Below are 230,686 nucleotides of genomic sequence, written 5' to 3' on the forward strand. Positions count from 1 at the left end.
GCCTGCCGGGCTGCTTGTGGCTCAGCGCCCACAGCGCCAGGGCCGCCTCTGGCCCGTGCTGCGCATGCGCCGCCCAGGGCTGCAAAGCCGCCCGAGCCGCGGCGTCCTCGCCCAGCTGGGCCAGCGTAAGCCCGGCGGCAAGCGGCTGTACACGCAACGGGGCAGCAAGCGCCGCCGCATGGCGCAGCAGCCACTCCGGCCGATGCATGGCAAGCGCGGTCGGGATCAGCGCTTGCCATGCCGCTGGCGGCAAGCTTACCCGAGCGGCAACGCTGGCGATGGAATGCGGCCGCCCTGTGGCTGCGGCCAGCAACAACAGCCGCTGCCATGCAGGCAAGCTGCCGGGTTGTATGCCCAGCGCCGCTATGTACGCGGCTTCTGCCTCTGCCCAGCGGCCAGCCCGCTCATATGCCATGCCTTCCAGCGTCAGGCTGCGATAGGTCCCGGCACCAGAGACTGATGTATACCTGCTGGCTGTGGAGGCAGCTGATTTAGCCTGATTTAACCAGTCTAAGGCCACATCCTCTCTCCCTTGATCCAGTTCGAGTACAGCACCAAGCTCCAACAAATCCGGAAAATCCTCATACACGGGCGCCCATGCTTCCACTACAGCAAGTGCCCGTTCTGGACTACCAATCTCTCGCCAGGCGTAAGCCGTTTTCAGCACCAAATCCGAGTGATATCCACACTCCGGCATAAGTTTTGCCAATAATGGCTGTAACAACCGTAGTGCTTCATCATACTTCGCTTGCTGAAACCACTCGGCAGCCAGAGCATACAACAACTCCGGTTGATCTACCTCCTGATTCAATGCGGAACGTATCAACTGCATGTTGCGTGCACCTTTATTTTTGGCGGTAATCGCCTGCTCCAGATATCCGTAATGAATGACCTCAAGTCCAGAATGAAGCACACCTTGCGGAGCCAGTGCCATGATGGAAGAAGCAATCTCTTCATGAATTCTGCCCTGAAAGGCAATTCGGGGATCATTTCGGAACAATCGACATACCGCATCCGTCACACGTTCTTCACCGGACACACCCAGCAGACTCGTGACTTGTAGCCAATATCCCCATACATCGTCTCTGCTTGCCGCTAACAACTGCACGAGTTCTTCCTTCATCTGCGGAGTCTGTACCCATACTTCATCCGCATCAAGCACCAGAATCCACGGTTTCGTAGCAGCGGCCAGCGACAGATTACGGGCTTCACTGAAATCTCCGTTCCATTCCGTCCGAATTACAACGGCACCATGGAGACGCGCAATTTCGATTGTATTATCTACCGATCCGGTATCCACGATGATGATCTCATCCACAACATTCCTGACTGCATTCAAGCACCGCTGAAGTGATCCGGCTTCATCCTTCACGATCATACACAAGCTAATCCCTATGCCCATATTCATCATCACCCCTCACCAACGGAGTTCAGCCCCACCCATTAGCCCGCTGAATTAAGTTGAACTCCCGGACCTGCCTGATCCCCTCTCAGCTGTCAAACCCGTCCGCTCCCGGCAACTCCAGCCGAATATGTTGAATAACAGGCCAACATCGATGCCGCTGTCCATCTGTATGCTGAGCGAACAACCCCAGATGATGATCCGCAGCGCTAACCAATCCTTTCACCAACCAACTGGTTCCCACCAGCGTATCCAAAGATCCAGGGAATGCTCCCATATCTTCTCCTTTTTCCCTATCCATATCCTTATCCTTCTCGCTCCTCTTCCCTTCCTCTTTCTCCTTCTCTCCCACTCGAACGCTCTCTCCCGCCGATAATCCTGCTCCCGCCAATTGGTGTCGACACATCTGAATCAGGCCATGCAACTCTTTCCATCTCCCTGACTGTACACATCCCTCCATCATCAGTCCAAGGGCCTGCCAGCCATCATACTCTGTTCCTGCAACCGTTCCGTCTATGCTGGAGCCCCTGTCCTTCTTCGTTGTTACTCTCAGACCCACCGTTCGCCCTGTCTGCACAGTAGATTCCTCATCATCAGTTACTGCTGCACCTCCCTGAGAACTACGCTTCAACCACAACGTCAATGGATCATCTCCGTTGACTTCCTTCCCCTCGATCCACTCCAAACGTTCGAGCCACCGGGCAGATGAAGTTGCGAGCAACCCTTTTTTGCGCTGCACAGGTTCCAGTTTCAGACGAGCCTTGTTCCATCTTCCCTGTTGGATTTGGAGCATCGCCTCCGCCACAGATAAACGCTCCCTCATCTCTGCGGAGGGTTGTGAGGATACACTCGGTAACAATTGCAGAGCCGCTTCATAACAACGACTTTGCTCCAAAATGCCCAATACTTTGTGTGTAGCCTCTTCCGAACCGATTGCAAAGCGCTCCCTCACCAGCTCTGGAATCTGATGTTCCTGCCCGGAGACTCGCATAATTCGGAATATCCGATAGAGCGGCGGTAACAGACTCGATTTGGCACGTACCGCTTCCACGTAAGCATCCACCGCACCCTCCAGATCTGCCCTTCCTTCCAGTAATCGTCCTAACATATACCACGTCTGATAGGTGCCGATGCCTTCTTCCGTATGATATATGGGTGGAGGCGGTCCCATACGGACAGCTTCACGCAGCGAATATTCTGCCCGATCTGCATCACCCAATGCGTCTGCACATACCCCGCGATGGTGCATCAGATCCGTGTACTCTGGAAAGAGTTCAAGCGCAGCATCAATGCGATCCAATGCCTCCTGCCAGCGATTCAGATGCTGGAGACAACGAACTTCATATTTGAACAGCAAATGCGCGTAACTGGTCACCGCAGGCTCAATCCCCATCCGAGCTACACCAAACGTCTCCAAAGCCCGCTCCGCTTCCCCCACACGCAGATACTCGACACCCAGATTATAGTGATGGAACGGCTGATCCGGTTCTTCCTGCACTGCCTGTAGCAGCAGGCGAACATTACGGTTCACCTTATCTTTGCGCTCCACAATCGCGGTCTGATACCCATAATGATGGATAATCATGTCTGTCACATGAAAAGCAGCCTCTGGGTTCCTGCGGCAAATCGCCGCCGCAATCTGCTCATGAATCCGACCTTCGAACCGATGCTCCGGGGCATTACGGAAGAGACGCAAAACCGGATTCACGGTAACCCCCTGCTGACCCGTACCTGTATAGTTATGAATGTTTAAAAACAATCCGTCACATCCGATGACCGACGTCCAGCTCCTGATCTGCTCCCGCGCAGCCCTATCAAGCACCTCGTCCGCATCAAGAAAAAGAATCCAGTCGCCGGAAGCCTGCTCCAGGCCAGCATTCCGTGCTGCGGCAAAATCTTCGCACCACTCAAATCGCACCACCACCGCGCCATATTGCTGCGCAATCTCCGCACTGCGATCCGATGAACCGGTGTCCACCACAATCATTTCGTCCACCGCTCCCTGGACACTGGCAAGACAATGAGGCAGTAACTCTTCCTCATCCTTCACGATCATGCATAGGGAAATTCGTTCCGCTCGCAAGCTGATTCCTCCTTTCCTTTGCATGGAAAAGCGTACGCCACGGGATGCCCCCGGTGGTTTGCAGCCTTTGTTCCAATGCGGTATATTGTGCAGCGAGTACCCCTGAAGACGGAGAACGTACCAATTCCTGCTGAATCGCCTCCATTGCCAATCGCATGTAACATACAGCTGCTCCAGCTCGGGCCTGCCACATATCAGGCTCCCGCTCCAGGGCCTGCTCGAACAGAGAAAGCGCTTGATCATTGTGGCCTTTGGCATACAGTGTTTCACCCAGCCAGAATAACCCTTCGGCATCCAGCTCACTCTCGATCATGCACTGAATCAGGATGTTCGCGGCTACCATGGTGTACCCCTGACGATACAGCAGACTTGCAAACTCCCGTCGTAAAGTTATAGCCGTTCCCCAATGGTCACACATCATCATGGCCCGCAACTCATGCAGTTGCTCAGCAAGTGTAAGCTGTCCTGTCTTTATGGCTTGCCGCACAACCTTTTCTGCTACCATCTCTGAATGCGGACCCCATTGCATAAGCTTTTGTTCATGTGAAGCAGGTTTCATGCTTCGCGGCTCTTTGGTTAACTGATTCAGCAGTCGATCCATGACCTTCCAAACGTTCTTTTCTTGTGGAAGCGAAGTTGCGAGGAACGCCTCGGATAATGGTAATCCGTTGGTCCAACAAGCCAGTGCCCAATCCATTCTGTGCTCAGCCAGCAGATTTACTTCATGCACACACCCCACGCTCCAGTGTTCTTCTGCCAGTTGAAGCGCTTCGGAAACCCTATTCGCACACAACATCCAATGTATTCGATCCGCTACATGGATACGAGCAGTACACGAATCTGCATCCAGCATTTTCAGTGCCTGTTCATATGCTCCACAGCCTGTTAAAACATAAATCACTTGCAACAGATGATCCTCATTTGTCATTGCATATGAATGGGGCATTTTACCACGAATCAAATCACCTTGATCTAACTCTCCGATTCCGCTGCTTCTGGAAAGTAATGTTTCTGCTATGTTCTCATCGGTTTCACCGGATTGTTGCAGCACGTCTGCCAACCCGGCCCATGCCGGAGCATATGTGAACATACTGTTCAGAGCCAGCCCGTACAGATGTGCAGACTCATTCAGGAATCCCCGTTTCTGTGCAAGTCTTGCCATGGCAGTATAGGCTCTGTAACTGTTAGAACCCGCTTCCGTTACATATGACGCGTCTAACATGCTACCGCCATCACTCTGTCCAACACGGTTCGTTCTCTCCCAGCAGTCCGTTGCTCGGGCATACGATTGATATGCACGCTCCTCCAAACCTTGCTGCTCCAACGTCTCCCCATACAGCAGGTGCAGATCAGCATAAGATGGATAACGCTGTCTTTCCACAGCCAGAATTGCATGCGCCTCGTCGTAATGTTCCGATCCCACAAGGGTCTTTGCATAATCTCTAACCAGTGTTGGTCGATATGGCGCGAGCAACTCTGTCAGGTGTAATGATTCACGGAACGCTTCAATTGCCTGTTTTATCTTACCAAGCTGGCAATACGTTACTCCCAGATTGTACAGGTGAAAAGGCTGTGCAGGCTCATCTGCGAGTTCCCGCTCAATCAGCTTTAAATTACGTCTTGGTTTATGTTTCTTCAAAATCGTTGAGGCCAGATATCCATCATGAACCAGACATAGTGGAGCAAGCGGTTCTGTTTCGATCAACATATGTTCCTCACCTGTAAAGGTCTCGCTCTTATCCATATCACCAGCCTCTTCCTGGACAAGCTCGCTTGGGCCACTACGAACCAATTGCTCATGAATACGCCCCTTGTATCGATATCCCTGATGAGCACGGAACAGCCTCACTGGCTGAAAAATAACACTCTCTTCTACCCCTTCGCCGTATCGATTCTCTATGGTAATACGTAATCTCGAAATGCTTTTATGGACTTTAGGTAAAAAATTCAGCAGTTCTTCCAATCCCTGCGTAACGTACTCATCCGCATCCAAACACAGGACCCATTCCGTGCTCGCCAGAGGCAGACTGATATTTCGTGCATGGGCAAAGTCATCTTGCCAACAGGCGTGCAACACCGTTGCTCCGTACGTTCTGGCGATCTCGGGTGTACGGTCAGATGAACCGGTATCGGTAATAAAACATTCCGTGCTGATATGCTTCAAGCTGTCGAGACAGCGGGGCAGGTGATGTTCTTCATTTTGCACAATCATATGGATCCCAAGTAAACGGTTCTTCAATGCAAACACCTCCAATACAAAAAAAATACATGAAGTCCATCAAAGGAACTCCATGTACCTATATGACAAATAAATGGGTTATGTGCCTTGTCCATTGAAGAACACATCAATCGTGCTTGGTGCACCGATTAGGCTGGAGCGGTAGGAAAGACGCGTGTATTTGAGAAAACGCTGCGGAACCAATACATCGACTGACCCGGACAAAATGCCTGTTACCGTCGTTACATCCGTGTACCAGTTCGTTCCGTTGGCGCTGATCTCAACAAGAGCATCTACCCGGTTTACACCCGGCCCCCGGTTATATACAAAGAAAGAATACGTGCCAAATACACTGGTCGTAACAGCTGGGAGCGCTGTGAAGGTGTTTGCGGTCGGGGTGCTTATGAGTTGGGACTCCTGAAAACTCTTCTGTGAAATGGACGTCACACTGCTAAGTGTTCCCGCGGTAATTGTAGCACCTAGCACGCTGGTGATTGTACCATTCAGCAGGTTTGTCAACGTCCCTGCAGTCACGGTTGCGCCAAGTACGCTTGTGATGGTTCCGTTCAATAAGTTTGTCAGTGTTCCTGCGGTAATCGTTGCTCCCAATACACTCGTGATCGTACCATTCAGCAGGTTCGTCAGTGTTCCGGCTGTAATTGTCGCTCCGAGTATACCTGTGATGGTACCCGCTGTAATCGTTGCTCCAAGCACACTGGTGATCGTTCCGGCGGTAATCGTCGCTCCCAATACACTTGTGATTGTACCATTCAGCAAGTTGGTCAGTGTTCCTGCGGTCACCGTGGCTCCGAGCACACTCGTGATCGTTCCTGCGGTAATCGTCGCTCCCAATACACTTGTGATTGTACCATTCAGCAAGTTGGTCAGCGTTCCTGCGGTCACCGTGGCTCCGAGCACACTCGTGATCGTTCCTGCGGTAATCGTTGCTCCCAATACACTCGTAATCGTACCATTCAGCAAGTTCGTTAGTGTTCCGGCTGTTACGGTTGCGCCGAGCACACTAGTGATCGTTCCCGCCGTGATCGTCGCTCCCAATACACTTGTGATTGTACCATTTAGCAAATTCGTTAATGTACCTGCGGTTACGGTGGCTCCCAGCACACTATTAATCGTACCTGCCGTGATGGTCGCTCCAAGTACACTCGTAATCGTTCCGTTCAGAATGTTGGTAATGGTTCCTGCGTTAATTGTAACGGTAGTCAGACCTGAGATATTACTAATGGTCCCGTCCAAAATAATGCCAACCACATTCCCGCTCGTATCGGTTCTGACAGGCTGGGCTGTCCCTGCACTATCCTGGCCGAAAATCAACGTTCTTAGATTATCCGGATTCGTATTAAACGTCGTAAAGTTAGGCATGTGCCTCGTCCTCCTCCCTGGTCAAATCTGTGAGATCATACTCCCTTACGGCATACGTTGTGCCTGAAAGTAAACGTCGAGCCGGGTCGGTTGATCCGGTTCAACGGATCGAATGGCAAGCCGGGTATAGTGTAAAAATCGCAATGGTACCAGCGCTTTGGTCTGGCCTCCCGCGACCACCTCCTGGCTGTCCACAGCATAATCCACGGCATTGGGGCTGATCTGGATCTGTACAAGAGCCGGATGTTTTCCCCGATTCACAACGCCATAGGTATACATGCTGAGTGATGAGGTGTCTTGTGCCGGGAGTGAATCCATACTGCTACTGGTTTCGGCTCCGACATACGTATGCTCTGTAAAACAATGAATAGCACCAGGGAGTTTCGTACGTGAGGAAGCACCCTGCTTGAACCGGGGACGAGTAATCCGGGAACAAGGGGGTTTCAGCAATTTAGCGCGGCAGGAATGACGGGAACGGCGGCGACTGACATATTTAGTTGGTTGCTTCGTTCTCTTCTTGCTTCGCTTCGCTGTTCGACTCATCTCGATTTCCCCTTAAAAAATGTGCTTACGCATCGTATGCCCGGATCGGATTTACGGGCACGGCATCTGCCGTTATTTTGGAATTTGCAGTCCATTCCCAAACGCTTTCTCTTGTTCTTACATACAATGCAAGTAATGAGGACATGCGAAACAAATAGTATCGCCAGACCATTTCCATCTATTCAGAGGGGGGACAAGATGACAAACTCTAATGTATTCAACCAGTCTAATGGGCCCCTGTTCACTCAAATGACCAACACTTATGCAGCCCCGGGTATTGAAGCTTCAGTAGATACCGGTGCGGCTGCGGCAGGCAGTTTTTTTGCCCTGACGACCAATAATATAGCGATTCCTGCCAGTCAAAATCTTCTTCTTCAGATCCTGAATGCAACTGGAAGTGGCAGAACAGTACGTATTGCCAGCCTTTCGGGAGGTACAACTGCTGCAGCTACTCTGGTCGTTTATTCCGGCGGCACTGTAACCGTAGGAACTACACCTGTACCCGTTAATACGTTGCTTGGTAACACCAATACCAGCATCGTTACCACCCGGCAAAATACCGGAACGCTTGGGGGGACTTTCACAAGCTTGCTCAGCATACCTCTCACTGCTGGAATGTACTCTTTGAATTTAAACGGTTCCATTCTTGTTCCACCGGGACAATCACTATCCATCAGTTTAGGAACTGGCAGTCAGACGGCAGCCATTAATCTCTTCTGGTGGGAATTCTGAACATGATTCTGATAAAAGGAGGTGCACACTGTGCCGAACAACAATGTATTTAATCCATTAAATCTGCCCGTCTATACGTCCAACACGAACACATATATTTCTCCCGGCATTGTTGCTCCTCCGGAGAATAATGCTGGCAGTACAGGCAATCTGTACAATGCAGGTTCCACCAACTCTACAACACTGGGGTTGCTGGGAGGAACGGTTATCGCCACCGTACAATTGGCCAATCCTGTAGGGAGCGGGAAAACCCTATACGTATCGCGGCTCTCTGGTGGAATTACGGTCTCACTTAATCTGTTATCTTCCTTCAGCGGTTCCATGAGTCTGAGCGCTAATGGAACACTGTCATCGCCCACCACACTAACATCGGTAAACAGCAATCTTTCCAGCAGCAATACCAGTGCAGCCATCGTACGATTCTCTGCTGCTGCACCTTCAGGAGCAACCCCATTGATGGCTATGCCCCTTCAAGTGGGACCGTTTCTATCCAATGAATTTGGCCGTTATGTGGTTCCTCCAGGTCAAGCCATTAACCTCTCTGTCAGCGGATCACTTTCGGTTGGTGGACTGCTGGCCTCTACTGCTTATTTCGCTTGGTGGGAAGTGTGATTCGCTTAATTGTGCTTAACTATGCAATGTGCAAACAGCCGCCTTCGGATGAGTACCGAAAGCGGCTGTTCGTTATATTGTAGATATAATGATGATTAAAATGTCCGGGCAAAGGCTGTCAGACCGATTCCTGCGGAATGATCTCTTTTGCTTCAGACACGAGAGGCTGCTTTCCCTCCCACAAGATTCGTTGCAGCAGTATGCCAGCAAGACCAATCGCCAGCGTAGCGAGACCGATATATTGAAAGGTAGGGCTCGGACCCGCAACTCGAATGAGCGCTCCACCTGCAAGTGGCGCTACAACCAGTACAACACTGGATAGTGAACTTTGAATGCCAAAGACGCGCCCTACATAGGCAGGAGGGGTTTCCTTTTGCAGCAAATAATTCAGTGTTACCATAAAGAGCCCATTGCCCAGCCCAATGCAGAGGCCCCAGATAATAACCCAAATTTCGGGTGTTTGTGGGCCGATCCACCCCAGCGCAGCGATTCCGGCACCCACGAACAGATATCCTCCACCCAGTCCCCACCCATACCCAATTCTCGGCAAGCGATTTAACAACAAAATGATGACGACTGCCCCGGCTCCTGCCGACGACCCCAACCAGCCGAGCAGTGATTCATTACCTGGCTTGATCTCCCGAAACAGGGTCGTAAACTGATAATCAATCATGAGAATGGCCATGAGTCCAAAACAGCCGAACAGAATCGTACTCAGCACGGTGCGACTGCTCTGTATAAAACGCCAGCCTTGCTTCCACTGGGAGAACAAAGATTCCGATCCATCCTTTTCATTAGTAACACTTCCGTCTGATTCAACGAACTCCGACTTCTCCACCAAACGCCGCAAGGGCCATAATACCGCACCTGACAACAGGCGGGTACAGGCATTAATGACAATACAGATTTGTGGTGAAAAGAAAGCCAAAATGACTGCACCCACAAGTGGCCCCGCTACTTTCGAACACTGACTGACAAAACCGTTTAGGGACGATGCCTGAAACAGATGCTCCTTTCGCACCACCTGACGGGTTAACGCCTGCTGAGCTGGAACGTGGAACACTCCCATCATGGCACGCAGAGCGAGCAGTGGAAGCAACCATGCCGGGCTTGGTGCGAATAAAATAGCAACGGTTAATCCCACGGTAATTACATCACACAAAATCATGATTTTCACTTTGTGCAGTCGATCAGCCAGAGCACCTGCAAAGGAGCCAAGCAGTATACCCGGGACAGCCATACATACAGGAATAAGTGCAATAATCAGCGGATCAGCACCCCAGCGGTAGGCCACCATCACCTGTATGGCAAGTGCATCGAACCAATCTCCAAACGTAGCTAGCGAGTATGCAATAAACATGCGGACAAACCGGAGGTTAGTCCATAAGCTTTTGGAAGATTGTGCAGATGAGGCGGGCGATTCGGTGGATTCATTGGATGTGGATTCAGTTGAAATGACGGTCATAAATGTACTTCCTCCCTTGATTACAGCCGTTAGCGATCTGTATGTTCCTTGGCTGTAATCATAAAGAAGTTATATCAGAGGAAGATCAGAGGATGGGGGGATAGGGGATAAAAAGTTACGTATTTCATCTACAATTTGCTGTCCATATGCGGGAACACCGTAACTTTTGCCGATCTCAGCATACACTTGTCGATACTTACTCCGAAGTCTGCCTTCAATTCGATGATGACCCAGGAATAGGAGAATCTGATATGCAGCATTCAGATATAGCGGTGCGTTCAGCGACATTTTCAATACATCCAGACCGTCATCCATTCTTAACTCTGCCTCACGAATCCGTCCCTGCCGAAGTAACCATAATCCTTCCATCACCTGAAAACGTCCGATCTCTCGCAGATAGGGTTCATCCTTTAATCCTGACCGCAGAACTGCCATCTGGGCCTCAACAGCTTCACCGCTACCACCCCACAGTTCCACATACAACGCTGCAAGTGCCACAGGCAGTCTGAAATTCTTGAGCTCGTCAGTCTCTATTACACGATACGTTTCCTCCAGTTGTGCTTTGGCCCGTTGATATTGGCCCACCTCTACATAGACTTCAATGATGTTCAGAATGCGGAGTTCGCGAAGCTGATCGGCAGACAATGCCGATGAATTCAGCGCCTGTTCATACAACTGAATACTATCCGCCGGCTCGATCAGGGGGTGCACGAAAATTAGTAGCCAGTATAGTCGCTCCTCAAAGGGAATTTCCTTTGTTGTAATCAGCCATTCCAGATCTCCCTGTATAAAACGGATATACAACTGATAATAAGGGGCGATCTGAATGCCGAGTGCTTCCTGCTGTTGAACCAGGGTCTGTATGGCATTTCCCTGCCCAAACAAGTGATATTTACGAAGTAATCCGTGAATGACTTCCTGCATTTCTGGGTCCTGAGCAGAAGGGCTAGCGGGTAGAGCGGACTTGTTCTCATGCACAGCAAGCCGATATCCGTAGCCCCGTACTGTATCCAGACGGATCTCATCCCAGCGTTTCAGCTTCTTGCGCAGGCGATAGATATGATCGTCCACGGTGCGTTCAACCGGATATTCCAGTGGCCATACCCGATCCAGCAGTTGGCTGCGGGTGAAGGCTTTTTCCTTGTTTTCATACAGAAAATGCAGCAGTGCAAATTCCTTGGCGAGTAGACGAATGGATTCCGTTCGCCGTGTTACCGTATATGTCCCTTCATCCAATTGCAAAGACATGCCTGGTTCCCCCTACTATGTATAATTCGCTAATCCGAAATCGTATAGATTCATTCCATTTTTTCAACGTGTTCAACATACCATAAAAACCCTTTGCGAGAACGCAAAAGGTTTTTATCGTCTATCTTATAGATAGCTAGATTGTAGACGCTACGTATATGGTATTACCTTGCCTTAACCCAGCACGACACGATCATCCGCCATTTTTTTGCCGCTAATCCGCTCGAATTCACCAAGCAACTCAGGTACAGTCAACGTACGCTTGCGCTCTTCGCTGACATCCAGAATAATTCGGCCTTTGTCCATCATGATCAGACGGTTACCCAGACGAATGGCCTGCTCCATATTGTGCGTCACCATCAATGTAGTCAGTCTCATCTCACGCACAAGTGTCTCCGTTAGTTCCGTGATCAGTTCAGCACGTGAAGGGTCAAGTGCAGCCGTATGCTCATCCAGCAGTAGAATCTGCGGTTGGGTAAAGGTCGCCATCAATAGACTAAGTGCCTGCCGCTCCCCACCTGACAAGAGACCGACTTTCGCGTTAGGCCGCTTTTCCAGTCCGATTCCCAGCTTCTCCAATTGCGTGTTAAAAATCTCACGTCTGGCACGGGTAACTCCGAAGCCCAGTCCGCGTCCTTTGCCACGTTTGTATGCCATTGCCATATTTTCTTCAATGGACATATGTGGTGCTGTTCCTGCCATTGGGTCCTGAAACACCCGGCCAATCCAGCTGCTACGCTTATGCTCCAGCAGGTTTTTAATGGAGCGGTCATTGATTAGTACATCGCCCATATCCGGCTTCATCACACCCGAAATGATGTTCATCAGCGTGGATTTCCCGGCCCCGTTACTGCCAATCACCGTCACAAAATCTCCCGGATTCATCGTCAGATTCACGCCAACCAGCGCGGTCTTCTCGTCCGTTGTGCCTGGGTTGAACAGCTTGGTTACTTGCGTAATCTCCAGCATGCTCACATACCTCCCTTCGCCTGATGACCCCCGGATCGCATCAACTCTTCCGTTCGTTTGCGAGCCAGACTACGCTGCTTCATGGAGCGCTGCATCGTTGGGAATACAAGAGCAATAATGACAATCACCGCGGTGATCAACTTCAGATCAGATGTATCAAACCATTCGACCTGTAGGGCAAGGGCGACCACAATTCGATAAATGATTGAACCAACGATCGCTGCAAGTGTAGCCCAGAATACCGTTCTTGCTCCAAGAATGGCCTCACCGATAATCACTGAAGCCAGTCCGATGACGATCATACCAATACCCATCGTGATGTCTGCAAAGCCTGATTGCTGTGCAATGAATGCACCAGACAAGGCAACCAATCCATTGGATAAGCTGACCCCTACAATCGTAGTCACATCCGTATTTGCACCAAAGCTGCGAATCATGCGTTTGTTATCACCTGTCGCGCGGAGTGCCAGTCCAACATCTGTTTTCATGAACAGATCGAGCATGATTTTAAACACCAGCACCACGATGATAATTAGTACCATGACATGCTCACCTGAGAATGGATTATCCATACCCATAATGGATTTATTCGGTGCGCCAAGAATACGCATATTAATGGAGTAGAGCGCGATCATCATCAAGATCCCGGATAACAATCCATTAATCTTGCCTTTGGTATGAAGCAGGCCCGTACAAGCTCCGGCTACCATACCGCCAGCCATTGCCGCCAGACAGGCGAGCCAAGGAGAAAAGTCATTGGAGATCATCACCGCCGCGATTGCGCCCCCTGTTGTAAAACTTCCGTCTACGGTAAGGTCAGGAAAATCGAGTATGCGAAACGTAATATATACACCAAGTGCCATCAGTGCATATAAAAGCCCCAGCTCGATCGCCCCTTCAATTGAATTCCAGCTTATACTCACACTACTTCCTCCCTGTCTATCGAAAAGAATGAGGCGAACCCGTTGCATGTTCGCCTCGCATCCATACTGCCGGATTTACACGCCGGTCAGATTATTGAATAATGTTGTTTTCCTGGTCTTTTACTTCCGCTTTCATCTCATCCGTAACCGTGATACCTTGGGCTTCAGCCGCTTTCAGATTCAGGATCAGATCCAGTTTGTCCGGAACGGTGACTTTCATATCACCAGGTTTTGTACCATTTTTCAGAATGTCCGCGGCCATCTCACCAACCTGATATCCATGGTCATAATATTTGAAGCCAACCGTTGCGAAAGCTCCTTTTTCAACGGTATCCCGATCACTGGAGAAGAACGGAATTTTATTACTGTTCGCCGTTTGGATGATCGTATCAACCGCACTCACGACAGAGTTATCAAGCGTGATGTAGAAAGCGTCTACTTTGCCAACAAGAGAATCCGTTGCCTGTTTTACTTCAGATGTATTTGTAACCGGTGCTTTCACCAGCTTGATATTATGTGTTGCGAGCGCTTTTTCTGCATTATCTGCCATAACCACCGCATTTGGTTCACCTTCGTTAATGACCAAGCCCACCGTTTTCACATCCGGCAGATTTTTAGCGATAAAGTCAGCCAATTGTACAATAGCTTCCGGATTCGTATCGGATGCACCTGTAACATTGCCACCCGGCTTGTCCATATCGGTCACCAGTTTGGCACCCAACGGGTCCGTTACCGCTGCGAACAGCAATGGCTTGTCCTTCACTTGTTGAGCCAGCGCCAGCGCAGATGGTGTTGCGATGCCGAGTACAAGATCATTTTTGGAATCACCCGAGATTTTCTGTGCAATGGACAGGTTGTTCGTCGAATCACCTTGCGCGTTATTGTAATCGATTTTGAGGTTCTTGTTCTCTTCAATGCCCGCTTCCTTCAGGGCTGCAATGAATCCTTCACGTGTAGCATCCAGAGATGGATGTTCAACAATCTGCGAGATGGCAATCTGGTATGATTTTTCCTCGCTTCCTCCACCTGTTGTGGTCCCTGATCCTTCGGATTCCGAGCCTGTACCGCTGTTATTTCCGCAACCTGCTGCAACGATCATTGAAGCAACCATCATCAGTGACATCCAAAATTTCTTTTTCATGTGTGAGAACCCCTCTCCATCTTATAAAATGTGGTTACCCTTATCGAGATTCCATTGACACGATAGGGCGGGACAAAACAAACGCTTCAACGCATTGTTGCTTTGATCGACAAAAGCAGACAAATATAGACTTTTCTCATGCGACTGAAGTCCATGACCCGTGTTGGTGTTTTATTGTTCCCCTAATATTAAGGGGCGTCCCGATATCCGTCAATGGTTGAACCGCTTCCAATTTAGTTTCATCGTATGGTTGTGATAGAAAACATTACATAAGATCAAAAAAGGCAACCCACATGTTATGCGAGTAGCCTCATATAGATAGCTTATTTTTCTTCTTGAATTGCTTTTAGCTCAGCAGAGGTTAGTCCCGTCGCTTTGACAATGGTCTCATGATCAAGACCCAAGGTGAGCATATTCAATGCAATTTTCCGCTTGCTCTCAGCTTCACCTTCTTTAATTCCTTCTTTAATCCCTTCTTTAATCCCTTCTTCGATTCCTTTTTGAATTCCTTCCTCCATGCCTTTCTTGAGACCCTCTTCTCGTGCGCCCTCAATCATGGAAGCTTCGTCCCATAGAAATTTTTGTCGGTCGATATATCGTTGACGTGCTTGCTCATCCTGGCTCAGAAACTCTAATACACTCATGGCTTTTTTCAAAGCCGGTTCCGGTTCGTGCATCATTAACGCCTCCCAGCTTGATTTAGTCATTCCTTTCAGAAATAACAGCCAACGCACCAATCCATCCTGTATTTGAATATTTTCATCATTCAGCTTTGGTATTTCCATAAAATGAATCTCTATAACATCCGTCAACGGAATATCGGTATGGTCTTCTCTTAAATGAAATACGTTGTGGTACTGGTCATTAGCGAGCATTTTGAAATTAACAATGTTGATTGCAACACATTTTTTGAGTTGACTATATCTCTGTCCTTCAAGTAACTGTCCAGAATATTGTTTACCCCAATAGAACAGAGTCCTCTTCTCTAAATCATACTGATTAAACAACTGCATTTCAACATTAATTAGCTCACCTTGATCTGTTTTGGCCCGTATGTCAAGAATGGACTGTTTATCCCTCGGGGTATCCTTGTCCAGATAAGGATTGATCAATACAATCTCAGTCAGTAAAGATTCACCTGCATTTTTGAAGGTGTGATTCAGAAAAGCCAGAAGAACATCCTTATTCTCTTCACTTCCAAAGATTCGTTTGAACACATAATCGTTCTTGGGATCAAGCAACTCTGTCATCATTATTCACTCCTACGCACAAATTGAACAGGATATATCTGCTGAAATATCAGCACATATAAGGATGCGAACATGCACTAGATGTTAGCTCTATTATAACACGCATCCCTATATAGAAATAGCGCATATGCGTAATTTATCATCAAAAAAAGAGACCATCTCGACGAATCGCCGAAACAATCTCTCTTGTATTTATACTAATTTCCCGACGCTTCGCGAATCTCATACTTGCACCTTTTGCCGCCATCGGCGTAACATTCGGTACGCTCCACCTCCGCTTGAAGCAGCGAGCGGAACAATTCCAGTTCACAGCGGCAAGCCTGCTTGTAGACACTCGCTACTTGCACAATCGGGCAGTTCATTTCCGTAATGACGTAGGTTCCATCTTCTTCTCTGGACGCATCCGCCATATATCCGTTGGCATTCTGGATTCGCGCGAGCTCCTCCACCCGTCCGGCCAGATCCTGGCCCTCCATCTGGGGCAATCCGCTGCGAAGCAGCTTGTCCCGGCGACTCTCGAACAATGCGTCCACCACACCGTTCCCGGCTGAGTCAGACAATTCTTCAAGCAGTTCCAGCGTAAGGGACGAATATGATTTTGGAAAAAAGCTGTCCCCGCGTACCGTCAGTTGGTACACCGAGGACGGACGTCCGGCCGTAGCCCGGGCCTCCCGAACCTCGATCCAGCCGTCCTGCTCCAGTGCCGTCAGATGACGACGAATGGCCATGCCGGTCAGACCCAGATCAGCTGTCATTTCCCTCGCGGTCAATGTACCTTGCTGCTTCAGCATGAACAAAATCCGTTCACGCGTCGTTCGTTCCTCTTCGCGCTTCACGATCAGCACCTGCTCTCCTGCTTATGCGTGTACCGGTGCTGCCTCCCGGCAGGCATCCGAGCAAAAGCGGTTATGCGTCTCTTCGCAATCCTCACAGCTTACGTGCTGCAGGTTGCAGGTTGGACAATTAATATATCGGTCATGTGTCGTTCCACAGTGATAACAGCTGGCAATGACAATATCCTCGTCTGTCCGGTTAATCGGTACAGAGATCCGCTCGTCAAACACGTAACACTTGCCATCAAACAGATGTCCTTGTACTTCCGGATCTTTACCGTACGTGACAATACCGCCGTCTAATTGAGCTACGTCCTGGAATCCTTCATTAATCATGAACCCGGTCAGCTTCTCGCAGCGAATACCACCCGTGCAATAAGTAATGATCGTTTTGTCCTTCATGTCACCGAGGTTCTCGCGAATCCACTCCGGGAACTCGCGGAACGACTCAACATCTGGACGGATAGCGCCGCGGAAGTGACCAATTTCGTATTCGTAATCATTGCGGCCATCGATAACGATGACATCATCCCGTTGCAAATGCTCATGGAACTCTTTCGGAGAAAGGCGTTTGCCGCTGATCACATTCGGATCAAGATCTTCATCCACGCGGAACGTAACCAGCTCTGCTTTGTGACGAACAAAGATTTTTTTGAACGCATGCTCTTCCACATCATCAATCTTGAACACCATATCGCTGAACAGCGGGTTGGCATGCATGTCTTTCATATACTGTTCCGTCTGTTCAGGCGTTCCGGATACCGTACCGTTAATGCCTTCGGATGCGATCAGAATACGGCCTTTCACACCGAGGTCCTTACAGTATTGCAGATGCTCTTGTGTAAACGTCTCGGGATCTTCAATCTTCACGAACTTATAATATAAAAGCACGCGATACGCGCTGTTACACATGTATATCACCTGTTCCTATTCCATGTTGTTATTAGCCGAATCATTCGGCAAGACGACTACGTTGCACCCTTACTGTTAAAAAGAAAATAAACAGCCGCCCGAAACATCGTCTCGAACTGCTGTCTGACATTCGACTTTTATTCCTGCATTCTAGTTTATCGGAAGCGGAATAGCTTAGTCAATATAAATGTATAGAAAGGGATGAAAGATATGGAACATTTCTTCCGCAACAACCATCCTATTCCGAGATCGTAATGACCGAGGTCACAAAGTGATAGGACTCGTTCTCCAATACCGCCTGCGATAACAGGATCTTATTGCCTTCCGGGCTCCAGGCTAGCGGGTCAGAGGCGTTGTCCATATCCGCCGAGATCTGGAACTGCTCAGCCGACTCCGTGTTGGAGACGAACAGCCCTTTCTCATTGTCATTCTCGGAATTGATCGTATACGCAATCTTGGAATCATCACCCGACCAGCTCGTGCCGAAGATCTGCGTGCCTCTGGCGAGTGTGGCCTTCTCATTACCTTCCAGATCGGTGAGCACGAGCGCCCGTTTGGTATCCGCCGTTCTTTTCACAATCGCAAGCCTTGTTCCATCATTAGAAGGGATGACCCATTCCACACTTTTCAGCACCTGTTTCACGTCACCCGTCTTGACGTCGTATGCATTCAACTGGCCGTCCTCGCCCGTAATATAATAGAGCATATTGCCTGACACCTTGATACTCCGTACATTGAAATTGCCTGTCTCCACCAGTACTTTTGTTGTACCGTCCACACTTGCCGAGATCAGATCACCCTTCATATTGGGAAAAACGACATTTTCATTATCCAGCCATGCGCCCTCTTGGATAAATCCATCCTCCTTGCCAGCAGGGGTTGTCTCCCCATTATGCAGGTTCAGGAAGTAGCCTTTTCCCGTATTTTCCTCCGGCTCCCGGTAGAACAGGTACTGACTATCTGGTGACACCAACGGTGCACCCAGGCTAACTTCACTTTCCTTGAGCGGCGTGTCTGTACCTTTGGTTAGATCATACATATATAAGTTATGCGGATATCTTTCCTGGCCTTCAACGTTAACGGGTTTCAGGGATTTGTTCTCCTTGTCGGATACAATCCAGTCGTCACTTAGCCATGCAATTCCGCGCATATTCGGCAATTTATCAATTTTCTCCAGCTTAAAGCTCTGGTACACGGACGTGTTGGTATTATCTTTTACTGTAATGTCGGTGCCCGTTTTCCCACCTTGTGCGTTGCCCCCCGGCTCCGTTGTTCCCCCGCATGCCGCTGTCGTTAACAGGGCAATGGCTCCGAACGTGCCCAAAGCTGCTTGTTTCCAATTCATGATGGTCCCCCCTGGTTTCTCTTGCTATAGACCAAGCATACACATCGCATACTTCCAAAGTTATTCAGACTTGTTTCGAACTTGTAAACTTGAATCAGCCAAAGGGAACATGAGCTGGAACGTCACACCTTCCCCAGCTTCTGGATCGCCCGACAGCAGGGTTATTGTACCTCCCTGTTTTTCAACAAACTGCTTCACGAGAGATAGCCCCAGTCCGGTTCCACCGGTTTTTCTGGCTCTGTCTTTGTTTACGGTGTAAAAGGGTTCAAAAATCTTCTCCCGCGCCTCTGCCGGAATCGGCGTACCCGAGTTGTAGATGCGAATGATCGCTTGACGCTCCTGCATCCGTAGTTCGCTCTTCACCCGTATCACACCATCCGGAATGTTATATTTGATGGCATTATCCAGCATGTTGATGAAAATATGCATAAGACTCTCCCGGTCGCTACGGATCACCGCCGGTTCAAGATCCAGTTCCATGTTCAGCGCAAACTTCTCCGCTTTCCCACGCATCCGGCCACAGGCATCCTCCAGTAGAGCACTGACCTCTACATCTTCGGCCTGGTTCTCGAAGTCATACTTCTCCAGAGCAGATAAATGTAGTACTTTCTCCACCATCTCGTACAGCCGCTCCGTTTCTTTGCCAATGTTACTCGTGGCATCATCAAGGAGTTGCGGATCATCCTTGTACATGTCGAGTAGCTCCACATAAGCTTTGATCGATGTCAGCGGTGTCTTGAACTCATGGCTGATGTTACCGATATATTGTTTTTGCTGCTTTTCCAGCGCCTGAAGTTTCTCAATCGCCAGTTGCAGCTTCTGCTGCTCCGCATGCATGGCTGTGATATTTTGCTGAATGGATGTACTCATATAATAGATGCCCTGCCCCAGCTCACCCAACTCATCCTTGCGCTTTAAAGGAGACTCCGTAATGTAGTTCCCTTCGCGAATGGAATCTGCAGACTTTTTCAGCCGGGTAATCGCGACAGCAAACCGATTGTAGAACAGATACCCCAGAATGAAGCTCAGCGCCACAACCGCAATCCCTGCCCACATAAATAGTTGAAGGATACGGGCATAAAAATCTTGGTAACTCTGGACCGGATACTGTATCCACACGGCACCCATCTGCCCATCCGGACCGTCCAATGGTGCAGCGTAGAGCAAGGTATCCCCTTGTTCATGATAGGCAATTTTATTTTGCAGTGCATAGTTGAGCGTATCCTGAACAATCGCACTCTCCCCGGAGCTGATCGATGAACCGACTTGTTGGCCTTTCATATCATAGAGTGCTATCGGCAAGCCGGTAGAGTTGGCCAGTTCCTGTGCAAGCCTGCGCCCGTTTTGATGTAAAAAGACTTCCTGTTCAAGATGAACGGACTCGGTGTAGTAGGACTGTCGCACATTCAGATTCACCAGCCGTGTCTGCTGTGATAGAATACCTTCAATCTGTGACTGCTGATTGCGTTCAATACCGCGCAGGACCAGTGAACTAAGCACCACCACGGTCAGGATAAGCAATGCCGCCAGAAAAACACTGAACTTCAGCTTGATGCTGACTCTCATATGGCCCCGCCTGGTTCAGGTGCAGATGCTTTGTAGCCGATCCCATATACGGTCTGCAATTTTTGCTGATCCGTATCTCCGATTTTTTTGCGCAAACGCTGAATGTGAATGTCCACGGTCCGTGTGCCACCTGCATATTCCATGCCCCAGACCCGATCCAGCAGATCATCTCTTGTGTACACCCGCTCAGGATTGGACATGAGAATGGTCAGCAGATCGAACTCTTTTGGTGTCAGATCCAGCTTCTCCTCATTCACGGTCACCGTGCGGTGAGCAACATGAATACGCAGTGTGCCATTCACGATGGCCTGATTCTTCGAATCGTCAGGCGGTGGACTGCTTTTCTCAACACGGCGCATGAGTGCTTTTACCCTTGCGAGCAGTTCACGGATCTCGAATGGTTTGGTCATGTAATCATCGGCACCCATTTCCAGGCCAACGATCTTGTCCACGATATCATTTTTGACGGTCAGCAAAATAATACCGATATCCTCGCGGTCCTCCAGCCTGCGGCATACGCCGTATCCATCAAGCCTTGGCATCATCACGTCCAGAATCATGACCTGTGGGTGAAACGATGCGACCTTGACCAAGGCCTCTTCGCCGTCACTCGCAGTATCTACTTCATATCCTTCGCGCCGCAACGCGTAAGCAATGGCACTGACGATGCTTGATTCGTCATCTACCACGAGCACTTTTTTATTCATGGGATTCATCCTCTTTATCTATGTCATGAGTTCGTTTATGGGTCTATGTTAGCAAGGTCTATGTTAAATGGCTATGGATGAGTTGCAATTTGTATGAAAGGTGCATATCCTCTCAGCTTGGACTTCGCTTTACTTTCTTTATACCCCAAAGGCAACAAAAAGAGCCAACCCGTGATTGGATCAGCCCTGGATCTATAGATTCCCAATTCATGTTACTGATTTTGAGGCAACAACTTCTTGATCACCTCAGCATTTACTCCTCAAATGACAGATTCAGCGGCTCATCCGACATCTCATACTCTGTCTCCATATGTGTTAGCGGTGTGTTCAGATCAACCTCCTCGAAGCGGAAGCTGTCAACCCACACATTTCCTTTACCGTTCAAAATAACCCCGAACGAAATGACCGCGCTGCCCTCCGGCACATCAAGCACAATACTATACTGGTTCCATGGCTGCGTACCCGTAATCGGCCGATCATGCATGTTATCAAATTGAAGTACATCATGGACATTATTATCCACACGCATCCATAATCCGCAGAACGCGTCCACACGCTCGGTCTTCACGAATCCCGATAATTTCATCCGCTTGCCTACATACTTGTCCGCTCTGAACTGTTGCATCATCGTTGCGAATTCGTTAGGCTCCATCGGCGTAACGGCCTTCAAATATCCTGAAGCTTTCCCCTGATGCACTTCGGCAGGGTCAATGCCCATCTCATAATTTTGCGGATGACTTCCCGTTAACATCCAACCTGTAATTGTTGACGTCTGATTCATCTGTAATTCTCCTCCTCTGGTTTTTCCTTCGAATAATTTCAGATCGAACAACTTGCGAAAACGTCCTGGTGGCATGCCATATAATTTGCGGAATGCGCGGGTGAAGGCTTCCTGACTCTCAAAGCCACATGCCAGCGCGGTGTCCAAAATACCCGCATCCGTCGATCGGAGGGTCGTGGACGCCAGACTCATCCGGCGATTGCGTATATAATCCACCACGGTCATGCCCACCTCATTACGGAAAATTCGATGGTAGTGATATGGCGACAACAACGCCTCGGATGCCACTTCTTCCAGCCCAATCTGCTCATGCAGATGAGTCTCAATATAAAACAAACTTTGCTGAATCATTGCACGGTAACGGCTCAACTGAGGTAAAGCCCCCTTCCATATCCTTACTATACGTGCTTCAGCATAAGGCGTTTTGATCATTTCTGCTACATATCGAGATAACCGTAATTGGAGAATTATTCTCTCATCGGAGTTGGTGTAACTAAGCGTTGGTTACAAGGGCATATATACGCCTCACAAAAACAAAAAAAGAGCCGATCCAGGGACAACATTGCCCCTTGACCGACTCTATACGAAAACTCAACAATCAGACAGCCGGTACCGGCTGTGCGCCAACCTCTTCGTCATCATGCTCCACCAGTTCATGTTTCTCCCAAGCTCTGCTCTTCCAGCGGAAGAACATAATGACCGCACGGGTCCACTCATCCGCCGCAATGGCAAGCCACACACCAGCAAGCCCCAGATGAAGCTGGAATATGAGCAGGTACCCCAGTGGCAGACTCATGCAGACCATGGAGATCAGACCCATGTATACCGGGAACTTCGCATCCCCTGCCGCACGCAGGGAACCAATGATCACAATATTGCAGGTACGCCCGGTTTCGAGCAAAAGACTGAGTAGAATCACTTGAGCCCCCAGCTTGATAATTTCCGGATTATCCGTAAAGATGCTCATCAGCGGCACACGGAAAAAAATGATGATTACATCAATGATGACTGTGGCCAGAAGCGCCCATTTTACACTGTCAAAAACACGTTTGTACGCATCATCTTTGCGTCGCGCACCCACAAGCCGACCTACAATGATCGATGTCCCCATACCAATCGCCATGCTGAACAAGTAGATATAGCTGGAGATGTTACCCGCATACTGCTTGGTTGCCATAGCTTCTGCGCCCAGATAGGTCACATACAGCGTGAACACGAGCTGGCAGGAATGATATACCATGGATTCCATCGCAGACGGAATGCCAATCCGCAGAATTTTGCCAATGAATTTCTTGGACAACTTAATGTAGTATTCGAAATCCACCCGTACCTCGCTCACACGATACAACAACCAGAAGAAGATCAGCAGGCAGATAAACCGACTCCCTACCGTAGAGATGGCTGCACCTTCCACCCCAAGCTTCGGCAGGCCGAAGTGACCAAAGATCAATGCATAGTTACCAACCACGTGAATCACGTTCATGAATACAGCGACGTACATTGTTTCTTTGGTGTAACCATGTGTACGAATCGTCGCAGCCAGGGCATTAATGAGTGCCTGGAGGAAGATCCCGCCACCGACGATATTTATATACGAACGGGCAAAATCATAAATTTCGCCTTGAATATTCAAGAGTGATAACAAATGTCCTCCGAATAGAAGAAAGATTCCGCTCAGGACCAGACCTACGATAAGGTTCAGCGTAATCGCATTACCTGTCACTTGTGCTGCTTCACTTAACTTTTTGGATCCAATATATTGTGCTACTACAATCGCAGCACCATGTCCAATGACTTCCAATACAAGGATAGCGATAGAAATAATCTGATTGGCTGCTCCAACGCCGGAGACCGCATTATCGGATACCGAGCTGAGCATGAGCGTATCCACGCTCCCCATCAACATAAATAAGAAGAGTTCCAGGAAAATAGGCCATGTCAGTCGAATCAGATTCAGATCCTTGGCATCAGAACGAAGGGACTCTTTGGTTGAGGATATTGCTGTCATTTTCTCACCTTTCCCATGTGGGCTTTAATTCTTAGGGTATGTTAGCACAGGTGGTTTGAAAATGCAGTAGTTTTGCGAAAAAAGTTGAAAGTTTTTTGTAATTCCATAAATAGGTATTTTCAGCGTTTTCATCTAGTCCCTTTTCCGTACGACTATCCAAGGTTTTAGAAGACAAAAAAGGCCCCTCCCCACTCGCTTTTAAGCAAGTGATGAAAGGACCTTCGACGCTCAACCTTTTAACCTTTAACTGAACCCGCAGCAATTCCCTCTACAATTCGATTACTCAGGATGAGAAAAGCAATCAGGATCGGCATAATGCTAATCATCAGCGTGGCACCAATGGCTCCCCAATCCGTTGTATATTGACCGATAAAGTTCTGTACCCCAACGTTCAGGGTCTTGTATGAATCCGTACTGATGAACGTATTAACAAAGATGAACTCATTCCAGTTATAGATCATGTTGATGATTGCCGTTGTGGAGATAACCGAAGCTGTCATCGGCAAGATAATTCGAAAGAAAATCCGATGCACGGAGCAACCATCCATCACAGCGGCCTCTTCCACTTCCCGAGGAAGTGCGTAGTAGAACCCGAGTAGAATCATAATGGTAATTGGCATATTAAAGGCAATATAAGACAAGATGACTGACAAAGGATGATCTGTGAGATGAAGCTTCAGGAACAAGCTGAACAGCGGGATCAACGTGGAGTGTACAGGGATCATCAGACCCACCATGAATAGCCCCAGCACCAGCGAACGACCCTTCCAGCGCATACGTGTAATGGCAAAGGTCACCAGACTGGCAAACAGCACGGTGACCACCACCGAGACCACGGTAATCCATACACTGTTGAAGAAGTACAAGCTGATATTTCCCTCTGTCCATACCTTGACATAGTTTTCCCAACGCGGGGTAGCAGGAAGGGAAAAAGGCGCCATGTCGAATACTTCCTGATTATTTTTAAGCGAGAATAACAGCAGCCATACCAAGGGTAAAATTTGCAGCAAAGCTACCAGGGACAAGAGGAAATACAGCAGAACATATCCAAATCTCCTTAACCAGGCCGAACCTCGGCTTGTCCCCGGGTAAGTTGGCAATCTAACGGCCGTATCCGTCTTCACCGGGATGGACCTCCTTTCATTTCACTAGGGCGTGTCTGGAAACTCCGAAGGTGGCAGATTTTGCCGAATTTTCGTTCCAAGCAAGGAAATTTTCCGCAGGCGTGCCGGGGCACGTCAAGGGAAAGTGACGCAGCAGGGGGCGAAAAGGCGGTAAAAGATGCACTTCAGCGAGTTTTCAGACACGAACTAGCGTCAGGAATACTGGATCGTATCTTTGGATGCCGTCGCTTTACGAAGCAGCCAGGTAACAAGCAGACAGATCAATAGCAGGAAGAACCCTACAGCACTGCCGTAACCAAAGTCGAAGCTACGGAACGCCTGACGATACATATAGGAGGCCATCACTTCGCTGGAGCCATTCGGTCCGCCATCGGTCATCACGTAGATGAGATCAAAATACTTGAGTGAGCCTACCACAGCCAGTACCACAGTCACCTTGATGACTTCAGTAATTAGCGGCAACTTGATTCGAAAAGCGATCTGCCAAGGGCTTGCCCCATCAATCCGGGCTGCTTCCACCAGAGATTCCGGAATATTTTTGAGGGCCGCATAATAGATCAAAATATAGAAGCCTGCATACTGCCATAGGATCGGTACGAACAGTGCATACAGCACCAGTGATGGCTCCGCCAGCCAAGCTGGCGGATTGCTGAAGCCGATCGCTTCCAGAAAGGTGTTCAGCACACCATTGCTGGGATGATAGATCTTCAGCCATAACTGAGCGATCGCGACCGAAGACAGCAGCATCGGGATCAAATATATTTTGCGGAACAGATTGGCACCCTTGATCTTGCCTGACAGCACCAAAGCAATCATCAGATAACCGATCAGACTCAGCGCAGAGAACAAAGCAAGCAAAAAAGTATGATTCGCACTCTGCCAGAATGTTCCGTCCTGAAGCAGTCTGGCGTAATTATCCAATCCAATAAAGGTCATTGCACCGATCCCGTCCCATTGCATCAACCCATAATACCCGGTGAGCACGATCGGGATGTATACCAAGACCAGCAGCAGAAGCAGTGCAGGAAGCACGTACAACGCAGCAACGAGACGGTTGGACATGACTTTGTCCATCACATTATCCTCCCTTCAAGCGTTCAAACGTGTGTACGTCAATTGCCTTTATCAATCGCAGCCTGATGATTCTTCACAAAGTCCTCCGGTGTAACCGCTTTGCCAAACAACGCCTGAATCATATCCAGATGTGCCTGAGCGGCTGCCGGTTTCATCTGTACGTCTGCAAAGAGCGTAAGGCTGCTGGCCTGATTCAATTCGTTCAGCAGGTCGATGTAGAGCTGTGGCAACTGTACTGCAGCCGTATCCACTTTGGTTGCCGGGATGACGCCTGCCTCAGTCACCGAACTCTCACCCCATTTTTCCACAAAGTATTGCACAAACTTCGCCGCTTCTTCCTTCACTTTGGAATTCTGGGCCACGAACAGCCCTACGCCTGGACCACCTACCCAGCTGTTAATATCGCTCTTGCCATCTTCCATCGTTGGGAATTTGAAAAATCCGATCTTGTCCTTGAACTCCTGTGGGATGTCCGGGTTAGTCGTGAAGTTTGGCAGTTCCCACGTACCCATCAGATACATGGCAGCCTTTTCGTTCATGAATTCGGATTTGCCCTCATCGTTGGACAACCCGTTGAAACCTTTGTTGAAGGCATTCATGTCCACCAGCTTTTGTACCTCGGCAGCAGCTTGAGTCAGAGCAGGATCGTCAAACTTGCCGGAGCCATTGATTGCCTTTTCCAGTGCATCTCCACCTAACCGATTTGCCAGATAAATATACCAGAGTGAGCCAGTCCAGCGGTCTTTATTGCCCAGTGCGATCGGAACCTCACCGTTCTCGGTCAGTGTCTTCAGCACACTCAGGAATTCATCGTACGTTGCTGGCGGCTGCAAGTTATATTTCGCAAAAATGGCTTTGTTATAATAAATGGGGGAGATATTCAACTCGATTGGTAGCGCATATGTTTTGCCGTCTATGGCATAAGCTTCTGTTGTTCCGGCTATGAATTTCTCGCCCAGCGAGTCGCTCAGCAGATCATCGACCGGTGCGAACAGGTTCCCCTTCACATAAGGCTCCAGAAATCCAGCAGCCCAAGTTACACCCACATCGGGAAGTTCATTGGATGCAGACAGGATTTTCAATTTGTTCTTGTATTGTTCATTCTCCAGCACTTCCTGCTTAATGGTCACATTCCGATGATCCGTCTGGTACTGCTTGATGATATCGTTGACCAATTTATTTTGCTGTGCAGAACTGCCTGCTGGCCAGAGGTGCATGAATTTGAGGGTTACTTTCCCATCTGTGCCGTTACTGCCCGTTTCACCCTCTTGATCCGAACTTGAACTGTTACATCCGGATAAAATTACGGCGAGAACCAGCGTCCATGACAGAAGAATGGCCATCGTCTTTTTGCTCATTATTCCAGACCCCCTTGGTTTTTTCGGTTAATGTAACCGCTTTAACCAAATTGTAGCACGGGCCTATTGCCTCTATAAGACCAGAACAATTTGGAAAAACTCCACTTTTTTGAGGTTATTTGTTATCTCGTTCAGATAGGGAATGCCGATATTTGCTTGGACTAAGCCCCTCAAGACTTTTAAATACCGTGATAAAATACTTATCCGTCTGATAACCCACCTGTTCCGCAATCTCCGAGATTGGCATCGTTGTCTGCACAAGCAACTCCTTTGCCCGCTGAATGCGTTTCCGGGTGAGGTATTCACTAAAATTGATGCCGATCTGTTCCTTAAACAATACGCTGAAGTAACTGGAGTTGAGATGGAGTAAATCAGCAATTTCACGCATGGTCACATGTTCACCCAGATGAGTATCCACATAGGCCAATGCTTCACTGATCTGGCTATTGAGCCTCTGTTCCCCGCGCTCCTTAACATCCAGCAACTTGGGGTCAACCATTTCTTGCATCGTTTGAATACGTCGCTGTTTTTCGCTGAACTTTAGGGCCTTTTCGACGGTCTGCAGCAACTGTTCCTTATCAATCGGTTTCAACATATACTCCACGACACCCAGCTTAATGGCCTGCTGAGCGTATTGAAAATCGGCATGTCCCGACATAATCAGGACAACAGGTTTGTTTGCAAAATGCTGAATGGCTTCAATGAGGGACAAACCGGAAAATTCCGGCATGCGAACATCCGTTATTAACAGATCTGCCGACTTTTTCTTGAGCCATTCGACAGCCTCGACGCCACTTTCTGCAGTCTGAATGTGATTTCGTCCTGCTGACCATCCTTCCAATGTTTTGCGAATACCCTCTCTTGTACGCGGCTCATCATCAACAATAAGAATCGTTTTGTCATGAATCATATTGCACCCTCCGTTCCCATGGGAATCTCAAAGCCAATGACGGTCCCTTCCCCAACCTTACTTGTTAAGGAGAGCTTGCACCGTTCGCCAAGTTGGCTGCCAAAGTAGAGCTTCAGCCGTCGATGTACGTTGATTAGACCTACACCTGTCCCCTTCTTGGACACAGCCGGCCCGCCATGTAAAGCATGAATAACAGATTGAAGTCGTGATTCATCCATACCCGGGCCATCATCCCGAACCTCAATGCGAACCAGATTCTTGTCGGTCGAAGCATCCACATGGATGCTTATCTTTCCAGGTCCCAGTTTGCTTTCAATGCCATGGAGGATCGCATTTTCCACCAAGGGCTGTATAAGCAGTTTGGGAATGGGGACCTTACGACCCGCATCACTCAATTGAATCTCCCATTGCATTCGATCCCCCAACCGCATCTGCATAATGCGAAGATACCGCTCTGCATGTTCCAGCTCGTCGGCAATCGTAACCCACTCATCCTGCTGAGAGCTGGAGATAATGTAACGAAACAATCGGGACATCGCCACAACCATACGTGCCATCTCCTCGTCTCCCTTTTCCTCCAGGGACCAATAGAACGCCTCCAGTGTGTTAAATAGAAAGTGGGGGTTAATCTGAGACTGCAACGCCTTCAACTCCGCCCGGGACTGCATGACTTCCTTCTCATGAACCACACGGGTCAATTCGTTCTGTCTGTAGACCATCTGGTTATACACGTTGTTGAGTTCATTAATCTCCATCGTTGCGCTGACCATTAGATTAGGTCTCATGGCTCCCGGTTGTGCACTGCGCATGGCCCGCATCAGGCGTATGAGCGGACGTGTAATCATCGTGGAGAGAAAGAAGGACATGATCAGGAACAGAACAACACCAATGATTCCCGAAACGAGAAGCGCCGTCCTCAGGATGGATACCCCTTCCGTTGTCTCCTGCAGCGGAGTCAGCACAGCAAGTGTCCATCCCGTTAATTCAGACTTTTGCCGGACGACGATATAGGATTCCTCCCCGTTCTGCACGACGGATTCGCTGTCCAATATGGCTTTTGGATCGAGATTAATCTCCAGATCAGAAGTCACCACCTCGCCTGCACCATCCAAGAGCATGATCGAGTCCTGCGAACCATCTGCCCCATTCGAATCATTGAGTTGAAAGAAACTGCGTTGCATCCGCACCACAATATAGCCTCCATGCTCAAAGGAATGTTCCAGCAGGTTAATGCGCCGAATAGCCAGAAGCACACCCGGATCTTCAGGGTCAGCGCCTGCCCATACCAGTCTGCCTTTGCCTTCGTCCGCCAGGCTGATCCAGTTGCGCTCCACTCTGAGATCGAGGGATCGGTCATCCATGGGAAAGATGCGGTTATAACCCGTAGTGTATATCTCCATACTCTGCGCGCCATTGATGAAAGACTGATAGCTGCCCGCAATCTGCAAGAGAGCTTGACGCTGATTAAAGGTGGCCGGGTTGCCTTGTTTCTCATCGCTGAGCAGACGCTGCACGTATGAATCATCCGCCACCTGAGCGGTCAGCGAATTCACTTGTGCAATGAGTGCATCCAATCTGCCACTGGCCTGGACGGCAGTTTGATGAATATGTTTCTCCGCATTGCTTTTTAGCAAAGCAGCTACCCGATCATAGGCCGATATGCCTGCGAGCAGCAGAACAACAAGCATCACCATAACAAAACCAATAAAGATTTGATTCCGAAGAGAGTTAAAATGTCCTTTTTTCCCGTGCAACTTCCCCATTCTCCTCTCTTTTTTGGCATGTAAAAGAACCCACCACCTTACGCCCGTGCTCTTGAAGACTGGGTACAGACGATGCCGGATTTATCTACGTATTCAGTTCCCCATATAAAATGAACGAAAGAATATTTACACTAGTCACTACGATGACAGATTAACCTTCCAATCGCTGTTATCCCCAGATTTTTTGATTCCCTTTTTAAAGGGGAAAATCCGGGGATAAAGGCGAGCATATGCTTCCGATGCAGCTTTCTTTCAGAAAGCTTTTAGCTCCGCTTTTTCAGGTTATTTCTGCCCTCTCCGTTCTCGTGCAAATGTTTAGTTCAATTTATATAGTTAAAGCGCTTGCATAATAAAACTCAATCTTCTTCTCTTCGTCTTTGTTTATCGATTAAACTAACGACTAAAAAATAGCATAGATTTACAGGTTAATCAATCCTTCTGACAGTTCCCAAACGTCAAATGACAAGGATCACAAAAGAGAGGGGACTCTTAGAGTCCACCTCTCTTGGTTCATATCCCATTCACACCTATTCTCTTCTTTAGCACATCTTCGGTTATTTTACAGACCCTTGTGTAACCCCGTTGATGATCCACTTCTGTGCAAACAGGTAGATGATAATCATCGGCAGCAACGCGAGCAGGTAGGATGCAAACGCAAGGTTAAACTCGGTATTGAACTGCCCTTGGAATACATACTGTACAAGCGGCAATGTGTACTGTCCCGGATCACTGATAATAATGAGTGGTAGCAAGAAGTCGTTGTACGTGGACAGACAGGTCAGAATACCAACCGTGGCACTGATTGGCGCCATGAGCGGGAAAATGATTTTCCAGAATGTGCCCCAGGTTGTTGCCCCATCCACAAACGCCGCTTCCTCCAGCGCTACCGGAATGGACCGGATGTATCCAACGTACACAAATACGTTAAATGCCAGGCCATATACCGTGTGCAGCAGGATCAGACCTACCAGATTTGTCATCTCCAGCGATGCGGTCAGTTTAACAATCGGCAGCATGATGATCGGGAACGGAATGAACATCGCGCTGACGAAGTAATAATAGAGTCCTTTGAAAAACTTGCGCTTCTCCATATTTCTCGCAATCGCATAGGCCACCATAGAGTTACTAAGTAACGTCAAAAGCACGGTTGAGGCGGTAACGATCGCACTGTTACGGAACGATTGGAAGAAGTTTGTCATGTCGATGGCTCTTGCGAAATTCTCCCAGTGAAGCGTTGTCGGAAGGGCAAAGACCGATTGGGCCATCTGCTCCGGATTTTTCAAAGCAATCGTAACGGTCATATACAATGGGAACAGGATAAACAGGGTACCCAGTACAACGAGCAGCATAACGAGCCAATTGATTCGTGTACGGCTTCTCATTACAGATCCATCTCCCTTCTTTGCAGGAACCGGATTTGCAGAATTGAAATCACCGCAATAACGATGAAGTAAATAACCGAGTTCGCAGATTGATATGCATATTCGCCGCCTTCAAATCCTCCGGTGTAGATCAGATGGGAGATGGACTGCGTCGCCCGTCCGGGACCACCATTGGTCAAGGCTACGATTTGGTCGAAGACCATCAGTGAGTTTTTCATCGCCAGCACCATATTAATGGTGAAGAACGGGGCAATAAGCGGGAAGGTAATACTCCAGAATTCACGCCATTTGCCTGCACCGTCGAGGTTGGATGCCTCGTACAGTGTCGTTGGTATCGTTTGCAGACCAGCCAAATACAGAATCGTATTCAGGGCCACGGATTGCCATACGGCAACAATGACGATACCGATCCAAGCCAGACTCTCGCTGCCGAGTATGTTCGTGGATAGCGCGTTGATGCCCAGATTTTGTCCCCAGATCGGGAATACGTTGGAGAACAGGTAGTTAAATATGTAACCTACAATCAGTACACTCAGAATATTGGGCAGGAAGTAGATGCCGCGGAAAAAGTTACGGAACTTAATCTTGGCATTCAGCCCGAGTGCAATGAGCAGGCTCAGAATATTGGTCAGGATCGTCACCACGATCGCGAATTTGAACGTAAACCAGTAGGCGTTACCTACATTGTCGTCCTGGAACAAGTTGAAATAGTTTTTGAAGCCAACAAAATCATACTCTTTCCCGAATCCATTATAATTCGTAAATGAATAATAGATGCCCTGGAGGGCCGGCAGTGTCATAAATACAAAGAACAATATAACCGCCGGAACCGTCATCCAGTAATAAGGTGCGATACGCTTGTTCATACTCCATCCTCCTTCAGACAAGGCTTAGCGCCGATTGGCAACCTTGTCCCATTCTTTGTCGAGTGTATCTAGATAGTTGTCGATGTTTTGGTTCTGCAAAAAGGACTGTACGATGGAATTCAGCTGCACCGCAGCCGGAATATAGTGATCGGGAAAGTCAATAACCTTGCCCTGCTCGATATAAGGCATCAATTCCTGTACCGCAGGATCATCCTGCTTCACATCTTCGACCGCAGAGAACAGCGTCTGTTCGTCAATGTATCTTCCGATATTTTCAGGCTTCAGCAGAAAAGCAATAAACGTCTCTGCCTGCTCGCGATTAGGTGTGTCCGCTGCAATCGTAAATAGGGAGTCGATCCCGTTCACCAGCTTGATCTTGCTTGCATCATTGCCCGTTGGGAACGGGAAGAAACCGATGTCTACATTCGGGTTCGCTTTGCGAATCTCCGAGATGGCCCAGGTTCCCTGGATGTACATGAAGGCTTCACCGTTAGCGAAAGCACGGTTACCGTCTGAATAGGCTTTACCAAAGTTATCGCCGTGACCGTACTTCATGAGCTCCAGCTGCTTCTCAGCTACCTCGCGGTACTTCTCCTTGAACGTAACTTTGTTATCGCGCCGTTCCTGATAGAAATCAATGCCGACCAGGTTGGAGGCCAGTGCATTGAACGGCAGGCTTGTCTGCCAGTCATCCTTGTATGTGAAATAAAATGGAATTTCGCCCGCATCCTTAATCTTTTGGGCAGTCGCGATTAGTTCATCCCACGTCTTGGGCACGTCCAAGCCCATTTCCTTAAACAGCGTCTTGTTGTACATGATGCCGTTTGCATTAGTCGCGTAAGGAATACCAGTCACTTCGTCCATGCCTGTGAGATCCTTCAGCATTTGTATGTAGTTCGGATCAATCGTCTGGAGCAGTGAACTGTCCGTCAGATTGGTGAAAATATCACTCTGGGCCAGAATGGAATAGGTGTCGGTTGCCCCCATGGCCATAATGTCCGGGATATCATTTTTGACAACACGTGTCTTCAATACAGTCTCCGCATCTGGCGGATTCACCTGTGTCACCTGAATATCGTCATTCTCCGCATTAAACGTTTTGATCAATTCGTCAAAGGTTGTTTTGGCTTCAGGCTTGTTCTGGAAAAATTCAATCTGCACTTTGCCATTCGCGCTATCTCCACTGGTACAGGAAGATAAAAGTACAGCCATCATTCCACACAGCAACATTGTCCCGAGAGCCTTGGTGAGCGTTGTTCTCATGTTGTACCTCCCTCAGCTTTAAAAATTGAACTAATGTGATTTACACGGTGTCACTCCGATTGCAGTACCATCTTCCGATCGTTGTTATCCCCAGATTTTTTTGATTTCCTTCCTCAAAGGGAAAATCCGGTGATAAACACGCACGCTTCGCTTCTTCAGATTGGTTCTGCACTCTCCGTGTTCGTGTATATCTTAGTTTCACTTTATATACGTAAAGATTTACCCATTCAGGTGGTGAAATAACCATTTGGTTAATCCTTCCACAAACTCATACTATGAGCGTTGGCTATACAAGCCTTTATTATTCCTAAAACGATTTCGGTAAAAATGAATCAAGGCATTTCTTCCCACGATTCGAATTGGGCATAACAAAAAGGACAATGGATGATATCCAATGTCCCTCATTTATTAAGCTAATATTCACCCACTGTAACGCTTTTATCCATGTTACGAACGTTCTGCTTTCGGCAAAGCATTGCGTAAACGTTTGGCCCGATAACTCTGATATGCACGAATCAACATGCCAATGATAATCATGACAACACCGATGTTAATTGCGACATCAGCGAGATTCAAAATCCCGCGTCCTGACGGAAATACGAGGAAATCCGTTACCCGGGCATAGATAAATCGATCGATCGCATTTCCTAAAGCCCCTCCGACCATAAAACCCGCGCCAGCTTGCATCCAGAAACCGCGAATCTCACCTTTACTCCGGTAATACAGCATGCCTGCTATGAACAGAACAGCAATCGCACCGAACAAACGCGCATTCCCCTGAAACATGCTGCCCGCCATTCCACTGTTCTCGTAATGCTGTAACTGCATGCCCGAGTTACCCAGTCTCATGACGTCGCCAACCTCCATATACATCCTCACTGCAATCTTGGTCCCCTGATCCACTAAAGTCACCAGCAGTGCTACAAAATAAAACAGCATCGTGCTTCTCCTCCTGCCTACTGAGCGCTAACTTATTTTAACTTTAAGAGTTTTGTATATTAGGTTACCTTCACTTTAACACAGCTGATGTACGGTCTCCAAATGAGCCATCCCCAGCCATACATATAGCGTCCAGTAACATGGTCCAGTCGCACTTGGAAGGTACTGTCCCCATTCATGTCGAATGTAGACATCAATCATATATGTAAAGGGGATGCCTGTAATTTGAACCTCACCATGATCGAAAAATTAAAGGAAATGAAACAGGAAGAATTAGAATCGGTATTTGCCACATTTGGTTCTGAAACGGCGCTTAACCTTGGCCTGCATCTGGTTGAAGAAGCGAAGCGTCGTTCACAGGCCGTGACCATCGACATTACCCTGAAGGGACATCGTCTCTTTTTGCATGCGATGGAAGGAACTCATCCCGACAACGAGGACTGGATTCGACGTAAAAACAACGTGGTGAATCATTTTTCCTCCAGTTCTTGGCATACCGCCCTGCGTTTGAGAAACGAGAACCAGACCCTTGAGCACAACTTCAATCTGCCTTCATCGGACTATGTACTGGCTGGTGGCGCTTTCCCGCTGATTCTCGAAAATGAGGGACAGGTCGGCACCATTACAGTATCGGGTCTGCCTGATGAGGAAGACCATGATCTGGTCACGACAGGAATTCGCTCGTTTTTGTTGCAGCAAGGGTAGATTAAACGTGTAAAAAAGCCCACCTGATCTATATAGTAGATAGGTGGGCTTTACTATCCAAAGCAACATGCTCAGGACGGATTTTTGCTTTTCATAATATGGTACACATTGCTAAAGCTGCCGGAGAGAATACCGGTAATCGGAAATATGGCCCAATTGATATCCCACCGTTGATATACAAAGCCTGTGAACAAGAAGATGGCTGTCGCCAGCGGCCATACAATCGCTTCCACGGCTCTCACAACCTTGACCTCCTGCTTCTTCTCTACCGTCAACTGGTGCTTCTCCAGCAAGTTTGTGTAAGCCCCCTGAATATTACCGTAATATACAAACAGGAATACTCCTACCCCAGCCATAACCATAAAGGCAGATACACCATAAGAGGCGTAGTTATCATTGATAGAAGAGGCTGCGAAAATAAACACAGGAGACAGAATGCACAGGCAGACACCCGTAATGATGGCTATACGGTAAGTTAGAGCAAAGCTCTCCCGACTATGCTGAATACTCATTTTAAGTGTATAAGGAAGTTGGAAGCCCTTCTCCATATAATTGAAGCGTTCCAGCTTCATACCGCTGTATATGAACATGCCTACCGCAATGGCAATCAATACGAACATGCCGATCAGGCCTAGTACAGCGCCCGTTTCCACCGAACGGTTTGCAGCTGAAATGGCATAATTCTCAAATAAGGCATCCATGAAAATTAGAAATGCCACACCTGACGCGCACAATAAAACACCCAGTCCAATCCAAAATCCAGCATTTCTCTTCGCAGTGGTATATGCGTAAATCTCTTCTTCCGTTAACACAGGTACTGTCTCTTCCGGGCTGACTGGCTGAATACCGAGTTCGGCTGTTAACTCCTCGATGTTACCAAATTCCGAGATCACAATGCCGATGGCTTCATTCTCCGACTTGCCTTCTCGCTTCAATTCCAGGTACTTATCTTCCATCCCCGAAAGGAGTTCCTGCTTCAGATGTTCCACCTCGGGTGTCTTCGGCAGACCAACAAACATGTTCTCCAGATACACCATAATTGTCTCCATTTTCCGTCACAACTCCCTGATAAATAGATTAACAACCTCCTGCGTAACCTTCCATTCCTCACACTTTTCTCTGTAATAGTCGAGGCCGGGCGGCGTAATCCGGTAATAGGTACGACGCTTCCCCAAACTATTCTCATCCAGGTAAAACGATTGAATATAACCGTTCTTCTCCAATCTGGTGAAGGCCGAGTATAAAGTCGTTTCCTTCATGACGTACTTTTCCTCTGTCAGCTGTCGGATGTTCTTGGAAATCTCGTAGCCGTACGACTCCCCTTCGAGCAGCATGTAGAGGATCAGCGTATCATTGTAGCCACGTATAACGTCACTGCTGATCACAAAAGATACTCCTCCTCGTTACTTCATCTGTCGTAGTAGTTGAAGTATAGCACAACTTACCACGACAGGTGAAGTAGTTATTCCAAAAATGGGCAATAAAAAATCCGTACCTATTACAGGTACGGATTCATCAGGAATGCTATGCTGTTCATTGAAATGCTAAGTCGCTCAATTATTGGATCGCTGAGAGAACGTCCAGAAGCATAGATTTGAACTTCGGCCGATCAATGGCTTCACAGACACGTACATTCGGCTCTTTGCCAAAACGTCCGTTAATATCAACCACACTGTATCCGCGTGTCAGCTCTCCTGCCGCTTCTACATCCACATAATATTGACCCGACTTGGTCATGATGGATTCATCCGCGGCTACAGCCATCAGCAACGTATCGGGATGAGTGGTGCCATTGAGTTTATGTACCGACTTGTTGAACTGCATAACCACTTTGTTAATGGCTGTAAAGAAATCGGCACCCGATGTACCGAGAGCGGCAATCTCTGCATGGTCGTCATCATCCATCACTGAATATTGCGTGCACATCTCCCAGCCAACCATTGTGATCGGAATGCCCGCATGCAGTACAATTTTCGCTGCTTCCGGGTCTACGTAGAAGTTATACTCCGCCGCCGGGGTGATATTGCCCAGTGCATTATTCGTTCCGCCCATGATGTACAGGTGGGCAATCTCCGGAATAATCGTGGGGTCTTTCTGAATCGCCATGGCAATATTGGTCAGCGGTGCAATTGCCAGCAGTTCAATTTCACCTGGATGTGCGTGCACCTTCTCAATGATAAAATCAACCGCATGCCCGCTCTCGGGACGCTGGTCCGCCTTCGGGAAATGCGCGCCGCCCATGCCGTCATCGCCATGCACGTCTTCCACTGTACGGTGCTGAGCTTTACCGTAGGCCATTAGCGGTCGCTCGCATCCTTTATACACAGGCACCTTGCCGCCATGTCCAGCAACCTGTACCGTGTACAAGGCATTTTCAACCTCTTGGTCGAATTGTACGTTACCGCCCGTAATGGTGATGCCTTCCACCTGAAAGTGATGCAATGCCGTCAGGATCGCAATCGTATCGTCTCCTGCGGTATCTGTATCTATGATGACTCTTCTCATGATGCCGCGCCCCTTCTTCCGTTTATATAGTACATTCTATAAAACACTATGTCTTATTTTACATTAAAAATGTACCGATGACGATGGAAACGCCGATGATAATTGAACGCAGCAGCTGCGCTACCGCCATATTTCCTCGTGCGATTTCATCGCAAACTCGCATTTTGGGCGTGAGGAAGTCAAATATAATATAGACCAGGCACAGCAAAATAATTCCAAACGCCGACCACAGCAGCATATCCAACCACGAATGCGTTGAGAAAGATACCATGCCCACAATAATACACAGTCCCAACAATTTGCTGCCCATGTACATGCCCGCCGCTTCGTTTCCTTTCGCGATCTCTTCACTATCGTTATACCGGGTCAATTTGCTAAAAGCGAAATATCCACATACCAATACCACTAGCAAAATGCCTATACCCACCACAACATTCAGCAAGTTCAATCCCAAGTTCTCCATTCCTTCTTCTCCTCCTCATCATTCATCCGTTCACGAACCGCAGCCGCGCAATAATAGGCCATATCTCCGGTTACTTTCTCCCCAACCCGTGGCAGCACTCCAGCCAAACGCCCACCGATAACAAATACCCCTGTAAGCAGATAACCGCTGTACGCTCCATTTTCCGTCTCAATCACGACCTGCTCCATCGGAACCAGCTGCTGATAGATTTTGGGCTGATTTTCGTAATAAGCTGTAATCTCTTCATCCTCGTCTGTTGTCGCAGTTGCACGATTGGATTCCAGCGTCTCGTTAAGAGGATGCTCCATATCCTGCTTTCCAAAGGCATTGTTCGTTCCTCCATCCAGCAAAAGAGTTCCTCTGCCTTCGCGCCCCCAATAGCTTTTGGCTACATATGGCATGGCGTTCAGATCGAAGGGTTCAGCTGAAAAATAGGTTGGCAGCAGATATCGGGAAATGACGTCCATCTCTGTATCATCAAAGAGGGTAAACCCGCAATATTCCGGGGTTTGCTCATTACGCTCGTAGAGCGACCAGATCGCTGCCATGAAGCCTTTGCTCTGCATCAGCACATGCTGAACGGGATTCATCAGGCCTAGCCGTCCTTCCCGTACAAGTTCAAGTAACGCAGCGCCAATGTCCACGCCTGTCGTCTCATCCCGATCATCGATCAGATATTCCAGTGGATAGAGGCGGTAGAGCAGATTAATCTCCCGACCTTTATGGTAAAGCGCCTCTCCCGGAACAATCTCCAGTTCATCAAGTGGAGCATAGAAAACCTCGTATCCCGCTTCCTGACATCGTCTCATCAGGTATTCCGTATTTGTTCGATCTTCGACATGTTCACCAAAAGAAGTGAACGTCACCGGACCCTGCAATCCTTGCTCTGCATAGAATTCCAGCCATATCTTGAAACACGCCTGAATACGTGCATCCATCTCGGCAGATGGTGCAGTCAACGCGGCAGGCTCAGCAAGACCGACCAGGATATTTTCCAATGCAGCAGCCTCCGGTATGCCCGTTGGAGTGTCCGTATTATTTTCAATACACTTGGGCCCAGCTTCTCCGATAATCCAGTCCTGACGGGTAATGCCTCCAGTCACCATCTCCATGCGTGCCGCCGGGATAATCCCGGGATGGATACCCAGCTGATGCTCCAAAAAGGAATCCGGCATATATTGCTGGATAAATCGCATCACTTTACAGTAAATGCCGTCTACCGCCTCGGCTGCGGTACGCAGCTCTTCTACCTCCGAGGGAGAATAGACCGTCAATGCAGGCACGCAATATTGCTTCCCGTACATTCGATGGTATGGAATCTGTTGTTCCGTTTCGCCCTGAAATACTTCTTCGTGACTAAACGGCAGTTGAACCACTTGTCTCATCCGGTTATCCTCCCGAACTGCGGAAGAAGCTACCGAAGCCGCTTGATTTGGACTTGGATTTGCTATAGGAGCTGTTACTGTCCTTGTTGCTTCGATACGACGACCCACCGTAGTAATAGTGTCCACTGCTGGAATCATATTCACATCCGGTATCATACTCCGGGTCACATTCATCATTGTTGCTGCCACAACCGGATAACACGGCAGGAACCGCCAGCATCAGGGAGAAAGCAACCAGCTTTGCTTTTGATCCGGGTTTCGATGCTTGCCCCCGCTCTTGCTCACTCATTACAGATCCACCTCTTTCATATAAAACAACACTTTCTTGCGATCCGCATCCAGGACGGAATACAGGAACTCATACGTCTTGCCACCGTGAACCATGTAATGGTCCAGCAGTTGCTCGGCAAGCTCCATCGTATAGGTGGATGACGCTGTGAGCTCCAACTCCTGAAACGAACTTCCATTCCACAACATATACTCTGCGCTGTACATGGAAGACATTTTGCACATGGCCAGCGCAGCATCCGCAATGGCTGCACCGTACTTGTCCGACATCTGTTGCTCATACGCCGTTACGTATACCGCATGTTCCCGTCCATCCTGGCATTCATTGGACAGATGCGCCCAGAGTTTATTTTTTACCAAGGTAGCATCCACCAGTTTGCGCATGAACAGTTCATCTCGTGTGACTGATGTCTGTTCCAGCACCCCCGTCTCCGCCTGTCGATCATCCGACCAAGTCCGATACGTCAATGAATAATAGATACCGATAACCTCCCTTTTTGCGAGCTCTTAGGTGAGCCGTTTCAATTCATACAAACGTATTTAACGCATGTGAAGGTAAAAAGTTCCACTAGTGAATCAATTTCACAATACCTTTAGCTGCTTCAATCAAGTTGACGATGCTACATCCGTGCTTTAACGCTCTCTTGGCTAACACAAAACGTATGGTATTTAACCCCGGTCAAAAAGGCCGGAAATGATTCTCCGACCTCGCTTGTTCCATCTTATGCTCATGCCATTCTGACTTATAACTCAGCCCACTGCGCCAATATATCATTATATTCAGCGGACAATTGCTCGCGATCATTCCAGATTTGTTCCAGTTCAACCGGATTGTTCTGTACGGATTCCAACTGTTGGTCCAGTGCCTGAATCTGTGCCTCAAGACGAGCTAACGTCTGTTCCAGCTTCTCCGCAGACTGGTTGTTGCCATTGCTACTTCTATGATTCGATGCAATTGCTGCCGAAGGAGTCAACGCCTTGCTTGATCCTGTGGAAACTTCATGATCACGACTTCCATCGGTAGCCGTAACAGTGGAACCGTTCAATGTCGAGGTTGCTTCTGGTTTCTTCCCTGATCTGGCAGTTCCGCCGGGAGCAGACGTTAAACCTGACTTCATCTCTGACTTGGCACTCCCACGAGAAGAAACTCCCACTCCTGCTGTAGCCTGAGTTGTCGCCGCCGCACGAGCTTGCAGTTCAAGCTTCTTCTCCCGATATGCCTCATAGTCTCCCAGATAAGCGGTCATCTGACCGTCCTCCAGTTCCCAGACACGGGAGGCGAGGCGATTGACGAAGTACCGATCATGTGAGATAGCAAGTACGGTTCCTTCAAAATCAACCAGCGACTCTTCCAGCGCTTCTCTGGATGCGATATCCAGATGGTTGGTTGGCTCATCGAGCAGCAGTACATTGGGTTTGCGTTGCACCAGCAGAGCCAAACGCAGGCGCGTCCATTCCCCGCCGGATAACTGTCCCACTGAGCGGAATACATCCGCTCCATAGAACAGGTATCGAGCCAGAATCCCGCGTGCTTCGCCTTCCTCCACGCCCGCTTCCAGACGGAAGTATTCAAGCACATTCAGCTTCGGATTCGTAGGTTCCTCCTGTTGAGCCAGATACCCTACATCCACGCGTGCACCCCACTCCAGCTTGCCCGTATTGGGTTGCTCGTCTCCAAGCAACAGCTTGAACAGGGTCGTCTTGCCGGAACCATTGCGGCCAATGAGTGCAATTTTATCCCCATATTCCAACAGACCCGAGATTCCGCGCAGGATTTCGCGCTCACCATAGCTCTTCTCGACCTGTTCCAATACCGCTACCCGTTTGCCCGTTCGATCCGTAGGACGAACATCGAACTCGGCATTGCGGCGCTCCAGCACAGGACGCTTCACCTGTTCCATCCGCTCGATTGCTTTACGCATCGAAGCCGCCCGTCTGAAGAACTTTTCATTCCCACCAATTCGGCCCCATTCCTCCAGTTGGCGGATCGTTTCTTTCATTTTTTTGATCACCTTCTGCTGCTCCTTGAACTCCTCGAATTGCTGCAACAGCCGTTGTTCCTTCACTTTCATATATTCCGTATAACCGCCAGCAGACGTTTCCGCTTCTCCATCCTCCAGCTCCAGTGTTCGATTCACTACCCGATCGAGAAAATACCGATCATGCGAGATCAGGACAATGGTGCCGGGATATTCACGTAAAAATCCTTCCAGCCACTCGACCCGCTCCAGATCAAGATGGTTCGTTGGCTCATCCAGCAATAACAGATCAGGTCTTACGATTAGCTGCGAGGCCAGCACCACCCGAGTCTGCTCCCCACCGGACAAGGAACCGAAGTGCCAACCATAGTGTGCCTTGGCGATATCCAAACCGTCCGCCACCTGATCGATCCGGGCATCCATTTCGTATCCACCCTCACGCTCGAACTGGTCTTGCAGTGCCGCATAACGTTTCAACAAGCGCTCCAATTGATTAGGGTCTGCTGCACATGCTGGATCGGACATCTGCTGCTCCATTTCCTTCATTTGCGTGCGACATATCATAAGCTCCTTGAATCCAAGACTCAGTACATCCAGTACGGTATGTTCATCCAATCCTTCTGGAACCTGAGCCACATATCCCATTCGTGTATCTTTCTTGATCATCAATTGCCCTTCATCCGGCTTGTTCAGTCTTGCCATCAGGCGCATAAGTGTGGTCTTGCCGCTTCCGTTACGGCCGATCAGGGCGACCTTGTCACCTTCCATAATTTCAAACGTAATGCCATCCAGCACCAGATGTGCTCCGTGGTATTGAGTCAGTTGTTGCGCGCTAATCATCATCATAATAAGGTTCCTCCTATGGTATGGAAGATCCTGACCGCAACACAAAAAGAGCCGCAGGAGGTTAGCTCCGCGGCCCTTCAGAATTCAAGCAATATCGCTTATCGTCCGAATGAGGTCAAGGCAGGCATCTTCTCGCAAATGTTAACTTCCGTATATTCAAAATTGGACAGACTTCTCCCGTTGGTCAGAAAAGTATGAACAATGCCAGCCATAGCAATCGGCAGCTGGCTAATACGGTTGTTAAGCATCTCGTGATTCACCTGTCTTCACCTCCCTTGTCATAATTAATGTCAATATATCACAGACGAATGCATTCCTGCAACCATCCCATCACCTGATTCAATCTTACTGTATAAAGGTTTCATTCTTCCGCTTAATTCCTGCCCCGTCGCCGAAGCACCACATCCCTGATCGCCACCGTAATGAGTGTTAACATTCCCGCGGTACCCAGCGATACGCCAAGCAGGGCATATCCGATGCCGTTCCACCCGCCAATATCGATGCTGATCATGATTACAACGGCACCGCTGAGCAAGGCCACACATGGCAATATATACTGAACCCATGTCATTCGCCGTCCTTGTAAACGGTAGATCAACCATTCAATCAGCAATAATGCGACCCAAACAAGGAGTGTCAATATAATAAGACCTTTCACTCATGCTCCCCTCCCTCACACATTCTCCCAATACATATTGACGCTGAGCATTCTGATACGTGTAGAGTTTATCACATAATGAAGCCCACCATTCACAAGAGATGAAGTTCGTGAATGGTAGGCTTCAAGGGGGCTCCGAGAGATGAAATGGGAGTCGTTCTTATGGTGACTTGCAACAGCGACCAGGTTTAGTAAAGGCTCACACTTTCAGCCTTACGCTGCTCATAACGCAGTCCTTTATACAAGTCTGCCTTGCCCACGGAATTGAACAGATTCATTTTATAACGAATGACGTTTTGAGCCTCAACAATGCAGTCTGGGTAAATGGCATTTGGGTCCCATAATTCCGTGGTGCTTAGAATTTCACGGGCCTTTTTGAAGTATGCATGTTTCATATCGCTGGAAATATTGATTTTACATATCCCCAACTGAACGGAGTCGGAGACCTCCTGATCAGGGTTTGCGGACCCCCCGTGCAGAACGAGAGGGATGTCTACCAATTGATTGATTTCTCTCAGAATATCCATTTGCAACTCCGGTTTAATATGTTTGGGATATATGCCATGGGCTGTACCGATGGCCACCGCCAATGTATCGATACCCGTACGTGCCACAAAATCTTCCGCCTGGGCCGGATTCGTGTAAGTTACTACGGATACACCGCCCTCGATAGAATTACCGGTCTGCCCAATCGTCCCCAATTCCCCCTCAACAGATACGCCGACGGAGTGTGCAAGCTCCACCGCCTGTTTAGTAATAGCCACATTGTCTTCATAAGGGAGCAGAGAACCGTCAATCATGACAGAAGTAAATCCACACTTGATCGCCCGGATGATATCAGCAATGGACCCACCATGATCAAGATGGATCACCAGTGGAACATGGCTGGCATGTGCACGCTGGCTGGCATATGCGAAAAATTCATCCGTCAAAAATTCAAGCTCCGTCGGGTGAATGGCGATGATTGCCGGGGAATTGGAATGCTCCGCCTCCTCAATCACAGCTCTCAAAAATGTACTGTCTGCCACGTTAAATGCTCCCACCGCGAATTGGTGTTCCTTGGCTACTTTAAGCAGCTCCTTCATCGTAATCAACATGAAACACATCTCCTTTAGATTGGTTTAATAAAATGTAAGCGCTATCTATATGGCGGGTATTACTCCACTTTGAACACAATGTCATCGAAGGTTACGCTTTCGTCTTCGGTATCGTCGAATTCTTCATCCATCGCCGTAACTGGCTTCTTTAATAAAGATAAGGTTACACCACAGATTCCGGTTCCAATGAGAAGAGACAACATAAACAGCCATGGATGGGTGAAGAGGGGTACAACGAATAATCCCCCATGTGGCACCGGAGCCTCAACGCCCCAGATCATAATCAATCCACCAGCTACCGCTGAGCCGATGACACAGGAAGTCACCACCCGGATCAGATCCCTTGCCGCAATCGGAATGACACCCTCCGTGACCATGCAGATTCCCATCGGGAATGCGGCCTTTAACGATTCTTTTTCTGCTGCCGTATATTTGTTTCTCGTCAGGAAATACGATAGGGTAATCCCTAATGGTGGAATAATGGAGCCGACAAACTTGACAGCCTCAGGCCCATAGATACCTTGGACTAACATCCCATCAGCAAACAGTGACATCGTTTTATTCACAGGTCCTCCGAAGTCAAAGGTGGCCATCAAGCCCAGAATGGCACCTAAAACAAATTTGGACCCCCCCTGCATCGATTCAAGCACCTGGGTAAGACTGTCCTGTAACCAGACAATTGGCTGACCAATGACAAGAAAGATACCTAAACCAGAGATCAATGTAGCCAGAAACGGAATAACGAGAACAGGCATTAATCCTTGCATGGACTTTGGCAGCTTCACATATTTACGGATACCGAGTACGACATAACCCACCAGAAATCCGCCCAGCAGCCCACCAATGAACCCCGCTTGAATCTGACTGCATATAAAACCAACAATTAATCCTGGAGCAATTCCGGGACGGTCCGAGATCGAATAAGCAATCGCTGCGCAAATTAAAGGGACAACCAGCCCCATGCCCCAACCGCCGATTTGGTTAATCATATACGGAATCGTACCTTCCGCCTTGCCCACATCGGCTCCTCCCAGAATTTGTCCCAGCGCGATACACAGCCCTGAAGCAACGATCAAAGGAATCATATAGGAAATACCTGTTAACAGATGACCTTTGATGACTGAACCTGCGTGATTGGATTTTGCGCTCATCGCCCTGCCTCCCTTGTTATGAGGATACCCCTAAAGACTGCTCCACCTTTTCAATGAATTTAATCGGGGCTTTAATGACCGTCTCGGTTTTGACTCGAATGATCCGTTTGCCTTTGAACCTTTCTTCTCCACCGATTTTGATATCTGCAGCCACAATGACAACATCAGCTGCCCCGATCTCTTCCCTGGAAAGCTCGTTTTCTGTTCCTATGGTGCCTTGGGTCTCTACTTTGATCTCATGACCACGCGCTTTTGCACCTTTGATCAATTTTTCCTTGGCAATATACGTGTGGGCAATACCAGCAGTGCACGCGGCTACGGCTACAATGTTCATCAGAATCCCTCCAAATGATGTATTGTGCTCCATATTAAAATCCTGAATTGCCATGTTCTACGATACGCTCTCTCTGCTAGCAAACAGCTCCATAATCTGGGCCGGGTCCGGCTCATGCATCAAACGTTCCAGTACCTCTTCATCAGCGAGCATACTCGCAACTTGGACCAACAGCTTCATGTGGGTTGTATTCCGGTCTACAAGCCTTACAGCAAACAAAATAACGACATGGACAGGTTTGCCGTCCAGGGTCTCCCATTCAAGCGGGTGCTCTGTTCGTCCGATGGTGAGGGAGGTCTTGAGGACCGCCGCCGATTTGCCATGAGGGATCGCAACGTGGTTCTCCAGGCCAGTCTGACCCTCTTCTTCTCTTAAATAGACGTCTTTGATAAACTCTTCTTTGGAGGAAAGGACACCTTCCTTTGCAAGCAAATCCGCCAATTCCTCGATGGCTTCATCCTTGGTTCGTGCTTTTAGATCCAGCTTAATCAACCGTTCGTTGATAATCTTGGTTATATCCATAATGGTCCTCCTCCTGATCGTGCTTGGACTGTAATATCTCGAAAAGCTCCTGTGGTGTAGTTACTCTCATGATCTGTTCATACATGCGCCTGCACATCAACAAGCTCTGTATTTCTATCAATAATTCAGTTAGTGGCCCATCCTGGAAGAAAGCGATTACAATTTCCAATTTGCAATTGGTCGGTTCGCCTTGAATGACATTAAAACCGACGATGGGATTGACGTTCACATCACTGCGGATCAGGAAAACCGACAAATGGTTATTCAGCTTAGCCTCGGCAAATGTCCGGTTCTCCAGATTAGCGCCTACGTGTTGGAGTATGGATGCAAACAGCTTCAGACGGGATGCTGTACCTTCTGTATATTGTTCCTTCGTATTCGTTTCAATCTGTACATAAGATGGGTGGAAGTACGCCCTGAGCAGTGGAAACGAAAACACCCTGTTTTGATGTTGATTCAACCTCGCCTCGTTAAACTTCGCCTTTATTAAGCTGACATCCGTGTCATTTAATAGCGCCGAGACATACACAACTGGCAAGTCATGATGCTCCAGTTTCACGGTTGATATAATCAGATCAATGTCCGTCCAATCCTCCATACGCTTGAACCAGCTTGTCGAAATGACATCAACGACTTCCCATTCGGGAAATGAACGATTGATCCGGTTTTTCAGCAAGTGAGATGTCCCTATTCCAGTGGAGCAGACCAGAATAACTCTTTTCTTTCTACTGCTTTTCTCAATGGATGCCTGAAAATAAAGGACCAGGTAACTTATCTCGTCATCACTAAACGAATTCAATCCGCAGGCTTGGGCCATGGGCAGCATCCCCAAACGGACCAGAGAGAATATCTCGGCATACGCCTCACGTATATCCTCCAGCAGAGGATTATTAATGGAAATGTTGTATTTCAGACGATTCAGCATCGGTTTGAAATGAATGATCAGACCCTTGTACAATTGTTCGTCTGTTGTGAGATCACGCCGGATCATCCCGGATACAGTCTGAATTAATTCCTTGACCATCACTTTAGACTCTGGACAAACCTTGTCCATCAGACCAGACAACTCAAGATTAAGGGACGGAACACTCATGCCTGATGAAATCAGATATTGATAGATGAAATAGATCTCTTCACTTGGTAATTCCAATCCGCATAGCTCACTGATTTGTTGGGCCATGGCTTTTGCGATGGAATGCACATGAGGGTCAGTTACGGGATGATCAGGAATGCCGTCAGCCAATCGAATGACCTTGCCACTCTTCAGTCTGCGGATACAAATTAGCAGGTGAGTCAGCAGGTTGATGTAATAGGGATCGCCTATGGTATATCCTAATTGCTGCTCGGTTTCTTCCAGAATACGTTGAATCCCTTGAACTGAATCGCAGCCAAAATGTTCTATCAACTCAACTAGTGTGTTACCATCAATCCGAGATTCATGCTCTTGTTCTCCCGCCCGTTCTTCACTCACAAGTTCATTAATGAGAGAAGCCATGGCTTTGCGAATGTTAATCTCTGAACCGATCAGACGGGTACCGAGCTGGCTTTTTTCCAGTCGGAGCTGAAAGGGTTCAATTCGTTCTTCAATGGCCTTGAGATCATTCACAATCGATGCCTTGCCGATAAAGTATTCTTCTGACAGCTTGTTAATCGAGGTTTCCTCAGGAGAATCATATAATAAATTCGTCAATATTTTGATTCTCCTCCCCTCTACGGAAAGGGTTGTCACCACCCTTTTTCCCGAAGCCCATTGCGTTCTTCTCAGCTCCATCGTCTGTTCCTGGGTTAAAGCCAGCGCAATACCTCTTCCCGGCTTCCGTTCGAGGCGAATGCCGCGAATATGCAAATTGTGTTCCAAGGCGTTTAGTTCCCTGTAAATCGTTTTTTCCGACCAGTTCATGTGACCGGCTATTTCTTTGACCGGAACGAAATCCCTACGCTCCAATAGAAAATGCAAAATCTGATATTCTCTCGGAGATAGCGCTTTCATTTGAGGATCACTCCTTCCTTACGCTCACAGCATAACACTCGTATTTTTTTTGTTAAATACTAAAATATGTCCATTTCATTCGGGTCAAAATAATATACCCCCCTGTTGATCGCTTTCAGAGCACCCGTTGATTTAGGTATAACGAAAAGGCTCCTGATCGGATTGCCTACCCGATTAGAAGCCTTTTCGTCTCTGTTTTCGATTCACCGACTGAATGTGTTATCGTTGCTCGTCCTACCCTTATTGCTCAAGTTGATTTACCGGAACCTCAAGCCGTTTATATCTGCATACATATGGCATCACTTCAACCAGTTAGCAAAAAATTCGCGGTACCCTTCTTTCATCTTCGTGCGCGAAAAAGCACCAAAGGCATACTCCCGGTTGTCTTCTGACACACTGCGCGGCGCAGCCGCAGCCATGTTCACCAGTTCAAACCAGTTATCCTCGTTGCCTGCAAAGGCATGCGTGGATCGAATGTGACCGTAGCAAGCATGCTCCGGTTTCACGACCATTTTGCCCATCGCCATCGCTTCCGTCAGCGGCATCGCAAACGTATCAAAGGCTGAACAGCTCCAATACACCTTGGCAGAGTTCATCAACGTAAATATCTCATCCTGCGTGAGCGCGAACTTCAGCTTCACGTTGGCAGGAATGTCGTACTTCTTCATGGTTTCCTTATAGCGAACACCGCCAAACACCATATATACTTCCTTGTCCGGGTTCTGCCGAGCATATTCCAGCACCAGATCCGGTCGACGATTCGCTTCATCCCTACCAATCCAGAGCACCCGATTATGCACGACCTGGCTCGGGTCATAGTGCCGGTTCGCCAGCTCTTCGCTAAAGCCAATCGGGATGACGTTCACGTCATGTACGCCGAAATTGCGACCCAGTTCTGTTTTCAAAAACTCCGTCTGTACAACTGCTTTATCCACCATCGTATAAAATGGCTTCATCATCTCATATCCCGTTAGCGCGGGATCGGGGAAACTGTGCGGGAACAGTACACTCTTGGGTAGGAACATCTTCAAAAACGTAAACCCTGATACCGTGTAGATGACATGTTCTATATTTTGGCTATGAATCTGGTCCAGCACGATATCGTAGTTCACCAGGTCACCTTTCTCATGCTCATACCCCGGCAACCAGTCGTATCCGCTGACATGACGCTCCGGCGAGATGAACACAATATCCACGCCCAGCTCCAGGCCGATCTGCTTCAGCCGATCCGCAAATACGCGCGGCCCCTGAGCTTCTGTGAATTGAATTTTACGCATAACAAGTCCGACTTTACGCAAGCTTCTCACCCCTCATTTCTATTCCTCACGCATGTGCTTCATGCACTGTTCCAGCGTCGCTGCCGTCTCATGCCACTGGTTACGCAACTGTCCCTTCGGCCACACACACTCCTCACTTCTCAGGTCACCATCAATCAAACGCAGCATCCAGAGCGAAAATACAATAGCATAGGCGTTGTACCATCCTGCAAAAGAATCCCGTTCAATCTGCACGCCCAGGCTCTCTAGTTTGTCCAAATAAATGTCTATAACCCGCTCCCGCAAAGCAGGCGTAACCGTTCTGGGAAACAACGGATGCGAGAGATCTACCAGATGGTACATGTCCCACAGCGGCGTATTCAGATGGGCATGCTCCCAGTCCAAGACGACCAGCCTGCCGTCAACTTCCGCCAGATTCCCGGGATGCAGATCTCCGTGACACAGAACGGTAGGAAGTTCTTCCTCTGCTGTGAGAATCAACATGGCAATCTTGTCCCAATCCGATGAAGACAGCCGCATATCCAGCCTGGACAACAGGCCATCCGTAGATTGTCTGTGCATCTGCAACTCATCCAACATGGCGCGAATAGACGGTTTCTGGCCCACGCGAGGCAACTCGCTCCATTCCGTAACAGGCAACGCATGCCACATTGCCATATGCACCGCTGTGTTAAGCATTGTCACTTCTTGCGAATCATGCACCAGTTGCCCCAGATCCTCATAGATCATCCAGCTCTGTGCCGGTGCAATGGTAGGGTCCGACGTTGCAACAAGCTGCGGATAGATCGGGGGTAGACCAGACATCACACGCTTGTACATCCATCGTTCTCGTCCGTGCTGTGCAGGATTCGTCAGCGGTTTAAAAATATAACTTTCACCGGTAGGAACAGTGAATCGCTCCACATATCGTCCGTTCATTCCTTTATACAACTGTTCGCGGCTTGTTATATAGTGATCATTCAGCATTCCTTCGGGCGTCACCCAGCTATATGCATCCATCTCATCTTTCACGCAATCCACCATCCGTTTCGTTCTTCCTGCTGCTCCGATGTTGATTTCTATTCATCATACGTTGCCTCTCTCAAGCCTGCAAGCTTTGGTCGTAAGCGCTTATTCCATGTCTCCATTCAGAGTTTCAAAATTGCTTATTGCATTTTGGTTAGTAATCACTTACTATAAAATCATGAAGAACAAATCTCATGTGGATAGCAAAAAGAAAGATATCCTACAAGCGGCGATGCGCTTGTTCGCAACCAAAGGTGTTGACGGCATATCCGTCAAAGAGATCGGTGACGCCGCCGGAGTAACAGATGCGGCGATTTACAAACATTTTAAAAACAAAGATGCCGTTGCCCTGGAAGCCTTCACCCAATACTGCGCGGACTATACTTCACTGATTGACGGGTATGTTCGCCAGGAAGGTCCCGTGTTGGAACGCTTCAAGCAACTGATTACCGAGGTTCTTCACCTGCACGATGAAGATCCCTATGGACTGCTGTTGATTTCACAGAATCATGAAATATTTATTGAAGCCGGAAGCAGTGATGATTACCGTCAACCATTGGATGCGTTAATGGATCTGATCGATCAGGGAATGATGCGGGGCGAACTGTCTCAGCAGGATTCACGGCTCACAGCCGTTCTGGTGATCGGTGCAATTACACGTATGGCGGTCTCGAGTATGCAAGGTGAATTGCCAGAGTTGTTGGTACCCTACACCGGGGAAACCGTTCACCGACTCTCATTGATGTTGGGGCACGTATCTCAGGAGTAGAACTGGAGAGGGGCAACCATTCTGGCCTCGCAGAACACCAAAAAAGGTTCAGAACTGCACGTTAATATAAGTACGTGTTCAAAAAGTGGACTCTTTGAACAACTTCTAAAAGAGAATCGTCAACATACCATCAGGATATACCGATGGATTACCGGGTCATACGTGACCTTTTCTTTTTGCACATGAGGTTAGTGTTCATTAACTAAAATAGTCAGGACGTGTCGTCATCATGAAGAAAATATTAATCATCCAAGGCAATCCCGTTTCCCCAAGTTACAATGGCGCAATTGCCGAAGCTTACCATAAAGGTGCGGTGCAGGCTGGTGCCGACGTCCGCATGATCACTCTGAACGAGCTGGCATTCAATATGAATCTGGAGGGAGGATATCGTAATAAACTTCCACTCGAACCGGATTTGCTACAAGCTCAAGAAGCAATCAAGTGGGCCGAGCATCTCGTATGGGTATTCCCGATTTGGTGGGGAGGACCGCCTGCCCTGCTGAAAGGATTCGTTGACCGAATCTTCATGCCAGGTTACGCATTCAAGTACCAAAAAGGAAAACCTTTCCCGGATCAGCTGCTCAAAGGCCGTACCGCTCGCATGATCACCACGATGGATGGTCCTAGCTGGTACTTCAAATGGTTCCAAGGTGAGCCCGCACACAAAATGATGAAAATCTCCACCTTTGCGCTGACAGGCATCAAACCAGTTCGGATAACACCTGTAGATGTGGTGGGAAAACAGTCCGAGGAACAGAGAAAGAAATGGTTGGAGAAGATCGAGTTGCTTGGTCGGAAGATGGGGTAAAAGATTTCTGCAAGAAATCCTCATCGGAAGTATAGGTTTCTCTCCAGATGTTCACCTTATAAGTTAAATCAACAATCTGGGGATAAGTGTAATTTTAGTTTAACTTATATCAGAAAGCAGGAAATGTGCCTATTCCCAGGTACAAAAAAAGGGTTGTCCCCTACGTCTTGTTCAAGGCGTAGGGGACAACCCTTTTAGCATTCATTTTAATTATGGTCTAACGAATCTTACACACGTTAATAGCTCCATTTCCGACAAGTCTTCCGTTTAACGAATCGTAGAAGCGTTATTCTCCCAATCTGTATGTGCTTTGGCAGGTTTGCACCGGAATAATTTCACTGAGTTTCGTTACGTTTTGCATTCCACGCTAAATCGCCATTTAACACTGACTCGGTTCGTTAGCGACTTCGCATCCATAATGCAATGGAAACAACCATGGTTAGCATCCCAATGAACAGCCATCTACAAATACAAACAACGCATTACCTAAACGAAATACGACCGGACGGATGCTCAGGTAAAATGGACGATACCAACTGCTGCACAACCGGATGATCCGACTGCATTACCGAATTCCCGGCATCACCGCTATAAACAATTCTGCCCTGATCCATTACGGCAATGCGGTCACAGATGGTCATGGCAGCCCGGATATCATGCGTGATAAAGAGATACGATAACCCATACGATGCTCTGAGCTCTGCCAGCAAGGATAGGATTTGCGTCTGGTGCACCATATCCAGACTGCTAATCGATTCGTCCAGTACGATTAACTTTGGCTTGAGCGCGATAGCTCGTGCGATGTTGACCCGCTGTAATTGGCCACCGCTGAACTGGTGCGGAAGCTTGCTCCCATCCTCTGGTGTAAGTCCGACCTGCTCAAGCAGTTGTCCAACCACACGAAGTTGTTCTTTTGCCGACAAACGCTCGTAATTATCCAGCGGCTCACCGATGATCTGCGCCGCAGTCATAAGTGGATTCACAGCCGAATAACAGTCCTGGAACACGACTTGCAGGTCACGTCGTAATCCCTTAAGCACGGATTTGCTGGATCGATAGATATCCTGTCCTTGAAATAAAACCTGACCCTGGCTGGGCTTCTCCAGACCAAGCATGATTTTGCCCAAGGTGCTTTTACCTGCGCCACTCGTACCCAACAGTCCCAGACAAACACCCTTTTCAATCGTAAGTGAAATGTCTGCCAGCACAGGAGGACGCGCTCCCGAACGATCCAGCCAATTGCGTCTGCCATAGCTATGGCTTACTTCACGTACCTGAAGCATCAGGTCATCCTCCTCTCTTGTACTTGGCAGAAGCAATCTCCGAAGAAGACGAAATTGCACATCACCATGTCCATTCCACCCCTACCCTACCCAATCAAAATACAGTTCATACCTGCTCTACACATACACTCACTGAACGATTCAACTCACCTGTAATTACTATCGCCCCAAAGACATTCTGGGTCTGGCATTTAACAACATCCGGGTATACTCATGCTGCGGGTGATCGAACAGTTGGTACACATCTGCTTGCTCCACAATCCGCCCCTTCTGCATAACCGCGACTTCATCCGCCATTTGCGAGATCACGCCCAGATCGTGCGAGATGAGCAAGATGGATGTGCCATATTCGGTACGTAGCCGATCCAATTCCTGAAGCACTTTCAACTGATTCACAACATCCAGTGCCGTCGTTGGTTCGTCAGCAATAACCAGGGCGGGTCGCAGGCACATCGATATGGCAATCATCACCCGCTGAAGCATGCCGCCACTCAGTTGGAAGGGATATCGCTTCATCAGTTTTGTTGGTTCGGACAAATTCATGTCTGCCAAGGCTGCAATAGCCCGCTCCCGGGCCGCTGCTTTGGACATTCCCGTATGCGTACGCAAGGTTTCAATGAATTGAGATCCAATCGTATATACGGGTGTAAAAGCATTCATCGGATTCTGCATAATAAATCCGATGTCCTTGCCTCGGATGCGTCGCATCTCCTCACCTGACAACGAGCCCAGCTCCCGTCCATTCAGACGGATGCTGCCCGACACCTCCATCCTGCGCGGATCAAGCAGATGGAGCAAGGCGTTACACGTAACGGTCTTACCGCTGCCACTCTCGCCGACCAGACCAAAGACACGACCTTTTTTTATTTCGAAATCAATGGGCGCAAGTAACGGGACGGAACCCTCCGCTGTTCTAAGATTCACTTGAAGACCTCGAACTTCGAGTACTTTCGCTGCATCATCCACCGTTACGTTCACCTCCGTGTGAGTTTGGTTCCGAATCAACTACCGTTTTGCAATGCCATAACGCTCAGATAATGCTTCACCCAGAATGTTGAACGTAATGACTACCAGTAAAATCAATGCCCCCGGGTAGATCATTAACTCCGGATGACTGCGAATATAACCCGTTCCTTCATGAATCATGGCGCCCCACTCTGCATTGGGTGGTTGAATGCCAAGCCCCAAGAAGGACAGTGCGGATATATCCATAATCGCCCAGCCCATCTCTAACGTGCCCATGACAACAATGGGACGCTGCACGTTGGGGATGATATGTTTACGAATAATCGTCCATGCAGAGGAACCACTAACTCGCGCCGCCGCGATAAAATTCCGTTCCTTCAGACTCACGACCATGTTCCGGCAGATGCGTGCATAATACACCCACTGTACCATCATGAGGGCTAGAAGCACCTGCATCAGACCTGGACCAAAAATCCCCACAATACCGAGCACCAGCACCAGATTCGGAAACGCCATAATGCCTTCACACAAGCGCATTAGCAGACTGTCCACCCAGCCACCAAGGTATCCGGAGATCGAACCCACAATGACACCAATGAGCAGAGAAGACAGAAAAATCAGAGTAGCAAATCCAAGCGACACCCGCGCACCATACATCAGCCTGGTGAGATTGTCGCGTCCGAGATGATCCGTTCCCAGCCAATGCTCAAGCGATGGACTCGCCAGCTTCTGCAACAAATTCACCTTCACCGGGTCATGAGGAGCAATCCATGGAGCTAATAACGCGACTATGAAGAAGAGCAATATGATCACAGAGCAGATCTGGATGGCTCTCTGTCCTTTAAATATCGCACGCCATTTGTTTATCAATGTTCTGCCCGTCCTTTCGCTGAAATCCGTGGGTCCATAACGAGCTGCACCAGATCAACGAGCAGATTGCATACGATGAACAGGCATGCCGCCAGGAAGACATAACATTGAATCACGGGAATATCCCGGTTAAATATCGCATCGACAAAATAACGCCCGAACCCCGGCCAGGAAAACACCTGCTCTACAATAATGGTGCCTGTGAGCAGCTTGCCCATACTCATCCCCATCCCCGTAATGAGGGGCGATATGGCGATTTTCAGGACATGTTTGAGCATAATCACTCTTTCGCGAATCCCGCGTGTTCTTGCATACTTTACATATGTCTCCTGCAATTGCTCCAGTACACTGGAACGTAACAATCGGGTGTAGACCGCAATCAGGATCATGGATAGTGTTACCGTAGGCAGAACCAGATTCTCCCACGATCCACGCCCCTCCACAGGCAGCCAGTCCAGCTTCACCGAGAAAAAGAAGATCAGCAGGTAACCGAGCCAGAATTGCGGAATAGATGCTCCAATATAGGAAATGGCCCGGCTGACCATGTCAATCCAGCTATTCTTGTACACTGCGGCCAGTATTCCCAAAGGAATACTTACCAGAGCCGATAACAACATACTCCAGAAGGCTAGTTCAGCCGTAGCCGGAAGCCTTAATTTCACTTCATCCCATACGGGTTTATTGGTGAGGTACGAGGTGCCGAAGTCGAGCTTGGCAATCTTCTGAATCGTATGCGCATATTGGGTTAACAAGGGCTGATCCAGACCGAATTCATGTCTCTTTTGCGCAAGCAGCTCCGGTGTTGGATAGATATGAGCTGCTGTCAGATAAGCCTCGGCCGGATCAACTGGTGAAATATGAATAAGCGCAAAGGTAACAAGTGTAGCGATAAAAACGATAGGAATGATTGCGATCATTCGTTTACCGATATAACTGATCACCAAACGTTCCTCCCTTTCATCAAGCTACATGGCCTTACCAAGGGCCATCCACTTCCTTAATTAAAGTAATTACTATTTATTGATTGCCCAGTTCAATGCCCACAAACGGATTCTCATCACGGTTCGCCGGGAAAATAAAGTTGGAGATTTTCTTCTGATATACAGCCGTTTTCTTAATATAAGAGATCGGTACGATCGCCGATTGCTCCTGAAGTGTTTTCAAGATGGAGCCATATAACTCCTGGCGTTTCGTCTCGTCTGTAGATGACAGGGCTGCATGCACCTGATCGTCCAGTTCCTTTTTCATCGGCAACGCACTCAGGGTCTCCGAAATCCCGAATCCAGGGCTTGCCACAACGTTAATGAAGGAATGAGGATCATACGGAGCGCCATAGTTATACCAGAAATACAGGTCAAAATCATTGGCTTTCAAACGTTTGATCTGTACCGTCAGTTCCAGTCCCGTGAGGTTTACTTTAACCCCCAGCTCGCTCCATTCTGCCTGAATGGTCTCCGCCATCGCTTTCTGAATCGGGTCCGTTTTATCAAAAATCATCTCGAAATCAAGCTGCTGACCGTCTTTCTCACGAACCGTCCCACCAGCCGGCAGCTTCCAGCCCGCTTCATCCAGTAATGCTTTGGATTTTTCCACGTCATACGTGATTGGTTCCAAGTCTACATTGGTGTACGGATAGTTTTTGGACAATACGGTATCGGCTGGTTCTTCCAATCCGGAAGTGACACCCTCAACCATCGCCTGTTTGTTAAACCCTTGCTGGAGCGCCATCCGCACTCTGACATCGGACAACTTTGGATTGGAAGAGTTCAGCAGCAGACTGCGTGTGCCCACCGGATCAGACAATTGCGTCACATATTCATCGTTGTCACGAAGCTGTTGGAATGCATCCAGACTGATCACACCTTCCCCGTAGATCAGATCGAGATCACCTTTTTCAAAAGCAAGTACACGGGTTTCACCGTCAGGAATGATTTTGACCGTAATCTGATCTACCTTCGGCGCTGTTCCCCAATAATTCGGGTTGCGTTTGAAAACAGCATATTCGTCCTGCTTGTAATCAGCCAGCATCCACGGACCAGTACCCACCGGCTCTTTGATGCCTTGGGATGTATCTCCGTCATCCGGGAATCCAGCTTCACCCAGGAAGCGGAAAGGACGAACTACCGACAAGTCCTGAAGAACCGGATAATACGGCTCTGTGAGTGTCAACCGGAAAGTCTGATCGTCCACAACCTCGGTCTTGTCTAGCACGCCTACAATGCCCAGCCAGCTATGTGTATCTTTATTTTTCATAACAGCATCAAAATTCTTTTTCACAATCTCAGCATTAAATGGCGTACCATCTGAGAATTTCACACCTTGGCGAAGCTTGAATGTATATACTTTGCCGTCATCGGAGATGGTCCATGATTCTGCCAGAGCAGGTTCCAGTTTTCCGTCCTTCTGGTAACTGATCAGCGGCTCATAGAGCATGGATTGGGCAAATAATTGCGAAGGATTGTACGTATGCGGATTCATTGTACCGATATCACGTGGCCATGACATCGTAATCGACTTCGTTGATGTTTGATCCGAAACCGCAGATGAGGATTCATCTCCACTTCCTGTATTGCTGCAACCCACGATAACGAATAGCAACAAGAGCATAGTTGCCAGCGTGAGCGCCGAAGATTTGCGATGTTGTACAGACATGGATGTTGAACCCCTTTTCTCTATTTCATGATAATGATTCTCATATTCATCCATTAAGAATAGGCAGGAGTCCTCCTTTTGTCAACAAAATTCGACATGGTATGTGTTGTTACTAAAATAGCCAAAAAACCTTTCCTGTGGGAGGAAAGGCTTCTTGACCTGAATGAGAGTTACAACTGGAAAAATGAGCTCCACCATAATCTGCTATTCCTTGCTCACAGCATGGAAATCACGAAAGTACATATAGAGATATATCACTAAGATCATCTCACATACACCTTCTTGTTTCTCGTTTAAACTTCTGCAGTGATGCCTTCATAGAACCGACGAATAATTTTCTCTGCAGGCTTACCATATACCCCGTATCCGTCGTTAATCAGTGCATCCCTCTCCGCGTGCAGATGTGCGCTCCAATCCCACAGACCGAACCCGCGCACCCAGTCACGCTGACTGACATGCCGGAACATGGCCTCATAGAAACGCTCCTGTTCCTCAGCACTCACTTCGCCTTCCAGTCCCCAATCGTTCGGTACCTGGGCTGATCCACTGCGGCTGGGACAGCCTGCTTCCGCGAAGAAAAAGGGTTTGCCATATGGAGCAATCACCTGTTCAATACGATCCAGCTGTGCCTCCCAATCTCCAATGGGATAATAGCCACTGGAAGAGATCACGTCCACAGCATCCCACCATTTCACATGACCTTCCTGATATTTGTCCGTGTTGTATGACACCAGTCCCGTGTACACATCACGCACACCAGCGATAACCTCTCGCCACTCTTGATCCCGACGCTCGGATTGCACCATCTCACAGCCTACAATGAACATCTCACACTTTTCCTGCTCTGCAATCGCTGCATAATGCTTCTGAAATGCCGTGTAGCTGCGGAACCAATCCTTCCACTTCGGCTCACAAGGCACATCGATATCAAAAAAGTTAATATGTGCACGCCATGTGCCATCGGTGCAGTTGACGGTTGGTTTCAGAATGACACGCAGCCCGAGTGTACGGGCATAACCAATCATGTCGACCAGTTCATCATCCTCGACCAGATGTTCACCCCGATACTTGACCTCTACCGCCTGCGGATGATCCTGATGTGCCGCCAGTGCAAAAATAACATGCGAACTGCCTGTACGTTCAGCCATCAGGCGCAAGGACTCCTTCGCTTCCGGCTTGCGGAAGTCTCCCCTGCCACTCATCCAGCCAAATGTAAATCCTTTGATGTACTCCATGTGCATTACTCCCCTGTGTTCCTGTTCACTTAATGTAAAAAGAATGGCCGAATGTATACACTTTCACTACGATTGCAGTACCATCTTCCGATCGCCGTTATCCCCAGATTTCTGTAGATCCCTTTTATACAAGGGAGAAATCCGGGAATAAATGCGACCACTTCGCTTCTTCAGATTGGTTCTGCACTCTCCGTTATTGTGTTAATTTTAGCTTTTAAAAAATTGGTTTCACATCGGTTACAGCTTGCCTTCCTCGTGATCTCCTGCAATGACTTCGTCCGTCTCGATCACATAGTTTACGATCTCTTCTACGGTCGTGTAAGCCACGCCCACATACGTATCGGCAGCGCCGTAATAGATGGCGATACGTCCGGTCTCTGCATCATGCAATGTTGCACACGGGAAAATGACGTTATCAACGAAGCCTTGTTCTTCATACCATTTTTCTGGTGTCAGCACGAAGTTGGAGGAACGATATTTTACTTTGGATGGCTCATCCAGATCCAGAATGACCGCACCCATGCTATATACCAATCCGTTACAGGTCCCCGTGACGCCGTGGTAGAACATCAGCCAGCCTTCGGACGTTTCGATCGGAGCAGGACCGCCGCCAATTTTGACCGATTGCCACCAGCCCTGACCGCCTTTGCTCATCACATGACGGTGCTTGCCCCAGTACACGAGATCCGGGCTTTCGCTCAGGAAAATGTCTCCGAATGGGGTATGTCCACTATCACTTGGTCTGGACAACATCACATAGTTATCCTTGATTTTCCGCGGGAACAATACGCCATTACGGTTGAATGGCAACATTGGATTTTCGAGGCGGACAAATGTTTTGAAGTCATCTGTTTTGGCCAGGCCCAGTGCTGCACCGTAGAAGTCTGTACACCAGATGATGTAATACGTGTCTTCGACTTTGACCAAACGTGGGTCGTAAGCATAGTTCGGCATAAACGGATCGCCATTTTCATCGACAAAGGCAATGCGTTCCTCTTCAATCGTCCACTCCAAACCGTCCTCACTCGCCCCCATGTGAAGATGCGGACGGCCATTAACGGTTTCAGCACGGAATACCCCAATGAATTTCCCTTCATACGGTACAACGGCACTGTTAAAAATGCGGGCAACGCCTTTAACTGGATTACGTGGGACGACCGGATTCGCCAAATGTCTCCATACCGGGCCTTCCGTTCCCTCCGGTTTGTTCTCCCACGGCATATTCGGCAAAGCATCCCCAACAATGTGTACGTTTTTCGTTTCAGCAACTGACATTTTTCATTTCTCCCTTCGGTTAGGCTTTATGAAATGAATACTTAAAATTGCACTAGACCACTTCGATGACAGAACAACCTTGCGATCGCCGTTATCCCCAGATTTTTTTGATCCTTTATAAAAGGGGAAAATCCGGTTATAGCATGTGCTTACGAAGTGAGCTTTCTTTCAGAAAGCTTTTAGCGAACACTCCGTTTCTCCAGCTTTTTTCTGTCCTCTTCGTTCCTGTGCATTCTCAATATGCATTTCATATAACCTCTCGTTTTTTTATTTAACTGAGCCTTGCGCGAAGCCATTGTAGATGTATTTCTGTAACAACAGGAAGATGATCATGGTTGGAATGATGGCGATCATGATGCCAGCGCTGATGACTTCCCACTGCGATCCGAAAGGTCCCTTGAATTTGAACAAGGCGGTGGATATAACCTGTAGATCGGTCTTTGGCATGTACAGGAACGGTGTGTAGAAGTCGTTATAGATGTTCACACCCTTCACGATAATGACCGTTACAATGGCCGGTTTCAGCAGTGGCAGAATGATTTTCCAGTAGATCGTGAAGTACGACGCGCCGTCCAGCATGGCGGATTCATCCAATGCACTGGAGATAGAGCCAAGGAACTGCAGGAAAATATAAACCGCGATGATATCTGTACCCAGATACATCACGATGGCCGCCCAGCGTGTGTTGAACAGGTCGAGCGCGTTGATGATCTGGAATGTGGCGACCTGTGTTGTAACACTTGGAATCAGGGTAGCGAGCAGGAATGCCGCGACCATGATTTTCTTGCCTTTGAATTTGAACCGATCCAGCACATACGCGATCATGGAGCCCGTTAAGGTCGCTCCTATAATAGAGATGACCAGGATAATAATTGTATTTTTGAAACCAACCAGCATGTTGCCATCCACAAAAGCCTTTGCATAGTTCGCAAAGTTCAGCCAGTTGGCTGGCGGGGCAAGCGGGCTGCTGGTAGCGTATTCCGCATTCGTTTTGAGAGATGCAAACAGGATGACCACGATAGGTAACAGTGCGATAAACGCCGCAAGCACCAGGGAAGCATATTTAACCACGCTCGCAAGGGTGTATTTGAGTTGTGTCACGTTTATTCCTCCCCTTTCATGGTGACGCGCTGCACGAGTGTAACGAGAATAACGATCATGAGCAGCACCACAGCCATGGCGGATGCCAGTCCCAGCTTGCCATATTTAAACGCCAAATGAACCGTCTGAATTACAAATGTCATACTGCCGTTGGAACCATCGGTCATGATATATGGAATATCGAACGCACTAATTGCGCCGCTAATCGCCAAGATCAGGTTGAGCTGCAGGATGCGTGTAATGCTTGGCAGGATGATGTGGCGGAATTGCTGCCAGCGATTGGCACCATCAATATCGGATGCTTCATACACATCCTTCGGAATGGAGGAGATTGCACCCAGGAAAATGATAAAGTTGAAGCCCATGTATCTCCATACCGATGCACCTGCAAGTGACACGTTGATAATATTGGGGTTACCGAGCCAGAGCTGCGTATATTGTCCCAGCCCTACAGCATGCATGAGCATATCGAGTGTACCATCCGGTTTGAAGAAAAAGAGGAAGATAAAACCGATAGCTACCCCATTCAGCAAATAAGGAAAAAACAGTATGCCTTTGAAGAAGTTTTTGCCTCGAACTTTGAAACTCAGAATGGTGGCAAAGTAAAGCGCCAACCCCATCTGTAAGAACGTAGCCACGAAGTAGTACAAGCTGACAATAAATACTTTGAAGTATTCCGGATCACTGAATATGCGCGTATAGTTCTCAAAGCCAACATAATCAAACCTTTTACTATATCCGTTCCAATCGGTGAAACTGTATTTGAACATGTTGATGACCGGTAAGTATGCAAACGTGAACAGCAACGCCAGGGGAATAGTTGAGAAGGCACAGATGATAAATATGCGTTGCGCTGAGTAACCCCAATTCGAAAGTTTTAAGTACTTCATGCTCTCCACACCTCCAAGCGGTTCTCCCGCCTATATATCGAAAGACTCCCGTCCAATGGAATCCTGGTGGAACACTGCCGGGGGAAGAGCATGGGTATTATGCTTTCAAATACCACATACTCCATGTTCCATTCATATATGGATTCCTATATCCCCGCAGTTCATTCATCACCTGATCCACTTACGTTAATCCCATTATTTCGTGAGTTCTGCTCGCGCTTTTACCCACTTGTCATTTAGGTCCTTCATGATGTCGTCATAGGATTCCTTGCGGTTACCAATACCTGCTTCGATAATGCGTTTCTTGAAGTCAGGCTGCCAGAGACCGATTTCACCTTCGTTATCAATCTTGTCAACGAGACCTTCCTGACCTTCTTTGGCAGGGGTAAGTGTGGAGAATTTAACGTCTTTATATTGATCCAAAATCGGTGGCAATTCAGCGTTTTTGTCGGCATCCATACCGCCGCCCTGTTCAACTGCATAGTTCGATTTCGCCAGGAACCAGTCAATCCAGGCTTTCGCAGCAGGTTTGTTCTCGCTGTTCACGTTCATGCCGATGTTATAGTCAGCGGAAAGTGGTACCACAACCTCGCTTGCATTCGTAGGGAAAGGAAGGAATCCGATGTTATCCGGTGTATCTGTCATCCCTTGAATCTGTGTGATGGCCCATGAGCCAAGTGCCATTGTGGCAATTTTGCCTTTGGCCAGATCCGCTTTGGAGCTTTCCCAGTCGGTTGTCGTTGGATCTTTCTCGATTAAACCGTTCTTGGCTGCATCATAGAGCACTTTATATAGTTCATAGTGCGGCTGACCAGGCACAAAGTTTTCATCTGTATTCGGTTGATCCACGTTCACGTAGTCCACGCTGCCTGCAACCGTTGGCAGGTCCGATTCCCATTGGGTGAGAGCCCAGCCGGATGCATAGTTGGTGTAGAGCGGAACCGCATCTGTATTGTCTTTGATCAACTGAAGCGCAGCCTGGAATTGCTCAGGTGTTTTTGGAACTTCCATAATGCCTGCGTCTTTGAAGACCTGTTTGTTATAAATGATTCCAGAGAACGTAATTACGGTAGGGATACCGTAGACCTGACCATCCACCATGCGTTCTTCAATGGCGGTGTATTTGTCTTTCAATTCATCGTACGTGCCGAGCGGCTCGAAAAAGTCCGGGATATCTGCGATCGGAACACTGGTCGGGATCATCAGTACGTCACCATAATCCTTGGTGCTCATACGGATCTTCACTTGCCCTTCATAATCGGCTAGTGCCTGGAAGTTTACTTTCACATCCGGGTATTCCTTATTGAACTCAGCAGCGTAATCTTTGAACACGGTGTCCACAATATCTGTACGTTGTGTAAGGACGGTAATTTCACCCTTGATATCTGCCGGATCTGTACTGATCTCCTCCCCTGCCTGCGAAGATCCACCTCCGGATGAACATGCAGCAAGTAGCGAAGTGATGAGCAGCATCGTCAGCAACATCATCCAACCTTTGTTTTTTCTCAATTGTTTCGACCCCTCTCTTAAATTAATTAAGTTATCGTTAAGGTTACAAAATGAATTCTATTATGGTAACGCTTACCTGTCAATTAAATTATTTATAACTTAACAAGAAAAATTGCGATGCATTTCGTTGACATCTGTTTTTTAGAGCACTAATATGAACTAATAAAGTTACCGATAACTTAACAAATTAGATTGATGCACTATTCTGAAGGAGCGCTCACTTATGAATACAAAAACAACCGAACTTCAATCTGAGATTAAGGCGCATTGGGAGAAGCAGATTTTACCCTTCTGGTCCAACCTTAAAGATACAACCCACGGTGGATTCTACGGCTGGGTTGGCAATGATCTTCAGGTGAATCCACAGGCACCCAAAGGCGGGATCGCCACGGCACGGCAACTTTGGTCTTTTGCAGCAGCCTATCGGGTTACCGGAAACGAAAGATGGCGCGATCACGCGGAGCACGCCTATCGTTTTCTCGCTGACCATTTGATGGATAACGAATATGGCGGCATGTACTGGATGGTAGATTACACAGGGGAAGCGCTGGACACGAGCAAACATGTGTATACGCAATCCTTCGGCGTGTATTCACTCAGTGAGTACTATCGTGCTACCGGGGATGCTTCTGCATTGGAACTTGCGAAAACGCTTTTTGCTCTCATCGAGGACAAAGGTTTGGATGCCGAACTACCTGCGTACAAGGAACAATTTGATCGCACATGGAAAGAACAACCCAATGAAATGCTGAGCGAAAATGGGGTGATTGCGGATTACACCATGAATACGCATATCCATGTGCTGGAGGCCTACACCACGCTCTATCGCGTGTGGCCGGATCAACAAGTGAGGGCGGCGCTGGAACGCCTGCTCGGAATTTTGTATGAACGTGTGTATGACCAAGACACCACGTTTCTCGGGGTATTTTTCAACAAACAGTGGGAATCCATCATTGACCTGCGCTCGTTTGGACATGACATTGAAGCCAGCTGGCTGATTGACGAAGCACTGAAAGTTCTGGGGATGGAACAACATCCGGAGTATGCGGCGATGGTAACGGATATTGCCTATAACATCTCCAATGTAGCCGTGAATGCGGATGGTTCCTTGTTAAATGAACAAGAAGGTGAACATATCGATGAGAAGCGAATTTGGTGGGTTCAGGCCGAGGCCATGGTGGGCTTCTATAATGCATATCAGCGTACAGGTGATCCATTGTTTCTGGAGAGAATGGAACGCTTGTGGACCTATACAAAAGAAAACATCATTGATCAGCGCGCTGGTGGGGAATGGTACTGGTCGGTTGATGGGAACGGAACACCGGATCAGAGCGAAATTGCCGGACCATGGAAATGCCCGTATCACAATAGCAGATTCTGTATTGAACTAATTGAGAGGATGGGATCAGAATGATACACCCGAAATACAAGGAGTTACTGGAGAAACAGGAGCAACTGCTTGCTCGCCCCAATGAGATCAATTCTTCATTCTACAACGGCGTATATGATCGGTATCAATATCCGGTAATCACTCGCCATCATGTGCCGCTGCATTGGAGATTCGATCTGGATGAGACGACGAACCCGCATTTTATGGAACGCCTGGGCATTAACGCAACGCTGAATCCGGGAGCCATCTATTTTAATGGCAAATACATCATGGTCATCCGTACGGAAGGATTGGACCGTAAGTCGATCTTTGCGCTCGTCGAAAGTGACAATGGAATTGATGGATTCCGTTTCACGGGTAAACCACTGGTCTGGGATGATATCGATGCGGATGAAACCAATCAGTATGATATGCGTCTCGTTCAACATGAAGACGGCTGGATCTATGGCATCTATTGCTCTGAACGCAAAGACCCGGAGGCTCCTGCATTTGATACGTCCAGCGCAGTTGCACAGGCAGGGCTGGTCCGTACACGGGATCTTACAAGCTGGGAACGGTTGCCCAACATCACCACCAATTCCCCTCAACAGCGCAATGTCGTATTGCACCCGGAATTCGTGGATGGAAAGTATGCCTTCTACACCCGTCCACAGGACGGATTCATCTCGACAGGCAGCGGCGGCGGAATCGCCTTTGGCCTGTGTGAGGATATCTTGAACCCGGTCATTCATGAAGAGACGGTTATTGATGAACGGCAATATCATACGGTCTACGAAGTCAAAAACGGTCAAGGCCCTGCTCCGCTCAAAACGGATCGTGGCTGGATTCACATTGCTCACGGGGTTCGGAACACCGCAGCAGGACTGCGCTATGTGTTATACACTTTCGCAACGGATCTGAATGATCCGACGCGTGTGATTGCCAAGCCCGGCGGCCATTTCATTGCCCCTTATGACGACGAGCGTGTAGGCGATGTATCCAATGTTATTTTCTGCAATGGTGCTGTGGTGAATGAGAAGGAAGAAGTCTTTATCTATTACGCATCCAGTGATACCCGCTGTCATGTGGCAACTACCACTCTGGAGAAACTGGTTGATTATACGTTTAACACACCGGCAGATCCATACCGCTCCCTGGACTGTGCCAGCCAGCGGGGTCAGCTGATTGAACAGAATGAGAAGCTTTTACAGAAACAATTAACGTAACATCGGTAGAGCGTCCTCTCAGGGAAACCTGCAATGTGCTGAAAATTAGCGAAACAACAGCCAGAATGGCTTTATTCCAAGTGGGTAACGATGTATACTGATATGGATTGTTATTATGTTGGAGGAAAGCACTCATCATAGTGACAGCACATTGTGCCTATACCGGCTTGAAGGAGGCGACCATACTGAAGAACAATATCACCATGCGGGATATCGCCGACAGGCTCGGGGTCAGCAGTGTGACCGTCTCGAAAGCGTTGAATGATAAAGATGGCGTGAGTGGCGAATTAAAAGAAAAAATTAAAGTGCTTGCTATTGAAATGGGCTATCGGTATAATGCCGCTGCCCGTTCGATGAAGGAAGGCTTAACTCATAATATTGGCGTAATTATCCCGGAGCGTTTTACCGGACCTACGCAGTCGTTCTATGTACGCGTGTTCCAGCGCATCACCAAACATCTGGAGGAACAGGGCTACTACGGCATTCTGCACATTCTGAATGTGGAGGATGAAGAAGAATTAACACTGCCCAAGCTGTACAGCGACAACAAGGTCGATGGTTTCATCGTGCTCGGACAGATCAGCAAAGAGTATATTGAACTGGTGCGATCAATGGAAGTTCCCAAAATGTTTCTCGACTTCTATGATGAACATTCGGACATTGATTCCGTCGTTACCGATAACTTCTACGCTGCCTATGAGCTGACGAACTATCTGGTTCAGCAGGGCCACCGTAACATTGCCTATGTGGGGAACCTATATTCCACGAGCAGCATCCAGGACCGATTCCTCGGGTATTACAAATCCTTGCTGGAACATCGGTTGCCGATGAATCCGGATCTGGTTCTGAATGATCGGGATGAACGCGGTACGTTTATTGAGATTGATCTGCCTAAACAACTGCCAACGGCCTTTGTATGCAACTGTGATCAGGTCGCTCATCTGCTCGTTCAAAAACTGAATTCGATGGATATTCAGGTGCCTGTCCAATGCTCTGTTGTTGGTTTTGATAATGATATCTATGCCATGCTCTCCGATCCCAAGCTGACAACTGTCGAAGTGGATGTGGAACAGATGGCGCGGACGGCGGTCCAGTCGATGCTCAAAAAGGTCGACAACCCCAACCGTAGTTTCGGCCGTGTACACGTGAAAGGCAATATCATCTATCGTGACTCGGTGAGTGCTGCGTCTGCCTCATCAGATACCGTGGATAGCTGAATAAAAGAATTAAAAACGAACACAGATGACTGGCCTCTATCTTACTGGCCAGTCTTTTTCTGATGCACCGGGGCTTAAGGACGGCGACGATCTGTTGAATCCATCAAAAATGTAGTCGTTCTCCAGATTGAGAGAATGAGAATCAGCTCATACACATTGGTTAACGCCCCACTCTCCACGGGCAGGGAGATTAACTGCCCTGCAAACAATAATGCAGTCCCAACAAACAGCCATACCCATTTATGTCTGAAAAGCACAATCAAACTAACAAACAAGAGTACAATGCCCACGATGATCACCATCATCGGCGGACCTCCATGACCTTCTGCCATATATCGCAGTACTCCATACTCTTCTATAGCAGTGAGGTTTTTAACCTCGGATAAAGTAAAGCCTACAATCTGGTAGATAACCAGACCCAGCGTTATCAGCCATGCTGCCACATTCGTTATACTTCTATTTGCAAACTTGGCACCTGAGCTACGCAAGATATGGTAGCCAACAAGAATAAGGGTAGGCGTAGCGAAGGCATGTAGCCAAAATCGAAGGCTACTAAGAACGGTTAACAATTCCCCTTCTCCTACCAGGTTACCTACAGCAATAATTCCATTATCATATGCCAAGCTAAACGCTACGAATAGCTGAAAACTGGAATATGTGAGCCATTGTTTCCTTTGGGTTAAAACGACGACCATCCGAAAAACAAGTATCAAATAAACAAGAGTCAGTGCGGAGTATATCCATACATCCAAGCTGCTTCACCATCCTTATTGGTCAATTCTAATAAATTATACTTACCGGTAAGTATAATTACAAGGCGTACTTGTATAAATGGTTAATTTGTCATAAATTACTCACTGGGGTAATGAAGATAAATATCAATTTACAACGTTTACCCGGGAGACCAACACATGCTTTAGCTGGAGATAATACACCCTTACAAGGAATCATTCTTCTATAGACCACCAAACAGTTTATGGAGCTAAATTATATAAAAAGAGCACTCCCGGCTATCGTAGCCGCAGGAGCACTCTTTTCTTAGTTTAAAGAATGAAAAAGCAATAGGTTACTCTGATATCAATAACTTGTCTTCAACCAATTGTCCTTGGACCAGGTCAGTTTACCTGAACCCGCGCCATCGGAAGCAATGAGGCGTGCATTCAACGTAGATGGATCATCCGTGGTATAACTGTAAGGAAGTGTCGAGAAACCGTTCCAGGAGAACGATTTTATCACCGCCGGGATTGGCGCCAGTGGACTGCCAGACGTATCACTACTGCCACGGAATGAGCTGCCATCCAAAGAATACATGGTATCGGTCACTCTGATTTTGCCGGTATAGGTTGGATCTGCCGGATCGGTCTGATTGTTGCGAACAGGATACAGAACGTCCTTGATGACTGATTTCTCAACCAATACGGCTCCGCTCTCTGTGGAGATTGCCCCATTGCCAATGATATCGAACTTATAACCTTTGGACGCAATCGCTGTTGCCATCGCCGTTGTAATTTTGGCTTTAGCGGCACGTGCCCCTGTCGAATCCATCACGATGTTGTAAGCATGTGCGTTGCCTCCACGCAGGCGTGGCATCCGGTCCTGAATATCTTTGTACAGATTATGGTGAAGCGTCATGGACAGGTTCGCGTTAGCTGATTCCAAGCTGGTCGAACCGACCAGATGTCCTTTCTTTTGCGGTCCCGAGATGGCGATAATATCGGCTTTGCTAAGACCTACCGCACTGCTGCGCAGGTAGTTATACATGGGATAGGAAGCCTTGTTTGCTTCCAATTCGTTAATCTGCTGGGTAACCCAGCTGTTCGAGCTGCCGTCATCCCCTTTGAAGAGGGACCAGGAGATGGTCACGCCGCTGGTTCCTTTTTTCGAATCGACGAGTCCGTCATAGGCTTTATTAAATGTGCAGTGATCAATCCATACGTTGCTGTTCTCCTCCAGGGTGATGTAATCCCAGTCATTCTTGTCGTAATCACCTTTGGTGGATTCATCCCATTCCCATAACTCATCAAACTCCAGATTACGGATGATGACATTCGAGCTTCGTTTCACGCTGATCGCTGCGTGTTTGATTTTGGAACCATTGGCGGAGAAAATCGTGAGTCCATTGAAACCGTCAATCGTGAGCTTGCTGACACCGGTCTGTTTTAATACGGGATGCGTCAGCGCATCATTATGCTTGGCAAAAGGAGAAGTCTGCGCTGCACTCGGAATTTCATTCCATCCCAGATTCAGATCGTTCATGATCTCAACGACTTTGACACCGGAGTTCTTTTTCAGTGCCAATGCCAGATCGGTCGCATTATACACTTTCTTATACGTGGCTGTGTTTGATTCGCTAATGATGCCGCCGCCCGCGTTCCCTTGGGAGAAGCCTGTAAGATTGTAATCTGCGTTACCCGCTGCCTGCACACTTGCCGGTCCGGACAATAAAGTTAACCCCAACGTTAGAGCCAGGGCTGTGCTGCATAAGCTTCGAAATTTAGTTTTCATCGATTCCATTCCTCCCAATATATGATGATGACATTCGTCCATCGCTGCCATGCCAAGTTACGAAGGACATGTTCTCAATGTAAGCGTTGAAAGCGATTACAACAATAATCCCTATCTCACATGTGGTTAGGAAAGGCTGGTATGGTAAGGGTTTGTACTGTAAGCAACCTTGAATCGTACAGAGTTAACTAGGGGAGTAAGGTTTCAGGGATATATCGTGGTAACAAGAAGGTGTCGGATAAAATGAAACCAAAAAAGCAGGACTGCATCTGCCGCAGACCTGCTCGATTTTACTTTTTGATGGAACGTGTCCAGAAGCCGCCATGGAACTGTTTGGGCTCCACGGTAATGACAAATGCTTTGGGATCCAGGCTGAGAATCGTCTGATAGAGCAGTTTCTGGTTTTTTCGTTTCGCCAGAATCTCCATCACAAGCCGATCTCCGTCACGTCCACTACCCACCCACGCAGTAACACCGTATCCTTTGTCCCGCAGGGCATTCGCAACGTTGCTTCCCATCTGGTTACAAATTACTTTAACGGTAACGTAACCGAGGGCAATCTTCTCTTCGATCCAGGCCCCGAGTAATACACCGAGCCCATAACCTACTGCGTAGACGATCAGGGCAGATGGTTGGGTTAAATACTTGAGTACCAGATTCAGACCGAGCACATAGATCACAATCTCACCCATGCTGATCAGTGCGGCGATATATTTCTGGCCTTTGAGTGTCAGAATCATCCGTAATGTATAAGCCGATACATATACAATCTGGATCAAAAAGATAAATACCAATATTTTAAACAATCACAATCCCTCTTTCCTGGCCTTCACAACGGAATTGGCCCTTTGCTGCATATCCTCGACGATTTCGTATCATCTATGCTTCCTGTACGTTCGCTCTATCTCCATCATTGGACGTTATACCCTCATTCTAAACGGTTGGATGTAAATCCGTAGGCATTTTCTGCTCTCTGGCATGCCGGAACTGCCATTATAGAACCGTTTGTACCGATTATCAACCCGGCGGAGGTCCCAGGGTCGAAAACGGGGGTCTTTGAATATGCTGTATCATCATAAAGCCAAGCACGCTGGCACAGGATATCAGGTCAGAACCAGGATGGATGGTCAATACAAAAGGGGGTACAGTCATGCAGCTATGGCAGGAGATGGAGCGGGAAGGCATGGAGGAACTCATTTTTTGCCATGATGCACATAGTGGATTGAGGGCAGTCATTGCCATTCATAGCACGGCTCTTGGACCTGCGCTGGGTGGATGTCGCTACTGGACATATGCGTCCGAGGAAGAGGCTGTTCGGGATGCCATGAAGCTTGCCAAAGGCATGACGTACAAAAATGCAATCTCCGGACTGCCGTATGGTGGCGGGAAAGTGGTCATATGGAATGTGCCTTTTGTGAAGAATACAAAACCGGATGAGGATGGTTGCAGATCTCAAAGTGGTGAGCAGGTGGCTGGAGATTTAGGAGTAGAGCAGCAAAAGGGCGCTACCGCTGAACGGAAAGTCGCCGCTGATGAGATGATTTATCAACAAGATAAAAGCCTGGATACGGACGTATCCAGGCGGGCGCAGCGCTTTCGCGCACTGGGTCGTTGTCTGGAGCGGCTGAACGGACGGTACGTGACCGGTCTTGATCTGGGTACCACGGCGACAGACATGGACCAGATCCGACTGGAGACCGCACATGTGACGGACACCACGGGTTCGCTTGGGGCGCAGGATGACTTCACTGCCGAGATGACCGCCTACGGCGTACACATCGGCATTGTGACCTCGCTGCGCCAGCAAGGCATTGCATCTTTGCAGGGCATTCCCGTTGCCGTCCAGGGACTGGGCAAGGTCGGGTATGCCCTGTGCCGTTACCTGCATGCAGCCGGGGCACGGCTCATTGTGGCAGACGTTGTACCGGAGCGTGTACAACGTGCCCTTGTGCAGTTCAGCGGCGCCATCTCGGCCGATCCGGCCCATATCCACGCCGCTGACTGCAAGGTCTTCGCCCCCTGTGCCCTAGGGGGCGTACTGACCCCGGCAACGGTGGAGGAGCTACGCTGCTCCATCGTTGCCGGGGCGGCCAACAACCAGCTGAGTGAACGACAGCTGGCTGCAGGCCGCATGCAGGCGCGCGGGATTTTGTACGCGCCTGATTATGTACTCAACGCAGGCGGAATCATCTCCACCGCCTACGAGCTGGAAGGCGCCGGGCCTGACCTGATCCGCCAAAAGGTGGCGGGGATTGCAGGCACGTTGAGCAAGGTATACGCAGAAGCTGCGCAATCTGCAATCTCCACAGCGGATGCAGCCGATCGGCTGGCGGAATCCATCCTCCGATCAGGCCATAAGAAATAGGGCATCCAACCCTGCTACCTATGTATATTCACACCGCCCACACATTCTTCGTCACTCTAATGTTCAAAGCTATAGCATATCTGGAACTCATTATAGCTTCACTGGATTTCGACATTTCGACATACTGAAAGAGAGCCTCCACTGCTTCACTCCATTTTAACGAACCTGATTCACGCTATTTGCCCCTTTTAGCATGGATCTAATATCTAACGAATCTCAGACACGTTATTGTGCCTAGTTTGGTCCTTTTTCAAGCTAAACAACTACTTTTCCGAAGGATAGCGTTCCTGAGGTTCGTTAGAATTTATATTTCAGATTTTGACCCTGAATAGGTTGTCTCAGGTTCGTTAGCGCTGCGGATGAAGTTTCTTTGGGGGTAGCATCACCTAACAAAAAGAGCTAACCCCGACATCCATGTCCAGGTTAGCTCTTCTTAGTTCTTCTTAGCACTCTTAACTCTTCTAGGCTCTTATCACTTCGTCCTTCTACTTTCTAATCCCTTATCGCTTTTCTTTTATTCTTCTGTCCTGCTGTAACTTCTCAAACTGCAACTGACCTCTTCTCCGCTGTCTTCTTCTCTCGAAACAGCAGCGTCCACAGCATCACATTCGCTACGATTAGTAGCGCACCATAGATCCATACGCCCCCCGATATCGAACGGAAGAAGACATGGACTCCCCATAACATGGCAAGCACAGGGAGGGCGGCGAATACATACCAACCATCACTTTGCTGTGCCATACTGAAAGATTGGGAGAACGGCGGCTTACGCAGCAACAATTTGCCTGCCAGTGGCACAAGCGCCGTAGCTGTTAGCATAATTATCGCAATATCCGGCAGTATCCGTAATCCAAATGTCCATGTGAACAGAATAGCATTTGCCAGAAATATAGGCAGGAACATGTTACACAAGAATGCCTTCAGAGCACCTTTATACAACGCGCTATCATTCGCCATCGGTGCAGCGCGAAAGGTCCAGAACGCCTTGTATTGTCCCGAAAATTTCAGCATGACTACCACCGTTACAACCAGAATCAGCACGATGTAAAAGGTGTATACGAACGAACTTTGCCTAAACTCCGCCCAGGTGGAGGATTGCAATTGGGTATACCAAATTATATAAGGCAAAACAAAGGATAAACCAAGCGATGGATACACCTTCAGCTTGAATTCCCGTTCGTTACGCATCATGCTGGCGGACAGACGGAAGCAAGCCTGCTCCTCTCTCGAACGACTGACCACCTTGGAGATCAAACGATCCCATGTTCCGCGTCTGCGTCCAGATGACTGACCCGAGTGTGCCATTTTCTCCAGATACATTTCAAAGGAAGGCATCAGCTTCACATATACGATCAGACTCACCACAGGAACCAAGACTGCCAGTGCTGTGAACGTATAGAGCCACACATTCCCTCCCCCTGCAAATAACCATTCATAGGCAGCCGCATACCATAACGGGGGCAACAGCAACTGCCACCAAGCCGGTGTAAATACCATACCAAAGTCAAACATGCTGAACGAACGAATGACCAGCTGATAACCGATCGCAATCCCCACCGAGAGAAGAATCTGTACCATATTGATCATATCCTTCAGCTTCTCGCCATCCAGAAACTTCATCATGAGAAGATAAATCAGGGATGTGGTCACCAGAATCAGCATGTTGATCAAAATTAATTCCACAAGGAAGATCAGAAAGAATCCGATGCCATGCGTAATCAACGCGGCAATTAGCGGTACACCTGTTAACGAACCCGTCAGCAGGAACAGATAGACACCTGCATGAATGGCTCGGGCCATACCTACCGTTCGTCCATTAACAGGCTTCGTCATGATAATATTACGGTCCCGGATGTCCAGCAGTACGGAGGAAAAATCCGAGATCATGGACGTCATGATCATAAACATTAAGATGCCGAACACCAGACCCATTTGAAGCATGAAATGCCCTGTATCCCACACGATGAAGGGAACCATCATCAGTCCCATTAATCCATACAACCACAGGGATCGATGAAACTGATTACCTTCCTTGCGCTCCTTTTTCCCTGAATTGTTGGATAAAATAGTAGGTACTCTACGTTGATCCATCTGGAACTTCACTCGCAAAATCAGGCGCAGCACATCATAATCAGCCCCTGTTCTGGCGATGAGCGGACGAAAGCGATCCAGGATCTTCAGCGTGCGGAAGTCGGAGGTTTCCTCCATATCAGTACACCTCCTGCACAATCGATACGAATCGCTCAGCAATGGCTTTGTGCTCATTGAAACCCGTCAATTGATTGAATACTTCCTCCAACGTGCCTTCCATGGATTGCTGTTGGAGCTGCTTAAACGTACCGTCTGCCACGACGCGTCCTTCAGCGATCAGTACAATCCGACTGCTGATCTTCTCCACCACATCCATGATGTGGGACGAATAGAAGATGGTTGTACCTTTGGCTGACAACTGCGATAAAATTTCTTTCACCACCATCACACTATTGGCATCCAGTCCGCTGAGAGGTTCATCCAGGAACAACACATCCGGGTCATGCAGCAGCGCAGAGATTAACAGCACTTTCTGCCGCATGCCTTTGGAAAAGGATGCAATGCGGGAATGATATGATTTTTCCAGTCCAAAACAATCCATCAATAGCTTGGCTTTGTAATCCGCATCTTCATAGGACATGCCGTATAACTCTCCCGTAAAAGTCAGATACTCCGCAGGCGTTAATTGTTCGTACAATTCCGCCACCTCCGGAACATAGCCGATTCTGCGTTTATACTCCACATCGCCATCCGCAATATCTTTACCAAAGATTCGCACCGTGCCTACATACCCTTCAACCAGCCCGAGTAAAATCTTAACCGTCGTACTTTTGCCAGCCCCGTTGGGACCAATATATCCAATCATCTCACCGCGATTCACTTCCAGATCGATGCCGTTCAGCACATAACGTCCGTTGTATCTCATACGCAAGCTTTCAATTGATAGCACTTGTTGTTCACTCACTTCGTTATCCAGCTCCTGTCTCTATCTTTTTCTACAATTCTACTAGTTTACCACAGTTTGGTATGGTAATGATCGGATATAGGTCACGATATGAGCCATCAGCTGGATATCCCCATCGAGTAAGAGCATCACATAACATGCGTGAATACATCACAAAGCCCCTGTCCCACCTTATGGTAAGAGACAAGGGCTTCCACTTTATGTTGAACTTTATTTTATAATATCTAAAACGTCTTACTGCACTTTAACAATCTGAAAATGCTGATTCGTACCGCCATTATCCGTCCACTGGATGGCCGCAGCCCCATCTGCCAGGGATTGACTAGAGATATCCAAGACCTTGCCTGTACTACGATTCTTCAGTTTATAATAACCACCACCTACATGGACGAGCTGCCATTGCTGGCTGGCCCAGCCCCCGTCATTCCACTGTTCAATGACAGCCCCATCGGTCGTGGAACCATTCTCCACACCGATCAGTTTGCCGCTGGAACGGTTGATAATTTTGACATAGCCCCCACCCGCATCGGTAATCTGCCACTGTTGACTTGTTGTTCCCCCATCTGCTCGCTGCTCCACATCCGCACCGTTGGCGGAAGAACCCCCGATGACATTCAGTAATTTATTGCTTTTACGGCTAATCAGCTGATATGAAGCATTCGATTCCCAGACATCCGGTGTATTCACTCCGGTCACATTCCCTGTTGCTGTATCAATCGTAATACTGCTGGCCCAGTTCATCGCCAGACTAGTTGCGCTAGGGAACGATAGGGGTAGCCAAACATACTTGGAATCCTGCACAGGTCCGCTCCATGCACCAGCCCAGCGGTCACCCATGTAAAGATAGGATGTGGTCTGTGAACCTTCTACAGGAACGACATAGGTGGATTGGGAACCATACGTTGTGCTGTCTCCAAAATTGCTAAGGCCGCTCCATGTGTCTGTAATGCTGGAGGCTGTCGCATATTTGGCCTGATTTGGATTCCAGCCGGTCGCACCCGAGGTGATCAGGAAGTAAACGCCGTCTTTTTTGAATAAAGCAGGTGCTTCACGATATTGTCCGGGCCACAGCGTTGTGACAAGCGATTCCACACCCAGGAAATCCGGGGTCAGCTTATATATATTCAGATCGGCATTCACTCGGGTCGCGGAGATCAGATAAGCGGTTCCGTTATCGTTGTACACCGTCATATCTCTGGAATCATATCCAAGGGGACGATAGCTGCCCACATACGTGTAGTTGCCATCAACCGTATTCGAAGTAGCTACGGCCACTCTGGCCTCGCCATAATCCAGACCATTCTCCTTGTGCATCCAAAGTACATATTTTCCAGTCGAACTATTGTAGATAACTTTCGGGCGTTCAATGTTGGAGATATTTAATTCGGCTGCCGAGCTGCTGGTCAGCACATCATTGCGATATTCCCAGTTTTTCAGATCCGATGAACGATACACAGATACCGCCTTGAACGTTCCATTCGGGTTGCGATTCTCCCCAAACCAGTAATAATACCCATTTGCCTTGATCATCCCACCCCCATGGGCATGAACGACATTGCCAGTGGTATCCTTGAACTGTATCCCGTTCGTTACACTAAGCGGAGCAGCTGAAGCATCCGGTCCGGGTGCAAGCAGCATACCTATGGATTGCAGCGCCAAAACCAAAGCAAGCAGATAACTCAAGCGGCGGGTAAAGCGACGTGAATGTGTATTCTTTTTCAACCATCTATCGTTCATAGCCATATCGTAATGCACCTCCACGTTTTTTATGAAGCGCTTACATAAAATTAAAATCGATATGTCTTATCTGCCTCCGATCGATGATGCATTTCAGCATTAGAATTCCTGGCAATACTGGCTGGGCGTTCACCTCCTTGATTCCGATTGTATCCGCCACGTTCCTGCTCGAATAGTGAACAATCCGGCGGAAGATGTACAATTATACACTCCGCTCTCTCCATCAACAGCAAAAAGACGCTTCCCCCGAAGCGTCCTCTGCTATCCCTGCCCTGCCCCTCCATGATGTAACGATCTCTAGCTGTGTGCGGCTGTTCGTGGGCAGGTTCGTTAAATGATGTTTTATCGGCATTTTCTCGCCCTTATTGCTTAATCTTGGTCGTCAAAATCCTGGTCGAACGATAACACTTTACCTGTGTTGGCATCGATATCTACATCTGCTTCACCTTGAGCAGTTCTCAGTTCGATCTCATACACATAGCGACCATCATCATGATCAAGTTCGACTTTGGTTACTTTACCACCCGTAACTTGTTTCAAAGCAATGTTTGAAGCTTGCGATGCTGTCAATTTAACCTGCTTGGAAGCAGAGCTGTTAGATGCGTTACCTGTTACAGTACCTTTATAGTCATCATCATCATCGTAGTCTTCATCATCCACGACTGCCAAGATTTTGCCTGTGTACGCATCCAGACGAACGACAACATCATTTTTGCCTTTTCGATCAATCTCGATTTCATAGAACGTTTGGCCGTTTCTGCGCTCCAGATCCACGTCATCCACTTTACCATCGGCTGCTTTTAACGCCAACGCTTTCGCTTGTGATGCATTCAGCATTTTACCTGTGCTGTTCTGATTCTGTGTTACAGATTGTGTTGTTGACGTTGGTGTAGTTTGCACCGATTGTCCGTTCACATTCCCGCTAGCCGCTACGGCCGATCCACCAAGTAATACCGCTGCTGATAAGCTGCCAATCCAAAGTTTATGTTTGTTCATCATCATCATTCATCTCCTCGTTGTTGTTGTTTTCGTTCTCGTCTACATTTATAGAATAACCTGCAGGAATGAGAGATCAGCGAGAGTTAGATTAGAATTTGATGAGAAAATGAGGAGAGTGCTCATTTAACAGGTATCCATGTCCATCTAATTGAAAAAGATGACCCCTAAACTAGGAATCATCTCTTTGAAGCGATTTTACCCTGTATTCAAAGGGGTTTCTTCTGAACTTTAACTTTTAATCATCGTCCTCATCCCAAGTCACCGAACGAATCGCTCCCGAGATGGCATTCACCTGCACAATAGCCTCCCGGCCATCCGCCAGATCAATTTCAACCAGATAATACGGATTCCCGCTATTGGTTCCACGCAGTTCAATGTCGTCCACTTCCCCCGGGACCTCCGCAAGTGCCTTCTGCTTGGCTTGTTTCTCGCTCAGAAACTGAGGTTTGGGATCATCCTTGGTTGGTTCAGTTGTCGGGGCTGTTATTGTTTTGGAAGATATCGTCTCTCCCGTATATGGATCAATCGTGAGTTCTTCACGGCTGTTATCCTTCGCCTTCACTACCGCAGTGTATACCGGACTGCCTTGCTGCTCTACAAGTTCAAGCGAGACCAATTGGTTATCTGTTTGTTGTTTTAACAATGCCGTCTTGATCTGCTCGCGGCTCCATAACGTCTTCTCTTCCGCTTGCGGGTTCGACTCCAGCCGTTTAATGGAATTCACAGCAGCTGTAACAGCATCCACTTGCACATCATATAGGCCGGTCTCCGAACGGAGCTGCATGATATACGTCCCGTCCTTCAACGTAGAATTCACAATCTCCCCTGGATATTGATCCAGTACGGATTGAGCTGCCGCATCTGCCGTAAGTACCGCACCCGTCGATTGCCAAGGCTTCCACCAAGCAACTACTGCTACAATCAGCACAATGAGAAGCCCTGAACCCCACCAGAGTGATCTTCGCGATTTCGCCCATCCACTGTTCCCCTGTTCATGCCGCTTCATTTCCGGTGGTCGCTGCTCATGCTCTGTCATCACGTTTCCCCCTTATAGCTCTCCCCATAGCCCAAGTTCAAATGCTATATATTCGGTCTGAGTTTAGTTTCCAATGGCTACTACATAAAATGAACTAATCTTTTACACAGTACGGAGAGGACAGAAAAAACCTGAAAAAGCGAAGCGTTCGCCTTTATCCCCGGATTTTCTCCTTTGAGAAAAGAGAATCCAAAAAATCTGGGGATAACAGCGATTGGAAGGTTGTTCTGTCATCGTAGTGTCAGTGTGAACAATCTTTAGTTCAGTTTATATAGTATATAAGAGAAGAATGAGAATTTCATGAGAGCGGCCCGTTCTGAACGGATATTGGCAAAATAATTGAAGCCTCGGTGCCTTCACCCTCGGTGCTGGTCAGTTCGATTCGTGCTCCAACTGCTCCTGCAAGCTCTTTGGCAAGTGACAACCCCAGACCCGAACCGCTTGCGCCCAAGCTGCGTGTTCTGGCCGGATCAACCCGGTAGAATCGGTCAAACACCTTCTTCAGCTCGTCCTCCCGTATACCAATCCCGGTATCCACAATCCGAATTCGGCACTCTTGTCCCTCGGCTTCCAGCCTGACTTCAATTGCATCTTCACTATACTTCCGGGCATTATCCAGCAAAATAAACAACAGTTGCTTCAGCTTGCTCTCATCGCTGATCGCCCAGATTGGACCTCGATCTTCACACCGGACTTCGCGGTGATAGGCTTCGCGAAACGAACGTGTGGAGTCTGTTGCAATTCTCGTGATATCCACACGCTCCAACTGTACATTCCATTGCTCTGGCTGCTTCGCGAGCAGTAAAAGTTGCTCGGTCATCTCCCGCATACGAACCGATTCGGACAGAATCGCTTCTACCGCTTCATCAAATACCTCGGGTCGCTCTTTTCCTCGCCGCTGTAGCAGACTAGCGTAGCTCTCAATAATGGTCAGCGGCGTTTTGAGTTCATGAGATGCATCCGATACGAAACGCTCCTGCCGCTCAAAGTTGGATTCGAGCAGGTCCATCATCCGGTTGAACGTCTGCCCCATCGTTTTCAATTCATCCTTCGATCCTTCCTCCAGTGGAAGACGCTTGAATTGGCCGCTGGACTGTATATCAGTCATCGTACGTGTCATCTGCTGAATCGGTCTGGTCATCCGGTTCGCGAGAATTCGGCTGGAGATAATGGCTGGAATGAGGGCAATAATCGTGACCGCCACAAGCACAGTTCGCAGTACAGACAGACGATTCTCCGTCTCTGCTATGCTCTCGGTGACCTGTACATTCACCACCTCACCATCAGGCCAGATGACCGGGACTGATACCCACACATACCCAATCTGTTCAACTTGGGTATACTCCGATTTCTTCTCACTTTCGTACTTATAGGGCAGCTTGCTCAGCTGCTCGGAGGCTGATGTTGTCGTCACCGGGGAACTGGTGCCGTCTTCATTAACGATCCGAAGCATGCCGTTCACAGGGGCGTAGGCCCGCAGCAAGTCATCCGGCGGAATGGAGCCGGCAGACTGACGTACTCCTTTGACAATAGACTCCGCTTCCGCTTCCACCCGATTAACCTCGTTATCAATCGACATTCGTTCAAACACGATATAGACGGACAGGTTCACCGCGATTAACAGCACAGCAAATAATACAGACGAATATCCGTAGATTTTACTGCGCAGACTCATGACTGTTCCTTCAGGACATAACCTACGCCCCGTACGGTATGTATTAAGGGCGGTGTGAATCCGTTATCCACCTTTTTGCGCACATAACGGATGTACACATCCACCACATTGGTATCTCCATAATAATCGTATCCCCACACGGCCTGCACAATCTGGTCACGACTGAGCACCTGACGTTGATTCTGCAGCAGATACACGAGCAAGTCGAACTCACGTGGAGTAAGCTCAATGGCTACACCATCTCGAGATACCTCTCGCGTTCCTTCATTTAGTTTCAACCCGGCTGCCGTCAACCAGCCCGCCTCAGCTTCATCCTGATGCCCAGAAGAGTCATTCCCCGTATCAGCAGTTGTAGACGAAGAAGCAGAAGAAACAACAGACGCCACTGCACTAAGCCGTAAAGCCGCCCGAACTCGGGCAAGCAGCTCTTCAATCTGGAACGGCTTGGTGATGTAGTCATTGGCTCCGAGATCCAGACCGGATACTTTGTCTTCCACGGAATCTTTGGCGGTGAGCATGATGATCGGAACCGTAGCATCTTTGGCCCGAATTCGCCGCAACACTTCAATTCCACTCAGACCAGGCAACATCACATCAAGCAGAATCAGATCCCACTGTCCTTCTGCATACTTCTCCAGTCCTTCTGTTCCACTACCCGCCTTGCCTACCTGATATCCCTCATACTGTAATTCCAGTTCCAGCAGACGTGCTATTTTGGGCTCATCCTCTATGACCAGCACGGCTTCGTTCATGCAGCGCTCCCCCTCATCCCCATCATTTCATTCTCCCGTTATCTTACAATAACATCTACAATTTGCCCAAGGCATCTTCAACCGGATGCTCCCCAGCAATCAGATCAAAGGCCATTCGGTACGTCTTCTCTTCCTGCAAAGAAGCCACAATTACACGGGCCACATCTTCACGCGGGATACTTCCCGACTCCAGATCGGTTCCTACTGCAATCTTGCCCGTACCCGGTTCATTCTTCAGACCACCTGGGCGAATAATCGTGTAATTGAGATCACTTGCAAACAATGCACGATCCGCGTAATGCTTAGCCACGTAATATGGCTTGATGGACTCTGACCATTTCTCCCGTTGATCTGCGCCATACGCACTGACCAGAATATATCTGGAGATTCCTTGCTGCTCTGCGGCTTCCATCGTTTTCACCGCACCGTCGAGATCAATCAGCAGTGTTTTGTCCTGACCGGTAGATCCGCCAGAACCTGCAGTAAACACAATGGCATTATGATCCTTCATGGCTTCAGCCAAGTCCTCCACACTACCCTCCAGGTCACCGATTATCACATCTGCACCGAGTTCCTTCAGTGCATCCGCCTGCTCCGGTTTACGGATCATGGCCGTTACTTTATGTTTGCCTTCCTGTGCCAGCTGCTCCACCACCAACTTGCCGATTTGTCCATTTGCTCCTATAACTAAAACGTTCATACGTCATTTCTCCTCTCGGTTGAACGGACCACTTGTTGCAGCTATCCGTTCGTTATATATATAGATACTCATCTATAATTTAAACGAAAGCCGGCGCTTCTAAGCGCCGGCTTCATGTTCATGCCCGTTCAGTTCATCTATGAAATGTGTGTCATCCGTTGTCCCCATTAATATGCCATATCCCCTAGGTGGTTTATACGCGACCTCACATTGACCGCTTCTGCCATACCTTTTTCACATCTGAATATCTGTGATTCCTTGCCATCGGGACAACTAAAAAAGACGCCCAAAAGGGCGCCCTTGAATAGCATTTAAGATTAGTAAGCCAGTGCGAACAAACCGTGAATATGAGCCAGGTAACGGATGTTACTTGCTTCTTTCATCATGGTTGCAGGCAGACCTTTCAGACGAGTCTGGTTGCCACCGATCATGCCGACAGCATCTTTACGACCCAGACTTCCCAGCGTACCGGAGAATACTGGTGTGAAGGATTCCATTGCGCCACCTTTGAACATAACACCCAAGTTGTGACCAATAGTCTCACCCATTTGCCAAGCCAATTGTGCTGTTGGAGGGTATGGGCGAGCGCCTTCGCTAGGGAAGACCACTGCGCTGTCACCAGCAACAAACACGTCTTTGTGAGAAGTAGATTGCAGAACTTCCGTAACTTTCGCACGGCCACGATCCACTTCAATTCCGCTGTTAGCAACAACAGCGTTGCCTTGTACGCCACCTGTCCATACGAGTGTGTTCGTAGGGATGGAGCTGCCGTCTTTCAGCAGAACTTCGTTTTCTTTCATCTCGGTAATCGCTACGCCAACGATGAAGTTAACGCCACGTTTCTCAAGACTTGCTTTCGCACGGTCAACCAGCTCTGGCGGGAATCCTGCCAGGATGGAAGGACCTGCTTCAACGGTGTACAGGGATACTTCTTTGAAGTCGATGCCTTTTTCTTGACATACTGCAGGAAGCAGGTCAGCGAATTCGCCAACAAGCTCAATACCTGTCAAGCCGCCGCCACCAATAACAAACGTAGCGTCTGCTTTGTTGCCGGACTGTTTGTAAGCATCAAGACGTGCTTCAACGTGTGCACGAATACGGTTTGCATCGCTAACCGATTTGAGCGTGAAGCTGTACTCTTGCAATCCCGGAATTCCGAAGAATGCCGTTTCGCTGCCCAAGGCAACAACAAGTGCATCGTAAGAGTATGTGGAGCCGCTGGTCATCAGAACTTTCTTCTCGTCCGGCTTGATTGTATCCACCGTATCGATTTTCAAGTTCACGTTTTTGCCACGCAGCAATTTTTCAAGTGGAAGAGCAACAGCTTGTTCAGCAATGCTTCCCGCTGCAAGACGGTGCAGTTCCGTGATAATTTGGTGTGTAGGGTAACGGTTAACGACAGTAATTGTCGCTTCTTCCGGAGACAAGTATTGACGTGCAGTCAATGCAGTCAACAGACCGCCGTATCCTCCACCCAAGATCAAAATTTGCTTCGACATATCCATCCTCCGTTCTTCTAAGTCTTAACGTTTCGGTTGTTGACGCTCGTTCAGGATGCTCAGGAAAGATTGAGCAAAACGAAGCGATTGTTGTACGTTTGGATCTTTAAGCATTTTCAGCATAGCGAACAAGCCAACTGAAGTTTGCTCTGTTTGCGCACGGTCATTGGCTTCGATGGCAGCAGAAGCTACCCCTTTAGCTTTGTCTACAACAGGCTTAGCGAACTCGCCCATCGCGCTCATTGTGTCGCTGATCAGAACTTTGTCTGTTGCTACACTTTGTGCAAAGTCATAAGCTTTCGTCATAGCAGTAACCATTTCAGCCAATTTAGGCAGGTTCTCCACCAGAACGGTTAAAGACTCCTGTACCTCAGGCTTCATCAGTTGATCCAGAACGTCCAAGGACTGGCGCTCGGAAACGTTGGCACCTTCTGTAACTGGCACCTCTTGTTGAGTAGGCGATTGTGACATAAGAGAAAGTCCTCCTTTACTTTGGGATAGAAGTCCGCGACTTTCATGATGCCTGTCAAGCAGAGCCGAACCACAAAATACATCGAATACATCTAAATGTACCAAATTTCACACAATAGGATGAGCGTAGCTCAGGGCCACTCCCATATCATGCATTGTATCTTGGATCTATTGCGGACAACATGTGTTGACGCACAAAACGACAAGCAGGCCGAAACCGAACTCTATACCCCTATATTACACCTCTTACACATGAACATGAAAAAGAAATTTTTTACACTTGTGAAGATATTGTGAACATTGTAACAAAATCGATCTTTTTGTCAACCCATGAAGACAGACTAAATCCGCCGATCCTCCTGTCCAAGATCCGTATTCCTACCACATGTGGTATTAAGACAAGATCACATATGACCAGATGTGCGATATGTACACAAGGAAGGATTCGTTTATCCAAAATTTCAGGAATTGTTTTCCAATATCTCGATAATCATGCAACGAAATTGGTCACTGTCGTTATTATGCAGCGTTGGGCTCGGCCTTATTCCATCATTGAGACACTTTTCTATTTCAAGTATGAACCTCTTGCGTCACGAATGCAAAAAAGTCAGAAAGAAGGCCTGACGGATCGCCCTGCCTCCTGATATTTGTTTTCGCTGTTTGCCCAATCTGATCGTTATAATTAGGTCACATCATAACTTTTTCTGGAGAATGCTGATCCATTCCTTCAAGCAACGCTTTTATTACAACGACGGCGGCTCGCTCCAATTCCTCCACTTCCAGAAGTATCGAGATAGCCTGATCAGCATGAAGCTTCTCATTGGGCAGTCCTCCATCTGGAAAAGGAAATAATGCCGCGAGTGTATTTAACTTTTGGGACATGTTTCGATATAATTCTTCTGCCTGAAGACAGAATGGAATCAAGCTGGAATAGCAGGCAGTCGAAGCCCACTTTAGAGAAAGTTCTTTGAAAAACTCACTAGCATAACGTCTTGCATCCCACAAAACCGCAATGTTATAGGCGTGACCGTTTGGTTCTACCCGTCTGTGTTCTAAGGCTTCTCTCCAGACTGCATAGGCAGCCACACCACTGACTGTGTTAGGCAAGGTATACGGGTCCTCTCCACGATAATGAGCCAACACAGCTGTCATTGCCGCGTGCAAGTTCATTTCTCGTATCATGCCATCCGATTCCGCTGCCAGTACAAATACTTCCTGATTCACCCCCCGGCCTACATGATCATAGGGAATTGTTCCTGATTTAATGAAATCGGTACCGTATAGGGTCCGGGCTGCATCATCATAGCCATAGATCAACCCGAATTCGGGAATATTCAGGTCCCACACAACGGCCGGAATTCCCCGATGAATGGCGTAACGTATCAGGGAGAGGGCCTGGACAAGTCTTGGATTAAGCAACCTTTTCCCTTTCGCTTTCTCCTCTAGCATTAAAGGATCGACCAGATTGGCATTGAGACCCGCTTCGCTCGCCAAAGCCTCAACTGCATGGGAACGATAACCCATATGTTGCAATCCTCTTGTAAGCACCTCTTTGAAGTTATAGGCGGTAGGTCCAGCGATATGTATGTCCTGAGGCAGGATGGTCAGACGAAAAGAAAGTCCACTCATCCCCATAACCATGGGGAGGGACGGAGATGGACCGATATAACCTAACATCTCGTGAATGGACGCTGCTGCCGAGTTCCAGGTTTGGGGAGCACGAAACGAAAGGGGTTCCTCCAGAGTCACTCGATTTTGCCCGAGTGAATTCCACTCTGCCAGCATTTCTTCTACAGATAAATGAATATGAAGCTGAGACACTTTTTTACGTGAACGGGACAGAATTTGATACACATTGGCAATTGTCAGATTGAATTTGCAGGCCATTTCTTGCGGTGACAGCTGCTCCATCCAATATGATGTGAAGACCTGTTGTTCTCTTTCATTCAGACAAGCCAACAGCCTGTGGAGATTGTTCCTCATTTCCTGCTGAGCAACAGCTTGATACGGATCATAGCCTGTCTCCTGCGAACTCCGATTTGAGTCATTCAAAAGATGATTCAGCATGATGTCGAGCGAGTCTTGATCGCTCCATGAGGCATCATCGGCTCCAAATCCAAATGCAAAGAACGAAGAAAAATGTTCTTCCCGCTGCTGCTTTTGGCGCTGCATATGTGTGTATGCCTGATTACGCACAATGCGCTGCATCCATGCCATAAAACGCTCAGCATTCTGAAGCTGTCCCATATGAATGAACGCACGAATAAGCCCATCTTGTAAAATGTCTTCTGCGAGATAAGAATCATACGTAAGTGCTCGCACATAACGAAACAATTGCCCACGGTAACGGTAAATCAACTCTCCAAAGGCCTCTGTATCCCCAGTTTGGGCTCGTTGGATAAGCGCGATATCCGGCTCCTTTTGACGATCCTCTAATATCTCATCTTCCCCTGGCCTGATATGGCGATTGTTAGTTAATCCATCCATGTATATCTCCCTTTCTTATAGCGCCGCTTCACTTTCATTACTCCATCTTCAAAATAGAAGCTTCGATCATGGCTTCCGTCTCCGCGAGTGCCACCATGATTGTCGCAGCAGCCTCCCAGTTCCGAGAGACAAGACGGGATTGGCATTCCCCGAATTGGCGGGATTGTGCGTATTTCAAAGCAGAAAGGTCAGGATGGATTGTTTTAAAAAACAAACCATAATCATGGGCACGACGCGCGCCTACTGGCAGAGCAAAATACACATAATGAGCCCACTCATTACCATCGATTGCTCCAGCACGAACTTGTGCAGCCTTATGCAGAATGGCTGAAGCTCCGGCTCGTCCTTCCTGTGCAGCGATATCATGGGTCTGTTCTGTAAGGGTTGATTTGAACCAAGTAAAAGCCTGGCGGTTAATCTCCTCCAGATCAGGATGTTCAATGCGTTCAGGACTCCACCATCGTCGATACACACCACTACTCCATGGGAATTCAGACTTCCATGCTTCCTCAAGTTTATCCAGTGTCAGGAAGACATTCGGAAATCCAGCCGGGTCATGCAGGCATATTTCATCGCCCCTCATATTGAGCGCAACTACATAATGATCGCTACCACCCAGGTTGGGAGAGTTGGGATTGTAAACGAGTTTGCCCATATCCAGCGGACCCATCATTACAGGGCCCTGCTTCAAAGCCTCTCTTAGCTCGTCTACAGGCATCTCTGTACCCCGTGCTTGCACACTTTCGCACACCCTAAATCCCAGAATGCTCATCGCCTTGCTGATGGCCAGATCAGGACTGGATGTACAGTTATCAAAAAAAAGCATATCTTCCTGCGTTCGAAAGGCCCCTAGTGAAAAGCCACCGATGGTTTCGAGCAGACCGGGATCTATCTTTTCTCCAACGGACGACAGCAGCATTGAAGCTGAATTGGCGTAGCAATACGCACCATTTCCAATATAATTGCTCATATCATAACATCCTCTCATTCCTTTAATGAAGCACGCGATTAAGCAATGCCTATACTTATACTGACTCTTCGTACAGATCATTTCTGACAGAATATCCAGAACAAATTTCTGACAGCCCTGAAATAATGAACGTTTAGAATCCGGACATCCCGGTTAATAAGGACTACACCAGAAACGAAGGAGATGTTCGATATGAGTAATTCAACTGGCGATAAAATCAAAGCAGGCGTAAACAAGGCCAAAGGCGAAGTGAAGGATCAGATCGGTAATGCAACCAATAACAGATCCCTTCAGGCTGAGGGTAAAAAAGACAAAGCCAAAGGTGCTGTACAGGATAAAATTGCTGACATTAAAAAAGATCACTAGATCCTTTTGATGTAAAACTCAGAAAGCACGAAGATTTCGTGCAATAGATCGTTTTAAAATAGCCTGACCGTCCGTGTTCGGAAGCTATCCGAAAATGAGACGGAGGCGCAAAAAAGCCAAGGAAGGTGTTACTCAATACACCCTTCCCTGGCTTTTTTTGTGCATTTTATACTGCTGGAACTGCGTATCTTGCCATATCGATAATGAAACTGCGCGTTTCCCTTGTTGTATGGTATTCACGGCTGAACTGTCTGACCCATTCGGGATGTTCCCGATACCAACGGAAAGTTTTTTCCAATCCCTTTTCCAACGTGGTTTGCGGTAACCATCCCAATTCCGCTCGCAATCTGCCTGAGTGCACGACCAGACTCGACCCTCTGGACTGGGTTGGTTCTTGCTCCCGGATCTCTACAGCAGCTACGGATCGATCCATTGGTTTCAATATCTCCCCGATCTCCTGCATGGTTGTTCCAAGCCCTGTCGATATGTTGTAGACCTGTCCGTCTTTGCCTTTCAGCATAATCTGTTCAATGGCCCGGAGGGCATCATCCACATACAAGAAATCACGCACTGCCGATCCCTGAATATCCAGAGGCAGTCCGTCCAACATCCGACCAAAATTTCGGGGAATAATACGGTCTGGTAATTGCCAGGGTCCATAGAGGTTGGTCAAACGAAAGAGTTTGACTGGAAGCTGGTAACATTGAGCGTAGGAGTGAGCCAGCATTTCACAGGCAACTTTGGATGCGGAATAAGGAGAGACGGGTGCATACGGATCTGATTCGTGATAGACTCTGCCCCAATCACCGCCATACACTTCAACGGATGAAGCCAGCAAGACTGGAATGTGATGTTCCGTAGCATATTGCAGGATGGCCTGTGTGCTGAGTGTATTATTGCGGAAAACTTCCCCTGGCTGATGATACGAATAATCCACGTGTGGCATGGCCGCCAGATGAATGATGTAATCTGTTCCTGGAGGTAGATGAATCCGGTCCGATGCAAGATTACAACAGATGAACGGCATCTCATGCAGAGGAGAGATATGAACCAGCCTCTGACAATAATCATCCCGATCCAGAAGGGTAATTCGATGCCCCTTTTGCGCCAAATACTGTGAAAGATTAAATCCCACAAATCCAGAAGCCCCTGTAATCACAATGTTCACACACGATTCCCCCTTGCGATTTATACAACGAGTGCATTGAAGAGAGTTTATGTACTGAGTATAACCTTAAAATGATACATTTTGTATCATTTTACAATTGTTTTTTGTTCGTCCTTGAGGTTATCGGGTAATTTATAGTGAGGTGATGTGAGATGAATGAACGAAAAAAGGACATAGAGACGTTATTCCTTCAGGATGACGGTGTAATTCCCAATCATCCGACCCTGCCTGTGCTTTTGTATAAAAACGTATGGGCTGAAGAGGCTTTTCATGCAGAATCGTTGCTGAACCGTCATGGATGGGGAAATAGCTGGTTGAATGGTGTGTTCAATTATCATCATTATCATAGTAATGCTCATGAAGCTCTTGCTGTGGTGAGTGGATTCGTGAAACTGATTCTGGGCGGAGAACATGGGCAGAAAGTTTATCTTCAAACAGGCGACGTTGTCGTGCTTCCTGCCGGGACAGGGCATAAACGTCTGGAGGCCAGTACTGATTTTCGTATTGCCGGTGCTTACCCGGGCGGCATGAGTTACAACACACGCACAGGTGAGGAAAACGATCGTGCCAAGGCTCTTCAGGAAATCCGAGAGGTTCCGATCCCGGATACCGATCCTGTCTATGGTCAGGATGGGCCACTAATCGAAATTTGGAGTGGGAAGAATTCATAACCGATATGAAGAAAATGAAGAAAAGAATACTATTGGACCATGCACAGTTGAAGTTGGTTCAGTTTTTAACGAGAAACAAATAGACTGTTCTCCGGACATGTAGGAGTTATCCACCGGTGGAACAGTCTATATGTTTTTCTTTAATCTCTAATCTATCGCACGCCAGCAACTTTTAGTTCCGCTCCGTACTCGCAAGCCGGATACTGTAGTACCTCATCGCATGTGGCCTACCTTCCATCTCCAGTCGTCCCTGCAGTACAAGTTGACGTATTCGATATTCAATAAATGCATCTCCCACAGTTTGTTCTAAATATCCAAGTACTTCACCTACAACACGGGCACATATTATAAATTCATCAGATTGTCTGGTTATCGTAAGATCTCTCACCTTTTGCATAATGAAATCATCAATTCCGTCCTCGGACACGCTAAGAATCTTACTATCCTTCATTATTCGCAGATGGCCTGGTTGTTTAGAGAGATGATCCCACTCTTGCTCCATCTGCTTGCGTTCTTTTGAAGACACCGGCTCTGCATTTGCACAGTGGTTCCACATGGCTAACAACTTCTCAGATACGATCTCTCCTGTTCTCCAAACATCATACTCGATGTCAGGGTTATGGAATAACTCCTGATACAGTTCACTTGTCTCGATCAGATAAACAGGACTCTTCCTGTTACGCAGCAAATGCATAGCATGCAGAAGACCTGTTTTCTCATGAGCGTTATTAGCATACCAGATGGTTATTCTGGTCTCTTCATCGATGGAACTCATCACGGTATTTAATTGAATCAGTTCATCTACGCCTTTGATAGCGTAACTTCCGTGTTCACTCAAATAAAGTCGCTCCAGCAACCAGAGGTGTCTACGTTGTAGAACTATCTTATCAGTAAGATCTCCCAATGGGCCAATCGCATAGTAGTCATTCATAGAATAAAAACGCCGCTCCAAGCGTCCAGGAACGCTACCCATGGCAACCTTAATGCTACCCAACGGCGATTCGCCAATCGCTATATGAATTTCACGCGGCTTCTGTGTATCAATCAATTGCTGCTCAGCTTGCTTCCTATTCCTTTCCTCGTCTAACCCCTCAAAAATCCGCTGTACACTCACTGCAAAATGAACTGAATGTTCTTCTGTCTGATGACTGACTGCCATGTCCGCCCTAAGATAGAGCATACGCAATAATGAACGAAGCTCTTCTTCATTCATGCGATATAATTCTTTATCAAAGTCAAAGACATTTTCAATCATACTGATCCCCCTTAAAAGGTTCATCTCGAGTTAATTCATAAATACCACACAAATATACCACTGTACCCCGAAACTAGGAGGAAATCGATTTTCCCGCTGGTTGATTCAGATCATGTAGATCTTCACTATCTGACGATGACCGGGTAAAATGTCGCTCCAGTTTGCGGCTTGCCCACAGTGATACCGCAATGAACAGTAATACACCTACCCAGCGTACAGGGTGCTCCAGAAATTGTTCCACATTGGAACCGATATACGTCACAGAGAAAATCATGATCGCTTTACCACAGCCCACTGCCAGCAGGAAGGATAACAATCGCATTCGCGCGATACCTGCCGCCACATTAATAATGACAAATGGACCTACCGGGAAGATACTCAGCAGAAAAACATAACTGAATGCATTCCTTCGAATCCACACCATGCTGCGTTGCACACGAGGTTTGCGTGCCCATCGTTCCACAAAAGCGGATTTCCCAATCTCCCGTACGATCAGGAATGTAACAGTGCAACCGAGGACCATGCCGATCCATGAATATAAAAACCCTGCCCACAGACCGTATACCGCGCCGTTTACGCCCACAATCAACAGCGTTGGAAGTGGCGGTACAAATGATTTCATAAACGTAAGCAAAATTCCCGGTAACGGGCCAAGGGAGCGAAACTTCTCCAGCCAGAAACGAATATTTTCTTCCGTAATATATGACATAATATCCAATGCTGCTGGGGTCATCTGCATCCATCCAATCTATACAGTCTAAGTTCTTAGGCTTGATGCTCACTATACATTTCATCATTCAACTGAATGATGAAGCTTCTTACGCAACTCTCTCCCAGTATAACGTACATCTTCGATGAACACCGTTGTCAATTTGAAGAAATTATTGCACAGTGAACAAACTTTCCACCGAAATCTAAATGAAATCCAAAAAGCACACCCCGACCCTCTTGTGGTCTTGGTGTGCTCTTCATATTAAAAACCGATTTTATCTTCGGGAGTATATCATCCTTATTCCAGCTGCGCTTCCTGCATTGCGAGTTCAATTAATTCTGCCTGATGGGCAGCATTCCATTCGGGAATCCCGGAACGCATGAACTCTTCAGCATCCATTGCCGCTTTGGACTGGTTACAGAGATTGCAGGCGCAGACACAGTTAAGCGGGGTGGTATGTCCACCTTTGGCACGCGGCAGCAGATGGTCGATTGTATCCCCATACGATCCACAGAAGTAACAAGTGTAGTGATCCCGCGTCAGAATATACCGCTTGAAATCCTTGTTGCTGAACAATCGGCGAATCGTGTACCGATTGACCACCACAGCAGCTTTTTCCTTCACCAGTGTGACCGCGAGTTCCATGTCCACTTCCTGATGCCAGCGACGTCCCTTGTCCGTTTTGCCACGCATCCGTACCATGCCTTGTCGGTTGGTCCGGAGCGAAGCCGGATCTTCCGGATCGATGGCTACCGGAGCCACCGGCGTCTGGCGGCGGGGACGGCCATCCGTGCCAGCCCCGTGGCTGCGGCTGGCATGCGCGGGTCGCTGCCCGGATGCACCGCGGGCAGCGTCTTCGCCGTTCGCCTTGGGCGCACGCTCCTTGCGCGCCTGGCGCGGCTTGGACCCTGGCGAGCCAGGCTGGCGCACAGGCGCTGGAGGCCCTGCCTCCGCAGCAGCCCCCGGCGCTTGCCCAGGCTCGCGCCTGGTGGCGGCAGGCTGTGCCTCCGCCGCCGTTGGTGCAACGACCGTGGTGGCATCGCCACGGTCGCTCAGTGCCGGCGCATGGGCCTCAGCAGCTACGCTGCGGGCCTGCCCTGCGCCGGGCGCGAGCGCGGCAGCACGCTTGCGGCGCCGCTTGCGCTTGCGTTTGGCTGCGGTCGGTTGATCCGCAGCCATGGGCTCTGCTGCCGGGCCTTCCGGCTCAGCAGGCAGCAGAGCCTGGTGGGCCGCCGCAGTCTGTTCGGCGGCCTGCACTGCAGCGGCTGCGCGCGCGCCAGCCCGCTGTGCAGTGCCTTTTTCATTCGCAGCAGCATGCCCCTGCGAATGCCCTTCTTCCCCACGCCAGTGCTCACCTGGCTGTGGCTCATCTCCTACCTCACCCGCCGAGCCATCCTGCTCCAGACTCGTCTCTCTCAGTTCATTTCCCGTTATGCTCTCCGATCGGTTGCTCTTCCTCCGTCTTCTCCTCTTCTTCCGTATACCCGAAGAAGAGGGGGGCGAAGTCACCAATTCAGCGCGTTCATCGTCATTCGAAGAACTTGAGTCTACTGACGATTGAGACACCAGACTTCTGTCAGACTGAGACACCGTAGCAGCTCCATGCTCCATACCGTGGGAGGTATGACCTGCCTCATTTCTCGCAGATGCAGAGGGTCTGGCAGTAACAGCACGTGTCTCCAAGCCATCCCGTTGACGCTCCATCCGTTCATTCGTTCGTCCGACGCTTGAACCTGACTCGTGATCAGCAGCCTGTCCACCAAGCTGGCGACAGCTGCGGCAGGCTCCCCGCCTGGCTCCGGGACCTGCCCGCTTTCCGGTTCTGCGCCGGAATTCGGACATCGGCCGCTGTTGTCCGCAATACATACACGTTTTGCTCAGTCGCGCTTCTTGTTCCGTCTTTCCTTGCCGGAAAGGGGCTGGACCCGTCTCCATGTTGTCACCTCGGTTCCGTATGAATCCGGTTTCTTTCTATTGTATCACATCTGCTCGCGAACACCCTCATGGCCAAAGGCCTGATAATCTTTCGAGTTGTACTCCTGTATCTGTTCACTGCATTCGTGAAGAATGTGTTCCACATATTCCAATATATCCTGCATCGGTCTCCCGCATTTTTCGCATGTTGTCATGTTATTCACCTTAATCCTGTTATCCATAATGTATTATCGTTCCGCCTTATGATTACCCATCAACCATGAAAAAGAAACACTCGTTCCCCACATTACACATATCTGCATACATCAAAAAAACCGCTTCCTGCTCTCCCCTAAGGTCGACCAAGAAACGGTTTATTATTCCTGTGTTGGAAAAGATCTTATCGAACGTCCAGTTGTCCCGAGTTCTGCTGAGGTACCAGTCGCGGTTTCGGTTTCGGCAGATTGCCAAAGATGACCCATGCATAAGGAACGAACCTTGCCGTCAATCCAACGACAATCCACGAAGCGATCAGAGCTACACCAAACCCTCCGGCATACCACAGATGCACTAACCAGGAGACTCCTGTTTGCGGTGGAAATTCACGATACACCAGCAGGAAGAAGGGATGGATTAGATAGATCCCGAATGACAGAGCCCCAAGCCGGTTTAAGGGCTTCACGATCAGTGATGGCCCTTTGCGGTAGAGCAGATAAGCAATCTGGATCAGTACAAGCGCACAGGCGAAAGTATGAACATTCCAGAAGAATTCATACCATAGTGTGTTATACGTTGCGATCTTCATACGCAGCAGATAATAGATATACACATGGCCAAGTCCGGCAATGATCCACACCGCCCAGAGCAGAATCCATGAAGCTACGCGCCCTTTGGTTGCATTGGCCCGACTGATGACGAACCATTGCTTGATTTTAGGGAAATACACCCCGATAAAAGCACCCAGCATGAAATAGGAAAAATACGAGAACGCCCAGCTTCCCTTGTTGGGTACCTGGAATCCATATTTATTACTTACGATGAATGCCCATTGAATCAATAATCCAATCGGTACAGACCATTTCACCACAGAAGGATACTTCTTAAGCAGCCATAACACCAGTGGGAATAACAGATAGAATTGCATGTTAATGAATACAAAGTACAGATGCGTATATGCTTTCCCCGTAAACAGCTTCGTTATGAAGCTTACAGTCGATTCGCCGAACGGTCGACCCTGATAGTGCGTGAAGTGCAGGATAACAAAATACATCAATGAGAACAGGAAATACGGAAGCAAAATATACACGAATCTTTTCTTGTAGAAGTTACTCACGAGTTTCTTGTCCAGTGGACGGGAATAATAGTTATAAAACAGCACGAAACTACTCATAAAAATAAAGGTTGGCGTACCATATTTCATAAATATATTGATAAAGTTGTACAGCCAGTAGTAGCCTGAGCCCGTCATGTCCACCGTCGCATAAGACGTGGAATGCACGCACAGTACGCCGATAATTGCCATGGCACGTACCAGATTCAGCTCTGGAATTCGCTCTCTTTTCAGTGTTTCACTCATGTTCAGGTTTCTCCTTCATGTGTTCGTCAATATGTCAGATATGACTTAATACATTAAAGCTCTCTATCTATTAAAAGCCATATTGCTTAAGAAGGGTAGTCCAATTTCTTAATAATTCCTAAATTTTCAACACATTTCACACTATTTTCATGTCTATATATGTAAAAAAGACCGCGAGTACGCGGTCTTTCGAACATCCTGCTTTCAACCAAATTATTGTTGGTTCGTCCGGATGAGAATGGTAAATCTGGGTTAGACACTTACTCGCCCTGCCCGAGTCTACTTCCCACGACTCGCCAGAATCTGTTTGTACACCTCAATTGCTGCCTGTCTCGATGCCTTCAGATCCACAATTGCATCTTTGCGCGGCTGATGGATGTCTTTGCTGTGCAAATCTTTCAATTCGGGCAACCACTTGCGAATATAATCGCCTTGCGGATCATATTTCTCGGACTGCGTTACCGGGTTGTTCACCCGAAAATACGGAGCCGCATTCTCCCCAAGCGAGGCACACCATAGCCAATTACCACGGTTCTGAATGTTATCATAGTCACTCAGCTTGCGCCTGAAATAGGCTTCACCCAAGGTAAACGGACATTTCAGGTTTTTGGTGAGAAACATCGCCGTGAGAATCCGCAACCGGTTCGGCATATGACCGGTTTCATTCAGTTCCGTCATCGCTGCATCAATAATCGGAATGCCTGTCTCCGCCTTGCACCACCGTTCAAAATGATCGTCATGGAGGGACGAGAGATCGTACACCTTTTCATATGTAAAATAGTGACTCTCATAGACCGCCCGATACAGATAGAAGTCGCGGAAACACAGCTGCCTGATCCACTCTCCAGCTTCCGCCGTGCGATTCGCGGCATCGTACATTTTGCGGATAGACACGGCTCCAACCGCTACATACGAACTGAGATGGCTCGGCTCGTAAGCCTCATATTCATCTCGATGATCCCCATATTCAGCAATTCGATCCGATAAGAATTCATCCAACAGCAGATGCGGGTCCTCGTCATTCGAACCACTGCCCTCCAGCAACTCCGGAGGTACCTGCATTGCATCAGGCCATTCAATCTGACGATCATTCACCTTCAACTCTGCAACGGTTGTTGCCGAAGGAGGATTGGGATGTTCATTCATGAATTCCACCCACCGCCGATGGAAAGCCGCAAATACTTTATAAGGCTCCGACTTGCCCGTGAAATTCGCGAATCCATTCAGATCCATCAGCAGATGATCCGTCAGTTGTGTGAACGAAACCTCGTGCACCTCACTAACTTTGCGTATGGCCCTATCCCGCTCGATTGCATATGGCGTCATGTCCCGATGGACCACAATCTCGTCAATCTCACCTTTGAATTCGTTCAGGATGAATTCAACCACTTCAGCCGGTTTGCCGTAAGCAACATGCAGTTTTCGTTTGGCTTCAAGATACTGCCTGCCTAATTCCGCTGCGTGCTGCCTGAAATTCACACCGCTGTGTTCCTTCTCTCGGCCTTGCCGCAGGAGGAATGAATCATAGATGAGAATATGCACACTCTCTTCTTGGTGTTCCCGCAAATAGTCGAATGCGGCCAGATCATCCGTACGCAAGTCTTTGCGGTGTATGAATAGCTTCATGCCCCACCCTCCTGTCTGATCTTACGTCTATTTATCCGTCAGGCTCTGATATAACCTGCTTGTTTCCGGCTCTGGCTGATGTCCCAGATCCTCATTTAATGTCAATGTAAATGAATGATACAAACGAAGTATGCCTTGCTGATCATCCATGGATGCATACACTTCCATCATGAGTCGGCAGATCTCTTCCGAATAAGGCTCCCGTTCCTGCAATATCGTTAATTGCTCAATCGCTTCCTTGCCACGCCCATGCTCCATGTCCCATCTCGCGATATCCATAACCAGCGCTGTATACTTGCGTCTGAGTTCCCTTGCTTTGGCCTGTGCCCAACGATAATCATGCTCTTCCAGATAATCGCCACGATAAAGCGGAATCATATGCTTCAAGTCACCAATATTGTCTGATGTGATGACGTTGTAGACCATGGCTTTTTCAAATTGATCCACATCACTTACCAGATTGCCTGATAACAGACGATAACGGTTCATATTGTACTCCAGCTTGCCTGTCATGTTCCATTCCTTAAAAAGCTTTCGAATCTGGTACACGGAAGTATGTAGATGGGTTAATCCCTTTTCCTGGGAAACATCACCCCATAGCTTATCCAGCAGAATCTCCTTGCTTACCCATTCTTCCCTGTGATGAAACAAAAAAGCAAACAATTCCTGTGATTTGGTTGTTCGCCACTTATGTTTCTTGGCACCCTGATCCAAACTTCTGTAGATATCCAGATGTTTGAACGTTAGCAGCCCTGGAACTTCAGTATCCAGCTCCACAGGTACGGGCTCCGATCCCTGTACCTCGGCGGTGGCTGCAATTTGGGAATGATGCGACATTATGCCCGCGATTCGATCAACGGTTTTGGCCAATCGGGTCGAGCTTACCGGTTTCAGTACATAATCCAGTGCATGCAGTTCAAATGCTTCCACTGCATGGTCCGCATAAGCCGTAACAAAGATAATACGAATACTCTGATCCAATTGCTGTATATATTCAGCCGCTTCCAGGCCATTCATCTCCGGCATTCCAATGTCCAAAAATACAACATCTACACGTTCCTTTGCCAGAAAATGCAGACCATCACGAGCTGTCGAAAAACATTGCACGGGTGTAATTCGTCCGTCCGTTCGTAGTAGTCGCTCCAGATGAAGCTGCGCTGGCTTCTCATCATCGATCACAATGGCTCTCACCGTTCTTTCAGCCTCCTGCCATGAAAGATTCAATTAGAATGCCGATTTTATCGGCATCCGCTTTATTAGTCTGTTAACCATAATTGCTTAACTCGGCACACTATTTGGCATAATCCACCTTTTGCACAGGGATGCGGAACCGAATCTGTGTGCCTTTACCCACATGGCTATGAATCTCCAGTCCCTGACCATAGAGGGACATCAGGCGACGGTTTATATTTTGCAGCCCGACACCTCCAGGACCTTCGGTGTTCCCAGACTTGACCTGAGCCATACGCTCGGGAGGGATACCCACACCATCATCCTGAACCTGTACAACCACATGCTCACTCTCTTTGAAAATCCTAAGATGAACTGTCCCGCCGGTTGCCCGCTCCATCACGCCGTGTCGAATGGCATTCTCCACAAGTGGCTGGATACTTAGAGGTGGCAGATAGAGCTGCACATCCGGTTCCACCTCATATTCAACCACCAGTCTTTCCTCAAATCTGGCCTGTTCCAGATGCACATACGATTCCACCAATTCCAGCTCTTTGGTCAAAGGAACAAGCTGCTCCCTGTTCTGGAAGTCAAAACTTCCGCGCAGGTAATGACTGAGTTCAATCAGCAGATCGGTTGCTTTGTCCGGATTCACTGCACAGGTCGCGATAATGACATTGAGTGCATTATATAGGAAGTGAGGCTTGATCTGGGCCTGCAAAAAGGCCATTTCGGTCCGGATAGCTTCCTGCACCGAACTCCGCATTTCAATTAACGTCCGAACTCTGGCTCGCAATTCACCAGCATCCACCGGTTTGCTCAGAAAGTCATTGGCTCCCGCCTGAAATCCGTGTTTGATATCCTCAGGCAACCCTCGAGCAGTGAGCATCAGAATCGGCAACTCAGACAAGGAACTGTGCTCGCGCAACTTGCGACATAACTCAAGCCCGGACATCTTAGGCATCATCCAGTCCGTAATAACAAGATCAATGGACGGGAATTCTTCACGGAGTTTCAATGCAGTGGGCCCGCTGTCCGCTGCAATCACACGATACCGTTCCGTCGATAACAGGTTAAGCAAAACCTGTCGATTGACGGGATCATCGTCTACAATCAGAATCGTGTGCTCGGATTCTGCAAGATCTTCCTGCTCATCTGACTCTCTTGTCACAAACTCCTTTGCCCCCGCCCCCTGTGCAGCAACATATCGTGCCACAGTTGGTTTCGAATGAGATTGCAGCAGAGGCAACTTCATCACAGGCAGGGTGAAATGAAAGATCGAACCTTGCCCCGGCTCCGATTCAACCCAGATCTCACCACCGCCAAGTTCAACGAGTTTTCGCGTAATACTCAGACCCAGTCCGGTTCCATGATTCAATCGCTCAATCGTGCCGTTACTCTGCTCATACGCCTGGAAGATATCCTCCTGTTTGTCCAGGGCAATACCTACCCCTGTATCAGCGACTGATACCTTCACCCAATCCCCTTCAACACTAGCGTACAATCGAATCTCACCCTGCTCAGTATACTTATAGGCGTTACCCAGCAAGTTATACAGAACTTGCCTTAGGCGATCTTCGTCTGCCTCAACAAGTGGCAAGGACTGGGGCCATTGTTGAATCAATATAACCGGCTTGTCTTCAAACGTGAAACCCGAGACTTCAACCACAGTACGAGCAACGGATTCCAGATCAACAGCTACCCGTTTCAACTCAATTTCACTATTTTTTAATTTGGCAAAATCCAAAATGTCGTTAACCAGCAGTGACAGGCGCTTGCCGGTTGAAGTAATCATGGACAGATTTTTGGCTTGCTTGGGCGTAACTGCTCCGGCAGCTCCTTCCAGCATCGATTGCGCAATATTAATAATGCCGTGCAGGGGAGTTCGCAGCTCATGCGACGTGTTCGCCATGAACTCGTCCTTGAGGCTGTCAATGGCAAGTAATCGCTCCGACAGGGCTTCCACGTCCCGGAATGATTGTGCGAAACGGATTGCGGTCACAATCATCTGGGCAATTACAAATAATAAAAGTTCAATCAGCGCGAAGAATGCTGTGTCTACGGCAGTAAACGCACCAATCGTGTGTAGCACAACAACCATGAGTATGCTCATCATGCTCACCAGTGCAAAATGGCTGTCATTGGGACGTCCTTTTAACCAATAGAACATGGCTCGCAGTGAATAGAACATGACAACAAGCGAGATCAGCAGCATAGGAATCTCAAAAGTCGAGAAAAGCGTCGGAGGAAGCGTTAGACCCACAATGGTTTGGGCAACGATTAGCACGACAGCCAATCGAACAAACCACTGATGAACCGCTCCCGGTACACGGGCATCCATATACCGAAGTAAAAAGTAATACGCAAAGGCTGAACTAAGGAGTTGAATCCGAAGCATCTCATTATTGGTCAGGAACGGTACAAACGTTCCCAGTAACTTCTCCCCATGGGTCAAAGCGTATACCGCACCAGAAAGGCTGAATAATCCGAGGAAACGAAGCTCCCTCTCCGTACGCCTTAATCTGAACAGAAGCAGAAAAAAGGCGGCTGGCAAGATAAAACCAAATAAGGTCATCAGATCCTTGAGCCAATCTTGTTGCTGGCTTTTCAGAATACTATGCTCGTCTCCAAACAAAATGGGCGCCACAATGCCCCCGGAAGAATAACTATAGTTCGATACCTGAATGATAATGTCAGCCGTGTTGCCATCAATGGACGTGAATCCCGTAAAGGGCAGATTTAATTGTAAATCTGTTCCCGGTGTCATTCCTGGCAGGCCTTTGCCGCCAATCTCTTTACCATCAATAAATACCCGGTGTGCCATGCGTATATTCCGCGTGCGTATACCATAATCGTTTTTCGTCGTTCGGGGTGTAAGCTGGACTTGCAAATGATAGGTCCCATACCCATGCGCTTGCCCCAGAGATTGGTTCCATCGGGCCGGAACCTGAGTACCAGACGAAGCAGGCAATGGCTTACGGCCAGATACACTCGCTTCAATATCTGCCGGGCTCAGCAACTGACCGGGGTAGAAATCCCAGTCTCCCTTTAAAGACGCTGCACCCATACGATCAAAGTTCCATTGGGTCAGGTCAATTTTTCCATCCATAGCCTGGGGATTACCACGCTCGTTAATTAACGTCTGGGCAATCCAGCCTAGCGGAACAATGACAATACATATGAAGCTTATGGTCAGCATAATCCAGTGTTTTCTCATCTATGTATTCCTTCCATCCACAATGGCGAGAGACGTCTAATTTTGTCGATTTATCACTAAAATTCATGTTACACGTTTCTGGTGCTCACGGAAATAGTTTCCGTATCATAATCGGTCAAATTCGTTATAATTTGAAGGATCTCTATCTGTTTTCGCCAGCTCTTGGTACACCAAGAAACCCCAGGCCGAATTTCACCGGAATGAACGGGCGAAATTGCCTGGGGTTGATTGAATGAAGATTTATTTAACAACTTGGGCAAGCTTCTGAACGATTCCGGCCCATCCCTGTTCCATACGTTCGCGTACGATGGCGTGGGCCTGTCCAAACTCAGTCAGTTTATCCGCATCCCAACCGCTGTGAATCAGTGTGAAATCCGTACCTTCGGGCTGTTCATTCAGTTGGAACGTCAACGTCCAGTCCTTACCCCAGCGGAATGACAGCTTGTGCAGCGGAAGAACTTCCGTCACCTGACATGGTGATTGGCCGAAGGGGCCTGCTTCCAATATAAACTCATGACCCTCCACAGGTTCCAGATTGCCCGGCATGAACCATGCACCCAATCCTTGCGCTGTCGAGACCATCTCCCACACCTTCTCTACAGGTGCATGAAGCAATAGTTCCTCCCGGATATCCGGTAATGCACTTGATGATGATTCCAATCGTATCGCCTCCTTGGATATATTTATTCATTGTTTGAGATTTTAGGATTCATATCAAATGGGTTCACATAACGACCAAAAAAGGTGTTGACCCCAACTGTGACACCACCCATAATTGGAATATACTACATATAAGGTGCGTGATTTCTATGATAGTCTGCTCTGAAAAATCCAATTCCAACCGTTGCCGGAAGGGATTATTTTAACGTATTCCCTTCCCCTTTTGCAATTCATTACATCAAAATGTGGGGGATACTTACACGATGTCTTTCAGTTATTATGGTCCATTGTGCACTGCCGTTTATGATCTAACCAAACCCGTGGGACACTCCTTGGGAGGAGACATCGAATTCTATCGTCACTATCTTCAGCGCTGCAAAGGACGGATCCTTGAAGCCATGTCGGGATCAGGCCGAGTGCTCATTCCTTTGCTTGAGGCAGGCCTGAAGGTGGATGGACTTGATTATTCAACCGATATGATTGACTCTTGCCGTTCTCGTTGCACCGAGCGGGCATTACCTATACCTGAGCTGTTCGTTGCCGATCTGGAGAAGCTTGACCTTCCATATCGATACGAGGCAATTATCATTCCCGGAGGTTCTCTGCTCCTCATCCAAGACAGACAGGCGTCGATTAACGTATTACGTAATCTATTTCAGCATTTAGAACCTGGCGGCAAGCTCGTGTTTGATCTGTTTCTGCCCGATGTGACACAACCCTCTTCTGTGGAAACATCAACCGTTTCATTACCGGATGGCGATACAATCACGGTAGAAGTGAAAAACATTGAAGTGAACCTTCTTCAACAGTACAAAGTGAGTCTGATCCGCTACGAACAATGGCATCAGGGTTCTCTTGTTGCTACGGAGCTGCAACAACTCACTCTACGTTGGTACGGCATAGAAGAGTTACGCCTAATTCTCGAAAACATTGGTTTCTCTGACATTAAAGTGTACGCCGATTTCAACCCGAATCAGCCACCTACACAGTCGAATCAAAAATTCGTCTATGAAGCAACTCGAAGAACGTAGTCATCCGTAATTTAGTCTACATGCTTCTCATCATACAAATCAGGCCACAGCATGAGTTTTAACCCATGCTGTGGCCTGATTTACTATATAAGATTTGCAATAACATTTACACGAGAACGCAGAGGACAGAAATAGCCTGAAGAAGCGACGCTACAAGCTTTCTGCAAGAAAGCTGCATCGAAAGCATACACTTCGCCTTTATCCTCAGATTTGCACCTTTGAAAAAGTGAATCAAAAAATCTGAGGATAACAGCGATCGGAAGGTTATTCTGTCATCGGAGTGGCAAGTGTAACTGTTAGTGCAAATTAGTATCCACGAGAATATTGCTCCGCAATGGCAGCTTGATCCTTGCTGACACCCAGTTCCAGAGCGGCATGGTTCGCCCAGTACGGATCACGCAGCATGCCTCTGCCCACGGCAACCAGATCCGCGTCGCCGTTTCCAATCACCGCCTGAGCCAATGCTGCATCCTCCAGCATACCCACTGCGATGACAGGAACGCTAAGTTCTTCACGGAAGCGACGGGCAAATGGTACCTGATACCCCGGATAGTTCCCCGGTTTCCGCTGTCCCGAAGGTCCTTCGCCACCTGAACTGATATGGAACATGTCCACGCCTGCGTCTTGGTAAGCACGAGCGATATTGATCGTATGGTCGATATCATACCCGCCATCCGCGTATTCGACAGCCGAAATCCGCATAATTAGCGGCATATCTGCTGGCATTTCTTTTTTCACTGCCCGAATGACTTCAACGCCGAAACGGGACAGATCCTGCCCATATACATCCTCACGATGGTTCATCAGCGGGGAATGGAACTGGTGGATCAGGTATCCATGGGCACCGTGCAACTCAATGGTATCGACTCCAGCCTGGACTGCGCGGCGAACACCGTCTGCGAACTTCTGCACCATAGCTTCTACCTCTTCCGTACTTAATGCACGAGGTTCCTTGTACTTTTCTCCCGGGAATGTGACTACCGAAGGAGCAACCGGCTGCGCTGCATCCTCTGCTTTTCGTCCTGCATGTGCGATCTGAATAGCTACTTTGGAGCCGTAGGCATGAATTCCATCTACAAGTTTGGTGAAGGCAGGCACATGCTCATCTGACCATATACCCAAGTCATTATCCGTAATACGACCATCCGGATCAACATCGGTCATCTCGATCACGATGAGTCCTGTTCCTCCAACCGCACGGCTCACATAGTGAACCTGATGCCAATCGTTCGGAATGCCGTCCTTCGCAGTGACAGAATATTGGCACATTGGTGCCATGACGACACGGTTATTTAATTGCAGACTCTTGAATTGATAAGGGGAAAATAATTGCTCAGTCATCGTTGCTGCATCTCCTGTTCCTTGATCATGATATATATGAAGCCTTCCTTATTTGTCTAAGTCCGAAAACAGTTTTCCGTTCTTACCGTAATTGTCCTTCTCCAAATCCTCAATGAAGATAAAGACTTTGCTCGGATCAACATCCAGTGTCTCACAAGCCACCTGAGTCATACGTTCAATCAACTGACGTTTCTGCTCAACCGACTTGCCTTCCAGTACCTTAACCGTGATAAATGGCATGTCTAGAACCCATCCTTTCTTCATCATTTATTATGAACCTGACGTATGGAAACACAAGTACGTACATTTTTGTGCCTTGGTACCCTTTTTGATACCTAGTCATCCTCCTATTTCCGATCTACCCCATTCTGGAAATGACTGCAAAACATGATATGATAACCGTAGAGAACCACAATAATTACTATACCCAATTTACATAAGTTGTGACTAACGGTTACACGATAACGGAGAGGGCAGAAATAACCTGTAGAAGCGGAGTGTTCGCCTTTATCCTCAGATTTTCACCTTTGTAAAATTGGATCAAAAAATCTGGGGATAACAGCGATCAGAAGGTTATTCTGGCCTCATAGTGGATCAGTGTAAAAACAAGTAGCTCAACTTAAATACTACTCAAGCTAGGGAGAGGTTATTATATGAAAGATATATTAATTCAAAGACTGAGTACTTATGTTCAGATGGATACCCAATCCGATGAAAATAGCGAGACATGCCCTTCCACACACGGCCAACTGGCCTTGGGCAAACTGCTCGTTGAAGAATGTACCTCCATTGGTCTGCAAGATGTGACGATGGATGAGAATGGTTATGTCATGGCTACACTGCCATCCAATACCGACAAGGATGTTCCCGTAATTGGTTTCCTGGCTCACCTCGATACAGCGACCGACTTTACTGGCAAAAATGTTAAACCACAGGTTATCGATAACTACGACGGTGCTGACATTGTGCTGAACTCGGAACTGGATGTAGTGCTGTCCAACAAGGATTTCCCGGAACTGCACGAGTATAAAGGCCACACCCTGATCACAACCGATGGTACAACGTTGCTTGGTGCAGATAATAAGGCAGGCATTGCCGAGATTATGACCGCGATGGCCTATCTGATTGAACACCCGGAAGTGAAACACGGTAAGATTCGGGTTGCTTTTACCCCGGATGAAGAGATTGGCCGTGGACCGCACAAGTTTGATGTAGCTGCTTTTGGAGCCAAATATGCGTACACAGTCGATGGCGGACCGCTTGGTGAACTGGAATACGAGAGCTTTAACGCAGCTGCCGCTAAAATTACAGTACGAGGCACCAATGTGCATCCCGGAACAGCGAAGGATAAGATGGTGAACTCCCTGAAAATTGCGATGGAATTGAATCGACGCCTGCCTGTGGAGGAAGCTCCTGAATTCACGGACGGTTATGATGGTTTCTACCATTTGTTGTCTCTGGAGGGTGACGTTGAACTGACAAAGATGAGCTACATCATCCGTGATTTCGACCGGGAGAAGTTTGAAGAGCGCAAAACAAATCTATTGAATATCGCGAACGAACTGAAGACCAAGTATGGAGAGAAAAGCATCACGGTTGAATTGAATGACCAGTACTATAACATGCGTGAGAAAATTGAACCCGTACGCCAGATCGTGGACATTGCCCATGAAGCCATGACACGATTGGACATCGAACCTGTTATTCGCCCCATCCGGGGAGGAACAGACGGTTCCCAACTATCCTATATGGGCATGCCCACACCAAATATCTTCACTGGTGGTGAGAACTACCACGGCAAATTTGAATATGTATCGGTAGACAATATGGTGAAGGCCACCCGTGTCATTGTAGAGATCGCTCAATTGTTCGAGCAGCGCGGAGATATCTAATCCACTTGACGTGCAGTACACAAAGAATACAAAGAGTACCCCTTCGTATATTCGGGAGGGTGCTCTTTGTTATGCCATATTGTATTTTGTTGTACCGCGTCATGTCGTACAGATATGCTGGCTTGATCTTTATTTTAGATGCCATTACTCATATATATTGCCCCCCGCGATGGCACGCAACTGTTCCAGATCACAGATCAGAAGCTTACGCTGCACTTTGCGAATAATATTTCGATTACACAGATCTTGAACAACTCTATTAAGATGTCTATAGCTGGTGCCCAGCATATCGGCCAGTTCGGTGAGCTTGGAAGTCTGGATCTCTTCCGAAGAAGACTCGTCCTGGCCCATTGTGGACAACAGATAGCTGGCAAATCGACTCTCGACCGGATATAACATATTCAGACTCGACAGGTTGGAAAAGGTATACAATTTGTGCGTAACTTGGCTCAGCATAAAGTGGAGAAACTTAGGGTTCTCTGCATAGGTATTCTGGAGAGCGCGATAGCTGATACCCAGCAGCAGGCTTTTACTCACAGACTCTACCGTATTCATAGCCTCCTTGCCATTTACCAGTTCCAAATCTCCCACAAGCGCAAGTGGTGTACTGAAACGAAGCAACAGAGACTTTCCGTTAGGCAGGGTGGTATAGATCTTGAGCTTGCCCTGCACGAGAAAATACAATCGCTCGGGTCGCTCACCTTTGGCACAGATCATCTCGCCCTTCGCAGCCTCAAGTAGTCGCAACTCAGCGAGTGCAGGCTCGTCCAGCACCTGATCCAACCCATTCTCACGGGCGAGTTGCCGCACAAGTCCAAAGTCCATGATTTCTTTCATTCCGACTTCCCCTCCGTTGTCGTATATAACCTATGTAAAAGGACATATGTCCTATATTTGATATACATCCGTACAAATATCTTGATATAAAAATAGTTACAACTAACACTTATATCCAATAAATCATTTCAAATGGTAAATACTTTAAAATTTAATCATAAAATGTTCATTCTTTCATGCAAAATGCCGTTCACGAAAAGTCATTTCCGTCCGATGAAAGATAGAGCATTCCATAGATCGTTAAAAATAATACATTCAAATATTGAAAGGATGGTCCTCTTCCATGAACGTTGTAGATGCCCTGCTTAAAGTAATGCCTTATATCAGCAAGATCCTTAGAGAACCAGCTAGTTTAACTGTATATGATCACGAAAAGGTATTGGAGGTTATTACCACCGACAAGTTTGACCTTGGTTTTGAAAAAGGAATGCCACTCTTGGAATCGTATCAAAACTTTTCCATCTTAAAAAACGGAAGAGAAGCTACTCTCGCTACTCTCTCCAAGGATGTTTATGGTATCGAACTGGATATTCTGAACATTCCGATCTTTGATGATCACCAGAAAGTTGTTGCTGTTTTCTGTGTATCTTACGACCAATCTAACCAGAACCAACTTGAGGATATTATACAAGAAAATCAAACCATCAATGGTAACCTCGTTGATATGGTGCAGCATGTCGCTGCTCATGCCGAAGAATTGCAAGCAACCAGTGAACAGATCTTGCAGAACACAAGACTTGCTGTTCAGAACTCTTCCCAAATCAACAAAGTAGCCGGGTTCATTCGTGAAATCTCTGAGCAAACCAACTTGCTTGGCCTGAATGCCGCTATTGAAGCCGCTCGTGTTGGTGAAGCTGGTGCCGGCTTCGGTGTGGTTGCTTCCGAAGTACGCAAACTCTCTGTGGATGCCAAACAAGCTACAAGTGATATCGATACCAGTCTGAGAGATGTACAACAGGTCATCAAACAAATGGAAGTTGAAGTCTCCCAGATTGCAGCCTCTTCACAGGAACAAGCAACGCTTGTATCCTCCTTTACGGATGTGATTGAGCAGCTTAATGAAACAGGGGAGCGAATGAAAGCTCTGTCCGAACAACTGATCAGCTATTCCGTTAAAAAGTAATGCAACAAACAGGACTCGGGTTGCCCATGATGGATAATCCAAGTCCTGTTTTTTTGTTATGTCCATTTGTATATAACCAACGGTATTCAGATGAAATCTTAATTGGCTACATGTATTGATTTATCTCCAATAACCTCTTCTTCCGACTGCCAGCATTCGACTTCACCCGGAATATGAATCCGGTCCCGGGTAAAGACGGGATCACGTCCTTCAGCCTTCTGTTTCTTGTAGTCCTTCAGCGCTTCAAAGGTTACCTTGGACAGCATCAGGATGGCAATCAGGTTCACCACCACCATCAGCCCCATGAACAGGTCAGCCAAATCCCACACTAGCTGAACTTTGGCAACGGCGCCAAACACCACCATCGCGATGACGCAAATACGGTATACCCACAGCCAAACTTTGTTGGATTTGATAAACTCAATGTTGGTTTCTCCGTAGTAATAATTTCCGATTAGTGTACTGAAGGCAAACAGGAACACCATAACCGCCAGAAATCCCGATGCCCATGAACCAATATGTACACTTAATGCTGCCTGAGTTAATTCAATGCCACCCAGATCGGAACCTTTGTATACCCCGGATAACAAAATAATCATGGCAGTGCTTGTACATATCACTAACGTATCTGTCAGCACACCAAACGCCTGAATAAGTCCCTGTTTCACCGGATGTGTTGTATCCGCCGTTGCAGCAGCATTCGGGGCGCTACCCATGCCTGCCTCATTGGAGAACAATCCGCGTTTCACACCGTTCATCAGTGCAGCGCCCAACGTTCCGCCAGCAACCTGTTCGATGCCGAAGGCACTTTTCACAATTAACGCAATCATGGCCGGAAGCTGGGTAATGTTCGCCAGCACCACAAAAGCCGCTACCCCAATGTACAATACGGCCAGTACAACGACGATGTATTCCGACGCTTTTGCAATCCGTTTGACACCGCCCATAATAATTCCTGCAAATATCACAGCCATAATGATACCCACCGTTAACCGATCCGTACCAAATGAGTTCTCAAATGCAACGGTAATCGTGTTAGACTGCACCGCATTAAAGACCAATCCAAATGAAAGCGTAATGAGAACGGCAAATAAAATCCCCATCCAGCGTTTGCCCAACCCACGTTCCATATAATATGCCGGACCCCCACGGAATCCACCTTTATCCTTCACTTTATAGATCTGGGCCAACGTACTCTCCACAAAACTGGAGGCTGATCCGATAATTGCAATGATCCACATCCAGAATATAGCACCAGGTCCCCCCAGTGCGATAGCCAGTGCAATACCGGTAATATTCCCTGTACCTACACGGGCCGCCATACTAATACAGAACGCCTGAAAAGGTGAAATTTTGCCTGGTTCCTTGCTTTTCGGCTCTAGAAGCACCTTCACCATATCTCCAATCATGCGGAATTGCATGAACCGGGTCTTGGTGGTGAAGTATATACCACATACTACCAATAGTATAATTAACACTTTGGACCATAGAAAATCATTGAAAATGACGACAATATCTTGTATTGTTTGCTCCATCGGTATGCCCCTTTTTATGGTGTATTTCAAGCACAGAGATGGACACGTGAAAAGTTTGTACCATTCTGCACAACACTAGCCCCAGACTTTGGGATGTTACTTATACTACAAGGGCATCTACGGAAATCGACAAATACCTACATGCAATTTATACATTTATTTTAAAATCGGGCTTTGACCGCCCAATCATTGTCATTTAACCTGACATGTCAGGTTCTATGCAAGAAGGAAAGGAACGATTACACTGGAACGAGAGTTCATCGCGGCGTTAACCGCCTTTACCATAGATTTATCAATCACACCATTCACAGAGAAAGGGAATGACTGACATGCGTTATTTTATCGTGGATGATGATCCTGGCGTTCGTTCCATGTTGATGGATATTATTGAGGATGAAGGCCTTGGCGATATTGCCGGGGAAGCTGAGGACGGAGCACATATTCACGCGGAACTGTTGGAACTGCATAAGGTGGATGTCCTGCTGATTGATCTGCTGATGCCCCAACGAGACGGGATTCAGACTGTGCGAGCGCTTGAAGGAAGGTTTGAGGGCAAGATCGTCATGATCTCCCAGATCGAGTCGAAAAATATGATCGGTGAAGCCTATTCACTAGGCATTGAATATTATATTACGAAGCCGATTAACCGGCTGGAGATTCTATCTGTTCTGCGGCTGGTGAGCGAAAGGCTGCGGATGCAGCAATCCATCGCAGATATCCAACGGACATTACAGGGATTGTCCGGTTTGAATTCTACCGAACGTGCTGCGGCTCCGGTTCCGGACAAAACAATCACGACTGCAGGACATTTCCTGCTGTCCGAGATGGGCATGATCGGTGAAGCGGGCAGCAGGGATCTGCTGGACATGCTGGAATATCTGGAGCAGGTAGAGACAGATGAGCATAAGCTGTCCCCCTATACGTTCCCATCTCTCAAAGACATCTTTCAGAACGTAGCGATACGCAAGCTGGGAGAGAACGCCACACTTGCAGAGATTAACAAGGAGATCAAGGCATCGGAACAACGTGTTCGCAGGGCCATCTTCCAGACGCTGAGCCATGTGGTTTCTCTGGGATTAACAGATTATACACATCCCAAGTTCGAGAACTATGCATCCAAATTTTTCGATTTTACCGAAATTCGCAAGAAAATGCTGGAGCTGCAAAACAATGTGGAGCCTTCCTTGTCCCAGACACGCATTAATACAAAAAAGTTCGTACAGGTATTATATTTGGAAGCCAAACGGTTGCTGCATTAAACAGATGCATGATGGATACGATGCAAAAACAAACGGGCATGAATATGACGCCGGTAGGATACCGCCTCTTCAACTGAGGCTGTCCATACCGGCTATATTCATGCCCGTCTGTACGATCAAGCGTTACAATCTATGTGATTTGTTCCATGTATAAAATTTAAATCGCTTTGGGTTCAGGCCCGTGAATGGTTTCGGCTAATTCGGTTATACTCATTAATCAATTCGTCCAATGCCATAGACTGCCGAATCACATCGGGATGCCCAAGACCACCCTTGTTATGCTCTACCAGCATATGAAGGTTATGTCTGGCCTTTTCTATTTTAATTTTCAAATCCAAACTCATAACCATGACCCCTGATACCTCCTTATTCTGTGAACCATTTTAGTTTTTCCTGTCAATCTATAGTTGGATTAACATATGGCATAGGAGACAAGGATGTTTTGTATTCTTCTCCAAATTTTGATAAAGATTATTTTATCACACAAGAGCTTATCCGAAAATGGCTGATATGACGCAATTTTAGTGGTATTATCGAGGGTTGGATTCTAGCGTCTGACCTCATCATTCACGGCCAGAACGGATTGTGTCGTAAATGTGTATATTAAAAAAACAAAAAGTCTATTGGTTCAAAAGGTAATAAAATCCCTTTCCATAATGGGGTCATTCAGGTACAATAGGGCGATGTGTGTGTCCGGACCCGGCGGATACAAATGATGTAATTTAGAGGACGGCCAACGACGGCCATTGATCCTGATTTGATATTATTGGAGGCTTATCATCACCATGCAGACCGATTCACAGACCAAAGTCAAAATTGTTAACGCCGATCCCAGCGCAATGGGATTATTTGGGTTGGCTATCGTAACCCTGGTCGCTTCTTCCCAAAAGCTTGGCATCACAGATGGACTTAGCTACGCTATTCCTTGGGCGATCTTCCTGGGCGCTTTTGCCCAGTTATTCGCATGTATTCAAGATTCCAAACGCAACAATACTTTTGGCACAACAGCTTTTGGTGCGTACGCATTCTTCTGGTTTGCAATGGCTGCCAACTGGATGATCAAAATGGGCGTATTTGGCTCCACTCTCGCTGAACAGGCCGATGGCAAGCAGCTCGGATTTGCTTTTGCCGGATACCTCGTATTCACCCTGTTCATGACGATCGGTGCGATTGAAGCGAATAAAGTATTGCTTATCATTTTCATTCTGATCGACTTCTTGTTCCTTGGCTTGACGTTTGACGCTTTCGGCGTAGCTCCTCACATTTTCCACACCATTGCAGCATACGCTGAAATGGCTATCGGAATTGTGTCCCTGTATGGTACAGGTGCTTCGGTACTTAACGCTCACTTCGGCTATGCGTTCTTGCCGATCGGCAAACCGTCCGGCATTTTCAAGCCCAAGGCTTAATATACAGCAGTAAACCGCCAGCGCGCCGGTCCGCGCCTGGCGGTTTTTTTGCAGTCCAAACTTCATTTGAATATGGTTCTGACCGACACTTATACTAAAAGATACTATATAAGTCAAACTAAACATTTACACAGAACGAAGAGGAGAGAAATAACTTGAAGAAGCGGAGCGTTCGCCTCAAAGCTTTCTGAAAGAAAGCTGCATCGGAAGCATACGCTATCCCCGGATTTTCACTCTATAAAAAGGAATAATAAAAATCTGGGGATAACAGCGATCGGAGAGTTATTCTATCATCGGAGTGGCCGATGTAAATAATCTTTAGTTGAACTTATGTCACAGCAGCCATACTGTAAGGAGGAAAAAAGCATGAGAGAGATACCGAAACCAACGGAGATGGATCAGGTGGAGAAAAAATATGTACGCGAAACACGTTGTTTCAAGACGGCAAGGGTGTTCCCAACCGATGTCAACAATCATAATACGCTATTCGGCGGGAAGCTGATGTCCTACATCGATGATATTGCATCCATCGCCGCTTCCAAGCTATGCCGGGTCAATACCGTAACGGCTTCAACCGACTCCGTCGATTTCCTGTACCCGATTAACCCAACGGACTCGGTTACGCTTGAATCGTTCGCGTCCTGGACAGGACGAAGTTCCATGGAGATTTTTGTGAAGGTGATTCGAGAGGATCTGAAGACCGGAGAGAAGAAAATTGCGGCGACTGCATTTCTGACCTTTGTAGCCCTGGACGAAAATAATCGTAAACTGATCGTACCTCGTATTATCCCGGAGACCGAAGAAGAAAAGAAACTATACGAGACCGCTCCGGATCGGGCGGCCATGCGGAAAATGCGGCGGGAAGAGAGCAAGAAATTTGCTGACTTCCTGACCGTTACTTATCCTTGGGAGTAAGAATACGCTAAATATGCACAAGCTTAAACAACGATTTATCGGGACGATGCCGGATAGATGGACACCGCTCTGTTATCCGGCAGTTCGCCACCCATCGAGACACACCACTGTTGATAGATACGATACGCTGCACCACTCTCCAGCAACCCCTGACAAGTGTATATGCCCTCTTCGATGGAATTCACACGCCCCGCCGCATACAAGCGGAAACCTCCATTTAACAAGACCTGATTCACAAAAGCAATATGCCCGTCACCACATAATACACTTTCCACCACTTCGAGCTGCTTGGCAGCTGTCCATACCAGTTCAGGCACAGGCATATCCAGTTCATAAGCTGCGGGGTCAATCAGTTCCAGCTTCATCTCTCCGTCTTCTACTGCGTATACGCGGGTTGGCCGATCAATATACAGATCCTCAGAACCTTCCATTCCCTGTACAACATAAGCACGGCGATAGTTAAACCGGGTGAGCAGCTTCGCAATCCGATCCAGAAAGGTATTATGAAACACACCAAACACCAAATACGGTGAATGGTTATAATCAATGAGTTTCTCTGCTGTGTTAAACACCGTGCGGAATCCCAGCTCTTCCCGTAACGGACGAAGCTTGCGAAGAGGCTCACACCACTCCTCGGAAGATACGTACATGACACCTGAACGGAGCGCAGCACCTCGGGCATCTTCCCGATCCATCTTACCGGTATCTATTCCTGCTTCCTTCAACAGTACCGACAGCGTAACGCCCCACTTGGGCGGTAAAGGATCACTCCCGTGCAAAGTCACCGGCAACCCGGCCGCCGCGAGTACAAATGCAACCGGAAATGTGGCCATGAACGACTTTGTCCGTCCATCATAAGGACCGGCGCAGTCCAATCCATCCTGAAATATGGAGAAACGTTCCGCACTGTTACGACATGCATGAACAAAAGCTTCCAGTTCCTCAACGTTTTCCATTTTCATTCGTTCAGCCATGAGAAACGCAGCCGTCTGGGCAGGGGAAACCTCCTGTTTCAGGATTTTCTCTGCAACGGTCAGTGCTTCTGTATAATTCAGATCACGCGAGCCTCGTTTTCCACGTCCGACCTCTCGAAGTATGTGAGACATATCCATGGAGAATTCTCCTTCCAAATTAAGACTGGAGCAGTTGATGTGCCTTCACAATTGCCGTAGCTACATCGACCATCCGTTTGCGTTCATCCATCGCTTTCTTACGTAACAGGTCATAGGCTTCGGCCTCGGAGATCTGCTTCAGATCACTAAGAATGGCCTTCGCCATATCAATCCACTTTCGATCCTCCAGCCTGGATTGCAACTGCTTCCGTTCTTGCTCCCACTGTTTACGTTCCATGTAGCGCCGAGCTGCAAAGTGAAGCGTCCAGTGGATCTCGGGCCCGGTCATGGATGGTGTAAGTATCCCATCAAATGAAGTTTCGACCTCGCAGGATTCTGCGGAGGAAGAGGCCGTATCTGGCCCACACCACCAGAGCAGCGGGGAATCAGCCTTCCCCTTTCCCAGGCAGTTCACCCAGTACTCCACATCAGCCAGCGACAGATGCAAGATGGACGCTTCCGCCTCACGGGCGAGCTTCAACGCTTCCGCTTCACTACCTGCCACCTGTACATGGTACCCGTTCGCCCCCAGCAGTCTCTCCGGTGTCAGAGGGATTGCATCGGACGAATCAGCTATCGTCGACTGTATACGAATGACCAATAAAGATCGCATGATGGAGCAATCCCTCCCTAATTACGTATAATTAGAATCACATTATTTAAAGCGTTAACACAAGAAAGCGCTATATATGTTATATTACCTGACAAAAAAAACAGATCAATCTGATTTTATAACTGATTTCGAGATAATAAATACAACAATCATGACGGATCGTCCTAGTAGCCCAAAAGAGTGAAACACTAATTATGATACGTTTTCTATGCTTTTTGTAGTGCCCAGTGCACTATATTTCACCAAAACATTCATTTTCATGAATATATATCCTTAAAACCTCTTCGATCATTCGTGTTCCAATAAATTCATGTAAACATAATTAACTTTAAATTTCAAATACTTTTTTATGTTAACTATCTTGACATGAATGGATCGATCTTTTATAGTTAAGCCATAACAACTCCATATTTGAATCGATCACAGTTACAACGGCGTAGCTGGTTGAAACGGCAATGAAGCCTGTTTTGCAATCTCGGAGCAAGGGATGCGTATGTATATGCGCAGTCCTCCGAGGCATAACAGGCTTTTTCGATTTTAGAGACAAGGTTTTGAGGCAGTTTGCAGAATGGACCTAAGGGGGCTAATCATAATGAGTACAACGAAAAAACTGGTGCTGGTCGGCAATGGCATGGCGGGAATCCGCACAATCGAACATATCCTTAAGCTTGCTCCACACGCTTATGAAATTACAGTCTTCGGCGCAGAGCCGCATCCCAACTACAACCGGATCATGTTATCTTCTGTACTGGCTGGCGGAACATCCATCGAAGATATCGTAATCAATGAGTGGAGCTGGTACGAAGATAACGGCATTCGGGTGTACCCGGGTGACCCGGTCGTTCAGATCGATCCCAAGCGCAAAGAAGTTGTATCTCAAAATGGTGTACGCGCAACCTATGATGAGCTGATTATGGCAACCGGTTCACAAGCGTTCATCCTCCCTCTTCCCGGCGCTAACAAGGAAGGCGTTATCGGATTCCGCGATATTAAAGACTGCGAGACCATGATGGCAGCATCACAAAAGTATCGCAAAGCTGCCGTTATTGGAGGCGGATTGCTAGGACTGGAAGCAGCGCGGGGGCTGCTCAATCTGGGCATGGATGTCACGGTCATCCATATTAACGGTCATCTGATGGACCGGAACCTGGATCTCCCGGCAGGACTGATGCTCCAGCGTGAGCTTGAAGAGCAAGGTATGAAGTTCCTTTTGAACAAACATACCGAAGAAATCACAGGCAAACATCGAGTAAAAGCCATTCGTTTCACTGATCAAACGGTACTTGAAGCGGATTTGGTTGTCATGGCTGTCGGGATTCGCCCTCAGATTGAACTGGCTCGCAATACCGGCCTCGATGTGAATCGTGGAGTCATTGTAGATGATTATATGCATACCAGCATCCCTGGTATATCTGCCGTCGGCGAATGTGCAGAACACCGCGGTATTGCCTACGGACTGGTTGCTCCATTATATGAACAAGGTATGGTGCTCGCAAAACGCCTGGCTGGTGCGGCAACCGAAGGATACGCAGGTTCGGTCACGTCCACGAAGCTCAAAGTATCTGGTGTGGACGTATTCTCTGCCGGACAATTCAAAGACGCTGCAGACACTCGCAGCATTCGCATTCAGGATGACGTTGATGGTGTGTACAAAAAGATGGTGATTAAGGATGGGCAGCTCATTGGAGCTGTATTGTTTGGGGATACCACGGATGGCGCATCGCTGTTTTCTCTCATTAAGAGTGGAGAGAACATCAGCGGTCGGGAGAAAGAAATTTTGCTCGGTGTACCTTCCGGTGGTTCAGGCTCGGGTCCATCTGTCGCAGAACGCATGGCAAGTATGCCAGATGACGAGATCGTCTGTGGGTGTAACGGTGTTACCAAAGCTTCCATCGGGGACGCTGTTCTGAATAAAGGCTGTAATACACTCGGTGCAATCAAATCCTGTACCAAAGCTTCCGCTTCTTGCGGTGGATGTAAACCGCTTATCGAAAACCTGCTCACGTATTATGCCGGTGATAATGTAGGTGAACAGACCAAAGAAGGCATATGTGGCTGCACATCCTATGATCGGGATGAGATTGTTGCACAGATCAAGGAAATGGGACTCAAAAGCGTGAAGGAAGTGATGAACGTTCTCGGTTGGAATGAGCCGGAAGGTTGCTCCAAGTGTCGTCCGTCCCTGAATTATTATCTCGGTATGATCTGGCCGGCAGAATACAGAGATGAGCGTGTATCCAAATTCACCAATGAACGTTATCACGCCAACATTCAGAAGGACGGTACCTACTCCGTTATTCCAAGGATCTATGGTGGTGTTACTTCTCCAGCGGAATTGATCAAAATTGCAACTGTCGCGGAGAAATACGATGTACCGATGGTGAAGTTTACAGGCGGACAACGGCTCGATCTGCTCGGAGTACAGAAAGAGAACCTTCCGAAGATCTGGGAAGAGCTCGATATGCCTTCCGGTTTCGGTTATGGCAAGGCGCTGCGTACGGTGAAGACTTGTGTAGGTAACACATTCTGCCGATTCGGAACACAGGACTCCATCGAGATGGGGATTCGACTGGAGAAAAAACTCGACAAAATGGTTGCTCCGGCAAAAGTGAAACTTGCTGTATCTGGATGTCCGCGGAACTGTGCTGAAGCAACCATCAAGGATCTGGGTGTTGTCGCCATCGATGGTGCATGGGAGATTCATGTTGGTGGTAACGCCGGAGTTAAAGTTCGCACAGCTGAGTTGCTCTGTACGGTGAAAACTGATGCGGAAGTGGAAGAGTGGACCTACTCTTACCTGCAATATTATAGAGAGAACGCAAAATGGAATGAGAGAACAGCGGCATGGATTGAACGGGTAGGTCTGGATCATGTGAAGGAAGCATTGGCGGATCGGGATGTACGTCTCGCTCTGATCGAACGCCTGGAAGTTACGCTGGGTCACACGGTTGATCCTTGGAAAGAAATCATTGAAGACGAGAAATTGCGTAAAAACTTCACCCCACTGTCCGGTGCCGAGCCGGTAACTCACTAGAAACGGAGGAACAGCGATGAACAAATTCCGGATTGGACACTTGACGGATATTGATGAAAAGGGTGCACGGACCTTCCTGATACAGGATACCGAAATTGCAGTCTTCAAACTGAGCGACGGGAGTCTGCACGCCGTCGAGAATCGCTGCCCTCACAAGGGCGGCAAGCTGTCGGAAGGCATGGTATGCGGGACAGCGGTTCATTGTCCTTTGCATGATTGGAAGATTGATCTGCGTAACGGTAAGGTACACGAGCCGGATGAGGGCTGCTTGAATACCTACAAAACAGAAGTGGACGGCAACAGCGGAGAAATCTTCATCACAATTGCGGGTTAAAGGCTAGAGATACCCTGACATCAAGGAGGCGTGCGCTATGGATTTTGTTAAACCTGCAGAAGTGCTGCAATCGATGGTCGAAGCTGGTGAGAGCAAAGCCAGAATGAATCGGGTACAGATGCTGATCCGCGGTTTTCTGGCAGGGGCTATCCTCGCCTTTGCAACCACATTGGCATATACAGCTGTATCTCAAACTTCCGTTGGTTTGGCAGGTGCACTGATATTCCCGGCTGGATTTGTCATCATTATTCTGCTGGGTCTCGAATTGGTGACAGGAAACTTTGCGATGCTTCCACTCGCAGTGTTGAAACGCAGAATTACATGGATGGATATGCTCCGAAATTATTTCTGGGTGATCACAGGACATCTGCTCGGATGTGCATTCTATGCTCTGTTATACGGCTTGACCATTACCAAGATGGGTACGGATATGAACAACCCTCTAATTCAAACGCTAATCCAGACCAGTGAAACCAAAACATTGGGATATCAGCACTTGGGCGGGGCTGGCATTGTACTGGTCATCATCAAAGCCATTCTATGTAACTGGATGGTCACACTCGGGGCAGTGATGGCAATGACGTCCACTTCTACACTGGGCAAAATCGTAGCGATGTGGCTGCCCATTACGATATTTTTCGCTCAGGGATTTGAGCATGCTGTGGTAAATATGTTCGTCATTCCGGCAGGCATGATGCTCGGTGCACAGGTCAGTATGGCTGACTGGTGGCTGTGGAATCAGATTCCGGTATTGCTGGGCAATCTCATAGGCGGAGCCGTATTTACAGGCCTCGGTCTATATGCTGCACACCACTGGGGAAATCCGGTAAAGCTCTCGTCCAAACTGGCAGCCATTCAGGGTGGTCGTTCAGGATTGGCAAGTTCTGATGCTGCACCGAAATTGGGGACACGATCATGAGCCGGGGCCTGGTTAGTATTGTTGGCGCTGGTCCTGGAGACCCGGATCTGATTACGGTAAAAGCCCTGAAACGTATTCAGTCGGCAGATGTCATTATGTATGATCGGCTTGTGAATGATCAATTGCTCGCTGAGGCTCGCGAAGGAGCAATCCGCATCTACTGCGGCAAAGCCCCAGGGCTTCACTCCATGAGTCAGGAGATGATTGGACGGATGCTGGCTGCACATGCAGCAGAAGGCAAACAAGTTGTACGACTCAAGGGAGGCGATCCGTTTATCTTTGGCCGTGGTGGTGAAGAAGCGCTTGTGCTGGCGGAAGCAGGGATTGCATTTGAGATTATTCCTGGCATCACTTCGGCTGTTGGCACGTCCGCTTCCTCCCTTATTCCGTTAACCCATCGCGGGATCGCTTCATCCTTCGCATGTGTCACGGGAACTGGCAGTGACGGAAGTGTATCATCGGTTCGCTGGGACCTACTCGCCCATAGTGTAGATACGTTGGTCATCTACATGGGTATTAGCCAACTGTCCCAGATCCAACATGAATTGCTTCACCATGGGAAAAGTGGACACACCCCTGCGGCTCTAATCGAACGGGGAACCACTTCGGAGGAACGCATTATTACCGGCACACTTGCCGAACTCCATTCCCTCGCCCTGTCACATCAAGTGAATAACCCGGCATTAATTATGGTCGGAGAGTCCGTCCTGATCCGCGAACAACTGCTTCAGATGCAACAGGCCGCTAATGCCTCCATGACCGGATAATCCGGTACTTTAATCCAACAGCATACGCTCGTGAATAGTCCGACCCTTCTGCCCTGGTTCAATCAGCAGACGGGTCGGTTTGATGTTAATCAGCGCCGTAAGTTGCTCTCCCATATAATGCGCAGAATATTTGAACCCAATCTCCGCCCAATGCATGATTACGCCTACAGTTGCAGATACCAGATAACTTAACATGATGTCGTAATTAATAGTCCACTCACTATCCTCGGTCACCAATACAAAATCTTCGGTTAGATACGTTCTAAACATATTGCACAGCCGGGAACCCATATCCGAATGCATCGTTATTAATGCACGAAAGATATCCTGATGGGCTTCAATATATTCGAATACAGGCATCGTGGATGGCAGCAACACAGTCATGTCCACTTCCTTAAGCTGTGCGTATGGTTCTGCATAAGCTCGCCCCACTCCCTGCATGAAATCATCCAGAATGAACTGCAACAACTCCGGTTTGCCGGGAAAATGTAAATAGAAGGTTCCACGGTTGTAATCCGCCCGCTCCGTAATATCCCGGATTGTGAGGGCATCCGCTCCCTTCTCCAATATCAAAGAAACCGCCGCAGCGATGATCGCATCCTGTGTTCTTCGTGCTCTCCGGTCCTGAGGATGTTCAATAATCAACATTTTCGCCTCCTTTGTTCATTATTGTAATATAAATAAACACCGCCTACACCTCTGTCCGATAGCTGACATATGCGCTGTCAATGATTATTGTCACATTGCTATGTATATCTTAACATTGAGACAGGAAAGATAGACGACAGGTTGAAACTTTTTTTGAGAAATACCTGCCAATAATGAATAAGGAGCGAATATATCATGAGTACAACGTATACACATACAGCCGTAATTACAGGAGCAGCCGGAGGCATTGGTAAAGAATTGGCACGCCGCCTTGCAGAGCGCAAAATCAACTTGGTTCTGGTGGACCTGAATGAAGAAGCCATCCAACAGACGATTACTGATCTGAACCTCGACAAAGAGCACGTCATCGCCGTAAAAGCAAACGTATCCCAGGAAGCAGACGTGAAAAACTATGTGCAAAAAGCACTGGATGCATTTGGCCGAATCGATTATTTTGCCAACAATGCCGGAATTGAAGGTCCAACAGGGCTGATCGAAGACCTGAGTGTTGAAGCACTCGACACTGTATATAACGTCAACATTCGTGGCGTATTCCTGGGTCTGCAAAATGTCATTCCAGTGATGAAAAAACAAAAATCCGGTGCGATTCTAAATACCTCTTCCCTTGCGGGTCTGATGGGCGCACCTGCCGTATCTCCATATATTATGTCCAAACATGCCGTAGTTGGTCTCACGCGTACCGCTGCAAATGAATTGGCACCTTACAATATCCGGGTTAACGCTGTATTGCCAGGCACAATCAACACACGTATGATGCGCCAAATCGAAGCCAATTCCGGCAACGTGGAAGATTATCAATCTGCTACGGTATCTGCCATTCCAATGGGCCGTTACGGTGAACCGGAAGAAGTCGCTGCGGTGATGAACTTCCTGTTGTCCGAAGAAGCATCCTATGTAACAGCTTCCCTCTACACTGTAGATGGCGGTATGATGGGTCAATAAGAAGCTGTAAACTGAGAGTTACACCGACAAGTATCCCCCAAGGGATGCCTGGTCACTACAATCTAAAAAAGGCCTCAACACCACAGAACGTGGAGTTGAGGTCTTTTTTACAGTACGATACTTAGACTTAGCATGCTGAAGGCTGCACATATAAAATGTTACTTTTGAAACAGCCATTAACGCCTCGTTGCACATTGTGATCACTCTAACGAACCTAGGACACCTTATAGCAGCTAATAGAGCTTAGTTCCCGAACTAACGAATCTCCAATCGAGCGAGAAATACCCGAATAAGGCGTGTCAGGTTCGTTAAACTTTGCTTACGCTGAACTTAATCGACGTATCCCGCGTGACCCTTGTCCATCAAGTAGTCCATCTCAGCATCCAAAATGCTTTCCACGGTCAGCTCATCCAGCTTCACATCTTTGCGACTAAGGATGTAGTCAGCCAGATCATCGCCGTCAATATCCACATCGTTACCTTTGGCATTTTCGTGCGCCTTGTTGATGTACGCTTGCTCATGCTTCAGCACAAGAGCGATGTTCGCTTGGCTTGCCTTCGTTTTATCTGCAATATACTGCATCATTTCTTGTTCATTAATTGCGTTTGCTTCTGCCACGTTCCATTCATCTCCTTGATTCATACATACTGTTGCCATTGTAGCATAGGTTAACCCAATACAGGCAGAACTTATGCCTGAAGAACGGTTTTGGAACAGAGTTGTAATCCTTCAATCCCGCTCCATACACTAACGCTTCATCCAACTCTGTGCCTGCGCTACTCACCCTACGACAACCGTACGTAAAATGTGGCAGCTTCTCCGACCACACTTCGGGCGTATAGCTCTCCTTTGTGCTGATCCACAATAGAACGAGCAATCGCCAGCCCCAGACCATGCCCACCATGTTTGCGGGCTCTGGACGAATCCGTACGATAGAATCGATCGAAGATCCGATCCAGATGTTCTGGTGCAATGCCCTCACCCGTGTTGGACACGGCCAGCATGACATCATTATTCTGTTTCTGGAGCGTAACGTTTACCGACCCTTTGGGACCGGAATACTTCACCGCATTATCGAGCAGGATCAGAATGACCTGTTTGATCTGCTCACTGTTCCCATGAACCGTAAGATTCGGCTCAATGTTGTAGTCAAGGGAGATGTTTTTCTCAAAAATAACGGCTTCCATTGGCAAAATAATACTCTCTACCGCATCGCTCATATTAAACTTCGCATGAATCATCGTCGAGCGTGAGTCGTCCATCTGTGTCAGATAGAGCAGATCATTCGTAAGTCCGGTCATGCGTTCGGTTTCCGATTTGATATAATGCAGCCATTTAGCCTGATTCGCTATGGTATCCTCCTGATTTGCAAGCAGCACGTCAGCATTGGTATTGATGATCGCCAGAGGGGTCTTCAACTCATGTGAAGCATCACCGATGAATTGTTTTTGTTTCTCAAATGCTTCTCTAACCGGTGCAATGGAGCGATTCGCAAAATAACGGCTCAGGAAGTAGATCACAATCAACATGATTAATCCAACAACAGCAAAAGTATAGATCAGATTCGTAAGAATGCCCTGTTGTGCCGTCACATCAATGAATACGATCATATGGCCATCACCGCTCGGATCAACTACATAGGCCCAGTCCGTTCCATCCAGTGCAAATTGTCCAGTCTGCCGTTCCGAATTACCAACTTTATTCTGGTCAACCTTTTGTAACGCCTCGGTGTAGAACGTATCTTCCATATCAAATCGGGATTGCGTATCCGTAATCTTCCACTGGTCATCTGTTTTGATCATAAACGAAACGGAACGTGCCGGTGGTGAGTTGGGGTCACCTCCCGGTCCTCCATTATCACCACCCATGGCATCCGAAGGTAGTGAACCTGAACCTGAACCTGAAGCACCTGTACTAGTACCTGATCCAGATCCCGTCCCCATCCCCCCACCTTCCCCGCGCGGCATCTTGGATGAATTATAAGGACTATGATAGAAATCAGACACCTTGTACAACTCCATATCTGTCTCCCGTTGCACATTCTGATACGTAATCGTATAGATCGTCGCAAATGCCACCATCATCATAATCGATATGGACACCAGATTCACGATCAGGAATCGATTCCGAAGTTTCTTGAACATCAGGACGTCACCTCAAGCACATACCCCACACCCCGAATCGTGTTAATGCGAACAGCCGAATTCAGGAAGGTTAATTTTTTGCGTAAAAACGAGATGTACACCTCCACATTGTTATACTCCACTTCCGAATCGAATCCCCACAACTTCTCAATAATCTGCTCTTTGGAGGTAATCGCCTGCTTGCGCGTAATCAACAGCTCAAGCAGTTCATTCTCCTTCAGATTCAGCTTGATTTCCTTCCCCTGTACACTGAGCTTCAACTGAGTTGTGTTCAGCTCCATGTCGCCAAATTTCAGTCCGTCCTCCGGAAGAACTTCGCCCTTCCGCCTTAAGGCTGCACGAATCCGGGCCAGCAATTCCTCTGTGGCAAAGGGCTTGGCGATATAATCATCGGCACCATAATCAAGGCCTGTGACCTTGTCCGATAATTCACCTTTGGCCGTAAGCAGAATGACTGGCGTATGATTGCCTTCACTGCGAAGTTTCTTCAGGACGGTGATTCCGTCCATCTCTGGCATCATGATGTCGAGCAGTAACAGGTCGTAGATGCCGCTCTGCGCATAATCGAGTCCTGATCTGCCGTCGTGGACCATGTCCACGGAGTAGTTGTTTTTTTTCAAAATCTGCGATACAGCCTCTGCCAAATGAACCTCATCTTCCGCAATTAATATTCTCATGCTCTATTCATTCCTCTGCTTGAATTATTCGTCTTCATGAACGCTGTATGGTATCACCCATTCTATCAATTAAACCTTGAATCAATCTTAATATTTTTTGGGGGCAGCAACTATATAAACTGAACAAAAGAATATTTACACTTGCCAATACGATGACAGAATAACCTTCCAATCGCTGTTATCCCCAGATTTTTTGATTCCCTTTTGAGAGGTGAAAATCCAGGGATAAAGGCGAAGCATATGCTTCCGAAGCAGCTTTCTTTCAGAAAGCTTTTAGCTCCGCTTTTTCAGGTTATTTCTGTCCTCTCCGTTCTCGTGTAAATGTTTAGTTCAATTTTTATATTATAGGAAGGTAAAAAAATGTTAACGCAATGTAAAACCATTTAAGATTCATTCAAGGTTGGCCCTCTAAGATACAGACATGGAAGCAATACACGATGCATCAAAACATACAACCCACCAACGAAAGGACTGAATCCCACATGGCAATTGAAGTATTCAACCGATATGAGAGCAAGTACCTTCTGACGGATGAACAGTACGCCCATTTCTACAACGACCTGCTGAAATACATGGAACTGGATGCCTACAACAAGAAACATGAGTACTACTCCATCAGTAACCTGTATTTCGATACTCCACAGGATTCCCTGATTCGCGCCAGTCTCTCCAAACCAAAATACAAGGAGAAGCTAAGACTGCGGGCGTATGGAATACCTGAAGAGAATGCCAAAGTGTATCTGGAGATCAAAAAGAAAGTCTTTGGCCTGGTGAACAAGCGCAGAACCGCCTTGAAGCTGGATGAAGCGTACGAATTCGTTCGTTCAGGACAGGCACCGGAGCTGGCAGACTACATGAACAAACAGGTTGTGGAAGAGATCAAATACTTCCTTCGCCTCTACGATCTTGAACCGAAAGTGTATCTGGCGTATGAACGCAAAGCACTCTTCGACAAGAACAGCCGGGATCTCCGCATTACCTTTGACACAAACATTCGCAGCCGCAGATATGATCTGAAGCTGGAACAGGGAGATTACGGTGAACCGCTCGTGAAGGACGGAAGGTGGCTGATGGAAGTGAAAGCCGAGAAAACCGTTCCGCTGTGGCTGTCGCAACTGCTCTGTGAGCATGGTCTCTACCGCACTGGATTCTCCAAATACGGCAACGAGTTCAGACATCTGGCGAGAACAACCAACCTGAATTACCAGTCGGAGCGCATTCTTGTACCAGGTACTGACTTCAATCCATCCATAGAACAAGAACAAGATAAACCGATTATAGAAAGAGAGCGTGTCCTATATGCTTGATTCACTATTCAGTTCCGCCCTTACCGATACCAACCTGACGTTTAACAACGCAGTCATCACCATTGGTCTTGCCATCATCCTGGGATTAATCATCAGCCTCACGTACATGAAGACCAACCAAGCCACATACTCCCAGAGCTTCACCCTAACGATGGTCGTCCTGCCCGTCATTGTCGCCATCATCATCCTGCTCATCGGCAGCAACATTGCTCGAGCATTCAGCTTGGCAGGTGCCTTCTCGATCATTCGTTTCCGTAGTGCACCTGGTGATCCAAAGGATATTGCTTATGTATTGTTCACGATGGCTTCCGGTCTTGCCTGCGGTGTAGGTGCTTTTGGATACGCAGTGCTGTTCACGATTATCCTGTGTGTGCTGATGTTTGTCCTGAGTCGCTTCAACTTCGGCGGCAAGAAGAGTCAGCTGAAAACGCTGAAAGTCACCATTCCTGAGAATTTGAGCTATGAAGAAGCACTTAATGAAGTGTTCCATACATTTAATGTACCTTTTGACCTGAAAAAGATCAGAACGACCGAGCTCGGCAGTCTGTATGAGCTGGTCTACAGTGTAACCATTCACGAAAGTGTTAGCCAAAAGGAATTCCTTGATGCCATCCGCACACGGAACGGCAACCTGGATATCTCGTTAACCATGAGTCCAACAACGGAATATTAATTCTTAATTCGAAGGGAACGATCTATATGAAGAAAAACATGATAACAGGCAGCAAACTTTGGTCCATCGCCATGATTACCAGCCTACTCGCCGCATGCAGTTCACCAGCAACGACAAGTACAACCGCCAATGCCGCAACGTCAACGACAGGAACAACCAAAACGGTATCGGTCAGTGAGCAAACTTCTGTGAAGTACGCAGATCTGGTCTCTCTGGATGCTGACGATACCAACATTAGCTGGAACGAGGCAGATTCCACAGCGATTAAGTTGAACGGTACAACGGCAACGGTAACCGGTTCGGGAGCCAAAGCAGCCAATGGCTCAGTAACAATTACGGAAGCAGGTACTTATGTACTTAGCGGTGAGCTAACCGACGGTCAGATCGTGGTCAACGTTGCCAATAAGGGCACCGTACATCTCGTATTAAACGGAGCTACGATCCATGATAATGACAGTGCAGCGATCTATATTCAAAAGGCCGGTAAAGCGGTGATTACACTCGAAAAAGGAACCAAAAATACCGTTTCCGATGGTAAAACGTATGTGTACGCTGACGCTACAACAGACGAGCCGGATGCTGCAATCTTCAGCAAAACGGATCTTACGTTCAACGGTGCAGGTCAATTGACCGTCACAGGTAACTATAATGAAGGGATTACGAGCAAGGATGATCTGAAGATCATTAGCGGGAACATCAGTGTCAAAGCAGCCGATGACGGTATAAAAGGTAAGGATATGGTCGCCATTCAAGCGGGTACCATTACCATTCAAGCCGAAGGCGACGGTATCAAATCAACCAATGACACAGATACCACCAAAGGTTACGTTGCTATCGCAGGAGGTACCTTCGATATCCAAAGTGGCAATGATGGTATTCAGGCTGAAACTGCACTCGTTACGGATGGCGGCACATACAACATTGTGACTGCTGGCGGTAGCGCCAATGCACCAGCCAAAGTAGAAGAAGGTCCATTTGGTGGCGGTGGATGGGGTGGCGGCACACCACCAACCGATATGGGTACACCACCGGATGGCGAACCTCCTGCAGATATGCCGGAGATGCCTACTAACAGCGGTACGAATGCAGGTGCTAATACAAACGGCGCAACATCCAGTTCTGCCAACACAACAGCAACAACAAATACCGATACCGATACCAATGCCGATGCGGACACTGCTGCAACAGCAACCGAGTCCACAAGTGCCAAAGCACTGAAAGCAGGTACAGACCTGACGGTTAATGGCGGTACGTATACCATTGATTCCATGGATGATTCCCTGCACAGCAACAATAACGTGACAGTCAACGACGGAACATTCAACATTGAATCCGGTGATGACGGCATTCATGCCGATCAGGAACTGACGATTAACGGTGGCACCATTACCATTGCGAAGAGCTATGAAGGACTTGAAGGAGCAATCATCACCCTGAACGATGGGGATGTGGATGTAACGGCATCCGATGATGGCGTCAATGCTGCAGGTGGCGAGACGGAAACAACTGCGAATACAGCGGCAAGTACAGATAGCGCTACTACAGCAACCGATGCAACAACGACATCGAACATCTCTGTAACCGAAACGACAGGCACAACATCGACTACCGATCAGACATCCCAAGGTACAGATGCTAATCAGCAAGGACGTGGACCGGGCGGAATGGGAGCAGCGAGTAATAACGAGTTCCACATTAACGGCGGTACACTTACCGTGAACGCAGGTGGTGACGGACTGGATTCCAATGGTTCCATTACCATGACTGGTGGTACGGTTATTGTGAATGGACCAACGGATAACGGTAACGGAGCATTGGATTATGACGGTACATTTGAAATCAGCGGTGGATACCTCGTGGCTGCCGGAAGCTCTGGTATGGCACAAGGAACATCCGATGCGTCCACGCAAAATACCATTGTAATGACGTTCCCTGCAACGCAAAAAGCTGGAACACTTGTACATCTACAAGATAGCGAAGGCAATAACATCCTGACCTTTGCTCCGGCAAAAGATTATCAAACTGTGGTTGTCAGCTCACCGGATCTTGCAAAAGATGGTTCATACGTGATTTACTCCGGTGGTACGTCTACAGGTAAAGCGGTGGATGGGCTCTACACAGACCGTACTTACAGTGGCGGAACACAAGTAGTTGCATTCCAATCGACCAGTAATGTGACTTGGGTGAATGAATCTGGTGTAACTACAGCCAATTCAGGTATGGTTGGTCCTGGCGGAGGTCGTGGCCAAGGCGGATTCGGAGGCGGCAGAAATCGGACGCAATCCGGTACAACATCCGACAGCACAGGCACTACCGATTCTGCAAAATAATCATGATATCCTGAGGCGTAGCATATAACTGGCTTCTCAGGCGCAGGCGAAACAAAAAAGGCTCCGAATTCACGTTATGTGAGTTCGGAGCTTTCTTTCGTTATTCTTCTGGACCAGAATTACAGGGAATCATAGCCCTCTGCCCAAGGTGCAGCGGATGTACTCTTTTTCTCAGAACGAGTATACATACACCTTGGTACGCAAGGCATCCCGGCATGTAATCGTACGTAGTGGTTCCTTACCCGGGAGCGCAAAACAGACACTAATCACCTTGGCACCCGGCGGAAGCTCCCGACTGAATTTGTCCAGAAGTCGGTTCATCGCTCCCGGAAACAGATAACAGATCACACAATCCGCATGTTCATAGGAACTGGTGTATATATCCCCGCGCATGAAGCGCAGCCTACCCTTAAGAGAGTGCTGTTTTCCCTTCGCTCGACGTAAGCGAACACTGAGATACGCAATGAATTGGGAAGACCATAAGGGAATTCTCGAATTCTCAATCCCGGTCAGCCTTTTACCAGGACAGTGCCTTACAACATCCAGTCCCAGTGTACCCCATCCGGAACCTGCTTCAAGCACATCCCCGTACCCGGGAATCCGGTTCACCTCTTGAATGACCACCTGCCTAACGCGGCCGGATGTGGGCATCGGGGAAATCCCGTTTTTCCAACTAACAAGTACGATGGATATGACACCGATCAATGTCACCACGGCAATCAGCCATGGAATCAGGTAAATGATGAACATGAACTCATCCCTTTGTTATGACTCATTCATTCCGGCACATGAGACTTCATATATACACCCTTTTTATAAACGGACTTAATGGTAAAGTGTACACCCAGCTTGCGATTCGTCCGATAGATGAGCGAGTTAATCTCGTCGATCCCTACCGCTTCACTCTCCAGCATGCTCCGCTCTGGCCACACCTGAGCCACAATCTGTTCCCTTGTCACAAAGTGGTCAAGTTCGCTATACAGCAGCTTGAACAGCTGATATTCCTTCTTGGACAGCGGAATCTCCACTTCACCAATCTGCACGGTCTGCAAATGATCCTGCAAGCGTACACCCTCACCCAGCAGATCCGACACACGATACTCCCTCGTCTCTCCAAGATCCCCTTCAGCGCGAAGCTGAATCAAGCCGTTGACGAGCGTCAGGCTGTCTCCTTCGCCAAACGGATATTTCTCATAGGGAACGAGGCGCTGCCCGTTCAGTTCGGTTCCATTTTTGCTATCCAGATCCTCAATCCATAACTGTTGCTGTACATCATAATGAATGCGGCAATGCCGCTTCGATATCATCTGATTATAAACAGACAAGTCCAATTCACTACCGCCTGTGTAACGTCCCACCGTAATGGAGCGACCCTGGCTTACATAAGCGAACGAGCCGTCACTTTCCTGCCCTGGCGTACGAATGACGATTTTTGCCGTCTCCCGCATGTTATTCTCCCACCTTCAATGATCACTCGATCTCTATAAACATTTCGTAACAATAATGATAAGATCATCAGATTTGTTCCATTGTTTGCACCGCTATAGTTCAATATAGTGGTATACAGGAACGATTTATGTTCGGTTCTACTAACTCTACTATACCAGACGTTGTGCTTTTTTTCTCATGACGGCCGGATGTCTACTTTAGATCATTCAACAAGAGAGGTACCTTCCCATGAACAAAAAAAACATTTTCATATACGTATTGCTCGCCTTTGCGTTGTCCATGACATTAACCGTGCTCTCCCGTATGAATGATGATGGCGGAGAACCACTGAAGGGCACCTCGGCTGCCGAAACGTCATGGTTACAAATGAAGATCCAGCCCTGAGTCTACTCTATTATAACGTGATCTCTGCGCAAAACGTTTCACGAATGTCATATTAGGCTATGGCATCGAATCCAAATTAAAACAGATCAATAAGGCCCCAGATTGCTGGTCACAGCATCCCGGAGCCTCATTTTAATATAAAAAATCTATATTACACGACTTATTTCCCAAAGCGAAGTGAGTTGGACAGCGGATTCCCACTATCCTACCAACACTCATTTTAACGTGGTTTCTTTCTCACACCGAATTTCCTCCACACATACACAATAAGAGCTACAGGGCCAGCAAGCCATAACATTTGCCAAAGCATGATTTTCATGTCGAATCCCATTTCATGATTCCCTCCTCCGATAATCGCAAAGGTAAATACAGTCGTTCAAAACCCAAATCAATCTTGTTCATCCTCCGGCATAGTCGGTTCGTCGTCAAGCTTCACTGTCTCTCTGGACTGTATTTCCTCCATCCGACTCGACACCTTCTGATACAGGTAAGAGATGCCCAGCAGCAACACACCGAAGCTGAAGTAGGCAAAGATTTTGCTGCCCGAGGTTAGCATCCCCACATCATAGAACACCATCTTACCCGTAGCGAACAACGTTAGGCCAAGGCCCAGACGCCGAATCATGACATATTTTCTACGGAATCCATAGGCAATATAGAGAATCGCGAGCAGCAGATAGATTAGGCTGAACATCAGCCCCACATCACCCCACTGGAACTGGATCGTCAGGAATACGGTGATGACCCCTAGCAGATATACCCCTGCGATAACCGGGTACCATTCAATGCTCTTGAACTGCCCGCGGATGCCTGCAATCAGCAGATCCCTTCCTGCAAAGAATACCCCTACGTTAAAGATAATTAGCACCAGCAAACCAACAATCTCTGCCGCTGTATGCTGCTGAACTTCCGGCTGAAGCGCTGGCATGGTTAAGGTGACAGCCAGTGCAATACAGCAACCAATGGCATGCAGGAAAGTGGTATACATCTGTACGTATTGATCACGCAACAACTTCACTTTGCTCAATCCATAGGCCAATGCAATGGTCAGCGCTGCAAACATGAGCAGCTTGTAGAACATGTATAACAGGAACGTCCCATCCACAGCTCTGGTATACAATTCATTCGATTCATACAGCACGTATAACCACAGATTGGCGAGTGTCACATACTTGAATCCGTTCAGGAAGCCCAGCTCCAGCGGGCTGTAGTTGAATCTCTCCCTGGCAGATGAGCTGCTGTGAACTGCCCAGGCATAATACAGTGTAATAAGCAGGGTACCCAGCGTAATGCTGGAGTATTTTAACATGAAGTAAGAACGTTCCCCGATGAAGAATAGCGCCAGCAGGTCATAGTACACGAAAGTGATTAGACATAGAAGCACAATACCCCATCCGGCACGTTCCACCGACTTGAGCCGTTTCAGATGTCCAAGCGTAACCAGCAGAACCCCTTCAATTAACCAGCCCATCGATAACCACTTGGCCCCGAACTGGAACAGAATAATCAGAATGGCAAAGGTCAGGGAAGTGATATAGAAGAGCAGAATGGTCTGTTTCTCCTGAGCCATATTGCGCTGAACGAATCGTGCGAGACCCAGATATACCACGCAGAAGATTAACGCCAACAAGCCTTGAGCATCATTCCAATTCGCCACATCAAATAACACGTATAACATCAGGCAACTGATGGTCGTATTCATAGCCAGCAGAGCGAAATCCCACCAGGTTAACTTCATCCGATGTTTGAACGGATATGCCAGTGTAATGCCCAGATATAATGCAAACGTCACAATGGAATACAACATGCCAATCTTCTCACTTGGCGACAGCCACAAGAGGATAAGCATGGATGGTGTGTTGAACAGGAAACTGATATAGTGCACTACCGGCCACCGTTTGCCAAACGAAATGAACACAATAATGCCGTTTAAGAGCAGCAGATAGATCATGGCTACATAGACAGCAGGGCCCTCAAGTCCGAACGAGAACATATAGGAGAATAGCGGAAGATATCCGCCTACCAGACCCAATGAACATATGGTCTTCGACTGATACCTTAGGGACAACAATACGGAGATTGCCGATACCAATACAGACAGGGCAAGTCCCGTATATAACCCGATAATATGCAGCAAAAAGTAACTATAGAAGATGGAGCCGAACAAGACGGAGATCCCACCGCCAAGCAGGCCCGTCGCAAACGTCTGCTTTTTACGGCGGAACAGCCACTCTCCTCCAGCAAGCATCAGAGCACCAAGCAGGAAAAAGGCTCCGCTCTTCATCTCGTCATTAAACCAGGTCGAGTACGAGTATCGGAACGCTGCTCCAACCCCCAGAATGAGGAGCAGGATGGCTACTTTGTTGATCCAGCTGAGTCCAATCTTCATCTCCATGCGATTCTGCTTGATCCGGCGTTGAATAGTCTCTTCGCTTAATCCCTCCTCCGCCATCTGCTCATATCCACGCTCCATGTGCCCACGCAGAGCCTCTTCTCTCTCCTGTACGGCCCGCTTGTGCGATTCAATACGCTCATTCACCTCTGCCGCAAGGTAAGCAATCCTTTCCTTCACCTCGTGTGAATCCTCTTGCAACTCCTGTGCTGCCTGGTTGTACAGCGCGTTCAGGCTGGATTTGGTTCGATGTTCATGAGATGCAATTCGATCGTTATGTACCGCTGTTTTTCCTTGAAAATACGTCTCCATCTTCTCCCGCGATACCCGGATCAGATTAAGCTTCTCATCCAACATCTGTTCAGATAACGCCATGCGAAGACGTGCATTCTCTTCTTCCATCTTGCGCGAGCGAAGTTCGAGCTGTTGCAGCTTGAGTTTGTGAGCTTCATACTGTTCCTGTAACTGTTCATTCTGAACGATCAGATCATCGGATTGGTATTCCTGGAGCAGGGCATGATACTCCTTCGCCAGCTGTTTCTGCTGCTCCTGAACCTGCCCAAGCCGTTCCTTAAACTCCTTCATGAGCTTCCTCCGTTGGTTGATGTTTAATCTTTTCCCTATATTTTACTATATGTATGCCATAAAAAGAGGTTTAAACATTAGATATATCTGTGCAATATTTCAATCGAAGGATCTCAAACGCAAAAAAAGCCGGGAAGCAACCGCTTCTCCCGACTTATATTCATATGAGCATTTTGCACAAGAATGGATCTTAGGCCGCATCACTCGTCTCCGATTGGTCGACTGACTCGGGCTCAATTATCTCAGTCGCATCCGGGTCCAGCCAACTGGCGATCATGCCACGCACATACTGCAGATCGTCCTCCGACAGATCGTAGTACCATGTGCCACTGCGCGTTGCCCCCTCACCCTTCAGCATGTAATTGCTGATCGTTGGTATGCTATCTTTCATATATAAGGACTCGGCAAATTTCACGATAAAGTCCGAGGTCATGTTGGTTGTAAAATTCGATCCGGCAATCTGGATGACGTCCGGGATCTTGGTCAGATTTTTGACCTCCAGCGCACGATTCATGAAGGCACTTAGGAAAATCCGGTGACGCATCGTACGATTGAAATCTGAATCTTCCCGGTAACGCACATAACCAAGCGCTTCTTCGCCGTTATAGATCGGTTTATTCGCTTCAACAAACAGCTTCTCATGAATTTTGAGCTTGTTCTCAATATTTTTTTTGATCGGCAGTTCAACGCCACCCACCGCATCAACAATATCCTTGAGCCCGTTAAAATTAATCGCGGCATAGAAATCCACTTTGTTCCCCAGCAAATTCTCCACCGTATCCATCGCCATCTTGGCTTCACCGTGGGCATATGCTGAGTTGATCTTCGACTTCACATCTCGGCCAACAATCTCGGTATAGGAATCACGTGGAATGGACAGCAGCAGCACTTTATTGTCTTCTGGACGCACGACGGAATAGATGATGGTATCCGAACGGCTTGGTTCGTTATCCCGTTGGTCAATCCCTAGCAGCAACAGCGAGAATGGGTCGGTATGTTCCACGACAGGGGCATCCTTATCGCCAGCTGGTACAAAGGAGTCATCCAAGGCTTCCTTCACCGTAGCTGAAGCGAACAAATTAAAGGCAAACACGACGAGTTGCTTTTGATAGATAAATCCGAGTCCTCCGAGCACAAACAGCACACTTAGGGTGATGATCAATGGCTTCTTCCATTTCTTCTTCGGTTTCTTCGGCTTCCGTCTTGTTAAATGTGCGGCACTGTTTTCCATCATATCTCCTTTAATAACGGGTTCTTAGAATCATTTAACTATATTAATAACACGTTTTCAATAGATTACGTTATAATCTGCTATACATAAACAAGCATAAAGGGAGCGATAAAGGATGGAGTATCGACGTTTGGGCAATAGTGGTTTGCGTGTGTCGGCACTGGGGCTCGGCACCAATGCGTTTGGTAAACGCGCGGATGAAGCAGCTTCTACCCGCATTATTCATGCAGCGATGGATCAGGGCATCAACTTTATCGATACCGCCAATATCTACGCAGGTACGGAATCAGAACGCATCATTGGACAGGCTCTCACAGGTCGTCGGGAAAACGCGGTGCTTGCGACCAAAGCCGGACTTCCCCGGCATGACGGTCCCCATGGGCGGGGTTCCTCCCGCTACCACCTGCAACAAGAGCTGGAACATAGCCTGCGGCGCCTGCAAACGGATTATGTGGATCTGTACCAGATCCATACTTTTGATCCGCATACACCGCTGGATGAGACACTGCGCACACTGGATGATATGGTCACTTCCGGCAAAGTCCGTTACATCGGAGCCTCCAACTACGCAGCCTGGGAGCTGATGAAAGCTTTAGGCATCAGTGAACAGAAAGGTTATGTGCGCTACATCTCCACCCAAACCAGCTACTCTCTGGCAGACCGTACACCTGAGCTGGAACTGGTACCAATGTGTCTCGATCAGGGTGTGGGTATTATCCCGTATTTCCCGCTGGCAGGTGGTATTCTGACCGGTAAATATAACGGACAGACTAGTGTGCCTTCTGGTTCCAGAGCAGACACCGATCCGTCCTTCAACCGTTTCCTGCTGGAGCATAATATCGAACTGAGTGAACAAGTGAGTGCTAAAGCTGCCTCATATGGGTGCTCCCCGAGTGTTCTGTCGCTCGCATGGCTACTGGCACGTCCAGCCGTATCTACAGTGATTGTGGGCGCTACACGCACCGAACAGCTGGAACATAATCTGGCTAGTCTGGACATGTCACTGCCCGATGAGCTGTTGGCCGATCTAGACCAGATCAGTGACTCTTTCCGTCGCCGCGAGCCGTTTGCGTCCTATCGAATCGATTGAGCAACCAAAATAGACCTCCCGACAAGATGAAGTCAGGAGGTCTATTTGTATTTTACAGAGGTGCTATAATTATTAATAATCAGAAAATTTTCCAGTTCCACTACATTCTGTAGTTTAATACATTAAAAAAAAGATATATTACGGATCAACTCTCTGTTTTTTGGCGAAGAAACTCTTGCATAATCTCCAAATACTCTCCCTTACGTTCATCCAAAGTTTCGAAGAATGCCTTGTCCGATTCCTCGACCAGATGAATTCCCTCCACAGCCAATCGGGTTCCCTCTTCCGTTGTTGTGATAATATTGGCACGCGTATCTGTCTGATGACGAGCGCGGGTAATTAATCCCCTTTTTTCAAGCGCACGTAGAACCTGAGAAGTCACGTTAACATCCACCTTGGCAAACTGAGCAATTTGAACCTGAGTAACTCCTTTGCCTTCCTCATCGTGTTCATTGAGCCACAAACAGGCGTGCAATAATACAAATTGAGGTTGTGTCAGTTCGAGGGGCTCCAGCACCCTGCGTACTTCCTTTTGCCACATGGCTGTAACCTGCCATAACAGATATCCCGGGCTTTCTTGTGCGTTTTTATACCGTGAGCTTGTCATCTCATACCTCCATGATGTGCGACCTTATGCAACAGAATATGTATCCGTCAGTCAATGAAGTAAATCCATTATTCATATAACGATGATGGAAACATATCCGTTGCAACTCTGTGTGTTCTTTCTCAAAAAAATGATTAGCGCGCAGGGATAAACTGCTTCACCCATTGTCCGAATCCTTGCGGATTGCGGCTCTGTATAAGAATGGTTCCTTCTCCACGGAACCGGCATACCAATCCTTCTCCACTTGTAACACTGGATAACCAGCCCTGTGAAGCTTTCTCTATCCGGTAATCTACATAATGAGGCCATGCCACCAAATGGGCGTTATCCACGATCATTTCTTCACCTGCTGCCAGATTAATCGCATGGATGGCACCATAGGAAGACAGAAATACGGTTCCACGTCCGCTGATCTCAATAATGAAGAAACCTTCTCCCGAAAAGAGACCTTTTTTCAGGTTTTGCATTTTGGTATTCACCTGGATGCCCTCGGTTCCTGCCAGAAATCCGTCTTTCTGCACATAGAGTGAATAGGAACCATCCAATTCAACAGCTTCTACATCGCCCATACTGGAAGGTGAGAGCAGAATCTCTGCCGACCCGCCCGCAGCCGTCAACTCCTGAAAGAAAAACTTCTCCCCGCTCAGCATCCGACCGAACCCGGCAAACATCCCACCTTCTGCTGAACCCTTTAGTGCAACCGTAGGCGTCATGGATACCATCGCACCACTCTCGGCCTTGAACCGCTCTCCCCGCTGCAAATGTACCTTGAGCATCGCAAAAGCACCATCATATAAAATCTCATAGTTCACGGTTGCACCAGCTCCCTATTGTCAGAGTTAAAATCATTGAGTCCATTGTCTTCCAGAACTGCTGATTTGTCTCCGTATTCCTTCACAATATGTTGATCTCCCCAATTACAGAGCGCATTGAGAATTGGTTCAAGACTTCTCCCGTAATCACTCAATTCGTATTCTACTTTGGGAGGGACCTGATTATATACGATTCGGTTTACGATTCCGTCGTTTTCAAGCTCTCTCAGTTGCTGTGTTAACATTTTCTGTGTAATTGCGGGCATAATACGCTTGAGATCACTGGTTCGTCTTTTCCCATGTGTCAGATGACAGAGAATCACGCATTTCCACTTGCCACCGATCACTTCTAGGGTAGCTTCAACCGAGATGTTATATTTTTTTCTAACCATAACTTGCTTCCTCCCTGATGAATTGGATTACATCCGTCGCATGCTGTATAGGCACTAAAAAGTACGTAGGGTACTAAAAAGTACGTACTATTCAATCTATACCGAATAACTCATAATAGCATTTGCCGGTACGTAAATCTACATTCGGGGGAGTTGAGCAAGAAATGTTACAAGATTCAAAGCGTAGCACGTGGGCACTGCTAGCACTGGCCATTAGTGCATTCGCGATCGGTACCACAGAATTTATCAGCGTTGGGCTACTGCCCCTCATTGCAGATGACCTGGGCATTTCCGTAACTTCAGCGGGACTGACCGTTACTTTATATGCATTAGGCGTTACCTTTGGAGCTCCTGTTCTGACTTCACTGACGTCTACCATATCACGCAAAACGCTATTGCTTGCCATCATGATTGTATTCATTGCGGGTAACACGATGGCTGCACTATCGACAGGCATCACCATGTTACTCATTGCACGAGTAGTATCCGCTCTGGCACACGGGGTGTTCATGTCCATTGGCTCCACGATTGCAGCCGATCTGGTGCCTGCCAACCGTAGGGCGAGTGCTATTGCCATCATGTTCTCCGGTCTTACCATTGCCACAGTAACCGGTGTACCTCTCGGTACACTCATTGGCCAACATTGGGGCTGGCGCGCTGCCTTTATCCTAATTGTTGTGGTTGGCATCATTGCAATGATCGGAAACCTGATACTCGTGCCATCCACGTTGAAGCGAGGAACACGGACGGCATTTCGGGATCAGCTGAAGCTTGTTACAGGTGGACGCTTGCTGCTTGCTTTTGCCATCACTGCTGTTGGGTACGGAGGAACATTTGTCGTGTTTACGTATCTGTCCCCGTTGTTGCATGATATTAGCGGTTATTCCGAGAAAACAGTAGCGTTCATTCTGTTGTTGTACGGAATAGCCATCGCTGTTGGCAACATCATCGGCGGCAGAGCAGCCAATCGCAACCCACTCAAGGCGCTCTTCTACATGTTCATCATTCAGACCATCATTCTGGGCATCATGTACTTTACGGTCCCATTCAAGTTGGCAGCACTACTTACCATTATGGGTATGGGTCTGCTCGCCTTCATGAATGTGCCTGGTCTTCAGATGTACGTTGTAACCTTGGCTGAACGATATGCACCACAGGCCAAGGATGTAGCCTCAGCCTTTAACATCGCCGCATTTAATGCAGGGATCGCTATAGGTGCCTATTTGGGTGGCGTGATCAATGACTCCATTGGTTTGATTCACACGACATGGGTCGGAGCCTTGATGGTTCTCGTAGCTGTAATTCTGACCGCATGGGCTAAAATGCTGGAAAGCAAGGATCAACATGCATCAGTCGAAATGGAGAAAGCTTCGTTCTAATTCCTATCCAACCATAGGTCCACTCTATATTTATCAGTTCCAGCCTTCAAGGGGAACCGGTTTCACATGGTATTTTATTATACTATAATACGTTGAACCCAATTTGATCTACTATGATTTAATTTTGTATGATAAAACAACAAAAATTCAGCTTAATATGACTGATTTTTACACAAATTTAAGGAGGAAATCTCATGACAACAGCTCAAACTGCACAACATCTACAATCCACAGTAACTCTGCATAACGGTGTTTCTATGCCTTGGTTCGGACTTGGTGTATTTAAGGTAGAAGAAGGATCTGAATTGATTGATGCTGTGAAAAATGCAATTAAACATGGCTACCGCAGTATCGATACTGCTGCAATATACGGCAATGAAGCTGGTGTTGGACAAGCGATTGCAGAAGCTTTGCAAGAAAACAACCTGAACCGCGAAGAACTGTTCGTTACATCTAAAGTATGGAATGCAGACCTCGGATATGAAGAGACACTTGCAGCTTTTGATACCACACTGAACAAACTGGGATTGGAATACCTGGATCTGTATCTGATTCATTGGCCTAAGGCAGGAAAATACAAAGCAGCCTGGAAAGCCATGGAGGAACTGTACGCAGCCGGCCGCATTAAGGCTATTGGCGTAAGCAACTTCCAGATTCATCATCTCGAAGACCTGATGCAGGATGCCAAAGTGAAACCGATGATCAATCAGGTAGAGTACCACCCTCGCCTGACTCAGGTTGAACTCAAGGATTTCTGCGAAAAGCATGGTATCCAGCTCGAAGCATGGTCACCTCTAATGCAAGGTCAGCTGTTGGACAATCCAGTACTCACGGCGATTGCTTCAGCCAAAGGCAAATCTGTTGCACAAGTAATCCTGCGTTGGGATCTGCAAAATGGAGTCATTACTATTCCAAAGTCCACTAAGGAACAGCGGATTATCGAGAACTCCTCCATCTTCGATTTTGAACTTTCCAATGAAGAGATGGATCAGATCAATGCTCTGAACGAAGATGTACGCGTTGGACCTGATCCGGACAACTTCGATTTCTAAATTGAAGTTGTCCACATGATTCAGGGTTGATTTACAGCAAAAATAAGTAGGGCAAAACCTCCATCTCTTATTATGTACGAGAGTTGGAGGTTTTTTGACGTGGATTCACATCAAAACCGATATTTCTATAAAGTCTGTTCTAAGCACATGCACTTTTGAATCATGTACTCCACTCCCTGTGCCTTGGATCAGAACAACGACAACTTCATCTTCCCCATCTGCATCTAAATCAACGACCGATATTTGAGGATAAAAGGAGGGATTTGCTACATTGCCCATTTGAAGGTTTTCGTTTCACCATTTATTACGATCTGCTGAATTTTAGCTGCCTCGCCAAAGGTTAACGTCAGTAAATTACATCCATTATAGCGAATGATGTTCGTTCTCCTATCCTTAGATTCGATGGGCTTGTAACGATTATCAGCAATTATGTTTATGTTAATATAGAGACAGTCGCCCCATTCACTACCTCGGCTGCGAGTGGGTATGCCGCGCCAGGGGCAAGTGGAGCAAACAAGCTGTGCTTCTTATGGACACGTTTACGCAGAGGAGGAGAGTTGCAATGTATCGCATATGGATTGTGGAGGACGATCCGAATTTGGCTTCGCTTTTACAGGCTTGTCTGGAAAAGTACAACTTAACAGCGCAGTACGCGGACGATTTTGAAGATATAATGGCGCAGTTTCAGCATTACGAGCCCCATCTTGTACTGCTGGATGTCAATCTGCCGAGTTACGACGGGTATTACTGGTGCCGGCAGATCCGCAAAGTGTCTACCTGTCCGATCATCTTCATCAGCGCCCGCTCAGGCGATATGGATCAGGTAATGGCGCTGGAGTACGGAGCCGATGACTATATGACCAAGCCGTTTCACCATGAGTTGGTCATTGCCAAGGTGCGCAGCCAGTTGCGGCGGGTGTATGGTGAATATGCGGGGGATGCGCGGGAAAAAATGGTCGAGCAAGGCGGGCTCGCCCTCTATCCGGAGCGGCTGGAGCTGAAGTGGCGGGACGCGACTGTTGCATTGGCGCGCAAGGAGGCGGATCTGCTGGAACTGCTGCTTCTACGCTACCCGCTGGTCGTTACCCGCGAAGCACTGCTGGATAGGCTGTGGGACGACCAGCAGTTCGTGGACGAGAACACACTGAACGTGAACATCGCGCGTGCCCGCAAGAAACTTCAGGAGATCGCGGTTGCGGGCAGTATCGAGACGGTGCGCGGATCCGGATACAAGCTAGTGCTGGAAACGGACGAATTGGGTGAACCCAAATGAAGCTGCTAATCCGTGAGCATTGGCCCTTGTTTGTTATGCATCTTGTTCAGTTGACGCTGGTTGTGGCGATCTACTGGCTTGACGGCTATCGCAACGTGTACACCGCCCTCTATTCGATATTTCTTGGCATGGTCACCTTGCTAGTTTATACTGGTTGGCGCTATATCAGCCATCGCAAGATGTACGATCGGCTTGCGGAGCCGCTAAATGAGCTGGATAAGTCTGCGGCTGGTTCCGGCAGCAGTGCCCCCATCGCGCAGGCAGTCGACCAACTGCTGCAGGCGCAGTATGCACTGTACATGACTCGTATCACAGAGATGGAGCGGCGCCGCCGTGAGCATTCGACATTCATTACCCAATGGGTCCACCAGATGAAAACTCCACTTTCGGTTATCCACCTGCTGACCGAAAACGAGAGCGACCGGCGGCAGGTCGACATCCGCGACGAAGCAGACCGAATCCAGTGGGGGCTAGAGACAGTACTGCACGCGACCCGGTTGGAGACGTTTGAGGAGGATTTCCAAGCGGCGCATGTGCCACTTAAGCGTGTTGTGCGAAAAACAGTCAATGAACACAAGCGGTTATTCATTGTCAATAATCTATACCCTCAAGTTCAGATGGACGATGAACTGACGGTGCCGACCGACGAGAAGTGGATCGGGTTCGTATTGACCCAATTGCTGTCGAACGCGATCAAATACTCTGCTGGCTGCGGCCGGACCGTCGCCATTCGCGCCTGGCGGCAAGGCGCGAAGACGGTGCTGGAGGTGGCAGACGAAGGCATCGGTATTCCGCTAGCCGACTTAAAGCGGGTGACTCGGCCGTTCTACACTGGTGAGAGCGGCCGCAAGTTCAGGGAGTCGACGGGAATGGGGCTGCATCTGGCGCAAGAAGTTTGCAACCGACTGGGCCACGAGCTGGAGATCGATTCTACCGTTGACGTTGGCACTCGGGTGCGGGTTTATTTCTTGACTGCGGTCAAGCTTACATCGATGTAAGCTAAATGTAATCTTCGTCGATTGGTTTGCTCGGCGAGCCCACCGTATACTTGAGGTGGAGAACAAGAAATCACCAGCTACATGAAGGAGCGAGGATATGGAACTTCTGCGAACAACTCATCTGGGCAAGATTTACAGCGGCCAGATCGTGCACCGGGCACTCGGCGATATATCGTTCAGCGTCGAGAAGGGCGAGTTTGTCGGCATTATGGGGCCATCGGGCAGCGGCAAGACGACGCTACTACAGTTGATCGCGACGATCGACAATCCGACTTCCGGTGAAGTGCTCATCGACGGTCAGAACCCACACCAATTGGGCCACAACGCGCTCGCCCGGTTCCGCCGACAACAGCTTGGATTTATTTTTCAAGACTACAATCTGCTTAACACACTGACAATTTTAGAAAATATCGTGCTGCCGCTGACGCTGGAAGGTGAGAAGGTGCGCACGATGGAGGAAAAGGCGCATAGAATCGCTGACAGGCTTGGGATCGACTCCATTCTGAACAAATGGCCCTACGAAGTATCCGGCGGACAGGCGCAGAGGACGGCCATCGCCCGGGCGATCATTCACGAGCCGAAGCTGCTACTGGCTGATGAACCGACAGGTAACCTCGACTCCAAATCATCTCGGGACGTTATGGAAACACTGACGGCGATCAACCGGGCGGACAGGGCGACAATGCTGCTTGTCACGCATGACGCGCTGGCGGCCAGCTACTGTCACCGTGTGCTGTTCATCAAGGACGGTGAACTGTACAACGAGATTCACCGCGGGGACAGCCAGCAGGCGTTCTTCCAAAAAATCATCGATGTGCTGTCACTGCTTGGAGGGAATGCGCATGACCTTTCAACAATTCGCGTTTAATAACGTCATGCGTAACAAACGCCTGTACATAGCGTATTTTCTCAGCAGTGCATTTGCGGTGATGGTGTTTTTCGTCTATGGCGTTTTCGCCTTTCATCCGGGGCTGGCAACGAGAGAAATCGGCAGTCCGGTAACGATCGGATTACTAGTGGCGCAGATGCTCATCTACCTATTCTCATTCTTCTTTGTCCTTTATTCGATGAGCGCTTTTATCAAGTCGCGCAGCCGAGAGTTCGGATTGCTGGTCATGTTCGGCATCACCAATATGCAGCTCCGGAGGCTCGTATTTATCGAAAATATTGTGATTGGCTTCGGCGCCACGCTGACTGGCGTCGCGTCCGGGCTGGTGCTATCCAAGATATTGTTGCTTGCGGCGGAGTCGCTGATTGGGATGGAGGAAGAGCTCCCCTTCTACATGCCGTACCAAGCGCTCGTTCTGACCTTTTCCGCGTTCATGCTGCTTTTTCTGGGCATCTCGCTTTTCACGGTGCTGTTCTTTCGCGGCAACAAGCTGATTGACCTACTCAAAGGATCCACCAAGCCCCGGCCTGAGCCCCGCGCTTCGATCTGGCTGTCACTCGCGTCGCTCGCACTGATCGGTTGTGGATATGGTGTGTCGCTGGTCGTCGAAGGCTTGATGGTCGTGTATGCATTGCTGCCAGTGACAGTGGCGGTCGTCGTCGGGACGTACTTTTTGTTCACTCAATTGAGCGTATATACGATCCGCGGTTTGAAGCACAACCGGAGGATATTCTGGCGACGAACGAACTTGTTGTTTTTCAACGATCTTGCTTATCGGATGAAGGACAATGCCCGCACTTTTTTCCTTGTGACGATCCTGTCGACTGTCGCTTTCTCAGCAATCGGTGCCCTAGTCGGGTTCAAGACGATCCTTACTGAGTCGATTGAAAAACCGTTTGCCTTTGAATATATCTCGTATGCAGGGAACTCTCCGGAACAGGCCGCCTCGGCGGTGGATGTGATCGAACATAAACTTTTCGTGGAGGGAATTCCCTTCACGAAGCTGCAGGCCGAGCTGCGCTCTTACAAACGAGCCGAGAGCAACGAAACGGTGATGATCATCAGCGAGTCAATGTACAACACATTTGCCGCTGTCGCCGGGGATCAGAAGTTGAAACTAGGGGCGAACGAAGCGGCTATCGTCCAATACAACTCAACAGACGGACGAGGAGAATCCTTCGACGAGCAGGAGCTGGCAGTGGAAGGCAGCGGGAAACCACTGTTGATCACACAGAGCGCCTCCTTCTTAATGTCGGAGTACATGTTGAAGTACAACAAGTACTATGTCTTGAATGATGACCGCTACGAGCAGCTGCCGGAGCCGCAATCGTCCGAGGGCTACTATGTGTTCGCGGTCAGTGACTGGGAGGCAACAGAAGCAGTCGGCCAGCAGCTGGACGGCGAGATTGGTCTTTCCAAGAATGATAGCTTCTTCTCACTGGCGTTCCACATCAAGCAGTTGCTTCAGAGCTATAGCGCAGTGATGTTCGTTGGGTTGTTCATTGGCGTGGTGTTCTTTGTGGCTTCCGGCAGCTTCCTCTATTTCCGACTGTACACGGATCTGGATGATGACAAGGCGAAGTACGCTTCAATCATGAAGCTCGGGCTGACCAGCCATGAGCTGTCGAAGATCGTCACTCGCCAGATGGCTATCCTGTTCTTCCTGCCGATTGCCATCGCGATCATTCACGGTGCAGTGGCACTGACGGCACTGCAGGGCATGTTCAATTTTTCGCTCATCAAAGAGTCGATAATCGTGTTGAGTGCATTCGCGATCATTCAAATTGTGTACTTCCTGGTTATCCGCAGCGGCTATTTGCGGCAGCTTCGGTCCGGTGGAACCGGATAATCTCGTATTAAAGAATGGTTACAAGGGGACTATTTGTACGACCTGTTCGCGCAAAGAGACAAAAGAGTATAGCAGATTGCTGATAGAGGACGCCCTGTAAACGTATTATCGTAATGCTTATGTTCCTGTTTTCGGGGATTACGTCATGGTGCGTCATCTAACAGCTAATAATCGGCATTATGTTGGGTGAAGTTAGCTGTTTCTATTGTCGGCCCCGACGATGTTTATTACATCATGTGCAAAAAAACTAACTGCGTGTAAACCATTATTTTTACAGTTGTGTTTAAGATGGGGAATATAGTATCGGCAAACTATGACTATAAAGCGATTTTTCCATGGTCAGTCGTGCATTTGATTGTGGAGTTCCTGCATACCCTTCGTTCTATTCCTACGTGTTGCTTTATGTTGCTGCTGTTAGGACTAGTGGCAACAATAGCCTACTTCGAAAAAAATGGATAATCACTGAAGTAGGCTGGTTGGAGTTCTCCATTGTAAGTGGGAAATTCAGATGGAGGTGGGATTTTGTTTCAATGGGATATTGATATGTTTCGGACGATTAACGATCTGGGCAAACAGTTTGCTTTTCTGAATCCCGCTGCTGTCTTTGTGGCGGAGTATATGCTGTATGTACTCGCACTAGCAATGCTTGTTTATTGGTTCACCCGCAGCAACCGGAATCGGATGATGGTTATCCAGGCAGGGCTTGCTTTTGTTCTGGCAGAGATCATCGGTAAATTGGCAGGCAAGTTTTATGAGCATTATCAGCCGTTCGCGGTATTGCCACATGTCAACAAACTCCTAAACCATGATATAGATAATTCTTTTCCGAGCGATCATACGATTTTGTTTTTTTCCATCTCTGTCTCCTTCTGGCTTGTCCGGAGAAAGGGTGGGTGGCTCTGGCTGGCGCTTGCTTGCTGTGGTGCTGTCTCCCGCGTCTGGGTTGGAGTTCATTATCCAATAGATATCGCAGTGGGAGCGTTGATTGGCATCATTTCAGCTTTGTTCATCTATTGGTTGGCACCAAAGCTTGGGATTATCAGGCGGTTTCTGGCTTTATATGAAAAAATGGAACAGCGCGTATTACCTGTCCAACGTAAGTCTGGTAGTATGTAAATTCCCGCCAGTACCAGGTTTGTTACGATATGTCGAAACAATTGCTATGTATCTGGTCTTAAACAAGAATGCGCAAAACGTACACTGTGTAATTAAATCCAGTAAACTCATCGATTTCCATACACTAAGGAACGCAGCACAAAGCCAATTATATGGTATTTCTTCTTGTTATTCAGGCCAAACCAACTAAGGAGAAATAAGCAGATATTATCTTTAGTGGTTTGTAGCGCACAATAAAAAGCGGTAGCATGTCTAAAACTTCTTGGTTCCTAGATTGGCTACTTCTTTTTTAACGAGTCTGTAATAAGTGGATTTATAATTTTGATCCCTATATTTTGCCGAATAATTGTCCCTTCCAGCATAGAGTACAAAAAAAACCTAGTTATTGGTATTATCCCCTTTAAGTAGACACTTAAAAAAAACTTCATGTTATCATGAGGGTTCAAGTGACACTTGGAGGGGATATTTTTATGAAAAAAAAAGGACAAACATTTCAGACGTATACCGAAGAATTTAAATTGAATGCGGTTAGATCCTATGTCGAAGATTCTTCAAGTTACAAGGTGGTCGCTGATCGCGAAGGAATTCGAAACTGCTCACAACTGAAGGTGTGGGTAAAAAATGGAAAAACGGGGAAGCGTTCGATGAGCGAAAAAACAATGTTCCAAATCCAATGAAAGGACGTCCTCGTACTGCCTTTAGCAGTGTAGAAGAAGAACGGGACTACCTTAAAGCACAGGTGGATTATTTAAAAAAGCGGTATCTAAATCTAGTAAAGGAGAAGCGCTGAGCCAACGGGAGAACTACGATATCATAGACGAATTGCGCTGCTCGCATGGCATTACACGCCTATTATCGATTACAGGAATACCCCGTTCCAGTTACTACAAATGGCGAGCAACACAGCCCCAGCGAGACGCAAGACAAGACCGTGAGCGTGACATCAAAGAACACATGATGGCTATTCATATTGCAAACCGAGAGTTTGGTTATCCTCGCATGACAACGGCGTTGTGGGAGGCGGGTCTGAACGTTAATCACAAGAAAGTATGGTGAATCATGCGGGAACTATCGATCCAATCGGTAATTTCGTAAGAAGAGGAAGAAGTCCAGCTACACGCTATCTGTGATTTATCCGAATCGCCTGAAGCGCAAATTTCATGCCACAGCACCCCAGCAAAAAATGGTGACGGATATTACGTATATTTTTCGGATGGAAACACATTCGTTTACCTGTCTGTGATTCAAGACTTGTTCAACAACGAGATTGTAGCTTGGCAATTATCAAAGCGGAACGATGTTCAGCTCGTATTAGATACGGTGGAACAATGGACAAAAAAAGAGACGTTTCGGAAGCCGTGCTCCATTCGGAGCAGGGCTTCCAATACACGATTAGAAGCATTCGGCGTGAAGGGCAGCCACTCTCGCAAAGCAACCTGCCTGGATAACGCATCCATCGAATCCTTCTTTTCGCATCTCAAAACAGAGAAGCTGTACCTTAATCAGTGTAATTCAGAAGTAGAGATTCGACAAGCCGTGGAAGATTATATGTACAATTAATATCGTTTTCAAATGTCTCCCTCCTCAATGTATTTGTGCAGCTTAATTTTGTTTAATTCAACAAGAAAATCCTTTATATTTCCGATTGTAATAAACGTTACAACATCTTATCTAAAAAATAAAAAGAGCCCATGGTCTAATCCGTGTAGAATAAAGTCACAAACAACTACATTCACACAGGAGAATAAGTCCATGAGATCCTCACATCTACTTGATTAAAACCCGCCATATAAAAACAGTTATGAACTCATTTCTTGATAGTAATATTGATAATAGCTTGAAGTATGTAACAACTGATTGTGATTTCCTACATCACAAACCCTTCCATTCTCCAAGACAATAATCATGTCACTGTTCATCACCGTCGATAACCGATGGGCAATTACAATTCGTGTGCATTTAATACTTGATAAATATGCATCTACTCGAGCCTCAGTTATATGATCCAATGCACTCGTTGCTTCATCTAGTACAAGTATTGATGGGTTATTTAAAATTGCCTTGGCTAAGGCGATTCTTTGTCGTTGTCCTCCTGAAATATTTCTACCCATTTCAGCTAAAACTGTCTGATATTGCATCGGCATCGACATAATTTCATCGTGAATATTTGCTGCTTTTGCTGCCCGCACTACTTCATTCATAGTTACACCATCCTGGTGCATGACAATATTATCATAAACACTACGATTGAATAATGATATATCCTGCGGAACTATCCCCATCTGTTTACGAACGTATTGCATATCCAAATCCGAAGTTTCATATCCATCATAGTATACCTCACCAGATAACGGGGCAAATAACCCAATTATCAAATGAGCTAAAGTAGATTTTCCAGAGCCAGATTGTCCAATAATAGCTATCTTCTGTCCTGGTTTGATGTGTAATGAGATGTCACTTATCACGATCGGACTATACTTTGAATAGGAATAGCTAACATGTGATAGTCTGATGTCACCTAGTACTTTTACTTGCAGTTTACCTTCATTTTGTTCAGATGGAGCCTCCAACACGTCATGAATCCGTTTCAAAATAGTAGTCGTAAGAATATATGAATTTATCGTATTCATAAGGTTTGATGATGTAGTAAAAAGAAGAGTCGCAATCGCTTGAAATGAGACAACCATACCAACCGTCATAGAACTGTATTCCTCAGTAATTAATAGAACGCCGATACTTAGCACAATGAGTGGTGACATAAACTGCAATCCATTGCTAGTTGTTGTAATGTAGCTATTCAAATTTTCCTTACGGCGGTATACTTGCAATAAATGTTTGAATTTATTAAGCCATTGGGAGTAAACTTGTTGTTCTGTCCCTGATATTTTCACACCCATAATACCGTACAGCATTTCTGTCTGCACAGCTTGTACTTCTGTTGTAGCCGCCACTTGTTGCTGATTAATCTCGGCTACATATTGTTTAGTGAAAATTACTAACAAAATATTTATACTCACAAATAAAAATACAATCATTGCAAGCAATGGAGATATGAACAACATGTAACCAGACAATACAAATAGCATGAAGCTATCCAATATACCTGTAATCAGAGCGCCTGACAACTGATTTCGGATTGTGACCATGCTATTCATTCTAAAAAGCATATCCCCATACGAGCGCAGTAAGAAGAATGGAAATGGTAATTTCAATAAATGTGAAAAAAAGTGGGTCTGCATCTCATAGTCCAAAGCATTGTGTAATCGAATCAAAACACGACTACGTACGAATGTAATTACCATGTACGCAAGTAGAAAACTGACTACAGATATAAAAATGGTTATAGATAAACTGGAGTTTTTAGGAATCATAACCTCGTCAATAACATGCTTCAAGAATAACGGCATACCTATAACGATGACTTGCAAAGCTAGTGTAATAAGAAATACATATATAAATAGATTTTTATGTGTTTTTACATGGACTAAAACATCTAACCAAATATTTGGGCTTTTCTCGATGTCGATTTGTTCGGTTAACCCCACTGTCATTAAAAATCCAGAAAATTGCTCGCTGAAATTCTTTAATGACAGCTTAATTCTCCCAAATCGTGGGTCAACAATACGGGCATAATTATTATCTATCTTTTCCAAAACTACAAAATGACCTTGGTTCCAATGCAGAATGGCTGGTAAAGAAACTTGCTGTAATTGAAATTGATCAATATGTTCAATGCGATAAGCTTTTACATCATAGCCTAAGCTCACAGCAATTTTCTTTAGTTGCAACAGTGTTGTACCATCTCGTCCAACGTCTGCCCGTTCACGTAGGCGAGATAATGAAATCTCTTTCTTATAGTATGCAGATATCATTGCAAGGCAACAAAGTCCACACTCTGACTGATGCATCTGCTCGACATAGGGTACACGCCGACGAGCCATTACATTCTCTCCCTTCTACTTTGATTTAAGATCACACAGTTAGCCTTGAGATGGAAGGGAAGAATTTATCATTTTCCAGATTTAAAATGTTAGGAACTCTTTCTGGAAATGCCTGTTTTAATAGCCCAAATCCAATACCCGAAAGACCACCCATTAATCCTTTAATATCAAATGCACGATGGACACCTGTGTTATTCCATGGTTGATCATTTAGAAGTCTGAGCAGATACGCTCTGACTATATTAATAGTATCCTCATTACGCTCCAAAACTGAATTAGCATAAAGTAATATTTCCAATTGTCCAAAATCACCATGACAATAGACAGGTTCTGTCCCAAAGCCTAATTTAAGAGTTGTTTCAAGCGCAATATTAATCTCTTGATCAATATGTGCATCCCAATACCCATTTTCCAACAATCGTAGTCGAGATAATAATATACCCGGTGCACCATGACACCATGTTACCCTTGCGGTATCATTAGGAGTAATCCAATTTTTCAATTCATCACTATAGTTTGCACGCTCATACTGTAATCCTTTTTCAATATATTCAATGTACTTTGTATGTTGAGTGACCCTATATAACGATGATAATGAAGCAATAATTCCAGATACGCCATGGGAATACCCTACATAAGGCTTACTATTTGGTGTTGTCAGCCAAATCATACTACCATCTGGCAAGGTTTGAGCATTCTGAAGCAAATGTTCAGCGCATTTCTCTGCACCTTGTAGCGCCTGTTTCCATCCGGTTCCATGATATACATGTAAAAGCACATCAATAGCTCCAGCTGCACCACCGATATAATCGAATGAGGTATCTTTATCTATGAGGTTACAGTAATAAGGAAGAAATTCTTTAACAGTTTGTAGTAAATCTTCATCATTCCATAAGCGTGATAATTGATAGGTAGTAAATACGCCACCACCAATGCTACCAACTTCAAATACCCCAACGTTTAACGATACATCATTTGATTGGTACGTATTTCTCATAATTTCAATCAACGGCTGCAACGCTTTTCGGGCCATATCTTTATAATTGTTATCTGTAGTTAGTTCAGATAAATAACCCAAAAATAAAGCAATTCCGCCATTCCCATTATAAAGATCATTTCCTACAGGAACGAGTCTCAGTTTCCTTTCATCCTCGCTATTGGCTACTAAGCCAATCCATGTTATATCATCAGCTGCTGGACTTGAAGATATAACTGCTGATTGAACTAAACTTTCTCCAATTGAAATAGCTAACTGAACATACTCGTCTTTCCAATTAGACCCTAATACGTCGTTTGATTTTATAAATTGAATTTCAGGAAAACAATAAGTATAAAGATCAGGCTTAGATGACAAAACAGACATATTTAATAACTGTAACTGTTCTTTTAGGTCCTTCTCGCCCATTTTATCGATTTTGTTTATTACAACCTCTATACCTGATTGTTCAAATAACTGAGGGATTCGTTCATTATTAGATGACCAAACATCTCTTTCGGACGGAGAAGTGTAAAAGATAGGGATATCCCCGTCTTCAATATCACGCATCTCGTGGGAAACAAATTTTAAATGTTTAGGATCAGCTAAGCATTGTAACCATAATCGATGCAAAACAACTTTACGATCTAATTCATCTCGTAATAAGTCAGGATGATATAGAGTACGCATTAATTCACCATACGCTCTAGTATCTCGCACGATTACTCTAACTCTAACGCCATCAAACTCTCGGATCATTTCTTTGAGTCTGTGCTTGTTTTCCATCATAATCCTGTAAGCTTGAGCAAACCCTTGTTCAATGTTGTCAATATAACGATAACTATCTACAACTTCATTATTATAATATGGAAGATTATAGGTCTTACTAGATTCTCCCTCCCCTTTTTCTAATCTCATTCGGTCTGTACCTCTGTGAGTGAGATTCAGTACATTTGGTACTTTTTTTCCACCGTATCCGAAAATGCCACTGATGTCTATGCCGGAGTACGTATCTGACTTAAAAATGTACTGTGGTAACATGCCAGAAGACATCACAGATTGAGATATAATTTCATAGGCATGGCCACTGGCGTTATGTTCAAATTTCTTCGTACTTATATGTCTATGAAATAAGGATTCTAGATCAATTACAACAGGGCTAGATCCATGCGCAATAATATTCTCATAATGGAAATCTGTGGCGTTAAACATATACATTATAGCCAAATTTACGCCCATGTTTTTGTAAAATTCACTGATTTCCTCAGTGGAATTGCACTCAGAATGCTCTACAAACTCTGTCCAGCCATAACTTCCACAATCTAAATTTTTTATTATTTTTGTGTGAGGAACACCACAATGCTGCATCCAAGACAAAATTTTGTAATATTCTTTATCAACTCTTAATGAACGAGGTTTATATACTAATTTGCCTCCTGTGGTAAACTCTAGAATCGTTACACTTCGTCCATCATGAGTATCACCTGCCCCAATATGTAACTGGACAAGCTTACCGAACTGGTTGACCTCAGGCATATGTGAAACTATTTTTGGATAGTCAGCCTTGAACCTATCTAACACTTCACTAACATGGGCTGTCCATTTTTCAGTTATACGAAGCAATGAACGTATTAACACTGGGTATTCATTGGCCAATTGTCTTAAATACTTTTTATCATGTAGCAAATTTTCAAAGTACTGATACCTCTGTTCTGGAGTTTCTCCTTGCAAAAGTCCCTGATTACTTAATACATTCAATTCCAATATTAAAGTTTTGTAACTGCAATCCATGATTCTTTCGAATAAAGAAGAAAGTAGCCTTTTAAAAAAAGAACTACTTGTATGTAAAATACGAGAATCTGAATCACTGATGTTTTCTTCCAATTTATTGATAGCAAGTAAGAGGAAACGTTCAGTAAATCCCCAAAATTCAGGCGGAGTAGCTGGAATATATTCATCCATTGAGTCAATTAGCAACAAATTTTCCCATTTCAATTCCCATGATGATTCATTTTTTTTTATATTTGAAATAGTATCGACTTCTAAATTCGACACCTCTTTGAGACTTTTTTCCAAATATTCCTCTTTATCATAGAAAAATTTTGCCCAATATTTTGTCTTTTCACTAGTATTTATCACTGTATATTAACAACCTTTCGATAATTTAGAAGAAACAGATAATTGATATACTTACATGGATAAGAGGGCATTTCTAGCTGTATACTCGGCAGCATCATTTATAATGCTCCGAAAATATCAGCAGAATGCCCTCCTTATAAAATCCATGTCAAACCTAAATGCATTATCATTCTGTTACTACCGTGTATCAACTAGCCCAATGATTGCAATAACATTTAAATTTCAGCTGTTTATTAACATACCCATGTCCATCCTGGGGTACAATCAGCCGTAATGCTCTTAACACAATTACCATCTGTAAAGCCTTGTGCTTGAGCACCACCAGCCACTGTATCCATCTCAGTGTCTGTCAATTCAGATAGCACACTTCCTACTGGATTATATGTAGCTGTATTAGTATTTTCCATTTGATTTTTCAATTTCATAGTTTTCACCTCCTTTCATAACTTATCCTGCTCAGCAGGGTATTCATTGTTCAATATGATAATAGTTTTCCAATTGGTGTTTAAGAACCAAATCCTTATATGGGCAATATTACCATATTGTTGTATGGAAGTAAATAGATTTAATAGATATATTTAAAAATATTTAGATATAATAAGTTTATTTGGAGATTAATATACATTCATATCGAAATTTAGGAGTTATACACTTTAATTTTTTTTAACTTCATCAAGCTAATTAAAAGACTGATCCTAAAGAAACTAAAATCAATCACGTAAAATTCTTTGAATACGAGAAATCTCAGAATGAGCAAAGGATTTAGCGAAGTAGAGCAACTTTCTGTAAACCTCTATGTGAAATCTGTATCGACCAAGGGAATAGCATGTACGGACGAATTCAAACAACTCTTATTGCATCGAATCAATAAGGAAAGCTGCCCAGAGAAACTTTTGAGTCTTGTGGATTCGATGTTCAGATCATAGACATGACCCGGATTAAAGCCGCAGCCGACCGATGGAGAGCAAGTTACTAGGAACAAGGAGAACAGGAACTCACTACACTTATCCAGATTTTCAGAAGACAGTGAAACCTATGGAGCTTGGTCCATCGATGTCCAGACGAGGGAACTGCTGGGATACCGCACCGCAGGAGAAGTTCTTTGATCATTTTAAGAATGAAATCTCATTAAAGAACTGCGCCAAACTGGATGAAGCCAAACAAGAAGTTAAAGCCTATATGTCTACTACAACCACTGGACTAAAGATCTCTAGTATTGGCTTGTTGGCCTCAGCCTACCTTTTGCCGGATGCTAACTACAGCGAGTGTTTCATTTATATGAGCAAAAAAACCACCAATCAAAGATCGGTGGTTATTCTTGTCTACTGCACGTTTCAATTCAAAATGTTGTAATCCATTTTTTAACTATTGAACCTGCCACAATGCAGGGACATTGGATGGTTCCCACCCAGGCAAGGAAGTGTGGGCCTGCAAACATTTATATGTCTTGCCGCTATACGTGACCAGCTGTCCGACGGAATAGGCTGTATTCGCCTGCCAGGCGGAAACGCCCGGATTTGTCGTTCCTGCTGTTGTTTTCACGGTCACCGCGTTGCTCGCAGCAGAACCATTCCCCGCCGCATCCTTTGCTTTCACCGTAAAAGTATACGAGGTATCCGCAGCAAGCCCGCTGATCGTTGCTGTCGTTCCGGTCACGGATGTCGCAAGTGTCGTTCCATTGTACACATCATAACCCGTTACACCCACGTTATCCGTGGATGCCGCCCAGCTCAGCGTTATGCTGGATGTTGTTTGCGCTGTCGATGCCAGGTTCGTTGGCGCAGTTGGCGCCTGCGTATCTCCACCCGGCGAAGTGGCAGTGCTTACGGTTACAGCATTACTGGCTGCAGACAGATTGCCTGCCGCATCTTTTGCCTTTACCGTGAAAGTATAAGAAGTACCTACTGACAGGCCGCTGATTGTTGCAGTCGTTCCGTTGACGGAGGCAGCAAAATTGGCACCATTGTAGACGTTATAACCGGTAACCCCTACATTATCCGTTGAAGCATTCCAAGCCAGCGTCACCGAGGTAGCCGTCACACCTGTGGAGCGGGCATTTCCTGGTACGCTTGGCGCCGTCGTATCTGCTGGAGGGACCGTACCTCCGGTAGGCAGGTCGGCTTTCAGTTTATTTTGGAGTGTTTTGTTCCGGTCACCGCTAAGCTCCCAGAACATCGCACCGCCAAGTCCTTTGCTCTTGATATAAGCGGTTTTATATCCAACAGACTCCACATCATCATAGCTAATAAAACGCTTGTTGGTCGCATTATAGAGATATGGCACCTTGGCCGTGTCATTCCAGTAACGCGTATACCCGTTTTTGTTAATGTAGTTGGTCTCCAGATCGTAGAAATCAAAGGAGCCTGCTTCCCATGTTCCAACGGAAGAACCTCCCGCACAGGTCTGATACTGGCCATTGCTCGCCTGTGCGCATCCATCCCAGCCGCGGCCATAGAATGGAACACCAAGCACAAGTTTGGCGGCTGGTACCCCAGCATTCAAATGCCCTTGTGCTCCGGCAGCCACATTAAATGTATTGGCATCTGGCACCCCAGCAGCCGAAGCCGCTGGGTCATAGTTCAACGGCGCGTTATGCGCGCTGACTTTTTGCCAGGCCCCGTTAAAATCGTATGTCATAATGTTAATCCAATCGACGATGGAAGCTATATTGGCAAGCTCTGTATTCGCAGCATAGGTCGTCGACGCTCCGCTTGCAATCGTAAGCAGATACTTCTTCCCGTCCACAGCTCCGGCAGTATCCAGCTTCTCACGGATTTTGCTCAGAAGCAGCGTGTAATTTTGCTTATCCTCCGGACGTTTGCTATTACCATCCAGCCCGCCTGATACCGGGTACTCCCAGTCCAGATCCACCCCGTCAAAATTATATTTGCGCAGGAAGTCGACGGCAGAGTTCGCAAATACCTCTCGCGTTGCAGCAGTCGCAGCCACATCAGAGAAGCGGTTGGACCATGTCCATCCTCCCACGGAGATGATTGTCTTCAGACTAGGATTGATCTGTTTCAGCTTGTTAAGCTGATTGATATTGCCTGCAATGGGCTGATCCCACGTATCCCCTGCAAATGTCTTGCCGGTATCAATCCATGGATCGCCAAGCACGATCGTGCCATTCGGTACATTGATTGTCTGGCTCTTCTCATTCTGACACGTCCAGGTCACCGGGTTAGGGCCCGAAGGGTCCGGATTTCCATGAATACCGTTCCAGCAAATATCGGCAAACGCATAGTTGATATGCGTGACCTTGGTTGGGTCTATATCTGTTACATTGTAGTTTCTCCCGTACGCAGCCCAGGACGGGTAGTAACCAACAATTTTATAAGAATCTGCTGCTGCTGCCGTAGCGGGTTGGAGCACAAAAGAAGGAACAATGATGGATAAGAGCAGGGATAGACCCAGTAAAAACGTTGCAGTCTTCTTGAAAGCAGTGTGTTTATTGAAAGGTATCATCTAATACACAACCTCCTTTGTCGTTTGCGTACTCAGCCCGTTCAGGAACGGACGATGTGCGCTCGAAAACTGGTTATTCGTATATGCGTCCCAATTGATTGACCAGGTCATAATCCCTTTTATCCCCGCATAGCCCGCAGGCTGGCGTAAAGTATAGGAACCGCCGTATGACACACCTTTGATTAGGTAATTCAGCGCCTTCTGCAGATCGGTCGTCGTTGTATACCCGCCCCCGGCAGCCTGTTGGGAGGCCGGTACGCCGATCGCAATCTGGTCCGGTCGCAAGGCACTAAAGAAAGGGCCTGTGCTGCCGCCTACATGAAAGCCTTGAAGCAGCATCTCCGCCATGGCCACATGGAAATCAGCTGTTCCTTGGGCGTAAGAGCGTCCATCCAGCCCCACCATGGAGCCCGTGTTATAGTGCTGCACATGAAGCAGGGTCAGGTCATTACGCAAGGCATGGATAACTGGCAGGTAAGCTCCCCAAGGGCCGCCGTAGCTCAAATATCCACCCTGTACATATGCCGTCTCCGGCGCAGCCGTCAGGATGAAATTGGCGCCGAAGTGTGACTTAACCGCTTTCACACCCTGGATGAGGTTAACAATTTTTGGTGTAGTTGGACTACGGAAATCGGTATCCCCTGCATTCAGAGACAGGGAGCTTCCTTCCAGATCGATATCCAGACCATTGAAACCATACGTGGAAATGATTGATTTTAACGAATCTTCGAATTGCTGTCTCTTGGTCGCGTCGGTGAGCTCAATGGTACCGTTGGCTCCCCCCATGGAAAGCAGTACTTTTTTCCCTTGGCTTTGCAGATAGGCAATATCAGATTTGAATTCGGCTACCGTCGCATTGTATGGAGTAAAAGCAAGCGTTCCACTGCCATGTGAAATTGGTTCGGCAAAGGAGACATTAATGACGTCATAGGCTGTTGATACATTACGAAGTCTGATATTGGTCGAACCATTATCGAAGTTGTGCCAGTAGCCGATCAGCCATTTGCTGCCGGTTGGCCCAGGATTGGAAGATCCGTTGGAAGTTGTTACACTGAGGGAGGTGCTCGCAGCGGATACATTGCCTGCGGCATCTTTGGCTTTTACCATAAAAGCATAAGTCGTGCTTGCTGTCAGTCCCGTGACTACAGCTGTTGTAGTTGAAGTACTTGTCACAAGAACGCCGTTCCGGTACACCTCATATCCCACTACGCCCACATTGTCCGTGGATGCATTCCAGGCAAGACTCACGGAGGTGTTCGTGATGGAGGCTGAAGTCAGACCCGCTGGAACAGAAGGTTGTGCCGTATCTGGCATTGGCGTTTCCCCTCCCGAACCTTCCCCGACGTATTTCCACAACGCGGGCACAACAGAGGGCTCCCATCCGGTCAACGCCGTGTGGGCTTGAATACACTCATAATCTTTATTTTGATATGTTACGAGGTCTCCTTTCTGGTATGCAGTGCCTGCCTGCCACTGGGCGGCGGCATCGGCTCTCGGTGCAAACCACGTAATAAGTAGAAGAAATGCCAAAGCAAATGTAATGACCGGGCGGAATCGAACAGCTTGATTCAAGCAAAATCCCTCCTGTACTAAGGATACGTTCACCTTGCAAACAAAACTTCAATAGTCCACCTGCATCTGATCTGTGATCGATTAGAGCCAGCCTCATTCAGCCATCTGATGTTGCGTGTCACTTCACTCCCTTCCCTTACTAAAATGGACCTTCCCTCTCGTGTTCTTTTTTTGCAGGTACCATCCAAATTTTACAGGGAATTTACAGATCCTCACCCTGTATTTAATCAGTAAAATGCAAAAGAGATAAGGGATAAAATAGTTCTATTGGGGGCGAAAAATGTAATATAGCGCACAGAAAAGGCTTTCCGCCAAGTCCTCAGGAGACTTGAAAGAAAGCCTGTGTTATATATTGTGTAGAGAATAGGGCGAATCTTACCGCTGCTCCCCTCTCCCTTCAAAAGGCTGCCAACCATCCAGGCCGGATAGAATCAGAGGTACAGCGTACTCCGCCGCTTCCTGTTCGGTCAGCATTTTGGCCCAAGGAACACGATCAGCAGCACGTCCGGCACCAGGACCGGCACTGTTATATTCCGCATACTGAACGGTCTGCTCTGCATCTGTCTTGTTCCAGTTATGCCATCCCTCTCGCTTCACATGAGCGCCGATCCAGCAGTTCAGAAAACAGACTTTGGCATGATGACGCCACGGTCTGCCCAGATACACCGACTGCGGCGGAGCATTGCTTGTCAGATCACAGTCCAGAAATACATAGCCGTAACGCACATCCTCTGGCGTAGATGCTGCGGTAATCCAACCGTTCACTTGCCCATCCGCAGCCTCCGCTTCAGTCAGACGATTCTTCGTAAAGATCTCGCAGCCCTTAAATACCACCGTAGCCGAGCCAAAAATAAAATCGATATCGCCTTCGATGTAACAGTCCTCGAAATACTGCCGCAGTTTACGCCGCTCGGCACCATCGCGTGGCCCGCCAAAGTAACTGCGATCCATGGGCTGCTCCGGCAGCGGGCCGGTGAAGATCGTATCCTGGTGGCCGATCAGACGACAGCGGCGAAAGATCGTCCGGTCTCCATCTACGTAAACGGCCAGCGCCTGACCAACCTCCTTGCCCGGCCCGGCAGCATTTACGAAGGAAATGCCCTCTGCCGTGAAATCATCAGCACCGATAAAAGCGGTATAGGAATGAAACGTATGATATGGCGACCCATCCGGGAACTTCTTGAGTGCATGATCATCATACGTAATGATCGTCTGCTCTGCCCCCTCACCAATCATGTGAATGCCCGGCTTCTCCATATGCAGCTTCTCATGATACACGCCGGCTTTCACTCGAATCGGAACGTTTCCGATGCCATTCTCCGGCAGCGCATCGACTGCAGCCTGAATCGTCACATAATCCCCCGTCCCGTCTGAAGCAACAGTCAGACAGGGAGTCGATGATTCCAATGCTGTATTCGGCAATCTCTGCTGTGTCATGGCAATCGCTCCATTTCCAGTGCTGCCAGCAGAAGCGGAGCCACACCCATAAAGGAATCGCTTACAACCGCTTCGCTTACATAGTAGTTGTACGAGCCATCCCGATCCAGGCTTAGTCCTGCGCCATGACAGATCCCGTTTAACCGAACGCCGTCAGCCGTCTCCTCCACCAATCTGGAGGACAGTCCTTGCCATCCCTTCTCCGCCGCAGCTCTGAAATGCGGCTCCAGATACCTTAGCCGCACACCCTTCGCAAGTGCATATACAAACATGCTTGACCCGGATGCTTCCAGATAGTTACCTTTGCGGAAGCCCTGATCCAGCACCTGGAACCATAACCCGCTCTCCTGCTCCTGCACGCGAACCAAAGCATGGCACATCCGTTCAAAGATACCAATGATGGTTCCGCGCTTTGGATGATTCACGGGAAAATGTTCCACGCTGTCCACAATCGCCATGGCATACCAGCCCATTGCCCGGCTCCAGAAGTGTGGCGAGCACCCTGTCGATGAATCGGCCCAGACCTGCTCCTTCGATTCATCCCAACCATGATAGAGCAGTCCGGTCCGGGGATCACGGGTCTGGCGTTCGATCAGCAGAATCTGGTGTGCCACTTCATCCCATAACTCCGGACAATCGAACTGCTTCGCATATTGAGCCAGAAAAGGTGACGACATATACAGGCCGTCCAGCCACATCTGGAATGGATAGATTTTTTTGTGCCAGAAGCCACCCTCCGACGTTCGAGGTTGCCCTGCAAGCTGTGCGGCCAAGAGATGCGCTGCTTCTGCGTAACGCTGATCTTCAGCACCATTCAGCAATGCAAACAGGTTTTTTCCCTGATTAATCTGATCCAGATTATATTCTTCCAAAGTATACGTGCCAATAGAACCATCTGGCTGGATATACAAGTCCATATGTTTTTTCATAAAATCAACATACTCTTGCTTGCCACAATACTGCCCGGTTCGTGCCATTGCCATCAAGGTCATGCCTTCCACGTATGCCCATCGTCCCGAAGGGAACGCATGATAACCGTCCCCGTCACATTGCTGGATGATCGTTGCTGCAATTCGCTCAGACCAGGATAACTGCGTCTGTACCTGCATAAGCAATTCCTCCTTGAATGTTGTATCCACCTAATACATGTATGACTAACGGATAACCGCTTCACTCTTGCTTATTGTCGGCACATTGCCGTTGAATTGCGAAGGTTCAGCTTGGGCTGAATGACTACCGGAACGTCGATCTGTTCATCACGGATTAACGAAACAATCAGCTCGGCTGCCTGCACGGCCAGTTCATCCAGAGACGGGCCAATCGTCGTTAAGGCTACTTCAGCATACTGCATATCCGGCAGATCATCATACCCGATTAACGAGATATCGCGTGGAACGCTATAACCTGCCTCAAGCAAAGCCCGGAGCGCACCTCGGGTGACCAGGTTGTTCAGCCCAATAAACGCTGTTGGCGACTCCGGCCCAAACGTATGATTCCGTATGGCAAAATACCCGTCTTCCCAGGAGGAATACGCTGGCAGCACATGGTCTTCATTAAAAGCCAGACCCGTACGCTGCAACGCTTCCCGGTATCCCTCCAGTTTAATATTCTGCGAGTTGCCGATGAACCCGATTCGGCTGTGACCCAGCGATTTTAGATGCTCGACTGCTTTGAACAGCCCTTCTTTGCGATCAATCTTGATGTATGGAGAGTTCGGCGCTTCATCTGTACCTAGCACAAAACACGGCATGTTAAGTGTCGCGAACTTTTTCCAGAACATCTCCCGATTGTCCAGTGCATAGTCCCACAGAATACATCCGTCCACACGCAGCTGGCTGAAGACATCCACGCCATCATCCGCCACAACCAGGATCATCTGATATCCCCGCTTCTTCAGCTCGGTGTGCAGACGGCCGGAGATGTTCGAGAATAACGGATTGCTCAGTTCATCCAGCACAAAACCGATGATGTTGCTCCTGCCGGTGGAAAGTTGCCGGGCCAGCATATTTTTCCGATATTGATGTTTCTCCGCGACCGCAAGCACCTTCTGCTTCGTAGCCGGTTTGATTCGGGGATCATCATTCAGCGCCTTTGATACCGTGCTATAGCTCACCCCCGCCAGTTTGGCAATGTCTTTAATGGTTATCAAAATCAATCAACACCTCTCATACGCCTAGAACCCTAATTTTCTATTTCTGTGCAGCCTTATAACGATCATATTGTGCCTGTCTGCCTGCAATAACCTGCTCTATATTCATCTTTTTCAACGTCTCAATATAACTGTCAAACTGGTCCAGACTGGCATCACCGCTAATAAACTTAAAGTTCATCTCTTCCACATAGGTGGTGATGTCAGGCATCGCCATGCTCTCCACGCTCGCTTCATCCGGCAGGGCATAGACAAACGGGAACGGCTCACGGACATACGGCTCCAGTTCCTTATCCATCTTCGCATGCCAAGGGGCCACGACGGAATCGGCAGAATCGGTCGATTGGATATTCGGCAGATTCACCGGACCGATGCCAAGCTTCTGGATGTATTCATTGTCCTTGCCTTTATCCGTAAATGTCTTCAAGCCATTCTCTTCCGTATACGTGTCATCCTTGATGCCCCACGTATAATACGTCTGTGCCTCTTCACTTACCGCATAATCCAGGAAGCGGAAAGCCAGCTCCGGATTTTTGCTATCCCGCGTGATACCGAAGATGCCGCTAACCGGGGTACGACCGATGTAGAACTGATCGCCATGCGGTCCTTTCAGTGGCAGAATGCCTTTGATGATTGGCTCTTCCGGATTGTAATCCTTGAACAGCGGGCTGTAGACCATCGACATGTACCAGCTGAAATTAAATGTGGCTCCTGTCACATCCTGAGAGATACGCGATGTGACCTGATCACTCGTAGTACTCGCATAATCCACCCCAAGCAGACCTTCCTTGTACAGTCCATTCAGATAGGTCAGGTATTCCTTGTACGCTGGCTCATAATAACTGAAATGCACCTTGCCCTGATCGTCTGCATAAAACTGGTTGGACAGATCGAGACCAAACGCGGGGCCAAAGGCCATTGACACAAATTTTGCTTCCATGGACAGCGGAATCTCATCGGCTTTTCCGTTGCCGTTCGGGTCGTCTGTCTTGAACTTGCGCAGCATCGCCGTAAATTCATCCAGCGTGGTTGGCTCGCTTAATCCCAACTTATCGAGCCAGCGCACATTAACCATAAATACCGGCATGTAGTTGCGGGTTAACGTCTGCTGCGGGATATAATACATTTTACCATCTGGTGTCGTTAAACTGGCTTTGACCGAAGGCGACTTTTCATATATTTTTTTGAGATTCACGCCGTATTTCTCCACCAGATCATTAATCGGAATGAACAGACCGCTGTTAATGTATTTCATCAGTTGATCCTGATCCGGCAGGTACACGATATCGGGCAAGCCGGTACCGGCAGCCAGCCTCGGATTGACGGCATCCGCATAATTCTGCGGCGGAATCAGATCCCAATCGACCGTCACACCGGCATTGCTCTCAATTTTCTTCACAATGGCGGCGGTAGACAGATCCACATTGGTCGTCCATGCGTTGGTGCCGAGAACAGACAACTTGGCATCCGTCTGATCCGTTACCGGTCCTGCTCCGGTATAATTGAAGGTTGGCTCCGAAGTGGATGGGGTACTCCCCGCATCGGTTCCCGCCCCTGTTCCGCCGCTACATCCCGCTAGGCTGATTGCCAGTATCGCTGCGATTACACTTTTTCTTCCTGCCCCTTTAAATCTCATCCATCATTCCTCCTTGGTATGAACCATTCTGAACTCCCTTGAATGACATGACACTTAAGCAATAAAAGCTATCCTTTCACGGCTCCGAGGGTGATCCCCTTAACGAAGTACCGTTGGATAAACGGGTAGATCGTAACAATAGGCAGAATGCTGACCACAATGGATACATAACGAACCTGAAGGGAGGAGACCGCCAGCGCACCAGATGTCATCGTACCGCCCATCTTCTGCATCACTTCCGGCGAAGCCATGATCAGCACCCTTCGCAGGAACATCTGTAAGGGCTGCATATCCTGTTTGCCCAGATATAATAGGGCCGTGAAAAAGTTGTTCCAGTGGAATACCGCATAGTATAGCGTGAGCACAGCCAGTGTTGGCTTGATGATCGGAACCGCCAGACGATACAGCATTGTCATCTCATTGGCCCCGTCTATACTGGCACTTTCAAAAATCTCATTCGGAATGCCTTCAAAGGCCGAACGGCAGATCATGACGTTAAACGTAATCACCAGCACAGGCAGCACCATGACCCAGCGGGTATTGTACAGCCCAAGCGAGGTAATCAGCATGTAGACCGGAATGAGTCCACCCGAGAAATACATGGTGAAAGCGATGAAAAAGTTCAGCTTGCGACGCAAGAAAAACTGCTGTCTGGATAACGGAAACGCGGCAAGACATGTTGCCACAATATTCAACAGTGTGCCTACCACGGTGTACCAGAGGGTGTTGTAGAACGACACCCATAACTCCTTGTATTGCAGTACCATTTGGTAACCTGACAGGGTAAAGCCAACGGGCCACAATACAACTTTTTGTTTGTCGATGGCATCCACCGAGCTGAATGAAATACTAATGACGTACAGAAAGGGATACAACGTGACAACAACCGCCAGTATGGTCAGCAGGTAGACACCTCCGTAGAACAAACGGTCACTTCTCGATTTTTGCATACAGGTCTCCTTTGGTCCGGGTTATAGTCTTACCAGAGTGACATCTTGGTCAGGCGGCGGGTCATGGAATTGGCAGCAAACACAAGGACAAAGGTGATGATGGAGTTGAACAAGCCGACCGCTGTGGCGAAGCCGTAATTCTGGCCCTCAATCCCCATCCGGTATACATAGGTGGACAAGACATCAGCCGCTTCGTAGGTGGCTCCGTTGTAGAGCAGATATACTTTCTCGAAGCCTACGCTCATAATGCCGCCAAGCGACAGAAGCAGAAGAATGACAATGGTTGGTTTGATACTGGGAAGGGTCAGGTGCCATAGCTCCTGGAATTTGTTGACGCCGTCAATTTTGCCGGAATCATACATCTCGGGGTCGATCCCCATAATGGCTGCAATGTAGATGATGGAGCTGAAGCCAAAGCTCTGCCAGATGTCGGAACTTGTGAAGATGGTGCGGAACCAGCTGGCATCCATCATGAAATTCACTTTTTCCATGCCAAGACTCGCGATGAGGGTGTTCACGATACCGTCTGTTGGTGAAAGGAAGTTAATAATCATACCGGCTACAACAACAGTGGAAATGAAGTGAGGAAGGTACGTAACCGTCTGGGCAAATCGCTTGAATGTCCGATTCTTTATCTCTACGATGCAGACTGCGAACAGAATGGGAATCGAGAAGCCAAACAAGAGTGGCAGAAATGCAAGCAAAAACGTGTTGCGCAGCAGCCGCCAGAAGTAAATGGAATTCACGAACTGTTCGAACCAGCGCAGCCCCACCCATTCCCCGCTGAGCATGCCCTGACCGGGCAAGAAATTACGAAATGCCAACAGCACGCCAGGCATCGGAAGGTACATGAAGATGAGGTAATACAGAAAAATAGGCGAAAACATCAACAGCAAATACTTATCCCGTCTAATCAGGCTGAACAGCGTAGACATGCGTTTTTTCAACGTGAGACACTTCCCTTCGCTACATAATTACAACGTTTGAATTTTTGAATAAAAATGAACTGTCATTTCACTGACGTATTTGTTATTCATTCCATCCACGTTTTGTAACAACCTATAATATTCTGCGTAAAACGAGATATTTGCTCGAATTAGTCCTCCTTACACCGTAGTTCTGTCTTTTCAATAATTTCCAAAACCATAATTACAACGTTGTAATTTTAATCTAAATGTATACGCTTACATAAACTTTTTTCCCATCTTAGCAAAGTCTCCATCGTTTGGCAACAACAAAAATCAGTGTCATGCTGTAACGTACTAAATACAGTCTCGCATACGCGAGACTGCCCATTAAAATCTACACCTGATTCCGATATTGCATCGGTGTCATAACATACACTCGCTGAAAGGCTCTATATAACTGGCTGACGCTGGAGAATCCCAGATCATAACTGATTGTGGTCACTGAATCTGTTGTAAGGCGGAGCCTTCTGGAAGCTTCTTCTACGCGCAAATTCAGCAAATATTGATACGGGGTGGTTCCCGTAAGAGCCTTGAAAGAACGCATAAAATGATGCCGACTCTGATGCGCGACCATCGCCATCGAATCAATATCCATTGGACCTGTATAGGCACTGTGAATGTACTCCAGCACCCGGCGGAGATGAGGGTCCATACATGTACGATTATCTACAATCGCTTTTCCATTTTCCTGCCCCATCAACATGCGCCTTAGATACATCTCGACCGCCAGTTCTGTTTCCTGTACTTGGAGCGAATCCGGCATGTCATCTACCAAAATGGAGTTCCAACCTCGGAACAGACTACTGATCTCCGTTGGATCAAAAGTATGGGTGGATCGAAACTCAGCTTGTCCGCTACTAATCTCCCCACTCGCGTAACTGCCTAATGGCGGTTTACGGAACTTGATCACGATGACAGCCGAATCCGAACCTATTTCAAAATAATGCTCGGTCTGGGGATGAGCAATAATCCCCTTGCCTGCGTTCAGAGGGTATGCGTGCCGTTCCTGTACCAGATGACATTGGCCTCTGATCGGCAACGTTAGTTGATACCAGTCATCATGCACATGAGGTTCATTCGCGAACCCTCCGGTAGCTTTCCATAATTCCAACCCATTTAACGTCATGTTTAATTCCATCGTTTCCTCACCTGCTGACATTATAGCAAATCGTGCTCACTTTCCAAGCACTTTTCACAAAGACAATGCATGACCGTATCTTTTATCATAGAAAAAAATAATTCGAGGTGATCTCCCATGGCTCAGGCTACTTTAAGCAAAATGCAAATCAACTCCTCCGCCAATTGGGCACTTGCCGGAGTCAGCTTCGCCCATCTGCTGAATGATGCGATGCAGACCGTGGTTCCGTCTGCTTTCCCATTATTCCAGCAGACCATGCAGCTCAGTTTCGCCCAGATGGGCTGGATTGCCTTCACCCTGAATATTACCGCATCCGTCCTTCAGCCACTGGTCGGTTATATGTCAGATCGCAAACCCATGCCGATTCTGCTTCCCGGAGGCATGTTATTCTCCCTGATCGGTGTGCTCGGCTTAGCCTTGTCTTCCGAGTTATGGATGCTGCTTGTTTCTGCAGCACTGATTGGCATAGGCTCATCCATCCTCCACCCCGAGTCCTCACGCGTGGCTCATATGGCAGCAGGACGTGGACGTGGAATGGCGCAATCGATCTTCCAGGTGGGAGGCAACACAGGACAGGCGATTGCTCCATTACTGGTCGCCTTCATCCTACTGCCACATGGGCAGCGTAGTTTTCTATGGCTGATGGGCTTTGCCCTGATCGGCATCTTCATTCAATCTATTGTCAGTCGTTGGTACAGAGACAAGCTTGCCGAGACTCGCATTCGTCAGCAACAACCTTTAAAATCAAGCAGCGCAGAACCAATAGCTCGACCTATGAGCAGGGGATTCATCGCTTTTACAATGGGAATTCTTATCCTGCTGTTATTCTCCAAATTCGTATATATTGCTGGCATGACCGGATATTACGCCTTCTATTACGCGGATGCATATGACTTGCCGCTCTCCCAGGCACAGATCTGTCTGTTTATTTTGCAATTTGCAGGCATGATCGGAACCTTGCTCGGCGGCCCACTCGCTGATCGTTATGGTCGTAAACCGATGATCTGGTTCTCCATTGCAGGTACTGCACCGTTTTCGCTATTCTTGCCTTATGCAGGACCCGTCTTGTCCATGGTATTGTGCGGAATGATTGGACTAATCCTGATGTCCGGCTTCAGCGTCATCATTGTCTATGCACAGGAATTGCTTCCTCGGCATATTGGAACGGTATCCGGGTTATTTTTTGGCTTGTCATTCGGAATGGCTGGACTTGGCTCGGTTGTGCTGGGTTCCTTAATTGATGTGACCAGCGTTGCATTTGTTATCAAGTTATGTTCGTTTTTGCCACTGCTTGGTGTGTGTGCCGTATTTCTGCGCAAGGACCAACCAAGAACAGCATGATAACCGTTGAAACCTCACTGATGTTGTGACTACAATACACCTAGGACAATCGAGGATAACAGAAGGAGGGAATAACGCATGATTATTGATGTACAGCATGTCACTTGGAAAAGGGGACCTCTTACCCTGCTGAACGATGTAAGCTGGCAGGTTAATGACGGTGAACACTGGGCGTTGCTTGGCCTGAATGGCTCCGGCAAAACAACACTCCTGAACATGATCACCGGTTATCTCTGGCCGACCGAAGGCAAAATATCCGTGTTAGGCCATGAATATGGGGATGTGGATCTGAGGCAGCTCCGCAAATCCATCGGCTGGGTCAGTTCATCTCTGCAAGAGAAATTGTACGGCACGGATCGCACACAATATGTCGTAATCAGCGGAAAACATGCCACCATTGGCTTGTATGACAAGCTATCGGATGATGATCTGGATGAGGCACAGGGATTGATGCAAACGCTGGGCTGTCAGCACCTGTGGGATCGCGAATATCGTACCTGTTCTCAAGGTGAGAAACAGAAACTTCTTATTGCCCGAGCACTCATGGCCAATCCACGCGTACTTATTCTGGACGAGCCTTGCAATGGACTGGATCTGTTCTCAAGAGAACGACTGCTGGAGAGCATTCGTGAATTGTCACAGCGTCCAGACACCCCTTCGCTCATCTACGTCACCCATCATACCGAGGAAATATTGCCAGTGTTCGGTCACAGCCTCTTGCTACGTAGAGGTGAAATCGTGAATTGCGGATTAACGAGTAAGCTGATGAACACCGAAGTGCTGAGCGACTTCTTCGAGGCCCCTGTGGAAGTTGATCGGCACGGGGAACGTGTGTATGTCAGAGCTGCGGCGGATTCATAATTACGGGGTTATACACAGCAAACGCAACATAGGTGAAGAAACCTAACAGTAAAAGCCCAATATCTTATCCACATGTGGATAGATTTTGGACTTTTAACTGCTATATCTAGTGTTATCCACCGTTTTCTGTGTAGAACTTTCTAATTTATGAGTATAACTTAGTTATTCCATCTGTTTCTTCTCCGCGATCTATTTCCGGGCACTTAAAAACAGAAACAATGGAATACGCTGCCTGCGCAGATAGGTTTCCTCGTTTACAAAATAGGCACGTTGTGGTGCTGACTCGCGTAAATGTTCTACATGGAACCCTGCACGTAGCAAGGCCATAAAATACGATTCAATGGAACGATGCATCTTTTTTACAGAACCGCCCAGCCACTGCTGCTCACGAAATCCTTCTACAAAATACTGATCAACTACCCAGTCCGTTCGTGTCCCGGAAGGTTGCAATGTGGACGTGATCACAGGATGTTCTACCGAGAACACAAATGTCCCGTTCTCTTTCAACGTATTGTATATGTTCCGGAACAGGCTCTCCACATCCTCAATATAGTGAACAGCCAGTCTCGATATCACCAGATCGTACACTTCGGCCGGGTAGGTCCAATCTTCCATGAACGCTTGCTCAATCCGGGCATTCCATCCTTTTACGGATTCGTTAGCTGCCTGAATCATATTCACCGAACCCTCAATTCCCGTATACGTCGCACCTTCGCGCTCCCTGCTCAGCAATTCTGCGGCGAACCTTGCATCCCCGCAACCGAGGTCTAGTATATTCTTGCCAGCAACATCTCCGATCAACTCCAGCATCACCGGCTTTTCCAGTGTATCATTGGCGTTCTCCTGCCACTTGCGACGTTCCATATACTTCTCAAAGTTCGCCTGATCATCGTAAAAATCCGATCCTCTATCCTTCATTCGGTGACCCTCCATTTCGAGATAAGAATGATCCTCTTTACAGCCTGTATGAGTATACAGAATATGGATGTGCGTGGCTATAACAAAAAAAGCTGTTGTCTGGAGTTATCCAGCAAACAGCCTTGCTGCCTTACACTTCTACCATTTTCGCCGCTTAGCCAAAACGTTCTGTTTTGTACCATTTGCTCTCGCGTTTCCGAATCTTGTCCATAATCAAGGAGTAGAATGCCTTGATCGAGATCAGGATGAACAGCTGTGCATACGTGAAGTAGGACACGCAGGCATAGATGAAATTACGGGTATTGCTCTGTCCAATATCTGCGGCAAGTGCCAAATTGATCTGCAACACGTAAATAAAGTACATGAGCGCCCAACCAATGACCAGGAACACATATGCATCGCCGGCAAACTGGAACGGTGAACTTACCTCTGGTTTAAATATGGCAATGACCTGATAGACCAGATTCACGAGAAAAATAATATCCGATACAATAATCGCAAGCATAAACCAGAAATAACTGACGGCATAATAGATAACCAACAACTTGTTACGCCAACTGGAGCGGTTAAACAGGTTATGGATATTATCCAGTACCACCTGGTAGTTCCCCTTGGCCCATCGTTCGCGCTGCTTCATGTATACACTAAGCTGTTCCGGCTCCTGCTGATAGGCTTCCGCTTGCGGCGCCAGTGCCACAAACTGTCCGCGATTCAAAATCTCGAATGATAGTGCCGTATCTTCTGTAATGGCTGTCACATCCCAGCCGCCAATCTCCCGGATCAACTCGGTTTTGATAATGTAATTCGTTCCCGGGATGGAACCCAGCTGGAACAATTCCCACAGGCCCGTGTGATACACACGTTGCGATGTAATAATCTCCAGATTGATGCATTTGGAGAGGAAATTCTGCCCTCTGTTGCGTGCTTTGTTTCTGCCAAAAACCACGCCATATTGTTCAGGGTTCTCAAGCGATTTTTGGGTCAAAAACATTAATGAATTCCGTTCAGGTGCGGCATCTGCATCAAAGATACAGATCCAATCACCCGTGGCAATTTCCAATCCGTCATTTAAAGCCCCGGACTTGCCACCTGTTCCTTTACGCTCCATTACTGTCACATTGCGATGCATATAACTAGTCTGACTGAGGAACGATCTCAGCTTCTCTGCGGTATCATCCGTACAGTTATCCGCAATAACGATGACCTGTACCTTGTCCTCCGGATAATTCAACCGCAAGATGTGCTCTACCGTCGCAACAATGACCAGACCCTCGTTGTGCGCAGGAACCATGACCGTGACTGTTGGATAATGATCCATATCTTCAGGGATCTGAATTCCTTTTTTGTCCTGTTTATTAATAAAACGAATCGCACCTGCCATAATAACAATCGACTCGAATACGGCAATCCAGATACTGAATATGGATAATATTAATATAAAATCAGCCACTTACTTTCCTCCGATCATACTTGCGAATAACTTTCGATCGAAAGCGAAGGGTTGCAATTGTTAACCAAATCGTGAATACCCCAAATATACAACTGACGGCGATACAGATCGGGATGAACCAGGACATATAGTCCACAGCGCCTCTCTCCTTCCCGTTATATATATTCTCCGATGAGATCGGTCTCCGTGTTTCGTTCTAGAGCTGCAATCACCGCATCAATGTCATCGTACTTGCTGAATTGCTCCTTCTGAAATACCAGAGCACCGGAGCGTATCACTGTTTGCAGCTCATTTCCCTTTTTATCAATAATTTGAAGATCCATGATGGCTTTTTTGATCCGCTGTGTCAGAAGTGGAAGATATTCCACATTCACCATTGGACATATGATGACAAAACGCCCACGATCCACGAAAAATTTGTAATCCTCATACCGAATCTGCTTCTGGATCGTACCCGAGATTTCAAGCAGAAACTGTGCATACCGGACTGAACCGAGAGATTCCATCACCAATGGCAAGAATTCAATCTTGAACATGGCAATGCTGAATCCATACTTTTCGGAGTATCGACGCGCAAGGTTACTATGTTTGATTAACGTATCTGCCAGAGCTCCTTTATTCCCAAGCGAGGTATCCAGATCGATTTCAGGGTTACGATCCTGCATATCCTGGAGACGCTCCACTACACGCGCACTGCGCAGCAGACTTGCCTTGATGAACGCAGCCACGGCAACGTTGGCCGGGATGAGCAACCACCAAGAGAATACAAGCACATTTGCATCAGCGTAAGTAACAAGCCACACAAAATAAGAAACCAGATATACAAACCCCGTCACGACGGATACGCCAACAGGCAGAAAAAGACCAAAAACCAAGGCACCCAGCGACACGATACTAAAAATCATATCCCCTGTAGTGTAGCTCTGATCCATGTACACTTTAAGATAAATCATCAGTTGCTGCATGAGGGCGAGTCCAATTAAAAGGGCATATCCCCACGCAATACGGCGAGTAGGTGCTTTATTCTTCATAGTTCCTTCTTTCCGTTGAATTTTTAGGACTCTTGTACAACCTCACTTCTTTTATATTGCAACAATTAATGACATGATTAGACAAAACTATGCTAACACATTCCAGAATTCATTAAATTACAAAATCATTACTTTTTAATGCTTTTCTGTAAATTAATTTCTCCCAACAAAGGAAAAAGATTATCAAACAGATGTGTGTTACCGTCAAATACATATCCACCTGGATAACGAGCGTCCTGACCACGCAACGTAATCATATGGTTATACAGCTGTTTGGCCCATTTTGGATCACCTGAACGAACAGCGAGTAAAATGGCGAGGCCATACACCGATGAAGATTCATAAGAGACGGCAGGTGTGCGTGATTCTCGCTTATACTGTCCGGGCAGCTGATGCCGGGTGCTGAACTCCTTTTTCAAAAAAGAAATGAGCTTGTCCGGTTTGCGGTCGGTCACGGTTAGATGATTCGCCACGATCAACTGGTCGATCAGATTCACCGTATCATCATACGTATATTCTTTACGAACCACATCGAAGGTCTTTGGGTAAAATACTCCATCGTCAGGCATCTTCTTCAGCAAAGCTTCGTATTTCGCGTAGGTTCCCGGTTCCACCATTTGATGTTTTTCCATCATTTGAAGAGACGGGAGATCAACATAAACCAGGCTTAGCGTATCTGTGGAGTGACCACTTGAAAAATCATGGAAATCCACCAAATATCCTCGCTGCTGAGCTGACTGTGTTAAGGCACGGGAAATGGCGGCTGCGGTCGTAAGCTTCGCCTCTCTCCCTTCCTCCCACTGATCTGCTGCCTCCAATAGGGCACTTATAATGCGAAGATCGTCGCCAAGTGCATTGGTCGTTACATGGGATTCACCCTTGGCATCCAGCTTCCAGGCTATATAAGGATTTGGCGGCGTGAGAAAATAGGTCTTCAATTGCTCGTAGCTCTGCTCAAACAATGCCTGATCATCACTCGTTACGGCGTACTGCATCCACAGGCCAAGGGACTCGGACAATGCCTCTCTGCCTGCAACGGTATCTGCCCTCTTCGATGTTGCACCCTGCAAATATGTGGCCGGTGTACCATTCGGGTTGGTCATATGATTTTCAATAAAAGAAACTGTCGGGGATACTCCATTCATCAGGAAGCGCTCCCTTAGTAACAATATGCTTGCCACTGTAACAGTAATCAGCAGCAACACCAGCCATGTTCGTTTTTTTCGGAATATCATCCTTACGCCATTCCTCCTGCTTGTGTACGACAAAGAAACAACAACGCCCCTGGTTGAGGATTTCAACCTATCAAAAGTGTGCACTTATTCTTTACTATCCATGTACGATCTTCGTCCACCCTTTTTGACAAATTTCCAGTCCACCTCGATATTATGGCGCATTCGACGGAGAAGCATGACCGCGGTCTCGATCTCTTCCTCGGTCAGACCATCCAGGGTCACCTGATCCGAATGCACACCTTCTTTTCGAATAAATTCCCATGCTTCAAGCCCAGCTTCGGTGGGATACAACACCTTATTCTTCTTATTACCCATTGCTGGCTGTTTAATAATGAATCCATCGGATTCGAGTTTGCTAATGGCTCTGGCCGCCGTTGTACGATCCACTTTGATCAGTTCAGCAAGCTGATTCGGAATGATGCCCGGATTCTCACAGATTCGATACAGATAAAGATATTGTCCACGGGACAGGTTCAGATGCTGAAACTCGACATTACTGATTGAATCCAGACAGCGGGCAATCATACCAATTTCACGCAGCACTTCTTTTTCCTCAGTCAACACGTTCACGCCCCTATAAAATTGTTGCATTCGCAACATAATTGATGGTATAACTACAGTTGAATTGGTTTCAATTTTAAACATATAGCTCAAACCGTATACATGGAACGAAAATCGTTCCACATTCCTGTTATGTACCAGTTTATCACGTCAGGATAACATTACGATCAACCAAAGGAGAAACATTCATGAATACAACGATTGTTGAAGTTAATAATCAGGAATTGCTCGATGCCTGCTTCGCCATCCGTACCGCTATTTTCGTCGAAGAACAAGGCGTGCCCGCAACGGATGAATTCGATGCTTATGATACATTAGACGCGGAGGCGCGCCACATTCTGCTCTACGTGGACGGTGTGCCTGCTGCTTCCTCCAGACTGCGCATTGTGGAACAGGTCGCCAAATTGGAACGGATCTGTGTCATGCTTGATTACCGCAAACACGGCCTGGGCCGCGTGCTGATCGACAAGCTGGAGCAGATGGCTGTTGCTGATGGTCTTGAGAAAGCAAAGCTGCACGCACAGGTACAAGCTTCCGGTTTCTACGAACGTCTCGGATATGCACCAGCGTCGGACGTATTTATGGAGGACGGCATTCCCCATCTGTTAATGACCAAAAAACTTAAATAATGACACTCCAAAAAACGCCTCCGTCATCACTTCTCAGTGATATACAGAGGCGTTTTGCATTCAGGCAACACATTCATTCATTAGTGAATCAACAACGATAAATGGCACGTACAAAGTACAGGCACTAATTATAACAACCAAATATCCTAACTTAATTGCCAGATCCGAATTGTTTCTTATCCCAGTGCCAGACGGCCTGGCTCGGATTCGGCAGCGTTGTTCTTCATTTGTTTACTGCGCAACTGTCCGCAGGCAGCATCGATATCCGTACCATGTTCCATACGTACAGTGGAGTTGATGTTGTTCTTTTTGAGCGTATCATAGAAGCCCAGAATTGATTCTTCTGTACTCCGTTGATACTGACTGTGCTCATCCACCGGGTTGTATGGGATCAGATTCACACTGACCATACTTCTGCGACTGGACAACAGTTCAGCGAGCTCCGCGGCATGCTCACGTTGATCGTTAACATCACGTAACAGGATGTACTCAAACATGATGCGTTTGTTCGTTGTAGCCAGATAATAATCCACAGCATCCATCAATTGCTCGATTGGGAAAGCCCGGTTGATCTTCATGATGTGTGTACGCAGTTCATTATTAGGTGCATGCAGAGAGATCGCCAGGTTGACCTGCAGACTGCTGTCTGCAAATTCCTTGATTTTGTCCGGAAGGCCGCTCGTGGATACAGTAATCCGTTTGGCGGCAAGTGCCAGCCCTTTGCGATCCTTGATGACTTCGATGAAATCACTCATGTGCTGGAAGTTATCGAATGGTTCACCAATACCCATCACTACCACGTTGGTTACCCGCTCGTCTTGACCCGCTGCATCCAGATGTCGCTGCACATGCATAATCTGCTCCACAATCTCTCCAGCTGTCAGGTCACGGCTCTTCTTGATCAGACCGCTCGCACAGAAGCTACAGCCAATATTACAGCCCACTTGTGTGGTCACACAGACAGTAAGTCCGTATTTTTGCCGCATCAATACCGTCTCAATCAGGTTGCCGTCCTGCATCCGAAGCAAAAATTTCACGGTACCATCTGCCGATTCCTGCTTCACATGTTCGCTCAGCGAGTTCATGGTGAAATGCTCGGAAAGTACATCCAGACATTCCTGACGGACATCGGACATCGCGGGAAAATCGTGTACACGCTCTTGATATAACCATTCCCAGATCCGGGATGCACGGGATTTTTTCTGCCCATGCTCCGGTAGCCAGGAACGTAATTGCTCTAATGTTAATCCATATATGGATGATTTGTTCATTGTATAATCCTCTTTTCGCAAGAAAGCATATGGCTTATCGGTCCTACCCAAAAAACCTCTACTCCGTATTGTCCCAAAATTGACGAGGGAAAACAAGGGCTTTTGCATTTCTTCCAAGAGGTTTTATCCATGGTAAATCTGCACAATAGACCATATTTCACCCTATCGGGCCTTCACCATTAGAAGTGAATGATGCCGGATGTGTGCAGTAGAACCAGCAGAACCAGGATCGGAGCTACATAACGCAGCATGAACAGCCACACCCGGAACCATCCGGAACGCAGGCCGGAAGCTTCCGCAGCCGTTTTCCAGAAGTATCCGGCAAAAATCGTCACAAGCAGTCCACCTACAGGCAGCAGGATGTTAGATGCTACAAAGTCCATCCAGTCGAACACACTCTTCGATCCAATCGTCCATTCAGGCAGCAAGCCAATCGACAATACCGAAGGGAGTCCCACGATGAAGACCGCTAGTGAAATAACCCATACCGCACGACTGCGGCTCCAGGACAAACGTTCCATGAAATATTTCACCGGAACTTCCAGCAAGGATACTGCTGACGTCAAAGCCGCAATAGCCAGCAGTATGAAGAACAATCCGCCAAACAGGAATCCAAGAGGCATAGCTGAGAAGGCTGCCGGAAGAGCCACAAAGATCAGTGACGGTCCTTGGTCCGGTGCAATACCAAACGAGAATGTTGTTGGGAAGATGATCAGACCCGCAATGAATGCATAGATCAGGTCACCTGCACCAACGGCGACGGTTGCCGCACCGAGGGATTGATTTTTATCCACATACGAACCGTAGGTTACAAGAATACCCATCCCCAGTGACAGGGAGAAGAAGGCATGTCCAAGCGCAACCAGTGCGGATTCCGTTGTAAGCTGCGAGAAGTCCGGATTCAGGAAGAAGGAAACCCCAGCTCCTGCACCCGGCAATGTAACTGCACGAATCATCAGGATAATAAGCAGTACAAGCATAGCTGGAATCAGAACTTTGTTGAATTTCTCGATTCCGTTGGATACCCCTTTGGCTACAATCCAGCCTGTAATTAGGACCGCGACCAGTTGCCATACAATCGGCATATAGCCACCTATAAAGGAGTCGAACTGACCGGCATAATCCGGATTGTCAAACAACGTGCCGCTGAAAGACGTAATCGCATATTGCAATGTCCAGCCAGCAATAATGACATAAAAGGACAGGATGATAAATGGCGTTAATACTTGCAGCAATCCGGCTGCGAGCCAACCTTTATGTCCACCTGCTTTGATAAAAGCAGTAGCTGCACTACCTCTGCCACTGCGACCAATCGCAAGTTCAGCCAGGAGCACTGGCAGACCGATGAGTAACAAACAGACGATGAAGAGCAGGAAAAACGCTGCTCCTCCGTTCTCACCCGTAATGTACGGGAATTTCCACATGTTGCCCAGACCAACCGAACTACCAATGGCTGCAAGGATAAATCCAGCTTGGGAGAAGCGTTCTCCTTTGCCAGCGTTGTCTTGATTTAGATTAGGCTTACTAAAATTCATCGTATCTACTCCATCACTTTAAAGTTTTCCCGTAATTATATACTACTCACCTTGTCAGGTCATTCGAAATTCGAAATTTGTCGAAATGTTATTTTTTTACATAAAAAACATACGGAAATCTTCATCTCATAAGTTCCTTAAACACAGTATGTGATAAAGTCCGTTAGTCCAACCGTATGAAGTTTCAACAAATCCTTATTCCCAACCGTTCAAAGCCCAATAGAATTAAAAAGAGGTGTCCCCTCAGCCACTTGGATGACTGGGAGCACCTCTCTTTTTAAATTACACTTTAATTTGAAGTAACTCGTACTTGATAACGCCCATCGGAGCATTGACATGAATGACACTGCCCACTTCTTTGCCCATTATCTCTTTGCCCAGCGGGCTCTCGTACGAAATTTTATTATTCGCAACATCCGCCTCGGCAGGGCCAACCACTTTATATTCAATCTTCTCGGCGAACTCAATGTCATTAAGCAACACCGTCGATCCAATGCTCACTTTGTTGGAGTCTATATTGTCTGAAGAGATGACTCTTGCTTTTGTCAGCATCTTCTCCAAGATCAAAATTCGGGTCTCCATAAAGGCCTGATCATCTTTGGCTGAATGATACTCACTATTTTCCTTCAGGTCACCGTAACTGATCGCGAGTTTCAGACGAGCTGCCAATTCCTTACGCTTCACCGTCTTCAAATCCTTCAGTTCGTCCTCCAGCTTTTCCAAGCCTTCCTGTGTCAAAATCACTTCATCATTAGCCATTTTTCCATCTCCTAATCCTGCTATCTATCTATATTCTAACCTATATCCACTCCAAAGGGTTAGCATACCCCGGAAAAAGAAATAGCCCAACCATATATTGTATTTCAATGAAATCAGAACCATGTCCATCTCTTGAGATGAATTTCAAGGCTTTGTTCAATAATTGTACCGTTACAATTGGCTCAATTGATTATGTTGTTTTCATCCGTTCACTTTTACAATGAACTCAGGGCAGCAGAAGTTTATAAAGATTTGGGCTGCAGCCCACTATATGACGTGAGGTGATCTGTATGAATGAACTATTGAATACAGCTGAAATACAGGCCTATCTGAAACGGATCGGCATAGATGATATAAAGGAACCTACACTGGAATTCTTATTTGAACTCCAGCGAGCACATGTACAATATTTATCCTGGCAAACGGTCGATATTTTTGCAGGTCGTCCTGCGGGAATCAGTCTTCAAGATTCAACTCAGCTTATATTACAGGGACGCAGCGGCTACTGCTTTCATCTAAATGGTGCATTTAGTGTTCTTCTCCGATCACTGGGTTATACGGTTGATTGGCATCGCGGTGGAGTACAGCCTCATGGGGAACAACCCCGTGTGAACTCATTCCATCTCGGTCTGTCCGTGCTTCTGCCGGATGCTGACCCGACAGTTGAACGCTGGATTGTAGATGTAGGTCTCGGCGGAATGCCCTTTGAACCTCTGCTACTTCGTTATGGAACCTATGGTTCAGCTCCGTTCACGTACCAATTGATGCCATCATCTGTTGTGGCGGGGGGATGGCGGCTTGAGTACGAGCCGAATGGGCCAAGTGAAGGTGTGGACTATGCTCCTGAAGCAATTACCAGCCTAGAAGAGTTCATTCCCAAACATGAATTCTACAGTCGGGCGGCCGAATCACCTTGGCATAACGCATTTTTGCTTCGTCAGCGAGATGAGATCCGCAGTCATGAACTACGTGGATGTATGCTTCGAACACATGATATCGAAGGAATCCGGAAAACGGAGATCCAGAGTTATACCGAATGGCGTAACGTATTAACTGAAATATTCCATGAACCATTGGTGAACTACAGCGAACTGGAATGCCAGGACATGTGGGAACGAGTTCAGGCTGCGCATACGGAATGGAAACGAGTACAGGAAGCATGAAGAGAAAGATGCAGAACCTGAGGCCTTAACATGAAAAGCGAGACAACCGGCTTGCTTATTAGGGGCATCCGTATAGTGATGATTTGGGAGGAAGAGTTGAGGGGGCGTTCCATATAAAGGAAAGTTACTGAACAGCGCCGAATACGTATTCAGGTGATAAATGATGATAACTATTCGTGTGCTCCAAGTTCCAGAAGTATTGCCCGAGGCGTACTGGGACCACTTTTTGTCGCAAGTTTCTGCCGAGCGACGTGCTCAGGCTTCGCGTTTTTTGCGTCAGGCTGACGCGTATCGCTCCGTGCTGGGAGAGATATTGACTCGTGTGACTTTGAGCAAGTTGACTGGACTGAGACCTGCTGAGCTTTCTTTTACCCATAACTCCTATGGCAAACCTTCGCTCAGTCACCATTCGGATGTACCATTCAACGTCTCCCATTCTGGTAATTGGATTGCTCTAATCTCTGGCGGTACAGATGAACTGGGCGTAGATGTGGAAAAAATAGCTCCAATTGACATGCAGATTGCTGAGCGTTTCTTCTCTCCTAAGGAGAGCCAGTTCTTGGCTGCCGAGCCTGACGACCGGCGGCTGGAGACCTTCTACCGTCTATGGACGCTGAAGGAAAGTTATATCAAGGCAGTCGGTATGGGCTTGTCCATACCGCTGGACTCCTTCGCCATCCTACCTAATGAACGGAAGGAATGGCATTGCAAACAGGCCGGGACATATCTCTTTCTCAGTCAGCGACTGGATGATGGACATATGCTTGCGGCATGTTCTGCTGGGGGAGAGCTGCCGAGCAAGACGGAGATTGTAACCTTGGAGGATCTATACACAGAATTGGTTTAATGTGCGGCTAGTTGAGGCTTAATTGGGGGATTGTGAAGTATAGTTTGGATTTGGTTTTTGGGGTTGGGGTTAGGGTCGGGGTTAAGATTTGGTTCAAGCCCTAACGAACCTGACACGCCTTATGGGCTTCAATTACACAGGTCTGGCATTCTAAGGAATCCTACGCACCCTATATGCTCTAATATGTCCTTTTTCACGTTGATATTGCCGAACTCTGCACCAATAAGGTGTCTGAGGTTCGTTAGTTTTCCCAAAACACTAAAAATCCTCTATTAAGAGGTGTGAGATTCGTTAGAATTGCAAATATGATGAAGGAGCGGTCATTGACTCTCCTTCATTTTTACTTTTTATCAAAAAGAGAATATATCTCATACGAAACCATAATTTTCAAAAAAAGATTAACATCCTGTCCAGTTAATGGTACTATAGGACCAAAAGGAAGAAGAATAGGTAATAATAATCAGGTATTTACGACTAGATTCACACTACATACTTGTTAGTACTCGATTCTCTCTCCGATTCATTATTTTAGAAGGAAGTGGACAGATGCATATCTTTTTGCAAAACAGTGCAGGTGTAACCAAGAACGTGAAAGTAGGATTCAGCTGGACAACATTATTTTTCGGATTTTTCCCTGCGTTGTTCCGTGGTGATTTGAAATGGGCTGCCATCATGTTCTTGATTTCCGTAGCACTTGGTATTTTCACTGCAGGTGTTGGAGCTTGGATTAGTGGGATCGTCTTCTCTTTCGTTTACAACAAAATCTACATTAAAGAGTTGCTCGAAAAGGGCTACCGTCCTTCCAATGCTGAAGCTCAAGCGGTTCTGGAAAATAATCAGATTATTGCTCGAGCAGCTTAAAACCAAAGTAATACACGGATGATCATAGCAATTATAAGCTTTTAGATTTTTTATTGTAGATATACCAACCAGCAATCATGTTGAGATAAACACCAAAAAATCCCTGGCTAATCCGTCAGGGATTTTTTGGTGTTTATCAGATAACAATACCATTCTTTCATTTGCACTGAGGATTCCTGCACCAATGATGGTAATTTCTTTGTCTTTGGACTTTTGCGCGATATACACTCTGGCCCCGGTAGCCGGTGACAAGAAGATCTCAAGTACGGAGATATCAAAAGCAATCGTGGTCACGGACAGCGAGCCGTCCTACGGACCACCCCATAGTCTCGTACTCACATACTAAAAAAGCTAACGACGTAGTATCACGCGTTAGCTTTTTGGGTTTTAAAGGTTTAAATCCACACTCCGTTTACGTCTCTGACGTATGGATAGGACTAATCCCGGCTCCGCAATTTTCCAAGCAGACGGATGATCTCAATGTACAACCATACCAGTGTAACCATCAATCCAAATGCACCGTACCACTCCATGTACTTGGGTGCCCCACGTTCAGCACCACCCTCGATGAAATCGAAATCAAGGACCAGATTGAGGGCAGCCACAATGACGATAACGACCGAAATACCAATGCCGATCAAGCTGTTATCATGCAGATAAGGAATCGAAATTCCGAAGAAACTCAGTACAAAGCTCAGCAGATACATGATCATGATACCGCCGGTTGCAGCCACTACCCCAAGCTTGAAGTTCTCCGTAGCTTTGATCAATCTGGTTTTGTATGCCACCAGCAGAGCGATGAATACAGCCATGGTCAACAGGGCCGCCTGCAAGGTAATTCCGTTATACAGTGACTCATAGGTTGCTGAGAGTGCGCCCAGGAATAGCCCTTCTGCCACAGCATAGACCGGTACCAGATAAGGTGCCGCTACGGGTTTGAACGAAATCACAAGTGCCAGAATGAAACCAACAATTAATCCGCCATAAGCAAGCGGCATTACTTGTTGTCCGTTAAAGAACATCATCCAGGTTGCAAATGCACTGCCCAGTAGAATCACAAGCGTAATAAACGCTTTGTTCACCGTGCCGTTGATCGTCATGTAATTCTGATACCGATCTTCTCCATATCCTCTGTTTTCAAACGTGCTGTCTTTAAGTGTAGGGTTACCGCTACGACCGATCAACACAATCACCTCTTCATATGTATTTGGTATATCTGTGATACTAAGTTTGGGTTTACTACGTTTCAAATTCTACAAGCTACTCCCTCAAAAAGATCGGGAGGCACCAGAAGGAATCGGATGCAATCCTTCGATTACATCCTTACCTACTGGCGCAACACTTAGGACATATGTCCCAGACATTGCATGTTCATGTGCTTTTTAAGCGTCTTATTTGTACAAGACTTTATCTACATTGTATTTCGCACGCATCGTGTTGATGATATACGTCTCATAAATTTCACGATCTACCGGATCTTCAACCAGGCATACTTCAATCTTCGTTACTTCTTCGCGGTGATTCTTCATTGGTGATACCGTGTCTTCAAAATGCTTTTTGATACGTGGTCTTAATTTACGTGCTTTCCCGACAAATAACAACTCTCCAGCGGCATTGTAAAACATGAAAATCCCGCCTAGTTCCCGGGTAATCAGGTGAAAATCAGTAAATCCATAAATGTGGCTAAGCTGTGGATCCACCTGCTTTGTAATGGTTACATCCGGTGTTGGCACGGTAATATTAATCAATAGGCTCACTTCCTCATTATCTATAGGTTTACATCCTATCACATATTATAAACGGACACCATTTCATTCTATATGAAGTACAATTCACGCAATTTTCGCTATTACGACAAATATTTCAAAAAAAAGGTTAACTTCCCTGATTCAAAGTGGTACTATAGGGGTATGAGGAAGAAATTGGGCACTGAGACATACGTCTTTATATCTACCTCCGTCTATTGTACCCTATGATTGAAACTCTTTTTCATGCTGAATTCTGTTACGTGATCACGACAAGAGTACAGTTAGCAAGAACCCTAGCTTATAGATTGTGGATTCATCATCTAATCGACCCTTGCAGCAAGCAAACCTAGAAAGACCTAGATTCATGATTCACTGTAGATTTTAAGTATCACCTAGAAAGCCTGCAATTATAGTCGTACTGAAGTTAATAGACACACGTAGAAGGTCAGATAGCTATCGATCCTAGAGAGACTAGTCATGCAATACAACTGTAGAAATTATAGCAGCAGTACTATAGAAAATGGATCAAGTTTCACCACCAGGCCCCGGCATACTGCCAGGGCTTTTTTGCGTTTGTGCGTACAACCAACCACATGCTCAGGGAAACAGAGGTATCGTGGTTCTTTCTGCTGGGTTTATAATATGGCAAGATACCAATAGAGGGAGTGATGGGATGTATTCCGATCTGCAACTGACGGAGGACCGCCCTGTATATATACAAGTCAAAGATTATATGAAGCGATTGATGCTCAAAGGCGGCCTGCAAGCCAAACAAAAGCTGCCCTCGACCCGTGAACTCAGTACACTCATGAAGGTTAGTCGCAGCACGGTCCTGCTCGCTTATGCCGAGCTTGAAGATGAAGGTCTGATCTATGCAGTCAAAGGCAAGGGCAATTACGTCAGTGCCTCCATCGAAACGCCTGAGGCAGCAGCGAACTGGGAACTGGACTGGACGACAGAGGTAAGCGAGTATGCCATTCAGGCAGAGCAGTACGATCTGATGAAGCATGGCTCCGGTGCAGAGCGCGGTGAGATATCGTTTACCAGCATAGCACCGGATGAAAAGCTGTTTGATCTGCACAACGTAAAGCGGGCTTTTCTGGATCGCATGTCACTTGAAGGCGAAGTACTGTTGAATTACGGATATGCGCAAGGATACAGACCTCTGATGAACTATTTACTACGATATATGGAGAACAAAGGGGTCGACCTCCGTGGCAAGGACATCCTGATCACCAACGGATTCACGGAAGGTTTCGATCTGGTTCTTGGAGCGTTGCGCAAAAAAAGCGGAAAAGCGCTCTGCGAGAATCCAACGCACCACACGGCGATCAAAAATCTAAAATTACACCAGTTCCACCTGACCGGTGTGAATATGGAGCCGGATGGCCTGGACTTGAAGCAACTGGAACATGAACTTGAGGCAAGTCCATATGATCTGGCATACCTCGTGCCATCCTATCACAATCCAACCGGGATTGTGACGTCCCCTGCAAAACGGGTAGAGATCATCCGGTTGATGAACAAGTATCAGGTACCCATCATTGAGGATGGATTCAACGAAGAATTACGCTATTCCGGTTCCCACGTATCTCCCCTGATTGCCAGCATGGGCAAAGGCAATGGACTGGTGTATCTGGGCAGCTTCTCCAAAGTCCTGTTCCCAGGCCTGCGGGTAGGTTGGATTATTGCGGATGCGGCGCTGATTGATTATCTGGAGAGTATGAAACGGGCACGCAGCATCCATACCTCCACGCTGGACCAATCGTTATTGTATCAATATCTGAGCAACGGTAATTTCGAGAAATATTTGAAGCGTGCTCGCACAGAGTATAAGCGAAAATATGAATTGGTTGTGCGTTGCCTGAAGCAGCATCTGCCAATGTGCCGGATTTCCGGTGCGGGTGGTCTGCATCTGTTCGTGCAGTTCCCGTCCGAATACAGAACCCGTGAACTGCTGGCTGCCTGTAAAGTGAAAGGTGTAACGTTCACACCGGGGGATACCTTTTATCTGGAACATGGTCAGGGTGTAAACACGATGCGTCTGGGTTTCTCCAGAGTCAGCGATGAGAATATACGTAAAGGCATTCGTATCATTGGCGAGACAGTAGCTCACATGAGATAAGGAGGATTTCACATGAAAGTTGGCGTGATTATGGGCGGTACATCTTCGGAGCGGGATATTTCCCTGCTCACCGGACAGGAGATGATTGCAAACCTGAATAGAGACAAATACGAGGTTGTACCCATTGAGCTGAATACCAAACGCGATCTAATCGACAAGTCAGCGGGGATCGATGTGGCACTGCTTGCCCTGCATGGCAAATACGGCGAAGACGGTACGGTTCAAGGCACACTGGAATCGCTGGGTATTCCCTACACAGGCTGTGGTGTGCTGGCAAGCAGTGTATGCATGGATAAAGACATGTCCAAACAACTCATGCAGCATGCAGGTGTGCTTACCGGAGAATGGCTGCGGGTGAGCCACATGGAGGAACTATCCTCTATTGCTGTTCAACAATTAACGTACCCCGTGGTGGTCAAACCGAATTCAGGGGGTTCAAGTATCGGTACCCAAGTGGTTAAGGAGGCATCCACCCTCCCCGCCGCTGTAGAGGCTGCCCTCGTCTGGGATGATACGGTGATGATTGAACAGTATATCGAGGGTGAGGAGATCACCTGTGCCATTCTGGATGGTAAGATGCTGCCGGTGATCTCCATCCGTTCAAACGCTGCGTTTTTCGACTATGCTTCCAAATACGATGACCACGGGGCCGATGAGCAGGTTGTAAAATTGCCTTTAGACCTTCACAATCGCGTCGAAGCAGCGGCCTTAGCCTGTTATCAGGTGCTCAAATGCAGTGTCTACGCTCGTGTGGATATGATGATTCGGGAAGGCATGCCGTATGTGCTTGAAGTGAACACGCTGCCGGGTCTTACCCGTAACAGTTTGCTGCCCAAAAGTGCAGCAGCTGCAGACATTTCTTTTGCAGAGCTGCTGGATACCATTATTGAACTTTCATTGAAGGAAAGACCCAAGGAGGATACAACATTATGAGCCTGGATGTGACGATTAGACATAGTTCCACTACCGATCTGCAGGATATGGTCATTCTGATGGACCAACTTGGTTATCCCACCACGTACGCCGAGATGGAAGAGCGCTATACCCATATCTCTGCGGACGCAAACTTTACTACACTGGTTGCTGAAGCACGAGGCCGCGTAGTTGGACTGATCGGATTACAGACGTCTTATCTATATGAAAAGAACGGAAGACACTGCCGTATCTTGGCATTGGTTGTACACGACCAGTTCAGGGGCTCAGGCATCGGCCGTCAGCTTATTCTTGAAGCTGAGCACTGGGCAGCCACGCATAACGTGGATTCCTTGTCTCTGAACAGTGGCAATCGTCCAGAACGTGAAGCTGCACATGAATTCTATCGCCAGATGGGCTTTATAGCCGGGAGTACCGGGTTTAGCAAAAAGCCGCAGATTCTACAGCACACTTAACCTGCGGGATACGGGATACGCCCCCTTGAATATCAAACCAAAAAAGAACGCCCCAATCCGCACATTGGCGAAAAAGGGCGTTCTTCAGTATATATCTATGCTGCATCGATGTGCTGTTGATGATTATGGGATCAATATTTGGCTGACTGCGCACCATCAATCGGAATAATGGCTCCATTGATGAATGGTGCTTCACCGGACAGCAATAAGGCAACGAGGCGCCTTTCAGGACTTCATAGCTTCATAGGCTGCAAGTAATTTCTCTACTTCTACTCCGTTGATCTTCATCCCGTTCACTTGACACTCTTCCAACTGAACCCCAGATAGATCGCAATCGATAAAACGACTTCCCCCAAGATCACAATGCACCCACTGCATGGGTACACGGTCAGATCCAAGGTGTGTGTCCTGGAATTGAACGCCATCCAAAGCACAGAATTCAATCTTGCTGTCGGTTAGGCGTAAATCAGCTAGCAATATATTGGTCATATTTAGATTGGTAAATTTGCTTCCACTTAAGTTGCAGTCGGTTATCCGACTATTGGTCAGATTACTGGTGCTGTAACGAACCGAGTCCAGATTAGCTAGAACATATTCAACCACTGACTCACCCGAGTCCTTGGCTAATGTCTCATCACATGTTGGATCAAAAGAATCAACGGACATGTTCTTCTCATATACAAACTCATCCTTAGATGCATAGATACAAACATATCCCATTTTTTCGTAAAAATGATGATTATCCAACTGCCGACCTGAGGTCTCCAACTTCCAGATTTCAATCTGCGGAAATTCAGCCTCAATAAACCTCATGACTTGAGTTCCCACACCACGGCCCTGGCATACGGGATCAATATAGATCTTATCGATCCTGGCATGTTTTCGTCCAAGCACGTTAACACTCACTCCGCCAATAGCGCATCCATCTGATTCTACAACATAATAATCCCATTCACGGATCACGTAACGATGCATGCGAACTGACGAATAATCAGGCGGGCATAGATTGCTATCGATATCCTTCTCATTATCCGCCCAGACTTTTATGACATGATCAAAAGCACGAGTGCAAATCTCTGTAAGTACAACAGCATCTTCCTGCTGTGCTCGTCGTAAGCGAATTTCAGAATGTATCTGCTTCGGTTCCACTGGTTCGGTCTTTACTTTGAGCAGTTCAAAATAATCGTAGCACTCCTTGTCCATAAGCATTCTGCGAGAGATATAACGAAAGCCCGCATGCTCCAGAACTTTGCGTGACGGCTGATTGGAGGGCTTCACAATGCCCACAATTCGATCCAGCAAGGTATGCTCAAATAAATATGCTGTTAGGGCTCGAACTGCCTCTGTAATGTATCCTTTATTCCGGTAATCCCGGGAGATGGCGTAAGCCACCTCGCGATCAGCCCGATCCAGCATGTCATTTGAAAATACGCCACACCAACCGATGATACGCTGATCTTCATTGTGTACAACGGCAAGCAGGATGCGTACATCTTCCGGGTTGAACTGTTCGTAACTGCCAACGACAAATTGTAAGAATTCGCGCAACTGCTCCTCGGTCATCTTCCAATCTGGCAGGACATCTGTGATTTCAGGTTGTTGGGTTAATGCATACACGGCAGCCTGATCTTCAAGCATAAATGGACGCAACGTAATGGAGTTTGAATGGATGAATAATTGACTTTTCATATATGACACCTCTGGGGATTTATTTAGGATGACACAACAAAGAGGAGCACCTCCAATAGAGGCACTCCCCGATCCGTTTCATCATTTCAGAAACGCCGAAGCTCCTCGTAATGGGTCAAAAGGACACACGTATCCCGTTCATGATCAAACGGAATTTTTGCGGTGTTCTTTTCACGATCATTACGAGAAATCTGGCATACTCTGAAATCCCCTCTCATACTAAGGCTTACTTACAACGTCTCACTTAAGGACGGTCAATGTAAATCCAGCCTGTTTCTTGTTCCTTATCTACAGTAGCTCCAAGGGATTCAGCCACAAAGCGCAGCGGCACATACGTCTTGCCGTCCTTGCCTACATAAGCGGATTCCACCATGGTTACTTCTTTACCAGCAACGGTTGCCTTCTTGGAACCTACGGTCAGGACAATCTCATCACCAGTGATGTCGTCAATGACAACGATTTGGTTCGAGCCTTTGGTCCATTTCACTTCAGCATCCAATTCTTCAGACACGTAGCGAAGCGGAACAAATGTTGTGTTCTTAACGGTGATCGCCCCGGCGTATTCATCATCCGGGAAGAGCACTACACTTTTACTCGTGATTCCAGCTTCATCTTTCAGCAATTGGTATGCCAGTGAATTGGAATCAAAATTGCGCAGCATCTGTCCAGGCGTAATATCATCCTTCATCAGATCCATAACGCCGCCGGATACATCCACTTCATCAACTGCAACTGTGCCACCGATATTCCACTGTTCACTGTCTCCACTTACCGTTACAGAGTTCACCGGCAGATCCTCAGAAGCAGGCAGCGCTACTTTCAGTTCAAAGTTTTGCTTGCGAATATCCAGCTTGCTGTCGAGATAGAAGTCCAATTTCAGTTTGGTTTCTGTACCAAAGACCGTTTTGAATTCAGGGGTCTCATTCAACAGGTTGTTCAGCTCCTGATCATAATTGACCAACATACTGTCCAATCCTACTTTGATGATGGCATATAGTGACGCAACGGCTTCATCTTTCGATTCAGGAACGATCGAATTCAGTGTGTCGTCTCCCCCACCTTCTACCTCATTCACTGCTTCCAGTACAGGGTAGAACACATCGTATAGATCGCCAATCAGGTCTTTCAGTCCTTGCTCATCCTTCGAAATACTCGTCAGGAACGGTTTAACCATGGCAAGCATCTCTTCACCACTAACTTCCAGATGCAGCTTGGAGAGGCTAAGTGCTTCGCCATTCACGGATTCCTGTACCGGTGTTACGGAGATGTTCTTCGGATTGGACAGATGCTTCAGGACAAAAGAGAACAGTTTCGGGGAAAGTTCCTCGAGTTGTTTCTCCAGAGCCTTCGTATCTACCATTGGAAGCGCCTGTGCATCCTGGAACGTATCCAGAGACATGTACAGCGGTTTCTGGGCTCCGTCCAGATCAATGACCAATTGGGACTCATTCATGGACAGGTGGAAAGGTAACTTCGTTCCCTCCATGCTCAGTGTACCTTTGATCGATGCTGTCTTCGCATCTTTCATTTTGGCTTGATCAATATCCAGGGATATGGAATTAATGAGTTCGATCATTTCAAGGTCTTTTTCTGTAGCAAATTCCTTAGCCGGTTCTATGTTTATATTCATGGATTGTCTGGATTCACCGGACTTGATACTCGCGCCATTGGCCATTGCTTTGCCAACGTCTACTCCACCCACAGCCTGACATCCTGTAAGAACAACCATTAAGAGTACTAGTGGCACTGCCATCCATTGGACTAACTTCCGATTCGTAATATGAACTCCTCCTTAGAAAAATATGGTTCATTTCCATTATGAAGGTATAGGTAATTCTTGTAAACGGATACGCAAAAAAATAAACCGAAAGGCCGGACCATGTCCGACCTCTGGTCTATCTATATTTCAGCATATCGTATGTTTCGATAAAACATCCTGCTTCATTGTGCAATGCTGGGAGTTATTCTTGCTCCTGATCTTCTGCGAGTTTCTCATCCGTTTCTTCATCTTCCGCAGTTGTGGGAGTCTCGAATTGATCCGGCTCGTCCTCTTGAATCGCTTTGTTCTCTTCGTTCTGATCCTGTGTCATATCGCATTCCCTCTCTTCTACCGGATTGTCATGTCATCAAGGCCTGAGCCTTGTGTCTATCAATAACCCGAATAGGCACAGTTCAAACCTGCCTCAGTGTCGGCCATAGAATTCCCCTCATAATTTTAGTGCTCATTTAGAAAACATAAAAGATGATCCCGTTCCCACTTGCAGCCGTGGCCTGAAACAAGGCCTGAATATCATCCACGGTCTGAACGATCTCCTGAAATGTCTCTTCCGCGTCCCAATCTTCCATAACTGGATAGACACCTTCAGCGATCATTTGGTCCAGATTATACCGCTCCTTTAATTCTTCCGGTGTGAGCTGCTCCAATGCCATATAGGCTTCCACCACCTGCTCGTTACTAAGCAAAAATAGATCCATATCCGAATAGTTTCCCACGTATTGCTCACCTGCGAGAGGCACCACATATCCCAGGGGAGGCTCCCCTTCTACCAAGTTACCGTTCAGTGTGAACTGCAGCATCTGCCACGTTTTATCAATATCCAGATCCACTGCACAATCATGCACACTAACCTCACCTGACTTAATGGATTCAACTAGCTCCTTTGTTACCACAAGATATCTGCCGGACATTCCCATACCGCTACCCCTCCTGTGTAATTCCTTCTATTGTTCCCCATTAACCGTGCTTGTTGGTTCAGAATCGGGGTAATCCCTATCAAGGAGGGTGTATACATGAAAAAATTTGATTACAGTCTCAATTATGATGAGTTGGATCTGCGCAAACATCCTGAGCTGTACACCGTAGGCCGGGGTGAGCAGGGTGTTCTCATGGTTGAGCCGTACAAGGGCGAGATTCTGCCACACTGGCGATTCAAAACACCCGAGATTGCGACAGAGTCATCGGAGAAGATCTATGAGCTATTTTTGGAGTATAAGAAAAAGGGGGATTTCGTGGGTATGGATATGGCTCGCAAATTTCTGCAGATGGGCTATACACGGGCCAGACGGTATACAAATCACAAAGGAGGACGCAAATACTCAAAGGAGGATGGCTCGATCCTGCCCTATCAGAATGATAAGGTGAAGGCAGAAGCCGCGGCAATATTCAAAGCACAATGGGAGATTGCGAAGACGGATCCAGACTATGTGAAAATGAAGAAGGAGCATCGGGAAAAGTACGAGTCTGATGAGGCGTAGGATCAATGGTGAAAAGATTGACTTATGGAAACATTTGTCTCAGAATCGATCTTATTACTGTACATTTTCAACCATTATATTGGAGAAGAGAGGCGCATCCAATTATGACAGATTCGTTCATTCACTTAAACACAGGCCAGAATATCAGTATCAACGAATCCACCCAACTTCAGGTAACCATTCAATGTACATCATCTCCTTCTCCCTTGGATGTTAGCTGCTTTATGGTGAACGAAGAGGGAAAAGTCCCATCCGACGACTATTTTGTTTTCTATAATCAGAAGGCCGATCCCCATCAAAGTGTGCTTCTGCAACAGGCAGAGGAACTGAAATCCTCTTTTGTACTGGATACAAATCAATTACAGCAGGCCCCTGTGGAAAAATGTGTGTTTACGGCTACTCTGGATGCGGGAGGCACCTTCGCCGATGTTCAGGCATGTCAGGCGATTGTACAAGCGGGTTCCCAGCAGATCACCTATGAGATCACACAGGTCACTGCGGAAACAGCACTTATTCTCATTGAAATCTATAAGTATCGTGACGGGTTCAAAGTTCGTGCGATTGGGCGAGGTTTCTTTGGTGGATTGCAGCCGCTGGCGGAGTCATTCGGTGTTGAAATTGAGAGTAACGACACCGCGGAAGCCGAACAGGTTCTTCTCACCGCACAAGCTGAAGTAGCAGCGGCCTCTTCAGAAGTCTTGGTACCTGTTGCTGCACCAAACACGAATCATGCACCGCTGAACCTGACCAAGATCGATCTCCTTAAGCGTAAAGTAACCCTGTCTCTGCAAAAGAAAAAGATCGAACCTATACAGGCACGTGTTGCCGTTGTATTTGATGCATCAGGCTCCATGTACCATCTGTATCGCAAAGGCATCGTGCAAGAAGCCTTCGAGCGTATCCTGGCGATTGCATCAGCGTTTGATGATAACGGAGAGTTGGACGTCTGGTTCTTCGCCAAAGACTTCTTGCGTGCACCTAGCGTCACCGCTAGGGATTTCGAGAATTATATTGAACGCACATATACGCTGGGAAGCAAAGGCGGTACCAATAACGAACCTCCTGTGATGCAGGATGTCATTCGCAAATATACGATCGAGGAACCCGATGTGAAGATGCCAACGTATATTATCTTTTTTAGCGATGGCGGGGTCAGTCAAAAAGGGAAAATCATGCGGCTTATTACCGAAAGCTCAACCAAAAATCTGTTCTGGCAATTTGTTGGCCTAGGCCAAGCCAATTACGGTATTCTCGAGAAACTCGATGACATGACAGGACGTTTCATCGATAATGCTGACTTTTTTGCTCTCGACGATATCTCCAAGATCAGCGATGAAGAATTGTACGATCGTCTCCTCACTGAATTTCCAGGTTGGATAAAGGAAGCTCGGGCCAAAGGTATTTTGGCCTAAAGCTTTTACTCTATACCCCTAATCAGGCTTGTACTTTTTCTGCTTTACCATCCTTGGAACGTGGACGGAGCATACTTCCTACGATTCTCAACATCAACTTGCGTGACACGAGGCGGGTGAACTGCGCTGTCCAGTAATTACCGGCCCCCGGCACAGCATAAGATTTGCCTGACTCGAGTGCTCTCATGGCCACCGCCACGACATGCTCAGGTGTATCACGTTTACCCACCGAGGCTTCATCAGCGCCCACCACATCAAAGAACGAAGTCTCGGTTGAGCCTGGGCATAATGCCAAAAACTGAACGCCACGCTTCCTGTTTTCTTCGTATAATGCCTCTGTAAAAGAAAGTACAAATGCCTTCGTCGCTCCATACACAGCCATATACGGATCAGGTTGAAAGGCAGCCGTAGACGATACATTAATGACAGCACCATTTTTCTTTTGTAACATGCCTGGCAAGAAAAGATGCGTCATGTTTGTCAAGGCGAGCACGTTTAACATAATTTCCTCCTGCTGCCGGGAACCATCCACTTGTTCAAATAATCCATGAGTAGCAAATCCCGCATTGTTGATCAGCATATCGATGTGTATTCCCCGATTCTGACATTCCTCATATACCCTCTGAGGTGCATCGACTTGAGACAAATCCGATACGATTACCTCAGCCCTTACTTGATATGCACGTTCTATACGTTCTGCCAATTGATTCAGTTTGGATTCTGTTCTGGCCACCAGCACAATATTTTTACCCTTGGAAGCCATTTCGAGTGCAAAAACTTCCCCAATACCTGAAGAAGCACCTGTAATAAGTACCCATTGACGCTGTTCCTTTATCATCTCTCATCCATCCTCTACGTATAATTCGAACACTCGTTTTCAATAAGAAACGTTGTTTCTTTATAGAATCATCGTAACCAGAATTCATGACGCTGTCAAATACATTTGTTAAATTTGAATCTAGAACGGGTTCTTACTTATTAAATTTGGATTAAATTGACGTCATCCGGCGTAAAACAGTAGAATGACCATAAAAGGAAACGTAGTTTCTGTTCAACAACAATACGGTTACGAGGATGAAATCTATGAAGGATCTTAATTCGGGTTCCACAGAATCTGCACATACGGTAACAACCTTTCAGGAAGCCAGACTCCAGCACTCGGATAATCTGCGGCAAAATATTGTGCATGCTGCTGCTGCTTTACTGCAAGAGCATGGACCGGAAGCCGTCACGGTACGCCGTGTAGCTGAGCGCATGGAGTGCTCCACCAAAATCATATATAACCTCTTCGGCAAAAAAGAAGGGTTAGCCAAACATCTGTATTTAGAGGGATGCTCCCTCATGGCCCAGCGTTTTGAAGCTATGCCCCGGCAGGCATCGTTCGAACAATATTTCCGTGATCTGGCCCATGTCTATTGGGACTTCGGCATTTCTCAATCCAGCTTCTATCAGCTGATGTTTGGAGGATCTTTTTCCGAATTCAAACCGGATGGAGAGACCTTACAGGGAACAGCAACTGCTCTGAAGCAAGTATCTGCTTTGGTGGAGATCGCCATTGAACAGGGAATGCTTCAGGTGCAGGATCCCCTGCTTGCAGTACGAATGATCTGGGCTCCCTTACACGGTGTTATTCATCTGTACCTGGGAGGCCATATTGAGAGTGAAGAAGCTGCCAAAACCCTCTATGATCATACGTTGTCCATGGTTATACACTCCCTTGTGAGTGCATCTGCGAATGGATAAGCATTACATCTGTGCTGTTTTAGATACTTTTAGAAGATTAAACGAAAAAGGAGCAGACCCATTGGCATAATACGCCTAGGGCATGCTCCTTTATTTGGTTGACTTTATCTAATTCCGTAACAATAACAGTCGATTAACGGGCCTCTTCGTTCTCAGCTTCCCAACGTGCAATTTCCTTACGCACGATTGGAGCAACTTCTTTACCAAGCAGTTCGATCGCTCTCATGACCTCGTTGTGCGGCATGGTTCCGAGTGGGGTGTGTAACATGAAGCGTGTAATCCCAACTTCTTTGCGCAGATAAATAATTTTCTGAGCTACAGTATCCACATCACCTACATACAATGCACCTTCCAGACTGCGCGCCGCATCAAATGTCGCACGACTGTAGTGTCCCCAGCCACGTTCACGGCCCAGTATGTTCATGACGGCTTGAGCTGGCGGGAAGAATTTCTCCACAGCTTCGTCAGTTGTATCGGCAATGAAGCCGTGAGAGTGAGAAGCAACGGTCAGCTTGGAAGCATCATGTCCCGCATGTGCAGCTGCTTTCTTGTACAGCTCCACCAGTGGTGCGAATTGCACCGGACGACCACCGATAATAGCAAGCACCAGCGGCAAACCGAGTAATCCTGCACGAACTACGGATTCCTGATTACCGCCACTGCCAATCCATACCGGAAGTTTTTCCTGTACCGGGCGCGGGTAGATGCCCAGATTGTTAAAGGAAGGACGGTGTTTGCCTTCCCAGGTAACTTTTTCAGAATCACGCAGCTTGAGCAGCAAATCCAATTTCTCATCAAATAACTCATCGTAGTCGTTCAGATCGTAGCCGAACAACGGGAAGGATTCGATAAATGATCCACGCCCTGCCATAATCTCTGCACGTCCGTTCGAAATGCCGTCTAATGTCGCGAAATCTTGATATACCCGTACCGGATCATGCGATGACAGCACCGTTACCGCACTCGTCAAGCGAATATTCTTGGTCTGTGAAGCTGCTGCCGCCAGAATGACAGCTGGTGATGAAGCGGCGTAGTCAGCACGATGATGTTCTCCCACGCCATATACATCCAGACCCACCTGATCTGCCAAAACAATCTCTTCAACAACATCCCGAATACGCTGCGCATGACTGATAAGTTCTCCTGTTTTTACATCCGGGTTTGTCTCCACAAATGTACTAATTCCGATTTCCATTGTCTGTTCCTCCCTGGTATGAAGCGATCCGTTGTTCATCTAACCTATTGTAAGTAGATCACCTTTTGTTATATATCTTAATATTGAACTATTTTGATGAAAAACACAAGTACCCTCTGTTTCCAGAGGGCACATTTATGTTTAATTCTATAATTATGGCTTAGCTATACTTAGTTCCATCAGGTTGGCATTAATTATAACACCGGTCTGTTTCATAAAATTAAATCCCAGAATTCCGTCAATCTCTAAACCATAATCCATATTTCCTATTTCAACTTGAAAATCATTAATCGTTGTTCCATCTACAGTTATAGAATCGAGTGACTTGGTATAAACATACTCTATACCGCCTACACCTCTTATAATATCAACGAGATCATCCTCTTCAGGAACCATTCCTACTTCCCGAACTGCATCTGCATTCAGCAATGTACTAGCTGATCCGGTATCCAAAAGGACTTTTTCTAATTGTAGTACTTCTCCTCTAAATACAAGTTTTATGCTTATGAAGGATAGACCATAAATCTCTGAAATTTTCATCGAGGACCTCTCATGCCAACATACCGTTCTCTTGCCACAACTTCTGGACGTGAAGTGTGAAAAAAGCAGTATTCCCGTCTGGGATCTTCTTGATGCAATTCACCATAACGTTTTAGTGCCTTTGTAGAATCATCAAATGAATCAATCACTGCCATCTCTTCAATGTAACGCTGGCCTTCTCTAGAGTACGCCTTGGTTGCCTCAAAAACGACCCATTCATTAGGGAATCGCTCCTGAACTTCCTTCCATTGCATAGTGACACCTCCAGACCATAAGATAGAAATATTATATCATGTGGAAACAGTATTCCACGGGCTGACATTCTAAAATACATAGATTTTTAGAGCATTGCCTGTAAATCTATTATTTCTTCCTCCCGATGTACAGCAAATGAGATGAGATTCCCAATATAGAAGGGTCCTTAGCAGCATTTATCATATATTGCATGAGTTCATCATACTCGCCACGCTCTTTCCAGTATTGCTGCTGCTCGTCCGTGAGCATCGCTCTAAGGCTGGATGAACCAATCAAATCAATGGTTTCAAATCCATGTTGCTCCATGAAGGGCGTAACGTCCTGAATATTAAAATAGTATGCTCCCGTAAATCGTCCTTGATCCTGATGATCGAAAATACCTTTTTCCACAAAAGAAGAGATGGCTGCCATATTATCATTCGGCTTCCAATGCTGCGGGGATTGCAGCGAATTGATACTCATGCGCATTCGGCTCTGCATGGCTACAAACACCATGCCCCCTCGCTTGGTCACACGATACAACTCCCGTACAGCAGCCGTGCGCTCTTCGTCTGTCTGCAGATGATATAACGGGCCCAGCATGAGGGACGCATCATAAGTCTCGTCAGCCACACCAGAGAGAGAAGTGGCATCGAGAACATGGAACCCATCGAATTGCTGTGCCAAACCAAACTCCTGAGCCTTTTGCCTCGCAGTATCCACGGAGGAAGGTGTCAGATCCGATAAAGTGACCTGATACCCCAGCTTCGCAAGCTCCATGGCATACTTTCCTGGTCCTGCGCCATTATCCAGAATACAACCAGTAGCGGGGAGATGTTCCCTGATGTAATGCATGTTAATGATGAATTCAATTGGTTCCCGCTCCAGTCTGCCCCACTCATCAAACCCGGAATAATATTCAATAATATGATCTCTCTTCATCGCTCTGACACCTGCCTTTTCTTATACGTAGACTACTCTTCCATGTTCAAAAAATTAAATTCCAACCAGTATATATCTACTAAATATTTCCTGTCAATTAAAAAAAACGTTCAATTCCCGTTGGATGCGGAACTGAACGTTTCTCGAACTATATCTTTTTCACAAACTCAGACTTCAACTTCATCGCACCCAAGCTGTCGATCTTGCAATCAATATCATGATCCCCATCAATCAGGCGGATATTCTTCACCTTGGTGCCCTGTTTGACCACAAGCGAGCTACCTTTTACCTTCAGATCTTTAATGACCGTAACGGTATCCCCATCACTTAGCACATTTCCGTTGGCATCACGGATTACTTTTGCATCCTCAGCGTTATCATTGTCTGCTTCCAAAGACCATTCATGCGCGCACTCCGGGCAAACCAACAGGTTACCATCCTCGTACGTGTACTCTGAATTACATTTGGGGCAGTTAGGCAAATTAGACATATGTATTAAACTCTCCATTCTACGATTGGCATTCCCGCAAGTATACGGGATTTCGGCGGTATATTCCATACGCTTGGTCACTGCATAGATGGATTTAAACCAAATTTAAGGTTCATGCATCCCTCACTTTAAGGGTAACTACTTATGATGTAACTAATAGATACGCACTACACATACATGAATTTTAATGTCTCTATGAATTGTTATTATATTTAATACCAAAGGAGTTCCTGCTCATGTCCTCATATGTTTTCCCTGTGCAAACGGCTTTTTTAATCTTTGTTGTTGCGGCCATGTTTTTGCTGGTACCGTGGTTAATCTATGGGTATCGTAAAGACGGCTTCTTCAGCTGGTCACGGTTTGGCATCAGCTTTTCCTTTATCTTTTATATTCTGGCCGCCTATTGCCTCGTCATTCTCCCTTTTCCGACTACGCGAGATACCTGTGCGCAGCAAGCCGCTGACACGATCTACTACAATCTGGTTCCATTCACTTTTGTCAAAGACATCATGAAGGAAACACCCATTGTATGGTCTCAGCCTTCCAGCTATCTGAGCATGATTCAGGGCAGAGCCTTTCTGCAAGTTCTATTTAACGTCCTGCTTCTCATGCCGCTAGGTGTATATATCCGTTATTTTTTTCAAAAGAGATCATTCTGGAAGTACGCCCTGCTTGGTGGATTAGGGCTTTCCCTATTCTTCGAGATCACTCAAATCACCGGATTCTACGGGTATTACAATTGTCCTTACCGCCTGTTCGATGTAGATGATCTGTTATTGAACACTTCGGGAGCAGTCATTGGATTCTTCACAGCGCCCATCCTGCTTGCTTTATTCCCATCACGTGCAAGCATTCAGGCGAAGAGTGAACAGATCGTGGAGCAAAACCGAGTGTATGCTATGCCTCAATTGCTCGCGTTAATTATTGATGGAATCATTGTTGTCTTCCTTTCGAATCTAATCTCCATCTTTACATCGTCTGATGTGATCAGTGATGCGCTAAGTACATCCATTGCTATGGTCATTGTGCTGTTCTTCATACCTTGGGTGCGAACTGGGGTAACTCCAGGCTCGGCCATCTTGCGATTCCGCTATGTGAATCGTCAGACCGGCACACCTACCAGTGAATCGTTATTCAAAAGATTTGCCGCACTCTATGTTCCATGGCTGCTCGTTACGATCATTCGCTTGGTCAACGATTATGCTTTTGCAGGTCATCAGGATGTTATGCTTCAGCCTTATCAAATGTGGATCTCCTTGGGGACATTCGGTATCTATATGTTAGTCTACGCCGTACTCTTTGTTCATGTCTTGATCGTACTGTTCTCCCGTGGAAAACGTTCCTTCTACTTCGATGAGGTGTCCCGCACACGTGCCTCTCGTAAATAATGTTTGGAGTATAACAAGGCATAATGTAACTCTAATTAGTGCTTACGTTCTGCTTATTATTCAGCCGGATTACCAAAAGAGGACGTTCATTCTGAGAATGAACGTCCTCTTTTGGTTGGGCTCATAGCAACTATTCAGAGTATCCATTCAAATAATGGCCTGGGTTATAATCCTAACAGCTCTCGCTTGGCTGCATCCGGATCATGTACGACCTCAATCTCATGGTTGAAGATTAGTGTCGCACGATCCTGCTCATATTCAGGCCAGTTCACACCTGCAACTTCAGGTTGGCCATTCTTGGCAAAGGAAATCCAGGCATCCTGTACCTTGAGGGCAAGTGCCGCCGCGGCTTCATCCGGCTCCGCATTCATGAATTTGAGGACATGCAGTGTATTAAACACAAAGAACATTTCGATGCTGTGAATCGCTCTTTTTAACAAGGGATGTTCCGGCATCACCCAATCAAATCGATACATCCACACCGGAGCATACTTCTGCTGTGCCGCAGCATATTGCAGCGCTGACCGCCAGAAGAACATATCGGTCATGACTTGGGCTTGTCCATCTGCCGTTTTTGGATAACTATCCGCGATGGCTACCCGGTTCTCCAGATCTGGCGTCATAAAGTCTACGCCCTGAACCATATCGATTTCTTTTGAAAAAGGTACATGTGGCTGGATGAACAGTGCACCCTCGTGTAATGTCGTACCAATCAACACCGGAATATCCTGCGCTGAGCCTTCGCTCACTGCCTGAAGTGGCACCTGTGGTAGTGTATTCCCATCCAATACAGGTTGGAACAATAATGCCATACCTGCTCCGCTCTGCTGTTTGACCGTTTCACCGGCTGCAATAATCTGCTCTACAGGAATTGTATTTAACTTCTGCAGGTTGTCCCGGTCCACCCCAAGAATCTTTAACATCCCTTCCCGCAACGCTGAAGCTTGCTCTGCCGGCATGAACTGGGATGCACCACTCTCCATAATGGCACGTTGGAACAGTCCTTTGGCCGCTGGCATCGCCATCAGTGCCGCAATACTCATGCTGCCTGCTGATTCGCCGAACACCGTAACTTGATCCGAGTTACCACCAAAAGCAGAGATATTATCCTTCACCCACTGTAATGCCGCAACTTGATCCAGCAGACCTGCATTGGATACATATGAATCACCTAATGGAGCCATATGCAGGAATCCCAAAGGTCCTAATCGGTAGTTGATCGTCACAACGATGACGTCCCCCCGAACCGCTAACTGTGTACCATCATACATCGGCTGGCTACCCGAACCTGACACGAAGGAACCACCGTGAATCCATACCATGACCGGCAGTGGTGTTGCTCCTTTTTCCTTAGGTGCCCAGATGTTCAGATATAGACTATCTTCTGACTCATTCGGAATTTCTGTCTGGCCTTCTGGTTGATGATTTCGTGGTTGTATATTCTCAGGTCCAAATTGATTGGCCTGTCTGATTCCATCCCATGACTCGGGCTGTACCGGAGCCTTAAAACGCAGCTCACCTACTGGAGGTTTCGCATAAGGAATGCCTTTCCATACACTTGCATCGTGCAAAAGTTCGCCTTGAACGGTACCATATGTCGTTTGAACCTGAAGTTCTCTCATGCCGCTTCTACTTCCTCTCCGTAAATAGGTTAAATTAACGAGTATGTGCATATCATGTGTACTTATTTGAGTATAGTTTGTAGTCATACCCATTTACAACTTTACCCAAATCTAGCCTCCCCTGCTACGTTTCACGTGGAACTTTATGGGGTTGATGATCTAATACATACCTTTAAGATGGACACCAAAAAGGCCACCCATTGAGCAATATCATCAAGTCTGACTTATCTTAATGACATTGACCCTTAGCATGACCCTTTCCCGTAAACTATCCAAATAACTACCCTTCTACAGGATAACTTACCGTAAACTCAGTACCCTCAATCCATTCGCTCGTAACAAAGTTCCGCCCCTTTACAACCACTCGATCCTTATAAACCTCCACATGAAGCCCTTCACTGCCCTCCAGATGTTCATCCTGATCCGTCCATAGATAACCTACAGACGACGCATTGAACATCGTTGGCATCTGGCCTGCACCATCGTACATCGTATGCTGCGCCTCCAGTTGCCAATGAGTGTGACCCGAGAAGAGGATCGCTTGCGGATATTTGGCCAGAACGGCCTTCAGTTCTGCATCCTGATTCACACCATACCAGCCTTGTTCCTTCATCGATCCTGCCACCGTATCCATAAGCGGCTGGTGTAAGAAAATGAAGATGGGATGCTCTGGCGTTGCTCGCTCAGACAATTTCGCATCTAGCCACTCCAACTGTTCAGTCGACATATCGCAATCCTTCGGATGAGGTTGCTCGGTGCCCAGGAAAATATAATGATACCCATCAATCCAGTGATCGTGATAAGAGCCCTTCATGCCTGTTGTCCCTTCAAAATCACTTAATCGACGCTGCCATAACCCTGCGACTGTAATGGGGTCCACTCCTGAAGAGATCCGTCCCCCATCCTGACCATCCTGCTCCGAAGGTGCAGCAGACAACGTATAGGTTCCGCCGGATAGTTTCTCAATCAGTGCAGCTGATTCAGCAGCGGTTTGTTTAGTGACCAGCTCCATATCTGCTTCCTGCTCCAACAACTCGGCTACTTCATCATCTTTCATCTCAAGCAAAACGATCGGCGGATCTTGCCATACCACGGCTCCAATATCATGGTTACCTACCGTGTACCGGATGTCCGGCAAACTCTCCGCATGCTGCTTCCATATGCGTTGCAACTCACGATATTCGCTCGGCAGACCTCGATCCGTCACATCGCCCACATGCATAATCCCGCTGCTTCCCTGACTGAATGTAGCTATATCGGCTAATGCTTGCTCCAGATGTCGGTTATGAATGTGGTCTGCCTCGTCCCGTACATGCGTATCTGTAATGACTTGGAAGGTAGCAAGAGGTTGCTCAGGTGTATGTTCATTTTCCATCAAGAATCACTCCATTTCAGTCCAATAATGCCAACCAGAATAAAACCGATCCAGACCATCGACGTGAGCCGCAGACGTTCACCAAAATAGTAATGCCCCACGACGCCAATAAGCGTAATGCCCACGCCAGACCAGATCGCATAGGCTACAGCCAGCGGCATATACTTCACTGCAAAATTAAGAAAGGTAAAGCTTGCGCCATAACAGACAAACATCAACACCGAAGGCCATAACCGTGAGAATCCATCCGATACTTTCAGCAAAATGGTAGCGCTCAGCTCCAGCCCGATGGCCAGTGCCAACAGGACCCAGCCCAAGTAGGCATGACTATTTGTCATCGATTCAGCCCACCATTCAGCAATTCATGGAAGGATTGAATCGTTCTATCCGCCAAGCGGATTTTTCCCGGTTCTCCAATGCCAAGCCTGTACCCCGCACCAGCGGTTCGTGCCATCTCCATGTCTCCGTCCGTATCTCCAATGACCACCGTATGCTGTACAGATACTCCCAACCGTTCACAGGCAAGCACAAGCATATCGGGAAAAGGTTTGCCCCGCTCCACCAGATCTGTGCCAATCACCACGTCAAAAAAGGAATCCAACCCCATCCACTGCAAATGTTTAATTGCACTTGGTGTATCATCTGCCGTCACTACACCCATAACCATACCTTCGCTACGGCACTGTTCAAGGAATTCTCGAACTCCCGGTAACGGACGTGCCGGACGATGCTGCTCCATCTCTTCCTCCGCTCGCGCCAAACACTCCCGGACCATAATCTTGGATTCCGCCCAGCTGAGACCCGCACGATATCCATGCCACGTCAGCACGGCATACACTTCATCCATCGTGCCCATCGCAAGCGGGCCCCGCACATCATACCCATTCATTCGGCCTTGATCATCGTGGAATGTACCCCAGATCTGTGGGAATTCATCTGTGTCGATACGGAGTCCTCTAGTCGCTAACTGTTTTCTGAAGTCGTTCAACACACAATCGGTCCAGAATCCCCACATTCCCGTAAAATCAAGCAATGTCCCGTCCTTGTCAAACAAAACGGCTTCAACCGGATTTGGTAATCCGTCTACATACATCTCCTCTTGCATTGGTTAAACTCCTTGTCTGCGATCTTGTATGAACGGAAAGGACGGTACAGCATGTACCGCCCTTATCGCGTGAGTCAATTGCCTGTATACGTTTCTTATTTCGTTACCCGATCCAGTTCCTTCTGTGCTTTCTCTTTCGCTTCCTTCAGCGCTTGTTCCGCTGGCATATTATTGATCTGTACCTGATCAGCTGCATCTTTTAAAGCATCATTGATCTTGCCACCCGTTGGATCCTGGAAGGGAGCCGAAGCGTGAGCTGCCTGTTGCAGTGGTACGGTGATCTGTGGATTTTCCTCACTGAATTTCATGAACTCTGGATCTTGTTGGGCCGATTGACGTACTGCGATATATCCGGTGTTCATGGACCATGAAGCTGTGTTCGAAGTTTCAGAGAAATACGTAAGCCATTTATAAGCTGCCTGTTGTTGCTCTGGACTCGCTGCTGACGGAATACCTGCCGAAATGGCACTTGCTACCGGTTTTCCTTCACCAATCCCTTCCCAGCCTGGTTGTTGCATCGCAGCGACTACGCTAAAGTCCAAGTCGCCTTGGTCACCACTAGATCCGGTATAACCTGCTGCTTTATTTTTCATCACATCATCAATCGTTTTGTACCAGTACTCCCAGCCCTGACCTCCATAATGAATGCCCATAATCTTGTCTTCGTTGATCCATTTGCGGAACAAGTCCCATGTCTCGATCCACTCTGGGGAGTCAATCATAACTGTTTTGCCATCGTCGCTAAGAATCTGTCCGCCCTTACCCAGCACGGCATCAATCATATTATCTCTACCCCACATCGGTTCCCAACCGTAGAAGGTGGTCTTGCCATTTTCTTGTTTGCTCATCTTCGCAGCCGCCTCAGCCAGCTTCTCCCATGTCGTCAGAGTTGCTGGGTCGATTCCGTTCTCCTTGAACGTATCCATACGGTAATACATGATCTGAGTTGTACCGTACATTGGCAAAAAGTATTGCTTTCCATCCACCTGTCCCTGGTTCAGGAATGTCTGAATGAAATCGTCTTTCTTAAAATTCGGATCAGCTGCAATCATCTCATCCATGGGTGCATAATATCCTTTGCGTGCCCAGTCTATATTGGAGCTGAGTACAGCGGCTGGAACCTTCTTGGAAGCAATTGCTGCTTGCAGCTTCTGTTCCGTTTCCGTGTAATCTGCTTGTACAATCCCTTTTACAACGACTTCGTTCTGGGAGGCGTTGAACGCATCAATCGTCTTTTTCATGTTATCGCCCAGATTACCACCCAGACCATACCAGAACTCAATCTCCACCGGATCTTTCGCCTGAGCTTCGGTTCCACTGGCAGCAGCCGTCGTGCCTGATTCTGCGGGTGCTTGTGTTCCACAAGCGGTCAATAGAGCAAAGCTGGTCGCAAGTACCAGCGACATGCCACCCTTCCAGTTCAACCTCAATCTCTTTTTCCATGTCATGCTTGCCTGACTCCAATTCATTGTTGTTCCTCCCGTTTTAGGTGAATGGTAGTGCATATCAGTTCTTGTTCACACCAGCCGTAATATTCACGCTCTGCATGATCGTCTTCTGGGTGAACAGGAAGAGAATAAGTAGAGGTGCGATGGTGAAGGCACTCGCAGCCATAATCTGTGGCCAAGCAAGTCCATATGCCCCGCCTTCTACAAAGAAGCTACGCAGACCCGCCGATACCAGCTGTAAATCAGGGTCTTTGGTGATGAGCATAGGCCAGAAATAGTTGTTGTACTGTTCAATAAACGTAATCAGCACCATCACGGCGAAGCTTGAGCGAACAAGCGGCGTAATAATCGTCCAGAGAATCCGGAAGTGGGATGCACCGTCCAGTTGTCCGGCTTCCACCAATTCATGAGATACCTGCATGAACGCCTGCCGGATCAGGAAGATCGAGAACACGCTGACACAGTTGGATACAATCAAGCCTGTGTAGGAATCCAGCAGGTTAAGTTCGCTAAGTACCAGGTAACTAGGCAGATACACGGCCGTACTCGGTATCATATAACCCACCAGAATCAGGGATGTCAGTGCACCTTTGAGACGGAATTTCATATGTGTCAGGGCGTACGCCATCATACTGGAGTTGACGATCTGAAATAGACAGATGGCTAAGGCTACCCCGGTACTGTTCAGGATGTAACGGGCAAATGGTGCCGCGTTCCAGGCATCCACATAGTTGCTCCACAGGAACGTCTCCGGCCAGAAGGTCGGCGGAAACTGCCAGATCTCATCATTGGTTTTGAATCCGCTAATAACCATCCAATAGAAGGGAAAGGCTGTACCCAGCGCGATAATGGCTAACAGAAGGTAGCGGATCAATTTACTTATTTTAAAATTCGGTTGTGACACGTTCTGCAACTCCTTGCGCTTCATCCGTTTAGACTTTTTGTTGGGCAATGTCATTGTCATTAGTAGTGCACCAGACGTCTGCCAAGCAGGAAGGATACTCCCGAGAGCAACACGCAGATCAGAATGATCACAACGGCGATGGACGAAGCTTCACCTACGTTAAAGGATTCGAATGCAGACTGGTAATACATGTACAGCAACGTTCTCGTTGATCCCGCCGGTCCACCCTGCGTCATGACATTGATCTGGTCATAGGCTTGCAAGGACTGGATAGTAAGAATAATCGAGAGAAAAAACGTCGTTGGTGAGATCAGCGGCAATGTGATACTTCTGAATTTGTCCCAACTGTTTGCCCCATCGATTGAAGCTGCTTCGAGCAGATCGGAAGGTAGATTTCGTAGCGCAACGAGATAAAATACCATCGCCCACCCAATCGACTTCCAAAGCGTGACGATCAGAACAGCAACCAATGCCCAGTCCGCGTCACGCAACCATCCGATCGGAGATACGCCTACCCAGCCCAGCATCAGATTAGCGAGTCCCACTTCGGGCTCGAAGATCCAGGACCACGCAATAGACACCGCAACTGTCGGGGTGACCCAAGGTGAGAAGAGTAATGTCCGGAAGATGCCGGATGATTTGATTTTGCTATTCATGAGCATCGCAAGCGCCAATCCGCCCACAATAGTTGGGATTACACTCCCCAGTCCGAATAACAAGGTTACTTTCAGTGATCGATAGAATTCAGAGTTTGTCAGCAGATAACTGTAATTGTCCAAACCAACAAACAGCTTATTCGGGCTCATGAAGTCCCAATCGGTGAAACTGAGATAAACGATATATCCCAGAGGTCCCAGCCAGAAGATCAGCAATGGGATTAGAGCTGGCAGCGTGAATAGTACCGCCTCAGACTCCCTCCATAGTTTTAAACGCAAATCCCCCACTCCTTACTGTCCAATTTTTCTTTAATGATTGGGAATTTTTGAGTATAATCAACTTTATATTTATTCTGTACAAAATTAATTGTACACTCGTATTGAAAATTCTAATTCCGGCTTATGTTAAAATTGGAGCAAGTCATGTAAAATATGAGCCAGCTAGTGGGAACGCTATCATAAACCAGAGGTGACATTGTGGGAAAAGAAACCGCCGGGAACCCGAATCATTCTTCGTTACCTGATCGGCATGCGCTGAGGGAGAGAGTCATTGAGGCCATCGCCAATACGATGGATCTATATGGGGTTAATCACACGTTTGGCAAATTGTACGGAATCATGTATTTTGAGGATCGACCGATGACACTTGAAGAGATGAAAAACTCGATGAATATGAGCAAGAGCAACATGAGCTATGCGGTTCGTTCGCTTACAGAATCACAGATGATCTATAAACTGGAGGAAAAGAAGGAGCGCCAGGATCAATATCTGGCTGAGACCGACTTCTATCGTACGTTCCAGAATTTCTTCGGGGCCAAGCTCCAACGGGAAGTAGATGTCATGTTAGAAGGCATTCGTGAGGTCATTCCTGACCTGTCGGCAATGATCCTTTCGGAACATACCTCTTCTGAAGATCGAGAGGATGCACTGCGTGATCTGCACAAACTCCAACATGCGGAGCAATACTACGTCTGGTTACAAGGATTCGTGGATCAGTTGCGGGATGGTAAGTTTTACGAGAATGCTTCACACACGCCCGATAAAGAGTAGTACAACTGCGTAAACAGAATAACTAATGGGTGATCAAGCGCTAACCAACCTAGACCAATGTTAAGTCACACTAAAGCGCAAAAAGGAGCTGTTCCTAGCCAATGTATGGCTTTTGGAACAGCTCTTTTTTTATTCTATCTATTGTATTGTCATATCCTATCCGTTTTTAGGGGTTCTCTTTTCCATATACTACTGCATTAATGACCCCTTTTTTCTTTTTAAAATATTACTTTTGCGCTGCAGCTTCGATATCTGCATATGCCCAGTGGGATGAAGGTACATCACTGAACGTTGGCGTAACTGCGCCAGTTAGGGGTGTGCGGTTGAACAATACATTCAACACTTTCACGGCTTCCGCACGTGTCAGCTTGCTATCCGGTTTGAATGTACCATCGTTGTATCCAGCCATCAGGCCAGCGGATTGCACGTATGCAATCGCCTCTGCTGCCCACAGGTCTGCGGATACGTCTTTGAAGGACACTGCTGTATCATTCACGGTTGTATCACTCGCTTGTTGCTGCATCCAGCGATACGCAATCGTTGCCATCTGTGCACGGGTGATCGAACCTTCCGGTGCAAATTGGGTGTTGCTCATGCCGTTCATGATGCCAGCGGATTTCGCTTTTTGAATCTCACTTGTTGCCCAGTGTGTTGCAGATACATCCTTGTAGCTCACGCTATTCACGGAACCTGCTGCCGCTTCAGTTGGAAGATTGCGAGCTAGCATGGCTGCCATCTGTGCACGTGTTACGAATGCATCCGGGCGGAAATCCGCACCAAATCCTTGGATGTACGGTTGATGTGTACTTTGTGAAGCTTTCAGTCCATCCACAACAACGAGGGTGAACGTACTGAATTTTGTTACGGTAAATTCGATGCCTTCGCTATTATCCGCGAGTTGCACCAATTTGCCTTGAATCAATTCTTTTGTGCCGTCACTGTGTTCGATATAGATCGCCAAGTTGTCCAATGCTTGCTGACGAGCAGCCGGATCGGTTGGCAGACTGTCACGCAGTGGCAACGTGAGTGTCACTTCGCGGCTCTGCATATTCGTGTCGATCTCTACCGGACGAGCCAATACACGAACATTCGTATTCGGAGCAACTTGTTGAATCAATTGCTCTTTCTTCGCACGTTCTTCGACTTCTTTGCGCTCCGATTCCTTTTTCAGTGGAACGACGCGGAAGTACAAGTCTTGATCGAATCCAGTGATGGAATTCGTCGGAACGGAGATCACTACATTTTCAGTGGAGATTTCAAGTTTCAGTGAACCATCATTCAGTTCTTTCACCGCTGCCTTAGGCAGTTCAATACGTGTCTCGGACACGGAATCTTTGGTGTCTGGGATGACAATGCGTGCGGTGTTCATGTTCAATTGCTTCGCTTTTTCTACCGATTCCTTGGCAATGGCTTCGGTCATTTTCACCAGATCTTTGATCGTGCCGTTGGTTTCGGTTGTACGTGTGATTGGTGTTTTGGTCAGGTTGGTGCCGTTTGTTCCATTAACGTCAACCACGATCTGCTCTTGTTTCGTTGTTGGAGCAGGTGTAGAGGTTACTGGTGTAGTTGTGGACGAACCTCCACCTGTGCTACCACCCGGGTTAGGCGTTGGAGTATTGCCATTATCTGTGCTGCTATCACCATTCTGTGTAAAGACAAACTTCACGGCGCGGCCTGGCAGTTCATCGCTGATTGCTTTGTAACGAACCCATACCGTTTTGTTGCCGCTAAGGTCCATTTTTTGAATGAAGGCAACATCAATCCAGTGCAGCTTATTGTCAAAAGAAATCTCCATCGTGCTGTCCAAGCCCGTTAGGGTGTTATTGATGTCATTCCCCTTCACATTAGGAGCCGTAAAGAATCGGTTAAATACATATTGCAGATTCCCAACATCCTCATAGCTGTCTTGTTCATTTAGGACCCATTCAGCCAATTCCTTCTGGCCTTCAGGACTAAGTTCTGCTCTTTTGGATAAATCAAGAGCGCCTCTAAGATTAAATTTGTACTTGCTGAAGAACGCTTCACCTTTAATCTGATCTTTCATTGCTTTATCAAGCCATTCATCCATTCGCGGTATAGAGGTAGCTTGCTCAAATGAATCGATAGGCATAGAGAGGAGATTCAGAACAATATCAGGCTCAACAATATCACCTTTAGACACTCCTTCCAACCTTTCGAATGCAACTAGATGCAAGTAATTGAATGCCAGTACACCTTTATCTACTTTGCTACGTTCCAAATGTTGTTGTCCAATGCTACGTAACACATATGTCTGTTGGTCATTAAAGTGATTAGGTCCATTTACTAATTGCTGAGCGAGCAGATCTAGTTTATTCCTAAGAACACTGAGTTCCCTCTGCTCCCAAACAGATTGTGACAATACACCAAGTTCAATCATATATTGGACCTGTTCTTTGTTTTTGTAATCTTTATTTACATATTCAATCAGGAATCCCGCAATGAAATCTCTAACCTGCAAAGACAAGGCACCGTATCCATTGGGTAAAGTAATACCCAGATCCGGATCTTCCATAGCCATTCGCATAGCCGCTATATTACTGTTGCTCTTTGCAGTATTTAAGACACTCAATGGATCGCTTTCGTTATCATCCGGGAAAAATTTATTAAATGCAGTCTGAATTTCTTCAAAACTTGCATATCCACCAAGGGGTCTCTCACTAAGCATACGGTCTGCCAATTGTTCTTGCTCTTCGGAGGTAAGATCCTCCCATTTACTAATGTTTATAGGGAAGCTTCCAAGTGGATTTTCCACATCATCTTCGGAATTGTATGACTCGATCCCCTCTTGAATGGATGACATCCTTTCCATCATTACCAACATGTCTTCTGACGTCTCTACCTTGTTTATAAAAGGAGTACGATCCCAAGCCTGCTCCGTATAATCCAGTATATCTAAAATATCAGGATTTTTTCTGAATTTATGCTCATAATAAAATGCGGTCATACGCTTTTCTACCTCGGATGAATCGAAATAAAAGTTAATCCATTTATAATAATCACTATTTTCTTCCATATCATTGAAATTTTGTTTTCTTTCAGCTTTTTTATTATAAAATTCATCGAGTATTTTTCTGGAGTCTGATCCCCCGATTTTGCGAGGAAGTTCAAGTGCTTGCAGAGCCAATTGCACCATATATTGAACTTGCTCCTTATCCTCATACCCTTCACTAGTCGGTGGATCTATACGCAATAAATATTCTATGATGTCCTCCTGATCCTCCTCAGACAACAATTTGAAATCAGGATCGGCTATGAAATTTTTATTGCCAAGTAACTCAATTAGTTCAGGTTTGAGATCTATCTGTGAATTCTGATCCTTCGTTTGTATAATATCGTTGAATTGCTCCAACGGGCTCAGCTGTGTGCTTGGGTTGAACGATTTCATCTGATAGGCGGCTTCTAAATCATATCGATCCACAACCATCACATTATAATAGAGCGTCTGGCTGGTATCTAAACCTAGAATTTTTTTGGAGAACGTACCGTCTTGAGATGCTGAACCCAACACCCAATCCTCATCTCCATACTCTAGATTGTCCCTGATCTCTGTCATGTTATTCAGATTAGAAGTATTGGAAACGAAGACTTGGTATTTTAGCTCATAAGTTGCAGTGGAATCAGAGTCAGCATTGCTCCAACGCACCTCTATGTTATTATCATCAGTAAGCTTGACTGTGATTTTCCCATCATTTCCTGGTACAGGATATGAGCCACCTGCACTAACCTTCCCTGCTGGTGCCAACCACGGAGCTATTAACACCATAATGAGCACCAAACTAATTATTCTCCTATAATTCATGTACTTGATCCTCCCTATCTCATGTTTTTTACATATAAATTCAATCCATCTGATACGTAAGGCCTATTGTAGTGCACTGCGATAAACAGAATCTAAACAAAAAGAGCAAATAAAAGGAAAAAGATCCATCCTGTAGTACAAAAACAGGATAGATCTCAATTTTTTTCGCCAAAATTCATCATTTTATTTTAAAAAAAGTATTCTTTGGGACCTATATAACTCCGGCTCTTAAATCAAGGTGTACCCGCCATCCACATACAATGTGCTGCCCGTCGTGAACATATTGGCCATCAGATACGTAACTGTATGTGCAATTTCTTCATTGTGCCATCAAGGGTAAAAATAACGCGAACGAAGCGACTTGAACGACAACTATACAATGGAACTTCACAGCAAAAAAGACGAGAGACAGATCACCTGATATCAGGCATATCCGTATCCCGTCTTTGTCACATCACATTCCAATCCGCAATCCGACCCTATACGATCCAGATGGTCACTGACCTAAGAAAGTAACCCCAACTTCAGTACTCTTGCAATATTCTCGGCGGTACGTTCCACATTCTCCGGGCCTTCTCGCAATAGTCGATCCAGATCTGCTGCCCCAGGCACAATACCAAATATGGCATCGATGCCTTCCGCGTAGAGGGTGTCGATCCCTTCGCCCACATAGCCTGCAAGGGCAATCACGGGTTTACCCGCTTCCTTGGCTGCCCGAGCAACACCATAGGGGGTCTTGCCAAATTTCGTTTGGAAGTCGATACCGCCTTCGCCCGTAAATACCACATCCGCAGCAATCAACTTTTCACGCAACTCAGTATATTCAATGACAATCTCAATCCCTTTACGTAATACAGCCTGTGTAAAAATCAAGAGTCCTGCGCCCAATCCACCAGCCGCTCCCGCTCCTTGTACATCTCGGATATCTTTGTGTAGCTGCTGTTTCACCACATCTGCATAATGGGACAGATTCACATCCAGCTGTTCAACCATCTCTGGAGTTGCCCCTTTTTGTGGTCCAAACACCCTTGATGCGCCATGCTCCCCACATAGGGGATTGGTCACATCACAGGCCACAATGAACTCCACTTCCTGCAAACGCTCATCCAGACCGGATACATCAATCTGAGCCAGTTGATCCAGAGCCCCGCCACCACGCGCAAGCGGCTGACCCTGTGCATTCAGAAACTTCGCACCAAGTGCTTCAGCCATGCCAGCCCCACCATCGTTGGTCGCGCTACCACCAATGCCAATGATGATCTTGCGTATGCCAAGGTCTAGACATGCGCGAATCAACTCGCCTGTTCCATAGGTTGTCGTCCGGAGCGGGTCCCGGGTGTCCTTGGTAACCAAGTGGATGCCACTGGCCGATGCCATCTCGATGGCCGCCATTGTTCCGCCACCCAGAATGCCATACTGCGCAGTGACTGTCTGGCCCAATGGTCCGCTCACCTCGTGCTGGTGAAGGACACCGCCGGAAGCGTCCACAAGGGACTGCACCGTACCTTCCCCACCATCTGCCATAGGTACATGAATATAACCTGCCGTCGGGTATATTTTACGCAACCCTTTTTCCATCGCGATACATACTTCTTTCGCTGTCATGCTTTCTTTGAACGAATCCGGTGCCAGAACAAATGTCTTCTCTCTAGTCTCTCTCATATCCTAAAGGAGAACACGGTTTTCCATAATATTTTTCATGCTGATATGGGATTTGGAGGGTCCCAGCTTCACCAGTGAATCCTGAAATCCGGCAAGTTCTTCAATGGACGCCGTCTGTACCTTGATCAGATAGTTATACTCACCGCTAATCCGATAGACATCCGTGACTTCGATAGCCTGTTCACAGAACTGGACCAACTCGTCGCAATGCTCTGTTTTGAGCAAAATAAACGCCGTGGTTCCACGGTTTAATTGGGCTAAATTATAGATGGTTGAATATCCTGTTATCACACCTCTCTCCTCCAGTTTCAGGATTCTTTCCTTAACCGAAGGTTGGGACATGTTAATTTCTTTGCTTATCTGTGCAACGGGGATACGTGCATGATGTTGCAGCAAGCGCATAATCTGCTGATCGATTTCATCTATCATGTGTTCCATTTGTAAGACCTCCGAATCGTTGGCTTATTTAATAAGGTTTTCCTGATAAATTAGCTAAAAATAGTTGGATTTCATCTCATTATATCCTTTGATATTGTATGGTTCCAATGCGATATCAACCCTATACTTTAGAATACAATCTGAAGAAGGAGCGATGTAATGTGAGTGTTATTGGACTTGCACATGTAGCCATTCAGGCTCGTAATTACGAAGATACTCTGGCGTTTTATACAAAAGTATTGGGATTCAATGTAGGTCACTCCTGGAGCTTGCCTTCCTTCCACATTACCGAGGCATGTATGCTGATCTCTCCGGATCAGCGTACCTGTATTGAGGTATTTGATCCAAAAGCAGTCATTCCCGCCGAGGGTGAACCTGCCACCTCTCCCGAAGCGGTCCGGCACGGCGCACTGTTACATTTCGCCTTTTACGTGCATGATGTAGAAGATATCTATGAGCGAGCGCTCGCCCATGGAGCCAAGTCCTATGTTGAACCGGATTGGATATCGCTTGGCGAACCTGCACTTCAGGTTAGAAATGCGCTTGTTCACAGCCCCAATGGTGAAGTGATCGAATTCCTTGAAGAGATTAATTTCGACAGATCCTCATCCTCACCATCATCCATATGAAGTACACAAACAGCCTGTTGCCTCGTCATCCGTGGCAGCAGGCTATTTCATGGTTGAGTTTCCTTGGAGCATCAGCATACGCACCTACCCTACTCCTGCTCTGTATTCCCCAGTGTATACTCGCTCAATTTCCCTTCATAGACCAGTTGCAATCGTTCACTCTGACGAAAATCATCCGGTGTCACCAGCGCAGGCAGCTTGTTCCACAGCTTGATGCCTGAACGCTGTAGAATCTCGGCTACAAATTGGGAGCAGAAGTAGGAGTTGCTGAACTCCACCGGCTCCTTGAGCGTAATACCAATCACGCCGAGCAGATTGTACATATATTTCTGGCGGCTGCGGATGAAGATGTGCAGCACGCGTTTCATCTTTTCCACTTCACGATCCGTCACCTGAAGCTTGTATATGACACATGTGGTATTGGGATACTTGCTGTATGTACCGGTCTGAATATTTTCCTTCACAAACCCGCCATTCAGCGGATTACTCGGATGCTTGCGGCCGAAGCTGTACAGCTCGGTTAACTCCCGGTCAAATGAGATCGATGCGTGATTATATGGCGCTCGGGTATAGCTCTGAATAACCTTGGTAAACAGCGTTCCTGTATTCGTAAGCAGGATATAGATGGAGCGTTCATCTGTCATAGCAAAATTTCCCCTTATCAAGTTGGCACTATTCCTTCATAATAACATAGGTACCCTATAATGGAATCTTACTTTGAATAAGCAGGTGATCGGTACGTGAGCAGTTCACTCTTTACACTAACGTTAATCTTCACAGCTTTACTTGTGATACATATCGTGTACAAAATTATTGCAAAGCTTCAGCCAAGCAAAGACTATTCAGGCATCGGCCAAAAAATCAAAACCTGGTGGGGTATGTTTGTGATCTTCTGCCTCGCCACCCTTTTTAACCCCATCGTGTCCCTCATCTCCCTCATGGTGCTTGCATTCTTCTCACTCAAAGAATACTTCTCCATGATTCGCAGTACACGCAAAGCCGACCGCAGGTTGTTCCTGTGGGCGTATCTGGCGATTCCGGTTCAGTTCTACTGGATCTATATTGGATGGTATGGCATGTTTATCGTGTTTATTCCCCTATATGTGTTCCTGGTGTTGCCCTTGCCACGTCTGATTAACAAAGGTACAGTCGGTTTCCTGCGCAGTGTCAGCTCCACACAATGGGGACTAATGCTGATGGTGTTTGGACTGAGCCACCTGGCCTATTTCCCGTTCGCCACACCGGAGTACGGGTCCAAGCTGGTGTTGTTCTTGGTCGTGTTAACACAGCTTAATGATGTGGTGCACTATCTGGTCTCTCTCTATCTGGGCAAACGAAAAGTGGTGCCTACCGCCAATCCTTTTGTCACCTGGGAAGGGTTCGCATGTGCGTTCATTGTAACGACAGCAACGTCTTATTTTATCCATCCCTACCTGACGCCATTTGATTGGAAATTCTCGCTGTTCATCGGGGTGTTGATCAGTCTGGCCGGATTCTTCGGCAGTCTGACGGTGTCTGTACTGAAGCGCGATCTGTTAATCGGGGATGACAACAAGTTTGATTCGCTCAAAAAAAGCTACCTGAGCCGGGTCGACAGCCTGACCTATACCTCTCCGGTTATGTTTCACGTGGTCCGTTATTTCTTTGACTTTATGTAGCAACAGATAGATCGGCGATCTTGTAATTAAGTATGTCAAAAAAAGCAGCCACTTAGGCTGCTTTTCCTGTTCAACAGGCCCTAGACGGAGCCTTCATAATGTGCCTGCTACTTCAACGTAATTTCTTTTTCGGACATGATTTCGTTCCCCTCATCATTTGTGAAGACAAATGTGGCCTTGCCCCGCTCGCCCTTCATCTCATCCGAGTAGATAAAGCCGGAGAATTGTCCATTGCCGCTAAAGTAAAACCCCTCTTCACCATTCCCACCATGTTCAATGGCTTCCTGTAGTGAATTCACAATCGTCACCGTGTTAGACGTCCATCGCATCTCCGTTAGTGCATAACCCTTCGGAACCTGTTTAATTCCAAAATCAAAACTGTTACCCTCGCTCGGTTTCTCCGACTGGTCAATAACGATATCAATCTGCTCAGACGGTTCAGTGGATTCCGATTGAGCCGTAGGCTTGCCCTCATCACCACTGGCACTGCCTTGGCTATTGTTATTCTTCGCATCCGCATTCGGAACAGAGTTTTCTCCGGCTTCCTCTACAGGTTGCTTCGATTGCGGATAGGCATGTTCCTGAACAGATTCATTATTATTCTTAGCGCCACAGGCACTGACGAATAGCGAAATACAGAGCACAGACATGCAAAGTGCAGATTTCTTTATATTTATTTTCATCATCTAGTTCTCCCTTCATCCATCTACAGCACATATATCTATATCAGTTGAACTAATCATTTACACGATAACGGAGAGGACAGAAAAAACCTGAAAAAGCGAAGCGGTCGCCTTTATCCCCGGATTTTCCCTTTAAGAAAGGGGAATCAAAAAATCTGGGGATAACAGCGATTGGAAGGTTATTCTGTCATCGTAGTGTCAGTGTAAATATTCTTTAGTTCAACTTATATAGCACACCACTTACTAATCACTACACCATATCGTCCCACATGAAGCTCCATTATATGTAAATGATTAATAAATTCAATATGTAACTGCACCTCGATGAGTAAAAAAGAACTCTATTCATGACGTCATGCACCGTCTATTTTATCGATCAAACCCAGGCAAGACCAACACTTGTCCAATCTGAATGGCGTTATGCTCAATCTTGTTCACTTTCTTGATAGCTTCTACATACACACGAGTGTCCATCTGCTGAGGTTTATGTGCCAATGAAATGCCCCACAGTGTATCTCCCTGAGATACAACGATCTGGTCCCCCGATAATAATTGCTCATCCCCGGCAAATGCAGTGAATACAGCACTACACCCTATGATTATAATTAGAGTTATAGTGACGATCTTCATTAGCCAGGTTGGCGTCTTCACACGCTGCATGAATTGATCTTTAACATACACGGTGGGAGACTCGGACGTTTTGGTATAAACGGATTCATAAATACTTTTGTACGTAGAATATCTCATTCTAGTCGACCTCCAGACTTTCATTCCGCTAATCTTTAATTTCATGTTTACCTATGTATTTTTCCTATAACAATGAATGATCAATAATTAACTCTTTCACTATATAGGTATCTTTGCCTAAGTGTCCCTAGCCTGATAGGTCTATACTACCAGTTCACTCTAAACAAATTCTGAACAACCTAATTTCAATGTTATATCCGATTTAATCTATCCAATATTCATGCCTGATTTTCGGCGATGCTTGCTGCAACGTTTTTCTATAATAGGTATAGACAAAGATTCTAATGAGTAAGGACGTGCCCCCATGATTTCTGCTGATCTAAAGGAACAATATTACGAGGCGCTTGTGGCCAAGGATTCGGAATACGAGGGTTTATTCTATGTTGGAGTCCGAACCACGGGTGTGTTCTGTCGTCCCACATGTCCTGCGCGAAAGCCAAAATTTGAAAACTGCGAATTCTATGAGACGGCTCAGCAGGCACTTCTGGCCTCTTATCGCCCTTGCCAGCGCTGTCGCCCGCTCTCTCACCCTAACCAAGTATCCGATGTCGTTCGCATATTAGTGGAAGCTGTGGAGAAAAATCCGGAGAAACGCTGGAAAGGACAGGATTTCAAGGCCCTCTCCATCGACGAATCCACTGCTCGCCGTCAGTTTAAGAAGCGGTTCGGCATGACCTTTGTTGAATATGCTCGCGCTCGCCGCATGGGACTTGCCCTGAAAAATATTCGCTCCGGCCGCACCGTGATTGATAGCCAATTATCTACCGGATATGAATCAAGCAGCGGCTTCCGCGATGCCTTTTCACGGATCATGGGAGCCGCCCCTACACAAGTCGATGAAGGACATATCCTGAAAGCGTCCTGGATTGACACCCGCCTCGGCCCGATGATGGCCATTGCTGATGAGGAGTCGCTATATTTACTGGAATTTGTAGACCGCAGAGGTCTGGAACGCGAAGTTGAGCGTCTGCGTAAACGAACCAAATCAGCGATTGTGCCCGGCACTACAGCTCCCATCCAGTCCATTGAGCGTGAACTAAACGAGTACTTTCAAGGTATTCGGACAGCATTCGACACACCGTTGTTCTGTTTAGGAACACTATTCCAAAAACTTGTGTGGGAACAGCTGATGGCCATTCCGGCTGGTGAAACGAGGTCATATCAAGAGATAGCAAATGCACTGGGAAAACCGACTGCGTGCCGAGCTGTAGCACAGGCAAATGGGGCCAATCAGCTTGCGATTGTGATTCCATGTCACCGTGTAATCAATGCCAGTGGTGAGCTGGGCGGATACGGCGGAGGATTAACTCGCAAAAACTGGCTGTTGACTCACGAGAAACAAAAAAAGGGTAGCTAAAAAACAGAATGAAGTAATGAAGTACGCATCAAATATCCAAAGAAATGCATGATATAACAAAGGAGAGTCAACATAATATGAGTAACTTAGAAGAAAAAGCAGCGTTGTTCCAACAATACCATGTGAAAGGAAAACCACTTGTTCTGGTCAATGTGTGGGATGCCGGAAGTGCGCAAGCCATTCAATCCGCTGGAGCAACGGCCATTGCTACCGGAAGCTGGTCCGTTGCTGCGGCCCACGGTGAACGCGATGGTGAAGCCATGCCATTCCATCTGGTGCTTGCCAATCTTGCACGGATTACAGCAAGCGTGGATCTGCCTGTAACGATCGATATAGAGGGAGGGTATGGGAGGTCTGTGTCAGAAGTGAAGCAAAATATCCTGCAAGTCATCGATCATGGTGCTGTAGGAATCAACATGGAAGATCAACTTCCCGCTGGCTTGGGATTGTACACTGTGGAGGAGCAATGCCCGAGATTGTCCGCCGCCCGGGAATCTGCGGAGCAGGCAGGCATCCCGTTGTTCATTAACGCCCGCACAGATATTTTCCTGCAACATGCACCTGAACACCATAACCACTCTCTCCTGGAGGAAGCACTTATACGTTCGAGCCATTATGCAGATGCAGGAGCCAGTGGTCTGTTTGTACCCGGTTTGCAGGATCACCAACTGATTCAGGAATTGTGTGAGCGTTCACCGCTGCCAATTAACGTCATGGTTACGTCTCCTGAGCCTTCACCAAAACAGCTTGCCACACTGGGTGTAGCACGTGTAAGCTATGGGCCATATCCCTATCTGCAAGTTATGGAACACCTGAAAGAACTGGGGAGAAACATTTTATCGGGAAATTAACAGGAGGGCATGTTATAATCACCTCTATTGAACATTTACAGGAGGCAATTATGCTTAACGTGGAACAAAAGCTTGAAGTGCTACAATCGTATCCCCAACTACAACGCAAAGATGTTTCTCTCGGTCGTGTTAATTTCCACTACGAGGATAGTGCGTATGATAAAAAGATTGTTGCTCTCCATATTCATCCTAACGGTAACGGTTATATCTATGCAGGACTACTAACTAACTATGAGACCGATGCTAAAGGATTCGTCAATATTCGTGATTACTCCGAAACAGATCTGCGCACATTGTTAGATGAAACGATCCAAGCGATGTCTCACAATCCCAACGCAGTTGAATTTAAAGAACCAGAACAAGTAAAAGCTGCTGCTCCTGCATTGTCTACAACCTCTACGAATGGCGGAACGTGGATCGATGAAGATGGACATACACTGACTTTAAAATACGAAGATGACATGTGGTATGTGTATTCCGGTGATAATCTGGATATGGCATTTGAAACGCGTAGCGAAGCTGGCGAGTATCTCAAAGACGAAGGATTCAAACCGCAGGCTCAGGCTTAGCGCATACAGATTCATTTTGGATTGCAGAAAAAACACGAGGCGTGTTCGCACTCGTGTTTTTTGTATTACAGGAAGTTTCGCTTAGATTCCTTGCCCAGTTCCTTTATAACTGTTTCCTGTCAGTCTTTTTTGGATTTCATGGTAAGCGGTGCATTCTTCATCATCGGGTACGTAGACAGAAGTAGCGCACCGCCAATGCATCCCAGAACGGTGAACAATGTCATGCGATTGATCCTAGCAATCCACAACATAAACTCTCCAAGATCGCCCAATGTAATGATCAGCGTAAAGACCAAACCAACCCCAAAGAACATAATGAAGAAGTTACGCATCCCCAAGCGCATCCAACAAACCGTTGGGAAGACTGAGATTCCCAGTACGAGAAAGCCGCACATCAGATCGATCCACAGATAGGATAAGAAATGATATTCGCTTGAATACAACATGCCCGGTTGATAAAGGGTTACGCCAACAATTCCTTTTTCCTGAAGCAGGTGTATGAGGAAATACGCCATATGCAGAATGACCATGGTGCCTGCAACCATCCATACCGAGTTCATATAGAAAGATTTCATGAATTGAATTCGTGTACTGCCCATACCGATCGCAACCGGAAACAGTGTAATAATTCCCCCGATTGCAAATGTACATATCCCTCCGTACATTGGACCAAACAGTTGCGTAGCATACGAGACATCAAATATGAAGCCAATGGCCAGATATACAACGGCGAGCATTAGAGCGATGGATGAAAATATGCCCAGATACAAACGCATATCATCGCGAATCAGTCGGTTCGTACCTTTTACTGCGTTCATGGTTTAACCCCCTCTTGATTACGGGTCCTGTTAACCAAATAATCTTGTAATGTCGCTTTCTCAATGGAAAGCCCCTGTGAATGAGCGATATCCTTCCATATTTTCGAGTAGGGCTCATCAATCATCACTTTCACAGTCGATCCCATCTGGGAAGACTCTATAACTTTAACACCTGTTGTAACTCGGTTAATATCATCAATTCCCCCTGTTAGAAGAACTCCTTTTTCGCGCATCTCTTCCATCGATTGATTTAACAACACCTCTCCGGCTTGCAAAACGATAAGGGACTCACATAAAGGCTGAATCTCCTCAATATGATGGCTGGATATCAGAATCAGACGCGGGTTATCTTCATAACTTTCCAGTAGCGCGTTGTAGAAAAATTTACGCTTCTCAGCATCAAGCCCATTGGTGGGTTCATCCAGAATGGTTATCTTTGCATTACTGGCAAGACCTAATATAATCTGGGTGGCAGTCTTCATACCCTTCGAAAATTTAATGATTTTCTTCTTCTCCGGTAGTTCGAACACATTGATTAAACGTTCCGCCAAATCCTGATTCCACTGCGGATGAAAATATTGCCCCATTTGAACCATGTCACTAACCGTCCAGTTTTTCCCCAGGGGATGATTCTCCTGGATGTAGCACAGATGCTCTTGGGCAGCCAGATTATTATAGGGGTCTTGACCCATGATCTGAACGGTTCCACTGTCCGGGCGGTTATGCCCTGCCAGTAAACTCATCATGGTTGTTTTGCCCGCTCCATTCCTTCCCCAGATTGCACTAATGATTGGCTCACTCTCATGTAGCGTAACCTGGTTCAGAACGGGCGTCTTCTGGTAGCTGTAGTTGACCTGCTCCATATGAATCATAACTCACTCTCCTTATCCTTCTTGCCGCGAATCAGATCAATAATCATGTCTTCATTCATGTGAATCCGTCTGGCTTCTTCAAGTAAAGGCTTGATGTATTCTTCATAAAAATCTTGCTTCCGTTCAACGAGCAATGCTTCTCTTGCTCCCTTTGCAACAAACATTCCAACACCTCGCTGTTTGTATATAATCCCCTTGTCCACGAGTTCCTGCAGTCCTTTGCGGGCTGTAGCCGGATTGATATTGTAGAAGCGTGACAGTTCATTGGTTGAGGGAACCTGTTCTTCCACCTTCAATCTGCCTTCCACAATATCGTCCATAATCATCGTAGCAATCTGATGAAAAATAGGCTGAGATTCATCCAAAGTCGATTTCATGTGCCTCCAACTTTCATACGTATTCATTAGTGAGTTAGTCGGTTAGTTACTCATGTAACTAACTATAGTATACAAAGACGCAAATGTAAATAGGCGAACTTAATTCATCGCCTTTCCTACCTTGACTCTATTGTATTGATTAATAAGTCCGTCCAGGACTACGGATTGCTGGATCACTTCCGGATGAAGCAGACTGCCGTATTCCATATGCATGCGATATAACAACTGTCTGGCATCTTCGATCCGCGATATCAAATCCAGGCGATCCATAGTATCCCTCCTTTTTGTCATATTTTAGTGTATTATGCCAATCATAAGCGCATGTGAGATACGACATACTTATTCTTCCACTTTGATACACAAAAAAAAGAACGCTTCTGATTTATTCAGAAGCGTCCGTTGGTTCAGGCTTATGTCCCTAAACCGTGATCATTCGTTCGGTAAATTGAAGGGTCTGGATTCTCCACAGTCGGGACAGGTCCAGTAACAGGAGCTACAATGCTCACCACTATACTACATGTAACTATCAGCAAAGCCAGCTTTCTCTTCATTGAGTTTCTGCACCTCACCAATCAAGATTTTGTACTGCTGTATAGCTGTGTCAGACGCATATTCCCTGTATTGCTCAAACAGTCCGACACCTCTAAGCATACCTCGTCCATCGCTAATTTCAATAGAAAATCTCAAGCTGTTCAGTACAAAATCTAATCCCTCCACAAACCTGTCTTTTTTAAGACAATACGTGCCTAATCCAGCCAAAAGACGAACGTAGCGATCATCGGTTACCTGCTTGCTTACTTTCCCAATCCGATTTCTCTGTTCATGATAAGTGAAGTATGGCTCATATTGATTGAGTACATGATCTATGTTCATATCATAACGGTTAGCGGCCGTTACAATATCACAAAGCGCTGGAAATATCTCATTTTCCTTCGTTGAGATATACGCAAGGTAGTCAGGTAATACTTCAAACTGCCCAGCCATTAATTGATATATATAACGATTACCCTCAGCCCATTCCTGAAACTGATGAATAACCACTTTTTCTTCAGGTTCAGGCTCTTTCACCCAACTGTAATCGGAGTATAATGCAACATACTTCAATGCCATTTCATAGTTGTTCAAGTGGAAGTGGGCACTCCCACAGGCTAAATACGCATACATAATATAAAAAACGATAGGTCGTTTGGTCTCTTCTTGTTTCCTTCGGCCATTCATCTCATAATGGATGGCTGCTTTCACCTTCAGCTTTTCAGATAGTTCCTGAACTTTGCTCCATCTGTGAAGTGATGCAAATGCATTAATCAGTTCGTTAAGCGCATCCAATTGATAGCGTTCATCCAGCCGATCCACATAGTATTCGAACCGAGCTGCAATAATCAGATTCCGCTGCTGATCATTGGTTAGCCCCAACCTGAACAGTCGATACTGACAGAGTGCAAGCCGCTCGGAATGTTGCATTTTCTCGCTTTCAGCAATGTTTTCATATAGAAGAATGGCTGGTTTGAATTTACCCGCTTGGTAGAATTCTTCAGCCACATCAAATAACAAAGGAATATAGGATAGATTATCCATCATCAGACGAATAACCTCTTCAATACAGTCCAACTTGTCCAACTCGGCACAGCGATGAAGGAAGGGTCCCAGTCTTCGCCAGTCCGGGGTCGCGTGTACAAAACACTCGTCTATGTATAACTCATAGAAGTAACCTTCTTCCAGTCTCATGGCGGAAGTGATGCGATCCAACTGCTGCATGGCAATAGGCCGATTTTTATTCAAAATATTGCTGAGCGTACCCGAATTAATCCCTGACGTTTCCGAAAAATGACTAATGGACATCTGTTCACGCTTCAGATAACTTTCCAAGTGATCGCGTATCGTGGTTGTCGACTCCAAACGAACACCACCCTCCAAAATAAAAAACATAAACGGGATTATCGGTATGCAAAAGTAATTATATGTAATTAGAAAGTATCGGTCAATATAATAATTTCAACTAATTTGTATTAAAACCATTTTAATCCTTTTATAAAACGGACAATCCTATCCTTATTTTATATCGGAAACGCGCCTGACATCAAACCTGAAAATAGGCAAAAAACACGAGCCATTCACGGGCTCGTGTCCTCAACTGACTCAGCAGTCAGCATGCTCACTATAACTTGGATTTAAGGCAGTATATTGCCTGCCGCACGGTAAATTTCATACCACTCTGGACGAGTGAGATGAACATCTCCTGCTTTTACACAGTCTTGCAGACGTTCAATATTCATCGTGCCTGTCACAGGTTGCATCTGCGCAGGGTGACGAAGCAACCATGCGATTGCAATCGTTGTATTGCTCACGTCATATTTCGCAGCAATCTCGTCAATCTTTGCATTCAATTCCGGGAACTTGTCGCTACCCAGGAATACACCTTCAAAGAATCCGTACTGGAACGGGGACCACGGTTGAATGGTGATATCATGCAAACGACAATAATCAAGGATACTGCCGTCACGGTTAACCGCAGCGTCGTTCTCCATGTTCACGTTGATGCCACTGTCAATCATCGTGGTATTGGTAATACTCATCTGCAACTGGTTGGCTACCAGTGGCTGTTTCACGTATTTTTTCAACAATTCGATCTGGTTCGGATTCTGGTTGGATACCCCGAAGTGACGCACTTTACCTTCGCGCTCCAGTTGATCAAAGGCTTCAGCCACTTCCTCCGGCTCAACCAATGCATCAGGACGATGCAGAAGCAGAACATCAAGATATTCCGTTTTCAGACGTTGCAGGATGCCATCGACTGAATTCAGGATGTGCTCTTTGGAGAAATCAAACATGCCTTTACGGATACCGCATTTGGATTGAAGAATCATATTTTCACGAACTTGGGGATTCATCTGTACCGCTTCGGCGAAGATTTCCTCACATGTTCCTGTACCATAAATGTCGGCATGGTCAAAGAAATTCGCGCCAACCTCCATTGCAGAACGAACAAAATGTTCGGCTTCCTTACCGTCTAGTGAATTAATCCGCATACAGCCCACCGCGACTACAGGTACTTCTAGTGCACTGCTGCCCAATTTAATCGTTCTCAAGATGTTTTCCCTCCATATTCGAATATTATCGTGTATCTTACCTTTGATTGTGACATATATCTGCAATCGGTTTCAATAGCTTTATCCTACATTCATATGGAGAAATGATAGGTTCTTCATTCCAGCCTATATATCCAAAAGAATAAGTTATACTTCTTCAGGTATGATAACCTCAATGTGCCTTGGCAGGACACCGATATGAATCGGCAGGGCAGGACCTTCTTCCCCATCTACATTGGTGCGAATGGCTTCGTCTGAGCGAACATGAACTTCTTTGGCTGTAAAATAGTCCACGTCCTTATGGTCTTTCAGACTACCAAAGAAAAGGGAAGTGCCAAGGGTCAGACTGTTGAACACACTGATATTACGAACAACAAAACAATGTATCAAACCATCGTCCACCTCTGCATCCGGGGACAACTTCTCGAATCCTCCGACCGAGTTGGTCAGCGCCGCCAGAAAAAGTGGCGCTGACCCCTCCCAGAACTGTCCGTCATATTCGATGGTTAGATGATTGGCTGGTGTATTCACCAGGTCTTTCAAGCCTTCTTTGAGATATGCGAATGATCCCAACTTCGACTTCTCTTCCGAGGATACGGAGAACAAAGCTTCTGCCAAAGAACCCGCAGCCACAACGTTGGCAAACAGGCGATCATTGATTTTCCCCAAGTCCACGATATGGGTCTGATTCGAACGTAACTGCCTAATGGCTTCTTCCGGGTCAAGCGAGATATTCAGCGCACGTGCAAAATCATTCACCGTACCTAGCGGTACCACGCCCAGTCGGGGACGGTGATCCTGATCCATCATGCCGTTAATCGTCTCATGTAGTGTACCGTCGCCTCCGATGGAGATGACCAGATCACAGCCGTCTTTGCAGGCACTCAGACAGTAGTTGGTCGCATCACCTTCCCCAGCCGTCTCATTAACAACCACCTCATACTGCTGTGACTCCAGAACTTCTCTGACTTGGGACACATACTGCTCGGCCTCTTCCTTACCTGACGATGGATTACTAATGATCATGGCTTGGCGCATACTCACATCTTCCCCTCCAAAATGGCATCTTTACTTCATCTTTACCCGTTTCAAGGGTGGGTTGAATAGGGTCTGCGGGGGATGTTCCATTTTTTTTGATAAACATGTCTCTGAAGAGTGCAGAGCAGGGTTTGTTTCATATAGAATAGAAGTAGACAAATACCCATTACGAAATTTCTTGTTCCTTTTCCCTGTTGACGGGTTAATAACTATAGATGTGCTTTGAGCCGAACCTACATATGTTAAACTCTTCAATTCACACTGAACACTCCGTGGGCAGAATAACCTTTCGGTCGCTGTTATCGTGTAACTACTATACTTATCTAACTCAATCTGTTCGGATTATTTTATAATTCTAAAAAATCGGAGGGAATGCATGCAATGAGAAGAATGACGCTACTATTTCTACTATTCATCCTGAGTCTCGGGGCATCGGGGCAAGCCATGGCTTACACCACTACAGACTTGGGCGAGGGAATCATTGAAGATCCAGCTTTGGAGGACGGACTGAAGTTAATCCTGAACAAACCTCTGGATGTGCCATTAACTTCAACGGATCTGGAGCAGCTTGAGGTGGTGGATCTGAGCAATGCAGGTATTCACAGCCTCTCCGGTCTCGAATATGCAACCAATCTGACTCACCTCCGATTATATGGAAATGAGATTGAGGATCTCACACCGCTGGAGCACCTAACCCAGCTTCGGGAAATCGATGTTCGCAATAATTACATTACATCCATAGACGCACTTACTGAATTGAAAGACTTGGGACGGCTGTATATCAGCAACAATTCCATTTCTTCCATAGAGGTTGTACGTGAGTTCAACCGATTACATACGTTCCACGCCAGCGGTAACCAGATTGCCAGTCTTGCGGCCCTCTCGGATGCGGATGCAATGAAGTGGCTTGAGATCTCGAACAATACGATTAACGATCTGACACCGCTCATGGGTAAAACCCGGCTCCAACAACTCAATGTATCGAATAACCAGATTCAAACGCTGGACGTACTGGCTGAATTGCCAAATACACTGCGGAATCTGAATGTGGCAGGCAACCAAATCACGGATCTGACACCACTGGAGCACATGACACGCCTTCGGACACTTGATATTTCTGGTAACCAAGTACAGCATCTCAAGGGGCTTGAGGGGCTGACTGGGCTGACGGAGCTGAATGCAGAGTCCAATCAGATCTATGATCTGGAACCTTTACGGCAGCTTTCCAGCCTGGACGTATTAAAATTATCCAACAACCGGGTGTGGGATCTGACACCAATCGCAGGTTTTACGTTTACCCGTGATCAGTCAGCGACAAATGCTATACAGGATATATCGGCGTCTACCTCGTTATCCTCCGGTATTCAGACTTCTGTATCAGAGGTTGAGCCTGCCGGACTCACGGTGCAGAACAATTATCTGGATGTTGTGAGTGGCAGTCATACGATGCAGCTTCTGAACCGGATGAATGTGCGGGAGCAGAAACGAACGCCGCAAGGCAGCTTCCAGCGTCTGATTGAAGGGTCAACCACCGCCTATGTCGGGGACCGTGCTTATGCACTGGATGCTGCACCTTTTATCGATGAGGGCCGGACCTATGTGCCTCTGCGTTTTGTCTCCGAGCAGTTAAATGCCCGTGTGAACTGGAACAGCGGTACGCGCGAAGCTGTGATCACACAGAATGATAAGGCCATCCGCTGGAGCGTGGGCAACAAACAAGTTGTTGTGGATGATACGCTTGCGATCAATGATGCTCCTCTTCTGATGAAAAATGGTAAAGCTTTTGTACCGGTACGCTTCATCTCGGAGCAATTCAATACGACGGTTGGTTACATCGGAAGCAGCAAAACGATTCTGATTTTTGAAAATAAACAGCTTGGTGAGAGTGTGCAGCCTTAAATAGTGTCTCACGTTCATTTCCAGCCATAAGAGAATATGAGAAACAAGCAAAGTCCCCGTCTGAACGATCAGCGGGGATTTTGTTGTGTCATGACAGTTGTATTATGACATTGGATAATGGTATATGGATATCGCCGATCACAAACAAATACAGCATATAATCTGTCTATTCGGATACGAACTCGTGATACTCCATCTTCGATTAGGGTAAATTTCACACGGTTTAGCATATCTTCTTTTGCCGCAAGAGTTGTTATACTGAACGTAATATCTATGACAGCTGGAGTTCAAGCGAGGAGGAAATTCATATGACATTCACGTTCACTGGTTATTCAACAACCCAAGATAGCCCATGGAAAAAGTTATCTTTTGTGCCTACTAATGAAAGCGCTAACTTAAAACTGACGGGTGAACAGTACCAACTTGTGGAAGGGTTTGGTGGCTGTTTTAACGAGCTTGGTTATATGGCTCTGTCCCACTTGAATGAGGAGCAGCGCCATGAGGTATTTCACTCTCTCTTCCATCCAGAGGGCGAGCACAAGTTTAACATCTGTCGCCTGCCGATCGGCGCAAGTGATTATGCAGAGCAATGGTACAGCCACAACGAAGTGGACGGCGACGTGGCCATGGAACATTTTTCGATCAAACGTGATTTCAAATATCTGATTCCTTACATCAAGGAAGCTCTGAGTTATAACCCGAACCTGCAATTCTTCGCCTCGCCATGGAGCCCGCCAACGTGGATGAAGTCGCCCAAAGCCTATAACTATGGGACACTGCGCTGGGAGAAAGATATTCTGGAGGCCTACGCCCTGTATTTTGTGAAATTTGTACAGGCTTACCGTGACGCAGGCATTACCATCCATCAGGTGCATGTGCAGAACGAAGTGATTGCAGATCAGAAATTTCCTTCTTGCATGTGGACAGGCGAGCAGCTTCGTGAGTTCATCGCCGATTATCTGGGCCCGGCTTTTGACAAACACGGTCTGGATACGGAAATCTGGCTCGGAACGATCAACGCCCCTGATCCATGGGAGGAATTGATTAAGAAAAAAACAAATGACTTCGATGAGTACGCAGGGCTTGTCCTAAGTGATCCGAAGGCCTATTCCTATATCAAGGGTGTTGGATATCAGTGGGCAGGCAAAAATGCCATTCAACGTACCTCGGCAAGTTATCCGGAGCTGCGTTATATGCAGACCGAGAACGAATGCGGTGATGGCAACAACTCATGGAATTACGCCAAATATGTATATAACCTCTACCAGCATTACTTCAGCAACGGCGTGAACGCGTACATCTACTGGAACATGGTTCTGGAACCCAAAGGCCGCAGCACATGGGGCTGGGAGCAAAACTCCATGATCACCGTAGATCCGGACAATAAGGAGGTTACTCGGAACCCGGAGTATTATGTGATGAAACACTTCGCTCATCATATTGTTCCTGGTGCTCGAAAAGTCGGTCTGTCAGGCGCCTGGAGCGGGAAATCCGTCGCTTTCCGCAACCCGGATAACAGTCTCGTCATTGTCATCAACAACCCATTCCAGGACCGTCGTGACCTGTATCTAACCCTTGAAGAAGGACAGACCCTACACATGAAGTTGGAAGCCGATTCGTTCAACAGCATGGTTATTCAACCGAAGTAACTAATCCAATACCTCGTTAAAAACGCGGACATCAATAGCGTCAGGCCCCAAAGATTCCCCGGGCCGGCGCTATTTTTTATGGGCCAGACCAGGCTTATTTTCACCATTATTACTCCTGTGAAACACAAGCCGAAGGCAACTTAAAGATATGACGTTCAAGCTTTTATATTTACAAATCTATAAATCTAGATATAATGTAATCCAGAGCTTACTCTCATGTCCATCACATTATAGGAGTTATAGGAGGCAAGGCAGGTTCATTTCGACATAATACATCTATTTTTCTGTATATCTAAATTCACTGGAGGTACGCTTTACATGAAATCACAACA

General features: G+C 47.1%; 210 protein-coding genes (1 of these 210 cut by a window edge). 60 read left to right on the forward strand and 150 right to left on the reverse strand.

Annotated features, from left to right (window positions below; genetic code table 11):
- The 5 genes from IFU39_RS23340 to IFU39_RS23360 form a co-directional block, all read right to left on the reverse strand.
- Positions 1 to 1,378: tetratricopeptide repeat-containing glycosyltransferase family 2 protein (locus IFU39_RS23340; protein WP_192135147.1), on the reverse strand; the 1,378-nt coding region annotated here is incomplete at its 3' end.
- A gap of 112 nt (positions 1,379 to 1,490) precedes the next feature.
- The gene (locus IFU39_RS23345; RefSeq protein ID WP_192135148.1) at positions 1,491 to 3,485 is read right to left on the reverse strand and encodes a tetratricopeptide repeat-containing glycosyltransferase family 2 protein; all 1,995 of its coding nucleotides are present in this window, start codon (positions 3,483 to 3,485) and stop codon (positions 1,491 to 1,493) included.
- The gene (locus IFU39_RS23350; protein ID WP_192135149.1) at positions 3,442 to 5,724 is read right to left on the reverse strand and encodes a glycosyltransferase; all 2,283 of its coding nucleotides are present in this window, start codon (positions 5,722 to 5,724) and stop codon (positions 3,442 to 3,444) included. Before IFU39_RS23350 ends, IFU39_RS23345 begins: the two co-directional genes overlap by 44 nt.
- A 78-nt stretch (positions 5,725 to 5,802) precedes the next feature.
- Positions 5,803 to 7,083 carry a DUF6385 domain-containing protein gene (locus tag IFU39_RS23355; RefSeq protein ID WP_244661087.1) on the reverse strand — a complete coding sequence of 427 codons (1,281 nt, stop codon included), beginning with the start codon at positions 7,081 to 7,083 and terminating at the stop codon, positions 5,803 to 5,805.
- 45 nt (positions 7,084 to 7,128) lie between these two features.
- The gene (locus IFU39_RS23360) at positions 7,129 to 7,626 is read right to left on the reverse strand and encodes a DUF6385 domain-containing protein (protein ID WP_133386207.1); all 498 of its coding nucleotides are present in this window, start codon (positions 7,624 to 7,626) and stop codon (positions 7,129 to 7,131) included.
- Between the two features lie 198 nt (positions 7,627 to 7,824).
- Here IFU39_RS23360 and IFU39_RS23365 point away from each other — a divergent pair, with 198 nt between their 5' ends.
- Together IFU39_RS23365 and IFU39_RS23370 are read left to right on the forward strand one after the other, a co-directional pair.
- Complete coding sequence (locus IFU39_RS23365) at positions 7,825 to 8,358, forward strand: hypothetical protein (RefSeq protein WP_105600311.1); 534 nt, start codon at positions 7,825 to 7,827, stop codon at positions 8,356 to 8,358.
- A gap of 30 nt (positions 8,359 to 8,388) precedes the next feature.
- Complete coding sequence (locus IFU39_RS23370; protein WP_192135150.1) at positions 8,389 to 8,970, forward strand: hypothetical protein; 582 nt, start codon at positions 8,389 to 8,391, stop codon at positions 8,968 to 8,970.
- Positions 8,971 to 9,088: 118 nt separating this feature from the next.
- On the opposite strand, the gene IFU39_RS23375 is transcribed toward IFU39_RS23370, so the two are convergent.
- The 22 genes from IFU39_RS23375 to lspA all read right to left on the reverse strand — a co-directional run bounded on the left by IFU39_RS23375 (position 9,089) and on the right by lspA (position 34,797).
- Positions 9,089 to 10,435: an MFS transporter gene (locus tag IFU39_RS23375; protein WP_192135152.1), complete on the reverse strand. Its 1,347-nt coding sequence runs from the start codon at positions 10,433 to 10,435 to the stop codon at positions 9,089 to 9,091.
- Positions 10,436 to 10,504: 69 nt separating this feature from the next.
- Positions 10,505 to 11,683 carry a winged helix-turn-helix domain-containing protein gene (locus tag IFU39_RS23380; protein WP_105600315.1) on the reverse strand — a complete coding sequence of 393 codons (1,179 nt, stop codon included), beginning with the start codon at positions 11,681 to 11,683 and terminating at the stop codon, positions 10,505 to 10,507.
- A 174-nt stretch (positions 11,684 to 11,857) separates the two neighbouring features.
- The gene (locus IFU39_RS23385) at positions 11,858 to 12,652 is read right to left on the reverse strand and encodes an ABC transporter ATP-binding protein (RefSeq protein WP_192135154.1); all 795 of its coding nucleotides are present in this window, start codon (positions 12,650 to 12,652) and stop codon (positions 11,858 to 11,860) included.
- Between the two features lie 2 nt (positions 12,653 to 12,654).
- The gene (locus IFU39_RS23390) at positions 12,655 to 13,515 is read right to left on the reverse strand and encodes an ABC transporter permease (RefSeq protein WP_051154091.1); all 861 of its coding nucleotides are present in this window, start codon (positions 13,513 to 13,515) and stop codon (positions 12,655 to 12,657) included.
- A 151-nt stretch (positions 13,516 to 13,666) separates the two neighbouring features.
- Positions 13,667 to 14,716 carry an ABC transporter substrate-binding protein gene (locus tag IFU39_RS23395; protein ID WP_047840843.1) on the reverse strand — a complete coding sequence of 350 codons (1,050 nt, stop codon included), beginning with the start codon at positions 14,714 to 14,716 and terminating at the stop codon, positions 13,667 to 13,669.
- Positions 14,717 to 15,039: 323 nt separating this feature from the next.
- Positions 15,040 to 15,966 carry an Rpn family recombination-promoting nuclease/putative transposase gene (locus tag IFU39_RS23400; RefSeq protein ID WP_192135157.1) on the reverse strand — a complete coding sequence of 309 codons (927 nt, stop codon included), beginning with the start codon at positions 15,964 to 15,966 and terminating at the stop codon, positions 15,040 to 15,042.
- Between the two features lie 197 nt (positions 15,967 to 16,163).
- Positions 16,164 to 16,811: a helix-turn-helix transcriptional regulator gene (locus IFU39_RS23405; protein WP_124116690.1), complete on the reverse strand. Its 648-nt coding sequence runs from the start codon at positions 16,809 to 16,811 to the stop codon at positions 16,164 to 16,166.
- Positions 16,812 to 16,823: 12 nt separating this feature from the next.
- Entirely contained in the window at positions 16,824 to 17,711 is an 888-nt protein-coding gene (gene trhO, locus IFU39_RS23410) for an oxygen-dependent tRNA uridine(34) hydroxylase TrhO (protein WP_062836769.1), read from the reverse strand.
- Between the two features lie 238 nt (positions 17,712 to 17,949).
- Positions 17,950 to 19,056 (reverse strand): TolB family protein, encoded by a 1,107-nt coding sequence (locus IFU39_RS23415; protein WP_192135159.1) that lies wholly within the window; start codon positions 19,054 to 19,056, stop codon positions 17,950 to 17,952.
- 60 nt (positions 19,057 to 19,116) lie between these two features.
- On the reverse strand, positions 19,117 to 20,622 hold the full coding sequence (locus IFU39_RS23420) for a sensor histidine kinase (protein ID WP_091012605.1): 1,506 nt from the start codon (positions 20,620 to 20,622) through the stop codon (positions 19,117 to 19,119).
- Complete coding sequence (locus IFU39_RS23425) at positions 20,619 to 21,329, reverse strand: response regulator transcription factor (protein ID WP_076216802.1); 711 nt, start codon at positions 21,327 to 21,329, stop codon at positions 20,619 to 20,621. The genes IFU39_RS23420 and IFU39_RS23425 overlap by 4 nt, the downstream gene beginning before the upstream one ends.
- A gap of 253 nt (positions 21,330 to 21,582) precedes the next feature.
- Positions 21,583 to 22,479 (reverse strand): helix-turn-helix transcriptional regulator, encoded by an 897-nt coding sequence (locus IFU39_RS23430; RefSeq protein ID WP_244661088.1) that lies wholly within the window; start codon positions 22,477 to 22,479, stop codon positions 21,583 to 21,585.
- A gap of 229 nt (positions 22,480 to 22,708) precedes the next feature.
- Entirely contained in the window at positions 22,709 to 24,118 is a 1,410-nt protein-coding gene (locus IFU39_RS23435; protein ID WP_091012600.1) for an MATE family efflux transporter, read from the reverse strand.
- A gap of 236 nt (positions 24,119 to 24,354) precedes the next feature.
- A complete protein-coding gene (locus tag IFU39_RS23440; RefSeq protein WP_192135422.1) occupies positions 24,355 to 25,218 on the reverse strand; it encodes a carbohydrate ABC transporter permease in 864 nt (287 codons plus the stop codon).
- A gap of 216 nt (positions 25,219 to 25,434) precedes the next feature.
- On the reverse strand, positions 25,435 to 26,316 hold the full coding sequence (locus IFU39_RS23445) for a carbohydrate ABC transporter permease (protein WP_036606643.1): 882 nt from the start codon (positions 26,314 to 26,316) through the stop codon (positions 25,435 to 25,437).
- A 38-nt stretch (positions 26,317 to 26,354) separates the two neighbouring features.
- Positions 26,355 to 27,674: an extracellular solute-binding protein gene (locus tag IFU39_RS23450; RefSeq protein WP_192135161.1), complete on the reverse strand. Its 1,320-nt coding sequence runs from the start codon at positions 27,672 to 27,674 to the stop codon at positions 26,355 to 26,357.
- A gap of 115 nt (positions 27,675 to 27,789) precedes the next feature.
- On the reverse strand, positions 27,790 to 28,584 hold the full coding sequence (locus IFU39_RS23455) for a response regulator transcription factor (RefSeq protein WP_192135164.1): 795 nt from the start codon (positions 28,582 to 28,584) through the stop codon (positions 27,790 to 27,792).
- Positions 28,581 to 30,338 carry a cache domain-containing sensor histidine kinase gene (locus tag IFU39_RS23460; protein WP_244661089.1) on the reverse strand — a complete coding sequence of 586 codons (1,758 nt, stop codon included), beginning with the start codon at positions 30,336 to 30,338 and terminating at the stop codon, positions 28,581 to 28,583. Before IFU39_RS23460 ends, IFU39_RS23455 begins: the two co-directional genes overlap by 4 nt.
- A gap of 563 nt (positions 30,339 to 30,901) precedes the next feature.
- Positions 30,902 to 31,729, reverse strand: a complete 828-nt coding sequence (locus tag IFU39_RS23465) for a carbohydrate ABC transporter permease (RefSeq protein WP_105600348.1) — start codon at positions 31,727 to 31,729, stop codon at positions 30,902 to 30,904.
- On the reverse strand, positions 31,729 to 32,595 hold the full coding sequence (locus IFU39_RS23470; RefSeq protein ID WP_091012591.1) for a carbohydrate ABC transporter permease: 867 nt from the start codon (positions 32,593 to 32,595) through the stop codon (positions 31,729 to 31,731). Before IFU39_RS23470 ends, IFU39_RS23465 begins: the two co-directional genes overlap by 1 nt.
- Positions 32,596 to 32,619: 24 nt before the next feature.
- The gene (locus tag IFU39_RS23475; RefSeq protein WP_373419802.1) at positions 32,620 to 33,810 is read right to left on the reverse strand and encodes an ABC transporter substrate-binding protein; all 1,191 of its coding nucleotides are present in this window, start codon (positions 33,808 to 33,810) and stop codon (positions 32,620 to 32,622) included.
- A 495-nt stretch (positions 33,811 to 34,305) separates the two neighbouring features.
- Positions 34,306 to 34,797: a signal peptidase II gene (gene lspA / locus IFU39_RS23480; protein WP_091012590.1), complete on the reverse strand. Its 492-nt coding sequence runs from the start codon at positions 34,795 to 34,797 to the stop codon at positions 34,306 to 34,308.
- Positions 34,798 to 35,034: 237 nt separating this feature from the next.
- Here lspA and IFU39_RS23485 point away from each other — a divergent pair, with 237 nt between their 5' ends.
- Entirely contained in the window at positions 35,035 to 35,502 is a 468-nt protein-coding gene (locus IFU39_RS23485) for a heme-degrading domain-containing protein (protein WP_091013234.1), read from the forward strand.
- 71 nt (positions 35,503 to 35,573) lie between these two features.
- Here IFU39_RS23485 and IFU39_RS23490 read toward each other — a convergent pair whose 3' ends face one another.
- From IFU39_RS23490 to IFU39_RS23570, 17 genes are all read right to left on the reverse strand, one after another.
- The gene (locus tag IFU39_RS23490) at positions 35,574 to 36,551 is read right to left on the reverse strand and encodes a permease prefix domain 1-containing protein (protein ID WP_105600349.1); all 978 of its coding nucleotides are present in this window, start codon (positions 36,549 to 36,551) and stop codon (positions 35,574 to 35,576) included.
- Positions 36,552 to 36,557: 6 nt separating this feature from the next.
- A complete protein-coding gene (locus IFU39_RS23495) occupies positions 36,558 to 36,887 on the reverse strand; it encodes a PadR family transcriptional regulator (RefSeq protein WP_105600351.1) in 330 nt (109 codons plus the stop codon).
- Between the two features lie 172 nt (positions 36,888 to 37,059).
- Complete coding sequence (locus tag IFU39_RS23500) at positions 37,060 to 38,007, reverse strand: nucleoside hydrolase (protein ID WP_036671600.1); 948 nt, start codon at positions 38,005 to 38,007, stop codon at positions 37,060 to 37,062.
- A gap of 58 nt (positions 38,008 to 38,065) precedes the next feature.
- Positions 38,066 to 38,470, reverse strand: coding sequence for a DUF350 domain-containing protein (locus IFU39_RS23505; protein WP_091012588.1), 405 nt, complete (start codon positions 38,468 to 38,470; stop codon positions 38,066 to 38,068).
- The gene (locus tag IFU39_RS23510; RefSeq protein WP_192135168.1) at positions 38,452 to 39,855 is read right to left on the reverse strand and encodes a glutathionylspermidine synthase family protein; all 1,404 of its coding nucleotides are present in this window, start codon (positions 39,853 to 39,855) and stop codon (positions 38,452 to 38,454) included. The genes IFU39_RS23505 and IFU39_RS23510 overlap by 19 nt, the downstream gene beginning before the upstream one ends.
- A 4-nt stretch (positions 39,856 to 39,859) precedes the next feature.
- The gene (locus tag IFU39_RS23515) at positions 39,860 to 40,144 is read right to left on the reverse strand and encodes a hypothetical protein (RefSeq protein ID WP_192135170.1); all 285 of its coding nucleotides are present in this window, start codon (positions 40,142 to 40,144) and stop codon (positions 39,860 to 39,862) included.
- Entirely contained in the window at positions 40,144 to 40,611 is a 468-nt protein-coding gene (locus IFU39_RS23520; RefSeq protein ID WP_192135172.1) for a hypothetical protein, read from the reverse strand. The genes IFU39_RS23515 and IFU39_RS23520 overlap by 1 nt, the downstream gene beginning before the upstream one ends.
- Positions 40,612 to 40,886: 275 nt before the next feature.
- Complete coding sequence (gene abc-f / locus IFU39_RS23525) at positions 40,887 to 42,968, reverse strand: ribosomal protection-like ABC-F family protein (RefSeq protein WP_192135174.1); 2,082 nt, start codon at positions 42,966 to 42,968, stop codon at positions 40,887 to 40,889.
- Between the two features lie 98 nt (positions 42,969 to 43,066).
- Entirely contained in the window at positions 43,067 to 43,228 is a 162-nt protein-coding gene (locus IFU39_RS23530; protein WP_017691697.1) for a hypothetical protein, read from the reverse strand.
- 113 nt (positions 43,229 to 43,341) lie between these two features.
- Complete coding sequence (locus tag IFU39_RS23535; protein WP_192135176.1) at positions 43,342 to 43,626, reverse strand: YesK family protein; 285 nt, start codon at positions 43,624 to 43,626, stop codon at positions 43,342 to 43,344.
- A 188-nt stretch (positions 43,627 to 43,814) separates the two neighbouring features.
- Positions 43,815 to 44,723: a ketose-bisphosphate aldolase gene (locus tag IFU39_RS23540; protein WP_192135178.1), complete on the reverse strand. Its 909-nt coding sequence runs from the start codon at positions 44,721 to 44,723 to the stop codon at positions 43,815 to 43,817.
- Positions 44,724 to 44,782: 59 nt separating this feature from the next.
- The gene (locus IFU39_RS23545) at positions 44,783 to 45,874 is read right to left on the reverse strand and encodes a PTS fructose transporter subunit IIC (protein WP_192135181.1); all 1,092 of its coding nucleotides are present in this window, start codon (positions 45,872 to 45,874) and stop codon (positions 44,783 to 44,785) included.
- A gap of 16 nt (positions 45,875 to 45,890) precedes the next feature.
- Positions 45,891 to 46,208, reverse strand: coding sequence for a PTS fructose transporter subunit IIB (locus tag IFU39_RS23550; protein ID WP_124116715.1), 318 nt, complete (start codon positions 46,206 to 46,208; stop codon positions 45,891 to 45,893).
- Between the two features lie 57 nt (positions 46,209 to 46,265).
- Positions 46,266 to 46,730: a PTS sugar transporter subunit IIA gene (locus IFU39_RS23555; protein ID WP_192135183.1), complete on the reverse strand. Its 465-nt coding sequence runs from the start codon at positions 46,728 to 46,730 to the stop codon at positions 46,266 to 46,268.
- Complete coding sequence (locus IFU39_RS23560; protein WP_192135185.1) at positions 46,693 to 48,720, reverse strand: BglG family transcription antiterminator; 2,028 nt, start codon at positions 48,718 to 48,720, stop codon at positions 46,693 to 46,695. Before IFU39_RS23560 ends, IFU39_RS23555 begins: the two co-directional genes overlap by 38 nt.
- A gap of 299 nt (positions 48,721 to 49,019) precedes the next feature.
- Positions 49,020 to 50,018, reverse strand: a complete 999-nt coding sequence (locus tag IFU39_RS23565; RefSeq protein ID WP_192135187.1) for a glycosyltransferase — start codon at positions 50,016 to 50,018, stop codon at positions 49,020 to 49,022.
- 18 nt (positions 50,019 to 50,036) lie between these two features.
- Positions 50,037 to 51,008 (reverse strand): phosphotransferase, encoded by a 972-nt coding sequence (locus IFU39_RS23570; protein WP_192135189.1) that lies wholly within the window; start codon positions 51,006 to 51,008, stop codon positions 50,037 to 50,039.
- 172 nt (positions 51,009 to 51,180) lie between these two features.
- Between IFU39_RS23570 and IFU39_RS23575 the strand changes: the two genes are divergently transcribed.
- Positions 51,181 to 51,771: a TetR/AcrR family transcriptional regulator gene (locus tag IFU39_RS23575; RefSeq protein ID WP_192135191.1), complete on the forward strand. Its 591-nt coding sequence runs from the start codon at positions 51,181 to 51,183 to the stop codon at positions 51,769 to 51,771.
- Between the two features lie 226 nt (positions 51,772 to 51,997).
- Positions 51,998 to 52,579 carry an NAD(P)H-dependent oxidoreductase gene (locus IFU39_RS23580; protein ID WP_192135425.1) on the forward strand — a complete coding sequence of 194 codons (582 nt, stop codon included), beginning with the start codon at positions 51,998 to 52,000 and terminating at the stop codon, positions 52,577 to 52,579.
- A gap of 482 nt (positions 52,580 to 53,061) precedes the next feature.
- Here IFU39_RS23580 and nikE read toward each other — a convergent pair whose 3' ends face one another.
- The 10 genes from nikE to IFU39_RS23630 form a co-directional block, all read right to left on the reverse strand.
- On the reverse strand, positions 53,062 to 53,862 hold the full coding sequence (gene nikE, locus IFU39_RS23585) for a nickel import ATP-binding protein NikE (protein ID WP_192135193.1): 801 nt from the start codon (positions 53,860 to 53,862) through the stop codon (positions 53,062 to 53,064).
- A 159-nt stretch (positions 53,863 to 54,021) separates the two neighbouring features.
- Positions 54,022 to 54,828 (reverse strand): ATP-binding cassette domain-containing protein, encoded by an 807-nt coding sequence (locus IFU39_RS23590; protein ID WP_192135427.1) that lies wholly within the window; start codon positions 54,826 to 54,828, stop codon positions 54,022 to 54,024.
- A 39-nt stretch (positions 54,829 to 54,867) separates the two neighbouring features.
- Positions 54,868 to 55,698 (reverse strand): nickel ABC transporter permease subunit NikC, encoded by an 831-nt coding sequence (gene nikC, locus IFU39_RS23595; RefSeq protein ID WP_192135195.1) that lies wholly within the window; start codon positions 55,696 to 55,698, stop codon positions 54,868 to 54,870.
- A complete protein-coding gene (nikB, locus tag IFU39_RS23600) occupies positions 55,695 to 56,639 on the reverse strand; it encodes a nickel ABC transporter permease subunit NikB (RefSeq protein WP_091012569.1) in 945 nt (314 codons plus the stop codon). Before nikB ends, nikC begins: the two co-directional genes overlap by 4 nt.
- Positions 56,640 to 56,715: 76 nt before the next feature.
- Entirely contained in the window at positions 56,716 to 58,350 is a 1,635-nt protein-coding gene (nikA, locus tag IFU39_RS23605; protein WP_192135197.1) for a nickel ABC transporter substrate-binding protein, read from the reverse strand.
- Positions 58,351 to 58,643: 293 nt separating this feature from the next.
- Positions 58,644 to 59,585, reverse strand: coding sequence for a glycoside hydrolase family 113 (locus tag IFU39_RS23610; protein ID WP_192135199.1), 942 nt, complete (start codon positions 59,583 to 59,585; stop codon positions 58,644 to 58,646).
- 237 nt (positions 59,586 to 59,822) lie between these two features.
- Positions 59,823 to 60,860, reverse strand: coding sequence for a glycoside hydrolase family 130 protein (locus tag IFU39_RS23615; RefSeq protein WP_105600375.1), 1,038 nt, complete (start codon positions 60,858 to 60,860; stop codon positions 59,823 to 59,825).
- Positions 60,861 to 61,127: 267 nt separating this feature from the next.
- A complete protein-coding gene (locus IFU39_RS23620; protein WP_091012558.1) occupies positions 61,128 to 61,961 on the reverse strand; it encodes a carbohydrate ABC transporter permease in 834 nt (277 codons plus the stop codon).
- Positions 61,962 to 61,963: 2 nt separating this feature from the next.
- Complete coding sequence (locus IFU39_RS23625; RefSeq protein WP_091012556.1) at positions 61,964 to 62,851, reverse strand: carbohydrate ABC transporter permease; 888 nt, start codon at positions 62,849 to 62,851, stop codon at positions 61,964 to 61,966.
- Between the two features lie 195 nt (positions 62,852 to 63,046).
- Entirely contained in the window at positions 63,047 to 64,360 is a 1,314-nt protein-coding gene (locus IFU39_RS23630; protein WP_091012554.1) for an ABC transporter substrate-binding protein, read from the reverse strand.
- A gap of 223 nt (positions 64,361 to 64,583) precedes the next feature.
- Between IFU39_RS23630 and IFU39_RS23635 the strand changes: the two genes are divergently transcribed.
- The 3 genes from IFU39_RS23635 to IFU39_RS23645 all read left to right on the forward strand — a co-directional run bounded on the left by IFU39_RS23635 (position 64,584) and on the right by IFU39_RS23645 (position 68,172).
- A complete protein-coding gene (locus tag IFU39_RS23635) occupies positions 64,584 to 65,774 on the forward strand; it encodes an AGE family epimerase/isomerase (RefSeq protein WP_192135201.1) in 1,191 nt (396 codons plus the stop codon).
- Entirely contained in the window at positions 65,771 to 66,955 is a 1,185-nt protein-coding gene (locus IFU39_RS23640; protein WP_192135203.1) for a glycoside hydrolase family 130 protein, read from the forward strand. Before IFU39_RS23635 ends, IFU39_RS23640 begins: the two co-directional genes overlap by 4 nt.
- Before the next feature lie 140 nt (positions 66,956 to 67,095).
- Positions 67,096 to 68,172, forward strand: coding sequence for a substrate-binding domain-containing protein (locus tag IFU39_RS23645; protein WP_258170237.1), 1,077 nt, complete (start codon positions 67,096 to 67,098; stop codon positions 68,170 to 68,172).
- Between the two features lie 74 nt (positions 68,173 to 68,246).
- Here IFU39_RS23645 and IFU39_RS23650 read toward each other — a convergent pair whose 3' ends face one another.
- The 3 genes from IFU39_RS23650 to IFU39_RS23660 form a co-directional block, all read right to left on the reverse strand.
- Positions 68,247 to 68,795: a hypothetical protein gene (locus tag IFU39_RS23650; RefSeq protein WP_206759585.1), complete on the reverse strand. Its 549-nt coding sequence runs from the start codon at positions 68,793 to 68,795 to the stop codon at positions 68,247 to 68,249.
- A 454-nt stretch (positions 68,796 to 69,249) separates the two neighbouring features.
- A complete protein-coding gene (locus IFU39_RS23655; protein WP_192135207.1) occupies positions 69,250 to 70,677 on the reverse strand; it encodes a pectate lyase family protein in 1,428 nt (475 codons plus the stop codon).
- A 290-nt stretch (positions 70,678 to 70,967) separates the two neighbouring features.
- The gene (locus IFU39_RS23660) at positions 70,968 to 71,483 is read right to left on the reverse strand and encodes a DUF2179 domain-containing protein (protein WP_091012544.1); all 516 of its coding nucleotides are present in this window, start codon (positions 71,481 to 71,483) and stop codon (positions 70,968 to 70,970) included.
- A 344-nt stretch (positions 71,484 to 71,827) separates the two neighbouring features.
- Between IFU39_RS23660 and IFU39_RS23665 the strand changes: the two genes are divergently transcribed.
- Positions 71,828 to 73,042: a Leu/Phe/Val dehydrogenase gene (locus IFU39_RS23665; protein WP_192135209.1), complete on the forward strand. Its 1,215-nt coding sequence runs from the start codon at positions 71,828 to 71,830 to the stop codon at positions 73,040 to 73,042.
- A gap of 540 nt (positions 73,043 to 73,582) precedes the next feature.
- Here IFU39_RS23665 and IFU39_RS23670 read toward each other — a convergent pair.
- From IFU39_RS23670 to IFU39_RS23725, 12 genes are all read right to left on the reverse strand, one after another.
- Entirely contained in the window at positions 73,583 to 75,250 is a 1,668-nt protein-coding gene (locus IFU39_RS23670; RefSeq protein ID WP_192135211.1) for a hypothetical protein, read from the reverse strand.
- Position 75,251: 1 nt separating this feature from the next.
- Positions 75,252 to 76,037, reverse strand: coding sequence for an ATP-binding cassette domain-containing protein (locus IFU39_RS23675; RefSeq protein WP_192135213.1), 786 nt, complete (start codon positions 76,035 to 76,037; stop codon positions 75,252 to 75,254).
- A gap of 234 nt (positions 76,038 to 76,271) precedes the next feature.
- Entirely contained in the window at positions 76,272 to 77,780 is a 1,509-nt protein-coding gene (locus tag IFU39_RS23680; protein WP_244661091.1) for an RICIN domain-containing protein, read from the reverse strand.
- 363 nt (positions 77,781 to 78,143) lie between these two features.
- Positions 78,144 to 78,773 carry a PepSY domain-containing protein gene (locus tag IFU39_RS23685; protein ID WP_181155511.1) on the reverse strand — a complete coding sequence of 210 codons (630 nt, stop codon included), beginning with the start codon at positions 78,771 to 78,773 and terminating at the stop codon, positions 78,144 to 78,146.
- 235 nt (positions 78,774 to 79,008) lie between these two features.
- Positions 79,009 to 79,809 carry a PepSY domain-containing protein gene (locus IFU39_RS23690; RefSeq protein ID WP_105600392.1) on the reverse strand — a complete coding sequence of 267 codons (801 nt, stop codon included), beginning with the start codon at positions 79,807 to 79,809 and terminating at the stop codon, positions 79,009 to 79,011.
- A 298-nt stretch (positions 79,810 to 80,107) separates the two neighbouring features.
- Entirely contained in the window at positions 80,108 to 81,484 is a 1,377-nt protein-coding gene (locus IFU39_RS23695; RefSeq protein WP_192135215.1) for a sensor histidine kinase, read from the reverse strand.
- Positions 81,481 to 82,236 carry a response regulator transcription factor gene (locus IFU39_RS23700; protein WP_091012530.1) on the reverse strand — a complete coding sequence of 252 codons (756 nt, stop codon included), beginning with the start codon at positions 82,234 to 82,236 and terminating at the stop codon, positions 81,481 to 81,483. Before IFU39_RS23700 ends, IFU39_RS23695 begins: the two co-directional genes overlap by 4 nt.
- Before the next feature lie 55 nt (positions 82,237 to 82,291).
- Positions 82,292 to 82,936, reverse strand: coding sequence for an SDR family oxidoreductase (locus tag IFU39_RS23705; RefSeq protein ID WP_192135217.1), 645 nt, complete (start codon positions 82,934 to 82,936; stop codon positions 82,292 to 82,294).
- Between the two features lie 317 nt (positions 82,937 to 83,253).
- Positions 83,254 to 84,435 (reverse strand): NAD(P)/FAD-dependent oxidoreductase, encoded by a 1,182-nt coding sequence (locus IFU39_RS23710; RefSeq protein WP_091012527.1) that lies wholly within the window; start codon positions 84,433 to 84,435, stop codon positions 83,254 to 83,256.
- Between the two features lie 24 nt (positions 84,436 to 84,459).
- Positions 84,460 to 84,906 (reverse strand): DUF1641 domain-containing protein, encoded by a 447-nt coding sequence (locus IFU39_RS23715; RefSeq protein WP_017691658.1) that lies wholly within the window; start codon positions 84,904 to 84,906, stop codon positions 84,460 to 84,462.
- Positions 84,907 to 85,593: 687 nt separating this feature from the next.
- On the reverse strand, positions 85,594 to 87,393 hold the full coding sequence (locus tag IFU39_RS23720; protein ID WP_192135219.1) for an RNA polymerase sigma factor: 1,800 nt from the start codon (positions 87,391 to 87,393) through the stop codon (positions 85,594 to 85,596).
- 37 nt (positions 87,394 to 87,430) lie between these two features.
- Entirely contained in the window at positions 87,431 to 88,363 is a 933-nt protein-coding gene (locus tag IFU39_RS23725) for a hypothetical protein (protein WP_192135221.1), read from the reverse strand.
- Between the two features lie 192 nt (positions 88,364 to 88,555).
- Here IFU39_RS23725 and IFU39_RS23730 point away from each other — a divergent pair, with 192 nt between their 5' ends.
- Positions 88,556 to 88,729 carry a CsbD family protein gene (locus IFU39_RS23730; protein WP_091012520.1) on the forward strand — a complete coding sequence of 58 codons (174 nt, stop codon included), beginning with the start codon at positions 88,556 to 88,558 and terminating at the stop codon, positions 88,727 to 88,729.
- 166 nt (positions 88,730 to 88,895) lie between these two features.
- Here IFU39_RS23730 and IFU39_RS23735 read toward each other — a convergent pair whose 3' ends face one another.
- Positions 88,896 to 89,897, reverse strand: a complete 1,002-nt coding sequence (locus tag IFU39_RS23735; RefSeq protein ID WP_192135223.1) for an NAD-dependent epimerase/dehydratase family protein — start codon at positions 89,895 to 89,897, stop codon at positions 88,896 to 88,898.
- A gap of 152 nt (positions 89,898 to 90,049) precedes the next feature.
- Between IFU39_RS23735 and IFU39_RS23740 the strand changes: the two genes are divergently transcribed.
- The gene (locus tag IFU39_RS23740) at positions 90,050 to 90,568 is read left to right on the forward strand and encodes a cupin domain-containing protein (RefSeq protein ID WP_192135225.1); all 519 of its coding nucleotides are present in this window, start codon (positions 90,050 to 90,052) and stop codon (positions 90,566 to 90,568) included.
- A gap of 172 nt (positions 90,569 to 90,740) precedes the next feature.
- Here IFU39_RS23740 and IFU39_RS23745 read toward each other — a convergent pair whose 3' ends face one another.
- The 9 genes from IFU39_RS23745 to IFU39_RS23785 all read right to left on the reverse strand — a co-directional run bounded on the left by IFU39_RS23745 (position 90,741) and on the right by IFU39_RS23785 (position 102,698).
- Positions 90,741 to 91,823 (reverse strand): DUF1835 domain-containing protein, encoded by a 1,083-nt coding sequence (locus IFU39_RS23745; protein ID WP_192135227.1) that lies wholly within the window; start codon positions 91,821 to 91,823, stop codon positions 90,741 to 90,743.
- Positions 91,824 to 91,896: 73 nt separating this feature from the next.
- Entirely contained in the window at positions 91,897 to 92,532 is a 636-nt protein-coding gene (locus tag IFU39_RS23750; RefSeq protein ID WP_244661092.1) for a TVP38/TMEM64 family protein, read from the reverse strand.
- Positions 92,533 to 92,832: 300 nt separating this feature from the next.
- Positions 92,833 to 94,470: an HNH endonuclease gene (locus IFU39_RS33610; protein WP_446740352.1), complete on the reverse strand. Its 1,638-nt coding sequence runs from the start codon at positions 94,468 to 94,470 to the stop codon at positions 92,833 to 92,835.
- Positions 94,471 to 94,514: 44 nt separating this feature from the next.
- Positions 94,515 to 94,691: a hypothetical protein gene (locus IFU39_RS23760; protein WP_206759586.1), complete on the reverse strand. Its 177-nt coding sequence runs from the start codon at positions 94,689 to 94,691 to the stop codon at positions 94,515 to 94,517.
- Between the two features lie 158 nt (positions 94,692 to 94,849).
- Complete coding sequence (locus tag IFU39_RS23765; RefSeq protein ID WP_192135231.1) at positions 94,850 to 96,025, reverse strand: acyltransferase; 1,176 nt, start codon at positions 96,023 to 96,025, stop codon at positions 94,850 to 94,852.
- A gap of 279 nt (positions 96,026 to 96,304) precedes the next feature.
- The gene (locus tag IFU39_RS23770) at positions 96,305 to 97,651 is read right to left on the reverse strand and encodes a cryptochrome/photolyase family protein (protein WP_192135233.1); all 1,347 of its coding nucleotides are present in this window, start codon (positions 97,649 to 97,651) and stop codon (positions 96,305 to 96,307) included.
- A gap of 27 nt (positions 97,652 to 97,678) precedes the next feature.
- Positions 97,679 to 98,842 carry a response regulator gene (locus tag IFU39_RS23775; protein WP_192135235.1) on the reverse strand — a complete coding sequence of 388 codons (1,164 nt, stop codon included), beginning with the start codon at positions 98,840 to 98,842 and terminating at the stop codon, positions 97,679 to 97,681.
- A 100-nt stretch (positions 98,843 to 98,942) separates the two neighbouring features.
- Entirely contained in the window at positions 98,943 to 102,038 is a 3,096-nt protein-coding gene (locus IFU39_RS23780) for an ATP-binding protein (protein WP_192135237.1), read from the reverse strand.
- A 240-nt stretch (positions 102,039 to 102,278) separates the two neighbouring features.
- Positions 102,279 to 102,698, reverse strand: coding sequence for an SRPBCC family protein (locus tag IFU39_RS23785; RefSeq protein WP_197997899.1), 420 nt, complete (start codon positions 102,696 to 102,698; stop codon positions 102,279 to 102,281).
- Between the two features lie 263 nt (positions 102,699 to 102,961).
- On the opposite strand from IFU39_RS23785, the gene IFU39_RS23790 reads away from it, so the two are divergent.
- A complete protein-coding gene (locus tag IFU39_RS23790; RefSeq protein WP_091012505.1) occupies positions 102,962 to 103,729 on the forward strand; it encodes a class I SAM-dependent methyltransferase in 768 nt (255 codons plus the stop codon).
- A 306-nt stretch (positions 103,730 to 104,035) separates the two neighbouring features.
- Here the strand turns inward: IFU39_RS23790 and IFU39_RS23795 are convergent, their stop codons facing one another.
- Together IFU39_RS23795 and IFU39_RS23800 are read right to left on the reverse strand one after the other, a co-directional pair.
- Positions 104,036 to 105,070, reverse strand: coding sequence for an NADH:flavin oxidoreductase/NADH oxidase (locus tag IFU39_RS23795; protein ID WP_105600414.1), 1,035 nt, complete (start codon positions 105,068 to 105,070; stop codon positions 104,036 to 104,038).
- A gap of 48 nt (positions 105,071 to 105,118) precedes the next feature.
- Complete coding sequence (locus tag IFU39_RS23800; protein ID WP_017691642.1) at positions 105,119 to 105,310, reverse strand: tautomerase family protein; 192 nt, start codon at positions 105,308 to 105,310, stop codon at positions 105,119 to 105,121.
- 413 nt (positions 105,311 to 105,723) lie between these two features.
- Between IFU39_RS23800 and pepT the strand changes: the two genes are divergently transcribed.
- Positions 105,724 to 106,962 (forward strand): peptidase T, encoded by a 1,239-nt coding sequence (gene pepT / locus IFU39_RS23805; RefSeq protein WP_091012501.1) that lies wholly within the window; start codon positions 105,724 to 105,726, stop codon positions 106,960 to 106,962.
- A 144-nt stretch (positions 106,963 to 107,106) separates the two neighbouring features.
- Here the strand turns inward: pepT and IFU39_RS23810 are convergent, their stop codons facing one another.
- Entirely contained in the window at positions 107,107 to 107,799 is a 693-nt protein-coding gene (locus IFU39_RS23810; protein ID WP_105600416.1) for a Crp/Fnr family transcriptional regulator, read from the reverse strand.
- Between the two features lie 664 nt (positions 107,800 to 108,463).
- On the opposite strand from IFU39_RS23810, the gene IFU39_RS33615 reads away from it, so the two are divergent.
- Positions 108,464 to 108,922, forward strand: a complete 459-nt coding sequence (locus tag IFU39_RS33615; protein WP_244661104.1) for a methyl-accepting chemotaxis protein — start codon at positions 108,464 to 108,466, stop codon at positions 108,920 to 108,922.
- A 98-nt stretch (positions 108,923 to 109,020) separates the two neighbouring features.
- Here the strand turns inward: IFU39_RS33615 and IFU39_RS23820 are convergent, their stop codons facing one another.
- Positions 109,021 to 110,457, reverse strand: coding sequence for an alanine/glycine:cation symporter family protein (locus IFU39_RS23820; RefSeq protein WP_192135241.1), 1,437 nt, complete (start codon positions 110,455 to 110,457; stop codon positions 109,021 to 109,023).
- A 329-nt stretch (positions 110,458 to 110,786) separates the two neighbouring features.
- Between IFU39_RS23820 and IFU39_RS23825 the strand changes: the two genes are divergently transcribed.
- Entirely contained in the window at positions 110,787 to 111,716 is a 930-nt protein-coding gene (locus IFU39_RS23825; protein ID WP_091012493.1) for a response regulator, read from the forward strand.
- A gap of 173 nt (positions 111,717 to 111,889) precedes the next feature.
- Here the strand turns inward: IFU39_RS23825 and IFU39_RS23830 are convergent, their stop codons facing one another.
- Entirely contained in the window at positions 111,890 to 112,066 is a 177-nt protein-coding gene (locus IFU39_RS23830) for an aspartyl-phosphate phosphatase Spo0E family protein (RefSeq protein ID WP_091012492.1), read from the reverse strand.
- A gap of 435 nt (positions 112,067 to 112,501) precedes the next feature.
- Here IFU39_RS23830 and IFU39_RS23835 point away from each other — a divergent pair, with 435 nt between their 5' ends.
- Both IFU39_RS23835 and IFU39_RS23840 read left to right on the forward strand, forming a co-directional pair.
- Positions 112,502 to 113,125: an acetate uptake transporter gene (locus tag IFU39_RS23835; RefSeq protein WP_091012490.1), complete on the forward strand. Its 624-nt coding sequence runs from the start codon at positions 112,502 to 112,504 to the stop codon at positions 113,123 to 113,125.
- Between the two features lie 402 nt (positions 113,126 to 113,527).
- Positions 113,528 to 114,040, forward strand: a complete 513-nt coding sequence (locus tag IFU39_RS23840) for an acyl-CoA thioesterase (RefSeq protein ID WP_091013218.1) — start codon at positions 113,528 to 113,530, stop codon at positions 114,038 to 114,040.
- 35 nt (positions 114,041 to 114,075) lie between these two features.
- Here the strand turns inward: IFU39_RS23840 and IFU39_RS23845 are convergent, their stop codons facing one another.
- Positions 114,076 to 115,152 (reverse strand): anthranilate phosphoribosyltransferase, encoded by a 1,077-nt coding sequence (locus tag IFU39_RS23845; protein WP_091012489.1) that lies wholly within the window; start codon positions 115,150 to 115,152, stop codon positions 114,076 to 114,078.
- Between the two features lie 19 nt (positions 115,153 to 115,171).
- Positions 115,172 to 115,765: an ANTAR domain-containing response regulator gene (locus tag IFU39_RS23850; protein ID WP_091012487.1), complete on the reverse strand. Its 594-nt coding sequence runs from the start codon at positions 115,763 to 115,765 to the stop codon at positions 115,172 to 115,174.
- A 592-nt stretch (positions 115,766 to 116,357) separates the two neighbouring features.
- On the opposite strand from IFU39_RS23850, the gene nirB reads away from it, so the two are divergent.
- Genes nirB through cobA form a run of 4 tightly spaced genes read left to right on the forward strand, consistent with a single transcriptional unit; the run spans position 116,358 to position 120,819 of the window.
- Entirely contained in the window at positions 116,358 to 118,799 is a 2,442-nt protein-coding gene (gene nirB / locus IFU39_RS23855) for a nitrite reductase large subunit NirB (RefSeq protein ID WP_192135244.1), read from the forward strand.
- Positions 118,800 to 118,815: 16 nt separating this feature from the next.
- Positions 118,816 to 119,133: a nitrite reductase small subunit NirD gene (gene nirD / locus IFU39_RS23860; protein ID WP_091012484.1), complete on the forward strand. Its 318-nt coding sequence runs from the start codon at positions 118,816 to 118,818 to the stop codon at positions 119,131 to 119,133.
- A 37-nt stretch (positions 119,134 to 119,170) separates the two neighbouring features.
- Complete coding sequence (locus IFU39_RS23865; protein ID WP_192135246.1) at positions 119,171 to 120,052, forward strand: formate/nitrite transporter family protein; 882 nt, start codon at positions 119,171 to 119,173, stop codon at positions 120,050 to 120,052.
- A complete protein-coding gene (cobA, locus tag IFU39_RS23870) occupies positions 120,049 to 120,819 on the forward strand; it encodes a uroporphyrinogen-III C-methyltransferase (protein ID WP_192135248.1) in 771 nt (256 codons plus the stop codon). The genes IFU39_RS23865 and cobA overlap by 4 nt, the downstream gene beginning before the upstream one ends.
- Positions 120,820 to 120,828: 9 nt before the next feature.
- Here the strand turns inward: cobA and IFU39_RS23875 are convergent, their stop codons facing one another.
- Entirely contained in the window at positions 120,829 to 121,464 is a 636-nt protein-coding gene (locus IFU39_RS23875; protein WP_181155513.1) for a TetR/AcrR family transcriptional regulator, read from the reverse strand.
- Between the two features lie 198 nt (positions 121,465 to 121,662).
- Between IFU39_RS23875 and IFU39_RS23880 the strand changes: the two genes are divergently transcribed.
- The gene (locus IFU39_RS23880; protein ID WP_091012476.1) at positions 121,663 to 122,430 is read left to right on the forward strand and encodes an SDR family NAD(P)-dependent oxidoreductase; all 768 of its coding nucleotides are present in this window, start codon (positions 121,663 to 121,665) and stop codon (positions 122,428 to 122,430) included.
- A 330-nt stretch (positions 122,431 to 122,760) separates the two neighbouring features.
- Here the strand turns inward: IFU39_RS23880 and IFU39_RS23885 are convergent, their stop codons facing one another.
- The 3 genes from IFU39_RS23885 to IFU39_RS23895 form a co-directional block, all read right to left on the reverse strand.
- Positions 122,761 to 123,015 (reverse strand): hypothetical protein, encoded by a 255-nt coding sequence (locus tag IFU39_RS23885; RefSeq protein ID WP_124116914.1) that lies wholly within the window; start codon positions 123,013 to 123,015, stop codon positions 122,761 to 122,763.
- A gap of 200 nt (positions 123,016 to 123,215) precedes the next feature.
- Positions 123,216 to 124,574: a sensor histidine kinase gene (locus tag IFU39_RS23890; RefSeq protein WP_192135250.1), complete on the reverse strand. Its 1,359-nt coding sequence runs from the start codon at positions 124,572 to 124,574 to the stop codon at positions 123,216 to 123,218.
- Positions 124,574 to 125,251: a response regulator transcription factor gene (locus IFU39_RS23895; protein WP_192135252.1), complete on the reverse strand. Its 678-nt coding sequence runs from the start codon at positions 125,249 to 125,251 to the stop codon at positions 124,574 to 124,576. Before IFU39_RS23895 ends, IFU39_RS23890 begins: the two co-directional genes overlap by 1 nt.
- A 482-nt stretch (positions 125,252 to 125,733) precedes the next feature.
- On the opposite strand from IFU39_RS23895, the gene IFU39_RS23900 reads away from it, so the two are divergent.
- The 3 genes from IFU39_RS23900 to IFU39_RS23910 are packed head-to-tail and all read left to right on the forward strand — an operon-like array spanning position 125,734 to position 129,561.
- Positions 125,734 to 126,558 (forward strand): polyphosphate polymerase domain-containing protein, encoded by an 825-nt coding sequence (locus tag IFU39_RS23900; RefSeq protein WP_192135255.1) that lies wholly within the window; start codon positions 125,734 to 125,736, stop codon positions 126,556 to 126,558.
- Entirely contained in the window at positions 126,551 to 127,231 is a 681-nt protein-coding gene (locus IFU39_RS23905; RefSeq protein WP_091012463.1) for a DUF4956 domain-containing protein, read from the forward strand. Before IFU39_RS23900 ends, IFU39_RS23905 begins: the two co-directional genes overlap by 8 nt.
- A 26-nt stretch (positions 127,232 to 127,257) precedes the next feature.
- Complete coding sequence (locus IFU39_RS23910) at positions 127,258 to 129,561, forward strand: carbohydrate-binding domain-containing protein (RefSeq protein ID WP_192135257.1); 2,304 nt, start codon at positions 127,258 to 127,260, stop codon at positions 129,559 to 129,561.
- 171 nt (positions 129,562 to 129,732) lie between these two features.
- Here the strand turns inward: IFU39_RS23910 and IFU39_RS23915 are convergent, their stop codons facing one another.
- On the reverse strand, positions 129,733 to 130,311 hold the full coding sequence (locus IFU39_RS23915) for a class I SAM-dependent methyltransferase (RefSeq protein WP_105600430.1): 579 nt from the start codon (positions 130,309 to 130,311) through the stop codon (positions 129,733 to 129,735).
- A 26-nt stretch (positions 130,312 to 130,337) separates the two neighbouring features.
- The gene (locus IFU39_RS23920) at positions 130,338 to 131,009 is read right to left on the reverse strand and encodes an FHA domain-containing protein (RefSeq protein ID WP_105600432.1); all 672 of its coding nucleotides are present in this window, start codon (positions 131,007 to 131,009) and stop codon (positions 130,338 to 130,340) included.
- Positions 131,010 to 131,238: 229 nt separating this feature from the next.
- Here IFU39_RS23920 and IFU39_RS23925 point away from each other — a divergent pair, with 229 nt between their 5' ends.
- Positions 131,239 to 131,394 (forward strand): hypothetical protein, encoded by a 156-nt coding sequence (locus IFU39_RS23925; protein WP_192135259.1) that lies wholly within the window; start codon positions 131,239 to 131,241, stop codon positions 131,392 to 131,394.
- 388 nt (positions 131,395 to 131,782) lie between these two features.
- Here IFU39_RS23925 and IFU39_RS23930 read toward each other — a convergent pair whose 3' ends face one another.
- Both IFU39_RS23930 and IFU39_RS23935 read right to left on the reverse strand, forming a co-directional pair.
- Complete coding sequence (locus tag IFU39_RS23930) at positions 131,783 to 134,371, reverse strand: DUF2339 domain-containing protein (protein WP_192135261.1); 2,589 nt, start codon at positions 134,369 to 134,371, stop codon at positions 131,783 to 131,785.
- Between the two features lie 190 nt (positions 134,372 to 134,561).
- A complete protein-coding gene (locus tag IFU39_RS23935; RefSeq protein ID WP_341074169.1) occupies positions 134,562 to 135,605 on the reverse strand; it encodes an LCP family protein in 1,044 nt (347 codons plus the stop codon).
- A 112-nt stretch (positions 135,606 to 135,717) separates the two neighbouring features.
- Between IFU39_RS23935 and IFU39_RS23940 the strand changes: the two genes are divergently transcribed.
- Positions 135,718 to 136,692 (forward strand): aldo/keto reductase, encoded by a 975-nt coding sequence (locus IFU39_RS23940; protein WP_192135263.1) that lies wholly within the window; start codon positions 135,718 to 135,720, stop codon positions 136,690 to 136,692.
- Between the two features lie 145 nt (positions 136,693 to 136,837).
- Here IFU39_RS23940 and IFU39_RS23945 read toward each other — a convergent pair whose 3' ends face one another.
- From IFU39_RS23945 to IFU39_RS23955, 3 genes are all read right to left on the reverse strand, one after another.
- Entirely contained in the window at positions 136,838 to 137,299 is a 462-nt protein-coding gene (locus tag IFU39_RS23945) for a MarR family winged helix-turn-helix transcriptional regulator (protein ID WP_036612197.1), read from the reverse strand.
- 134 nt (positions 137,300 to 137,433) lie between these two features.
- The gene (locus IFU39_RS23950; RefSeq protein WP_192135265.1) at positions 137,434 to 138,111 is read right to left on the reverse strand and encodes a TIGR00266 family protein; all 678 of its coding nucleotides are present in this window, start codon (positions 138,109 to 138,111) and stop codon (positions 137,434 to 137,436) included.
- Positions 138,108 to 138,503 (reverse strand): winged helix-turn-helix transcriptional regulator, encoded by a 396-nt coding sequence (locus IFU39_RS23955; RefSeq protein WP_017691613.1) that lies wholly within the window; start codon positions 138,501 to 138,503, stop codon positions 138,108 to 138,110. The genes IFU39_RS23950 and IFU39_RS23955 overlap by 4 nt, the downstream gene beginning before the upstream one ends.
- 164 nt (positions 138,504 to 138,667) lie before the next feature.
- On the opposite strand from IFU39_RS23955, the gene IFU39_RS23960 reads away from it, so the two are divergent.
- The 10 genes from IFU39_RS23960 to IFU39_RS33450 all read left to right on the forward strand — a co-directional run bounded on the left by IFU39_RS23960 (position 138,668) and on the right by IFU39_RS33450 (position 148,619).
- Positions 138,668 to 139,882 carry an MFS transporter gene (locus tag IFU39_RS23960; protein WP_192135267.1) on the forward strand — a complete coding sequence of 405 codons (1,215 nt, stop codon included), beginning with the start codon at positions 138,668 to 138,670 and terminating at the stop codon, positions 139,880 to 139,882.
- A gap of 194 nt (positions 139,883 to 140,076) precedes the next feature.
- Positions 140,077 to 140,934 (forward strand): aldo/keto reductase, encoded by an 858-nt coding sequence (locus IFU39_RS23965; RefSeq protein WP_192135269.1) that lies wholly within the window; start codon positions 140,077 to 140,079, stop codon positions 140,932 to 140,934.
- 562 nt (positions 140,935 to 141,496) lie between these two features.
- Complete coding sequence (locus tag IFU39_RS23970) at positions 141,497 to 142,207, forward strand: response regulator transcription factor (protein ID WP_192135271.1); 711 nt, start codon at positions 141,497 to 141,499, stop codon at positions 142,205 to 142,207.
- Complete coding sequence (locus tag IFU39_RS23975) at positions 142,204 to 143,205, forward strand: sensor histidine kinase (protein WP_192135273.1); 1,002 nt, start codon at positions 142,204 to 142,206, stop codon at positions 143,203 to 143,205. Before IFU39_RS23970 ends, IFU39_RS23975 begins: the two co-directional genes overlap by 4 nt.
- A 97-nt stretch (positions 143,206 to 143,302) precedes the next feature.
- Complete coding sequence (locus tag IFU39_RS23980) at positions 143,303 to 144,073, forward strand: ABC transporter ATP-binding protein (RefSeq protein WP_192135275.1); 771 nt, start codon at positions 143,303 to 143,305, stop codon at positions 144,071 to 144,073.
- Complete coding sequence (locus IFU39_RS23985; RefSeq protein WP_192135277.1) at positions 144,048 to 145,943, forward strand: FtsX-like permease family protein; 1,896 nt, start codon at positions 144,048 to 144,050, stop codon at positions 145,941 to 145,943. Before IFU39_RS23980 ends, IFU39_RS23985 begins: the two co-directional genes overlap by 26 nt.
- Before the next feature lie 543 nt (positions 145,944 to 146,486).
- Complete coding sequence (locus tag IFU39_RS23990) at positions 146,487 to 147,059, forward strand: undecaprenyl-diphosphatase (protein ID WP_197997910.1); 573 nt, start codon at positions 146,487 to 146,489, stop codon at positions 147,057 to 147,059.
- A 470-nt stretch (positions 147,060 to 147,529) separates the two neighbouring features.
- The gene (locus IFU39_RS33055) at positions 147,530 to 147,736 is read left to right on the forward strand and encodes a transposase (RefSeq protein WP_192135279.1); all 207 of its coding nucleotides are present in this window, start codon (positions 147,530 to 147,532) and stop codon (positions 147,734 to 147,736) included.
- A gap of 145 nt (positions 147,737 to 147,881) precedes the next feature.
- Positions 147,882 to 148,115, forward strand: coding sequence for an IS3 family transposase (locus tag IFU39_RS24000; RefSeq protein ID WP_192135282.1), 234 nt, complete (start codon positions 147,882 to 147,884; stop codon positions 148,113 to 148,115).
- A gap of 183 nt (positions 148,116 to 148,298) precedes the next feature.
- A complete protein-coding gene (locus IFU39_RS33450) occupies positions 148,299 to 148,619 on the forward strand; it encodes an IS3 family transposase (RefSeq protein ID WP_197997901.1) in 321 nt (106 codons plus the stop codon).
- A 239-nt stretch (positions 148,620 to 148,858) separates the two neighbouring features.
- Here the strand turns inward: IFU39_RS33450 and IFU39_RS24010 are convergent, their stop codons facing one another.
- The 3 genes from IFU39_RS24010 to IFU39_RS24020 all read right to left on the reverse strand — a co-directional run bounded on the left by IFU39_RS24010 (position 148,859) and on the right by IFU39_RS24020 (position 154,540).
- Positions 148,859 to 151,000, reverse strand: a complete 2,142-nt coding sequence (locus IFU39_RS24010) for a peptidase domain-containing ABC transporter (RefSeq protein ID WP_192135284.1) — start codon at positions 150,998 to 151,000, stop codon at positions 148,859 to 148,861.
- Positions 151,001 to 151,031: 31 nt separating this feature from the next.
- Positions 151,032 to 154,115: a type 2 lanthipeptide synthetase LanM gene (locus IFU39_RS24015; RefSeq protein WP_192135286.1), complete on the reverse strand. Its 3,084-nt coding sequence runs from the start codon at positions 154,113 to 154,115 to the stop codon at positions 151,032 to 151,034.
- Positions 154,116 to 154,348: 233 nt separating this feature from the next.
- Complete coding sequence (locus IFU39_RS24020) at positions 154,349 to 154,540, reverse strand: hypothetical protein (protein WP_192135288.1); 192 nt, start codon at positions 154,538 to 154,540, stop codon at positions 154,349 to 154,351.
- Between the two features lie 532 nt (positions 154,541 to 155,072).
- On the opposite strand from IFU39_RS24020, the gene IFU39_RS33620 reads away from it, so the two are divergent.
- The gene (locus IFU39_RS33620; RefSeq protein ID WP_206759587.1) at positions 155,073 to 155,468 is read left to right on the forward strand and encodes a hypothetical protein; all 396 of its coding nucleotides are present in this window, start codon (positions 155,073 to 155,075) and stop codon (positions 155,466 to 155,468) included.
- A gap of 12 nt (positions 155,469 to 155,480) precedes the next feature.
- On the opposite strand, the gene IFU39_RS24030 is transcribed toward IFU39_RS33620, so the two are convergent.
- From IFU39_RS24030 to IFU39_RS24070, 9 genes are all read right to left on the reverse strand, one after another.
- Positions 155,481 to 157,580 (reverse strand): glycosyl hydrolase family 18 protein, encoded by a 2,100-nt coding sequence (locus tag IFU39_RS24030; RefSeq protein ID WP_192135292.1) that lies wholly within the window; start codon positions 157,578 to 157,580, stop codon positions 155,481 to 155,483.
- Positions 157,581 to 159,152: a chitinase gene (locus tag IFU39_RS24035; RefSeq protein ID WP_197997902.1), complete on the reverse strand. Its 1,572-nt coding sequence runs from the start codon at positions 159,150 to 159,152 to the stop codon at positions 157,581 to 157,583.
- A 375-nt stretch (positions 159,153 to 159,527) separates the two neighbouring features.
- Entirely contained in the window at positions 159,528 to 160,589 is a 1,062-nt protein-coding gene (locus IFU39_RS24040; RefSeq protein WP_192135294.1) for a pectinesterase family protein, read from the reverse strand.
- Positions 160,586 to 161,698 (reverse strand): glycoside hydrolase family 88/105 protein, encoded by a 1,113-nt coding sequence (locus IFU39_RS24045; protein WP_192135296.1) that lies wholly within the window; start codon positions 161,696 to 161,698, stop codon positions 160,586 to 160,588. Before IFU39_RS24045 ends, IFU39_RS24040 begins: the two co-directional genes overlap by 4 nt.
- A gap of 71 nt (positions 161,699 to 161,769) precedes the next feature.
- Positions 161,770 to 162,738 (reverse strand): LacI family DNA-binding transcriptional regulator, encoded by a 969-nt coding sequence (locus tag IFU39_RS24050; RefSeq protein ID WP_179198390.1) that lies wholly within the window; start codon positions 162,736 to 162,738, stop codon positions 161,770 to 161,772.
- Positions 162,739 to 162,778: 40 nt separating this feature from the next.
- Positions 162,779 to 164,374: an extracellular solute-binding protein gene (locus IFU39_RS24055; RefSeq protein WP_192135298.1), complete on the reverse strand. Its 1,596-nt coding sequence runs from the start codon at positions 164,372 to 164,374 to the stop codon at positions 162,779 to 162,781.
- 68 nt (positions 164,375 to 164,442) lie between these two features.
- Positions 164,443 to 165,324, reverse strand: coding sequence for a carbohydrate ABC transporter permease (locus IFU39_RS24060; protein WP_192135300.1), 882 nt, complete (start codon positions 165,322 to 165,324; stop codon positions 164,443 to 164,445).
- A gap of 29 nt (positions 165,325 to 165,353) precedes the next feature.
- Positions 165,354 to 166,271: an ABC transporter permease gene (locus IFU39_RS24065; RefSeq protein ID WP_244661094.1), complete on the reverse strand. Its 918-nt coding sequence runs from the start codon at positions 166,269 to 166,271 to the stop codon at positions 165,354 to 165,356.
- A 355-nt stretch (positions 166,272 to 166,626) separates the two neighbouring features.
- Positions 166,627 to 167,430 carry a helix-turn-helix domain-containing protein gene (locus IFU39_RS24070; protein WP_192135302.1) on the reverse strand — a complete coding sequence of 268 codons (804 nt, stop codon included), beginning with the start codon at positions 167,428 to 167,430 and terminating at the stop codon, positions 166,627 to 166,629.
- Positions 167,431 to 167,547: 117 nt separating this feature from the next.
- On the opposite strand from IFU39_RS24070, the gene IFU39_RS24075 reads away from it, so the two are divergent.
- Positions 167,548 to 168,771, forward strand: coding sequence for an MFS transporter (locus IFU39_RS24075; protein ID WP_192135303.1), 1,224 nt, complete (start codon positions 167,548 to 167,550; stop codon positions 168,769 to 168,771).
- A 78-nt stretch (positions 168,772 to 168,849) separates the two neighbouring features.
- The gene (locus tag IFU39_RS24080) at positions 168,850 to 169,632 is read left to right on the forward strand and encodes an ABC transporter ATP-binding protein (protein ID WP_192135304.1); all 783 of its coding nucleotides are present in this window, start codon (positions 168,850 to 168,852) and stop codon (positions 169,630 to 169,632) included.
- A gap of 189 nt (positions 169,633 to 169,821) precedes the next feature.
- On the opposite strand, the gene IFU39_RS24085 is transcribed toward IFU39_RS24080, so the two are convergent.
- The 5 genes from IFU39_RS24085 to IFU39_RS24105 all read right to left on the reverse strand — a co-directional run bounded on the left by IFU39_RS24085 (position 169,822) and on the right by IFU39_RS24105 (position 174,791).
- Positions 169,822 to 170,550 carry a class I SAM-dependent DNA methyltransferase gene (locus tag IFU39_RS24085; protein WP_192135305.1) on the reverse strand — a complete coding sequence of 243 codons (729 nt, stop codon included), beginning with the start codon at positions 170,548 to 170,550 and terminating at the stop codon, positions 169,822 to 169,824.
- A 154-nt stretch (positions 170,551 to 170,704) separates the two neighbouring features.
- Positions 170,705 to 172,000: a glycosyltransferase family 2 protein gene (locus IFU39_RS24090; RefSeq protein ID WP_091012428.1), complete on the reverse strand. Its 1,296-nt coding sequence runs from the start codon at positions 171,998 to 172,000 to the stop codon at positions 170,705 to 170,707.
- Positions 172,001 to 172,155: 155 nt separating this feature from the next.
- The gene (locus tag IFU39_RS24095) at positions 172,156 to 173,031 is read right to left on the reverse strand and encodes a diguanylate cyclase domain-containing protein (RefSeq protein WP_192135313.1); all 876 of its coding nucleotides are present in this window, start codon (positions 173,029 to 173,031) and stop codon (positions 172,156 to 172,158) included.
- Between the two features lie 128 nt (positions 173,032 to 173,159).
- Positions 173,160 to 174,266, reverse strand: coding sequence for a glycosyl hydrolase family 8 (locus tag IFU39_RS24100; protein ID WP_192135314.1), 1,107 nt, complete (start codon positions 174,264 to 174,266; stop codon positions 173,160 to 173,162).
- A gap of 84 nt (positions 174,267 to 174,350) precedes the next feature.
- The gene (locus IFU39_RS24105; protein ID WP_244661105.1) at positions 174,351 to 174,791 is read right to left on the reverse strand and encodes a MarR family winged helix-turn-helix transcriptional regulator; all 441 of its coding nucleotides are present in this window, start codon (positions 174,789 to 174,791) and stop codon (positions 174,351 to 174,353) included.
- 224 nt (positions 174,792 to 175,015) lie between these two features.
- Between IFU39_RS24105 and IFU39_RS24110 the strand changes: the two genes are divergently transcribed.
- Positions 175,016 to 175,456 (forward strand): GNAT family N-acetyltransferase, encoded by a 441-nt coding sequence (locus IFU39_RS24110; RefSeq protein ID WP_192135317.1) that lies wholly within the window; start codon positions 175,016 to 175,018, stop codon positions 175,454 to 175,456.
- Positions 175,457 to 175,632: 176 nt separating this feature from the next.
- On the opposite strand, the gene rlmN is transcribed toward IFU39_RS24110, so the two are convergent.
- The 3 genes from rlmN to greA form a co-directional block, all read right to left on the reverse strand.
- Positions 175,633 to 176,727 carry a 23S rRNA (adenine(2503)-C(2))-methyltransferase RlmN gene (rlmN, locus tag IFU39_RS24115; RefSeq protein ID WP_192135319.1) on the reverse strand — a complete coding sequence of 365 codons (1,095 nt, stop codon included), beginning with the start codon at positions 176,725 to 176,727 and terminating at the stop codon, positions 175,633 to 175,635.
- 179 nt (positions 176,728 to 176,906) lie between these two features.
- A complete protein-coding gene (locus tag IFU39_RS24120) occupies positions 176,907 to 178,262 on the reverse strand; it encodes a sodium-dependent transporter (RefSeq protein WP_105600467.1) in 1,356 nt (451 codons plus the stop codon).
- 282 nt (positions 178,263 to 178,544) lie between these two features.
- The gene (gene greA / locus IFU39_RS24125; RefSeq protein ID WP_047840913.1) at positions 178,545 to 179,021 is read right to left on the reverse strand and encodes a transcription elongation factor GreA; all 477 of its coding nucleotides are present in this window, start codon (positions 179,019 to 179,021) and stop codon (positions 178,545 to 178,547) included.
- 290 nt (positions 179,022 to 179,311) lie between these two features.
- Here greA and IFU39_RS24130 point away from each other — a divergent pair, with 290 nt between their 5' ends.
- The 3 genes from IFU39_RS24130 (at position 179,312) to IFU39_RS24140 (ending at position 181,892) form a co-directional block, all read left to right on the forward strand.
- Positions 179,312 to 180,184, forward strand: coding sequence for an arylamine N-acetyltransferase family protein (locus tag IFU39_RS24130; RefSeq protein WP_192135322.1), 873 nt, complete (start codon positions 179,312 to 179,314; stop codon positions 180,182 to 180,184).
- Positions 180,185 to 180,347: 163 nt separating this feature from the next.
- On the forward strand, positions 180,348 to 181,031 hold the full coding sequence (locus IFU39_RS24135; RefSeq protein WP_206759588.1) for a 4'-phosphopantetheinyl transferase family protein: 684 nt from the start codon (positions 180,348 to 180,350) through the stop codon (positions 181,029 to 181,031).
- 546 nt (positions 181,032 to 181,577) lie between these two features.
- Positions 181,578 to 181,892: a DUF2628 domain-containing protein gene (locus IFU39_RS24140; RefSeq protein ID WP_192135327.1), complete on the forward strand. Its 315-nt coding sequence runs from the start codon at positions 181,578 to 181,580 to the stop codon at positions 181,890 to 181,892.
- A gap of 75 nt (positions 181,893 to 181,967) precedes the next feature.
- On the opposite strand, the gene IFU39_RS24145 is transcribed toward IFU39_RS24140, so the two are convergent.
- The 3 genes from IFU39_RS24145 to IFU39_RS24155 form a co-directional block, all read right to left on the reverse strand.
- The gene (locus IFU39_RS24145; RefSeq protein ID WP_192135329.1) at positions 181,968 to 182,186 is read right to left on the reverse strand and encodes a hypothetical protein; all 219 of its coding nucleotides are present in this window, start codon (positions 182,184 to 182,186) and stop codon (positions 181,968 to 181,970) included.
- 143 nt (positions 182,187 to 182,329) lie between these two features.
- Positions 182,330 to 183,076, reverse strand: coding sequence for a Bax inhibitor-1/YccA family protein (locus IFU39_RS24150; protein ID WP_091012415.1), 747 nt, complete (start codon positions 183,074 to 183,076; stop codon positions 182,330 to 182,332).
- 207 nt (positions 183,077 to 183,283) lie between these two features.
- Entirely contained in the window at positions 183,284 to 183,640 is a 357-nt protein-coding gene (locus IFU39_RS24155) for a nucleotide excision repair endonuclease (protein ID WP_017691590.1), read from the reverse strand.
- A 673-nt stretch (positions 183,641 to 184,313) separates the two neighbouring features.
- Here IFU39_RS24155 and pdxR point away from each other — a divergent pair.
- The 3 genes from pdxR to IFU39_RS24170 are packed head-to-tail and all read left to right on the forward strand — an operon-like array spanning position 184,314 to position 187,153.
- Complete coding sequence (gene pdxR, locus IFU39_RS24160; RefSeq protein ID WP_192135331.1) at positions 184,314 to 185,765, forward strand: MocR-like pyridoxine biosynthesis transcription factor PdxR; 1,452 nt, start codon at positions 184,314 to 184,316, stop codon at positions 185,763 to 185,765.
- A 12-nt stretch (positions 185,766 to 185,777) separates the two neighbouring features.
- The gene (locus IFU39_RS24165; protein WP_192135332.1) at positions 185,778 to 186,698 is read left to right on the forward strand and encodes a D-alanine--D-alanine ligase; all 921 of its coding nucleotides are present in this window, start codon (positions 185,778 to 185,780) and stop codon (positions 186,696 to 186,698) included.
- Positions 186,695 to 187,153: a GNAT family N-acetyltransferase gene (locus IFU39_RS24170; protein ID WP_244661095.1), complete on the forward strand. Its 459-nt coding sequence runs from the start codon at positions 186,695 to 186,697 to the stop codon at positions 187,151 to 187,153. The genes IFU39_RS24165 and IFU39_RS24170 overlap by 4 nt, the downstream gene beginning before the upstream one ends.
- Before the next feature lie 225 nt (positions 187,154 to 187,378).
- Here IFU39_RS24170 and IFU39_RS24175 read toward each other — a convergent pair whose 3' ends face one another.
- From IFU39_RS24175 to IFU39_RS24185, 4 genes are all read right to left on the reverse strand, one after another.
- A complete protein-coding gene (locus tag IFU39_RS24175) occupies positions 187,379 to 188,842 on the reverse strand; it encodes a GNAT family N-acetyltransferase (RefSeq protein WP_192135333.1) in 1,464 nt (487 codons plus the stop codon).
- A gap of 244 nt (positions 188,843 to 189,086) precedes the next feature.
- Positions 189,087 to 190,595: a copper amine oxidase N-terminal domain-containing protein gene (locus IFU39_RS24180; protein WP_192135334.1), complete on the reverse strand. Its 1,509-nt coding sequence runs from the start codon at positions 190,593 to 190,595 to the stop codon at positions 189,087 to 189,089.
- A 208-nt stretch (positions 190,596 to 190,803) separates the two neighbouring features.
- Entirely contained in the window at positions 190,804 to 190,932 is a 129-nt protein-coding gene (locus IFU39_RS33305; RefSeq protein WP_274599293.1) for a hypothetical protein, read from the reverse strand.
- A gap of 136 nt (positions 190,933 to 191,068) precedes the next feature.
- Positions 191,069 to 191,536 (reverse strand): YfbM family protein, encoded by a 468-nt coding sequence (locus IFU39_RS24185; protein WP_206759589.1) that lies wholly within the window; start codon positions 191,534 to 191,536, stop codon positions 191,069 to 191,071.
- A gap of 96 nt (positions 191,537 to 191,632) precedes the next feature.
- Between IFU39_RS24185 and IFU39_RS24190 the strand changes: the two genes are divergently transcribed.
- Both IFU39_RS24190 and IFU39_RS24195 read left to right on the forward strand, forming a co-directional pair.
- Positions 191,633 to 192,097: a DUF4385 domain-containing protein gene (locus IFU39_RS24190; protein ID WP_047840920.1), complete on the forward strand. Its 465-nt coding sequence runs from the start codon at positions 191,633 to 191,635 to the stop codon at positions 192,095 to 192,097.
- A gap of 104 nt (positions 192,098 to 192,201) precedes the next feature.
- Positions 192,202 to 193,509 (forward strand): VWA domain-containing protein, encoded by a 1,308-nt coding sequence (locus IFU39_RS24195; RefSeq protein WP_192135336.1) that lies wholly within the window; start codon positions 192,202 to 192,204, stop codon positions 193,507 to 193,509.
- Positions 193,510 to 193,531: 22 nt separating this feature from the next.
- On the opposite strand, the gene IFU39_RS24200 is transcribed toward IFU39_RS24195, so the two are convergent.
- Entirely contained in the window at positions 193,532 to 194,347 is an 816-nt protein-coding gene (locus IFU39_RS24200) for an SDR family NAD(P)-dependent oxidoreductase (RefSeq protein ID WP_192135337.1), read from the reverse strand.
- Between the two features lie 245 nt (positions 194,348 to 194,592).
- Between IFU39_RS24200 and IFU39_RS24205 the strand changes: the two genes are divergently transcribed.
- Positions 194,593 to 195,252, forward strand: a complete 660-nt coding sequence (locus IFU39_RS24205) for a TetR/AcrR family transcriptional regulator (RefSeq protein WP_192135339.1) — start codon at positions 194,593 to 194,595, stop codon at positions 195,250 to 195,252.
- Positions 195,253 to 195,385: 133 nt separating this feature from the next.
- Here IFU39_RS24205 and IFU39_RS24210 read toward each other — a convergent pair whose 3' ends face one another.
- From IFU39_RS24210 to IFU39_RS24230, 5 genes are all read right to left on the reverse strand, one after another.
- On the reverse strand, positions 195,386 to 196,447 hold the full coding sequence (locus tag IFU39_RS24210; RefSeq protein ID WP_017691578.1) for an LLM class flavin-dependent oxidoreductase: 1,062 nt from the start codon (positions 196,445 to 196,447) through the stop codon (positions 195,386 to 195,388).
- Between the two features lie 153 nt (positions 196,448 to 196,600).
- Positions 196,601 to 196,987 (reverse strand): retropepsin-like aspartic protease, encoded by a 387-nt coding sequence (locus tag IFU39_RS24215; RefSeq protein WP_192135341.1) that lies wholly within the window; start codon positions 196,985 to 196,987, stop codon positions 196,601 to 196,603.
- Entirely contained in the window at positions 196,984 to 197,241 is a 258-nt protein-coding gene (locus IFU39_RS24220; RefSeq protein ID WP_074092774.1) for a hypothetical protein, read from the reverse strand. Before IFU39_RS24220 ends, IFU39_RS24215 begins: the two co-directional genes overlap by 4 nt.
- A gap of 109 nt (positions 197,242 to 197,350) precedes the next feature.
- The gene (locus IFU39_RS24225; protein ID WP_192135342.1) at positions 197,351 to 198,163 is read right to left on the reverse strand and encodes a class I SAM-dependent methyltransferase; all 813 of its coding nucleotides are present in this window, start codon (positions 198,161 to 198,163) and stop codon (positions 197,351 to 197,353) included.
- A gap of 148 nt (positions 198,164 to 198,311) precedes the next feature.
- Positions 198,312 to 198,653, reverse strand: coding sequence for a zinc ribbon domain-containing protein YjdM (locus tag IFU39_RS24230; protein WP_017691576.1), 342 nt, complete (start codon positions 198,651 to 198,653; stop codon positions 198,312 to 198,314).
- A gap of 236 nt (positions 198,654 to 198,889) precedes the next feature.
- On the opposite strand from IFU39_RS24230, the gene IFU39_RS24235 reads away from it, so the two are divergent.
- Positions 198,890 to 200,041, forward strand: coding sequence for a VanZ family protein (locus tag IFU39_RS24235; RefSeq protein WP_192135343.1), 1,152 nt, complete (start codon positions 198,890 to 198,892; stop codon positions 200,039 to 200,041).
- A gap of 164 nt (positions 200,042 to 200,205) precedes the next feature.
- Here the strand turns inward: IFU39_RS24235 and IFU39_RS24240 are convergent, their stop codons facing one another.
- The 7 genes from IFU39_RS24240 to IFU39_RS24270 all read right to left on the reverse strand — a co-directional run bounded on the left by IFU39_RS24240 (position 200,206) and on the right by IFU39_RS24270 (position 207,430).
- Entirely contained in the window at positions 200,206 to 201,663 is a 1,458-nt protein-coding gene (locus IFU39_RS24240) for a carboxylesterase/lipase family protein (protein WP_192135344.1), read from the reverse strand.
- 280 nt (positions 201,664 to 201,943) lie between these two features.
- Positions 201,944 to 203,038, reverse strand: coding sequence for a metallophosphoesterase family protein (locus IFU39_RS24245; RefSeq protein ID WP_192135345.1), 1,095 nt, complete (start codon positions 203,036 to 203,038; stop codon positions 201,944 to 201,946).
- Positions 203,038 to 203,376: a DMT family transporter gene (locus tag IFU39_RS24250; protein ID WP_192135346.1), complete on the reverse strand. Its 339-nt coding sequence runs from the start codon at positions 203,374 to 203,376 to the stop codon at positions 203,038 to 203,040. Before IFU39_RS24250 ends, IFU39_RS24245 begins: the two co-directional genes overlap by 1 nt.
- Positions 203,373 to 204,143, reverse strand: a complete 771-nt coding sequence (locus tag IFU39_RS24255) for an HAD family hydrolase (RefSeq protein WP_244661096.1) — start codon at positions 204,141 to 204,143, stop codon at positions 203,373 to 203,375. Before IFU39_RS24255 ends, IFU39_RS24250 begins: the two co-directional genes overlap by 4 nt.
- 95 nt (positions 204,144 to 204,238) lie before the next feature.
- Positions 204,239 to 205,612 (reverse strand): ABC transporter substrate-binding protein, encoded by a 1,374-nt coding sequence (locus IFU39_RS24260; protein ID WP_192135348.1) that lies wholly within the window; start codon positions 205,610 to 205,612, stop codon positions 204,239 to 204,241.
- Positions 205,613 to 205,649: 37 nt separating this feature from the next.
- Positions 205,650 to 206,495, reverse strand: a complete 846-nt coding sequence (locus IFU39_RS24265; RefSeq protein WP_243391263.1) for a carbohydrate ABC transporter permease — start codon at positions 206,493 to 206,495, stop codon at positions 205,650 to 205,652.
- Positions 206,496 to 206,554: 59 nt separating this feature from the next.
- A complete protein-coding gene (locus tag IFU39_RS24270; RefSeq protein ID WP_192135350.1) occupies positions 206,555 to 207,430 on the reverse strand; it encodes a carbohydrate ABC transporter permease in 876 nt (291 codons plus the stop codon).
- A 198-nt stretch (positions 207,431 to 207,628) separates the two neighbouring features.
- On the opposite strand from IFU39_RS24270, the gene IFU39_RS24275 reads away from it, so the two are divergent.
- Positions 207,629 to 208,201, forward strand: coding sequence for a transcriptional regulator (locus IFU39_RS24275; RefSeq protein WP_192135352.1), 573 nt, complete (start codon positions 207,629 to 207,631; stop codon positions 208,199 to 208,201).
- Positions 208,202 to 208,427: 226 nt separating this feature from the next.
- Here IFU39_RS24275 and IFU39_RS24280 read toward each other — a convergent pair whose 3' ends face one another.
- The 3 genes from IFU39_RS24280 to IFU39_RS24295 form a co-directional block, all read right to left on the reverse strand.
- Positions 208,428 to 212,021: an S-layer homology domain-containing protein gene (locus tag IFU39_RS24280; protein ID WP_192135354.1), complete on the reverse strand. Its 3,594-nt coding sequence runs from the start codon at positions 212,019 to 212,021 to the stop codon at positions 208,428 to 208,430.
- A 504-nt stretch (positions 212,022 to 212,525) separates the two neighbouring features.
- Complete coding sequence (locus IFU39_RS24290; RefSeq protein WP_192135356.1) at positions 212,526 to 213,683, reverse strand: glycerate kinase family protein; 1,158 nt, start codon at positions 213,681 to 213,683, stop codon at positions 212,526 to 212,528.
- 3 nt (positions 213,684 to 213,686) lie between these two features.
- Complete coding sequence (locus tag IFU39_RS24295; RefSeq protein WP_192135358.1) at positions 213,687 to 214,121, reverse strand: Lrp/AsnC family transcriptional regulator; 435 nt, start codon at positions 214,119 to 214,121, stop codon at positions 213,687 to 213,689.
- A gap of 161 nt (positions 214,122 to 214,282) precedes the next feature.
- On the opposite strand from IFU39_RS24295, the gene IFU39_RS24300 reads away from it, so the two are divergent.
- Positions 214,283 to 214,750 carry a VOC family protein gene (locus IFU39_RS24300; protein ID WP_192135360.1) on the forward strand — a complete coding sequence of 156 codons (468 nt, stop codon included), beginning with the start codon at positions 214,283 to 214,285 and terminating at the stop codon, positions 214,748 to 214,750.
- An 89-nt stretch (positions 214,751 to 214,839) separates the two neighbouring features.
- On the opposite strand, the gene IFU39_RS24305 is transcribed toward IFU39_RS24300, so the two are convergent.
- Positions 214,840 to 215,394 (reverse strand): hypothetical protein, encoded by a 555-nt coding sequence (locus IFU39_RS24305; RefSeq protein ID WP_036671746.1) that lies wholly within the window; start codon positions 215,392 to 215,394, stop codon positions 214,840 to 214,842.
- Positions 215,395 to 215,490: 96 nt separating this feature from the next.
- Between IFU39_RS24305 and IFU39_RS24310 the strand changes: the two genes are divergently transcribed.
- Positions 215,491 to 216,408: a phosphatidate cytidylyltransferase gene (locus IFU39_RS24310; protein ID WP_076213755.1), complete on the forward strand. Its 918-nt coding sequence runs from the start codon at positions 215,491 to 215,493 to the stop codon at positions 216,406 to 216,408.
- A 107-nt stretch (positions 216,409 to 216,515) separates the two neighbouring features.
- Here the strand turns inward: IFU39_RS24310 and IFU39_RS24315 are convergent, their stop codons facing one another.
- Together IFU39_RS24315 and IFU39_RS24320 are read right to left on the reverse strand one after the other, a co-directional pair.
- The gene (locus IFU39_RS24315) at positions 216,516 to 217,091 is read right to left on the reverse strand and encodes a hypothetical protein (RefSeq protein WP_091012382.1); all 576 of its coding nucleotides are present in this window, start codon (positions 217,089 to 217,091) and stop codon (positions 216,516 to 216,518) included.
- Positions 217,092 to 217,460: 369 nt separating this feature from the next.
- Positions 217,461 to 217,838: a LysM peptidoglycan-binding domain-containing protein gene (locus IFU39_RS24320; RefSeq protein WP_179198387.1), complete on the reverse strand. Its 378-nt coding sequence runs from the start codon at positions 217,836 to 217,838 to the stop codon at positions 217,461 to 217,463.
- Positions 217,839 to 218,142: 304 nt separating this feature from the next.
- Here IFU39_RS24320 and IFU39_RS24325 point away from each other — a divergent pair, with 304 nt between their 5' ends.
- The 3 genes from IFU39_RS24325 to IFU39_RS24335 all read left to right on the forward strand — a co-directional run bounded on the left by IFU39_RS24325 (position 218,143) and on the right by IFU39_RS24335 (position 220,615).
- Positions 218,143 to 219,195: a bifunctional transcriptional activator/DNA repair enzyme AdaA gene (locus tag IFU39_RS24325; RefSeq protein WP_091012379.1), complete on the forward strand. Its 1,053-nt coding sequence runs from the start codon at positions 218,143 to 218,145 to the stop codon at positions 219,193 to 219,195.
- 77 nt (positions 219,196 to 219,272) lie between these two features.
- Positions 219,273 to 220,046, forward strand: a complete 774-nt coding sequence (locus tag IFU39_RS24330; protein ID WP_091012377.1) for an isocitrate lyase/PEP mutase family protein — start codon at positions 219,273 to 219,275, stop codon at positions 220,044 to 220,046.
- 50 nt (positions 220,047 to 220,096) lie between these two features.
- The gene (locus tag IFU39_RS24335) at positions 220,097 to 220,615 is read left to right on the forward strand and encodes a hypothetical protein (RefSeq protein WP_192135362.1); all 519 of its coding nucleotides are present in this window, start codon (positions 220,097 to 220,099) and stop codon (positions 220,613 to 220,615) included.
- A gap of 119 nt (positions 220,616 to 220,734) precedes the next feature.
- Here the strand turns inward: IFU39_RS24335 and IFU39_RS24340 are convergent, their stop codons facing one another.
- The 7 genes from IFU39_RS24340 to IFU39_RS24370 form a co-directional block, all read right to left on the reverse strand.
- The gene (locus IFU39_RS24340; RefSeq protein ID WP_192135364.1) at positions 220,735 to 221,433 is read right to left on the reverse strand and encodes a hypothetical protein; all 699 of its coding nucleotides are present in this window, start codon (positions 221,431 to 221,433) and stop codon (positions 220,735 to 220,737) included.
- Positions 221,430 to 222,305, reverse strand: a complete 876-nt coding sequence (locus tag IFU39_RS24345) for an ATP-binding cassette domain-containing protein (RefSeq protein ID WP_192135366.1) — start codon at positions 222,303 to 222,305, stop codon at positions 221,430 to 221,432. Before IFU39_RS24345 ends, IFU39_RS24340 begins: the two co-directional genes overlap by 4 nt.
- Entirely contained in the window at positions 222,302 to 222,682 is a 381-nt protein-coding gene (locus IFU39_RS24350) for a GntR family transcriptional regulator (RefSeq protein WP_036611682.1), read from the reverse strand. The genes IFU39_RS24345 and IFU39_RS24350 overlap by 4 nt, the downstream gene beginning before the upstream one ends.
- Positions 222,683 to 222,781: 99 nt before the next feature.
- The gene (locus IFU39_RS24355; protein ID WP_074092797.1) at positions 222,782 to 222,952 is read right to left on the reverse strand and encodes an aspartyl-phosphate phosphatase Spo0E family protein; all 171 of its coding nucleotides are present in this window, start codon (positions 222,950 to 222,952) and stop codon (positions 222,782 to 222,784) included.
- 243 nt (positions 222,953 to 223,195) lie between these two features.
- Complete coding sequence (locus tag IFU39_RS24360; RefSeq protein ID WP_091012369.1) at positions 223,196 to 224,578, reverse strand: transcriptional regulator; 1,383 nt, start codon at positions 224,576 to 224,578, stop codon at positions 223,196 to 223,198.
- Between the two features lie 272 nt (positions 224,579 to 224,850).
- Complete coding sequence (locus tag IFU39_RS24365) at positions 224,851 to 225,768, reverse strand: aldo/keto reductase (protein ID WP_076213731.1); 918 nt, start codon at positions 225,766 to 225,768, stop codon at positions 224,851 to 224,853.
- A gap of 147 nt (positions 225,769 to 225,915) precedes the next feature.
- Positions 225,916 to 226,806, reverse strand: coding sequence for a diacylglycerol/lipid kinase family protein (locus IFU39_RS24370; protein ID WP_192135448.1), 891 nt, complete (start codon positions 226,804 to 226,806; stop codon positions 225,916 to 225,918).
- A gap of 381 nt (positions 226,807 to 227,187) precedes the next feature.
- Between IFU39_RS24370 and IFU39_RS24375 the strand changes: the two genes are divergently transcribed.
- The 3 genes from IFU39_RS24375 to IFU39_RS24385 all read left to right on the forward strand — a co-directional run.
- Positions 227,188 to 228,705, forward strand: a complete 1,518-nt coding sequence (locus IFU39_RS24375) for a leucine-rich repeat domain-containing protein (protein ID WP_192135368.1) — start codon at positions 227,188 to 227,190, stop codon at positions 228,703 to 228,705.
- Between the two features lie 308 nt (positions 228,706 to 229,013).
- Positions 229,014 to 230,354, forward strand: coding sequence for a glycoside hydrolase family 30 protein (locus IFU39_RS24380; protein WP_105600517.1), 1,341 nt, complete (start codon positions 229,014 to 229,016; stop codon positions 230,352 to 230,354).
- A gap of 318 nt (positions 230,355 to 230,672) precedes the next feature.
- Positions 230,673 to 230,686, forward strand: partial view of an MFS transporter gene (locus IFU39_RS24385; protein WP_105600518.1) — the 5' end (the start) only. It continues 1,156 nt past the right edge of the window; only the first 14 of its 1,170 coding nucleotides appear in the window; the start codon lies at positions 230,673 to 230,675; the stop codon falls past the right edge of the window.

Origin of the sequence: Paenibacillus sp. CFBP 13594 (genome assembly GCF_014842675.1) — a bacterium.
Classification (GTDB): Bacteria; Bacillota; Bacilli; order Paenibacillales; family Paenibacillaceae; genus Paenibacillus; species Paenibacillus amylolyticus_B.

What these genes read in the sequence shown, in the direction of transcription:
- IFU39_RS23425 (WP_076216802.1), bottom strand. Translation starts at nt 21,329, where the DNA reads ATGAATAAAAAAGTGCTCGTGGTAGATGACGAATCAAGCATCGTCAGT.
- IFU39_RS23690 (WP_105600392.1), bottom strand. Translation starts at nt 79,809, where the DNA reads ATGACAGAGCATGAGCAGCGACCACCGGAAATGAAGCGGCATGAACAG.
- IFU39_RS24245 (WP_192135345.1), bottom strand. Translation starts at nt 203,038, where the DNA reads ATGGAAAATGAACATACACCTGAGCAACCTCTTGCTACCTTCCAAGTC.
- IFU39_RS23885 (WP_124116914.1), bottom strand. Translation starts at nt 123,015, where the DNA reads ATGATGCAGTATATTGCAGATAAAACGAAGGCAAGCCAAGCGAACATC.
- IFU39_RS23905 (WP_091012463.1), top strand. Translation starts at nt 126,551, where the DNA reads ATGCTTGATTCACTATTCAGTTCCGCCCTTACCGATACCAACCTGACG.
- IFU39_RS24215 (WP_192135341.1), bottom strand. Translation starts at nt 196,987, where the DNA reads ATGAAAATTTCAGAGATTTATGGTCTATCCTTCATAAGCATAAAACTT.
- IFU39_RS23705 (WP_192135217.1), bottom strand. Translation starts at nt 82,936, where the DNA reads ATGAACGTTTTAGTTATAGGAGCAAATGGACAAATCGGCAAGTTGGTG.
- IFU39_RS24320 (WP_179198387.1), bottom strand. Translation starts at nt 217,838, where the DNA reads ATGAGATATTCTACGTACAAAAGTATTTATGAATCCGTTTATACCAAA.
- IFU39_RS24180 (WP_192135334.1), bottom strand. Translation starts at nt 190,595, where the DNA reads ATGGCAGTGCCACTAGTACTCTTAATGGTTGTTCTTACAGGATGTCAG.
- IFU39_RS24340 (WP_192135364.1), bottom strand. Translation starts at nt 221,433, where the DNA reads ATGAACGCAGTAAAAGGTACGAACCGACTGATTCGCGATGATATGCGT.
- IFU39_RS24205 (WP_192135339.1), top strand. Translation starts at nt 194,593, where the DNA reads ATGAAGGATCTTAATTCGGGTTCCACAGAATCTGCACATACGGTAACA.
- IFU39_RS24140 (WP_192135327.1), top strand. Translation starts at nt 181,578, where the DNA reads ATGCATATCTTTTTGCAAAACAGTGCAGGTGTAACCAAGAACGTGAAA.
- IFU39_RS24055 (WP_192135298.1), bottom strand. Translation starts at nt 164,374, where the DNA reads ATGAGATTTAAAGGGGCAGGAAGAAAAAGTGTAATCGCAGCGATACTG.
- IFU39_RS23360 (WP_133386207.1), bottom strand. Translation starts at nt 7,626, where the DNA reads ATGAGTCGAACAGCGAAGCGAAGCAAGAAGAGAACGAAGCAACCAACT.
- IFU39_RS23365 (WP_105600311.1), top strand. Translation starts at nt 7,825, where the DNA reads ATGACAAACTCTAATGTATTCAACCAGTCTAATGGGCCCCTGTTCACT.
- IFU39_RS23765 (WP_192135231.1), bottom strand. Translation starts at nt 96,025, where the DNA reads ATGAGTGAAACACTGAAAAGAGAGCGAATTCCAGAGCTGAATCTGGTA.
- greA (WP_047840913.1), bottom strand. Translation starts at nt 179,021, where the DNA reads ATGGCTAATGATGAAGTGATTTTGACACAGGAAGGCTTGGAAAAGCTG.
- IFU39_RS23935 (WP_341074169.1), bottom strand. Translation starts at nt 135,605, where the DNA reads ATGATGGAAAACAGTGCCGCACATTTAACAAGACGGAAGCCGAAGAAA.
- IFU39_RS23900 (WP_192135255.1), top strand. Translation starts at nt 125,734, where the DNA reads ATGGCAATTGAAGTATTCAACCGATATGAGAGCAAGTACCTTCTGACG.
- IFU39_RS23865 (WP_192135246.1), top strand. Translation starts at nt 119,171, where the DNA reads ATGGATTTTGTTAAACCTGCAGAAGTGCTGCAATCGATGGTCGAAGCT.
- IFU39_RS24290 (WP_192135356.1), bottom strand. Translation starts at nt 213,683, where the DNA reads ATGAGAGAGACTAGAGAGAAGACATTTGTTCTGGCACCGGATTCGTTC.
- IFU39_RS24045 (WP_192135296.1), bottom strand. Translation starts at nt 161,698, where the DNA reads ATGCAGGTACAGACGCAGTTATCCTGGTCTGAGCGAATTGCAGCAACG.
- IFU39_RS23475 (WP_373419802.1), bottom strand. Translation starts at nt 33,810, where the DNA reads ATGATGGCTGTACTTTTATCTTCCTGTACCAGTGGAGATAGCGCGAAT.
- IFU39_RS24295 (WP_192135358.1), bottom strand. Translation starts at nt 214,121, where the DNA reads ATGGAACACATGATAGATGAAATCGATCAGCAGATTATGCGCTTGCTG.
- IFU39_RS33610 (WP_446740352.1), bottom strand. Translation starts at nt 94,470, where the DNA reads ATGGAGACGGGTCCAGCCCCTTTCCGGCAAGGAAAGACGGAACAAGAA.
- IFU39_RS23925 (WP_192135259.1), top strand. Translation starts at nt 131,239, where the DNA reads ATGAACAAAAAAAACATTTTCATATACGTATTGCTCGCCTTTGCGTTG.
- IFU39_RS24355 (WP_074092797.1), bottom strand. Translation starts at nt 222,952, where the DNA reads ATGGATCGCCTGGATTTGATATCGCGGATCGAAGATGCCAGACAGTTG.
- IFU39_RS23625 (WP_091012556.1), bottom strand. Translation starts at nt 62,851, where the DNA reads ATGAAGTACTTAAAACTTTCGAATTGGGGTTACTCAGCGCAACGCATA.
- IFU39_RS23990 (WP_197997910.1), top strand. Translation starts at nt 146,487, where the DNA reads ATGTTTCGGACGATTAACGATCTGGGCAAACAGTTTGCTTTTCTGAAT.
- IFU39_RS23910 (WP_192135257.1), top strand. Translation starts at nt 127,258, where the DNA reads ATGAAGAAAAACATGATAACAGGCAGCAAACTTTGGTCCATCGCCATG.
- IFU39_RS24110 (WP_192135317.1), top strand. Translation starts at nt 175,016, where the DNA reads ATGAATACAACGATTGTTGAAGTTAATAATCAGGAATTGCTCGATGCC.
- IFU39_RS23700 (WP_091012530.1), bottom strand. Translation starts at nt 82,236, where the DNA reads ATGAACGAAGCCGTGCTGGTCATAGAGGATGAGCCCAAAATAGCACGT.
- rlmN (WP_192135319.1), bottom strand. Translation starts at nt 176,727, where the DNA reads ATGAACAAATCATCCATATATGGATTAACATTAGAGCAATTACGTTCC.
- IFU39_RS24210 (WP_017691578.1), bottom strand. Translation starts at nt 196,447, where the DNA reads ATGGAAATCGGAATTAGTACATTTGTGGAGACAAACCCGGATGTAAAA.
- IFU39_RS24170 (WP_244661095.1), top strand. Translation starts at nt 186,695, where the DNA reads ATGAGCCTGGATGTGACGATTAGACATAGTTCCACTACCGATCTGCAG.
- IFU39_RS24260 (WP_192135348.1), bottom strand. Translation starts at nt 205,612, where the DNA reads ATGAATTGGAGTCAGGCAAGCATGACATGGAAAAAGAGATTGAGGTTG.
- IFU39_RS24100 (WP_192135314.1), bottom strand. Translation starts at nt 174,266, where the DNA reads ATGATATTCCGAAAAAAACGAACATGGCTGGTGTTGCTGCTGATTACT.
- IFU39_RS23420 (WP_091012605.1), bottom strand. Translation starts at nt 20,622, where the DNA reads ATGAGAGTCAGCATCAAGCTGAAGTTCAGTGTTTTTCTGGCGGCATTG.
- IFU39_RS24200 (WP_192135337.1), bottom strand. Translation starts at nt 194,347, where the DNA reads ATGATAAAGGAACAGCGTCAATGGGTACTTATTACAGGTGCTTCTTCA.
- IFU39_RS23780 (WP_192135237.1), bottom strand. Translation starts at nt 102,038, where the DNA reads ATGAGAAAACACTGGATTATGCTGACCATAAGCTTCATATGTATTGTC.
- IFU39_RS23465 (WP_105600348.1), bottom strand. Translation starts at nt 31,729, where the DNA reads ATGAGAAGCCGTACACGAATCAATTGGCTCGTTATGCTGCTCGTTGTA.
- IFU39_RS24220 (WP_074092774.1), bottom strand. Translation starts at nt 197,241, where the DNA reads ATGCAATGGAAGGAAGTTCAGGAGCGATTCCCTAATGAATGGGTCGTT.
- IFU39_RS23380 (WP_105600315.1), bottom strand. Translation starts at nt 11,683, where the DNA reads ATGTCTTTGCAATTGGATGAAGGGACATATACGGTAACACGGCGAACG.
- IFU39_RS23930 (WP_192135261.1), bottom strand. Translation starts at nt 134,371, where the DNA reads ATGAAGGAGTTTAAGGAACGGCTTGGGCAGGTTCAGGAGCAGCAGAAA.
- cobA (WP_192135248.1), top strand. Translation starts at nt 120,049, where the DNA reads ATGAGCCGGGGCCTGGTTAGTATTGTTGGCGCTGGTCCTGGAGACCCG.
- lspA (WP_091012590.1), bottom strand. Translation starts at nt 34,797, where the DNA reads ATGCTGTTTTATTTTGTAGCACTGCTGGTGACTTTAGTGGATCAGGGG.
- IFU39_RS23385 (WP_192135154.1), bottom strand. Translation starts at nt 12,652, where the DNA reads ATGCTGGAGATTACGCAAGTAACCAAGCTGTTCAACCCAGGCACAACG.
- IFU39_RS24120 (WP_105600467.1), bottom strand. Translation starts at nt 178,262, where the DNA reads ATGAATTTTAGTAAGCCTAATCTAAATCAAGACAACGCTGGCAAAGGA.
- IFU39_RS24020 (WP_192135288.1), bottom strand. Translation starts at nt 154,540, where the DNA reads ATGAAATTGAAAAATCAAATGGAAAATACTAATACAGCTACATATAAT.
- IFU39_RS24165 (WP_192135332.1), top strand. Translation starts at nt 185,778, where the DNA reads ATGAAAGTTGGCGTGATTATGGGCGGTACATCTTCGGAGCGGGATATT.
- pepT (WP_091012501.1), top strand. Translation starts at nt 105,724, where the DNA reads ATGAAAGATATATTAATTCAAAGACTGAGTACTTATGTTCAGATGGAT.
- IFU39_RS24325 (WP_091012379.1), top strand. Translation starts at nt 218,143, where the DNA reads ATGATTTCTGCTGATCTAAAGGAACAATATTACGAGGCGCTTGTGGCC.
- IFU39_RS23610 (WP_192135199.1), bottom strand. Translation starts at nt 59,585, where the DNA reads ATGGAGTACATCAAAGGATTTACATTTGGCTGGATGAGTGGCAGGGGA.
- trhO (WP_062836769.1), bottom strand. Translation starts at nt 17,711, where the DNA reads ATGTGTAACAGCGCGTATCGCGTGCTTTTATATTATAAGTTCGTGAAG.
- IFU39_RS23665 (WP_192135209.1), top strand. Translation starts at nt 71,828, where the DNA reads ATGCAGCTATGGCAGGAGATGGAGCGGGAAGGCATGGAGGAACTCATT.
- IFU39_RS23895 (WP_192135252.1), bottom strand. Translation starts at nt 125,251, where the DNA reads ATGAGAATATTAATTGCGGAAGATGAGGTTCATTTGGCAGAGGCTGTA.
- IFU39_RS23715 (WP_017691658.1), bottom strand. Translation starts at nt 84,906, where the DNA reads ATGTCACAATCGCCTACTCAACAAGAGGTGCCAGTTACAGAAGGTGCC.
- IFU39_RS23720 (WP_192135219.1), bottom strand. Translation starts at nt 87,393, where the DNA reads ATGGATGGATTAACTAACAATCGCCATATCAGGCCAGGGGAAGATGAG.
- IFU39_RS23980 (WP_192135275.1), top strand. Translation starts at nt 143,303, where the DNA reads ATGGAACTTCTGCGAACAACTCATCTGGGCAAGATTTACAGCGGCCAG.
- nikE (WP_192135193.1), bottom strand. Translation starts at nt 53,862, where the DNA reads ATGCTTCAGGTACGTGAAGTAAGCCATAGCTATGGCAGACGCAATTGG.
- IFU39_RS24375 (WP_192135368.1), top strand. Translation starts at nt 227,188, where the DNA reads ATGAGAAGAATGACGCTACTATTTCTACTATTCATCCTGAGTCTCGGG.
- IFU39_RS23810 (WP_105600416.1), bottom strand. Translation starts at nt 107,799, where the DNA reads ATGAAAGAAATCATGGACTTTGGACTTGTGCGGCAACTCGCCCGTGAG.
- IFU39_RS23555 (WP_192135183.1), bottom strand. Translation starts at nt 46,730, where the DNA reads ATGGATATAACCAAGATTATCAACGAACGGTTGATTAAGCTGGATCTA.
- IFU39_RS23880 (WP_091012476.1), top strand. Translation starts at nt 121,663, where the DNA reads ATGAGTACAACGTATACACATACAGCCGTAATTACAGGAGCAGCCGGA.
- IFU39_RS23400 (WP_192135157.1), bottom strand. Translation starts at nt 15,966, where the DNA reads ATGACAGAGTTGCTTGATCCCAAGAACGATTATGTGTTCAAACGAATC.
- IFU39_RS24315 (WP_091012382.1), bottom strand. Translation starts at nt 217,091, where the DNA reads ATGAAAATAAATATAAAGAAATCTGCACTTTGCATGTCTGTGCTCTGT.
- IFU39_RS24350 (WP_036611682.1), bottom strand. Translation starts at nt 222,682, where the DNA reads ATGAAATCGACTTTGGATGAATCTCAGCCTATTTTTCATCAGATTGCT.
- IFU39_RS24230 (WP_017691576.1), bottom strand. Translation starts at nt 198,653, where the DNA reads ATGTCTAATTTGCCTAACTGCCCCAAATGTAATTCAGAGTACACGTAC.
- IFU39_RS23615 (WP_105600375.1), bottom strand. Translation starts at nt 60,860, where the DNA reads ATGTCAGTTGCTGAAACGAAAAACGTACACATTGTTGGGGATGCTTTG.
- IFU39_RS24250 (WP_192135346.1), bottom strand. Translation starts at nt 203,376, where the DNA reads ATGACAAATAGTCATGCCTACTTGGGCTGGGTCCTGTTGGCACTGGCC.
- IFU39_RS23760 (WP_206759586.1), bottom strand. Translation starts at nt 94,691, where the DNA reads ATGGATAACAGGATTAAGGTGAATAACATGACAACATGCGAAAAATGC.
- IFU39_RS24190 (WP_047840920.1), top strand. Translation starts at nt 191,633, where the DNA reads ATGAAAAAATTTGATTACAGTCTCAATTATGATGAGTTGGATCTGCGC.
- IFU39_RS23355 (WP_244661087.1), bottom strand. Translation starts at nt 7,083, where the DNA reads ATGCCTAACTTTACGACGTTTAATACGAATCCGGATAATCTAAGAACG.
- IFU39_RS23850 (WP_091012487.1), bottom strand. Translation starts at nt 115,765, where the DNA reads ATGCGATCTTTATTGGTCATTCGTATACAGTCGACGATAGCTGATTCG.
- IFU39_RS24095 (WP_192135313.1), bottom strand. Translation starts at nt 173,031, where the DNA reads ATGAAGAATAAAGCACCTACTCGCCGTATTGCGTGGGGATATGCCCTT.
- IFU39_RS24335 (WP_192135362.1), top strand. Translation starts at nt 220,097, where the DNA reads ATGCTTAACGTGGAACAAAAGCTTGAAGTGCTACAATCGTATCCCCAA.
- IFU39_RS23540 (WP_192135178.1), bottom strand. Translation starts at nt 44,723, where the DNA reads ATGTTGATTACGATGAAGGAGCTGCTTAAAGTAGCCAAGGAACACCAA.
- IFU39_RS23490 (WP_105600349.1), bottom strand. Translation starts at nt 36,551, where the DNA reads ATGGAGACAATTATGGTGTATCTGGAGAACATGTTTGTTGGTCTGCCG.
- IFU39_RS23695 (WP_192135215.1), bottom strand. Translation starts at nt 81,484, where the DNA reads ATGAGTCTGCGCAGTAAAATCTACGGATATTCGTCTGTATTATTTGCT.
- IFU39_RS23985 (WP_192135277.1), top strand. Translation starts at nt 144,048, where the DNA reads ATGACCTTTCAACAATTCGCGTTTAATAACGTCATGCGTAACAAACGC.
- IFU39_RS24135 (WP_206759588.1), top strand. Translation starts at nt 180,348, where the DNA reads ATGATAACTATTCGTGTGCTCCAAGTTCCAGAAGTATTGCCCGAGGCG.
- IFU39_RS23635 (WP_192135201.1), top strand. Translation starts at nt 64,584, where the DNA reads ATGAATACAAAAACAACCGAACTTCAATCTGAGATTAAGGCGCATTGG.
- IFU39_RS23515 (WP_192135170.1), bottom strand. Translation starts at nt 40,144, where the DNA reads ATGAGTGAGCAAGAGCGGGGGCAAGCATCGAAACCCGGATCAAAAGCA.
- IFU39_RS23960 (WP_192135267.1), top strand. Translation starts at nt 138,668, where the DNA reads ATGTTACAAGATTCAAAGCGTAGCACGTGGGCACTGCTAGCACTGGCC.
- IFU39_RS24330 (WP_091012377.1), top strand. Translation starts at nt 219,273, where the DNA reads ATGAGTAACTTAGAAGAAAAAGCAGCGTTGTTCCAACAATACCATGTG.
- IFU39_RS23485 (WP_091013234.1), top strand. Translation starts at nt 35,035, where the DNA reads ATGATCGAAAAATTAAAGGAAATGAAACAGGAAGAATTAGAATCGGTA.
- IFU39_RS24175 (WP_192135333.1), bottom strand. Translation starts at nt 188,842, where the DNA reads ATGAAAAGTCAATTATTCATCCATTCAAACTCCATTACGTTGCGTCCA.
- IFU39_RS23560 (WP_192135185.1), bottom strand. Translation starts at nt 48,720, where the DNA reads ATGAAAGCGCTATCTCCGAGAGAATATCAGATTTTGCATTTTCTATTG.
- IFU39_RS23790 (WP_091012505.1), top strand. Translation starts at nt 102,962, where the DNA reads ATGTCTTTCAGTTATTATGGTCCATTGTGCACTGCCGTTTATGATCTA.
- IFU39_RS24255 (WP_244661096.1), bottom strand. Translation starts at nt 204,143, where the DNA reads ATGCAAGAGGAGATGTATGTAGACGGATTACCAAATCCGGTTGAAGCC.
- IFU39_RS24305 (WP_036671746.1), bottom strand. Translation starts at nt 215,394, where the DNA reads ATGACAGATGAACGCTCCATCTATATCCTGCTTACGAATACAGGAACG.
- IFU39_RS23740 (WP_192135225.1), top strand. Translation starts at nt 90,050, where the DNA reads ATGAATGAACGAAAAAAGGACATAGAGACGTTATTCCTTCAGGATGAC.
- IFU39_RS33055 (WP_192135279.1), top strand. Translation starts at nt 147,530, where the DNA reads ATGAAAAAAAAAGGACAAACATTTCAGACGTATACCGAAGAATTTAAA.
- IFU39_RS23390 (WP_051154091.1), bottom strand. Translation starts at nt 13,515, where the DNA reads ATGGCACTTGGTGTATATATTACGTTTCGCATACTCGATTTTCCTGAC.
- IFU39_RS24240 (WP_192135344.1), bottom strand. Translation starts at nt 201,663, where the DNA reads ATGAGAGAACTTCAGGTTCAAACGACATATGGTACCGTTCAAGGCGAA.
- IFU39_RS23710 (WP_091012527.1), bottom strand. Translation starts at nt 84,435, where the DNA reads ATGTCGAAGCAAATTTTGATCTTGGGTGGAGGATACGGCGGTCTGTTG.
- IFU39_RS23470 (WP_091012591.1), bottom strand. Translation starts at nt 32,595, where the DNA reads ATGAACAAGCGTATCGCACCTTATTACTGGATGACGGTTCCGGCGGTT.
- IFU39_RS23655 (WP_192135207.1), bottom strand. Translation starts at nt 70,677, where the DNA reads ATGAAAACTAAATTTCGAAGCTTATGCAGCACAGCCCTGGCTCTAACG.
- IFU39_RS24370 (WP_192135448.1), bottom strand. Translation starts at nt 226,806, where the DNA reads ATGCGCCAAGCCATGATCATTAGTAATCCATCGTCAGGTAAGGAAGAG.
- IFU39_RS24235 (WP_192135343.1), top strand. Translation starts at nt 198,890, where the DNA reads ATGTCCTCATATGTTTTCCCTGTGCAAACGGCTTTTTTAATCTTTGTT.
- IFU39_RS23505 (WP_091012588.1), bottom strand. Translation starts at nt 38,470, where the DNA reads ATGGAGAACTTGGGATTGAACTTGCTGAATGTTGTGGTGGGTATAGGC.
- IFU39_RS23970 (WP_192135271.1), top strand. Translation starts at nt 141,497, where the DNA reads ATGTATCGCATATGGATTGTGGAGGACGATCCGAATTTGGCTTCGCTT.
- IFU39_RS24040 (WP_192135294.1), bottom strand. Translation starts at nt 160,589, where the DNA reads ATGACACAGCAGAGATTGCCGAATACAGCATTGGAATCATCGACTCCC.
- IFU39_RS23800 (WP_017691642.1), bottom strand. Translation starts at nt 105,310, where the DNA reads ATGCCATTTATCACGGTTAAGGTACTGGAAGGCAAGTCGGTTGAGCAG.
- IFU39_RS23450 (WP_192135161.1), bottom strand. Translation starts at nt 27,674, where the DNA reads ATGAGCAAAAAGACGATGGCCATTCTTCTGTCATGGACGCTGGTTCTC.
- IFU39_RS24380 (WP_105600517.1), top strand. Translation starts at nt 229,014, where the DNA reads ATGACATTCACGTTCACTGGTTATTCAACAACCCAAGATAGCCCATGG.
- IFU39_RS23770 (WP_192135233.1), bottom strand. Translation starts at nt 97,651, where the DNA reads ATGAAGCTATTCATACACCGCAAAGACTTGCGTACGGATGATCTGGCC.
- IFU39_RS23745 (WP_192135227.1), bottom strand. Translation starts at nt 91,823, where the DNA reads ATGATTGAAAATGTCTTTGACTTTGATAAAGAATTATATCGCATGAAT.
- IFU39_RS23940 (WP_192135263.1), top strand. Translation starts at nt 135,718, where the DNA reads ATGGAGTATCGACGTTTGGGCAATAGTGGTTTGCGTGTGTCGGCACTG.
- pdxR (WP_192135331.1), top strand. Translation starts at nt 184,314, where the DNA reads ATGTATTCCGATCTGCAACTGACGGAGGACCGCCCTGTATATATACAA.
- IFU39_RS24010 (WP_192135284.1), bottom strand. Translation starts at nt 151,000, where the DNA reads ATGGCTCGTCGGCGTGTACCCTATGTCGAGCAGATGCATCAGTCAGAG.
- nirD (WP_091012484.1), top strand. Translation starts at nt 118,816, where the DNA reads ATGAACAAATTCCGGATTGGACACTTGACGGATATTGATGAAAAGGGT.
- IFU39_RS24080 (WP_192135304.1), top strand. Translation starts at nt 168,850, where the DNA reads ATGATTATTGATGTACAGCATGTCACTTGGAAAAGGGGACCTCTTACC.
- IFU39_RS24105 (WP_244661105.1), bottom strand. Translation starts at nt 174,791, where the DNA reads ATGATTGCCCGCTGTCTGGATTCAATCAGTAATGTCGAGTTTCAGCAT.
- IFU39_RS24070 (WP_192135302.1), bottom strand. Translation starts at nt 167,430, where the DNA reads ATGGAATTAAACATGACGTTAAATGGGTTGGAATTATGGAAAGCTACC.
- IFU39_RS23640 (WP_192135203.1), top strand. Translation starts at nt 65,771, where the DNA reads ATGATACACCCGAAATACAAGGAGTTACTGGAGAAACAGGAGCAACTG.
- IFU39_RS23795 (WP_105600414.1), bottom strand. Translation starts at nt 105,070, where the DNA reads ATGACTGAGCAATTATTTTCCCCTTATCAATTCAAGAGTCTGCAATTA.
- IFU39_RS23685 (WP_181155511.1), bottom strand. Translation starts at nt 78,773, where the DNA reads ATGATGAACAAACATAAACTTTGGATTGGCAGCTTATCAGCAGCGGTA.
- IFU39_RS23670 (WP_192135211.1), bottom strand. Translation starts at nt 75,250, where the DNA reads ATGGAGGAAACCTCCGACTTCCGCACGCTGAAGATCCTGGATCGCTTT.
- IFU39_RS24225 (WP_192135342.1), bottom strand. Translation starts at nt 198,163, where the DNA reads ATGAAGAGAGATCATATTATTGAATATTATTCCGGGTTTGATGAGTGG.
- IFU39_RS23965 (WP_192135269.1), top strand. Translation starts at nt 140,077, where the DNA reads ATGACAACAGCTCAAACTGCACAACATCTACAATCCACAGTAACTCTG.
- IFU39_RS23945 (WP_036612197.1), bottom strand. Translation starts at nt 137,299, where the DNA reads ATGACAAGCTCACGGTATAAAAACGCACAAGAAAGCCCGGGATATCTG.
- IFU39_RS23830 (WP_091012492.1), bottom strand. Translation starts at nt 112,066, where the DNA reads ATGGTTATGAGTTTGGATTTGAAAATTAAAATAGAAAAGGCCAGACAT.
- IFU39_RS23730 (WP_091012520.1), top strand. Translation starts at nt 88,556, where the DNA reads ATGAGTAATTCAACTGGCGATAAAATCAAAGCAGGCGTAAACAAGGCC.
- IFU39_RS24075 (WP_192135303.1), top strand. Translation starts at nt 167,548, where the DNA reads ATGGCTCAGGCTACTTTAAGCAAAATGCAAATCAACTCCTCCGCCAAT.
- nirB (WP_192135244.1), top strand. Translation starts at nt 116,358, where the DNA reads ATGAGTACAACGAAAAAACTGGTGCTGGTCGGCAATGGCATGGCGGGA.
- IFU39_RS23500 (WP_036671600.1), bottom strand. Translation starts at nt 38,007, where the DNA reads ATGAGAAGAGTCATCATAGATACAGATACCGCAGGAGACGATACGATT.
- IFU39_RS23415 (WP_192135159.1), bottom strand. Translation starts at nt 19,056, where the DNA reads ATGAATTGGAAACAAGCAGCTTTGGGCACGTTCGGAGCCATTGCCCTG.
- IFU39_RS24085 (WP_192135305.1), bottom strand. Translation starts at nt 170,550, where the DNA reads ATGAAGGATAGAGGATCGGATTTTTACGATGATCAGGCGAACTTTGAG.
- abc-f (WP_192135174.1), bottom strand. Translation starts at nt 42,968, where the DNA reads ATGATGATGATTAGCGCGCAACAACTGACTCAATACCACGGAGCACAT.
- IFU39_RS23825 (WP_091012493.1), top strand. Translation starts at nt 110,787, where the DNA reads ATGCGTTATTTTATCGTGGATGATGATCCTGGCGTTCGTTCCATGTTG.
- IFU39_RS23955 (WP_017691613.1), bottom strand. Translation starts at nt 138,503, where the DNA reads ATGGTTAGAAAAAAATATAACATCTCGGTTGAAGCTACCCTAGAAGTG.
- IFU39_RS23845 (WP_091012489.1), bottom strand. Translation starts at nt 115,152, where the DNA reads ATGGATATGTCTCACATACTTCGAGAGGTCGGACGTGGAAAACGAGGC.
- IFU39_RS24030 (WP_192135292.1), bottom strand. Translation starts at nt 157,580, where the DNA reads ATGATACCTTTCAATAAACACACTGCTTTCAAGAAGACTGCAACGTTT.
- IFU39_RS33615 (WP_244661104.1), top strand. Translation starts at nt 108,464, where the DNA reads ATGGTGCAGCATGTCGCTGCTCATGCCGAAGAATTGCAAGCAACCAGT.
- IFU39_RS33620 (WP_206759587.1), top strand. Translation starts at nt 155,073, where the DNA reads ATGGAGAGCAAGTTACTAGGAACAAGGAGAACAGGAACTCACTACACT.
- IFU39_RS23680 (WP_244661091.1), bottom strand. Translation starts at nt 77,780, where the DNA reads ATGGCTATGAACGATAGATGGTTGAAAAAGAATACACATTCACGTCGC.
- IFU39_RS23920 (WP_105600432.1), bottom strand. Translation starts at nt 131,009, where the DNA reads ATGCGGGAGACGGCAAAAATCGTCATTCGTACGCCAGGGCAGGAAAGT.
- IFU39_RS23820 (WP_192135241.1), bottom strand. Translation starts at nt 110,457, where the DNA reads ATGGAGCAAACAATACAAGATATTGTCGTCATTTTCAATGATTTTCTA.
- IFU39_RS23575 (WP_192135191.1), top strand. Translation starts at nt 51,181, where the DNA reads ATGAAGAACAAATCTCATGTGGATAGCAAAAAGAAAGATATCCTACAA.
- nikA (WP_192135197.1), bottom strand. Translation starts at nt 58,350, where the DNA reads ATGTCTGTACAACATCGCAAATCTTCGGCGCTCACGCTGGCAACTATG.
- IFU39_RS23835 (WP_091012490.1), top strand. Translation starts at nt 112,502, where the DNA reads ATGCAGACCGATTCACAGACCAAAGTCAAAATTGTTAACGCCGATCCC.
- IFU39_RS23455 (WP_192135164.1), bottom strand. Translation starts at nt 28,584, where the DNA reads ATGATTCATGACAAAACGATTCTTATTGTTGATGATGAGCCGCGTACA.
- IFU39_RS23445 (WP_036606643.1), bottom strand. Translation starts at nt 26,316, where the DNA reads ATGGACAAAGTCATGTCCAACCGTCTCGTTGCTGCGTTGTACGTGCTT.
- IFU39_RS24345 (WP_192135366.1), bottom strand. Translation starts at nt 222,305, where the DNA reads ATGATTCATATGGAGCAGGTCAACTACAGCTACCAGAAGACGCCCGTT.
- IFU39_RS23975 (WP_192135273.1), top strand. Translation starts at nt 142,204, where the DNA reads ATGAAGCTGCTAATCCGTGAGCATTGGCCCTTGTTTGTTATGCATCTT.
- IFU39_RS23750 (WP_244661092.1), bottom strand. Translation starts at nt 92,532, where the DNA reads ATGTCATATATTACGGAAGAAAATATTCGTTTCTGGCTGGAGAAGTTT.
- IFU39_RS24130 (WP_192135322.1), top strand. Translation starts at nt 179,312, where the DNA reads ATGAATGAACTATTGAATACAGCTGAAATACAGGCCTATCTGAAACGG.
- IFU39_RS23510 (WP_192135168.1), bottom strand. Translation starts at nt 39,855, where the DNA reads ATGAGACAAGTGGTTCAACTGCCGTTTAGTCACGAAGAAGTATTTCAG.
- IFU39_RS23375 (WP_192135152.1), bottom strand. Translation starts at nt 10,435, where the DNA reads ATGACCGTCATTTCAACTGAATCCACATCCAATGAATCCACCGAATCG.
- IFU39_RS23545 (WP_192135181.1), bottom strand. Translation starts at nt 45,874, where the DNA reads ATGAGCGCAAAATCCAATCACGCAGGTTCAGTCATCAAAGGTCATCTG.
- IFU39_RS23725 (WP_192135221.1), bottom strand. Translation starts at nt 88,363, where the DNA reads ATGAGCAATTATATTGGAAATGGTGCGTATTGCTACGCCAATTCAGCT.
- IFU39_RS23550 (WP_124116715.1), bottom strand. Translation starts at nt 46,208, where the DNA reads ATGAACATTGTAGCCGTAGCCGCGTGCACTGCTGGTATTGCCCACACG.
- IFU39_RS23890 (WP_192135250.1), bottom strand. Translation starts at nt 124,574, where the DNA reads ATGTTCAAGAAACTTCGGAATCGATTCCTGATCGTGAATCTGGTGTCC.
- IFU39_RS24195 (WP_192135336.1), top strand. Translation starts at nt 192,202, where the DNA reads ATGACAGATTCGTTCATTCACTTAAACACAGGCCAGAATATCAGTATC.
- IFU39_RS23395 (WP_047840843.1), bottom strand. Translation starts at nt 14,716, where the DNA reads ATGAAAAAGAAATTTTGGATGTCACTGATGATGGTTGCTTCAATGATC.
- IFU39_RS24280 (WP_192135354.1), bottom strand. Translation starts at nt 212,021, where the DNA reads ATGAATTATAGGAGAATAATTAGTTTGGTGCTCATTATGGTGTTAATA.
- IFU39_RS23435 (WP_091012600.1), bottom strand. Translation starts at nt 24,118, where the DNA reads ATGACAGCAATATCCTCAACCAAAGAGTCCCTTCGTTCTGATGCCAAG.
- IFU39_RS33305 (WP_274599293.1), bottom strand. Translation starts at nt 190,932, where the DNA reads ATGACACAGGATCAGAACGAAGAGAACAAAGCGATTCAAGAGGACGAG.
- IFU39_RS23915 (WP_105600430.1), bottom strand. Translation starts at nt 130,311, where the DNA reads ATGTTCATCATTTACCTGATTCCATGGCTGATTGCCGTGGTGACATTG.
- IFU39_RS24060 (WP_192135300.1), bottom strand. Translation starts at nt 165,324, where the DNA reads ATGCAAAAATCGAGAAGTGACCGTTTGTTCTACGGAGGTGTCTACCTG.
- IFU39_RS24185 (WP_206759589.1), bottom strand. Translation starts at nt 191,536, where the DNA reads ATGGGAATGTCCGGCAGATATCTTGTGGTAACAAAGGAGCTAGTTGAA.